The organism is Fodinicola acaciae, from assembly GCF_010993745.1.
GTDB classification, from domain to species: domain Bacteria; phylum Actinomycetota; class Actinomycetes; order Mycobacteriales; family HKI-0501; genus Fodinicola; species Fodinicola acaciae.
Genome location: NZ_WOTN01000003.1, coordinates 916,320 through 1,147,005 on the forward strand (window position 1 = coordinate 916,320; position 230,686 = coordinate 1,147,005).

197 protein-coding genes and 4 pseudogenes (2 of these 201 only partly in view) are annotated in these 230,686 nt (G+C 66.2%); 100 read left to right on the forward strand and 101 right to left on the reverse strand.

The features are described from left to right. From GNX95_RS30610 to GNX95_RS30620, 3 genes are all read right to left on the reverse strand, one after another. Positions 1–109, reverse strand: the 5' portion of a protein-coding gene (locus tag GNX95_RS30610; protein ID WP_163511154.1) for a hypothetical protein. It extends 167 nt beyond the left edge of the window; the window shows 109 of its 276 coding nt (coding positions 1–109); its start codon is at positions 107–109; its stop codon lies off the left edge, out of view. A gap of 186 nt (positions 110–295) precedes the next feature. Further along, the gene (locus GNX95_RS30615; protein ID WP_163511155.1) at positions 296–1,084 is read right to left on the reverse strand and encodes a C40 family peptidase; all 789 of its coding nucleotides are present in this window, start codon (positions 1,082–1,084) and stop codon (positions 296–298) included. Positions 1,085–1,802: 718 nt separating this feature from the next. Continuing rightward, a complete protein-coding gene (locus GNX95_RS30620; protein ID WP_163511156.1) occupies positions 1,803–4,520 on the reverse strand; it encodes an AfsR/SARP family transcriptional regulator in 2,718 nt (905 codons plus the stop codon). Positions 4,521–4,672: 152 nt separating this feature from the next. Here GNX95_RS30620 and GNX95_RS30625 point away from each other — a divergent pair, with 152 nt between their 5' ends. After that, positions 4,673–4,873 carry a hypothetical protein gene (locus GNX95_RS30625; protein ID WP_163511157.1) on the forward strand — a complete coding sequence of 67 codons (201 nt, stop codon included), beginning with the start codon at positions 4,673–4,675 and terminating at the stop codon, positions 4,871–4,873. 580 nt (positions 4,874–5,453) lie between these two features. On the opposite strand, the gene GNX95_RS30630 is transcribed toward GNX95_RS30625, so the two are convergent. The 6 genes from GNX95_RS30630 to GNX95_RS30655 all read right to left on the reverse strand — a co-directional run bounded on the left by GNX95_RS30630 (position 5,454) and on the right by GNX95_RS30655 (position 11,082). Then, positions 5,454–5,864 carry a TadE/TadG family type IV pilus assembly protein gene (locus tag GNX95_RS30630; protein ID WP_343035030.1) on the reverse strand — a complete coding sequence of 137 codons (411 nt, stop codon included), beginning with the start codon at positions 5,862–5,864 and terminating at the stop codon, positions 5,454–5,456. Further along, entirely contained in the window at positions 5,861–6,148 is a 288-nt protein-coding gene (locus GNX95_RS30635; RefSeq protein WP_163511159.1) for a hypothetical protein, read from the reverse strand. The genes GNX95_RS30630 and GNX95_RS30635 overlap by 4 nt, the downstream gene beginning before the upstream one ends. A gap of 21 nt (positions 6,149–6,169) precedes the next feature. Beyond that, positions 6,170–8,029, reverse strand: a complete 1,860-nt coding sequence (locus GNX95_RS30640) for a type II secretion system F family protein (protein WP_343035031.1) — start codon at positions 8,027–8,029, stop codon at positions 6,170–6,172. 6 nt (positions 8,030–8,035) lie between these two features. Beyond that, positions 8,036–9,244, reverse strand: a complete 1,209-nt coding sequence (locus GNX95_RS30645) for a TadA family conjugal transfer-associated ATPase (protein ID WP_163511161.1) — start codon at positions 9,242–9,244, stop codon at positions 8,036–8,038. 206 nt (positions 9,245–9,450) lie between these two features. Then, positions 9,451–10,326, reverse strand: a complete 876-nt coding sequence (locus GNX95_RS30650) for a MinD/ParA family ATP-binding protein (protein ID WP_163511162.1) — start codon at positions 10,324–10,326, stop codon at positions 9,451–9,453. 3 nt (positions 10,327–10,329) lie between these two features. Continuing rightward, positions 10,330–11,082 (reverse strand): SAF domain-containing protein, encoded by a 753-nt coding sequence (locus tag GNX95_RS30655; protein ID WP_163511163.1) that lies wholly within the window; start codon positions 11,080–11,082, stop codon positions 10,330–10,332. 53 nt (positions 11,083–11,135) lie between these two features. Here GNX95_RS30655 and GNX95_RS43895 point away from each other — a divergent pair, with 53 nt between their 5' ends. The 4 genes from GNX95_RS43895 (at position 11,136) to GNX95_RS30670 (ending at position 13,540) form a co-directional block, all read left to right on the forward strand. After that, positions 11,136–11,270: a hypothetical protein gene (locus tag GNX95_RS43895; protein ID WP_281356973.1), complete on the forward strand. Its 135-nt coding sequence runs from the start codon at positions 11,136–11,138 to the stop codon at positions 11,268–11,270. Between the two features lie 776 nt (positions 11,271–12,046). Next, positions 12,047–12,262, forward strand: a complete 216-nt coding sequence (locus GNX95_RS30660; RefSeq protein ID WP_163511164.1) for a hypothetical protein — start codon at positions 12,047–12,049, stop codon at positions 12,260–12,262. A 504-nt stretch (positions 12,263–12,766) separates the two neighbouring features. Beyond that, entirely contained in the window at positions 12,767–13,156 is a 390-nt protein-coding gene (locus GNX95_RS30665) for a hypothetical protein (RefSeq protein ID WP_163511165.1), read from the forward strand. Positions 13,157–13,189: 33 nt separating this feature from the next. Continuing rightward, positions 13,190–13,540 carry a hypothetical protein gene (locus GNX95_RS30670; protein ID WP_163511166.1) on the forward strand — a complete coding sequence of 117 codons (351 nt, stop codon included), beginning with the start codon at positions 13,190–13,192 and terminating at the stop codon, positions 13,538–13,540. Between the two features lie 35 nt (positions 13,541–13,575). On the opposite strand, the gene GNX95_RS30675 is transcribed toward GNX95_RS30670, so the two are convergent. Genes GNX95_RS30675 through GNX95_RS30685 form a run of 3 tightly spaced genes read right to left on the reverse strand, consistent with a single transcriptional unit; the run spans position 13,576 to position 16,228 of the window. Then, positions 13,576–14,301, reverse strand: coding sequence for an MBL fold metallo-hydrolase (locus GNX95_RS30675; RefSeq protein WP_163511167.1), 726 nt, complete (start codon positions 14,299–14,301; stop codon positions 13,576–13,578). Further along, positions 14,298–15,650: a helix-turn-helix domain-containing protein gene (locus tag GNX95_RS30680; protein WP_163511168.1), complete on the reverse strand. Its 1,353-nt coding sequence runs from the start codon at positions 15,648–15,650 to the stop codon at positions 14,298–14,300. The genes GNX95_RS30675 and GNX95_RS30680 overlap by 4 nt, the downstream gene beginning before the upstream one ends. After that, on the reverse strand, positions 15,647–16,228 hold the full coding sequence (locus tag GNX95_RS30685; RefSeq protein ID WP_163511169.1) for a hypothetical protein: 582 nt from the start codon (positions 16,226–16,228) through the stop codon (positions 15,647–15,649). Before GNX95_RS30685 ends, GNX95_RS30680 begins: the two co-directional genes overlap by 4 nt. 304 nt (positions 16,229–16,532) lie before the next feature. Here GNX95_RS30685 and GNX95_RS30690 point away from each other — a divergent pair, with 304 nt between their 5' ends. The 8 genes from GNX95_RS30690 (at position 16,533) to fxlM (ending at position 26,391) form a co-directional block, all read left to right on the forward strand. Then, positions 16,533–17,381 carry a helix-turn-helix domain-containing protein gene (locus tag GNX95_RS30690; RefSeq protein ID WP_163511170.1) on the forward strand — a complete coding sequence of 283 codons (849 nt, stop codon included), beginning with the start codon at positions 16,533–16,535 and terminating at the stop codon, positions 17,379–17,381. Then, positions 17,378–17,593, forward strand: a complete 216-nt coding sequence (locus tag GNX95_RS30695) for a DUF397 domain-containing protein (RefSeq protein ID WP_163511171.1) — start codon at positions 17,378–17,380, stop codon at positions 17,591–17,593. Before GNX95_RS30690 ends, GNX95_RS30695 begins: the two co-directional genes overlap by 4 nt. Positions 17,594–18,118: 525 nt before the next feature. Next, positions 18,119–18,661: a bifunctional DNA primase/polymerase gene (locus GNX95_RS30700; RefSeq protein WP_163511172.1), complete on the forward strand. Its 543-nt coding sequence runs from the start codon at positions 18,119–18,121 to the stop codon at positions 18,659–18,661. 356 nt (positions 18,662–19,017) lie between these two features. Beyond that, the gene (locus GNX95_RS30705) at positions 19,018–19,602 is read left to right on the forward strand and encodes a hypothetical protein (RefSeq protein WP_163511173.1); all 585 of its coding nucleotides are present in this window, start codon (positions 19,018–19,020) and stop codon (positions 19,600–19,602) included. 954 nt (positions 19,603–20,556) lie between these two features. Beyond that, positions 20,557–20,781, forward strand: coding sequence for an FxLD family lanthipeptide (locus GNX95_RS44475; RefSeq protein ID WP_163511174.1), 225 nt, complete (start codon positions 20,557–20,559; stop codon positions 20,779–20,781). A 107-nt stretch (positions 20,782–20,888) separates the two neighbouring features. Then, complete coding sequence (locus GNX95_RS30715) at positions 20,889–23,993, forward strand: lantibiotic dehydratase (RefSeq protein WP_163511175.1); 3,105 nt, start codon at positions 20,889–20,891, stop codon at positions 23,991–23,993. Beyond that, positions 23,990–25,186 carry a lanthionine synthetase C family protein gene (locus GNX95_RS30720; RefSeq protein WP_163511176.1) on the forward strand — a complete coding sequence of 399 codons (1,197 nt, stop codon included), beginning with the start codon at positions 23,990–23,992 and terminating at the stop codon, positions 25,184–25,186. The genes GNX95_RS30715 and GNX95_RS30720 overlap by 4 nt, the downstream gene beginning before the upstream one ends. Next, positions 25,183–26,391: a methyltransferase, FxLD system gene (gene fxlM, locus GNX95_RS30725; RefSeq protein WP_163511177.1), complete on the forward strand. Its 1,209-nt coding sequence runs from the start codon at positions 25,183–25,185 to the stop codon at positions 26,389–26,391. Before GNX95_RS30720 ends, fxlM begins: the two co-directional genes overlap by 4 nt. 182 nt (positions 26,392–26,573) lie before the next feature. On the opposite strand, the gene GNX95_RS30730 is transcribed toward fxlM, so the two are convergent. Beyond that, positions 26,574–27,074, reverse strand: coding sequence for a class I SAM-dependent methyltransferase (locus GNX95_RS30730; RefSeq protein WP_163511178.1), 501 nt, complete (start codon positions 27,072–27,074; stop codon positions 26,574–26,576). Positions 27,075–27,450: 376 nt separating this feature from the next. Between GNX95_RS30730 and GNX95_RS30735 the strand changes: the two genes are divergently transcribed. Continuing rightward, positions 27,451–31,662, forward strand: coding sequence for an NACHT domain-containing protein (locus GNX95_RS30735; RefSeq protein WP_163511179.1), 4,212 nt, complete (start codon positions 27,451–27,453; stop codon positions 31,660–31,662). Positions 31,663–31,742: 80 nt separating this feature from the next. Here the strand turns inward: GNX95_RS30735 and GNX95_RS44480 are convergent, their stop codons facing one another. The 6 genes from GNX95_RS44480 to GNX95_RS42745 form a co-directional block, all read right to left on the reverse strand. Continuing rightward, positions 31,743–32,114, reverse strand: a complete 372-nt coding sequence (locus GNX95_RS44480; protein WP_163511180.1) for a methyltransferase domain-containing protein — start codon at positions 32,112–32,114, stop codon at positions 31,743–31,745. A gap of 432 nt (positions 32,115–32,546) precedes the next feature. Next, positions 32,547–33,989, reverse strand: coding sequence for an alpha/beta fold hydrolase (locus tag GNX95_RS30745; protein ID WP_163511181.1), 1,443 nt, complete (start codon positions 33,987–33,989; stop codon positions 32,547–32,549). A gap of 83 nt (positions 33,990–34,072) precedes the next feature. Further along, on the reverse strand, positions 34,073–34,198 hold the full coding sequence (locus GNX95_RS43900; RefSeq protein WP_281356974.1) for a hypothetical protein: 126 nt from the start codon (positions 34,196–34,198) through the stop codon (positions 34,073–34,075). Between the two features lie 448 nt (positions 34,199–34,646). Continuing rightward, positions 34,647–34,790 (reverse strand): hypothetical protein, encoded by a 144-nt coding sequence (locus tag GNX95_RS30755; protein WP_163511182.1) that lies wholly within the window; start codon positions 34,788–34,790, stop codon positions 34,647–34,649. 41 nt (positions 34,791–34,831) lie between these two features. Further along, on the reverse strand, positions 34,832–35,773 hold the full coding sequence (locus tag GNX95_RS30760) for a HEAT repeat domain-containing protein (RefSeq protein ID WP_163511183.1): 942 nt from the start codon (positions 35,771–35,773) through the stop codon (positions 34,832–34,834). A gap of 190 nt (positions 35,774–35,963) precedes the next feature. Continuing rightward, positions 35,964–36,758, reverse strand: coding sequence for an integrase core domain-containing protein (locus GNX95_RS42745; protein WP_222854057.1), 795 nt, complete (start codon positions 36,756–36,758; stop codon positions 35,964–35,966). 241 nt (positions 36,759–36,999) lie between these two features. On the opposite strand from GNX95_RS42745, the gene GNX95_RS30770 reads away from it, so the two are divergent. The 3 genes from GNX95_RS30770 to GNX95_RS30780 all read left to right on the forward strand — a co-directional run bounded on the left by GNX95_RS30770 (position 37,000) and on the right by GNX95_RS30780 (position 41,409). Further along, positions 37,000–38,892 carry a helix-turn-helix domain-containing protein gene (locus tag GNX95_RS30770; protein ID WP_163511184.1) on the forward strand — a complete coding sequence of 631 codons (1,893 nt, stop codon included), beginning with the start codon at positions 37,000–37,002 and terminating at the stop codon, positions 38,890–38,892. Positions 38,893–39,000: 108 nt separating this feature from the next. Further along, positions 39,001–40,644 (forward strand): AMP-binding protein, encoded by a 1,644-nt coding sequence (locus tag GNX95_RS30775; RefSeq protein WP_163511185.1) that lies wholly within the window; start codon positions 39,001–39,003, stop codon positions 40,642–40,644. A gap of 3 nt (positions 40,645–40,647) precedes the next feature. Beyond that, complete coding sequence (locus tag GNX95_RS30780) at positions 40,648–41,409, forward strand: SDR family NAD(P)-dependent oxidoreductase (RefSeq protein WP_163511186.1); 762 nt, start codon at positions 40,648–40,650, stop codon at positions 41,407–41,409. A 215-nt stretch (positions 41,410–41,624) separates the two neighbouring features. Here the strand turns inward: GNX95_RS30780 and GNX95_RS30785 are convergent, their stop codons facing one another. The 6 genes from GNX95_RS30785 to GNX95_RS30810 all read right to left on the reverse strand — a co-directional run bounded on the left by GNX95_RS30785 (position 41,625) and on the right by GNX95_RS30810 (position 48,698). Continuing rightward, on the reverse strand, positions 41,625–42,260 hold the full coding sequence (locus tag GNX95_RS30785) for an ATP-binding cassette domain-containing protein (RefSeq protein ID WP_163511187.1): 636 nt from the start codon (positions 42,258–42,260) through the stop codon (positions 41,625–41,627). A 65-nt stretch (positions 42,261–42,325) separates the two neighbouring features. Beyond that, positions 42,326–44,143 (reverse strand): branched-chain amino acid ABC transporter ATP-binding protein/permease, encoded by a 1,818-nt coding sequence (locus tag GNX95_RS30790; RefSeq protein ID WP_163511188.1) that lies wholly within the window; start codon positions 44,141–44,143, stop codon positions 42,326–42,328. Next, positions 44,140–45,000 (reverse strand): branched-chain amino acid ABC transporter permease, encoded by an 861-nt coding sequence (locus GNX95_RS30795; RefSeq protein WP_163511189.1) that lies wholly within the window; start codon positions 44,998–45,000, stop codon positions 44,140–44,142. The genes GNX95_RS30790 and GNX95_RS30795 overlap by 4 nt, the downstream gene beginning before the upstream one ends. A 15-nt stretch (positions 45,001–45,015) precedes the next feature. Further along, positions 45,016–46,182, reverse strand: coding sequence for an ABC transporter substrate-binding protein (locus GNX95_RS30800; protein ID WP_163511190.1), 1,167 nt, complete (start codon positions 46,180–46,182; stop codon positions 45,016–45,018). Positions 46,183–46,208: 26 nt separating this feature from the next. Then, positions 46,209–47,174, reverse strand: coding sequence for an alpha/beta fold hydrolase (locus GNX95_RS30805; protein ID WP_163511191.1), 966 nt, complete (start codon positions 47,172–47,174; stop codon positions 46,209–46,211). Positions 47,175–47,684: 510 nt separating this feature from the next. Continuing rightward, the gene (locus GNX95_RS30810; RefSeq protein ID WP_222854058.1) at positions 47,685–48,698 is read right to left on the reverse strand and encodes an extracellular catalytic domain type 1 short-chain-length polyhydroxyalkanoate depolymerase; all 1,014 of its coding nucleotides are present in this window, start codon (positions 48,696–48,698) and stop codon (positions 47,685–47,687) included. A gap of 398 nt (positions 48,699–49,096) precedes the next feature. Here GNX95_RS30810 and GNX95_RS30815 point away from each other — a divergent pair, with 398 nt between their 5' ends. The 4 genes and pseudogenes from GNX95_RS30815 (at position 49,097) to istB (ending at position 52,626) form a co-directional block, all read left to right on the forward strand. Continuing rightward, entirely contained in the window at positions 49,097–49,837 is a 741-nt protein-coding gene (locus GNX95_RS30815; RefSeq protein WP_163511192.1) for an SDR family NAD(P)-dependent oxidoreductase, read from the forward strand. Positions 49,838–50,308: 471 nt separating this feature from the next. Further along, positions 50,309–50,446, forward strand: a pseudogene (locus GNX95_RS44485) (transposase family protein); the annotation flags it as partial. A 240-nt stretch (positions 50,447–50,686) separates the two neighbouring features. After that, positions 50,687–51,781 (forward strand): annotated as a pseudogene (locus tag GNX95_RS30820) (IS21/IS408/IS1162 family transposase); the annotation flags it as partial. Positions 51,782–51,792: 11 nt separating this feature from the next. Next, on the forward strand, positions 51,793–52,626 hold the full coding sequence (gene istB, locus GNX95_RS30825; RefSeq protein ID WP_163512035.1) for an IS21-like element helper ATPase IstB: 834 nt from the start codon (positions 51,793–51,795) through the stop codon (positions 52,624–52,626). Positions 52,627–53,423: 797 nt separating this feature from the next. Here istB and GNX95_RS30830 read toward each other — a convergent pair. Further along, positions 53,424–53,597, reverse strand: a complete 174-nt coding sequence (locus tag GNX95_RS30830; RefSeq protein ID WP_163511194.1) for a hypothetical protein — start codon at positions 53,595–53,597, stop codon at positions 53,424–53,426. Positions 53,598–53,698: 101 nt separating this feature from the next. Between GNX95_RS30830 and GNX95_RS30835 the strand changes: the two genes are divergently transcribed. The 6 genes from GNX95_RS30835 to GNX95_RS30860 all read left to right on the forward strand — a co-directional run bounded on the left by GNX95_RS30835 (position 53,699) and on the right by GNX95_RS30860 (position 58,743). Further along, positions 53,699–54,229, forward strand: a complete 531-nt coding sequence (locus tag GNX95_RS30835; protein ID WP_163511195.1) for an RNA polymerase sigma factor — start codon at positions 53,699–53,701, stop codon at positions 54,227–54,229. Between the two features lie 2 nt (positions 54,230–54,231). After that, positions 54,232–55,590: a hypothetical protein gene (locus GNX95_RS30840; RefSeq protein ID WP_163511196.1), complete on the forward strand. Its 1,359-nt coding sequence runs from the start codon at positions 54,232–54,234 to the stop codon at positions 55,588–55,590. A gap of 725 nt (positions 55,591–56,315) precedes the next feature. Beyond that, on the forward strand, positions 56,316–56,603 hold the full coding sequence (locus GNX95_RS30845; RefSeq protein WP_163511197.1) for a transposase: 288 nt from the start codon (positions 56,316–56,318) through the stop codon (positions 56,601–56,603). A gap of 62 nt (positions 56,604–56,665) precedes the next feature. Further along, on the forward strand, positions 56,666–57,085 hold the full coding sequence (locus tag GNX95_RS30850) for an IS3 family transposase (RefSeq protein ID WP_163511198.1): 420 nt from the start codon (positions 56,666–56,668) through the stop codon (positions 57,083–57,085). 15 nt (positions 57,086–57,100) lie between these two features. After that, complete coding sequence (locus tag GNX95_RS30855; protein ID WP_163511199.1) at positions 57,101–57,580, forward strand: DDE-type integrase/transposase/recombinase; 480 nt, start codon at positions 57,101–57,103, stop codon at positions 57,578–57,580. A gap of 281 nt (positions 57,581–57,861) precedes the next feature. Next, positions 57,862–58,743 (forward strand): hypothetical protein, encoded by an 882-nt coding sequence (locus GNX95_RS30860; protein ID WP_163511200.1) that lies wholly within the window; start codon positions 57,862–57,864, stop codon positions 58,741–58,743. A gap of 89 nt (positions 58,744–58,832) precedes the next feature. Here GNX95_RS30860 and GNX95_RS30865 read toward each other — a convergent pair whose 3' ends face one another. From GNX95_RS30865 to GNX95_RS43910, 24 genes are all read right to left on the reverse strand, one after another. Then, the gene (locus GNX95_RS30865; RefSeq protein ID WP_163511201.1) at positions 58,833–59,804 is read right to left on the reverse strand and encodes a thiopeptide-type bacteriocin biosynthesis protein; all 972 of its coding nucleotides are present in this window, start codon (positions 59,802–59,804) and stop codon (positions 58,833–58,835) included. After that, a complete protein-coding gene (locus GNX95_RS30870) occupies positions 59,786–60,130 on the reverse strand; it encodes a class I SAM-dependent methyltransferase (RefSeq protein ID WP_163511202.1) in 345 nt (114 codons plus the stop codon). Before GNX95_RS30870 ends, GNX95_RS30865 begins: the two co-directional genes overlap by 19 nt. A gap of 141 nt (positions 60,131–60,271) precedes the next feature. Beyond that, positions 60,272–61,825 carry a DUF3560 domain-containing protein gene (locus tag GNX95_RS30875; protein WP_163511203.1) on the reverse strand — a complete coding sequence of 518 codons (1,554 nt, stop codon included), beginning with the start codon at positions 61,823–61,825 and terminating at the stop codon, positions 60,272–60,274. 55 nt (positions 61,826–61,880) lie between these two features. Next, the gene (locus GNX95_RS30880; protein WP_163511204.1) at positions 61,881–62,378 is read right to left on the reverse strand and encodes a hypothetical protein; all 498 of its coding nucleotides are present in this window, start codon (positions 62,376–62,378) and stop codon (positions 61,881–61,883) included. Between the two features lie 275 nt (positions 62,379–62,653). Beyond that, entirely contained in the window at positions 62,654–63,604 is a 951-nt protein-coding gene (locus GNX95_RS30885) for a hypothetical protein (protein WP_163511205.1), read from the reverse strand. 608 nt (positions 63,605–64,212) lie between these two features. Beyond that, the gene (locus GNX95_RS30890; RefSeq protein WP_163511206.1) at positions 64,213–65,061 is read right to left on the reverse strand and encodes a replication-relaxation family protein; all 849 of its coding nucleotides are present in this window, start codon (positions 65,059–65,061) and stop codon (positions 64,213–64,215) included. Positions 65,062–65,423: 362 nt separating this feature from the next. Continuing rightward, positions 65,424–65,852 carry a hypothetical protein gene (locus tag GNX95_RS30895; protein WP_163511207.1) on the reverse strand — a complete coding sequence of 143 codons (429 nt, stop codon included), beginning with the start codon at positions 65,850–65,852 and terminating at the stop codon, positions 65,424–65,426. 320 nt (positions 65,853–66,172) lie between these two features. Continuing rightward, positions 66,173–66,475, reverse strand: a complete 303-nt coding sequence (locus GNX95_RS30900; protein WP_163511208.1) for a hypothetical protein — start codon at positions 66,473–66,475, stop codon at positions 66,173–66,175. A gap of 61 nt (positions 66,476–66,536) precedes the next feature. Beyond that, entirely contained in the window at positions 66,537–66,764 is a 228-nt protein-coding gene (locus GNX95_RS30905; RefSeq protein WP_163511209.1) for a hypothetical protein, read from the reverse strand. Positions 66,765–66,892: 128 nt separating this feature from the next. Beyond that, positions 66,893–67,726 (reverse strand): hypothetical protein, encoded by an 834-nt coding sequence (locus GNX95_RS30910; protein ID WP_163511210.1) that lies wholly within the window; start codon positions 67,724–67,726, stop codon positions 66,893–66,895. A gap of 114 nt (positions 67,727–67,840) precedes the next feature. Then, complete coding sequence (locus GNX95_RS30915; protein ID WP_163511211.1) at positions 67,841–68,104, reverse strand: hypothetical protein; 264 nt, start codon at positions 68,102–68,104, stop codon at positions 67,841–67,843. A 42-nt stretch (positions 68,105–68,146) separates the two neighbouring features. Then, positions 68,147–68,692, reverse strand: coding sequence for an antirestriction protein ArdA (locus tag GNX95_RS30920; protein WP_163511212.1), 546 nt, complete (start codon positions 68,690–68,692; stop codon positions 68,147–68,149). 64 nt (positions 68,693–68,756) lie between these two features. Beyond that, a complete protein-coding gene (locus GNX95_RS30925) occupies positions 68,757–69,560 on the reverse strand; it encodes a hypothetical protein (RefSeq protein ID WP_163511213.1) in 804 nt (267 codons plus the stop codon). Positions 69,561–70,126: 566 nt separating this feature from the next. Beyond that, a complete protein-coding gene (locus GNX95_RS30930; protein ID WP_163511214.1) occupies positions 70,127–71,512 on the reverse strand; it encodes a type IV secretory system conjugative DNA transfer family protein in 1,386 nt (461 codons plus the stop codon). A 152-nt stretch (positions 71,513–71,664) separates the two neighbouring features. Beyond that, positions 71,665–72,909 (reverse strand): hypothetical protein, encoded by a 1,245-nt coding sequence (locus GNX95_RS30935; RefSeq protein ID WP_163511215.1) that lies wholly within the window; start codon positions 72,907–72,909, stop codon positions 71,665–71,667. A 148-nt stretch (positions 72,910–73,057) separates the two neighbouring features. Beyond that, positions 73,058–73,924, reverse strand: a complete 867-nt coding sequence (locus GNX95_RS30940; protein WP_222854059.1) for a deazapurine DNA modification protein DpdA family protein — start codon at positions 73,922–73,924, stop codon at positions 73,058–73,060. Then, positions 73,921–74,499, reverse strand: coding sequence for a VUT family protein (locus tag GNX95_RS30945; RefSeq protein WP_163511216.1), 579 nt, complete (start codon positions 74,497–74,499; stop codon positions 73,921–73,923). The genes GNX95_RS30940 and GNX95_RS30945 overlap by 4 nt, the downstream gene beginning before the upstream one ends. Before the next feature lie 152 nt (positions 74,500–74,651). Beyond that, a complete protein-coding gene (locus GNX95_RS30950) occupies positions 74,652–74,903 on the reverse strand; it encodes a hypothetical protein (protein ID WP_163511217.1) in 252 nt (83 codons plus the stop codon). Positions 74,904–74,917: 14 nt separating this feature from the next. After that, positions 74,918–76,756: a VirB4 family type IV secretion system protein gene (locus GNX95_RS30955; RefSeq protein WP_246281873.1), complete on the reverse strand. Its 1,839-nt coding sequence runs from the start codon at positions 76,754–76,756 to the stop codon at positions 74,918–74,920. Between the two features lie 7 nt (positions 76,757–76,763). Further along, entirely contained in the window at positions 76,764–77,774 is a 1,011-nt protein-coding gene (locus GNX95_RS30960; RefSeq protein WP_163511218.1) for a PrgI family protein, read from the reverse strand. Positions 77,775–77,780: 6 nt separating this feature from the next. Next, on the reverse strand, positions 77,781–79,364 hold the full coding sequence (locus tag GNX95_RS30965) for a TrbL/VirB6 family protein (protein WP_163511219.1): 1,584 nt from the start codon (positions 79,362–79,364) through the stop codon (positions 77,781–77,783). 362 nt (positions 79,365–79,726) lie between these two features. Continuing rightward, complete coding sequence (locus GNX95_RS30970) at positions 79,727–80,035, reverse strand: hypothetical protein (RefSeq protein ID WP_163511220.1); 309 nt, start codon at positions 80,033–80,035, stop codon at positions 79,727–79,729. Positions 80,036–80,431: 396 nt separating this feature from the next. Beyond that, positions 80,432–81,199, reverse strand: a complete 768-nt coding sequence (locus GNX95_RS30975) for a hypothetical protein (protein ID WP_163511221.1) — start codon at positions 81,197–81,199, stop codon at positions 80,432–80,434. 68 nt (positions 81,200–81,267) lie between these two features. After that, a complete protein-coding gene (locus GNX95_RS43910; RefSeq protein WP_281356976.1) occupies positions 81,268–81,402 on the reverse strand; it encodes a hypothetical protein in 135 nt (44 codons plus the stop codon). A gap of 338 nt (positions 81,403–81,740) precedes the next feature. On the opposite strand from GNX95_RS43910, the gene GNX95_RS30980 reads away from it, so the two are divergent. The 18 genes from GNX95_RS30980 (at position 81,741) to GNX95_RS31065 (ending at position 102,693) form a co-directional block, all read left to right on the forward strand. Next, positions 81,741–82,415, forward strand: coding sequence for a hypothetical protein (locus GNX95_RS30980; RefSeq protein ID WP_163511222.1), 675 nt, complete (start codon positions 81,741–81,743; stop codon positions 82,413–82,415). Between the two features lie 106 nt (positions 82,416–82,521). Then, positions 82,522–83,103 carry a hypothetical protein gene (locus GNX95_RS30985; protein ID WP_163511223.1) on the forward strand — a complete coding sequence of 194 codons (582 nt, stop codon included), beginning with the start codon at positions 82,522–82,524 and terminating at the stop codon, positions 83,101–83,103. Then, positions 83,022–83,690 carry a DNA cytosine methyltransferase gene (locus GNX95_RS30990; protein ID WP_163511224.1) on the forward strand — a complete coding sequence of 223 codons (669 nt, stop codon included), beginning with the start codon at positions 83,022–83,024 and terminating at the stop codon, positions 83,688–83,690. The genes GNX95_RS30985 and GNX95_RS30990 overlap by 82 nt, the downstream gene beginning before the upstream one ends. A 106-nt stretch (positions 83,691–83,796) precedes the next feature. Next, positions 83,797–84,369 (forward strand): hypothetical protein, encoded by a 573-nt coding sequence (locus tag GNX95_RS30995; protein ID WP_163511225.1) that lies wholly within the window; start codon positions 83,797–83,799, stop codon positions 84,367–84,369. Between the two features lie 155 nt (positions 84,370–84,524). Continuing rightward, a complete protein-coding gene (locus GNX95_RS31000) occupies positions 84,525–85,556 on the forward strand; it encodes a DNA-methyltransferase (protein WP_246281816.1) in 1,032 nt (343 codons plus the stop codon). 253 nt (positions 85,557–85,809) lie between these two features. Beyond that, complete coding sequence (locus GNX95_RS31005) at positions 85,810–87,180, forward strand: hypothetical protein (RefSeq protein ID WP_163511226.1); 1,371 nt, start codon at positions 85,810–85,812, stop codon at positions 87,178–87,180. Between the two features lie 7 nt (positions 87,181–87,187). Continuing rightward, positions 87,188–88,165, forward strand: coding sequence for an adenine nucleotide alpha hydrolase family protein (locus GNX95_RS31010; RefSeq protein WP_246281817.1), 978 nt, complete (start codon positions 87,188–87,190; stop codon positions 88,163–88,165). Next, a complete protein-coding gene (locus tag GNX95_RS31015) occupies positions 88,162–89,547 on the forward strand; it encodes a DNA-methyltransferase (RefSeq protein ID WP_246281818.1) in 1,386 nt (461 codons plus the stop codon). The genes GNX95_RS31010 and GNX95_RS31015 overlap by 4 nt, the downstream gene beginning before the upstream one ends. 305 nt (positions 89,548–89,852) lie before the next feature. Further along, complete coding sequence (locus GNX95_RS31020; RefSeq protein WP_163504697.1) at positions 89,853–91,058, forward strand: IS110 family RNA-guided transposase; 1,206 nt, start codon at positions 89,853–89,855, stop codon at positions 91,056–91,058. Positions 91,059–91,721: 663 nt separating this feature from the next. Continuing rightward, complete coding sequence (locus GNX95_RS31025; RefSeq protein ID WP_222854177.1) at positions 91,722–92,789, forward strand: tyrosine-type recombinase/integrase; 1,068 nt, start codon at positions 91,722–91,724, stop codon at positions 92,787–92,789. 30 nt (positions 92,790–92,819) lie between these two features. Then, positions 92,820–93,149 carry a helix-turn-helix domain-containing protein gene (locus GNX95_RS31030; RefSeq protein ID WP_246281819.1) on the forward strand — a complete coding sequence of 110 codons (330 nt, stop codon included), beginning with the start codon at positions 92,820–92,822 and terminating at the stop codon, positions 93,147–93,149. A gap of 4 nt (positions 93,150–93,153) precedes the next feature. Beyond that, positions 93,154–95,562 carry a site-specific integrase gene (locus tag GNX95_RS31035; RefSeq protein ID WP_222854060.1) on the forward strand — a complete coding sequence of 803 codons (2,409 nt, stop codon included), beginning with the start codon at positions 93,154–93,156 and terminating at the stop codon, positions 95,560–95,562. A gap of 607 nt (positions 95,563–96,169) precedes the next feature. After that, entirely contained in the window at positions 96,170–96,967 is a 798-nt protein-coding gene (locus GNX95_RS31040; protein WP_163511229.1) for an SCO6745 family protein, read from the forward strand. A gap of 303 nt (positions 96,968–97,270) precedes the next feature. After that, positions 97,271–98,860: a carboxylesterase/lipase family protein gene (locus GNX95_RS31045; protein ID WP_163511230.1), complete on the forward strand. Its 1,590-nt coding sequence runs from the start codon at positions 97,271–97,273 to the stop codon at positions 98,858–98,860. A gap of 204 nt (positions 98,861–99,064) precedes the next feature. Continuing rightward, entirely contained in the window at positions 99,065–100,672 is a 1,608-nt protein-coding gene (locus GNX95_RS31050) for an MFS transporter (protein WP_222854061.1), read from the forward strand. Between the two features lie 136 nt (positions 100,673–100,808). Continuing rightward, positions 100,809–101,078: an ACT domain-containing protein gene (locus GNX95_RS31055; RefSeq protein ID WP_163511231.1), complete on the forward strand. Its 270-nt coding sequence runs from the start codon at positions 100,809–100,811 to the stop codon at positions 101,076–101,078. A gap of 29 nt (positions 101,079–101,107) precedes the next feature. After that, entirely contained in the window at positions 101,108–101,452 is a 345-nt protein-coding gene (locus GNX95_RS31060; protein ID WP_163512041.1) for a YciI family protein, read from the forward strand. Further along, positions 101,449–102,693 (forward strand): RNA polymerase sigma factor, encoded by a 1,245-nt coding sequence (locus tag GNX95_RS31065; protein WP_163511232.1) that lies wholly within the window; start codon positions 101,449–101,451, stop codon positions 102,691–102,693. The genes GNX95_RS31060 and GNX95_RS31065 overlap by 4 nt, the downstream gene beginning before the upstream one ends. 363 nt (positions 102,694–103,056) lie before the next feature. Here the strand turns inward: GNX95_RS31065 and GNX95_RS31070 are convergent, their stop codons facing one another. Next, complete coding sequence (locus tag GNX95_RS31070; protein WP_163511233.1) at positions 103,057–103,569, reverse strand: hypothetical protein; 513 nt, start codon at positions 103,567–103,569, stop codon at positions 103,057–103,059. A gap of 152 nt (positions 103,570–103,721) precedes the next feature. On the opposite strand from GNX95_RS31070, the gene GNX95_RS31075 reads away from it, so the two are divergent. Further along, positions 103,722–103,931: a hypothetical protein gene (locus GNX95_RS31075; protein ID WP_163511234.1), complete on the forward strand. Its 210-nt coding sequence runs from the start codon at positions 103,722–103,724 to the stop codon at positions 103,929–103,931. Between the two features lie 76 nt (positions 103,932–104,007). Here the strand turns inward: GNX95_RS31075 and GNX95_RS31080 are convergent, their stop codons facing one another. After that, entirely contained in the window at positions 104,008–104,478 is a 471-nt protein-coding gene (locus GNX95_RS31080) for a hypothetical protein (protein ID WP_163511235.1), read from the reverse strand. 466 nt (positions 104,479–104,944) lie between these two features. Then, positions 104,945–105,577 (reverse strand): hypothetical protein, encoded by a 633-nt coding sequence (locus GNX95_RS31085; RefSeq protein WP_163511236.1) that lies wholly within the window; start codon positions 105,575–105,577, stop codon positions 104,945–104,947. Between the two features lie 469 nt (positions 105,578–106,046). Between GNX95_RS31085 and GNX95_RS44490 the strand changes: the two genes are divergently transcribed. Next, positions 106,047–106,520, forward strand: coding sequence for an NUDIX domain-containing protein (locus tag GNX95_RS44490; RefSeq protein WP_222854062.1), 474 nt, complete (start codon positions 106,047–106,049; stop codon positions 106,518–106,520). Positions 106,521–106,526: 6 nt separating this feature from the next. Here the strand turns inward: GNX95_RS44490 and GNX95_RS31095 are convergent, their stop codons facing one another. Next, positions 106,527–107,135: a hypothetical protein gene (locus GNX95_RS31095; RefSeq protein ID WP_163511237.1), complete on the reverse strand. Its 609-nt coding sequence runs from the start codon at positions 107,133–107,135 to the stop codon at positions 106,527–106,529. Beyond that, positions 107,048–109,387 carry a helix-turn-helix domain-containing protein gene (locus tag GNX95_RS31100; RefSeq protein WP_163511238.1) on the reverse strand — a complete coding sequence of 780 codons (2,340 nt, stop codon included), beginning with the start codon at positions 109,385–109,387 and terminating at the stop codon, positions 107,048–107,050. Before GNX95_RS31100 ends, GNX95_RS31095 begins: the two co-directional genes overlap by 88 nt. A 517-nt stretch (positions 109,388–109,904) precedes the next feature. On the opposite strand from GNX95_RS31100, the gene GNX95_RS31105 reads away from it, so the two are divergent. The 7 genes from GNX95_RS31105 to GNX95_RS31135 all read left to right on the forward strand — a co-directional run bounded on the left by GNX95_RS31105 (position 109,905) and on the right by GNX95_RS31135 (position 117,295). Then, positions 109,905–111,053 carry a M48 family metalloprotease gene (locus GNX95_RS31105; protein ID WP_222854063.1) on the forward strand — a complete coding sequence of 383 codons (1,149 nt, stop codon included), beginning with the start codon at positions 109,905–109,907 and terminating at the stop codon, positions 111,051–111,053. Positions 111,054–111,058: 5 nt separating this feature from the next. Next, positions 111,059–112,453 carry a type IV secretory system conjugative DNA transfer family protein gene (locus GNX95_RS31110; RefSeq protein WP_163511239.1) on the forward strand — a complete coding sequence of 465 codons (1,395 nt, stop codon included), beginning with the start codon at positions 111,059–111,061 and terminating at the stop codon, positions 112,451–112,453. Beyond that, positions 112,450–113,025, forward strand: coding sequence for a hypothetical protein (locus GNX95_RS31115; RefSeq protein WP_163511240.1), 576 nt, complete (start codon positions 112,450–112,452; stop codon positions 113,023–113,025). Before GNX95_RS31110 ends, GNX95_RS31115 begins: the two co-directional genes overlap by 4 nt. Beyond that, a complete protein-coding gene (locus tag GNX95_RS31120) occupies positions 113,022–114,443 on the forward strand; it encodes a hypothetical protein (RefSeq protein WP_163511241.1) in 1,422 nt (473 codons plus the stop codon). The genes GNX95_RS31115 and GNX95_RS31120 overlap by 4 nt, the downstream gene beginning before the upstream one ends. Next, on the forward strand, positions 114,443–114,862 hold the full coding sequence (locus tag GNX95_RS31125) for a hypothetical protein (protein WP_187369727.1): 420 nt from the start codon (positions 114,443–114,445) through the stop codon (positions 114,860–114,862). Before GNX95_RS31120 ends, GNX95_RS31125 begins: the two co-directional genes overlap by 1 nt. Before the next feature lie 311 nt (positions 114,863–115,173). Beyond that, positions 115,174–115,836, forward strand: coding sequence for an RICIN domain-containing protein (locus GNX95_RS31130; protein ID WP_163511242.1), 663 nt, complete (start codon positions 115,174–115,176; stop codon positions 115,834–115,836). A gap of 1,099 nt (positions 115,837–116,935) precedes the next feature. Beyond that, positions 116,936–117,295 carry a hypothetical protein gene (locus GNX95_RS31135; protein WP_163511243.1) on the forward strand — a complete coding sequence of 120 codons (360 nt, stop codon included), beginning with the start codon at positions 116,936–116,938 and terminating at the stop codon, positions 117,293–117,295. Positions 117,296–117,421: 126 nt separating this feature from the next. On the opposite strand, the pseudogene GNX95_RS44495 reads toward GNX95_RS31135, so the two are convergent. The 5 genes and pseudogenes from GNX95_RS44495 to GNX95_RS31160 all read right to left on the reverse strand — a co-directional run. Continuing rightward, positions 117,422–118,249, reverse strand: a pseudogene (locus tag GNX95_RS44495) (RHS repeat-associated core domain-containing protein); the annotation flags it as partial. Between the two features lie 737 nt (positions 118,250–118,986). Next, the gene (locus GNX95_RS31145) at positions 118,987–119,262 is read right to left on the reverse strand and encodes a hypothetical protein (RefSeq protein WP_163511244.1); all 276 of its coding nucleotides are present in this window, start codon (positions 119,260–119,262) and stop codon (positions 118,987–118,989) included. A 15-nt stretch (positions 119,263–119,277) separates the two neighbouring features. Beyond that, a complete protein-coding gene (locus GNX95_RS43915; RefSeq protein ID WP_163511245.1) occupies positions 119,278–125,943 on the reverse strand; it encodes an RHS repeat-associated core domain-containing protein in 6,666 nt (2,221 codons plus the stop codon). Positions 125,944–126,082: 139 nt separating this feature from the next. Beyond that, the gene (locus GNX95_RS31155) at positions 126,083–129,520 is read right to left on the reverse strand and encodes a LamG-like jellyroll fold domain-containing protein (RefSeq protein WP_163511246.1); all 3,438 of its coding nucleotides are present in this window, start codon (positions 129,518–129,520) and stop codon (positions 126,083–126,085) included. An 827-nt stretch (positions 129,521–130,347) separates the two neighbouring features. Further along, positions 130,348–132,561 carry a helix-turn-helix domain-containing protein gene (locus GNX95_RS31160; RefSeq protein WP_163511247.1) on the reverse strand — a complete coding sequence of 738 codons (2,214 nt, stop codon included), beginning with the start codon at positions 132,559–132,561 and terminating at the stop codon, positions 130,348–130,350. A 613-nt stretch (positions 132,562–133,174) separates the two neighbouring features. Between GNX95_RS31160 and GNX95_RS31165 the strand changes: the two genes are divergently transcribed. Beyond that, the gene (locus GNX95_RS31165; protein ID WP_163511248.1) at positions 133,175–134,059 is read left to right on the forward strand and encodes an aldo/keto reductase; all 885 of its coding nucleotides are present in this window, start codon (positions 133,175–133,177) and stop codon (positions 134,057–134,059) included. Between the two features lie 59 nt (positions 134,060–134,118). On the opposite strand, the gene GNX95_RS31170 is transcribed toward GNX95_RS31165, so the two are convergent. Then, the gene (locus GNX95_RS31170; protein ID WP_163511249.1) at positions 134,119–134,337 is read right to left on the reverse strand and encodes a hypothetical protein; all 219 of its coding nucleotides are present in this window, start codon (positions 134,335–134,337) and stop codon (positions 134,119–134,121) included. Positions 134,338–134,688: 351 nt separating this feature from the next. Further along, entirely contained in the window at positions 134,689–136,230 is a 1,542-nt protein-coding gene (locus tag GNX95_RS31175; protein WP_222854064.1) for an ISL3 family transposase, read from the reverse strand. Between the two features lie 728 nt (positions 136,231–136,958). On the opposite strand from GNX95_RS31175, the gene GNX95_RS31180 reads away from it, so the two are divergent. Next, positions 136,959–137,414, forward strand: coding sequence for an SRPBCC family protein (locus GNX95_RS31180; RefSeq protein WP_163511250.1), 456 nt, complete (start codon positions 136,959–136,961; stop codon positions 137,412–137,414). A gap of 396 nt (positions 137,415–137,810) precedes the next feature. Further along, positions 137,811–138,380, forward strand: a complete 570-nt coding sequence (locus tag GNX95_RS31185; RefSeq protein ID WP_163511251.1) for a hypothetical protein — start codon at positions 137,811–137,813, stop codon at positions 138,378–138,380. A 510-nt stretch (positions 138,381–138,890) separates the two neighbouring features. Here GNX95_RS31185 and GNX95_RS31190 read toward each other — a convergent pair. From GNX95_RS31190 to GNX95_RS31200, 3 genes are all read right to left on the reverse strand, one after another. Further along, on the reverse strand, positions 138,891–139,883 hold the full coding sequence (locus tag GNX95_RS31190; protein ID WP_163511252.1) for a pentapeptide repeat-containing protein: 993 nt from the start codon (positions 139,881–139,883) through the stop codon (positions 138,891–138,893). An 808-nt stretch (positions 139,884–140,691) separates the two neighbouring features. Beyond that, positions 140,692–141,399: an HNH endonuclease gene (locus GNX95_RS31195; RefSeq protein WP_163511253.1), complete on the reverse strand. Its 708-nt coding sequence runs from the start codon at positions 141,397–141,399 to the stop codon at positions 140,692–140,694. A 135-nt stretch (positions 141,400–141,534) separates the two neighbouring features. Beyond that, on the reverse strand, positions 141,535–143,031 hold the full coding sequence (locus GNX95_RS31200) for an AAA family ATPase (protein ID WP_222854065.1): 1,497 nt from the start codon (positions 143,029–143,031) through the stop codon (positions 141,535–141,537). Between the two features lie 1,442 nt (positions 143,032–144,473). On the opposite strand from GNX95_RS31200, the gene GNX95_RS31205 reads away from it, so the two are divergent. Continuing rightward, a complete protein-coding gene (locus tag GNX95_RS31205) occupies positions 144,474–147,533 on the forward strand; it encodes a hypothetical protein (RefSeq protein ID WP_163511255.1) in 3,060 nt (1,019 codons plus the stop codon). Between the two features lie 392 nt (positions 147,534–147,925). On the opposite strand, the gene GNX95_RS31210 is transcribed toward GNX95_RS31205, so the two are convergent. After that, on the reverse strand, positions 147,926–148,159 hold the full coding sequence (locus tag GNX95_RS31210; protein ID WP_163511256.1) for a hypothetical protein: 234 nt from the start codon (positions 148,157–148,159) through the stop codon (positions 147,926–147,928). 123 nt (positions 148,160–148,282) lie between these two features. Between GNX95_RS31210 and GNX95_RS31215 the strand changes: the two genes are divergently transcribed. From GNX95_RS31215 to GNX95_RS44510, 4 genes are all read left to right on the forward strand, one after another. Continuing rightward, positions 148,283–148,747 (forward strand): hypothetical protein, encoded by a 465-nt coding sequence (locus GNX95_RS31215; protein WP_163511257.1) that lies wholly within the window; start codon positions 148,283–148,285, stop codon positions 148,745–148,747. Between the two features lie 8 nt (positions 148,748–148,755). After that, complete coding sequence (locus GNX95_RS44500; protein ID WP_425483931.1) at positions 148,756–149,544, forward strand: serine/threonine-protein kinase; 789 nt, start codon at positions 148,756–148,758, stop codon at positions 149,542–149,544. 723 nt (positions 149,545–150,267) lie between these two features. After that, positions 150,268–151,008 carry a WD40 repeat domain-containing protein gene (locus tag GNX95_RS44505; protein ID WP_163511259.1) on the forward strand — a complete coding sequence of 247 codons (741 nt, stop codon included), beginning with the start codon at positions 150,268–150,270 and terminating at the stop codon, positions 151,006–151,008. Then, positions 150,972–151,442, forward strand: coding sequence for a hypothetical protein (locus tag GNX95_RS44510; protein ID WP_163511260.1), 471 nt, complete (start codon positions 150,972–150,974; stop codon positions 151,440–151,442). Before GNX95_RS44505 ends, GNX95_RS44510 begins: the two co-directional genes overlap by 37 nt. A gap of 149 nt (positions 151,443–151,591) precedes the next feature. On the opposite strand, the gene GNX95_RS31235 is transcribed toward GNX95_RS44510, so the two are convergent. Further along, positions 151,592–152,368 carry an NAD-dependent epimerase/dehydratase family protein gene (locus GNX95_RS31235; RefSeq protein WP_163511261.1) on the reverse strand — a complete coding sequence of 259 codons (777 nt, stop codon included), beginning with the start codon at positions 152,366–152,368 and terminating at the stop codon, positions 151,592–151,594. A 447-nt stretch (positions 152,369–152,815) separates the two neighbouring features. Here GNX95_RS31235 and GNX95_RS31240 point away from each other — a divergent pair, with 447 nt between their 5' ends. Beyond that, the gene (locus GNX95_RS31240; protein ID WP_163511262.1) at positions 152,816–153,757 is read left to right on the forward strand and encodes a hypothetical protein; all 942 of its coding nucleotides are present in this window, start codon (positions 152,816–152,818) and stop codon (positions 153,755–153,757) included. Here the strand turns inward: GNX95_RS31240 and GNX95_RS31245 are convergent. Further along, entirely contained in the window at positions 153,745–154,356 is a 612-nt protein-coding gene (locus GNX95_RS31245) for an SAF domain-containing protein (RefSeq protein ID WP_163511263.1), read from the reverse strand. The genes GNX95_RS31240 and GNX95_RS31245 overlap by 13 nt on opposite strands. A gap of 309 nt (positions 154,357–154,665) precedes the next feature. Between GNX95_RS31245 and GNX95_RS31250 the strand changes: the two genes are divergently transcribed. Next, on the forward strand, positions 154,666–158,424 hold the full coding sequence (locus GNX95_RS31250) for a DUF4365 domain-containing protein (RefSeq protein WP_281356977.1): 3,759 nt from the start codon (positions 154,666–154,668) through the stop codon (positions 158,422–158,424). Between the two features lie 348 nt (positions 158,425–158,772). Here the strand turns inward: GNX95_RS31250 and GNX95_RS31255 are convergent, their stop codons facing one another. Beyond that, a complete protein-coding gene (locus GNX95_RS31255) occupies positions 158,773–159,648 on the reverse strand; it encodes a hypothetical protein (protein WP_163511265.1) in 876 nt (291 codons plus the stop codon). Positions 159,649–159,761: 113 nt separating this feature from the next. Here GNX95_RS31255 and GNX95_RS31260 point away from each other — a divergent pair, with 113 nt between their 5' ends. The 3 genes from GNX95_RS31260 (at position 159,762) to GNX95_RS31270 (ending at position 161,398) form a co-directional block, all read left to right on the forward strand. Further along, entirely contained in the window at positions 159,762–159,917 is a 156-nt protein-coding gene (locus tag GNX95_RS31260) for a hypothetical protein (protein ID WP_163511266.1), read from the forward strand. Between the two features lie 526 nt (positions 159,918–160,443). Beyond that, positions 160,444–161,097: a hypothetical protein gene (locus GNX95_RS31265; RefSeq protein ID WP_163511267.1), complete on the forward strand. Its 654-nt coding sequence runs from the start codon at positions 160,444–160,446 to the stop codon at positions 161,095–161,097. Then, positions 161,084–161,398, forward strand: a complete 315-nt coding sequence (locus GNX95_RS31270) for a hypothetical protein (protein WP_163511268.1) — start codon at positions 161,084–161,086, stop codon at positions 161,396–161,398. The genes GNX95_RS31265 and GNX95_RS31270 overlap by 14 nt, the downstream gene beginning before the upstream one ends. Positions 161,399–162,141: 743 nt before the next feature. Here the strand turns inward: GNX95_RS31270 and ychF are convergent. Next, a complete protein-coding gene (gene ychF / locus GNX95_RS31275) occupies positions 162,142–163,227 on the reverse strand; it encodes a redox-regulated ATPase YchF (protein ID WP_187369728.1) in 1,086 nt (361 codons plus the stop codon). 308 nt (positions 163,228–163,535) lie between these two features. Between ychF and GNX95_RS31280 the strand changes: the two genes are divergently transcribed. The 5 genes from GNX95_RS31280 to GNX95_RS31300 all read left to right on the forward strand — a co-directional run bounded on the left by GNX95_RS31280 (position 163,536) and on the right by GNX95_RS31300 (position 168,868). Then, positions 163,536–164,126 (forward strand): dihydrofolate reductase family protein, encoded by a 591-nt coding sequence (locus GNX95_RS31280; protein WP_163511270.1) that lies wholly within the window; start codon positions 163,536–163,538, stop codon positions 164,124–164,126. 100 nt (positions 164,127–164,226) lie between these two features. Beyond that, positions 164,227–165,657, forward strand: coding sequence for an AlkA N-terminal domain-containing protein (locus GNX95_RS31285; protein WP_163512043.1), 1,431 nt, complete (start codon positions 164,227–164,229; stop codon positions 165,655–165,657). Positions 165,658–165,720: 63 nt separating this feature from the next. Continuing rightward, positions 165,721–166,014 carry an Rv0909 family putative TA system antitoxin gene (locus tag GNX95_RS31290; RefSeq protein ID WP_163511271.1) on the forward strand — a complete coding sequence of 98 codons (294 nt, stop codon included), beginning with the start codon at positions 165,721–165,723 and terminating at the stop codon, positions 166,012–166,014. Positions 166,015–166,079: 65 nt separating this feature from the next. Further along, the gene (locus tag GNX95_RS31295) at positions 166,080–167,528 is read left to right on the forward strand and encodes a DNA recombination protein RmuC (protein WP_163511272.1); all 1,449 of its coding nucleotides are present in this window, start codon (positions 166,080–166,082) and stop codon (positions 167,526–167,528) included. A gap of 143 nt (positions 167,529–167,671) precedes the next feature. Next, positions 167,672–168,868 (forward strand): YbfB/YjiJ family MFS transporter, encoded by a 1,197-nt coding sequence (locus GNX95_RS31300; RefSeq protein WP_163511273.1) that lies wholly within the window; start codon positions 167,672–167,674, stop codon positions 168,866–168,868. On the opposite strand, the gene GNX95_RS31305 is transcribed toward GNX95_RS31300, so the two are convergent. Together GNX95_RS31305 and GNX95_RS31310 are read right to left on the reverse strand one after the other, a co-directional pair. Continuing rightward, positions 168,855–170,249, reverse strand: a complete 1,395-nt coding sequence (locus GNX95_RS31305; RefSeq protein ID WP_163511274.1) for a hypothetical protein — start codon at positions 170,247–170,249, stop codon at positions 168,855–168,857. The genes GNX95_RS31300 and GNX95_RS31305 overlap by 14 nt on opposite strands. A gap of 390 nt (positions 170,250–170,639) precedes the next feature. Further along, the gene (locus GNX95_RS31310; protein ID WP_222854066.1) at positions 170,640–171,602 is read right to left on the reverse strand and encodes a 4-hydroxy-3-methylbut-2-enyl diphosphate reductase; all 963 of its coding nucleotides are present in this window, start codon (positions 171,600–171,602) and stop codon (positions 170,640–170,642) included. A gap of 42 nt (positions 171,603–171,644) precedes the next feature. On the opposite strand from GNX95_RS31310, the gene xseA reads away from it, so the two are divergent. The 4 genes from xseA (at position 171,645) to GNX95_RS43555 (ending at position 174,494) form a co-directional block, all read left to right on the forward strand. Continuing rightward, positions 171,645–172,862, forward strand: a complete 1,218-nt coding sequence (xseA, locus tag GNX95_RS31315; protein ID WP_343035037.1) for an exodeoxyribonuclease VII large subunit — start codon at positions 171,645–171,647, stop codon at positions 172,860–172,862. After that, positions 172,859–173,512 (forward strand): hypothetical protein, encoded by a 654-nt coding sequence (locus tag GNX95_RS31320; protein ID WP_163511276.1) that lies wholly within the window; start codon positions 172,859–172,861, stop codon positions 173,510–173,512. The genes xseA and GNX95_RS31320 overlap by 4 nt, the downstream gene beginning before the upstream one ends. 71 nt (positions 173,513–173,583) lie before the next feature. After that, a complete protein-coding gene (locus tag GNX95_RS43550) occupies positions 173,584–174,261 on the forward strand; it encodes a hypothetical protein (protein WP_246281823.1) in 678 nt (225 codons plus the stop codon). Positions 174,262–174,278: 17 nt separating this feature from the next. After that, entirely contained in the window at positions 174,279–174,494 is a 216-nt protein-coding gene (locus GNX95_RS43555) for an exodeoxyribonuclease VII small subunit (protein WP_246281824.1), read from the forward strand. Here the strand turns inward: GNX95_RS43555 and GNX95_RS31330 are convergent. Continuing rightward, positions 174,491–175,018: a DUF4245 domain-containing protein gene (locus tag GNX95_RS31330; protein ID WP_163511278.1), complete on the reverse strand. Its 528-nt coding sequence runs from the start codon at positions 175,016–175,018 to the stop codon at positions 174,491–174,493. The genes GNX95_RS43555 and GNX95_RS31330 overlap by 4 nt on opposite strands. A 270-nt stretch (positions 175,019–175,288) precedes the next feature. Between GNX95_RS31330 and glpX the strand changes: the two genes are divergently transcribed. The 4 genes from glpX to GNX95_RS31350 all read left to right on the forward strand — a co-directional run bounded on the left by glpX (position 175,289) and on the right by GNX95_RS31350 (position 179,542). After that, positions 175,289–176,317 (forward strand): class II fructose-bisphosphatase, encoded by a 1,029-nt coding sequence (gene glpX / locus GNX95_RS31335; protein WP_163512045.1) that lies wholly within the window; start codon positions 175,289–175,291, stop codon positions 176,315–176,317. Continuing rightward, on the forward strand, positions 176,314–177,288 hold the full coding sequence (locus GNX95_RS31340) for a carbohydrate kinase family protein (protein WP_163511279.1): 975 nt from the start codon (positions 176,314–176,316) through the stop codon (positions 177,286–177,288). Before glpX ends, GNX95_RS31340 begins: the two co-directional genes overlap by 4 nt. Before the next feature lie 191 nt (positions 177,289–177,479). After that, complete coding sequence (locus GNX95_RS31345; protein WP_163511280.1) at positions 177,480–178,772, forward strand: citrate synthase; 1,293 nt, start codon at positions 177,480–177,482, stop codon at positions 178,770–178,772. Further along, complete coding sequence (locus GNX95_RS31350) at positions 178,772–179,542, forward strand: enoyl-CoA hydratase (protein WP_163511281.1); 771 nt, start codon at positions 178,772–178,774, stop codon at positions 179,540–179,542. Before GNX95_RS31345 ends, GNX95_RS31350 begins: the two co-directional genes overlap by 1 nt. Before the next feature lie 226 nt (positions 179,543–179,768). Here GNX95_RS31350 and GNX95_RS31355 read toward each other — a convergent pair whose 3' ends face one another. Next, positions 179,769–180,482 (reverse strand): FadR/GntR family transcriptional regulator, encoded by a 714-nt coding sequence (locus GNX95_RS31355; protein WP_246281825.1) that lies wholly within the window; start codon positions 180,480–180,482, stop codon positions 179,769–179,771. Between the two features lie 104 nt (positions 180,483–180,586). On the opposite strand from GNX95_RS31355, the gene GNX95_RS31360 reads away from it, so the two are divergent. After that, a complete protein-coding gene (locus tag GNX95_RS31360) occupies positions 180,587–181,510 on the forward strand; it encodes a VOC family protein (RefSeq protein WP_163511282.1) in 924 nt (307 codons plus the stop codon). Between the two features lie 30 nt (positions 181,511–181,540). Further along, on the forward strand, positions 181,541–181,891 hold the full coding sequence (locus tag GNX95_RS31365) for a VOC family protein (protein ID WP_163511283.1): 351 nt from the start codon (positions 181,541–181,543) through the stop codon (positions 181,889–181,891). Between the two features lie 29 nt (positions 181,892–181,920). Here the strand turns inward: GNX95_RS31365 and GNX95_RS31370 are convergent, their stop codons facing one another. Then, entirely contained in the window at positions 181,921–182,598 is a 678-nt protein-coding gene (locus GNX95_RS31370; protein WP_163511284.1) for an EcsC family protein, read from the reverse strand. A gap of 239 nt (positions 182,599–182,837) precedes the next feature. On the opposite strand from GNX95_RS31370, the gene GNX95_RS31375 reads away from it, so the two are divergent. The 3 genes from GNX95_RS31375 to GNX95_RS31385 all read left to right on the forward strand — a co-directional run bounded on the left by GNX95_RS31375 (position 182,838) and on the right by GNX95_RS31385 (position 185,683). Continuing rightward, positions 182,838–184,253 (forward strand): class II fumarate hydratase, encoded by a 1,416-nt coding sequence (locus GNX95_RS31375; protein WP_163511285.1) that lies wholly within the window; start codon positions 182,838–182,840, stop codon positions 184,251–184,253. Continuing rightward, positions 184,250–184,786: a hypothetical protein gene (locus GNX95_RS31380; RefSeq protein WP_163511286.1), complete on the forward strand. Its 537-nt coding sequence runs from the start codon at positions 184,250–184,252 to the stop codon at positions 184,784–184,786. Before GNX95_RS31375 ends, GNX95_RS31380 begins: the two co-directional genes overlap by 4 nt. A 69-nt stretch (positions 184,787–184,855) precedes the next feature. Next, positions 184,856–185,683 (forward strand): class I SAM-dependent methyltransferase, encoded by an 828-nt coding sequence (locus GNX95_RS31385; RefSeq protein ID WP_163511287.1) that lies wholly within the window; start codon positions 184,856–184,858, stop codon positions 185,681–185,683. A 159-nt stretch (positions 185,684–185,842) separates the two neighbouring features. Here GNX95_RS31385 and GNX95_RS31390 read toward each other — a convergent pair whose 3' ends face one another. Next, positions 185,843–186,532 carry a hypothetical protein gene (locus tag GNX95_RS31390; RefSeq protein WP_163511288.1) on the reverse strand — a complete coding sequence of 230 codons (690 nt, stop codon included), beginning with the start codon at positions 186,530–186,532 and terminating at the stop codon, positions 185,843–185,845. A 46-nt stretch (positions 186,533–186,578) separates the two neighbouring features. Here GNX95_RS31390 and GNX95_RS31395 point away from each other — a divergent pair, with 46 nt between their 5' ends. Beyond that, on the forward strand, positions 186,579–188,444 hold the full coding sequence (locus GNX95_RS31395) for a DUF5107 domain-containing protein (protein ID WP_163511289.1): 1,866 nt from the start codon (positions 186,579–186,581) through the stop codon (positions 188,442–188,444). Here GNX95_RS31395 and GNX95_RS31400 read toward each other — a convergent pair whose 3' ends face one another. Then, positions 188,445–189,392: a GlxA family transcriptional regulator gene (locus tag GNX95_RS31400; RefSeq protein ID WP_163511290.1), complete on the reverse strand. Its 948-nt coding sequence runs from the start codon at positions 189,390–189,392 to the stop codon at positions 188,445–188,447. Positions 189,393–189,463: 71 nt separating this feature from the next. Between GNX95_RS31400 and GNX95_RS31405 the strand changes: the two genes are divergently transcribed. Together GNX95_RS31405 and GNX95_RS31410 are read left to right on the forward strand one after the other, a co-directional pair. Continuing rightward, on the forward strand, positions 189,464–190,033 hold the full coding sequence (locus GNX95_RS31405; RefSeq protein WP_163511291.1) for a cysteine hydrolase family protein: 570 nt from the start codon (positions 189,464–189,466) through the stop codon (positions 190,031–190,033). Between the two features lie 22 nt (positions 190,034–190,055). Further along, positions 190,056–190,391, forward strand: coding sequence for a hypothetical protein (locus GNX95_RS31410; protein ID WP_163511292.1), 336 nt, complete (start codon positions 190,056–190,058; stop codon positions 190,389–190,391). A 57-nt stretch (positions 190,392–190,448) separates the two neighbouring features. Here GNX95_RS31410 and GNX95_RS31415 read toward each other — a convergent pair whose 3' ends face one another. Together GNX95_RS31415 and phoH2 are read right to left on the reverse strand one after the other, a co-directional pair. Beyond that, positions 190,449–191,105: an aggregation-promoting factor C-terminal-like domain-containing protein gene (locus GNX95_RS31415; protein ID WP_163511293.1), complete on the reverse strand. Its 657-nt coding sequence runs from the start codon at positions 191,103–191,105 to the stop codon at positions 190,449–190,451. Between the two features lie 310 nt (positions 191,106–191,415). Further along, the gene (phoH2, locus tag GNX95_RS31420; RefSeq protein WP_222854068.1) at positions 191,416–192,747 is read right to left on the reverse strand and encodes an RNA 5'-3' helicase PhoH2; all 1,332 of its coding nucleotides are present in this window, start codon (positions 192,745–192,747) and stop codon (positions 191,416–191,418) included. Positions 192,748–193,120: 373 nt separating this feature from the next. Between phoH2 and GNX95_RS31425 the strand changes: the two genes are divergently transcribed. Further along, positions 193,121–194,101: an NAD-dependent epimerase/dehydratase family protein gene (locus tag GNX95_RS31425; protein WP_163511294.1), complete on the forward strand. Its 981-nt coding sequence runs from the start codon at positions 193,121–193,123 to the stop codon at positions 194,099–194,101. On the opposite strand, the gene GNX95_RS31430 is transcribed toward GNX95_RS31425, so the two are convergent. The 3 genes from GNX95_RS31430 to GNX95_RS31440 all read right to left on the reverse strand — a co-directional run bounded on the left by GNX95_RS31430 (position 194,098) and on the right by GNX95_RS31440 (position 196,644). Next, on the reverse strand, positions 194,098–194,862 hold the full coding sequence (locus GNX95_RS31430) for an isoprenyl transferase (RefSeq protein WP_163511295.1): 765 nt from the start codon (positions 194,860–194,862) through the stop codon (positions 194,098–194,100). The two genes, GNX95_RS31425 and GNX95_RS31430, sit on opposite strands and share 4 nt — an antisense overlap. Before the next feature lie 11 nt (positions 194,863–194,873). Beyond that, a complete protein-coding gene (locus tag GNX95_RS31435) occupies positions 194,874–195,797 on the reverse strand; it encodes a hypothetical protein (RefSeq protein ID WP_163511296.1) in 924 nt (307 codons plus the stop codon). Between the two features lie 67 nt (positions 195,798–195,864). Next, the gene (locus GNX95_RS31440; RefSeq protein WP_163511297.1) at positions 195,865–196,644 is read right to left on the reverse strand and encodes an inositol monophosphatase family protein; all 780 of its coding nucleotides are present in this window, start codon (positions 196,642–196,644) and stop codon (positions 195,865–195,867) included. Between the two features lie 145 nt (positions 196,645–196,789). Between GNX95_RS31440 and GNX95_RS31445 the strand changes: the two genes are divergently transcribed. Further along, a complete protein-coding gene (locus GNX95_RS31445; RefSeq protein WP_163511298.1) occupies positions 196,790–197,362 on the forward strand; it encodes a hypothetical protein in 573 nt (190 codons plus the stop codon). Here the strand turns inward: GNX95_RS31445 and GNX95_RS31450 are convergent. After that, on the reverse strand, positions 197,338–197,931 hold the full coding sequence (locus GNX95_RS31450) for a hypothetical protein (RefSeq protein WP_222854069.1): 594 nt from the start codon (positions 197,929–197,931) through the stop codon (positions 197,338–197,340). The two genes, GNX95_RS31445 and GNX95_RS31450, sit on opposite strands and share 25 nt — an antisense overlap. Positions 197,932–198,014: 83 nt before the next feature. After that, entirely contained in the window at positions 198,015–199,856 is a 1,842-nt protein-coding gene (locus GNX95_RS31455) for a phosphoenolpyruvate carboxykinase (GTP) (protein WP_163511300.1), read from the reverse strand. A 431-nt stretch (positions 199,857–200,287) separates the two neighbouring features. On the opposite strand from GNX95_RS31455, the gene trhA reads away from it, so the two are divergent. Together trhA and GNX95_RS31465 are read left to right on the forward strand one after the other, a co-directional pair. Then, on the forward strand, positions 200,288–200,911 hold the full coding sequence (gene trhA / locus GNX95_RS31460) for a PAQR family membrane homeostasis protein TrhA (protein WP_163512048.1): 624 nt from the start codon (positions 200,288–200,290) through the stop codon (positions 200,909–200,911). A 312-nt stretch (positions 200,912–201,223) separates the two neighbouring features. Beyond that, complete coding sequence (locus GNX95_RS31465; protein WP_163511301.1) at positions 201,224–201,487, forward strand: hypothetical protein; 264 nt, start codon at positions 201,224–201,226, stop codon at positions 201,485–201,487. Positions 201,488–201,629: 142 nt separating this feature from the next. Here the strand turns inward: GNX95_RS31465 and GNX95_RS31470 are convergent, their stop codons facing one another. The 7 genes from GNX95_RS31470 to GNX95_RS31500 form a co-directional block, all read right to left on the reverse strand. Next, positions 201,630–202,367 carry a hypothetical protein gene (locus GNX95_RS31470; RefSeq protein WP_163511302.1) on the reverse strand — a complete coding sequence of 246 codons (738 nt, stop codon included), beginning with the start codon at positions 202,365–202,367 and terminating at the stop codon, positions 201,630–201,632. A gap of 140 nt (positions 202,368–202,507) precedes the next feature. Beyond that, positions 202,508–204,745, reverse strand: coding sequence for an asparagine synthase-related protein (locus GNX95_RS31475; RefSeq protein WP_163511303.1), 2,238 nt, complete (start codon positions 204,743–204,745; stop codon positions 202,508–202,510). A gap of 218 nt (positions 204,746–204,963) precedes the next feature. Next, positions 204,964–205,773: a hypothetical protein gene (locus tag GNX95_RS31480; protein ID WP_163511304.1), complete on the reverse strand. Its 810-nt coding sequence runs from the start codon at positions 205,771–205,773 to the stop codon at positions 204,964–204,966. Positions 205,774–205,790: 17 nt separating this feature from the next. Continuing rightward, entirely contained in the window at positions 205,791–206,378 is a 588-nt protein-coding gene (locus GNX95_RS31485; RefSeq protein ID WP_222854070.1) for a GTP-binding protein, read from the reverse strand. Next, complete coding sequence (locus GNX95_RS31490) at positions 206,359–207,009, reverse strand: DUF742 domain-containing protein (protein ID WP_222854071.1); 651 nt, start codon at positions 207,007–207,009, stop codon at positions 206,359–206,361. The genes GNX95_RS31485 and GNX95_RS31490 overlap by 20 nt, the downstream gene beginning before the upstream one ends. A gap of 3 nt (positions 207,010–207,012) precedes the next feature. Beyond that, positions 207,013–207,441 carry a roadblock/LC7 domain-containing protein gene (locus GNX95_RS31495; RefSeq protein ID WP_163511305.1) on the reverse strand — a complete coding sequence of 143 codons (429 nt, stop codon included), beginning with the start codon at positions 207,439–207,441 and terminating at the stop codon, positions 207,013–207,015. Beyond that, complete coding sequence (locus tag GNX95_RS31500) at positions 207,438–210,233, reverse strand: sensor histidine kinase (RefSeq protein WP_246281876.1); 2,796 nt, start codon at positions 210,231–210,233, stop codon at positions 207,438–207,440. Before GNX95_RS31500 ends, GNX95_RS31495 begins: the two co-directional genes overlap by 4 nt. A gap of 434 nt (positions 210,234–210,667) precedes the next feature. On the opposite strand from GNX95_RS31500, the gene GNX95_RS31505 reads away from it, so the two are divergent. Together GNX95_RS31505 and GNX95_RS31510 are read left to right on the forward strand one after the other, a co-directional pair. Next, positions 210,668–211,078, forward strand: coding sequence for a DUF485 domain-containing protein (locus tag GNX95_RS31505; RefSeq protein WP_163511307.1), 411 nt, complete (start codon positions 210,668–210,670; stop codon positions 211,076–211,078). Further along, positions 211,075–212,640, forward strand: a complete 1,566-nt coding sequence (locus GNX95_RS31510; protein WP_163511308.1) for a solute symporter family protein — start codon at positions 211,075–211,077, stop codon at positions 212,638–212,640. Before GNX95_RS31505 ends, GNX95_RS31510 begins: the two co-directional genes overlap by 4 nt. Here the strand turns inward: GNX95_RS31510 and GNX95_RS31515 are convergent. Continuing rightward, positions 212,617–214,605, reverse strand: a pseudogene (locus GNX95_RS31515) (thioredoxin domain-containing protein). The gene GNX95_RS31510 and the pseudogene GNX95_RS31515 sit on opposite strands and share 24 nt — an antisense overlap. 33 nt (positions 214,606–214,638) lie before the next feature. Between GNX95_RS31515 and GNX95_RS31520 the strand changes: the two are divergent. Then, positions 214,639–215,166 carry a hypothetical protein gene (locus GNX95_RS31520; protein WP_163511309.1) on the forward strand — a complete coding sequence of 176 codons (528 nt, stop codon included), beginning with the start codon at positions 214,639–214,641 and terminating at the stop codon, positions 215,164–215,166. Positions 215,167–215,296: 130 nt separating this feature from the next. On the opposite strand, the gene GNX95_RS31525 is transcribed toward GNX95_RS31520, so the two are convergent. The 5 genes from GNX95_RS31525 to GNX95_RS31545 form a co-directional block, all read right to left on the reverse strand. Further along, positions 215,297–215,464 (reverse strand): DUF255 domain-containing protein, encoded by a 168-nt coding sequence (locus GNX95_RS31525; protein ID WP_222854072.1) that lies wholly within the window; start codon positions 215,462–215,464, stop codon positions 215,297–215,299. Between the two features lie 237 nt (positions 215,465–215,701). After that, positions 215,702–216,634 (reverse strand): DUF6891 domain-containing protein, encoded by a 933-nt coding sequence (locus GNX95_RS31530; protein ID WP_163511310.1) that lies wholly within the window; start codon positions 216,632–216,634, stop codon positions 215,702–215,704. Further along, entirely contained in the window at positions 216,631–217,290 is a 660-nt protein-coding gene (locus GNX95_RS31535; RefSeq protein ID WP_163511311.1) for a peptidylprolyl isomerase, read from the reverse strand. The genes GNX95_RS31530 and GNX95_RS31535 overlap by 4 nt, the downstream gene beginning before the upstream one ends. Positions 217,291–217,300: 10 nt before the next feature. Then, positions 217,301–217,456, reverse strand: coding sequence for a hypothetical protein (locus GNX95_RS31540; RefSeq protein WP_246281826.1), 156 nt, complete (start codon positions 217,454–217,456; stop codon positions 217,301–217,303). A gap of 69 nt (positions 217,457–217,525) precedes the next feature. After that, positions 217,526–218,749: an MFS transporter gene (locus tag GNX95_RS31545; RefSeq protein WP_163511312.1), complete on the reverse strand. Its 1,224-nt coding sequence runs from the start codon at positions 218,747–218,749 to the stop codon at positions 217,526–217,528. 75 nt (positions 218,750–218,824) lie between these two features. Between GNX95_RS31545 and GNX95_RS31550 the strand changes: the two genes are divergently transcribed. Continuing rightward, positions 218,825–220,804 (forward strand): glycogen debranching N-terminal domain-containing protein, encoded by a 1,980-nt coding sequence (locus GNX95_RS31550; RefSeq protein WP_163511313.1) that lies wholly within the window; start codon positions 218,825–218,827, stop codon positions 220,802–220,804. A gap of 403 nt (positions 220,805–221,207) precedes the next feature. Here the strand turns inward: GNX95_RS31550 and GNX95_RS31555 are convergent, their stop codons facing one another. The 3 genes from GNX95_RS31555 to mca all read right to left on the reverse strand — a co-directional run bounded on the left by GNX95_RS31555 (position 221,208) and on the right by mca (position 225,211). Further along, positions 221,208–223,667, reverse strand: a complete 2,460-nt coding sequence (locus tag GNX95_RS31555) for a putative bifunctional diguanylate cyclase/phosphodiesterase (RefSeq protein ID WP_163511314.1) — start codon at positions 223,665–223,667, stop codon at positions 221,208–221,210. A 290-nt stretch (positions 223,668–223,957) separates the two neighbouring features. Beyond that, positions 223,958–224,260: a hypothetical protein gene (locus tag GNX95_RS31560; RefSeq protein ID WP_163511315.1), complete on the reverse strand. Its 303-nt coding sequence runs from the start codon at positions 224,258–224,260 to the stop codon at positions 223,958–223,960. An 84-nt stretch (positions 224,261–224,344) separates the two neighbouring features. Beyond that, positions 224,345–225,211, reverse strand: a complete 867-nt coding sequence (gene mca / locus GNX95_RS31565) for a mycothiol conjugate amidase Mca (RefSeq protein WP_187369748.1) — start codon at positions 225,209–225,211, stop codon at positions 224,345–224,347. 292 nt (positions 225,212–225,503) lie between these two features. Here mca and greA point away from each other — a divergent pair, with 292 nt between their 5' ends. Both greA and GNX95_RS31575 read left to right on the forward strand, forming a co-directional pair. After that, positions 225,504–226,007, forward strand: coding sequence for a transcription elongation factor GreA (greA, locus tag GNX95_RS31570; RefSeq protein WP_246281827.1), 504 nt, complete (start codon positions 225,504–225,506; stop codon positions 226,005–226,007). Positions 226,008–226,071: 64 nt separating this feature from the next. Next, positions 226,072–227,943 (forward strand): penicillin-binding transpeptidase domain-containing protein, encoded by a 1,872-nt coding sequence (locus tag GNX95_RS31575; protein WP_163511318.1) that lies wholly within the window; start codon positions 226,072–226,074, stop codon positions 227,941–227,943. Between the two features lie 12 nt (positions 227,944–227,955). On the opposite strand, the gene ilvA is transcribed toward GNX95_RS31575, so the two are convergent. Further along, positions 227,956–229,185 (reverse strand): threonine ammonia-lyase, encoded by a 1,230-nt coding sequence (ilvA, locus tag GNX95_RS31580; protein WP_163512051.1) that lies wholly within the window; start codon positions 229,183–229,185, stop codon positions 227,956–227,958. Positions 229,186–229,521: 336 nt separating this feature from the next. Here ilvA and GNX95_RS31585 point away from each other — a divergent pair, with 336 nt between their 5' ends. After that, positions 229,522–230,472 carry an ABC transporter ATP-binding protein gene (locus GNX95_RS31585; RefSeq protein ID WP_222854073.1) on the forward strand — a complete coding sequence of 317 codons (951 nt, stop codon included), beginning with the start codon at positions 229,522–229,524 and terminating at the stop codon, positions 230,470–230,472. Continuing rightward, a protein-coding gene (locus tag GNX95_RS31590; protein WP_163511319.1) for an ABC transporter permease crosses the window boundary here: on the forward strand, positions 230,472–230,686 show its 5' end (the start). 565 nt of this gene lie beyond the right edge of the window; only the first 215 of its 780 coding nucleotides appear in the window; its start codon is at positions 230,472–230,474; its stop codon lies beyond the right edge, outside the window. The genes GNX95_RS31585 and GNX95_RS31590 overlap by 1 nt, the downstream gene beginning before the upstream one ends.

A 230,686-nucleotide genomic window follows, 5' to 3' on the forward strand; every position in this document is an offset into this window, starting at 1 on the left:
AGTGCATGCCCATTAAACGCCCAATCGACCGGTCACTGGCAACATCGTGGGTCTGTCTTATATTTGTCGGCGAGTCCGCGGAGTACGGGTTGTTGAGCAACGTGTCCACCGTGACATCGTCCGCGCGGCTACCCGCCACCCGCCGAAGAACGCCCGACGCGATACCGAAAGGTCCAAGCAGCACGCATTGCACTGCAGCCTCGACACGCCGTACCGTCTCATCAATCTGTCGCAGGTGACATTTAGACGACAGATCGATGAGACAAGCGTCAGATACGATGGGAACCTACACTCATCAGCCGTAGCGGACGAACCGGATGTCTTGCGATTCCCAATACTTCACACCGAATACTCGAGACTTCTGGACCAGTTGGCCATAGTCGGGGGCATGGATCATCATTCCTTGGCCGAGGTATACGCCGACATGGTGGTAGTACGATGACTGATCGCCACGATCGTGGAAGAAAATCAGGTCGCCAGCTGCAGCCTGTACACGGGACACCGTGGTGCCGTACGAGATCTGACGACTGGCCCCGTGCGGCAAACGGATCCGCCCACCGCTGGCTTGATATACTGCGTATAGCGTAAGCCCCGAGCAGTCGAAGTTCCCGCCCGTCGGACCGTGGAAGTCGCCGGCGCCCCAGTTGTAGCCCGCTTTGCCGATCCATCGCGACGCGAACTCGACGACGCGCTGTCCGAACGGCCCGGCAGCGGTGCAAATGGCCGTCGCGATCGCAGTCACGATTCGCGCGGCGACCGCCTCGTGCTTCGCGTACGCGTCCGGGTAGGCGCTGCGTTCGACGCGTTGCGCAGCCACCGTTAGCGGCAGCTGCTCCCACCCAGGAACCTTCAGCAAAGCCTTATAAAACTGCTGGGACGCATACACGGGATCGTGCAGCTGCTCAGCCGAGCCCCACCCTTGCGACGGACGCTGCTGAAACAATCCAACCGAGTCCCGATCGCCATCGGGAGTATTGATCAGGCTTGACTCCTGCATGGCTGTCGCCACCGCGATCACCCACCCGCGCTGGGGAACCCGCATCTGCTGCCCCACCCGAACGATCGTCGCCGCGTTCCCGAACATCTCCTCAGTAATCCCACTCCTACTCAGCTCCGCTGGTCGTGTCGGTGTACATGCCAACGCAGCTTCACCACCCATTCCTAGGCGTCCGGAAATCATCGCGGCGATCAAAAATACAGGAAGGAGTGGGGCAACAATGAAAATCGCAATCCTCGGCAAAGCTAACTCCAGTGTGGAATCGAAAGGGAGCCGTCGCATGGCGAAGCCGTTGACGTCCGGAAACCCGCAACGTCGCCCGCGATTTCGGCTTATGCTGCTGTAGCGAAGGCGCGAGTCGATCTGGTTGCCGCCGATCCTGAATGAGCACGCCTATAGGCGGCCTACCCCACCAGTGTCTTCGTACGACCTGGTTTGACAGAGGCGCATCGGACTGGCGCTTGCATTGCGCAAGGGATGGCGATTGACGACTTACGGTTGGCATGCAGGAGGTCGAGATCAAGTCGGCGAATCGCTCAATTCTGAGAGGGTGCGCCTCGAATGCTTGTTGCGGCCGTGTTGATATCGCCGTACCGGAAGCCGGCGCCGGGTCGGCGCCTCCCGGTGCGCAACGGCGTGTTCGTCGACACGAGCCGTCCGGTTCCGCGATGCTGCATGCTCGAGCTACACGGAAAGGGCTACACGCCCGCTGACCACCGAGCCTCTGCACCGGGATGGACGCGGCCAGCCGTAGTAGGTCGACTTTGATGGCCCGGGGTATTGGCGCTCCCGAGACACATGGCGATCATGATGTTGCTTCAGCTGCGGCTGGCAAGATTTGGTCTCTTAGATGCAGGTTCTGGGGCATGCCGGCGAGTTCGTCGGCGAGGTTGAGCAGGTCCGTCGAGGGGAGGACACTGAGATCGGCAAGCCGCCTGGTGGCGAGATCCCGGATCGCTCGGATCGCGGTGGGGTGACCGGCTTCGGTGCGCATCCAGAGCATGTAAAGAGATTCGTTGTCAGGATTGAGATCTACAAGGTGAGCGGCGATGGCGGCTGCCAGGTCGCGGTCGCCACTGGCGTCGAGATGGTGTTCGGCCAGTGAGCCAAGGGTACGGGCGAGCAGAGCGGTGATTTTGTCGTCGTGGATGCAGATCCAGTCTGCTGGCGCTCCTGCGGCGTCGAGGTGGCCGCGGTACAAGCGGAGGGCGCTGCGTGCGCCGTAGGTATCATGGGGATTACAGCCAAGCCGGTCGACGAGATCGCGCAATTTCCACAGGTCTACCGCCCAAACACGCGGATCGAGTGAATAGCGGCCCCCCTCGTACGCGATTGGGTTCAGACCGACGGCGTCATCATCGATTCCCAGTACGCGCAGCTGTCGACGCACGCGGGCGAGAACGGTCGACAGAGCATTGCGGCCTCGTTCGCGCGTATACTCTGGCCAGAGGGTGGCGGTTAGCTCCCCCAATGGAACACCTTCGCGGTGCAGCGCCAGAACGACCAGGAGCTCAGTACCCTTGCCCCCAGGTGGAGGCACTTGCTCACCATCTGGGTCGTGCAACTCGAACCGCCCCAGCACGCTAAGCGCCAGTCTCGGCTGCTTTTGGTGTGCGTGCTGTGCGACATCCCAACTATTCTCGGATTGTGTCGGTCCACACACGGATTGTGCGCCTGCCGACGCATCTAGCGAGTCGCTAGTCTCGTGTGGGTCGCTCGTGGGTTCGACGATCTTCTGACTCTGCATTTGTTTTGACGGCAGCCCTGGTGGCGTCGTTGCCTGTCTACTACGCATCTCGACGCCTTGCGCCGCAGTTCCGGAGCCGGCCTCAAGTCGGGCGAGAATCTGGGCGAGGTGCGCGGCGGGCAGCGTACTCGCGCGCGCGTTCGCGAGCGAGATCGGTCCGGCCGGCCCGGGTGAAACACGGCCGGTCGAGTCGACCACACATCCATGTTCTCGATGATGGTCGTCGAGGATGACAGCGTGGATCGCGAGCCGGTGGCGACCGGATTCAGCCAGCATCGCAGTCAGCCGCCGGCTCGCGGCGGCAGAGCTGGCGAGCACGACGACCAGGGGCCCCGGCGCCGGCGTACGCGGATCACGGTCGAGGCTGAGACGGCGACGGGCGATGACCGCATCTTCGAGGAGGTCCAACAGTTTGTCAGCGTCGACGGCAAGCCGGAACTCGGCGTTCCCGACTCGAATATCGGTCATGTTCGAGGACCACGGTGGAGCGTGCGGTACAAGTAGTTCGGACAGGAGCTTTGAATCGGTCAGCAGCTGCACGCCGCCGGGTCCACTGGGCCGGCCAGCAGCGCCGACCGTGGCGATGATCGCGCGCACTACCGCGTACGCGCCCTCGCCGGTCAGCCGTAGAGGCATGGCCGTCTGGTCGAGATAAACAGTTTCGCCAGCTGTGTTGACGGCGATCGGCAGCAACGGTCCGTGGATGGGAGCTGTTTCTGATGCGGTGCGCTCACTCGGTGCACGCCACCGTAGCGACGTCGGCGGGATCCGAGTCAGTGTCGATGTGAGCTCGTCTGCCGGTTCGGCGGCATGGTCCAGTTCCCGGTAATGCAGGAAGCGGCGGCGCCGCCGGATGGCCATGATCAACGCGGCGCCGATAACCGCAGCCGCACCGAAGACGAGCCAGCCTCCGTCGGGCAGGTTCAGGTGTCCCTCAACGGAGTCGCCGCCCGGTAGTGGGGACGGTGTCGCGGACGTCAATTCCCGGGTGGCCGGCCTCGGGGAGTTCTTCTCGGTAGGCTGCATTGGCCTGGCGGGTGTGTGAGACGGCTGCGGAGATCGAGGTTGTACTCGGTGAGGATTCGTGGACTGGGTACGCGGCAGCCACAAGCGCCAAAGTGGCCGGATATGGTTCGGGTTGGTGAAAACCACGCCTTCGGGTTCGTGGCGGCCACGGTTGGCATGCCAAATGCGCGGCCATTCCTTCTCGGCACCATATGTCTTATCGGCAATCGCGGAGAGTGTGTCGCCTTTCTTGACCTGGTACCAGTGGCCGGCCGTCAACGGCGAGCCGTATCCGGTTACGACGTCCGTTTCTTCCGGCTGAGGCTGTGCAACGGCGGTTGAATAGGCACCCGTCCGGGTGTTGTCGGAGTACGCAGCCGCGAATGCCCCGCGAGACACCGCGGCCGCAATAACAAGTCCGACGAGTGTTGAGATTGATGCTCGGATGATCCCGTGGGGTGTCTGGTAGCGATTTCCGTTACGGAGTGCGCGAATGTGAGCGATCGCGTCCCCGATCGCGTGCACGATCAGATAGATCGACAACATGAACCAGCTGATCCAACCGAGGCAGGTGGCGCCGCGGCCGATCAGATCGGCCGTGGACAGATAACTGCTCCAGGTGAGGATGTCGTCCCAAGTGATCGGGTGATCTGGCGGCGGCAGTGGTACGTACGCGAGCAAGAGAGTCGGCGGAAGGACAACCAACCCGAGCAGCACCGCGACAGCCAGTGCCGCGCGCAGCATCCTCGCTGCAAACCGCCAGGCCGTCATGGCACTCCTCCGAGGAGACCTCGGATAGGACGAGCCGACGCCGTGGCGGCAAGGGATTGTCCTGACGGGCCGGTGAATCGGAGGAACGTGTGGGTCGTCACGATGATAGTGACTGTGATCTTGACGGGCGTAGCTTGTGCTGTCCCCCGGAGGTGGAGGCGCGCAAGGAGTTTATTGGCAGCATTCTCAGCGGCTCGCGGGTCGAGAGCCAAGGTACGGGCACCGCCGCGCAAGCTGTTGAGATCCACCTGCTGCGCACCAATTCGAGCTACGGTCTCTGCGACTCCAAGGGCGTGATCCATCGTGCTGATCGTGACGGACGATTGACGAAGGAAAGCCCCGAACAGAATTAGCGCCGCCATGAGAACTGCGATCATTGGGCTTACCTGCCCTTCATCACGACGGAAGACACTGATGCTTACTGGCAGCCGTCTACGGCCAGCAGTCGATGGACCGCAGTCGTGTCGTTCGAGATCCTCGGGTCTGTTCATGAGCTCGCTCGGTAGACATCGATTCCACTCATTCCAACCGCGCTGAATTCGGCATGGCCAGGAACACCGGGGAGGCTGAGGTCGGCGAGCGCGATTGTGCACCGTACCTGAACGGTGACCATCCCTCCGGGTTGGAACGCACCGAGGTCGACACGTACGTCCCTGCTGGCACAAAGATGCCCATACGGCATGAGATTCTCAGACACAGCCCGGTTGGCCTCGACCACCGCTGCCGTGGGTGTACGGACCGCCGTGGCGGCACGCGCGGCAGCCCGCGCGCTGGTCTCGACAACGCGTTGGGCGAGTCCGGTTCGGCCGATCGCGAGGAAAACGCCAAGTAAGACAACAAGTGCGAGCATGAGCACAGCTGCCTCGGCGGCCGCGGATCCTTCCTCGCCGCGGCCGTGTCTGCGACGCTGTCGATGTCTTCGTTTGGCGGCCATCAGGGTCCAACCTGCGCAACTGGTACATAGCGTTCGCGTGGACCGGTCTGGTGGGCTTCGACGGTCGCCAGCTGGCTGGGCAGTAGCGCCACGATTTTCGCGGTCACACGGACGCGTACGGTCGAGGCGTTGCTTGTGATCTGGATGTTCAAGTCGTAGAGCGAACTGCCGCCGATCTGCTGCGCCGCAGAGACTCCCGCCTCCACGCCGTTCGCGGTCGTGCCGCCGAACAACCGCGCCGCAGACAGAGCGTGATCGGCGACGACCGAGACGATTTGTTGCCCTCGCTGGTAAAGACCGAGGTCCAGGAAGCCGACGATGACCAGCAGCAGCACGGGAACAATGACCGCGGCCTGAGCTGAAATCGACCCGCCATCGCCCCTGCGGTGAACGGGCCGCTCCCCCGTCATTGGTCGCTCCCACCCATGGATGGGAACTGCAGATTTCCGGTGACCCAGACCTTAATCGCAACCATCACGGCCAGTGCGATTCCAATACCCAGGACGGTAATGACCGCTGTCTGGGACGCGTCACCGGCCTCAGATTCTCGGCTGCGGATCAGCAACGTCCAGGCCGCGGCGATATGCCGCATCCGTGTCGCAGCCGTCGCCGTCACGGTCGTCACTGCGCGCCGGATCGCGGTGACAATGCGTCGTGACGATGCCATCAGTCCCTTGCCCGTTGTCGATTTCATGTTGCGTACTTTCTTTTCGTGTTAGGAGACGCCGCTTAGCTGCATCACCGCTGGAAAGATGGCGAGCCCGATGAGCCAGGTGATCGTGAGCGATGCTGGCACCCAGATCCGTTCGGTGGCGGCGGACATCTGTGCTCGTACGGCGGCGCGGCGGGTCGCCCGAAGTGTCTCGGCGAGATCGCGCAGGGCCGGTCGGACCCGGGTGCCATCGGTCGTGCCGAGTTCCAGTACGGCCGCGACATCCCGAATTTCCGCGACCTGGCAGTGCGTCGCTAGGCGTTGCAACCCGCGATAGTGCGGTACGCCGCTGTTTCGAGCGGCTACAAGACCGTCGCGGATCTGGTCGGCGCCCTCGCCGCAGATATGTTCTGTGGCTTGGACGATTGCTTGGTCGATCCCCGCAGCGCCGCGGGTGGCCATCGCGACCAAGTCCAGCCACACCGACAGCGCGTGCACAATACGGTCGCGACGGGCCGCTGCGTCGGTAGCCAGCGCATGCCCAATCCACCACACGCCACCAGCCGCTCCAGCGACCGCGCCCACGACTGCGACGAGTAACGGAGCGCCGCCGACGATGCTGAGCGCCGTCCCCGCCACACATCCGCCTACGGCCGCGAACGCGCACCTGCCCAGGTGAGCGGACAAGGATCGGTTGAGCAACCGAAGATCGGCGCGGACCGCAGGCCGAAGTACGCCGATCCACGCTACTGTCCGAGCCAGCGGTGCCTCCTCGTCGTTCCATGGACGGGGCGGCCGCAGCGTTGCGGTCGAGGCGGCGATGAGCTCGACCAGTGGGCGACGATATCGCGATGCGCCGCGTACGACCAGCGCAAACCCACCACCGATCAACACGCCGCAGATCAACAGCAGTGGAAGAGACTGGATCGGTGGCGCCATGTCGATTCCGAGCGCGGCTACGACCGGAACGATGCCTGGTAACGCCGCCGAACTCCACACACTGCTGGCGGCCGGTAGGACGTTCGTCGTAGTCCGTGACGCCGCTGCCGGCGGTGCGTCGACAAGAATTCGTGGCTGCTCCGGGATCTCACCGGCACGACGCATCCACCACAGGCAACCGGCGTACCCGGCGCCGATCACCGCAAGCGCCATCTGCCCCGGCAGTGTCCGATACACCGCCAGATAATCCGAGAAGAGAAGGAAGATCATCGCGACCATGGCGGCTGAGCAACCCAACACGATACGAACGGCGGTCCGTGACGCGGCTCGTTCGGCATAGGCGTCGCGCTGCAGTTGTGCGTCGTCGCGGGCGACTCGTCGGATCTCATCTAGGCAATCGGCCAGTCCGTCGGACCGTCGAGCCGCCATGCTCAACGCGATGCACACCAGGTCGCCGGTGCCATCATTCAGCTCGGCCTGGCACTTTCGTAGTGCTTCCCGGGTGTCCTGGCCTCCCTGCAGGCGGGTCGCCAGCCGGTTGATCATCGGCGCGATCGCATCCGGCGCCAGCGCCGCGGACCGCACCAGCGCCTGCTGCAATCCGGATACCGCTCGCACCGAGGCCACCAAGTGGCCAGTCCAAACGGCGATCGCGTCCGATCTGGCCACCCGCCGCTGGTGCTCGCGCGTACTCCCGATCAGCGCCGGCCACCACCACACTCCGAGTGCCGCCAACACCAGAGCGACCGGCCAACCGGTGAGCGTCCAGGCGCCAGCACCGGCCAGCATTGGCACCGCTACCCGAGGCGTCAGGATCCCAGTTGGTCGGCGCTCGCTCTGCTCAGCGCGGCGTGGCGTACCTCGCGCCGCCGCAGATGACCATCTCGACGCACCGCAAAGGAGCAGCACACCAATCCCGATTGCCACGCCGGCGCTGACGGCCAGAAGCCAGCCGCCAACGGACCCCACAGATACGCCGCCCATCGGTGGTCACCCGCCCCAGCCGACCAGGCGGGCATCCAAGCCCGCGTCGACGAGCTCGTCGAGGAGCTGCGGCGACGGCGGGTACGCCGGCAACGCTCGGCGATCCGCGCTCGGCGCGAACAATTCGGTGGACTGGATCCGACGGCCGGTCTCGTCGACGCCGGTGACTTCTCGGACCGAGGACACCACGCGCTGACCGGGACGGTCCCGGCGGAACGCAATGTGCACGACCAGCGGGGCGGCGGCGGAGGCGAGCATGGCTATAGTGCGCTCGTCTCGGTTGTACGCGTACGCGATGAGGCGTACGAGGGCATCCTCGCTAGTGCGGGCATGGATAGTTCCAATGGAACCGTCCCAACCTTGTGACATTGCCAGCAGCATCGCGACGACCTCCAAGCCGCGAACCTCCCCGACGATGAGGCGATCGATCCGCATCCGCAGCCCCCATTGAGTCAATGTCGCAACGTCGACTTCTCCGACTCCTTCGACCGTCGGATCCCGGGCCTGGAACGCGAGTGAATTCCGGTGCGTGCCGGTCAAATCCACGTCGATTTCGAAGACGTCCTCGACGCTGCCCAACCGCTCTCCCGGAGGTACCAAGGAAAGCAGCGCTCGAAGCATCGTTGTCTTCCCCGCACCCTGGCCGCCGGAAATCAGGATGTTGCGCTTAGCCCGTACGGCGGCAGTCAGCAGCGAATGCAGGCGTGCGTCAATCGTGTCCCAGGCGTGTAGTTCGTCCAACGTGCAGTTGAGAGCCCGAAAACACCGAATGGCCACCGATGGGCGGCGGGCAACCCACGCGATCGCCTGCAACCGCTGACCACCAGGAAGCTGCAGCCGCAACTGCGGCGCGGACGGATCCCACCGCCGCTCTTCACCACCATCTCGCCCCGCCCGAGCCGCAGCGTCTCGGATCAACGTGATCAGATCCTCGTCACTGTCGGCGACCGGAGGTGCTTGGGCGGTCGTGCCGTCGGTGAATCGCAGCCACACGTTGTCGAACCCGTTGGCGTAAATGTCTTCCACTCGGGGATTCGCCATGTGCTGCTCGAATCCGCCCAGCCCACACAATCGATCCCGGACCGCGGTGCACGCGGCGGCCTCCTCCGCCGGGGTCATCGGCGACTGACCGTCATTGATCGCGTGGCGCGCTTCCACATCACAGGCATCGCGCAGCAGCTCGGTCACCAAGTTCTGCCGCGTGACACTGCTCATCGGCGCGCCGGCGTCAGCGCGTTCGCTGATTCGTTCCGAGACCCACGTACGAATCCGCGCCACCGCGTCTGGAGGTGCTGCGACGGATATCGGCACCGCGGTCGCAACCCGACCGTTTGCCACGGCGTGCCCGTTACTCCCGCTTCCGTTGGCCGGTAGCCGCTGAAGGTACGTCTGGAGCTGCGGCGGCAGTGGCTTCGGCCCGGTCATCGTGTCCGCCACATCAACGGCGCGGATTCTGACATTGATGTGGCGGCCACGATCGCCGGGGTGGGAGTCGTGCGGGCATCGTATTGCCGGCCGATGACTGGTACCGGCTGCGTGGGCAACGACGGTTTTGCCTCGGCGGGTCCGTGGACAGGTGTCGAGGTTGCCGTCATGGTCTGAGCCAGCCGCCCAAGCACCCGGCCAAGCCGCGTACGTACGAAAGCGGACGGCCCGTTCCGACGCAACAACCCGGTCGCGTGGACGTCGTACGGAATCATCGCCACCATTGGCCAGCTCAGGGCGCTACTGATCTCGTCCGCGTCGTACGGTCCGTCCTCGACGACCAACAAGCGCAGCCGCTCACCGGCCATTTTCGCTACAGCACGAAGCATCGCGGCCAGATGCGCCAGGGCGTCAGGACGGCCAGACGACGTCAGCAACACCTGATCAGCTGTCGCCAGCAACGGCCACGCAGCTCCTGCCTCTTCCCGCAGTTGCAGCCGGCCGACGTCCGCGACGACCGTAGCGTCCATGGGAGTCGCCAACAGACCACCGGCGAGCGAGGGACCGATCGACGCTGTCGCCTCTACGGCACCAACCGCCGACGCAAGCACATCGATCCGACGGTCGGCCACGCGTACGGATTGAAGGTGCGGGGCCAGGTCGATTCTCGTGGGTGCATGGCGACACTGCGCAGCTAGCGACGGCATTCCGTGACGTGGGTCGAGATCCAGGCGCGATACAAGGTCGCCGCCGCTGCAATCGGCTTCGACGACCATCACAGGTTGCGGCGCCGGCCACACCGCCGCCAACGCGAGCGATGCGGTCGTCGCGCCTGGGGCACCGGCGACTGATCCGACCAAGATGAGAGCCACGGCTCACCCACCGTCGCCAGAGACAGCGATCAGCCGTGCGCCCGGCGCCGATGCGATCATCGCGGCACCGCGCTCGGATGTTTGGAGTGTGACGACGACTCGACCGGCACGATCAGTGTTCGCAGAAGCTTGTGTACCTCCCACGAGATCGGTCGGCGTCACGCCAACGACTGTTGCGTCCACGCGCTCACGCACGCCGAGAGTCGATGCGTCCGGCCTCGACGTGCTTGCCGAAGGGTCCGGATCGACGGCGCCAGCGGTCTGTTGATCGATGGGATCCAACAGGACCGCGACGTGATCACCGGGTTGAATCCGTGGTGGATATTCGCCGGCGTCCACGGCGACTCCCACGACACCTTTGGACGCGGGTGGCCACGCCGGCGCACCCAGCTGCCGTGTGGTCAGCGGCGCACCGGCTTGAATCGCGGTCGCCAAGCGTGCTCCGATAACCCCCGTACGGTGGCTGGCAGGAATCAGCGGGACGTCGGCGTCAGCGCCCACCTGGATGACTCGTACATCCGACACCGCCAGCACGTGGCCGGCAGGAAGATCGCGAACCGCCGCCCACACGGCGCGCCGCTCATTACTCGCCGACACCACGGTCAGCACTCCGGCGATCCCCAACGTCATCGCGAGAAGCCCCGTCAGCAACCACGGCACTCGCCGCCGCCACGCCAACGGGAGACCGTCGCCTTTGCCGTTTATGGAAGGCGTCGACGCCGGCGACGTGTACGAATCGCGCTCTCGTACCGTCATTCCCCGTCCCCCTCTTCATTGCTCTTTGCTAGTTGTTCAAGGCTGGGGCTTCGATGACGCTCAGCCGTACCGAAGCTGTCGTCGTCAACGGAGGTCCGACGCCAGAAAGCGATCCGTCGGCGCTGCGCCAGGTCACCCGCCAGGACACCGTCGCGGAGGCGGCGACGTTCTTCGCGGGCCGCAAATAGGTGTGCCCGCAGGTCGGTGACGGTCGGCGCGGATCGGTCCCCGCCCGCCACGGTGTGCCAGGCCCGCGGCAGGTCACGGTCTTCCCATCACCCGTGCGCCAGCGCGCCACCTGTGGCACGGCCGTCGCCGTCACAGAAAAGCCCGGCACGCTCGCGGTCGCGGCCTGCGGTGTCCACGAACCGTTCGACATCCACATCCACGTCGGCACGCGTACGAGCTGGTCCGAGGTTGTCGGCGGATTCATCACGATCACCGGCGACGGCAAACGCAGATCCGCGGTCGCCTGCGCGCCAAGCTGCGCGGCCACAACGGCAGGTGGCACCGGGGTCCCGGTCCCGCCTTGTCCGGGAACGTTTGCCATGCACTCGGGTGGGCCACCGGTCGAGCTAGGTACACAGACGACGGCATCCCTACCTACTGGCGCGGCAGGTCCACCGTGTCCAGACCCACCACGACTTCCCTCATGGCCGTCGCGAGTACCGGCCTTCACGTGGCAATTCGGTGCTCTGCTTTTGTCGCAGCCGAGCCCGCCAAAACCGCCCGCGTACGCGCCGTTGACCAGGATCACATTGAGTCCGACGGTTAACACGACGAGTACGGCGACTCGCCGGATCAACATGTTCCTGGCTTATCGTCCAGGGCGAATGAGGTCACCCGCCATCCACCGACCTGTTCGACGATCGCCGTCACACGGTGCTTGCCACCTGGTGTATCTGCAGGTGCACCGTTGTCTTTCCGATAACGGAGCCAGCGAGAGTCATCGGCGCAGTCGAGGATGTTGACCGTCGTCGGCGCCACCGGCGGCGAGGCCGAGCTCACCTTCGGCTGGATCCCGATCTCACCTTTGGTTACGAGACCGGCGCTCCGGTCGGCCGCCAGCTTCTTCGTGATCGTGCTGAGGGCGTTCGACGACGCGTATGCAGCAAGGTCTGGATCCGCAGAGTTTGACGTAAGCCCGGCCCTCTTCACCGCCGTCCACATTCCGCGGTAGGCAGCGAGCGCCTGCCGCTCGGCGGCCTGCCGGGGCGTTTCGGTCGGCAGTGCCGACGCTGACGGCGGCGTAGCCGGCGGTCGCGTTGAAGCGCACCCCGCGAGCGCTCCCACTGCAGCCGCCAGCGTAGCCGCCCGGATGATGACCTTCGTTGTCCTCACGTCCGCTCCGCCCTGTTGCGCCAGACTTGACCTACCTGCCTACACTGCGTACGCGGGATGGGACAAGGAGTCAATCCTCCGGAGGCGTGCCTCCCAACGAGTTTTCGCGAGGAAAGACCGAAGAATGCACCGGCGAATGCAATTGCATGTGCACGTGCATGATCATCATCGTGCCAATAAGCTGCAAAAACAGCGTGTTAAGACATCCTCTACAGCGACCCAAGAACCACGTAGAGTAGTCGGCAATTACTCTACGATTTTAATGTGTTCCCTCTGGTTGGCGTCATGGCCAGGTTCAAATCGCCCTCTGATGAAAAGATGGGCCACGCGAACACCGATCCCGATGTATCGTCTACTCATCTATCGCTTCATTCTGCGGGGGCAGATAATGGAAAATTTTGGTGTTCAGAGAATCGGCGCCATTCTGCAGCGCAAATGGGCCGGCGAAATCCTCGACTTCCTTCATGACAGGCCACCGCAAGGGCGAACGGAGTTGACCGCAGATCTCAGTGCGCGCTTCGGCCGCCAATTCTGCGAGCGAGTGTGCACAGACACCCTCCGAGAACTGCGCAAGGAAGGGCTCGTCGGACATCGTTTACAGAGCAGTCCGAGAGCCGCGTTCTACTGGCTCACACCACTGGGCGAAGACTTCTATCGCGGCCCCATGAGCGACGCTCTTGGATGGCTGTCCAACCACACCGAGTTCAACGTGAGACCGGAAGACATGAACTGAACGGCCTAATAGCAGACGGGTGAGGAGCGCGAAATGGTCTCGACGACGCAACGAGTTGGCGCCAAGCAGGCGCCGCGAAGGTCTGCGGTCCAGCGGAACGAATACGCCAGGCGCGCGGCCAAGGAGATCCAAGGTCAGCTCAACCTGATCCAGGACGCGGGTGACGCTCTAGCCGCTGTTGAAGCAGCGCGAAATCAGTTCAACAAGGCCAAGGACGCGTATACAAGGAAGTACGAGTCTGCCACGAAGGGCGTATCGACAACCGTACTGCGGCAGTCCGGTCTACCAACACCAGACGACCTTGCGCTTGAGACCCAAGTCCCGGCAACCGAATACGGGAAGCCAGCGCCGAACATTAACCATGTCGCCGTTACGCAAAGCTGAGGTACATTCAGCCGGCGAGCGGTGCGCACCCGCGCTCAGGACGCCGTGCAGTCGAAGACCATGCCTGGCTGCGCGACCGTCGCGCCGCCGGCGCGCTGCGATGCCTCATCCGGCGTGAGAGCCGGTGATAGGTGGGTAAGCACCAGGCGCTGGGCGTGGAGTCCTGCCGCCACGGCTTCCTCGGGTGTGCAGTGAAATGGTTGCTGCTCGCTTGCGCCGGCCTCGCATAGGAAGACTTCGACGCCGTTGGCGAGCTCATTGAGCGCTGGGCAGGCTCCCGAATCAGCGGAATACGCCAGAGACCCGCTGTCGCTGGTGACGCGGAGGCCGTGGGTCGGCACAGAATGCTGGACTGGTACGGCCGTGACGTGGAGGTCCCCAACGTCGTACCCGCTCTCCGAGTGCTCGCGGGTGTCGAGTACCCGGCGGATTCGGTCCGGCCCGTCGTCGTACGGCAAGGCTGCGCCAATCCGGTCCACCCACCCGGCGGGGCCGTAGATCGTGACCCGGCGGGCATCGTCGACGTTGCCTGCCCATTGATAGGCGGCGAAGAGATCAGCGCAATGATCCGGATGAAGATGGGAAATCCACACAGCATCAAGATCGTTAGGATGGGCATAACGAAGGAGTTCAGGCCAGACCGCGTATCCGAGATCAATGAGCATTTTCGTGTGTGGCGTGGTAAGCAGGTATCCAGATCCCGGACGGCCTGGCGCCGGGAAGGGCGTGTTGTTGCCGAGGACGCGTAAAGTAGTGGTCATCGCCTGCTCCCAGTTGCGGTGAGCTGCTTCTCGGTCGTTTGCCAGCCGTTCTTGTGTGCACTCAAGAAGGAAGTTACTTCCTCTGTAAGCTGGCGTGCCTGCACCGACTTCACGAGGCGCCCACCGCGCAACTTCTCCAGGATGACAGCACCACGCCGCACGGCACCACCGAGATAGTGCCCGTTAGACGCTTCCGTCAACAATGGTTGCAATGTCGCGGCAGCGGCGTCAAGGCTTTCGATGCATAGGTATGCTGTTGCGAGATCCATGCGGGTGGTCGCCGAATGCCATATCGAGTTGAATTCCGCCGCCTGTCGGTCCAGAGACTCGGACAGCGTGGTCCGCGCGCGATCCGGGTCCCCGATCCAGAGGTACGCCGTTCCGGCGATCCGAATCTGATTGGAGATTGGGAAAGCCATCACTCCCTCCCCCACGGCAACCCCTGGATAGCTCCGTGCCGCCGCAGCATGGTTGAGTGCATTCTTCATTGCTCGGGCATCGCCAATTTTGGCCCAAGCCCGAGCTTCCAGCGTTGCCAGCCGGGCAGACTCAAGTCCGACTGGTGCCGCTTCGCGGGCACGCGCGGCGATCGCAGCCGCTGTCTTGAATCTGCCCTGCCAGAAGGCGGCACTACTTCGAATGGACCCGATCCACGCGATGAGCGCGGGCTCTTCAGCTAGATTCGCCGCAATGGCCGCGGCGTGTGCATGGCGAGCGGCGGCGATCGGGCGGCGAAGGCGGTCAGCGGCTATGGTCGCCAGCAAGCCACACGATCGCCCAGCGATCGCGTACAGCTGGCGACTCTGACGTGGATGCTGGCGCCCTTCAAGAGCGTGAAAGGCTTCGTCTCGTATCCATTTGATCTCATGCATGACCGGGACAAGCGGTCCGGCGAGCAGGTCGTTGGCACTCCGGTGAAGAGCCTCCTCAAGCTCGTCAATCCGCGCCTCGCTGATGTTCGTACTGTCAGCAAGACGGCCAAGCTGAGTCGACTCCTTCGCGACGACGTCGATGACGTCTTCGACCGACCCGACAGCTCGGCTATGCGTTGGAGAGGCACCCTCCGGAGCACGTTGGGAGGCCGCACCAGGTCTCTCAGTGCCGATCAATGCTTCAAGGTCGTCGAAGGCTCGCAGAAGTTCACCACGGGCCTCAACGCGCCGGTCGACGCTTTCCCAGAAGTCGCGAGTTACGGCTTGACGTCCAGTCTCGACCATGGCAACGGTGGATCGGCCGTAGTGGGTAGTTGGCGCGAGATCCTTCTGTCTGAGGCCAGCCCGCTGGCGGTACTCGAAGAGCATGCGCCCCAACTCGTAGCGCGCGTCGGCAACGACTTTCGAGTCCTTCACCAGGACCAACCTCCCCGCTGCCCTCGGATGATCGCCTCGAATTCACTCAGGGATTTGCCGTTGAATTTCACCCTTGCGAGCACGAGACGAACAATCTCAGCGTAGTCCTCGATCCGGTTTGTCGTGTTCGCACGGTATGCCGCGGCAGTCAAGCCTCGGACCAACGAGAGATCAATCTCGTCCCAGTCGGCCGTACGAACCGCAACAGTCGCTTCTTCTGCAGAATCATCAGCCCGCCGCCTTGCTTTAGTCGGCGTAGCAGCAAAATCCTCGACGGCGATGAGCGTTGAGTTCACGACAAGAGGGCCCGGTGAGCAAAGTTCTTGATTTTCCAGGTAGAAAAGCTGAGTGGCACCGCTGTGGCCGTGTATGGCGAGAACATCCGCAGCACTGTCCCAGTCGCTGGTTTGCCAAATTCCGCTACTCTCACCGTTCCACTGAGTGGTCGCCCGACCGTTCGGCCACTTCACGCCCCATGCGACGAGCCCGCACCCGGAGACACCGCTGACATCGGCTGTACGCCACAAATAGAAGACACTTGGCTGGTCGGACGGTGCTGTCGGGACTCGCGTCGACATCGCGCTCTCCCTTTCAAATGCTGACGTCCAGCTCACGTGGCCGCAAGGTGATCTGCCGCCCCGGCACGGCATCGACGATGGGGGATCTGAGGCCGCCACGCCGGGACATCTGTGCCTGGCCCGCAAACTGCCGCGTACGACCTGGCGAGACCAAACGATCCCGCGCAACCACACTGCGTGATCACACACGTGCATGATTGCACATGACGTAGGCACCGTGCAATTGCACCGTGCGTTTGAACGGAGCATGCGCACCGTGCTTAACTCAACGTGCGATGGCACGGGCACCTGCCAGACTGCTCCCATGGCGCGAAGCAAGATGACACCACTGGAACGTCGGCAGCTTGGAACCGCCCTTCGAGCTCACCGCGAAGCGGCGAACCTGACGCTCGCAGACGTCGCGCAGCATTTCGGCTGGTCGACCTCGAAGCCTTCGCGCATCGAGGGTGGCAAGAGCGAAGCCACGGCTCGTGACGTGCGCGACTTGCTCGACCTGTACGAGGTCACCGACGACTCGGAGCGCGCCCATCTCATCAGGCTGACGCAAGGCTCTCGCGGGTCCGATGATTCGTACTACCAGTTCACCGATCTGCTCCCCAGGCAGTTCACGAACTTCCTCGGCCTCGAGGCGGCGGCGAGCGTGCTGCGGATGCACGATCCCGTTCTGGTGCCCGGCCTGTTCCAGACTGAGGAATATGCACGGGCCTTGATCACCGCTTACCGGATCGACGACGACCCGGAGACGATCGAGCGGTGGGTCCAGACCCGGATGACACGCCAGGAGCTCCTGAGCGCTGACCACACTCCGGAGATCTGGGCGATCCTCGGCGAGGGCGCATTGCGCTGCAACATCGGCGGCGACGCGGTCATGGCGGCACAAAACCGGCATCTGTTGCACCTGGCGAAGCAGAAGCGCGTACGTCTGCAGGTCGTTCCGTTCCGGGCTGGCGCGTACATTGGGATGGACACCGGCTTCGTTATCCTTGACTTCGTGGACGCACCCAGCGTTGTCACGGTTGACGGGCTGACGCGGAACTCGTACCTGCACCACAAGAATGAAGTGGACAGGTACAGCGTGGCGTTCGACCACATGCGCGCCGTCGCGCTCAGCCGGGCAGACAGCCGCGCACTGATAGAGGAGATGGCAACATGATCGGCCCGCGGCCAGCGACCACGAGCGGGATCAGCTGGCGTAAGAGCTCCCGCAGCAACGGCAACGGAAGCAGCTCGTGCGTCCAGATCAGCGACACCCTGGCCGGACGCACACTCGTCCGCGACAGCAAACTCGGCGAGGCGTCACCGGTCCTGGTTTTCGCTCCGGCCGAGTGGCGGACCTTCGTCGCTGGGGTCAGAACGATCCGATAGTCGGCCGAGGCCGCCTAGCGTATCGACGATCGCTCGTAGTTCCCGCGAGACGCGAGGTACGCAGTAGGCATTGACGGGTTCTGGCGGTTCACCTGAACACCAAGGATGGCCACCGGCCATGCTCGATTCCGATTCAAGTGCGGCGACCGCGCGATGTCCGTCTTAGCCAGGGCGGCTCTGAGCCATTTCCTTCCTCGGCGACAAACCTGATCGCCAGCGTTCCGAGTCCTCATAGCTCCTCACCTGCTCGATGTGCCCGGCGCATTGTCAACGAATTGTCAATGCTTCCTGTCACCACCTCCGACATGCACCGCCATGGGGTGGAGTCGAAACGGTCGGGGCGGTTGGAACCCCGCGCTACCGCACAGGAGGCCCGGGAGTGACGACAAGGCCCCTCCCGTACGCCGTTCGGCGGTATGCGGATCTCCATCGCGCTGATGACCTGCAGCCAGTCCTGACAACGTCGTCGCACTGGCTGCAGGCCCAGACGTCGAATCGCGCAGCCGTCGAACGTAGGAGTGGTCAGTGATCAGCTACCGTGCCGCACTACAGATGCGCGCAGCCGAGTACGCGAGTCGCGGCTGGCCGGTCGCGGCGATGCGCAATGACGGCGGCGACGCTGCCGATCATCCGTTTGCCAACTGGGTACCGGTTTTCTCAGATCCGTCGACAGACCCGCGAGTCGTCACCTCGTGGTGGCGCAGCGAGACGTACGGCATCGGACTGGTGACGGGTGAGCAATTCGCATTTCTCGATGTTCCCGCTGGGCGCGTTGCACAAACACATGCCGTATCAGGCCGACATGTCCCGGTCATCGCTGGCGTCAAGGATCGCTGGCTGTTCATGGTGGGCGTTCACGACGCTCTGAACAACAGACGAGAAGCCTTGTGTAAAGCCGACGTCCGTGTTCATTGCGAAGGCGTGATTGTGTTGGCGCCTCCGACGCGGACAACCGCCGGTTCATTGTATTGGCATCTGCACCCCGGCGAGTCTGCGTGGGTTCCGGCGGACAGCGCGGCAGTCATCGATGCACTTCTTGACGAATCTGCGTCGGATGGTTCGTCATGACCGAGCCGATCGTCGACGACCGGTTAAGCGTGCCAGCACAAATCGAGGAGCTGGGCACGTCCGATCTCGGCATCCGGGCTGTGGCGCGCCGAAGACGGCGGAACGCTCTTCCGCAGTGTCGACCGCCAAGGGAATACCAGCCTCGTCACCAACGCGAGTCGGTCGAGTCTGACATCAATCCTCGGCAACACGTCATGATCGCTCTCGCTTGGTGTGACAACCGTCTTCGCGTCGTCTACGTGAAAAGCGGGGCAGGAGCGTGACAAATCGTCGTTACCGGCATGAGCGGCCGTCCGGGCCGACCACTACCTTGGCCGCCCTCTATCGTCCTGCCGATCGGGTTCGATCTTGGCGCGATGTGGACGCCGCGACGGTTGTCTGGACCGTCGTACGGCGAGGTTCGGGTCAACGCGAGTCGTTTGTATCGACTCGACCACTCGGCCTACATGACGTGGCTGGCGGCCTTTTACGATCCCGATCGGCACGCAGCTCTCACATTCACGCGGGAGCACTTGGCTGCGTTGGTACGCCGTACTATCGGGGCACATCGACCGTTTCGGGAGGTCGACCGGCTGCTGGCGTCAGGTCTGCTCGCGGAGCTGCGGCCAGACCAGCCGTGGGAGTTTCTGCGCAGGTACCAGATGTTTCCCGCCGCGGACGGGCAGGGCAATCGTCCCGACGACCTCGACAGCTTCGTCATTGGACGCGCGGGACTGCCGGGCCTGATCACGGATTGGCATGTCTACACGATCTGGTCAACAAGCGGTACGAGTCGCAATCTCGCGGAGGCCCTGACCCATCACGCCCGCGATCAGGGACTGACGGGCAATCGGTTCGAGCGGACGACTGCGGCGGTGGCCTCGGCGATCCCAGCCATGGTTTCGACACGATGCGCGTATCTCCAGGACACGTACCACTGGCTGCCCGGAACGGCAGTCTGACCGCGAATTCGCGTTGCGACACCGCACGGAGGTGAAATGATGTACGGAGTACCACGATCACCGCGTCGACGGTTGCTTCTGTGCGCTGCATCTGCTGCATACCTGTTGGCGTTTCTCGCAGCCCTTTACGCGGCAGAGATAACGTGTGGCAACGTCGTCGACCTCGCGTCATGGTCAACGCCTGCGATTGCGGGTGGTCTGCTGGTTTTACACGTCAGCGCCTACTATCAGAGCGTCGTACGCCGACGACCGTACGCACTCTCCGGGTGGCTGAGCGACGCTGTCGCCGCCGTAGTTCTCGGAGCGGCCGTCGGTTTTCAATGTGGACCAACGGTGTTTGCCGCTGCGGCCGTCGCTTTGATCGTCCGATCAGCTGCGGCGATCTGGACTACACATGATTGCGTACGGTCGGATTTGAAGCTGATTTCCGAACGGCTGCGGGTCGCCGACATCCGGTACGAACACGCCTGCCAGCTCATCCAGCATGCCACTGGATTTCACAGCGAGCTGGTAAGAGACTTACGGCTGTTGAACGCATTGATTGAGTCCGGTGTCCACGCGTTCGGAGAGGACGTCTCACTGCCGGCTCGCGGTCGCTTCGCGGAAGAGGCGACGGCTGCGCAGGTCGAGATGATCGCTCGACTTGAGCAGATGCTACGGGGTATGCCGCGGGCAGAGCCCAGCGCTCTCATTATGCGCCGCGCTGTAGACAAGGGAAAGCGTCCAGTCGGAGCGCATCTGTGACGTACGAACCCGCGTTACTCCGCGGCACCTGCGCCAGATGCGGCCTGCCACTCATTCCGAGCGACTATGTCGACAACGAACTCTGGTGGTGCCCGCACTGCAGAACGGCGACACACCTGGTCTCGCTGCCACGAACGCCGACATTCCCCACAGCAAATGTGCGTACGCGACCCGACACAACAAGGGAGCTTAGACGGACGTGAGGAGGTGATGCCGCTGGACAACCAATTAGAACCTCAGCTGTTTCTTCTACTGCGAAGGGATTTTTCATTGGACACGCTCGAAGATGCGACAACCGCAGATCTCAAGGATCTGTTCAACCTGAACGTGCGGGTGATCACAAGTGATCCGAGTCAACACGGTGTAGAGCCGCCGTGCAGCACCAACGACGGATGCGCTGGAAGCTGCGCCTCCGCTTGCGCCAGCCGCGGATAACCGAACCGCGATTTCATTATCGCCACCGTACGGGGCCTGTGCCATCTGGCTCCGGCCCCGTACTTGGTTGACAAACGGTCGGAACCTCAGTAAAGGGAGAGGTTTTTATGAGCCACGGGGCTCCCAATGGTCACTATCGCCATACCGGAGTGGCACTGGCGCGAGTCGCCGTGTGGCCCGTTCTGGACTCTGCCACATGGTGGCCCCAGGCCGACGACACCGACGAATGCGTGACCTGGCTGAGGAAGACCTGGGCAGATAATGAGATGGCCGAGGCGATACAGCATGCCAGCCCGTCGTTGGCTGCCGCCGTACGCTCGTTGCTGAATGCCCATGTGCCGGGTGACGCGGATCCGCTAGGAGCCAAGCGAATCCGTCGAGCGACCGAAGCGACCGCTCGTTATGTCTTGCGCGCGACCGGGCGACCAACGCCGTTCGGTTTGTTCGCCGGCGTGGCGACAGCGGAAATCGGAGGCACGGCCCAGTCTTGGTGGGGCTCTGAACATCGCGCCTTCGCCCGAGTTGACACCGAGTGGCTCTCCGATGTCGTCGACCAGCTCGAGTCCAATCCTGCGGTGTTGGAGCGGGTTGAGGTCGTCGTCAACAATCTCGTGACCCGGCACGGCGACCGACGTGAGATTCCGTACGGGCCGGATCGAGTGTCGATCCGCGCAACCACGGCCGTACGCCGGATCCGGCAATTGGCGGCGACGCCAATCCGGTTCGACGACCTCGCAACCGCGCTCATCGAGGCTTTCCCTGCCGACAATCGCGAGATCGTCGTAGCTGCATTGACCGAACTGATCCATCACCGGTTTCTGATCACGTGCCTACGCGCACCCCACACCACCACTGATCCACTTGGCCGTCTGATCACTCGCCTGGTTACAGCCGGCGCCGAAGAACTGCCGAAAACTAGCGAAATGCTCGCCGAGCTCCAAGCAATCCATGCCGAACTCGACCGCCACAACCAGCTACCTGCCGCACCGAACCCGGAACATACCAACGAGACCGCGGCCGATCTGCGGACAACAGTCACGAACCGACTGCGACTGCTGTCGATGGCGGGGCGAATTCCACTCGCGGTTGATCTGTCGCTGGACACACGCATTCGGCTTCCCGCTAACGTGGCGGAGGAGGCGGCGCGGGCGGCGAGCGCGCTGCTGCGTCTGACCCGACACCCGACCGGCCTTCCGGTTTGGCGTGAGTACCACGCGGCATTCCTCGACCGTTACGGCCTCGGCGCACTCGTACCCGTGACCGAGGTGCTCGACCCGACCGCAGGGCTGGGTTACCCGGCCGGCTATTCAGGAAGCCTGCTGCCAACCTTGTCCGATGCCCGGGTGACCGAGCGGGATCAACGGTTCCTTGCGCTGGCCTGGCAAGAAGTGGGCGCTGGCAGCAGCGAAATCATGCTGACCGACGACATGATCGACACGATCGCGGGCAAGCCGATCGAGTCGACCCGAGTGCCACCGCATGTGGAGATCGCAGTACGGGTGCACGCCAACAGCATCCGGGCGATCGACCGAGGCGAGTATTTGCTGACTGCAGCTCCCGCTCGCGCTGGCGGCGTGTTGACCTCGCGGTTCACGTCCACGACGACCGGCACGGGTTTGGAGAGGGTGTATCGGGATCTGCCTGTGGGTACCGCTGGAGCATTGCCCGTGCAGCTCTCGTTTCCGCCGGCGTATCCGCACGCCGAGAATGTGTGTCGGGTGCCGGCGTACGTGCCTGACCTGCTCTGCCTCGGAGAGCATCGTGACCCGGATCTGGAATCGGTTTCGCTGGCTGACGTGGCTGTGTACGCGACCACCGACCGGTTGCACCTGGTCAGCGTGTCTCGCGGGCAAGTCCTTGAGCCGCAGGTCTTTCATGCTCTCGACTTGGACAAGCAACCGCCGCCGCTGGCCCGGTTCCTCGCGCATCTCACTCGCGGCTACCGCGCGGCGTTCACGGTGCTCGACTTTGGTCCGAACGCGGATCTGCTCCCCTACTTGCCCCGTGTTCGGTATGGCCGCACGATTCTTGCTCCCGCTCGGTGGCGCCTTGATCAGAGTGAATTCCCATCTGCCACGGCCACAGTGGACTGTTGGAGGGTCGCATTGGACAGATGGCGACAGCGGTGGCACTGGCCAGTCACCGTTGATCTCCGCGACGACGATCGTACGGTTCAGCTCACGCTCGACGAGCCACTCCACACCGCGATCCTGCGCAATCACCTCGCCCGCGCCGGCCACGCCGTGCTCACCGAACCTGTGCCGCGGGCCGCGTATCACTGGCTCGACGGGCATGCGCACGACATCGCGCTCCCACTGGCCAGCACCCACACGCCGGCGCCGTCACCCCTCAACGGCGTGCCAGTCACGGCCGCCAACTGGAACACGGCGTACGTACCAGGGGCGCCTGGATCACCTTGGTTTTCAACCAAACTCCACACTCACCCCGATCATGTGAACACCATCGTCACCCAGCATCTGCCCGATCTGTTGGCAAAGTTGCAGACCGACGGTCGAGATCCGGCGTACTGGTTCGTGCGCTACCGCAGCCAGAACGAGACCGATCACCTGCGACTTCGCTTGCAGGTCGCGGATTCCGGCGCGTGCGACCGCTTCACGACCGCGCTTGGAACGTGGGTGACCGAGCTGCGCGACAACGACCTCGCCGGACGATTCGTTGTCGACACTTACTTCCGGGAGCTTGGCCGGTACGGTCCCGGCGCTGCCATGGACGCGGCCGAAGCCGTCTTCGCCGCTGATTCGCGCGTCGTCGCTGACCAGCTCCGTCAGTCACCAGACGACGCCGTCGATCGGACCGTGCAGGTCGCGGTCAACATGGTCCACATCGCCGTCGGATTCCTCGGCACCGACGCAGGATTGACCTGGTTGGCTGCGCGATCTGCTGCGGCTGCCAACCCGCCGTCGCGAGACGCGGCGGACCGCGTCGCACGGCTGATTCGCAACGGACAACTGTTGGACCAACCGGAGTCCGCAGGTCCAGCGTGGTCTGAACGACGTACGGCTCTGGCGGCGTACCGCCGGCAACTGGCGATGTCGGTGGGCGTCGATACGGTGCTGGAATCGCTACTGCACATGCACCACAACCGGGCCATCGGTATCAACCGCGACCACGAGCAGACCTGCCGGCGACTCGCCCTGCGTGCTGCCCGCGCGTACCGCGCCACGCATACCGTTGCGGCGGCCGCGCCGTGAATCCATCCCCGCTCATCCCGGAGACACCTCCGGCTGGCGAACCGTGGCGCGGTTGGTACGAGGATCTCTACAACGGAGCACCCGGCATCCTGCTCTGGCACGCCGCCCGCGCACACGCCGACGAGGCCAGTTGGGAGACGGTTCACAGCTGGGCGACCGCGATCACTCGCCGTCGCCTCACCTCCGACACGGTCGCCGGTGGCCTGCACCGCGGGGTCGCCGCCGTGGCGTACGCACTCCACGCCGCCGGAGACCCATCCTATGAACCGGTGCTGAACACGCTCGACCATCTCGTCGTCAATCTGACGCGGAATCGCCTACGGCACGCGTACGAGCGACTCGCCGCCGGGCAACTGCCGCAGCTGCGCGAATTCGACCTCATCCGCGGGCTGACAGGACTCGGCGCCTACCTACTCGCCCGTCGCACCTCCACGACGATCGAGGCCCTGCTCGGTGTACTCGACTACCTCGTACGACTCACTGAACTGCGCACGATCGACGATCTCCCGCTGCCTGGTTGGTGGAGCTCTGATCCACCGTCCGGTCTTTCGCCCGCAGATGCCGACGGCGGACATGGAAACTTTGGTCTAGCCCACGGCATCAGCGGGCCGCTCGCGCTCCTGTCGCTGTCAGCCCGCCGTGAGATCGTCGTAGACGCTCATCTCGATGCCATCCACCGGATCTATGCCTGGCTCGATGATCAAACCTGCGGATCCGGCGACCTTGTCTGGTGGCCCGAGTACGTCACGGTCGCCGCCCCTGCGTTGCCGACCAAGCCCGGCCGTCCGTCCTGGTGCTATGGCACACCGGGCATTGCCCGCGCCATGCAGTTGGCCGGCATCGCTGTCGGCGAGCAGGCTTGGCAGCGACGCGCGGCACAGGCGATGGCGGCCTGCGCCACCGACGAGCGGCAGCGCACGCTTATCCGCGATGCCGGCATCTGCCATGGCTGGGCCGGACTCGTGCACACCGTGCGGCACATGACGGCCGACGGAGCCGCGCTCGCGACCGTACTACCCGATCTCCGTTCTCGACTCGAGCGTCAATTGCAGCGCGAACCGCCAGTCGATGACGGGCTGCTGACCGGAACCAGCGGCATACAGCTCGTCCTGAATAATCGCGCCGCCGCACCCGCCTGGGACAGCTGCCTCCTGCTCGACAGCGCAACCCGCCCTATGGAAAGGACACCATGAACAACACTGTTGCCTCCTCGCCGGAGCAGCTCCGGACTCGGATGGTCGACAAGATCATGCGTGGCGCCTGGCCGCCGTCAGCTCGGGTCGCCGAGGCGATGCGAACCGTACCGCGGCACGAATTCGTCCCGCACGCGTCGGCCGAAGATGCGTACGACGACCGCAGCGTCATCACCAAAACTGCACCCGACGGGACCGCGCTCAGCTGCGCGTCAACACCGATCATCGTGGCAATGATGCTGGACCAACTGGACATCCGGCCTGGCCAACGTGTCCTCGAAATCGGCGCCGGCACCGGCTACAACGCCGCGCTCCTCGCCAACCTCACCGGACCGAGCGGACACGTGACCACCGTCGACATCGACCCCGAGATCACGGCCGGTGCCCGCAAAGCACTGGACGCGACCGGTTACGGGCACGTTCATGTCGCTGCGCGCGACGGCGCGCTGGGCGACAAGGAGCATGCCCCGTACGACCGAATCATCGTCACAGTCGGAGCGTGGGACCTGCCCGCCGCCTGGTGGTCGCAACTGAGCCAGGGCGGGCGGCTCGTCCTGCCGCTGCGCTGGCGCGGCCAAACCCAAAGCGTGGCCTTCACCCATCGCGGCGACAACATGATCTCCGAGTCGATGGGACTGTGTGGCTTCGTACCAATGATTGGCCAAGAAGGCGAACGCACCGGCTATATCGACGACTCCGGTCACGTCTCGCTCTATTGGGATGCCGACCAACCCATCGAACCGGCACGGCTGCAAGGCGTCCTCGGCTACCGGAAGACCGAGGCTTGGTCAGGCGTCACCGTCGGCCCCCTCGACCCTTTCGACGGCATCTGGCTCCGCCTCACCGCTACCGAATCCGGCACCTGCCGAATCGCCGCCGACCAAACCGCGATTGACCGCGGCCTGTGCACGCCCGCGGTCGGCGTACGCAGCCCCGCCATCGTCAGGGACAAATCCATCGCCTACTTCGCCCTTCACCGGCCCGCACGACACGCGGATCCGGGCAACCCACGCTTCGAGCTCGGCGCCATCGGCCACGGTCCGGCAGGACCTGAGCTCGCCGACCGCCTCTGCGCCCAGATCCGGGCCTGGGACAACGACCGAACTGCCCAGCCCACCCTCACCGCGTACCCCGACAAAACCACACCATCCGGTGGGTCCTACTCGATCCAAAAACAAGAGAGTCGACTCACGATCACCATGTGAGATGCGGCGGCTGGTGGCTGACGCGGCCGATCAGTGCCGATGTCGGCCGCGATCTAGTTGCGGGCCCAGCCTCATCTTATTTGCGCCGCTAGTTCGGCGCATGAGGCCGGCGACCAGCGCGATGTCGCCGGCGCGTGCTTGGTTTCCGACGGTTGATCCGCCGCACGTTTTCCAGAAACCAGTCAGCTGGGACTGGTGATTTTGGTGGCGGCGTCTGTGGTTCGCTCGGAGAAGTCGACCGTGACGACTTCGACGCGTGGCCGGATGCCGCGCCAGTCGGCCCCGTAGTAGGTGGTGTCGATACCGCAGTTGGGGTGTAGGTCAATGCCGGTTGCGGTCGTGAAACGGTGGTATTCGGCGTCGCCTTGACCGTCTTCGAGTCGTCGTTTGCCTGAGTAGTGGAAGGGCGCGGCACTTTGGGGGATGATGAATACGCCGCGACGTGCGAGGGTCGCTGCGACGGCGATCAGGTGGTATTCGAATCGGTGTCCGGTGTAGCCGCCGGGCGAGTTTCGCTTGCGTGGCACCGGACCAAACGGCGGGTTGCTGATGGCGCAGTCGAATTCTCCCAGAACCTCGGCCATGTCGGGTAGGTCGAGGACGTCGGCCTGGATCCAGCGGGCTTCGGGCATGACCCGGCGGCCAACCGCCACGTACTGAGGATTGTTTTCGACGCAGACCATGTCGGCAGGCTCGAATTGAACCTGTCGAAGTTGCCGCCGAACCAACGCGGCCTCGTGGCACGCATCATCGAGGCTGCTGTGGACGGGCCACTCTCATTGCCTGCCGCAGTGGCCGAGGACTAGCAGGCACGGCCGCTGGCGTGCCACGGCACCCGGATATCGTGCGGCCATCCCGATCCTGATGTCCGGTTCAGGCCGTTGGCCTGGTTCGACAGATCGTCTGTCTGGTTGCGCTGTGTGACCGGTTGGCTGGCGGACCTGCAGAGGAGTCCCCGCTACGCTCGATCCTCTGAACTCAGCGGGTCTGTGGGTGTGAGGACGTACGTCAATGGTCTACATGCGATCGTGCAAGCCTGAAGTGTTGTGAGCTTTTGCGATGACTGTGCTACCTGAGATCAATTTTCATCAGATTCGTGGCAGAGCCCCGTCGGGTTCACAGCGGGACGGTTTCGAGGAGTTGTGTTCCCAGCTGATGATCTCCGGGGACCTCATCGAGTGGCCACCAGACGTCGTGTTCAGCGTCTTCGGCAACCCAGACGGCGGTCGAGAAGGCCGTGGTCTGCTGCCGGATGGCACGACGTGGTGCTGGCAAGCAAAGTATCTATTCAACCTCGGCGCTGCCGAGTTCGGACAGATCGACGAGTCCGTTCGAACCGCGCTCAAATCCGAACCGCAGCTCGCTCGCTACTACGTCGTCCTGCCCTACGATCGCCCTGCGAGCGATCGCCTCGATGCGAAGAGCGCGTTCACGAAATGGGAAGAACACGTCAAGAAATGGAAGGCAGCAGCCGTACAGGATGGAAGGTCTGTCAAGTTCTTCTACCTGGGTGAGCATCAGTTAAAGGAATGCCTGATCAAAAGCTCACAGGTTGGGCGGTTGTTGTACTGGTTCGACATTGACGGATTTTCCGAGGAGCGGTTCCGTGACATCGCCGCACGAGCAGAGTCCGCCGCTGGGCCACGGTACAGCCCGGAACTGAACGTTGAACTTCCTGTCAGTGAGGTTTTCGATGGGCTGGGGCGAACGGAGGCGTTCCAGAACGGCATCCGATCCAAGCTCGGTGCACTGCGCGCGGCGCGCGACGCATATGGATTGTCGATCCCGGAAGTCGAGAAGGAGCAGTTTCGAACGGCGATCGACGATCTTGATCGCCGCCTGGACCAGCTTGACGACCTCCTCCAGCAAGCGATAGCTCGAGCGTCGTTGCCGGACACCACGATGCCGGATCTCGCTCCTGCCATCGAACCGGTGCAGCAGGCCCTCAGCGTCGCAGTGATGCTGTTGCAGGAGCATTGTCTGCGTGACAACCATTACGTCGACAACGCGGCGAGCCTCGCGACGAGCATCAACAAGATTAGGTCAGCCGTTGGCCGGCTCGTCCGTTTCACGGAGGACCGCATGTGGCGGAGCGCGGACCAACAAGCAATCCTGGTGACCGGGACGGGTGGTTCGGGAAAAACTCACCTGTTGTGCGACCTCGCGAAAATACGCATCGCGCAGAGGGCACCCACACTGATCGCACTCGGAGAACAGTTCACCCGCGGCCCCGTCGAGGACGATCTCAGCAAAATAGTTGGGTTCGCAGGCCCGTCACGGCACCTTCTTGCCGCCTTCAATGTCGCGTGCCAGACCGCAGGCCGAGCGGGCTTGGTGATCATTGATGCACTCAACGAGGCGCCCGATCGGCAGATCTGGCGTCGCTATCTCGGCAGTTTCCTCAATGAGTTGGCCAAACACTCGCATCTTCGCTTGATTGTGTCGTGCCGGACTGAATTCCTCGCCGACACACTGACCAGTGAACTGCGGACCCGGATGACCGACGTGACGCACACAGGGTTCTCCGAGGTCAGCCGCGAAGCGATTCAGCAGTTCCTGGACTGGTATGGCATTCAACGTCCATCATTCCCGCTGCTGGACCCCGAGTTCACGAACCCGCTTTTCCTGAAGCTGCTCTGTACAACGCTCCGGCAATCCGGACAGCACAGGTTCCCTCGCGACGGCGTCGGCACGACATGGATCTACGACGGCTTCTTGTCGGCGATGGATGCCCGTCTCGGTGCGGAGAATCGATGCGACTACGACTCCACGCGTGGCCTAGTTCGCGCCGTAGTCGAACAGATCGCATCCACGATGATGGCGCAGGGCCGGAGGCTGCCCCGGCAACGCGTCGAGCCGATCACATCCCAGCTACTGCCCGGCCGGCCGTGGAGTTCAGACTTGCTCAACGGGCTTCTTAAAGAAGGAGTGCTCGCCGAAGGTGTCGTCGATGGCACACGCTATGTGCGGTTTGGGTACGAGCGGCTAGGAGATGTCGCCATTGCCCGTTTGATCGCAGCGCGGGGTCTTCCGGAGGTTGAAGCTGCTTGTCGGACGATGGCGCAGACGTGGTACCGGCACGCCGGCGAGTTACAGGCGTTGGCTTCGGTGTTGCCCGAGACCCACGGCGTAGAGCTGATGGATGTCCTAGAAATCTCGACGGACACGCGCGATTACAACGTGACCAGAGACTTTCTCGGAAGTTTGGCCTACAGGCGACCGGAATCGGTCACCGGCCGTACGGTCGAACTTGCGCGAGACCTGCTCGGCAACCACGAAACCTACGATGATGCGGTCAAAGCTCTCGTGCAGGTCGCGTCTGTACCTGACCACGCGCTCAACGCGATATGGCTTCACCATCACCTGAAAAGCATCCCTTTGCGGGAGCGTGACGCCACGTGGTCATTCTTCTGCACTCAGCAAGCCGAAACTGACGGGCCGATTTCTGCCCTCATCCTGTGGGCGTGGTCAGACGCCAGCGAGACGGTCGAGGACGACGTGCGGTACCTGGCAGCGTTGCTGATGTCTTGGGCACTGTCATCCTCACATCGCCCAACGCGAGACAACAGCACCAAAGCGCTCGTCGCGTTGCTAGAGAAAGTACCAACCACCTACCAGCGTATTCTTCACAGTTTCCACGACATCGACGACGACTACATCGAAGAGCGGCTATTGGCAGTCGGCTGCGGCATCGCTCAACGAACCATGAACCCCGACGTGCTCTTCCCTGTGGCTGACGCGATACGCGCGTTCACACTCGATCGCAACTACTGGCCCGAGAACCTGCATAGTCGCGACTACGCCCGTCGAGCGATCGAGGCGGCGCTAGAGCAAGGCTGGAACATGCCCGCCGCCGGTATCGCGGCTCAGATTCAACCGCCGTACACCTCGGTCTGGACTCAAGACAGCCGGTCGATCGAAGACATCAGAGCCTTGGCCGGGCCACCGGGCTACGCGTACAGCGCCGTCAGTCACCCGCTGATGTCGAACTTTGACGACTTCCGTAAGCATGTCGTCGACCCAGCGGTTCGCAGCTTCGACCTACGTGGCGAAGCCGATGCCGATCTGGTTGCCCGGCTCATCTTTGACCACGTCCTGACGCTTGGCTGGACACCCGAGATCTTTCAGAACATTGACAAGTACGTGTCACGCCGATTCGCAGATCAAGAAAAGCAATATGAGACCTTCGCGCAAAAATACATCTGGATAGCCTTCAAGCAGATACTCGGCCGTCTCACCGACCACTACCAGCTCAGCACCAAACCATGGGGGCAAGATCGCACCCAATACCAGACGCCCCTCGATGTCCACGGTCACGACATCGACCCCACTCTGCTGCTCCGTCGGACAGAGAACCGCGTCTACGACGACACCCCGTCGACCTGGTTCGCTCCCATGCAGGCAACGTTCCCGCAGAGTCTCGACGCGGCATGGGCCACCAACGACGCCTACGCCCCACGCGTCGATCAACTCCTCTTCGCCACAGACCAAGACGGATCTCAGTGGTTGCCGCTAGAAGGCCACTATCAGTGGTCTCAACCGCAGCATCCCGAAGACGCCGCCACAGGCACACCTCACCACCAGGCCTGGGCTCAAATCCGCTCCTACATCATCAACGCTGACGACGCCCGTCTGTGGGCTGCCTGGGCTCGCGGGCAGGACTTCGACGGACGGTGGATGCCAGAATCTGCTGGGCCCACAGGATTGTTACTCGCCGACCATCCATACAAATCTGATTGGCCGGACATCGAAGGCCGCGATGGGCACTACTACGACAAGACTCCGCCGCCGAACGGCTATACGATCACGACAGTGCAATATTGCGGCCTGGACAACGATTGGGACCAATCCGATAGTAAACACCTGCATGCGTTGATGCCCGCGACAGCGATGTGCAAGCTAATGGGATTGCAGCGGGCCGACGATTTCCGATGGGAAGCCGCAGGCGATGTTCAAGCGGAAAACTTCGCAGCCCGCGAGGTAGGTCCTGACAGCGTCCATATGCGTGCAGCGACATTAGTCAAGATGCTTCGCCGCGAGCACCGATGCCTGATCTGGACGATCCTCGCGCGCAAAGAGACCACCAGCGGGCTGCACGATTGGCCCCGCGATGGCCGACCAGTCTTTCGAACCCTGTCAGCCTCTTACCTCTTTGACGGCACGACCATACGACTGCTCGACGCCAACTCCCGCACACTTCACGCTGGCGGCGGCGAATCGAACCCAACCTCCTGGGCACTGCCAACCGAAGTGTCTATAAATGACGCGTAATGCTTTCATCTCTCCCCGGGGCGCGGGTCCGACTCGGTTTCTCCGTGGCTTGAGCGGCGCGATGCCGGCCGGTTCACTGATTAGTGTAAGGGCCAGGTCGTCGAAGTTGGCGAAGCTGAATTCGTGTGTGTCGTTGATAATTTCGCGAATGTGAAGGATGTGGCTGACGATGGTCGGTAGGTTCGTGCAGTTAGCCGTCTGATAGAGGCTCGGCGTGTCGTGGGCATGAGGGTCGATTCCCGGCGCGGACGATGACGTCGTCGATTTCGCGGGTAGCTGTCGGCCGATTGCGTGGCCAGGACGACGGTGCCGCTGGGCCTGAGACAGCGTGCGATTTCCCTGACGACGTGGGCCGGTTCAGCTGCGTGATAGAGGCAGAACGCCGCGACAGCGGTGTCGACGCGGTCCCCCGCCGACGCGAACGCCAGAGGTCCGACGCGGTCAACGATCAACGCGCCAGCTCATCTAGCGCTTGGCCAAAACGACCTTACCATTATTGACTTCTGTATCACTATCGAAGTGCGCAAGGGCAATGGGATCGATGGCTTTGACGATACTGGCATCGACGAAGCAACCGCTGCCTGAGTCGACGTCGTATCCGTAGAACACGCTGCTGTCAGCACGTCATCGGCACACTATGGGCCGTTTGGGACGACGCACCCGCCGACGGCAGACATGGTCCTGAGCACCGGCTATAGGGGCAGACCCTCTACCGCCTGCTGCTCACCCGCCGCACGGTCTTCGGCTGACGCCGATTTTGGCGCCCAAACCAGAGTCCTCGCCGCGTACGAAGCTTCTGACGATCACCGCGAGGGTGACGTTTTGATGGTGCGTTGGCGCCTGACGATCGCCAAACGTCACCCTCGCGAGGTTGGTACGCCAGGTCAGGGCTTGCAGACCGTGCCCTTCGGCGGCAGTGTGCCGTCGATCAGGTAGCGGTCGCCGTAGGCGATCATGCAGGTCACACCCGAGTCGTACATGCCGTGGCCGTCGTGGTCGTAGAGCACCGACACCGAGCCGGGCACCTCACTGACGATGTGTTCCGGTCCAGTGTGATCGCGCCAAGCGCCAAGGCCGAGCACTGCCGGCAGTGTCACGTGGGTCAACGGTGTACGAGGGTTGACGATGCGGTTGGGCCAGCCCACGCACGCCAGTGGATCCCGCAGAAACGCGCCCGGCATGTCCGGGGCGAGCCTGGCACCCCGCGCACGCGATTGCCGATATTCCGCGTAGTCGCGGACTCCGTAGCCGTCCGGACACATCACCGTGTACGTCGCCGGGGCCGCCAGTGGTTTCAGGTCGGTGCTGCCCGGCGGGAGGTCGGCGATGAATCCCGAGGCGTCACCGTGCAACGCCTTGTCGATCATGCGAGCCAGGTCGGGCCAGCCGTCGGAGTTTTGGGCGTACAAACTCGCGACTTGGACCATGTCGAAGCCGCTGTAGGCGACCGGTTCGTGGCCGACGACCGGCACCGGTTTGCGATCCGCGCCGGCGAGCAGCTTGCGCCAGACGGTCTTGACGTCCTTGCCATGCAGCGCGCACTGCGTGTTTTCGCCACACCACTGCACGAAACGCGAGAACTGTCGCTCGATGAGTGGATAGACTTCCCGGTCGATGGTCGCGGGGTCGGCCGTGTGGTCCACGGCGCCGTCGAGTACGAGCGCCCGCACCCGTTGCGGAAACAGGGTCGCGTAGGTCGTCGCGGGCACGCCACCGTACGACGTGGCGATCATGTTGACTTTCGGCTCGCCCAACGCGATCCGGATCGCCTCTAGGTCACGGGCGACGGACTTGGAGTCGAGATGATCGAAGAATTCCGGGTCGTGGCGCCGGCACTCCTGGGCAGAGCGCCGGTTCGTGGCGCCTTGCTTGGCGTATTCCGCTGGACCGTTCGGTTGGCTGACGACCACTCCGCCTGTCCAGCAGGTGATCGGCAACGGCCCGGGAATGTCCGGACTCTCCGGCGGGTTCCAGCGGGGATCGAGGCTGACGATGTCGAATCGCTTGCGGGTGTTCTGGTAGTTCTTGGCGCTGGCTGCCAGCGCGTCGACGCCGGAGGCAGCCGGACCGCCGGGTACCGCGAGGACGGTCCCGATCCGGTGGCTGGGGTCGGTGGCCGGCAACCGGCCGATACGCAGGGTGATCTTGCGGCCGCCGGGTGCCGCCCAGTCGACGGGTACGTCGATCGTCGAGCACTGCATACCGGCCGGCATGCCCCTGCCGGCGCAGGTTTTCCAATCGGGCGTTGTCGCGGCAGCGGCCGGCAGGCCGGCCACCGCGAGGCCGATCGCGGTCGCTATTCCAGTGATATAGGTAAAAGATCGCATAGTCGTGATCCTTCCTCGTAGCCAGTGGTCGATGGACCCTAGCTAGAGTTAGGTGCGGACCACGTCTGCCCGCAGGCATATCTTCAGCGGCGCCGCCGGCGGCGCACAGCGGCGGCGACGACGGCCGCACCGGTCAGCAGGCCGGCTCCGGCGAGCGCCGGAGCGCCGACCTTGATGGCTTTGCGGCCGGCACGATTTGCTGACCGCATCTCCCGCGCGGACGCGGGAAGAGTGCACGTTCTTGTCGCGACACGGCGAAGGTGTCGCCGCGCTCGTGCCGGCCGGTCTCCAGGAACAACTGCTCGCGGCGGTGACGCAGGCGCGTACCGCTTCCGACCAGCGAGTCCACCTGCCGCTGGGCCTGGACGGCAATGCCTTGCGCGCCGGTACCGTACACGTCACCGAACGAGAGCCCGCGCCTGGGCAAGAGCCTGCACCGAGCCCGGAACCGGAGCCTAAGCCAGCCCCCGCCCCGCGCCTGCTCTCGAGCTCGCATCGGCACCCCTTGTCGCCGAGGAGGATCCGGCTTCCGACCCGAGCTCGGCACCCGTGCGAACCTTGACTGCGGCGGAGGCGCAGGCGCTACCAGACCGCCGCTGCCGAGCTGCGCACCGCCGAGCAGGAGGTCTTCCACGATCCGCATCTCTGGCTGGCCGTTTACCTGCCTTTCGTCACCGGCGGATGAGCAGCCGCCTCGCGGATTGTCATCACGATGACCGCGATGGCGATCTGGACGCATCCCCACAGCAGCAAGGTGGGATGTGTCCAGGCGGTCAGCCCCGGACGGCGCGTGATCCTCATTGGCGACGTCCAGGGTGGAGTGCGATCCTCCCCTCACGCCGTCAGCCTGAACGACCCGTCAAGGTGTCCAGAACGGACTCGATCTCCGCACGTGCGTGCCCTTCGGTCCTGGCGCGCAGTTCCCGCATTGGCTCGACGGCTCTGTGCACACCCAACGTGGCCGCGGCCCGGACGGCGCGGCGGTCGACGTCCAGGCGCAGCAACACGAGGTTGTCCACGAGGGTGCGTTCGCGGCCGGTCACCTCGTCCAATCCGTGGGTGCTGAGGTTGGCCTTGCGGCTGTCGATGCTGTTGACCAGCCGACGTATCGCTTTGTTGGTGGAGCGCCAGGTCAGGCCCAGGTCCTCGGCCGTCTCGCCCGCCTCCCATCGGGCGATGATCTCTCGTAGTTCGGCAAGTGCCTCGGTCTTCACGGTTGTCAGCGACGACAGCAGCCGTCCGCTGACGCTCCTGAGCACCTCACCCGACCTCGCCTGGTCATCATCCAGTCCGACGAGGGTGATCAGCGCGCGTGTCGCCTCGGACCGCGCGGTGGGATCGGGGTCGGTCGAGGTCACTTCGAACAGGATTTCCCGGTCCGCGTTGGGGAACTCGGCCAGCAGCCGGGCGGCAGCGCCCCGGTTGAAGCCGGTGCCCTCATGCATGCGCAGTAACCGGATCATGGCCGGTTCACCGGAGTAGTCATGCAACTCAAACAGCGTCCTCGCGGCGGCCACACGCATAGTCGGCGCGGCTCGCTCGGAGGTCGCCTCAATGAGCGCCGGGATGGCGCGATAGCAGTAAACATTGGCCAGTGCCGTGGCCGCGCGGCCGTCGTAGGTGGCGAGCTTGGCGATGAGGACGAGCTCCGCCTCCTCCCGCTCCTCGCCGGTAAGGTCGAAGATCGCGCTGACGCCGGCGATCTCGTCGAGGGAGTCTCTCGTAAGCCTGACGGGGGTGGTCACCGCAGACAGGAACCGCTCGAACGCGGCCGAACGTGCCATCGGCCTGATGGTACAGAACCCGTCAGCATGCTCGTTATGTGAACGGAAGCCACTATGCGGCATGAGCGGGCGTTCGTATGGCGCGATGATGGCAAACGGCTTTTCTGTGAATCTCGAAGGTTGGTGCGGGCACGGTTTTCGTCCCTTGGTTGGCCTGGCCGTGGAGGGTTCCCGCTTTTGTTTACACAACTTAAGCGGCGTTATTTCCTTGGTTCATGAATCTGTTCTCGTACTCGACGGGTGTGAGATATTCGAGCGCGGAATGGATTCTCCGGGTGTTGTAATACCCCTCGATGTATTCGAACGTGCCGCGTTTCAGTCTAGCCACAGTGTCGAACGGGTGCAAGTGAATGTACTCCTTTTTCAACGTTGCCCAGAAAGATTCCGCGGCCGCGTTGTCGCAACAGATCCCGGTCCGCCCCACCGAGTTCCGGACACCATTCTCCTGGCAGAAGTCGACAAATTCCCGGCTGGTGTACTGGCTGCCCCGGTCGGCGTGGAGTACCACCCCGTCCGCCGGCCGGCGGACGGTTATCGCCATCGAAAGGGCGGCCGTCACCTCAGGATGTTTTTCTTCCAGTGCCACCATTATCCGACTGGCCGATGTGAGCGTCGCCCAATCGGTCAGGTTGAACGGATGCCGCGTGATCCACATAAACTCGCGCCGACCGTCTTGTCCGGTCTTTATGTCCTGGGCAGTGATGCTGTAGGCGTTGGCGAGGAACTCCCAATACTCGACGTTTTGCTTGCCGCCGGCCGAGTCGTAGTTTTTGACTTCGACGTACAACGGCGTTGGTGGATTTGTATGAATCCCGCCAAACAGGTCGTAGCGTTTGACCTTGCCATCGAGTCGTTGAAGTGTACAGACCGCCGGGTTGGTGTACACGTTGAAGGGAAGTTCAATCCATGTCGTGCTCTCAAGCCATCGCTTTGCGAGGTTGATGCCGTCAATCCCGTCCCGCTGTACAGACTCGGCGGCAGACATCTTGACATCGTATAGCAGCCGCCTACCCTCTGCACTGAGATCTGCGCGCTCAGTGCCTATGACGCCCGATCGCCGGCTCCAAAGCATAAAAGAGCGACCATTCTCGCGGGGCAGCTACGTCCGCGTGTGTAGCGACGCCGTACCGAGTGGTCGGTCAGGCGAAGACACGGCTGACTGACCACACACTCCCCGACCGGGACATGGGTTGCACTAGACCACCAATGTGGGCGATAACCTTCCCATGACACGACGGTCGCTTATCGAGCTCCTCGACGACGAGGCGCCACCGGCCAAGTTCTACGAGCAGCTGCGTCTCGCCGAACGCGACACCGATGCAAGTGAGCTGGAACGGCTCCGGGAGGAGTTCGCTGTCGCGATGCGCGTCCGGTCGAGAATGGCGTGGCAACGTCAGCACGAGTCCGAGCTGCGGGCACTCTACGAGACCGCCAACGACCTGACCGCGCTCCGTGACGTCGATGCGGTGCTGTCAGCGATCGTGCACCGCGCGAGACAGCTGCTGGCCGCCGATCTCGGCTATCTGAGCCTGATCGACGAAGCACAGCATGACTGCTACATCCGCACAACCGACGGCTCGCAATCGGCCGCGTTCCCCACGTTGCGGCTACCGCTGGGCACCGGAGTGCTCGGCATGGTGATTCACAATCCGACCCCCTACGCCACCGACGACTATCTGGCAGAAAAGGGGATTGTCCACCTGGAACACGTCGACGCAGCAACCGTCACCGAGGGAATCCGCGCGGTACTCGGTGTTCCGCTGCTGCTCAACGGAGTCGTGACAGGGGCGCTGCTGGTTGCCAATCGCAGCAAGCGGACCTTCTCCCACGACGAGGTCGCGCTGTTGAGCTCACTCGCAGCGCATGCTGCCGTCGCGCTGGAGAACGCGCGCCTTTTCGAGGAAACCCGTTCCGCAGTCCGTGACCTGAACCAGGTCAACGCCGAAGTCCGGGCGTACACGGTGTCGCTCGAGCTCGCCTCAAGCGCACACGACCGGCTCGCCGACGTACTCCTGCAGGGCGGTGGCATCACGGACGTCGCCCGGGTGCTCGCCGATGTGCTCGCCGGGCAGGTGTGGGTGTTCGACCCAAGTGGGCACAATTTGGCAGTGGCAAGTGGAGCTTCGGAGCCCGGTGTTTCGCTCGACGCCGCCGTTGCAGAAGCGCTGAAGACCGGGCATTCGGCCGAGGTCACCACAGCTTCTGGCGATGTCCGCGCAGTCGCCGTCGCCAGGGCAGGCTCCCAGCATCTCGCGACCGTTGTGCTCGGTCGCAGCGTCCCCCTAGGCGACGTCGACCGGCGCATCCTCGAACGCACGGCCGTCGTGACCGGGCTGCTGCTGATGTTCCAGCGAACGGTCGCGGAGGCGGAGCAACGCGTCCGAGGTGACCTCCTCGACGACCTTCTGTCCGATCCGCACCGCGACCCGGACAGCTTCCGTGAGCGGGCGCGGCGACACCGCGCCGATCTCGACGCTCCACAGGTCGTTATCGTCGCTCGAGTGCACGCCGTGGAGCGGCACCGAGGAGCCGGTGTCGCAGCCCGGCTGGTCACCGGTTACCACGGGCTCTCCGGGCTGCGCAACGGCGACGTGGTACTCGTCGTTCCCGGAACCGACCCCCTCGGTACGGCCGACAACATCATCGGCAGGCTACGCGGTGCCATCGGCGAGGACGTGACAGCCGGGGTGGCCGGCCCAGCCATCGGGCCCGGCCGGATCGTCGAGTCTTACCGCGAAGCACAGCAGTGCCTCGCGGCGTTGCTCGCTCTCGACCGGCACGGGGAAATCGCAGACGCTCCCACTCTCGGCTTCGCCCGGTTTTTACTGTGCCGCGCCGATGCAGCCGAGGTCGACGACTACCTGCAGCGGGTGCTGGGCCCGGTGCTGACCTATGACGCCAGGAGGGGCACCCAATTGACCGCTACCCTCGACGCGTGGTTCGCCGTTGGGGGCGGCCTCAACGCGGTCGGCGCGGGCCTGCACGTCCATCCGAACACCGTCGCGCAACGCCTGGAAAGAGTCGGAGCCCTGCTCGGGAACCAGTGGCGCAGGCCCGATCGTGCACTGGACATCCAACTCGCCCTGCGGATGTGGCGCATGCGTCAGGACCGCGACTGACCTTCCAGTAAACGGCGCGTGCGGACGTGTCGCGACCACACAGAACACCCGGCACTGTGCCGCTGCACCACATGGCGCGGTGCGTACGCCTTGCATACCGTCAGGGACATGACGCCCGAGCATCGCATCGAGACGTTTCGTGCCGACTACGACTCCGCATCGGCTTGCGCCGCAAGGTTTCTCTGCGATATCCACCCCGCTGATCGGATCGCCTTCACCATTGTCGACAGCTATCTGAGCGGCCGCGACGTGACTTACGGTGAGTTGGCCGACCAGTCACGTCGTTTCGCCGCCGCGCTCACTGACCTGGGGGTCGGGCCGGGCGACCGGGTAGCCACGTTGATGGGCAAATCGCTTGAGCTTGTGGTGGCATTGCTGGGAATCTGGCGGTGCGGCGCAGTGCACGTCCCGCTGTTCACCGCCTTCGCCGAGTCGACTGCAGTGGCGCGAGTCCGAACGTGCGGTGCCAAGGTGATCGTCTGCGATATGGCGCAGCGCCCCAAACTGGCATCGGTGACCGCATCGCGTGTCATCGTCGCCGCAGAGGTGAACGAGTACGAAAGGCCGCACGGCAGCGACCTGATTTTCGCCGAGCTGCAGCGCTCCTACCGGCCGGAGGATGCCACCACGTTCGTCGGCGGGGGTGACGCCGTACTGGTCCAGCTCTATACGTCCGGCACGACAGGCTTGCCCAAAGGCGTCCCCTTGCCGATCAAGGCGCTCGCGGCGATCCGCACGTACGTCGAGTACGGCCTCGATGTACACCGTGACGACGTGTACTGGAACGCCGCGGACACCGGCTGGGGATACGGCCTTTTCTACGGTCTGCTCGGCCCGTTGACGGCAGGCATGAGCAACCTGTTGCTGCGGTCGTCGTTCTCCCCTGAGCTGACTTGGCGGGTGATGTCCCGCTACCAGGTCACCAATTTCGCGGCCGCTCCCACGGTGTTCCGCGCATTGCGTGGCTGCCCCAGCCCATCCGGTGAACGACTCGCACTACGCCGCCTATCCTCGGCGGGCGAGCCGCTTACCGCCGATGTGGTCGAATGGTCGCGAAAAACTTTCGGTGTCGAGGTCCGCGACCACTACGGACAGACAGAGCACGGCATGGTGATCGTCAACGGATGGCATCCCGACGTGCGGGGACCGTTGAAACCGGGTTCGATGGGACAGCCGATGCCTGGCTGGACCACCAGCGTCCTGTGGCCGGATCGCGACGAAATCGCGCCACCTGGCACACCGGGCCGTATCGCGATCGACGTTCCTGGCAGTCCGTTGTTCTGGTTCCCCGGTTATGTGGACGCGCCGGAGGCGACCGCGGAACGGTTCAGCGAGGACGGACGCTGGTATTACACCGGCGACGTCGGGTGCCTCGACGATGATGGCTACTGCTTCTTCTCCGCGCGTGACGACGACGTCATCATCATGGCCGGCTACCGGATCGGCCCCTTTGAGGTCGAAAGCGCGCTCACGACGCACCCCGACGTGTCCGAGGCGGTCGTGGTGGGCGTCCCGGACAACCTGCGCGGCGAGGTGGTCGAAGCATTCGTCGTACCGCGTCCCGGTGTGGCTCCTTCGGATGCCCTCGCCGCGGACCTCAAACTCCTCGTCAAGCAAACCTATGCTGCCCACGCGTATCCACGCAAGGTCCATTTCCTCCCCGAATTACCGAAGGGGCCGAGCGGCAAGATCCAGCGCTCGTTGCTGCGGACACGGCGCCGCGAGCAACTGGCTGGCAGCGGTGGTGCGTGAAGTATGCGGATCGAGAACGCGGTGGCGCTCGTAACTGGGGCGTCCTCGGGTCTGGGTGAGGCGACCGCGCGGGCATTGGCTGAAGCCGGGGCCAGGGTCGTGTTGCTGGACCGCGATGCCGATTCCGGACAAGCGGTCGCCGACTCCATCGACGGCAAGTTCGTCCACGTGGACATCACCGATCGGACCGAGGTGGCCGAGGCGGTGAATGCCGCGGCCGATCTGGGGCCGCTCCGCGTCGCGGTCAACTGTGCCGGTGTCGGCGACGGCTGCCGGGTGGTCGACCGCAAGGGCAGACCACACGATCTCGCCCTGTTCGAGCGGATTGTCGCGATCAACCTGACCGGGTCTTTCAACGTGCTGCGCCTGGCGGCCGCGGCGATGGCCTCGCTCGCCGCTACCGAGGACGGTGAGCGAGGCATCGTGGTGAACACAGCGTCCATCGCTGGTCTCGAAGGCCAGACGGGCCAGGCCGCCTACGCAGCCTCCAAGGGCGGAATCGTCGGGCTCACCCTCGCCGCGGCGCGGGATCTGGGTCCGCACGGCGTGCGGGTGGTGACCATCGCGCCGGGTATCTTCGGAACAGCCATGGTGGGGTTGCTTCCTCTCGCCACGCGTGCCGACCTCCTGGAGAATCTCGCCTTCCCGCCGCGTACCGGTCATCCGGAGGAGTTCGCCGATCTTGTGCTGAGCGCCGTGCGTAACCCGTATCTCAACGGAGAGACGATCCGCCTCGACGGCGGGCTGCGCATGACCAACCGCTGACCCGCTTCTCTTCTTGCTCTCACAAGTCCTTTCCCCAGCCTCCAGGGTTTGCCCGACTCGAGTCTGTTCGTCCCAGGTGGCGCGGTGCTGGGACACCAGCGCGCAGGGGAGGACAAGGCCAGCCATGAACGAGGGGGCCGAAACCCCCTGCGGCCGGAATTCACCGAGGTTGACACTCGGTTGCGGCTGGTCAGTTCGCCAAGTGGAAGTGCCCGTCACGTGAAGTAGGCGGCACCGAGCGCTCCCCTCGACAAGTCCGCGCCTCGCTCGAGATAGCTGAGCCTGCCCCCTGCGACCACCGCGACGCGGTCACAGAGCCCCCGCACGACGTCCGGCCTCTGTTCGGCGATGACCATGCTCGACTGGCCGGCCAGCTCGTCGAGTGCGGTACGGACATCGGCGAGCACGATCGGTGCCAGGCCTGCCGATGGTTCGTCCAGCAGCAGGCAGCGTGGTCCGAGTGCCAGTGCCATGGCCAGCGCAAGCATCTGCAACTCCCCGCCGGAGAGCGTGCCCGCATGCCGGCGGCGTCGCTCGCCGAGCTGGGGAAACACTGCGAACGCGTCGAAGGCAGCTGCCGGGCGGCGCCCGGCGGCAAGGTCGAGGTTCTCGGCGACCGTCAAGCCGCGCAGCACATTGGCCCGGTGTTCGCCGACAAGTACCAGGCCGTTCCGGGCGTGGACGTAGACCGGCGCCGCGCCGACCGGATCGCCTCGGAACGTGAGCTCACCGGCCAGCGGGCGCAGGACTCCGGCGAGTGTCTTCAGCAGTGTGCTCTTGCCGACGCCGTTGGGTCCGACAAGCGCCAGCGTGCCCGCGGTGCCCAGTGCGAAATCGAGCGGGCCGAGCACCGGCCGACCGCCGTACCCTGCGACCAGACCCCGCGCTCGGAGTAGGGCAGCGTTGCGCGGGTCAGTCATACGAGAGCCTCCGATGATCCCAGGTACGCGGTGACGAAAACCGCGTCGGTGAACACGGCTTCGGGCGTGCCCTGCGAGATGATCCGGCCGGCATCGAGTGCGACGACCCGGTGCGCAACCCTGCGGATGAACGCTGTGTCGTGGTCGACGAGCACGATTGCCAGTCCGTCAGCCGCCAGTGCCCGCAGCGTGTCGGCCAGCTGCCGCCTTTCGTCCGGGGTCAGTCCAACCGTGGGCTCGTCCAGTAAGAGCACCTGACTGGGAACGGCCATTGCCATGCCGATCTCGATAAGTCTCGCAGTGCCTGCGGACAGCCCGGCTACGGGTGTCTCAAGGTCGGCCCGGGAGAGTCCCAGCTGCTGCGTGACCCTGTCCACGACCTCGTCGCCGGACATGCCGCGGCGCACGTGCGTACCTAGGCGCAGGTGCTCGAAACCCGGTTCCGCGGGCAGGTGGCCGCCGGTCTGGAACGTGCGGCGCAGCCCGAGCATCGCGCGACGATGCGCGGGTGTCCTGGTGATGTCGCGTTCGGCTAGCCAGACCGTGCCGGAATCAGGATGGCGATGCCCGCTGAGCGCGTTCAGCAGGGTGGTCTTGCCTGCTCCGTTGGGTCCGACGAGCGCCAGTACCTCGCCTGTTCGCACCTCGAGAGATGCCGCGCCCACCGCGACCAGCCCGCCGAAGGTGACGTCCACCTCGGAGCAGCGCAGCGCCACGGGTGCGTCTTTCGGTGGGGGCGGGCCTGCGGGCGGCACCTCGTTGCCGGTGTCTTTGGCGGGGCAACTGGGGGTCCGCGCCGTGGCATACGCCTCGGCGGCCGGTGGTCCGTTGTCGCGAAAGCGGTGGCCAAGTCTCGCGGTCAGCGCCCGCAGGGCACTTCCCGCCACCGTGATCTGCTCATTGAGGCCGCTGGGATGCTTGATCAGCACGAAGATCAGTACTATCGGCGCGAAGAAGGAGACGATGGTGCCGTAACCGCCCAGCAGTCCGGTCAGCACGCTCATACCGAGGGCGGCGGCGACCGGCCCTGTGACGCTGCCTCGGCCCCCCAGCAACACGAGCGTAAGCAGCAGTAGCGATGAGGCGTCGGTGAACGCCGATGGTGCGACCCCGTGGTGCAAGATCGCCCACATCGCGCCCGCGACGCCGGCGGTGCCCCCAGCCACCGTGTAGGCGGCCGTCCGATACCACGACACCGGAACACCGGCTGAGCGGGCGAGTTTCTCGTTGGCCCGGATGGCCCTTAGCCCGAGTCCGAACCGACCGCGACGAAGCGCCTGCACGACAAGCACGACGACTACGGTGAGCACCGTCAACAAAACGACCGCATCGATGTCGGTGCGGGGCAACCAGTCAGCGGAGCGCAGCCGCAGCCCTCCTGACCCGCCGACGAAATCGGGAAACCGCAGCACGAAATGAAAGATCGCGGCGTTGAGCAGCAGGGTGACCACGGCGACCGCAATCCCACGCAGCTTAAGCATGGGAATCGAGACAATCGCCCCGGCCAGCGCCCCGGCCAGGACCGCTCCGGCCAGGAGCAGTACAGCTCCAAGTGGTCCGGACACCAAAGGGAACAGCTGCGCCCCGACGAAGGCGCCGAGCGCCACCTGACTGCCCTGTGCCAGGGAGATGTCTCCGCAGTCGTTGACGAGCAGGTGCAGCCCGAGCGCGGCCGTGGCGTAGACCAGGCCAAGGCCGTACAGGTAGACCACATAGGTGTTGCCCTGCGCAGCGAGCAACCAGCAGGCTGCGAGCAGCAAGGCGAAGATCGTGACGGGCGTGACGACGTTTCGGAGTCTACGGGTGCGGATCATTTCACCGTCCTGAGCGCGGCGGGGGGTTTGACGAGCAGTACCGCGACCGCGAAGACAAGCAGGAGCGCCTGGTCGATCCCGGCGATACCGAACTGGAAGCCGACGACGCTTCTGAGAATGCCGATCAGTACGGCGGCACCCATGGCCACCGGAAAGGAACTGAATCCGGCGAGTAGCGCGGCCACCAGGGCACTGGTCATGACGGCGAACATGAAGTGGGGATCAAAACGGGTGAGCGGCGCGATCAGCAGTGCGGCCGCCGCGCTCATCATGCCGCCGAGTAGCCAGGCATAGCCGCTGATGCGCTTGACGGGCACCCCGAGAGTGGCCGCGGCCTGGCGGCTCTCGGACACCGCGCGGAGTTGGAGTCCCAGGCGAGACCGCTGGTAGAGCACTGACCCGGCGACTACGAAGAGCAGACTCACACCGAGCGCGAGCACTTCGGGTCCGCGCAGGGTGAGGCCACCGATCGTCACCCCGGCCCAGCCGCCGATCCATGGCGGGAAGTGATACGCGGAGCCGCCCCAGATCTGGAGCGCGACTAGTTGCAGGATCGACGCCAACGCGAGTGTCACGACGAGCCCGGTGCCCTGGTCACGCTCCCCGAGGGAGCTGATCACAAGGCGGTTGATCAGCCACCCCAACAGGCCACCGCAGGCCAGCGCCGCCGCCACGCCCAGCGGATAGGGCACGTCACCGTGAACGCTCAGGGAGAGAAAGACGAACGCGGCCACCATGCCGATGTCGCCCTGGGCCAGGTTGACGACTCGGCTCGCGCGGTAGACGAACACGATCGCGCAGGCGACGAGACCGTAGATGAGGCCAGCGACGGTGCCACTCAGAACCAGGGTGCCCATGTCGTGCCTGCCTCGTCACTTGAACCGGCTGGCCGGGTTACCGGTGATGACCCAGTGCCCGCCGCGGACCATGCTGGGCATCGCGGCGGCGCTGCCGTACCGACGGTCAGGCCCGTACCAGATCGGCGGCAGTGAATCGATCCGGATCGGGTTGGCCTCGGACGTACCCGACTTGAGCTCATCGAGCAGCCGTTGCCGGGTCAAGTCACCGCCGAGGCGGCGCAGCAGTTGCTCGATGAGCTTCGCCCCGGCCCAACCCGAGTAGCCGAGTTCGTCGGTCGGCGAAGGCTTTCGTGTCTTGTGCAGCCGGGCGAGGAAGTCCTTGTAGTCCGGTGCGTCGGCAACCGGGCCCGCACGCAGCGCCTGGACGCCCTCCATGAGGCCTCCGGACGCCGCGTTCATCATGTCGAAGGTCCAGGCCCCGGCACCGGTCCACGTCGGGGCGTAGCCGATGGTCTTGGCCGCTTTGAGCACCTCCGGCACCGCCACGCCACCGAGCAGGACGACGAGGTCGGCTCCGGCGTCGCGAACCCGTTTGACGTTCTGCACGTACGACGCGGCGTCCCGGTCAAAGCTCTCCGTCACGACGATGTCGAGTCCCGCCTCCTTGGCCACCGCGGTGAAGTGATCGCGCATCTCACGCATCAGATCCTGGTTCTCCCACATCAGACCGACCTTCTTTGTTCCCTGCGGATCCAGCGAGGTCTGGGTGAACGACGGAACGGCTTCGGCCAGCAGTTCAAGCGGCGTTGGGAAGATGAACGCCACCTTGCTTTCCTGAGCGAGTTCGAGCGGCGCGGCGACGGTCAGGTAGGGAGTGCCCTGTCGCTCGAACTCGGGTAGCGCGCCGATCGCCGGGTCGGCGCCGATGATGTTGTAGGCGAGGAAAACCTTGTCGCCCAACTGGCGGGCGGCCGCAGCGCCTCCGGAGACGGTGTACTGATCGTCCGCCTCGACGATCTCGATCGTTCTTCCCGCGATGCCGCCCTGGGCGTTGATCTGGTCGATGTAGAGGCGGAAGCCCGCGATCGCCCCCTCGGTGAACGCTGCCGCCGGACCCGACTTCGGCCCGTGAACGCCGATGACGATGTGCTTGGCGTCTACGCCGGTGCCGGAGCCGTTCGCGCCGCAGGCCGCCAGGGCGACCGAGGCGCTGAGTGCGACCGCCAGCCGGCGCAGCACGGAGCGTCGGGTATGTCGGAGGGGCCTCATCGTGTGAACTCCTCGATAGCGCGGGCGACGGCGCGGGCACCCGGGACGGACAGCAGGATCGTGTGGTGGTTAGTGCCGGGAACATCGACGACGAGCGTCTTCGGCACCTTCGCGGTGATGATGTCCCGCACATGGTCGGTGACCACCTCGTCACCGGTGCCGGTCAGTCCGCCGGGTGCCCGAATGAGCAGCAGGGGAACGGTGACGGCCTCCAGTCGCGCGCCGACCGCCTCCCTATCGAGCAGTTCTCGCCAGTCATCGCGAACAGCTTCCATGGATACCCGTGCCCTCATCTCCGGCTCCTTGCCGATGAGGTCGTAGCCGAAGTGCGCTCGCCCGTATATGTCGACGCCGTTCGAGTACACCGGGGTCTGTTCGTAAAACGCCACGTACTCGTTCAGGTTCGTCCAAGACCTGCGCAGCTTCGTGAGATAGAGGGCGAGGCTGGCGTCGAGCAGTTGGTCGGGGGTGACACCGGCGGGCACGTCCTGGGGGTAGCCACCGTCGACGAAGACGAGTCGCTCGACCCGGTCGGGATACCGTGCGGCGAAGGCACCGGCGATGTAGGAGCCCATCGAGTGGCCGACCACGGTGGCCCGTTCGACACCCCTGCTGTCGATGGCGGCAGCGAGGTCGTCCGCATGACGCGTCAGACCGAACGGTCCTTTGGCGGAGGACTGTCCACGGCCACGGCAGTCGATCGCGAGGATCCGGTGTTCACGCAGTTCCGTCGCGAGTCCGGCGAAGGCACGGGAATGCGAGGTAAGCCCGTGTACACACACGAGCGCGCCTCGCGAGCCGGGCCAGTCCGCGACGGCGAGTTCGGCACCGTCCGCACCCGGCACCATATACTGGTCGGGAGATCGAGTTTCTGTCACGCCCACAACGCCTTCTTCATTGGAGGTCGCCCGGGAAACTGGCCACGGGCCGTCGTCGACGACGGTAGGCAAGCGCTTGACCACAGGCTATGTGATCGACCGGCACAGTCCCGGCGGTTCTATGTGGTGGCGGTACGCCCCCGGGAACCGAGGGAGCGGCTGGCAAAGGGCTGTGATCGCCGGCTTATTTCCGGCGATCACAGCCCTTCAGCTCACTAACGCATTCCGCTCACGCCGCGTTCCAAAGAGGCACTTCCGGCGGGTCACCTGCCGGAATACACCAGGAATCGTCCCGGTGACAGCTCACTGAGTCATACTGCACTTCATGATCAAGAGCTGGATCAACCTGGACACTCACGGTCGATAATCGCATGCGTTACTTACTTTTGGAATCGTGACAATTCACTTGCGCCGGATAACTCTATCTTTGCCGAATTCAAGGTGATGCCGCCGAGACCGCACCCGAGGCCGAGACCCACGAGCATCGCACCCGTGCCGACTTGCGCGCTGCCGCTGTCCGAGCTCGCCAGCACGCAGCCATCCCGCAGGGCCGTCGGGGAAACATGATGTCGGCATCACCCCACACCGCCCGTGTCACCCCGCGAGGCCGAAGAACCGTGCCAGGTAGTAGGCGGCGCAGATATTCATGTCGGTCATCCCAGCGCCACCGGCAACCCCGCACTGCTCGGTACCGCTTCCGGGATCGATTGGCTGGCCGTGCGGTTGCCCGGTCAGGTTGTACGTCTCGACGACCGGCTCGCCGGATGAGTCGTAATAGACCCGATGCGGGTAGCCGCGGACTGTGTCCTGCACATTCGGCATCTGGTCCGCACCGTGGACATTGGTCCACTGGTCCATACTCTCGGTCAGATTCATGACGTTGACCGTGCGATCGGCCCCACCGTGCCAGATGGACACCTTCGGCCAGGGGCCGCGCCAGGACGGATACATGCCACGAGCAAGATCTCCCCACTGCTGAGGCGATTTGATGATGCCGGGGTTCATGCAGAGCAACGCGGAGACGGAGTCGGATGCGCACCCAGCGGGCCCGCCCGCGACGATCCCTCCGCCCGCGAACACGTCCGGGTAGGCGGCCAGCAGGTTGGACGTCATGAAACCGCCGGCGGAGACCCCGGTCACATAGACACGCTTGGTGTCGATTGAGGACTCGCCCTTCGCGCGGTCGACCATCTGCTTGATGGACAACGTCTCCCCGCTGTCGCGTGTGGTGTCCCCAGGCTTGAACCAGTTGAAGCAAGCCAGCGGGTTGTTCGCAATCTGCTGCTCCGGGAACACAAGCGCAAACTTGTAGGTGTCCGCCATCTTCGTCCAGCCACTTGCGTCGTCATAGCTGGAGGCGGCCTGTGTGCAGCCGTGCAAGGCCACGACGAGCGGCATGTTCGCCGGCGCGGCATCGGGGATGTATATGTACATCCGCAGGTTGCCGGGATTCGAGCCGAAGGCCAGAACCTGGCGGAGCGTCGCCGCCTCGGCGGCGGATGCCGCTACCGTGGCCGAGATAAACCCAGCGATAAGCAACAATACGCCCAGGAAAGCGACAAGGAAACTTTTCGGGCGCTCTACGTTCAATCTTTTCGTCGTGTACACCACAACTCCTTTGGTTGACGGAACGTACACCCCCGCACGAACGGACCGTACAGTATGTTTTCACCTGGACATATGGGGCCTGAGAACATAGCGCCCCCCATACTATGTGTTGTCGACACTCTGCCAAATCACTTCTTTGCATCTGTCGATTTGCGTTTATATATTCGATATGATCACAGTATCAATTTACGAGAGCGATTAAAATCGCGTGCATGCATTCCCTGTCGACACTTTTGCATATTCACAATTCTTGTTCTCCGCCCCGGGGCGACCCATGGGCTGAATGGCCTAACGGTTCCGCTATGGGATCGGCTCGTTCTCTTTTCTGATGTACCGGACGGGCCGCGCTGCCGCAGGATGTGACGAGAACGTAATTCTCAGCGCGGACAGGAGCGACTGTGCGATTGCAGGACAAAGTAGCGGTCATCACAGGAGGAACGGGCGGACTGGGAAGAGAGATTGCAGAACGTTACCTCACCGAAGGAGCCCGGGTGAACTGTGCATCCCGGCACGACTGTAACGTCAAGCAATTAATCGACGACTTTCCGGATCGCGCCAAGTTCCACCCGGTCGACGTCAGAAACCAGGAGTCGGTCGCAGAACTCATGAAGTTCGTCGCTGACGCATTCGGCGGAATCGACATCCTCCTGACGACTGCAAGCATCGGTCACGACGCCCGGATCGAGCGGTTCGATCCCGCGCGATGGGATGAGGTGATCTCCACTCACCTCACCGGAACCTTCCTGTGCGTTCGCGAAGCCATCCCCTACTTGCAACGATCCTCGTCCGGACGGATCATCACCATGTCCTCGGTGTTCGGTTCACGGCCCACGATCGGGGCCGTAGGGTACTGCGCGGCCAAGGCTGGAATCGAGATGCTGACGCGCGTCGGTGCGATAGAACTCGGCCGCGAGGGCATTCTGGTGAACTGTATAGCTCCCGGCTTCATCAGCACCGGAATGGGATACGCCGTCGAGGCCAACGCCAAAGTATGGCCAATATATCGCCGGAAGATGGTGCGTGGCCGAACAGGCCACGAAGCAGAAATCGCCGACGCTGCCGTATTTCTTGCCGGCCCGGAAAGCACCTACATCAATGGACATGTACTCGAGGTCAGCGGAGGACTGTCATGGGCTTAGCGCAGGAACCTGATTTCATCGTTTTAGCACTGCAGTGTCCGTGGCCAGTGAATACTGGCTCTGGCTCTGGCTCTGGCTCTGGCTCTGGCTCTGGCTCTGGCTCTGGCTCTGGCTCAAAGTTCGTGATGGGTTGCCCCCCCGACAGCTGGCAGATCGCTGACGTAGTTGATCATGCAGCTGGTGCGACGATCGTAGTCTGAATGTGTTGTTCCCCGACCTCGCTCCGCTGTGCATCGGACGGATCATCCGGCGCGGAGCACGGCTTGAGTTGCATGCGGACGTTGTCAACGGCGCGCGAATTTTGGTTCTGGCCCACTTTCCGTGATCAGGTTGGCCCCGGGCGGGCTGGTTTGTGGGGTTCTGTGATCATCTTCGCGGTGCGGTGATCATGGCGTTGTCGGGGTTTTGTTGCCTCATCTTGTGGGCGTGGCGATCGAGTCGGTTGGGCGAGCCGGTGGCCAGGTGGTCATCGTGGCGCGTCCGCGGGCGGAAACGGGGCAGTGTCCGGCGTGCGGGCGTGACTCGTCCAGGGTGCACAGTCGTTATGAGCGCCGGCTCGCCGACGCTGCGGTGGCTGGGCAGCAGGTGCTGATCAGGCTGAAGGTGCGCCGGTTCTTCTGCGGCAACGCCGGCTGTCCCAAGCGGACGTTCGCCGAGCAGGTCACTGATGTGGCCGAACGATACGCCCGTAGAACCCCGAAGTTGACGAAGATGCTGGAATCGATCGGGCTCGCGCTGGCTGGCCGTGCTGGATCTCGTCTGGCTGCCCGGTTGGGGCTTCCGGCTGCCCGTCACAGCCTTCTGCGCCTGGTCCGAGGTCTGGCCGATCCCGAGATTGGCGCAGTGCCGCCGGCGACGGTGATCGCGGAGCGGATCGGCTGGTCTCGGTCGATCCGGGTGCTGTCGGCGCGGGTGGCGGAGTTGCGGCCGGCGTATCTGCCGCCGGACCCGGCGTCGCGTGCTGGCTATGTCGCGGGTGATATCGCGCAGTGCGATTTCTGGTTCCCGCCGATCAAGGTGCCGGTCGGGTTCGGGCAGATCCGCGGACCGAAGCAGTTGCCGGTGTTGACCATGGTCTGCGGATACTCCCGAACGTTGGCAGGGCTGCTGATTCCCAGCCGCACGGCTGAGGATCTGTTCGCCGGCTGGTGGCAGCTGCTCCAGGCGCTGGGTGCCGTACCACGCACCCTGGTCTGGGACGGCGAGGGCGCGATCGGCCGCTGGCGCGGCGGACAGGTCGAATTAACCAAAGAATGCCAGGCATTCCGCGGAACACTGGGCACGAAGGTGATCGTCTGCCGCCCGGCTGACCCGGAGGCGAAGGGAATTATCGAACGAGCGCACCAATATCTGGAAACCTCGTTCCTGCCAGGACGCCAGTTCACCTCACCAGCGGACTTCAACACCCAGCTCCGTGATTGGTTGGCCGTGGCGAACACTCGGACCCGTCGAGCGCTGGGATGCGCGCCCAGTGACCGTATCGCCGCCGACAAAGCGGCGATGCTGAGCCTGCCGCCGGTGCCGCCGGCGACCGGGTGGCGATCCTCGCTGCGGCTGCCGCGGGATTACTACATTCGCTTGGATTCCAACGATTATTCGGTGTCCCCGGTCGTGATCGGCCGCCGCATCGAGGTCGTAGCGGACCTGGAACGGGTCCGGGTGTTCTACGACGGCAAGCTCGCCGCCGACCACGAACGGATCTGGGCCTGCCACCAGACCCTCTCCGACCCCAACCACGTGACAGCGGCCAACATGCTCCGCCAAGCCCGCACGGCGCGTACTCGCCGGCTCCGAGCGGTCAACGAGCCAGAGGTGGAAGTACGGTGCCTGGCCGACTACGACACCGCCCTGGGCGTCGAAAGCGACCACAACAGCGGTCACAACAGCGGTCACAACAGAACGACTGATGGCGCGATCGGCGGCGCGAACGGTGGTGTGGCGTGATGGCTGCTCGAATGCCAACAAGAACATCATCAGGAACGCCAACAAAAACAGCGGCGAAGACGGCTGCGGCAGGCCGGGACATGACCGCGGAGATCGCGTTTTTGACGCGTGCGTTGAAAGCACCCACGCTACGCGAGTCCGCCTCTCGGCTGGCTGACCGCGCGCGAGCCGAATCCTGGACGCATGAGGAGTTTCTGGTCGCCTGCCTGCAACGCGAAGTGTCCGCGCGAGAGTCCCATGGCGGCGAAGGTCGAATCCGCGCGGCCCGACTGCCGGCCCGCAAATCGTTGGAGGAGTTCGACTTCGACCACGCTCGTGGTCTCAAACGGGACGTGATCGCCCACCTCGGTACACTTGATTTCGTCACAGCAAAGGAAAATGCTGTTTTTCTCGGACCACCTGGGACCGGTAAAACGCACCTGGCGATCGGGTTGGCGATACGGGCCTGCCAGGCCGGACACCGGGTTCTGTTCGCCACCGCCGCCGAGTGGGTCGCCCGGCTCGCCGACGCCCACCACGCCGGGCGGCTACAGGTCGAACTGACCCGGCTGGCCCGGTACCCGCTGCTGGTCATCGACGAGGTTGGCTACATCCCGTTCGAACCCGAAGCGGCGAACCTGTTCTTCCAGCTGGTCTCGTCCCGATACGAGCGCGCGAGCCTGATCGTCACCAGCAACAAGGTCTTCGGCCGCTGGGGCGAGGTCTTCGGCGACGACGTGGTCGCCGCCGCCATGATCGACCGCCTCGTCCACCACGCCGAAGTCATCGCCCTGAAAGGAGACAGCTATCGACTCAAAGACCGCGACCTCGGCCGCGTCCCCGCGGCCACCACCAGCGAAGACTAACCACCAAACCGTACACACAGAGGGTCAAAATTCAGATGCCGAAAGTGGGTCAAAATTCGCGCGCCGTTGACACGTTTCGCGAACTGACCCAGTTCCAGCAGTGAGCGTTCTCGTTCTCCTGCCGCGCGATCGAGACGAGCTCCTCGTTCTCGCTTGGCGCATTCTCGTCGCCCCGCTCTGGCGCCATTCGTGCTGACCAGAGTGGGACTGAGCGAGAAGCGGACCGAGAGAGCCGGCGAGATAAGTCTCTCGACGAGCGTTTTTGAACAAACACGAGCGCAACCTCCGTGAGCCCAAGTCGTACGCGTTTGCTTACGTCGACCAAGGGCCGCCGCAGGCCCGAGAAAGTCACACTCCTGCTCAAAACTTGCCGAGAAGTGTCGGTAGCACCGTCCGCGGGCTGTAGAAAACGTTCTCGTCGTGTACGCCACCTCTGGGCGACGAGACGGTATCGAACCGACATTCGAACCATACTTTGGCTGCGCGTCGACGCCCGGCCGTCTACCTCGCTCGCGAGACGAGGAGGCGCCGCAACCTTGAGCACCAAGGAGTCGATACGGCGGTGTTCGCGAAGTCCCCCCGCAGCGTCGCCTACACCGCCCACCACCACCTACCCGCCGGCGGCGGCGCCCGCATCGTCGGCCGACGCGTCCCGGGCGTCAACGGCATCAGCTGGGCCGTCCGCTACGACAGCGACACCGACCCGAACGACCCCGCAACCGGACGAAGGTCGAACTGTTCACCGCCGCCCGCCAATCCCTCGGCAGACGCGGCCGTACAGGGTCCGTACGTCCGCCTCAGCTTGGGCCGCTGGGCTGCCGCGGTACGCCGTTGATGCCGAACCGCTCCGCGAGCATCTCACCCGCCGAAGTGTGCGACAGGCGCTCGTCGCCGATGAGCGCCTCGGCCGTAGCCATCACCTCTCGCTTGTCGGAGGCGCGCAGGCTGGTTTGGGAGATCGCGTGTGGCATGGAACCGGATGGGTCTGCCAGCTGACATACCCGGTGACATTGACGGCTTACGGAGACTGCGCTGGGTCAGGCGTTTCCGTCTGACAGTTGACGGGAAGAGGATGAGCGATTCCGACGCCGATCTGGGCCTCGACGAGATCTTCCGCGCCACGTATCGGCGGCTGGTGGTGAGCGTGTACGCGCTGACCGGCAGCATGGCCGAAGCGCAGGATGTGGTCTCCGAGGCGTTCGTTCAGGCGGTTTCCCGACCGGAGAAGGTCCTGGCGGCGCAGAGCCCGGAAGCGTGGCTACGTACGGTGTGCCGCCGTATCGCGGTCAGCCGGTGGCGGCGTGCGCGGCTGCACTCTCGGCTGCTGCGGCGGGTGGCCGTCGACCGTGACCCGGTGGTCGAGGACATTTCGCCGGATCGGGTGGCGGTGATGACGGCTATCCGCCAGCTGCCCGCCGCGCAGGCGGAGGTGTTGGCGTTGTTCTACATCGCCGATCTGCGGGTCGGCGAGATCGCGGCCACGCTCGGTGTATCCGACGGCACGGTCAAATCCCGCTTGTCCAGAGGTCGTACGGCGCTCGGTCCGCTGCTGGCGGATGAGGCGGTTGCGGCGACGGTCGTTGATACGAAGGCAGGTGCATAGCGATGGTTAGTCCCGCTGATTTCACCGACGTGCGAGAGCGGGCCGGCGAGCTTGCTGGCATGCCGGATCTCGTCGCGATCCGCCGCCGCGGCCGTAGCCGGCGGCGGCTGCGGCGGACCGGCGCGCTGATGGCTCCCGCCGCCGCCGCGATCGTGGTGGGAGCGGTTCTTGCCGGCACGATCGTGGTCACACATCCAGGCGATGGCGCCACCGAACGGGAGCTGCCGGCAGCGACCGCGCCGTGGACGGCGCCGGCCGGCAACCCGCCCAGCCTGCCCGCTCCCATTCACGGTTCGCTGCGTGGCGCTCCCGTCGACCCGGGTCAGCGGATGCAACTGCTGCAAACCAGCACCCCCGACGCATGGCGGTCGTACTCGCTGGCCAAGCTGCGCAACGCTCACTTCGCGCTGATCCGGACACTGGACGGTGGCCGCAGCTGGCAAGGATGGACGCTGCCGGCGGCCGTACCGATGGCGGTCACCGTGAACGCGAGTGAGTCCTCGATCCCGCCGCCGTCGGAACCGGCCGGCCCGGTCGCCGGCCCCGGACAGACGGTTGTCGTCGGCGAGCCCCGGACCGGTGAGTTCGTCAGCCGGGACGGCGGCCAGAGCTGGGCACCGATGCCGAAACCCGGTGCACCCGTGGCCGCCGTCCCGCCCGGCTGGGCGGTCATCGCGCACGCCGAGGACCCGAACTCCACACAGCTACGCGCGATCGACCCGACGACCGGGACACCGCATCCGCTGCGGAACCAGATCGGCGGTTCCCTGGTCACCCAGGGGCCTGATGAATACCTCCACCCCAGCACGGACGGCACGTACTGGGCGATCACGACCCGCAACCCGAACCGGACCGAGCTGGTCATCAGCCGTGACGGCGCCAAGAGCTGGACGGTCGCGTTCAGTCAACGGCAGCTGATGCACGTGGACGCGTACGACACCGAGCACGCTTACGCTGTCGGGACGGTCAGCGCTCGACCTGCGGTTTTCGTCGCGCACGATCGGGCGACCCGGTGGTCGCCGGCCGCTGCGCGGAATCTGCCCGCGGGAACGCTGACCGGTGTGGTCGCCCTTCCCCACGGTGGGCTTGTCGTCGCGTTGCAGACCGCTTCCGGCAGAACACAACTGTGGACCAGCCACGACCAAGGCGAGTCCTTCCGACGCGTGTACGAAGGTGGCGACATCGTGTGGTTCGGCCGCACAGCCACCGGCGGGCTCGCCGCACAAGTCACCACCCGGTCGGGCGACAAGTACGCACCGGCAACCTGGATCGTCTCCGAGAACGGCACAGACTGGCACGCCGGCCTGGAGCCACCAAACGTCTTCGTCGTCCCCTACACCAGCCGCGGCCAAGGCGGCTGACCCCCGATCCCTGATGGGCCAACAGAAACACGCCAGGCCCATCAGGGACCACCGCCGCCACAAATCGCGACCAGATTCCGCAGCCCACCAAAACCACAATGATGGGCGGAATGACGGCGGTCCCCGCTTCAGCTCTTTGTCGGAACCGCCCCGAAACAGCAGTGCAGAAGCTGACCCGGCTGGTGTGTCGATGGGGAGCACATCGATCCCGCGTCGCTGATGTCAAGACTTAATCCCTTCGCGCCACCACCCGAGGTGCCAATACACGCATGCGAGATTTGTCGGCGCGTAGTTGATCTGCGCGTGTGGTGACAGAGTTTTTCAGTGTGGTAATAGGCGTATTTACTGTTCACTATCGAACTGAAGTACACATGTCCAAGTCCACCATGGTGGGCGCCGCAATGGCGCTGGCCTCCGCCGTCGTGCTCGTACCGTCTGCCGCTCAGGCCGGAAGTACCAGCATCACCTGCCATGCGCCGAGAAGCACTCCTTGCCAGACTCCTCGCCCCAACAACAATCTCGGTGTTCATTTCCCGGGCGGAACGCTGAGAGTCACCGTCGACCTTTCGGACGCGCCCGGCCACACCCTGAATTCCGCCGTTCTTCTCAACGGAGACTGTACGAACTGCAACGCATCCGGAATTCCGGAGGCCGAGGGACTGGAGGGGCCCCGCTTCCGTTGACAGTGATCTTGATGTTCACTGGTCGTGATCGGGAGGATGGGAATGGGGACTCGGCGGAAGTTCACTCCGGAGTATCGGGCTGAGGCTGTGGCTTTGGTTACTGATTCGGGGCGTGCCGTGTCGGATGTTGCTCGGAGTCTTGGTGTTCATGAGAATACGTTGGCTAATTGGGTGGCCAAGGCGAAAGAGCAGGGTGAGGTGCCGGATAAACCGTTGTCGGTTTCTGAGCGTGCGGAGTTGGAGAAGCTCCGCAAGGAGACCGCTCAGTTGCAGATGGATAACGCTTTCCTGAAAAAAGCGGCGGCCTGGTTCGCGAAGGAAAACAGGTGAAGTTCGAGTTCATCGCGGATCAGGCCTACGAGAAAGCGTTTCCGGTGGATTAGATGTGCCGGATGCTCGAAGTGTCCCGGGCGGGTTACTACAAGTGGCGCAAGCGTCGCCCGTCGAAGCGGGACCGGGACGACTCGGTGCTGGAAACGAGGATCACGGTGCTGTTTGCGCTGCATAAGCGCCGGTACGGGATCCGGCGCATCCACGCCGAACTGGCGCGCGCCGATGTGCGGATCTCCCGCAAGCGGGTACGGCGGCTGATGCGCAAGCCGGGGCTCAAATCTATGCATCCGCGGCCGCACCGGCGGACAACCGTGCAGGCAGCTGAGCCGAGCACCCTGGTTGACCTGGTCGGACGCCAGTTCAGCCCGGCGGCGCCGGACATGGTGTGGTACGGCGACATCACCTACGTCAAGACCTGGAACGGGTGGGCCTACATCGCCTCGGTGATCGACGGATACTCCCGCAAGGTGGTCGGCTAGGCGATCGAGAACCACATGCGTACCGAGCTGGTCACGGCCGCCCTGGCGATGGCGATCGCGCAGCGACAGCCACCGGACGGAGTGATATTCCACGCCGACCGCGGCAGTCAGTACACCAGCCGAGAATTCGTCGACTTCTGCCAGAAGAATGGTGTCCGAAACTCGGTCGGAAAGACCGGGATCTGCTACGACAACGCGGCCGCGGAATCTTTCTGGGCAACGTTGAAAAATATTGATGACTGTCCACACGTAACCGGCTGTCCGTGGGCGGTTTATCTCAACGACCCGCCGGCGAGACGGCTGGCGGTACGTCACCCGAGGCCGGACAATGTGGCGCAGAGCAGTTTCGCGCGGCGACGGGTCGAGATGCTCGGAATTGACCCTGTGTACCGCGGTCCCAAGCGTCAGCTAGCCACGCGTGTGCGTCGCCTCCGTCCACCACCGCCGATCACGGACGTCGATCTGCGTGCGGCCGAGCAGACGCAGTTGTTTTAGGCAGCCTCAGATCCGTTGTCTATCGTCCTGGTCAGCGATTGGTGCGGGCAATACCTAAGTTCGAGTGATAACTATAAAACGCGGGTCGATTATTCGACCGATTCAGTTCGCGTATGCCCCTCGGGGTGGCGGAGCCACGCACCGAGCGCTTGGACTGCGGCCGATGTTGAGTCGAAGAGGCGCTGCCGAAATGGTTGGCGCAATCTTCCTGACCCCAGGCCGGAGGCACGTACGATTCGGGCGAGGACTGCACACTGCCGATCAGGCAGCGGGAATCGCCCGTGCTGGCGTCGCAATATCTCTCGAGCCGCGTACCCATCGCCCGACTGGATCGTCTCCTCGGTGACCTGGGTGAGCACCTGGTCGGCTGCCTTAGTGTCGACTGTCGCGGCGAGCGTCGCTACCGATATTCCGAGTTGGGCGCGGAAGAAGGCGTAGCCAGGCTCGGGTTGACGCTCGACGAATCTCGTGACCATCGCGTTGATAGCGGGATACCTCGCCACGTTATCCGGATCAGCGCATATGACCGTGAGGCAGGAGGCGACCTGGATTTCCCACGGCTGCAGTGGAGTGCTGTCGGCGAGTGCCGCCCGCGCGCCCGCAAGGTCGCCCTTGATGCACCGAGCAAGGATGGTAGCCTGCCGGCCCTCCATGAGGTGCGTGCCTATTCCGCGATGAGCGTCGGCGTGGCTGACCGCATCGTCCCAACGTCCGGCGAGCGCCAAGGCTCGGACGCCGTCGCCGACAAGGTGCAGCCACACCCATTCACGGAGCTTGTGATGCTCAGCGCGGGTGCCCGCGAGATCAGCCAGCGGCAGGATCTGTTCATCGACGACCGCGTCGGCGTTCGATCTGACTGCCCGGTACATCTCGGTGAGAAGCTGGAGGGCGTGGTCTGCGTGGTGAGCTCGAAGCTGGAGCCGAGCCAGGTTGAGTACGGGTTCGAGCATATGGCGGGCCTGGAGGACGGTGAGCGGGTGTGCGCCGGCGCGATAGAGGTTGATGTGTTGCCAGCACAGGCGACGAGCCAGATCGGGCAGACCGCAGTCGCTGGCGATGAGCGCGGCCTTGTTCAGGGCGTGCGTGCCTTCGGCCAATACGTCTGCGCCGGGTCGTCCAGCGGCTTGGGCTATGTCGGCGATCTCGTGAACTCGTCGCGGTAGCGATGGGCAGAACGGTCGGGGCCGGCCGAGCAGCGGGAAGCGGCGAAGTACGGCGGTGAGCGCAGGTGATGCGGTCGTGGCGTGCACGGTCAGCTCCGGGGCAGCAGTGCAGCGGTCGCCGCGCGCGCCAGAATGCCTTGGCTCTGCGCCGACAAACCGAGTCGGTTCCAATGGAAGATCACCACTTGGGTGAGAATCGCTCGTAGGCCGCGGCTGAGTCGGCCGTCCGCGGCGTCGCGGCCAAGCTGTCGACCGGCGGTCTGCCAGGACGCGAGCCACGACGCCGCGTGCGCGGCCGGTCCGCTGGGTACGAGCAGCTCGCTGTCGGCCAGGTTGGGAATCGACAGGAGCAGACACACGTCGTCGGCCAACCGGTTGACGCGCGCGGTGTCGGTGGGTGCGGGACGCAAGTGGGCGACCCGGTCGAATACGTCTGCGCACTCGAACGTGTCGAGGTTGGCGGTGCGCATGAGCCCGCCAAGCAGCAGGAGGGATATTTCGCGGCGGCCGAGGGCAGGATTGTCCTGGCGGAGATATTCCAGTACGCCAAGGCTATCGGCGCAAAACAGGTCGTGGACGGTCTGCATTCCTGTCGCGCCGCCGAATGCGGCGGTCTCTGCTTCGTACACCGTCGGCCACCACCGCTCGATCGCACCGGCACCCACCCACTCATTGAGGACCTTGTTGACTGCGGCGGTATCGGCGCTGAGCAGGCGCAGCCGCCAGCAGGGATGCTTGCGAAGAAACCACCATCCTGTGACAGCCCCGGCAGCTCGGAGCCGGTCCAGCGATGGACCGATCGTCTCCGTACCGACGGTCTCGGCGGTCGACCAGTCCGCGACGCGGACACGAACGTCGTACCAGGTGCGTTCGGCGCGGCGCTCCAGCGCCGCCAGACCGGCGGCCTGATAGGTGTGGACAGCGTCGGTGAGTTCGGCCGGATCCAGCGCGTGACCGGCCGCGACCGCAGCGGAGTCAGCGCCCGCAAGAATCGCCTGGATCGCCGCTGCGAGGTGAAGGGTGGTGATCGGCGTGGGGGTGGTCAGGTGATCAGCAAGCATGCGTCCCATCCCGTGTGAGGCGGCGTGTTGGTGCGGGAGGGTGCTGGGTTGGGCCAGCGGCTCCACAGGTCGCGATTGTGGAAGGCGAGGCGCCCGATGCCGGCGCCCAGATCGATGATTCTGTTGCCGCTGACCTCGATCGACATGTCGCGCGCCAGTCCCGCCGGCGTGAAGTGGGCGCGGTCGCAGGCGTTGGTGCTCGTCGATGATTCTTGCCAGTTGTCGAGGACGAATGTGCGTTCGTCCTCGGTGAGGTCCCGGCCGAGGTTGATCAATTGGCATGCCTGAGCGTGTAGTCGCTCCTGTTGACGCGTCAATTTTCCCATTGAAAACTCCTCGTGCATGGTGGTCCGAATGAGCATCAAATTGACTGCGGAGTCCGACTACGACGCGTTTCGCTCCGTCCCCAGCTCTGGAGGAAAGATGGCCTTTCAACATCGAGCCAGATACCTCTGGCCGGTCCGCACTCAGACGGGCTTGCTGGATTCGTTCGCGCTGGACGAGTGCGGCGAATAGTTGGGGAAGATGGCGAGCCATCGGTGGGTCTTGAAGGGGTACTCGGCGCCGTCTGTGAGTGTGATGGTGATCCAGGTACCGGCTTCGTGCCGATCGATCGGCTCGGATACGGCTGCGACCAGTCCGGTGATGGAGCGGTGGACGTACGAGTCTTGTGGGCCACGTTCCCAGGACCCCTTGATGAGATCGCCCGGGCGTACGTCGGTGACCAGCCGCAGGGTTGGCTCGCTGGCAGGGATCCGCCAGTCCGCGTCCAGGTCGACGATCGTGAGGGACACTCGAATGTCGGGAACGGGTTCGCCGGCCTCCAGCCGGCGGTAGACGGCCAGGTAGGTCGCGGCGAGGCTTCGTTGTGCGTCCACGTCGAGGCGGTCGCGGTGCAACGCCGCAAGTTCGGCGTCCGGTGCAGTGAGGTCCAGGCCGTGTACGAGCCGTTGGGCGTATCGCATGTGCCGCAGCAGGTCGGTGTGGTCGCTGCTGCGGGAGTCGGCCTCGCGGTGCAGTTGACGCCAGGCCGCGACCTTTGTGGCCAGTTCGACCGGCCAGGGCTGGCCGTGCGGGGTGTCCCATTGTTGGCCATCTCGGCGCCGGCCGGTGATCTCGTCCATCGGCGCGGTGCGGGGCCCGCTGGTGCTGTTCAGGCTGAGGGTTTTCTTGTTGACTCTGGTGACGGCGTACCAGCGATGGAGGACCCGTACGTGGTCGCCTGGGGTGAAGTGTGCGGGTGTCCAGGCAACGAATGTGCCGTCGCTGGCCATCTGCGCGAGTTTGTCCCGCTGGTGGCCGATGTCGTCGGCCAGCCGGTCAATCTCCCGCTGCGCTTTTTGCTGTCCCGGCGAGCCGTCGGCGCATTGATCACGGTAACGCTGAATTTTGCGTTGCTCGGCTTCCAGTTTGTCGATCCGTCGCATGATCGCCGGCCCGCTGGCTTTGGCTGCTTCGTTGGCGGCGGCGCCTTCGGCGCGCTGGCTTAAGTGTGCGGCGTACGCGGCTTCGTCCCAGCCGCGACGGTCGCCAGCATTGATACGTTCCTGGTCGCGGCGCGATCGTCGTTCGGAATGGTGACCGACCTGTGTTGGCTGGCCGAGGGGACGTAGATCGGCGATCGCTTGGGCACGCGCGTGGCTGCGCGCGCTTCGGTAGGCGGCGCGGTCCGCGCGCTCGGCCAGCCGCTCGACGCGGGCGTCGACTCTGGCGGCGCGGTCGGCTTCGCGTTCGGCTGCCGACCGCCACGTGTTGTCGATTTCGATCTCGACGCGGTGGCCTACGGCGCGCAGCGCGTCCGCGAGGCCCTGGATGGCGGGCTGGTTGGCGTCCTTGTCGCGGCTGCCCCGGATGAATATTCCGACGGAGCGTCGATACGTGAATCCGTGTTGGTAGGCCAATTCGAGAACACCATCGCCTTTGCTGGACCCGTGGATGAGGGTGCCGTCGGCGTGCGTATGGGTGATGACGATCGTTGACGCGGATTCGGAGGCATTGTCACGGTGCGGATGGGTGGACATTGGCCTTCTCTTTTCTGGGAATACTCCGGATTGGCGGGTCGATGGGCGCGGTTGTTCAGCTGTCCGGCCGGATGTGTTGGGGTCGTCGGCGGGGTCGGCCGGCGTTGGCGGCAAAGGAGCGCCAGTCGGCGTACGCCCAGACGGTGCCGCGCCGCCAGCACCGACCGGCCCGGCCGTTTGGCGTCGGTTCGTGGTCTTGTTCAGCAAGCGCAAGTAGGCCGGGCGGAAGGCAGCGGTGGGTTCGGTAATGGAGGATGCGAGCGACGGCGGTGGCATCCAGGAGGTCGTCTGGGTCGCCGCTGCGGTCGACTGGCGTGAACCGGGAACGGTTGGCCGCCTGGTGGCCGCTCCACCAGGCGTCGGCAGCCACCGCGTCCCACCACCGCCGCGGACCCTCGCCCTCGATCGGGACCGGTTCGGGAAAGCCCGTGGTGTCGCGGCGTGCGTACCAGGAGGAGACGGTGCCGGGAACGACGCCGAACCGATCGGCCAGGCCGGTACGGTCGAGCAGCAGTCGGCCAGCGACCATTCTGTGGCTCATCACGGCCTCCATCGGAGGATCGACGGGATTTGGTGGTCGGAGTAGAGGCAGCCGGGGTGGAGGTCGTGCGGGGTGGGCTCGTAGGCTGGCTGCTACGACCGCGCGTTAACGGCTTTCCGTTCCGGTTGCCGGGTGGGCGCGCGGTCGAGGTGGCCGGCGGCGGTTTGCGGCGTCCCTCGGGGCGTTTCCGTCGTCGGCTGCCGACCACCTCAGGCGTTCCGACTCGCCTCTGTTTGTTCATGTCCTGATGCGGTCCCGGATACAGCCTTCTCGGCGGAGTCCGAGGTTCAGGCCGTGCGGGCGTACCCAACCGGTTCCAGGTCGGGCTCCTGTGTCTGGTCGGACTCGGGGTCGGAGTGCTGGCGCAGGTGGGCGGGTAGCTGCATGAGAAGTTCGCGGCGTACGGCGCGGGCGTGGCTGCCGGCTGCGTCAGCGTCGTCGGCCATCTCCTGACCTGTGGGGACACGTCCGTGCGCGACGGTCCGCCAGAAGAAGACGGACATCCGGTCCTTCTTGATGATCTTTTCCTCAGCATCCGGTGTCGCGGGGTTGTTCGGGTCCACGGCGGCGTCATCGCTCGACGTTCCGGTGCGCTGCACGTCTGTGGCGACCGCCTTGATGTCGGCGCTGTCGGTGGCGCGCTGCTGTGCGGTCACGAGGCCGCGCAGGTGAGCGATGCCAGCAAGCATCAGCGGCGGGAGCGCGGCCGTGATCATGGCGATCCACCACCGCAAATCCAGGATTCCCGCCGAGCCCGCTGGCAAGGTAAGAGCGTGGTACGCGGCGTTCGCCGCGATGCTGGCGGCCATCGCTGCGAGCGCGTACCCGCGGGCGAATCCGCGTACATGATCCGGCGCCGACTCGGTCGAGGCCGCACCGTTTTTCGATGGGTGCGGAGGCTGGCGCTGCCAAATGCGGATGGCCGTCACAAGAAAGACTTCCACTGCGATGGGCAGCAACCAGGCCAGCGGCACCTCAAAACTGAACAGCGGCAGCGCGCCTCTCATCCCAACCATTTCGGCGAGGTGCGACCACGCGGCCCAGGACATCAGACCGGCGGTCAGGCCAACGGTGACGATGCCGGCGTCCGCCCACCGATCCCTGATTTTCCCTGTGTCGTCGCCAGCCTGGGAACGGCATTCGGCGGCGCGATGGGAATCGTGACGGGCAGGAGGTGCCGAATTGGTGTCGGGGATATCGGACGTGTGCGGGTCGTCGGTGGCGTGTGCGGTGTCCACGAGGGCTCCCTTTGTCGCAGGACCGCACCAAGGCGGTCAGGGTCGGCGGAATCGAGGGGCGGTGGCCTGACTCCCCCTCGTGGTCAGGCCACCGCCGGTCTCGCACACCGCAGCACTCGATTCCACGAACCCTTGACGCATCGTCCATTGCTCTCGCATTTCCCTGTCAGGGCAGGGGTTCTCCGATGCGGGACATCGGGACTGCATGGGCATGGCGCGAATGTGTCAGCCGTACGCGGCATGAGAAATTCGTGCGCTTGCGACCCGCAGCCTGCCGGCCGAGTGATTGGCGATCATTCCGTTGCCGGCGGGATGTCGTGGTTCCGGTATTGCGGTGGTGTCCGGTGAAGCGGGTTTGCGGTTCCCGTTTCGCCGTCGAGAAGAAACGTACCGACCCACACGCCGTGTGCCTAGAGGAAACCGAGGGTAATTATGTGCCACCACTGGTTGCACACGGTGACGTCTCGGACCCCTGCGCGAACAAAGGAATTCCTGGCTTCGACGATGTGCAATTCACAGCGGTACGTGATCACGACCGCGCCCCCTTCAACGCCGCCGCAGTCGAACCGGCTGCCTTTCAATTCCGAAACGCCGTTCAGGCGCAACCGCTAGGCCACTTGGTCAGGTTTAAACGACGTATTCCGCGCGGTCGGGAGATCGATGAGCCGCCGACGTGTGTCGGCAGCGGCGCCGCTGTCGACAATCCTCCAGACCGCGCCGGCAGCGCCCTCGCTCAGGCTCCCGATCGTGGTCGCCACGATCAACCCGTCCGGCACACGATCACTGAATACGCGATGCAGCGTGTTCTCTCGTGTCGGCGACGGCAGCCGGAACAAGACCGGGAAGTTCCACGGCGTGTCCACCAGGCGGAGATAACCGGGCAGCTTGTCGGCCAGCTGGCGCATGCTTTCAGTGCCAGTGTCGTACTCAAGCCAGAACGGCGCGCGATGGCCGTCGGCGGACCAGATGCCGTGGCCGTCCGGGCGGGCGACGCCGCCGATCGCCGCGGTTGCTCGTCGTTCCGACCACCATCGCACCAGCGTTACCTCGGGTTCGGATCGCGCGTACGCGGCGAGCTGCACAAAGAATTCGTTGCAGCCCAGTAAATGATGGATCATCGGCGAGCTGGCCAGCCGATCGGTGCCTGCTCGTACAGCCGACGGCGCTGGTACCGGCCGGCCCGCGGTCTGAGCAACCAACGCAGCGCCCAACGGGCCGAGCGTCCACCTCCAGGATTGTGAGCCCGGCCGCACGTGGTATCGCCATCGATCCAACAATCCGCGCCGATACAGCAGAACCAATCTCTTGCGCGCGCGGTGCGATGACGAAAACGCCAATGCCGTGATCTGTTCGGTGGTGAGTGTGCGATGTTCGTCCAGCACACCCAGCAGCCACCGATCCCGCCCGGTAATGCGAATCAGCTCATCAGCCAGCCGCCGCGGCGGATCCTCATGCATTCGGTCTCTCTCCCCTCAATACGTACGATCGAAATGGACAGCGATCGGCGCTTCGGTCACATGACGCCACCAACGAGGACGGAACGGCGCCGAGACGAGCACCAGTTACGGCCGAGAGCCGACTACCGGGACGGGTAGTCGGCTCAGCATCCTTGTCATTCTGCCTCATCGGCAGATGTTCTATGGGGGCATAGAAATAGGAGCCACGGCCACGGAAAATGGCGGGCTGGTGGGTGACAGGAAGACCAATGCCGCCGCGACTGCTTTGTGCAGGAGGGTGGCGCTCTCAGCGATATCCACTCAGCGTACGGACTTCGACGCCATCCGTCTCGCTCATCCGCTCGCGGATCGTCTTCACGACGTCAATTCCGATCACGGTCACGTACGGCGAAGACGAGGTCTCGCGCGTCGATCAGCCCGAGGCGCTCAGTTTCCCACAGGTCCCGCACGGCCTTTATTCCCATAATCGGTTGCACCTTGGGGTTGATGTCTTCATCCCGGAGGATCTTCGCCGCCTTGAGCAGCTCCGCTTCCGTGAAGGCGCGCGGCTCCGGCTTTGATCGTTCCGGAGCGGGGACCACCGTGACGACCGTCGTCCCGGAATGCTTCGGGCAGTAGTCCCGACCGCCGTTTCGCCCCTTGTAGACGCGCATGAACCCCCAGCCGGCCGCTGCCGCGTCTCGACGTGTCTCGGCGAGCGTGCGGTTTACGATGCCGGTGTACTTGGCGATGCAGACACCGTAGGTGCCGTCGTCGGAGTCGCAGAGCAGTTCCTGCCGCGTGACGTTCATGGTTCGCTCCTTTCTGGCTGCCAACACCACCACCCACGTATGCGGGCGATGATGTAAGCGGTCAAGGTGCCGTGTGGGCCAATCCGTTACGCCACCGCGCCCCCGGTCGGAGCCACCAGACGTTGCACTCGTGGCCATGGCCTAGCGCGCCGCCGCACATGGGGCCGCTGTAGTCGTAGTCAGACGGTTTTCCGTGTGCCGCTCGATAACGCTCGTTGCAGGCGTCAGAGCAGTCTTGGTGTGTGTCAGTGTCGGTCGGCATTTGCCAGCCTTTCCGTGAGCCTTGTCTGCCATCCAATGCGATCTGGGCGGCGTCCACCTCAGTAATCGCATCCGGCGACCGATCCAAGCTGACCGGTCACGGTGTTGAGGCGGACCCGACCCGGGAATCCGGTCACCCAGCCCAGGTTGATCCCGCATGCGGTCGCAATGGCGTTGACGGCTTCCTCGTGGGTCGCGTAGTTCCCGACCACGGTGTACGAGATCCCGGTCGTGTCGTGGTTGTCGACCATCGCCACGAACAGTTTCGACGCCGTCATCTCTTGCACCTTGCCGAGCGCCTTTCCGGTGCCAGCCCTGACCCGGGTCTCGGTGGCGTTTAACGGTTCCGTGTGGTACGGCATGTTCGGTCTCCTGTCTGGCATCCAACGCGACCACCCGCAAAGCGAGGGGCCACGCAAGAGGTCAGGCGGCGTATTCCTCGGCCTTTTCCGCGGCGTACTGGCAGTGCGCGTATTCGCAGAACTTGAACGGCCCTGTGTGCAGTTCATCATGCAAATCACGGACGAAGTGGACCAATGCGCGTACGTCGTCGCACACGGCGCCGTAGTCGCTCTGCATCGCCTTAAGCTCCTCGCGACGTTCTTCTTTGCCAGGCTTGTCATCGCCTAACCACTCGCGATAACCGCGCATTGCGGGACCGTACTCGTCTTGGCTCATTTTCAACTCTCGGTCTAGTCGTGATTTAGAAGTGCCTTGCTACTCGTCCTCATACTCCGCACCGAGGGTGGCGCTCTCGAGCAAATACGGCGACCTCCCGTTTATGTGATCCAGAAACGAACCCGACCGGTGGCGCACTCTGGACAGGCGATCGTGCCGTCTCCGCGAAAATAATGCATGGCGTCCTGGTAGTACCAGTCCTTCTCGGCCTTTCGGTTGTGCGGTACGAATCGGGACTGGCCTCCGATGCCAATCCATCGTCGGCCACAACTAGTGCAGGTCGCGCGACACGTGGAAGCGTCCAGGCCACGCACCTGTTCGACCTTGTCTTGATACCAAGACTCGGGCGGATGGCCGGCCGGTGAGGGGTCCACCTCGGCGACCGTGAGTGGGGTCGCTGTGCCGTTGAATTCGCCGACTTCAGCAAGGACGTACAGTCCGGTCCGGACGATCGGGAGCGTGCCGGTGACACGCGATGGATCGGCGATAAACGGTACGTCATAATGATGGTCCCGCTTGGGTTGACGCATCTCGACCGGCAGAATCGGCCGGGCGACCGTGAACAAGGTAAGGGCTCGATGGTCGGATGCGTAGCTGCGGCCATCGTCGTGCCATAGCCACTCGTACGTACAGGCTTGACAATCAAGCCGCATCGTCCGGATCCGCCGCTGGAACGGCCCGGTCTCTTGAAGAGGCACGAGACAACCGGGGGCTTTCTCACCTGTGAGCAACTGTTTAAGCGACGCGCCTGGCGTCGGGTCCACGACGAGGAACAGCCAATGCCCGGGCGCGTCCCACGTCAGAACGGCTCGCATCGCTTGCGCGGCAGCCGTGTCGGTCCGGCCGATCTTCTTCAAGGTGTGCCGAAGTGTTGCGGCGGCATCGACATAAAGCCGATCTGGCGCGGCAATCGGTCGGTGAATCGATCGATACATCATCGTCTCGTTTCTGGTTGAGGCGGGCGCACCTGAAAATCATTGGGCGCCCGCCTTGACGTGGCGATTACGCGAGGGAGCACTGCGGGGTGGCGCTCTCTGGCCTGGCCGGGACTAGCTGAGCCGGTCGTTCAGCTTTCCAGCCGGAAGGCTGTGGCCAGGTCGCGGCTGGACTCTGACGACCCCTCGGTCGTACATCGGCGCGTAGCTGTTGATTGCTTCAGCAGCGGTGATCGCCTGGTCGAGAACGGCCGCGGCCTCGTCGTACGTCTCATACGGACCAGCCAAGAGCGCAGTACGTGCGCCGCTGCGAAGTCCGGCGTAGAAGCCGATGATCGTGTCGTGAGTGCTGGCTGTTTCCGGGATGTTGGTAGTCATCGCATATTCCTCAGTGGTCGAATTTCGTTTTGGGTGGCGCTCTCACAGTCGCGGGTCGAAAATGTGCAGGCTGCCGTCACATTCGACGGTGGTAATGTCGCCACCGAGTTCCAAGTCGCGCGCGAACGCGGCTACGTCCAGGTAGCTTTCTGAGATTCCGGCATCAGCCATTGCCGCGTACCAACCCATGTCATCGGCGAGGGTTTCGGCGTAGTCTTTGACGCTGTCGAAGGTGCCGAGGTACGCGTCTTGGAATGAGTCGAGGTCGTCCTCGAGGTTGATGCGGTCGCGGGTGGTGACCCATGCGGCGAACGCCGGGCCGTGTTCGGCGATGCCGCGCGCTATGCCCGCTACGGTCGCGATGTCTTCATACTCGCCGAGGGTGACCGGTCCGAATCCCTCGTAATCGTGGATGGCGTACTCTTCTCGCCGGACGTTGCCGCCGGTGTCTTCGTCGGCAAGCATGGACTTGATTTCAAGGTGGATGTCTTCCGGATCCTGTGTGGCGTCAATCCAGACGCCACGCAGTCGGCCGGCGACGTAGGCGGCAAGATCGGCAACGTAGATCTGCGGGCTATCAGCGGACATTGTCAACACCTGCAAAAGAGTCGATACGGCGGAATGGTCAGACGGGGTCAGGTCGCTACTCCGGTTAGCTGATCAGGAAGCCGACCCGGCCGGTGCTGCAGTGCGGACACGTGATGCAGTCGTCAACGTCGAAACCGTCGGCGTCATCGAAGTCCCAGGGCGCGGCATCGTATCCCCAGTCAGGCACGAAGTGCCAGGATCCAGATTCAGCTGCCCACCGCATGCCGCACGTGTCGCATTCGGCCATACAGTGCGACGCAAGGAAGCCCTCGACTTCTGCGGCATGGCAACCAAAATCGTCACTGATGCCGTTTACGTTTCCAAGACAGGAGACTCCGACGGTGCGCATCCGGTAGTCGCCTTCCTCACCGATGAGGTACCACCCCGCAGGGACAGGGTCGAGTTGTTCGGTGATCCGCCAGCTGGACGCGTACGTCCATCCGGACGGTTTGATGTAGTCCGGCATGGTGTATCGCACCTCGACCGGGATCACTGTCTGTGGAACCCGAACGATGGTCAACGCCCGACCGTCCGACAAATACGTGTCGTTTGACGTTTCGTACCACTCCGTACGCACATCCGTGAGGATGCCGAGCTTCTCCAGCTCGAACAGTCGCGACCCACGGTCGGGATACTTGCCGACCGATGGAAGGTCGGTGTTCCACGGTTCGAAGTCTTCCAGCTGGATCCGATGCAGGAGCGGGAGAATAAACAGCGAGTCCGTGGGGTAGCACTCCAGGACTTCGGAAAATGCCGCGCTCGCGTCTGCGTCCGTTTCGAATGCTTCCAGTACGGCGCGCACGGTGTCGGCGCTGTCCACGGTGATGCTGAACTGTTCCACTTGCGGGAAGTGGAGATCGGTAGACATACGAGTCTCCCAGGGTTCCGGGTAGGTGGGTGATTGTCGAGCGACCGTCATTTGCGGTTTCCGGTCGCTCGAACAATGAAAAAGCTACCGACCTCAAAACCAGGTGCCAAGACTTTCCGGCTCGTAATTTTGTGCCATGACCCTTGGCTCAGCGTAATGGAAAACAATTCGCGGCGGAACGCCTTGGCACTGTCACGCAGTCGTCGTAAAATGGAATCACGCTCGCGCGGGATTCCTATTTTGAGCGTCCGCGCACACGAATGGATCCATCCCCGCCGGCGCGAACCAGGCTGCGGGCTAGCCGGCCGGACGCGCCGGCGCAGATGTAGGAGTGCCGCAAGCGTGGGCGATGAGCGGACGGGAACGGAGTCTGCAGCGTGGGGATGAAACCCGTCCGTGAACGGGTTTCACACCGCGCCGCGGGCTTCGTTCCCGTCTGGTCGTAGACCAGTCAGGGCAGCCGCCCGCGCTGTACGCGGCCGGTGACCTGGGGAAATACGAGTGAGCGGGTAGCGTGTTCCGTGGCTACCCAGTGAGCTACCCAACGCGCCACTGAATGAGCGGGTTTACCAGCTGGTGAAGTCGCCGTCCCATCCGCCCAGTAGACCGTTCATATCATTCATGGGGTCCAGGGTCGCGGACGCGGCGTTGGGGTCGTCTGAGAGATCGTCGACCGCAAGCAGATTTGCAGCCAACGGTACGTAGAGACGTTCCCGTTCCGAGGGGGAAATCCCGGTCCTTTCACGCGCCGTTTTTCGCAGCTGCTCGGCGCGTCCGGGCACTGGCGGGATCGGCGGCAACGTACGCAGCGTGACCGGTGGTAATGGCCGTGCGTGCGCGATCGCGCGTAATGCGATCGTGTACGCGTCCATTCGTCGCAGATCAATCTCGTCCAGGAATGGCCGAACGTGCCTCGCCATTTCGGCGGCGTCTTTCTGTTCCAGAGTGAAGAATATCTTGTTGCGCGCGTTTCCGTCTACCGCTGCTTGCATATTCTCGGTGAATTGGTCGATCAATTGGTGGGCGATGACGAGGGACACGTGGAATCCGCGCATTTGTGCGAGCGCGTCGTCCACGCCGATGGGTAAGTGCAGGAAATTTTGCGCCTCGTCCAGGATCAGGGTCGCGTCCAGCCGAGCGGATTCGGATTGTCGCGCCCGGCCGCCGGCGGCCTGCAGCAGACCGGTCAGCAGCATCGAGCCGACTAGACGGGCGGTGTCGGCGCCGATGTCGTCGGTCGGTAGGCGCGCGAGCAGGATGCCACCATCCAGGATCTCGTCGAAGGAGAACGTCGTACGCGGGAGCCCGAACAGTCCGGCCGGCAGGGGGTGGCCAAGGACAGCGCGGAGTTTGGCCTGAAGCGGCGCGGCGAGCGTCAACCGCGCTCCGGGCGGGAGCTGGTCCCACATGTTCCAGAATTCGCCGAGGGTGCTCTCGCGCGGGCCGAGACGGGTGCGGACGGCCCGGACCTGACCGCGTCGCCAGACGTGGTCGGACAGCAGCCGGGACATCTGGCCGAGGGTGCCGCCGTCGGCGTGGGCGAGCGTCAGGGCGGCGTGGTAGGCGATGTCGCCGGAGCGGTGGCCCCACCAGCGGTGCCAGAGTTTGGCCATCACGGCGGTCGTCGCGCCGGCGGCCCGGTACGCCGATCCGCCCGCCACTGTCAGGTCGAGCAGGTTGATAGCCGGCAGCGCGGCCTCGTCGTCCGGGTCGATCAGCACCAGCCGGTCCCCGCAGGAGGCCGGCAGGCGATCCAAAATGTCGCGCACCAGGTCCCCTTTTGGGTCCAGCACGGCGATTCCGCGGCCAGCGTCAGCCTCTTGCAGGGCCAGATTCGCTAGCAGCGTGGACTTTCCGACGCCAGTCGGGCCCAGGACGTGGAGGTGATGACGGGCATCGGCCTGCGAGATCCCGGCCGCCACGCGGCGGCCGATCGTGGTGTGGCCGAGCACTTTCCCAGCTGGACCTCGGCGCTGCTGTGGCGGTACGAGGTGCAGCCGGCGACGATCCGATGGCGCCTGCTCGCCGGTCTCGGCGGTCGCCAAGCGAGGGCGTGGAATGGCCGGGCGCGGGCTCGGCGCAGGATCGGGCGCGGGATCATCGGTCACGGGATCGTTGGTCCTTCCTTCTCCGCGTTGACCCGGCCACCGGCCGCTTCCGTCGGGTCGCTCCACGTCCCGGCCGCCGGGCTCCATAGGCCGGTGGTAGCCGGCCGATGCCGCCCGGACGCGGTCGGCATTCCATAGAGGGCCGGTTCAGTGGGGATCGGGGTGAGCGCGGCGGTTTCGGCCGCGGTCGCCAGAATCGCCCACCGGCCGGGCGCCGGCCGGCGAGCAGTCGCGCGTGCCGCGGGCCACCACGGGATCGGGATCACGGCGTGCGTGAGCGCCGCGTAGCCGCGGCTGATGTCCGCGACGAACGTCGATGCCGTTCCACGACTCCGCGCGGCGACCGTCGTCCGGATGTCGACGAGAAAATGCGGCGCCGCAGCGAGTTTCGCCCGCGCCGTACGCACCAGCGCCGGATCGACCACCGCCGCGCCACCAGCGGCGTGGTCGTCGCCAGCTCGTCCGCGGGCAGCGTCGCGGGCCGGGCCAGGACTGAGCAGGTCGATGACCACCTCGACCGCGAGCTGCAGCATGATCAGCGGCACCCTCCCGACCGCGCCCAGCAGCGGCGTACCGGCTCGTTCTCCCGCGGCAGCGGCGCGTAGAGCGTTCAACCTGCTCGTGGTCGGCCGGGCTACGACGAGTTGAAGTACGGCGACGCCGGAATGGCCGGCGGTGGTAAGCGCGTCCAAGACCGCGTGCGCGTCCTCAATACGAGCCGGCTGCCGGCCTGGCATGGCCGCGGGGTCAAGGCGAGTGTCATCACGGACGGCATCGAAACCGGATTCCCGATATCGCAACCGCCGCCCGACCACCTGGCGGCCGGTCGGCAGATCCGGCGGATCGGTGACACGAACGTGTGCGCCCGGCCAGGCCCGTACGATCGCCCGCATCGTCGGCTCGACATGGACCGCCGGCGGCAGCCACAGGCCACACCGCACCTGATCCCCGTACGCCCACAACTCCACCACCAGATGCCCGGGACGCAAACGCCACCACCGCGCGGCGGGAAGAATTCCCCCGAGCAGACGCCAAAGTCCGGTCACCTGCCGGGCACCGAGCCCTTCCGGGAAGGTGATCTGTACCCACCGAGCGCGCCGCCGCGCGCGGCCGGCCGCCAGGGCGCGAACGATTGTCCACAGCAGCGCACCGGCCACCACCAGGACGGCCACAGGCCACAGCACGCGAAGGTCGATTTCCGCCGGCGACCAGCCACAGGTCACGGCCTGCCCGGTCGCCATCGCCTCCATCCATGCGCGGACGCAATCAAACGGTGACAACGGTGCGACAACAACCGTCCACATGAGACGACCCTGCTTTCGGGAAAGGCAGCAACGGCTGAGAAGAAGGCGGCAAACCGCGCACCTCACATCGGCCCGCCGCCGGGACCTATGCCGACGGCCTGGTGGTCGAGCGATGCAGCGGTGAGCGAAGACCGCCCCTGGTGCCGGTTCGGCGAGAACCGTCGCGACGTCCGTGCGGTGTCCCGAAACGGTGGTCGGTGGCCGTGGCCAGGAGGGAGCCGAGCAGCTCGGTACGCCAGCGCAGCGCGTACCGGACGCAGTTGGCGCAACTGGCGTGCCCGCGACAACCCGTCAACGGTGGCCGGCGACGAGCAGACAGAGACCAGGCGAGACTGTCGCTGCTTGCGAGTTCATGGCCGTACCGCGCGAGGCCGGTGGTCTTGACGCCGAATCCGTGCAACCGGACCGTCGGTATCCGCGTACGGATGGCGTCGAAGATCGCGGCGGCCTCCGTGGTGCCTTGCCGGCGGCAGACCGATCCGACACCAACGACCGGGACGGCAGTCAGGTTCACGCCGGCGTCTTCGTACCGTTGGATGCAGTCCAGGTAGTCGCTGGCCGCCCAGCCTTGTAGTACGGGGATGAACGGCAGGTCCGGCGCGAGTTCACTGAGTTGGAGGTAGTTGGCCACGGTACGGCGTTGGTGCTCTGCGACCGTCAAACCGGTGGCCGCGAGGACCTGCGGTTCGACCATCCAGTCCTGCGGCGCGGCCCATTGCAGCTTCCCGATGTCGGCGGCGTAGCGGCGAACTCGGTCGGCGTACGCGCGTGGGCTGACCTGGTGCCAGCCGCCGTAGGTAGACAGTTCCGTGAACCCGCCGGAGTCCAACGCCCATGGCCCGGCCGCGACCGGGAGAGTCCGGTAGCGGCGCAGCCGCCGGTCGGAAACGAACAACGGCACGGTGAGAGTGCGCAGCCAGTGCGGATGATGCGTTCCCAGGTAGAACCTCATCCGCGCCGGATCCGATACTCGACCACGGTCGCCAGCACCCGCTGCCCCAAGTCCAGAACAAGCGCGGCCGTGATCGCACCGAGCGCCTTGCCGAGCAGTTGACCTGGCAGCAGATTCCAGGTTCCAAACGCAGCCCCGACAAACACAACGCTGTCGACGACGCCGCCCGTCGCGACGGCGAGCAGTGCACCGATCGTGCGCCGGCGGCCGGCCAGCCGTGCGTACACGGCGAAGGCTGCTCCTTCGGCGAGGACGAACGCTGCGGCGCTGGCGGTGGCGATGGTCGGTCCGGCGGTCGCGTACGACAACGCAGCGCCGGCGGCCATGACCGTCCAGGTGCCACAGGTGCCGAATGCGCGCTGGACGAGATTGCGCAGCACCAGCAGGACGCCGACGGCGTAGACGCCGGCGGGCGCGGTCAACCCGAACCCGATCGGCACCGCCCCGCACCAAGCGGTGAGGGAATTGGCTGCCACGACCGCCGCGGCATATCCGACCGCGGCAACGACACCGCTGCTCGTACGGATCCGGGCGGTCGATGCACCGGCAGCTGGCAGGGCGGCGTACGAAGGCATGGCGGTGGTCTCCACAGGTGGGCGTGACGACCCGTGGGATGGGTCCACGAGGCAGGCGGCGGGGATAGGGGGACTGGCTGGCTACACGGAGATCGGTGGTGGTGTCGCGCATGGGTCTGCGCCACCACCGATCGACTGGGGACTGCGACGACTCAGCGGATGTAGGAAAATCCGGGGAACCTCGGGAAGCCGATCCACGGCAGATACGCGCCGAGCGCCAGATACGGCAGCAGTCGGATAACCAGGAAGAACCCGACGGCCAGCAGCACGACGGTGGTGATGGTGCCGGCCACAGCCGCAAGGACGTACCAGCCGCTGTAGGGATCGCGCGACGGCGAGGACGGGGCGGGAGTGGTCGACGGCTGCGGCGTCGTCGGGAGAGACGAGATGGGAGTGGTGGGCATGGCGGATTCCTCTCTCAGCGGGGCCGACGGATGGTCGGTGGCACTGACGGTTGGTCGGGATTCCTGAACTCCGGGTCAGTCCGGATGACGGCCTGTTCCTCGGGCGAGGCGAGGGCGTGGACGCCGACGCGGTGGCGCCCGGCGATCAGGAGCGCGTGGCCGCGTTGGGCGGTGGCCAGGAAGCTGCGTTCGCCGGCAGTCAGCCGAAACGCGGCGGTGATGGCGTCCAGCGCCTGGGGCGCCTGCCCGAGCAGGACGTGCGTGGACGCGTTGTTGAGGACGGCCTTGCCGAGATCGGACTGCAACACGTCGTCCACGTCCTGAGTGGTGACGGTCAGTGCCCCGTTGTTCTTGCGAATGGATTTCGCCAGGCGGTACAGGAATTGGGCGCCGTGGCCGTCGCGGAGCAAGGTCCAGGCTTCGTCGACGTACACCAGGTGCCGCCGGCCACGCTGCCGGTCGGTGATGGTGCGCCAGACCGCGTCCAGCACTAGCAGGGTGCCGGCGGCATGCAGCTCGGGCGGCAGCCGGCGCAGCGAGTAGACGGTCAGATGCCCGCCGGCGCGCGCGGTGGTCGGGCCGGCGAACAGCATCGAATGGCTGCCGGTGACGTACGGCGCGAGCCGTTCGGCCAACTCGGCGCCGATGTCGCCGACCGCGCCGCCCTGCTCGCGCAGGGCGGTGGCGAGGTCGGCCATCAGCGGCGCGGGGCGGCGCCAGGTGCGCGGGTCGCTGTTGATCCCGGCCGCCCGGTAGGTGGCCATGATCGCCGTGTCGAGAACGGCGGACTCGGCGGCCGTCAAGGGCTGGCGCAGCAGGGTGTTGATCAGGGTGTGCAGGAACAGCACCTGTTCGGTCAACCCGTCGGTGTCCGGTGTCGGTGCGGGGAGATCGAACGGGTTGAGGTGCACGCCGCGCTGTCCGAGCGCGATGGTGATGCCGCCGACCATGCCGGCGAGGTCGACGTACTCGTCCTCCGGGTCGATGACGGTGGCATCGGCGTCCTGATACAGGTGCCGCAACAAATCCAGCTTGGTCAGGTAGGACTTGCCGGCGCCGCTGCGACCGAGGACGACCATGTTGGCGTTGTCCTGCCGCCACCGGTCCCACACCACGACACCCGGCGAGGACAGGTTTGTGCCGTACAGCACCCCATGGCCGAGGTCGGTCGGCCGGGTCGGATCCGGCGCCGGCAGGTCCGGCGACGTGAACGGCATCGCCGATGCCAACGCGGACGTGTCCATCGTGCGGGTCAGACGGAGGTGGTCGACCGCGACCGGGAGGGTAGAGGTCCAACCGGCCAGAGCACGCCACGTGGTGGGAGTGGCGCGCAGCAGGAGGGACTCGGCCAGCGCGGTCACCTCGGCCACGTCCTGTTCCAGCTGCTCGACGGTGGTCGCATGGACGGTGAGGTAGAGGCCGAGCCGGAACAGCCGATCCTGACCGCGGGCGAGCCGGTGAGCGAGGTCAGCGGCGTCAGTGGCGGCGGCCTCGATCTCGGGATCGTCGAGGTGCCCGTGGTCAGCGGCATAGCGCCGGTTGGCTTCGAACTTCTCCCGCTGTTTCTTCAGTTGACGCGCGGCGGTGGCCGCATCGATCGGGTCGATGTGCAGCGTCACGTCCAGGTGGGCGGGAAACGCGGCCAGTGGCTCCAGCCAGCCGGCGCCGACCTCCGCGGGATAGCCCGTGACCGCGAGCACGGCGGCATATCCGTGGCCGGCGCGCACATGCCGGGCGGCGACAGTAATCCCGTCCGGCGCGAGCCGACCCCCTGCCTCTTCCCCGGCCTTTGAGGCGTCGTCGATCGTGTTGCTGGCCAGGCGTCGGCCATGTAGTAGCAGGTCGCGCAGCATCACGGGCTCACCTCCTGTAAGCCGCCGGAGGCGACGCGCACGCCGCTGGCCCGGTTGCGGCGGTGATGATGGCGTCGGCACTCGCGTATCCAGCGCTGTTGTCGGTCCCGTCCTGGTACGGCCGGTAGGGGTCGGCGGCCTCGGCGATCACCCGCGCCGCCCGCGCTCCGTCCAATACCTGGGCGGTGACTTCGCACCCGGCCAGCGCGCTGGCAGTGCGGGCGGCGGTGTGCGTGACACGGGCGGCGGCGGCCGGACCGGTGCCTGGTTGGCGAACGGCGACCAGGACGCCGCGGTGCAGTAACTCGTGCCGCTGCGCCAACTCCCGGACGAACGTGGCGTGGCCACGCGCCGCGGCCTCCAACGCCGGGTGCGCGAGCGCCGGCGCGGTGGCCTCGATGCGGTCGGCGACACCGGCCAGGTCGAGCCGGTGGGTACGCACCACGATCTGCGCTGGCGCGTCGAGCGCGTTCAGCCAGCCGGCGAACCCGGCCACCAACCCGTCCTGCTCGGCCGCGGTGCGCAGCTGGAAGTTGACGGTGGATGCGGCGGTGATGATCGCGTACCCGTCGCGGCCGAGATCGATCACGCCGGCGTCGGCGACATCTCGTACCGGCATCCGCAGTAGCCCGGCAGCTGCCGGCCGTACGCCTGCCGAGTCAGAGTGTTGGGCGACATTCACCCAGCCCGGCGCTGCTTCCGAGGGCGTGCTGCCCGCCGGGGTGAGATGGCGACGCCGCAGCCGGTGTCGGGCGGCTGCCAGCAGCCACTGGTCCAGGGTCAGGCCGTCGCGGCGACCGACGACCAGCGCGAGAGCGGCGGCGCCGGCGGGAAGTGTGATCCCACCGAGTAGCCACATCGGCAGGTGCCTGGAGGCGAGCATCCATAGCCCCCACAGCCCCATCCCGGCGATCGCCAGGACCGCGAGTTGGCGGCCGGTCAGTCCGAACATGAGCGTGTCGGGGCGGTCCACATCGGCTGGAAGGCGGGTGCTGCCGTACGGGTCGGGTTGGCTCATCGGTGGTCACCTCCCGGAAGGGCTCGTGGGCGGATCGGATGGGGGCGGGTCGGGGTTGTAGGCGGCGGGTGGTCCGGTGGGACGGGTGGCCCGTCGCCGGGCTGGCGTGGGTGGTGGGGCGTCGGAGAACACCGGTGGTGCGGCGTATCCGGGCCGGGGCGGCGGCGAGACCTGCCGCGCTGGCGAATCACTGAAGCGTGGCGCCGTCGGGCTCGTCTTCGCGTGCGCCGGTCCCGGCGCCTGGGGAAGCGGAGGGGCGGAGCTGAACACCGGTGGCGCCGGTCGCCGTCCGTTGGTCGTCGAGGAGGCCCGCGAGGCCGATGGTGTCGAACCTGGGCGGCTCGGGCCGCTGGAGAACGTGGGCGCGGTCGGTCGTGTCGATGCGACCCGAGGCTTCGTCGACTGCCCGGAGGTTCCCCCTGCGGCGTGGCTGAAGGTGGCTGCGGTCGGCGTGCCTTGCGGTGCCGACAACGGCACCTGGCCGATCGGAGCCGACGAGAACGTCGCAGGCGTCGGCGGGCCGGCCGGCCGTGCTGCACCAGCCGCGACTCCCGCTGAACGGGTCCGTCCGCCGGCTCGGTCGGTGCGAGCGGTCGCGCGTTTCCCTGCGGCGCCGGCACTGGTGGCGCGGGCAGCGCGCGCGGTGCTGGCGCCTGCTCGGCCGGCCCGCTTCGCTCCGGCGGCTTTTGCGCCGTACCTGGTGATCCCGAGGGCGCCGAGGGTTTTGGCGATGATGAGGGTTTTCACGATCCCCACGAGCCGGGAGCGGCGGTGGCCGGCACCGTGGAATGCGGCGCGTTGGGCCCAGAACGGCATCTTGATCAGTACCCACAGCAGGCAGGCGGCGACGAGTGCGTTGACCCACCCCGCAGTTGAGGCCGGCAGCCCGAAGACGGTCCCGCCGGCCGGGGACAAATACACCCGCAGGAACACCACCAGGCACAGCGCTTGGCCGAGTTGCGTGGCCAGGCAAGCGGCGAAGACGCGCCACCAGGTGGCGGCGATCTTCTCGGTCTGCGGTAGCGCGTGGCAGGCCAGCGCCAACGGTGCGGCGATGGTGAGCAGCATGATGGCGACCATCCGCACGATGAACGTCACCAGCACCAACAGGGCCATGATCAACAGGGCGAGTTGGAGGAACCCGCCGAGGGTGCCGAGGCCGCTGAAGCCTTGGAGTTGGTTGCCGATTATTTGCTTGAGCGCGGCGGTGGCGGCGGCCGGATTCACGCCTTGTCCGGCGATGGCGGCGGTCAGTTCGTTGGCGAAACCTATGGCGGTGGAGATGAGGGTGGCGGAGATGTTGGCGGTCACGAAGCCGAGCACGAGGCGGGGCGCGATTTCGCGTATACCGATCCGGGATTGCACGCTCTCGCGGGTCATGATGAGGAGGCCGCCGATGATGATCAGCAGGCCGTAGGCGAGATTGGCTGCGATCCGACTGGCATCCCACAACTCGTGGACCCGTGGCTGCAGGGTTGGGTCTGGTGTAGCCAAGGCGGTCTGGCCCAGCACGGTCAGCAGCGGGGTGAGTGCTGGGCCGATGATGCTGGCCATCCACCCGGCGATCGCGTCGGTGATCCAGCTGGTCACCGGGTTGTGTCCGGGGTCCTGCGGGGGTTCGTCAGTCGGTGTCGGTGTCGGAGTGGGGCGACGTGGCGGCGGGGTGGTGGTTTGACAGGCCGGTGGTGGAATCGTCGGGCCGCACGCTGATCCGCCCGGCGCCGAGACTGACGGACTCGGCGCCGGCGGGTCTGGCGGGCAGGTCTGCACCGGTGGCAGGCACGGCGCGGCGGATGCCGGTCGAGATGGCATCATCCCCACCACCAGCCCGGCGACCACAACCACGCCGGCGAGGGTCACCAGTACGACCAGCGCGACCCTCGCGGTGATGGCAAGAGTGCGCAGCCGGGGGCGGTACGCGCGGCCGGGACCGACGGCGGGGACGGCGGCCATCAGCTCACGAATCCCTGCACGATGGTGAGCACCAGCGGCGCCGACATGGTGAGCATGAACCCGATGCAGGCGTCGCGCATGGTGCGTTTGCCGAGATCTTTCTGCCCGACGCCAGAGGCCGAATACAGCAACGCGCCGTACACGAACATGGCGCCCCAGACTCCGACGGCAAGGCCGATGAGCCACACCTTGATGCGGACGATGACTGCGGCCACCGAGGGCGCGGCGGCCAGCGGTTGCCCGACGGTGGCGGCGAGAACCGGCGTAGCTGCCAAGGCCACCACCGCCACAGCGATGGCCGCGACCACCGTCGCTCGGAGGGCACGACGACCGCGCCGCGGTGCCGCGCGGGTGGGTATACGCCGTGGTGTCGAAGGCGGCATCGCCGACCGGATCGTGGAGGGAGACTGGGGCGCGAGAGTGGGTGGGGTGGGGGCGGCGCAGGGCATGGTCACCTACCGGCGGTCGACAGCGGCGCGAAGCGGGCCAGGAGCGCGCCGGCTCACCCGGCCCGAGTCGTATCGAGCGGCGGCGTGGCGCGAGTGGTTGGAGGTCCCCGAAGACCGGAGCGATCAGGCCGCGTCCGGCCTCCGGGGAGTAGGGGCGGCATCCGCATCGCCGTACGGGTGGGCGGATGTTCCCCTCACCCATACGAATGCGTCCGAAATCGCGAAAATGGCGAAGCGGCCCTCGCGACTGGGTGGTCACAGGTCGCCGTTTCGGATCGCCGCGACCAGTCGCGCCTCCGCTGTCTCCCGCCTCGACGCCAACGTGCGGCGGTTGATTCGCTGCTCCTTCGCGACCGTGGTGACGTGGTCGCCACCCAGCCGCGTCCGACTGATCAGCTCCGCTTCGTCGGCGGTGATGACCCCCGCTTGCACCGCGCGGATCAGCACCAGGTCGGGGTGTCCCCACGGCAGCTGCGGGCTGGCTGAGGCCGGCAGATCAGCGCGCCGATGCGCGTGCTGTTGATCCCGGGTCTTGGCCCGCAGCGCCCGCTGGAAGGCGCGCCAACACAGCCGGCCACACAGATCTCCTGCATCGGGATCGATCGATCGCAGATGCTCGACGAACCCGGCGACCAGCTCGGCATCCAGGTCGGCGGTCGAGCCTTGATGGCCACGTGCGAGTCCCGCCGCCATCGTTCGCAAGCCCGGCAGCGCCAACCCGGCAGCGCCGAGCATCCACTGCGGATCCCCGGTCTGCGCGGACCGAACGACGCGCTCCCACACCGCATCGCGAGCCTCTGGCGAGCAGGACGGGTGAAGCAGGATCGCCAGCATTTCCGTGAGTGGAATCGGCCGCGGCGGCAGCCCAAAACCAACCTCTCGACCGTCGATCGCCAACGGCTGCGGGCCGGCCGTCAAAAGCGTGAACGAGCGGCTGATCTCGTCCAACAACGACGCCGCCGAATTCATCCGGGCGGGCTCGGCGGGAGTGCCGCTGTGGTGCTGCGGATCGGACGTGGGCATGGCGTATCCACCTCGAAAAGGACGGGGACCGCCTCGGCCGGAATGCCGGCTCGTTCAGGCGGTGGTGATCAGGACCCGTCCAGGACGCCACGGCCCCGCGTACGTTCCGCGTACGCGACGAGTAGCCGCCGCGTACGACCGCCTTCGCCGCGAGTACGCCACGAGTACAACCGCGCGTACGCGACCGGCGATCGCCTCGTCATCAGCGCCGGATACCGCGACGCCGACAGCGCGACTGTCCACCACCAGAAACCGTGAAATCGCAGGTCAGCGGGCGCGTACGCGGCGAGTACACCTCCGCGTGGCGGCTCAGGCCGTGCGCGACGGTCCGCGTACACCGTTTCAGCGATTGTGATCGCGACCACAGTTCGGGACGCTCTTCGGCGACGCTGGCATGGCCCGCCGTCGCCATGACCGTTCGCGAAATAGGCCGACGAAATCTCGGTGAGCGCTTCGCCATTTTCGGGCTCAGACACGCATTTGTTGGGTGACGGCATTTCCTCACTCTGATGCGCCCTCGCGCCGACGAAAGCAGGCCGCCATGACCTTCGACTTCGCCTACTCCGCGACCTCAGCCGCGCCCTCCATTGCACCGTCCGCTGCCCCGGTGATGGATCCCGACACCGATGCTGATCCCGCAACGCGGGCGGCGCGTACGCGGTCGGATCGGCCGACGCGGAGTGTGCCGATTCGCATCGGCTGGGCCGAGGAGCTGGTGCGCCTCTACAGTGCGCCCGGCGACCTCGTGGTCAACCTCGACGGGCTGCCCGTCATCGCCGTCGCAGCTAGTCGACTCGGACGCCGCAGCGTCAACCTGGCCGGCAGCGAGGCGCACCTGAACGAGCTGTGCCGGCTGCGCGAAACCGCGCTGATCTTGCCGCGTCGCGCCCTCATGTCGGTCAGCACGGTGCGCCCGGAGAAGACAGCCCGGGTGCTCATCGAATCGCTGGCTCGACCCTCCGGCCGCGCCGCGTTAGCGGTGGCGACCACGGCTCGCGCTAATCCGTACGAGCGGGACGGACTCCTGGACGCGATCCACGCCATCCTGCGCCCCGAAGGACACCTCGCCACGCTCCACCTGCCCGCCGACAATCCCGTCGGACGTCCCGGCCGCGCCATCGGAGCCCGCGCCCCAATTCCGACCGGAACGGTGCTGGCGATCAGCACGCGCCGCCAGCTTGCCGGCCGCCGGTCCAGTTCGCCGCGCGCCGCCTAACTCACCGAGCAACACCTGCGCACCACATCACCAGGTCGTCTCGCCGAGCGCCGTCCGTACGACGTCGCGCGCTCGCCTGGCCGCTGCCGCTGAAGGGAAGATCGCCGTGAGTTTCGCCCTCGTACCCCTGTCCGTCCGCGACGCCCGCGCCTGGCTCGCCGACCCGCCGCAGGCCGGCCATCGGTACCGTGTCCGCCGCCCCAACGATCGGGACGCCACGGTCGCGCTCGCGGTCTTCGCCGTCGCTGACGACCAGCCGTTGCCGCGCCACCGCATCCCACCCGAGGCATCGTTCCACGCGCGTCCGAGCGCCATTGCGATCGCCGCGCCGCTGGCCGGCGCCAGCGACATGGTGACCGTCGAGCTGGCCGATACGTACGTCGATTCCCACCACGCCGCTCTCGTGCTGTACGGCGCGGTTCGACAGGCCGTTCACGCCCTTGGATACCAGCGTCTGGTGGCCCGGATCGGATACCACTCGGCACTGAGGTCGGCCCGTTGGCAGTGGCAGCGCATCGACCTCGACCGGCACCAGGCGACCTACGGGTATCTCGCCCCCGGCCCCGTCCCGTCGCCAGCGGTCGCCACTCTCGCCGAGCACCACATATGGCCGCGCTGGTGGCGGCCTGGTTCCGCCGATGGCCACTATCCGCACCCCGCCGGCGGCGCGAACGACGCCGCGGCGTGACCCACCGACCAGGCGCCACCACCGGTCATGATCGCCGAACCGAATCGGCCATCCCGCGGCCAGCCGGAGGTCCGAGAATCGGATCGTTATGCACCGGTGCGGGTGGCTTGGACATCGGCGTCCAAGCCGTTCTTGGCGGGCAACTCGTCTGGTACGCCGACCCCGACCGCTACGCCACCGCGCTGCTGGCGCGGCGCTTCCCCGACGTGGCGAACCTCGGTGACATCACCACCGTCGACTGGCCCCACGTGCCGCCGGTGGATGTGCTCACCGCCGGCTTCCCGTGCCAGGACACCAGCAACGCCGGCTACCGCACCGGCGTCACCGAAGGGACACGCAGTGGCCTCTGGACCAGCGTCGCCGAGGCGATTCGCCACCTTCGACCACGCCGCGTCGTGCTGGAGAATGTCGCCGCTCTCCGGTCCCGGGGACTCGACCGCCTCCAAGCGGATCTGGCCGCGCTCGGGTACGACACGGCATGGACATGCCTACGCGCATCCGCTGTCGGCGCCGCCCATCACCGCGACCGACTCTTCCTCCTCGCCACCCGCACAACGCCTCCCTACTCAGCCGCCGAATCGCGGTGACAGCGACGCGGCGAGAGGGTCGCTTGGGCCGCTGCGTGGACACGTCGGACACCGGTACCTGCCCACCCCGCAGGCAGTCGATGCGGAGGTGTGTGGCGGCCGATGCGTGACCGAACGGCAGTCGCATCGGCCGCGGCTACAGGTCAATCTGACCGACGTGTGGCGCTGCCACTTCGCACCACCCGCCGTCGAGATCGCGGCGCGCGTCAACGGTGAGAAACCGTGCCTGTGCCGACGCTCCGACCGGACCGGCCAGACTTCCATTCACCGCGAAGACGTTCGCCGTGCCGCCACACGATCCGGGTTGACCGACCTTCGGCAGGACGGTCCGGCACGCACCTTGGCGTACTGGCAACCCGACCGATTCGCGCCGTCCATCTGGGGGCCGTACGAGATCGCCATCCGCCGGTGGGAACACACCATCGGCCGGCCCGCTCCCGACCCGACAGGCCCCGGTCCGAGCGGTATGCCGCGTCTGGCCACCGTCTTCGTCGAATGGCTTATGGGACTGCCGCCCGGCCACATCACTGGCGCCGATCTACCGCGCGCGGCGCAGCTGCGTCTGCTTGGCAACAGCGCCGTTCCCCGTCAGGTCGAGCACGCCCTTCGGATCCTGCTCACCGCCCTCGACGAGCCCCGTTGCGTTGCGAACCACCCTCTGGCCACAGGCGCTGTCTGACCACCGGTTCAACGCCGCCGCGGCGACTGCGCGATCCCAACGACACGGCTGCCGGCGTACCGACTCGATCAGCCACCCGAGTGCGGTCCGTCCTGGCGTGCTCCTTCTCTTCCTCTTTGATCCGCCGCCGTACGGCGGGAAAGTGAGCCTGAACAGTGACCCTCTCGATGCCGCATTGGCAGCGCCCCGGTGTCGCCCTCTACGCCGGCGACGCGCACACAGTGCTCGCCCATCTGCCGGCCGCATCTGTGGATTGCATCGTCACAAGCCCGCCGTACTTCGGCCTCCGCGATTACGGCACCTGCGGCCAGTACGGTCTGGAATCCACCGCCGAGAACTACGTCGCGAACCTGGTTGCGGTCTTCGCTCAAGCGCGTCGCACCCTCTCTGACCGAGGGACGGCATGGATCGTTATCGGCGACGGGTACATCTCCTCGCCGACTGGTCGCGGTGACACCACCCACCGGTATCGCATCCATCCCCACACGCCCTCCGGCGCATCGGCGCGGCGCCCGAAACTGGTCGCGAAAAAGAACCTCATCGGCATCCCGTGGCGGTTGGCGTTGGCGTTGCAGGCCGACGGCTGGTGGCTGCGCAGCGCCACCATCTGGCACAAACCAAACGCTATGCCCGAGTCCGTTATCGACCGGCCGGCGCTGGTCCATGAATACATCCTGATGCTGACCAAACAGCCGCGGTATTACTTCAACCTGGACGCGATCCGCGTTCCGCACGCCGCCCCAACGGTCACCCGTCACCCGGACGATCCGCGGCCCGATGCACGGAGGCGTGGCCACAAATATCGCGCGGACAACCCGCTTCTACCGCCCCGCCACCGATACCACTCGTTCCTGCCTGACCCACGGCAGCCGTACGGACATCCCGGCGGCAGAAACCCCGGCAGCGTCTGGTCCATCCCTTCGCAGTCCAGCCGCGACACCCACTGCGCGCCGTACCCGATCGACATTCCCCGCCGCGCTATCGCCGCCGGCTGCCCACCCGAAGGCGTCGTGCTCGATCCGTTCCATGGCTCGGGCACCACCGGTGTCGCGGCCATCGAATCCGGTCGCCGCTACATCGGCATCGATCTCAATCCCCACTACCTTGAGCTATCTATCAGGCGCCTGATCGACTCGCAGGACGGCAGCGGCACCGCCGGCGCCGACGCTGACGAATACGGCTCCTGACGCAACGCTGACGGGCTAGGCGCACCGCGCCGCACAGAACCTACTCACGCGCGTACACACGCAGACGAGCCCGTCCGCGTCGGCGGATCTTCTGGCCTCCCGGCCAGCGCTTGGCACTCGCTCGCGCATTCCCTCGGAGAGTCTCATGACTAAACCCGTAATCGACCGCGGCCGGATGACGCCGAGTTACGCGGTCCGGCCGTCCCATACGACTCACAAAGCCGGTAAGAAGGCCGGTAACAACGTACGGAGAATGGCAGCTCTCGCCGCCGTGCTTGTCACCTCAGCGGTCACTGTGGCGGTCGCCGCCGGATGCGCGACCAGTGTTCCCGACAAGGTCACGATCACAGGTCACACCCTCAGCAGGGAACAGATCGCGCACCTGATCCAGGACGCCGACTCCACCTTTCGACGCGCTGCCCACGCTGCCGGTGCCGCGATCAATCGATCCTCGCGATGCTTTCTCACCTTCGCCGCGGCAGACCACAGCGAGGCGGGGGACGCGCTACTGTGTGGCCCGGTTCTCATGTACGGAACGGCCCGCAACGACCTGTGGGCGAGGATGCCCGTACGCGTCGTCGGCTCCGGCGACCTTCACCCGGCCGCCCCGGACTTCCCGCCCCGGCCTCGACCGGCCGGGCTCACGCTGGCGCGGCCCGACGGAGCGCAGCCGGACGACGGCGCGAACCTTCCCGCGCCACGTCCACCGTCTGACGAGCCCGGCGACATGAAATACATCAGCGCGGCCGACCTCACCGGTATCCCGATGAAGGCACCGACCGGCGACGGCCTGCTGCTTGGCCCCAGCATCGCCGCGAAGGTCGCCGCCGTTGGCACCGCCGCCGCGTACGGCCGGGGACCCGACGCTCACAGCGCCGCCGCCGGCGAACAATTCCTGTTCCTGCAATGGGCGCCCACACCCGCCTTCGCCACTGTCGTGTCCACCGACACGCCACCCGGGCAGCTCGCCAACCAGCCCCCGCCGACCGTCGGCGGCGCCGTGATCGCCGGTGCCACCCGACACCCATTGCCGACCGTCAACGGCTCCCCCATCCTGGGCGGCGCGACGTTGGTGGTCTCGGTGCCGATCAACACTCCGGCCTACCTGGAAATCAACGACCAAGGCTGCGCGCAACGGCTCAACCTGCGCACCGGCGAGCGCGTCACCGAACCCGAGTTCACGCCGATCTACCGCCGCCGCAACCACGCCATCCTGGGCGACCAGCTGACCGGCGCGCTCACCAACGTCCGCAGCGGCAACACCATCCGCTTCCACCTCACCGCCGCCCAGGCGGCGCTCACACCCTTTGACCGCGACCGCGGATACGCCCCACCCGGATCCACCTGGCTCGCCATCACGATCACCGACTCCAGCACCGATTCCGGCATCGGCATCCCTCAGTTCGCGCCCAACGCGTTCACCATCACAACTGGATCCCAACGCGGCATCGTGGCGCAGCAGGTTACGGTCGGCACCGAACTCGTCCGCCTCCTCGCCCCCGTGCCACCGACGACAACCACCGCCACGTTGACGTGCAGTTGGCGCGGCGCCATCGCCTTCATCGGCACCAGCGCGGCACGACCGTCGCACCCCGCCACCCTCTCCGTCACGATCCCGGCGTGAGGTCGCCATGCCGACGAACATCGACTCACCGGACTCCGGTAAGCCCGACACGGTCGACCTCGACACCATTGACGCCGAAATCGACGAGCACCGTGGGAACGACGCGACAGCACCGGCGCTGAGACTGCTGTCCTTGGGTGCGGGGGTGCAGAGCACGACGCTGCTTCTGTTGTCCTGCCACGGCGATATCCCCCGGTTCGACTACGCGCTGTTCGCCGACACCGGCTGGGAACCGACCGTGGTGTACCGTCACTTGGCCCGGCTGTCCGCGTACGCCGCGCTGCATGGCATCCCGGTCCACCGGGTCACCGCCGGCAACATCCGCGCCGACGCACTCAACCCCGACCGGCGATTCGCCTCGATGCCTTTGCACGTGCGCAATCCCGATGGCTCCAAAGGTCTTGGGCGCCGCCAATGTACGGGGCAATACAAGATTTCGCCGCTGAAAGCGGCGGCCCGCCGGTTGCTTGGGTACCCGCATCCGACGCGGGTGCCGGACGGGGTGTACGCCCAACAGGCGATCGGCATCTCCCTCGATGAAATTCACCGCGCGAAAGACGCGGACGTGCGCTATCTACGCCACGTTTTCCCGCTCCTGGATATGCGGTGGCGACGCGAGGATTGCCGCGCCTACCTCACCGAGCATGGCTTCGGAGATACGCCACGTTCGGCGTGTGTCGGGTGCCCGTTCCACAGCCAGGCCGAATGGCGCCACCTGCGCGACACCGATCCGCAAGGGTGGGCCGACGCGGTGGATTTCGATGCCGCGATCCGGCACGGGCATCCCTCGGCCAACCGTCGCGGACAACCCCTGCGCGGCAGCTACTACCTGCACTCGTCTTGCCGGCCGCTCAGCGAGGCCAACCTCGAGCTCCGACGCGCCGCCCGTGATGGAGCGGAGTCCGAGGGCGGTGGGTGTTCGCCGTGGGGATGCCCGTCCGGCGCCACCGCCGAAGCCGTCGACAACCCCGAGGAGGCGGCGTGAGCGCGGTGTACGAGGATGCGCACGTTGCGCTCTGGCACGGTGATTGCCTCCAACTGCTGCCCGATCTCGAAGCGGATTCGGTGCAAGCGGTGGTGACCGACCCGCCGTACGGGCTCGGGTTCATGGGCAAGGAATGGGACTCCTCCTGGGACGCGTCCCTGCACACCACCAGCTTCCGCGGACGCCACCAACAACCCACCCTGGCCAGCTACCGCGACGGCCGGAACCGGACCTGTCGGGGTTGCGGTCGACGCGAACACGGGAAAGGCCGATGCGCCTGCCGGACGCCGGAATGGAACCGCGCCACCAACGGTGACCTGCGCGCGTACGAAACCTGGTGCCGTGCCTGGGCGTCCGAACTCTTTCGCGTCCTGCGGCCAGGTGGTCATCTGGTCGCCTTCGGCAGCCCGCGGACCTGGCACCGACTCGCCGTCGCGATCGAAGACGCCGGCTTCCAACTCCGGGACAGCATCGCCTGGATGTACGGGCAAGGCTTTCCGAAATCCCTCGACATCCCGCGCGCCCTGCGCACCCACCACGCCGACAGCGCCGACAGCGCCGACAACGCTGGCCAAGAGGCGGCGCGGTGGAAAGGATGGGGAACTGGACTAAAGCCGGCGTTCGAACCCATCCTGGTTGCCCGCAAACCTGTTTGGGGAACCGTCGCGGACACCGTTCGCGCCTACGGCACCGGGCCGATCAACATCGACGCCTGCCGCGTCCACGCCGACGACGCCCACCCACGCGACTACACCGTTCGGCGCCGCAACCCAGGCGCCACCGTCAACGCCACCGGCCGCTGGCAATCAACCGACGAAACGAGCCAGTACGCCGGACGGACAACGGCCGGCCGCTGGCCACCCAACGTCGTCCTCACCCATGCTCCGGACTGCGGTGAGGAAACCTGTGTGCCGGGCTGCCCCGTCGCGATCCTGGACACCGAAAGCGGTACGCGAATCAGCGGCGCCAATCCGATCCGGCGCCACGCGCCGGTCTTCCGACACGTGTATGGCGACTTCACCGGTCAACCCGACTGCAGACCCGCCCGGGGCGCGACCCGAGGCGGAGCATCCAGGTTCTTTCCGGCATTCCATTGGCATCCCAAGGCCGGCCGCCGCGAACGGCCCGCCGTGAACGGCGTTCAGCATCCGACCGTCAAGCCGTTGGACCTCACCCGCTGGCTCATCCGGCTCGTCACCCCCGAGCACGGTGTGCTGCTGGATCCGTTCGCCGGCTCCGGCACCACCTTGGAGGCCGCTCGCGCCGAGAACCGCCGCTGTATCGGCATCGAACAGAACGCCGACTACCTGCCACTGATCCGGAATCGCCTGCGCCGAACCAACGCAACGTCCCCACCCACCGCCCACGCTCGGAAGGAGTAGCCGATGGCCGCCGCCTCGCAACGCCCACTCAGTCACGATGAGGTCCGCGACCTACCCGCGGTCATCAGCCTGCCCCCGTTACCTTTTTCGTGGCTCCTGATCAAGGGAGTTGTGGTCGCCAGGTTCGGCATGACTAACGTCCCCAGTCGTTCGCATGATCCGGGGGGTGGTGTCACCGAGCCTGGTGGCATCGAGGGACCGCTGATAGGGACACGGCCGCCGTCGGGTAGGTCTCGTCGTAACGTGGGTGCCGGCCGTCGATGCCTGACTGGCGACCGCCTGCGACGCGACGAAAGACACGGTGGATGAACAGCGAATATGGCGTGTTCCTCGGCTTGGACGTCGGCAAAGGAGAACACCACGCCGTTGGTCTGGACCCGGCTGGTAAGCGGCTGCACGATGCGCCGCTGCCCAACAGTGAACCCAAGCTGCGGGCGGTGTTCGACAAACTCGCCCGACATGGCCGGTTGCTGGTCGTGGTGGATCAGCCCGCCACCATCGGCGCCCTGCCGGTGGCGGTCGCCCGCGCCTGCGGGCACCAGGTGGCGTATCTGCCCGGCCTGGCCATGCGCCGTATCGCGGATCTGTATCCCGGCCACGCCAAGACCGACGCCCGCGACGCGTTCATCATCGCCGACGCCGCCCGATCCCTGCCGCACACGCTGCGACAGGTCGACGTCGGCGACGACACGCTGGCCGAACTGGAAGTCCTGGTCGGATTCGATGACGATCTGGCCGGCGAGGCCACCCGCATCGGCAACCGCATCCGCGGCCTGCTGACCGGCATCCACCCCGCCCTGGAAGGCGCGATCGGACCGAAGATCGCGCACCCGGCGGTCCTGGAAATCCTGTCCCGGTGCGGCGGCCCCACCGGCATTCGCAGGGCCGGACGACGCACGCTGACCGCGATCGCCACCACCCACGCGCCCCGCATCGGCGAGAAACTCGTCACCGCGATCTGGGCCGCGCTGGACGAACAGACCGTCATTGTTCCCGGCACCACCGCCGCCGACACCGTGCTGCCCCGCCTGGCTGACAGCCTGAAAACCGTTCTGGCGCAACGCGAACAGGTCAAACACGAGGTCGAGGAGATTCTCGATGCACACCCTCTTGCCGCGGTCCTGACCTCGATGCCTGGCATCGCGGTCAGGACCGCCGCCCGCATCCTCCTGGAAATCGGTGACGCCTCGGCGTTCGCCTCCTCCGCGCACCTGGCCGCCTACGCCGGCATCGCCCCAGTCACCCGCGCCTCGGGCTCCTCTATCAAGGGCGAACACCCCGCTCGAAGCGGTAACCGCAAGCTCAAGCGCGCGTTCTTCCTTTCCGCGTTCGCCGCCCTGCACGACCCCATCAGCCGCGCCTACTACGACCGCAAACGCGCCGAAGGCAAGAAACACAACGCCGCCCTCATCTGCCTCGCCCGCCGACGCTGCGACGTCCTCTACGCCATGCTCCGCAACAAAACCCAGTTCCGGCACCCCCAACCAGCCACAGTCGCTACGGCGGCTTGACAAATTCATAGGGACACCCCCCCGCGCCCTGAGCCTGAGCCGCACCACGACGTACGCCCTCGTCCGGGCCGACGCTTTCCCGGTCCCGGTCATTCCGGTCGGTGACGGCTACCGGGTGCCCACGGCCCCGATCCGACGCCTCTTGGGTATCGACCTGCCCGACGGCGCTACCGGCTAGGACATCGGCCTGCGGGAGCAGATTGCTATCCTCGCCGACCCGCTCGTCGCTAGTGGTTCGGTGGGGTTTCCGGAGACTGCCGTTGGCCGATCTCCACAAGCTTGTCGGGATCAAATTCGACCCGCGATCCAGTGTCGAGCAGGACCACGACGCGTTGACTCGATGTGAGTAGTTGCCGGCTGACTATTGCCGGGCCGAGGCTCAGACGCATTCCCGGTTCCAGCTGGCCGGCGGGTACGAGGCGCATATCGAGATCGTGGCAGGAGGGTCTGACAACTCTCGGGAATTGCATCAGATGGGCGCGATAGCGCTGATTGCCTGGTGGCGAGCGCGGGCTCGAACCTATCACCTGACCCGCTGCGACACGCTCATTGATCTGCACGTATGGCAACTCGATCCCGTTTGATGCATGATCAGCCCACTATCCGGGCGCGGTTGGGAGTGGGGTGCGGCAGGTCGATCTGGCGGGTGCGGCGCACCTGGAGATGGTGTCGGGTGTCGTTCAGTTGCGTCCGGAGGACGCCATGGTCGAGGCGATGCTGCGCGGGTGGCGCGCCCAGCAGGCCGCGCGAGGGCTGCGGCAGGACACCACCGCGGTGCGGGAGCGAGTAGTGCGCCGGTTCATGGGATTTACGAACGAGTACCCATGGCAGTGGACCGCCGCGCATGTGGACGAATGGTCGTTGTGGATGACGAGCGAACGCCATTTGGCGCCATCGACAATCCGTGCTTACCAGAACAGTGTGCAGCTGTTTACCGAGTTCCTTACGGACAATGCGCGTTATGGCTGGGTTTCGGCTTGTGAGCGGGAGTTCGGTACCGGGGTGCATCCGATCCCGATTGTGCACGAGTGGAACTCGATAGCCCATTTACAAACCTACGAGGGAAATCCGGAGGCGCGTCCGTTCACACGTGAGGAGTTGCAGCGGTTCTTCGACTACGCCGACGACCAAGTGGATCGTGCGGTACGGGCGAAACGCAAGGGCGTGTTGGCCGCCTACCGGGACGTCACCTTGTTCAAGGTGATGTACGGCTGGGGCCTGCGGAGAACCGAGACGGCCCGCTTGGACGTTCACGACTGGGGACGCAACCCGGAGGCGCCGCAATTCGGCCGGTACGGGATGTTGCATGTCCGCTACGGCAAGGCAAAGCGCGGTCAACCACCTCGTCGGCGGAACGTGCTGTCGATGTTCGCTTGGGCGGTCGAGGCGGTGAGCGACTACGTGGAGAACATCCGTCCACGCTTCGGCTACCCGGACCATCCGGCGTTGTGGGTGACCGAACGCGGCGGGAGGGTACGGCCACCGGAGATCAACGCTCGGTTCGAGTCGTATCGGGATGCGTTAGGGCTGCCGAAAATCCTTGTTCCCCATAGCTTTCGTCACGGGTATGTCTCGCACAACACCGAGGACGGGGTGGACCGGAGGTTCCTTCAGGTCCAGGTCGGGCACGAGTGCGACAGTTCGACCGCGATCTACACGCACGTGTCAGACGACTTCATGAACGCGGCGCTGCGTAAGGCGATCGCGCCAGCCCTGGTACCAACTGACTGACGACAGGAGACACCGTTGATAGGCCAGAAGTTGGACTACCGCTGGCATTTGCGTCAGGTCATGGCGACGCGGGAGATGTTTCAAACCACCGACTTGCTCGCTCCACTCGCGGAGCGAGACATCACCTTGTCTTCCAGCCAGGTCTACCGACTCGTCACCGAACGCCCCGAGCGGCTGAGCCTGAGAATTCTGATGGCATTGCTGGACATCCTCGATTGCTCGATGGACGACCTCATCGTGCCGGTCGCCGACGCCAACACCGCGACCACCCCGAAGAAGAAGGTCGTTGGTGGCGGTTCAGCGGAGAGGATCGGCGAACTGCGACCCAAGCGCGCTCGGATCGCGCCGACGGACCGGTGACGGCGTGACCAACGAGTTGGTCGACGAGGTGCTCGCCGATCCCGTCGGTGTGGTTGTCCGGTTGGTCGGTGAGGTTGAACCGAGCATGGAGGCAGACCAGGTCAAGGAGATCGTCTGCTCGGTGGCGCGGGCGCGCGCCGGCCAACGACGCCTCGCCCAGGCGCTACGAGACAACCCAGCGCTGCTGACGACGGGCCGGCCACCGGCGCCGTTCTGCGTCGCCAGGTTGCTGACCGCGCTGAACAAGGCTGGCGCACGCACGGTTTCACTTCCCCGGTGCGTTCAATGTGCCCGCGCATGCCGCCGGGTCAGCAGCGTCCGCGGCGGTCAATGGTCCTGCTCGCCGTGCTCGAGCAAGTCCGCCGTTTGTGAGGGATGCGGGGAAGAACGCCCGGTCCACAGTCGGGGCCGCAACGGTGAAATGCGGTGCCGTCGCTGCCGCGACACTGGTGACCCGCTGACCGAGTTGGTCGACCTGGTCACGCGGCTGGATCCGGCGCTCGCCCCGGCGACGGTGTTGGGTGCGTTGAATCAGGCGACAACTCGCTCTGCCAGCCAACGACAGCTGGCGTGGGCCGTGGTCGCCCGACCGGATCTGCTGACCGGCGCGGGATGCGAGGCGCCCGCACCAGCGGTGCTGCGGTTCATCGACGCGCTCGTCGCAGCCGGGTCCACAACCGTTGTCCGGCCGGCCTGTCCACATTGTCGCCAGGTGAAGCCGCTGTTGAATCTCGTGGGCGGTAAACGGGTCTGCCGCGTCTGCTACGGCCGCCATGTCGCGGTCGCTTGCGCACGGTGCGGCTCCGTTCAGGTGCCTCGCTCCCGTGATCCGGACGGCGCTCCGTTGTGTTCGAACTGTCTGATCAGTGATCCCGTCAACCACGAGGAATGCCGAGCGTGTCAGCGCCGGAGGCCCGTCTCCGTCCGATTGGTGGACGGGCCGCGCTGTCGCGGCTGCCATCCAAAGACGATGGCGCAGTGCGCGATCTGTCATCGGACTGGCTCGTGCGATACGTCCCGCGTCACGGGGCAACCATGGTGCACCGGGTGCCAGAAGAAATGGGTCACCTGCGGCGGCTGCGGCCAGAACGCCCAACTTCGCGGGAGCACTCTCGACACACCCCTGTGCGCGCGCTGCGTCAATCCGGACCCCGACTTCTGGGGGCGCTGCCCCACCTGCCGAACCACCTGGCAGTTCAGCAATGCTCCATGCCCGTGGTGTGTCCTGGACACGCGAGCCCGAACACTGCTCGGCGATCAGAACGGCGCCATCTCCGCTGGCCTCACCCCGCTCCACGACGCCTTGATGCGCGTGGAGCGGCCGGACACCGCCATCAACTGGCTGGCGCGCCCGAAAGTCGCCGGACTGCTGACTGCCCTGCAACGCGACCGTCGGCCGCTCAACCACCAGGTGCTCGACGAGTTACCAGCAAGCAAGACCCTGGCCCACCTGCGCAGCGTTCTGGTCGCCACCGGCGCCCTTCCCGTACGCGACGAACGACTCGTCGACTTGGAGCGCTGGATCGCGGCCACCATCCAAGCCCGCAGCGATCCCACCGAACGCCAAATCCTCCACAGCTACGGCATCTGGCACCATCTACGCCGGCTACGCCAGCGCCTCGACGGGACGCACACCACCCGTCTACAAGCGCTTAACGTCCGCTGCCACCTCATCGCCGCCATTCACCTTCTGGACTGGCTCACCACCCACGGCCGCGCGCTCACCACCTGCACCCAGACAAACCTGGATGACTGGGCAGCTGCCGGTCACAGCCGTCGAGGAGAGACCGCCCACTTCGTACGGTGGGCTGTGGCCCACAAACACGCCCGTGGCCTGGCCCTCAGCACGATCGGCTGGCACGGCCCCGCTGGACCGCACGACACCGAGAAACGCTGGGACGACGCCCGCCGTCATCTCCACGACGACACCTTGCACATCGCCGATCGGGTCGCCGGCCTCCTCCTACTGCTCTACCCCCAGCGTGTCTCCACCATCACCCAGCTCACCACCGACAATATCCATGACGACGGCCAGACCATGACGATGTCCTTCGGCCACGTTCCCCTTCAACTCCCCGAACTTGTCGCAGTCCTTGTCCGCGAACTCGTGGCGACCCGTAAGGGCAGCACTATTATCAAAACAACCGACACGGACACAGATTCCTGGCTGTTCCCCGGCAGACGGCCTGGCCAGCCACTCAGCGATCACCGCCTCGGCCAACGCCTCCAACGCATCGGACTCCACCCCGGCCAGGACCGCTCCACCGCTCTGTTCGCCCTGGCCACCGAGTTGCCCGCCGCAGTCCTGGCCCGCATACTCGGCATCTACATCAAAGTCGCTGTCGCCTGGCAACACGCCGCCTCCGGCGACTGGACCGCCTACGCCGCCGAGCGCAGCCAACGAACGCCCTGACGTCACGAACGCAGGTCCGCAATCAGGCCGAAGCATGAAATACGGCGAGCTGCGGGCGGGCCGCCGGCTGCCCAGCTGTACGCAGGGCGATAGCAACGGAAATCACGATGGCAACGGCAAGTGCGACGGCAACGTTGGGACGCGGCTGGGCGTCAACCGCTGACGTTGCCGAGTCCACTGGATGATCTGCTGCTGAACCTCGTGGGCAAACCGCCGCAGCAAAGCCTCGCTTGGCCGCACCGCGGACAACCAGTGGGTGTTCCCCCGGCGGACTTCCTGGGCAACCATGCATCCGGAGGCTATGGCCCGTCGACTACGTCAACTCGGGAGCTCCAGCCGGACGCTCGCAACACCGCCCTAATGGACAACGCCGCCGCCGCTCCCGCCGAGGTTGCCCGCGGTCAGATTGGCATGAATAGCCGCAGCGGGATGGTCATCCTCACTCGACCTCTCGGGCGATGAGAGGGGAGTTCGTGGCAATCTCTTCATTCGATGTCGTATCCGGGTCGTGTTGTTCGTGGCTAGGGTGAGCGGTCGCCCGCACGGGGCGCTGCCACGATCACGGGAGATGCCACCAATGCCGCACTCACCGGCCAAGGTTCACCGCATGTTCGAGCTCATCGAGCCGATCGCCACCGTCAGCTTCTCCAAGGTGGTGACCGAGGCGTTTCTGGCTCTTGGGATGCGCAACTATTGGGACGGGTATTTCGCGGGTCGGGCCGCGCCGCTGGGGTTGGCGCCCGCGGAGGTGGTGCACGCCGTCTTCTACAACTTCGCTGACGGCGAGGTGGCGCGTCACGTCCCCTGGGTTTGGGGGAAGACCACCCCGGAAGAGGCGATCGCCGTGCGTGAACGGAGCAGCGCCACCGTGCTGCGGCGCGGGATCGGCGTACTCGCCGAGGCTCCTGGCCTGGTGCGGGTGGCCGACCTGGCCGCCCGGGCGGCGGTCAGCGCGCCGACCGAGGGCCGAGCGCTGTACGCCGCACTCCGGACGCTGGACGTGCCTGCGGAGCCGGTGGCCAGGCTGTGGCATGCGGCGACCCTGTTGCGTGAGCACCGCGGGGACGGTCACAACGCGGCTTTGCTCGCGCACGGGATCGGCGGCACTGAGGCCCACGTCCTGATGGCTCTCACCCTTGGAATGAGGGCCGAGAAATTCGACCGGCTCCACCACCTCCCCACGGCGCGGCTGGCCGCCGTCGTCGACGGACTGCGCGACCGTGGCTTCGTGGATGCCGTCGGCGGGTTTACCGACGCGGGTCGACAGACCAGGGAGCGGATCGATGCCCTCACTGACGAACTGGCTGCTCCGGCGTATGACGAACTCAGCGCGGATGAACTCGACGAGCTGATCGCCGGACTCGAGCTGATCGCCGCCGCACGGTACAAGCGGTCAGACGACTGAGTGCCACCGTTCCGTGGAAACCCGCGGGCCGGGAAATCACCAGTCCTGATGACGCCGACGGCAGACTTCCGATGCCACTGTGACATGAGGTGTGCCGACACCAGTGGTGGCCACGATGAGACGGCCAATGACCAGGAGCAGACCCATGTGCATTCCAATCCGTAATCTGATCGGCCTCGGCCGGTTTACCGCTACAAGTCAACTGTCGCCGATGGTGCTCAGTGCATTGGATTCGCAATCCGGTGACTCACCCGACCTTTCCGATTTCACCGTTTTCGGCTTCGTCGTTGACGGAGGCCCGGCATGAGCCGCGTGACGAGGATTGCCGGCTTGCTCATCGCCATTTGCGGGGCAGCCGGCCTTCAGAGTGCGCAAAGCGCGCAGGCCGCACCGAGTGAGACCGCACTGGGGGAAGATGCGGTGGTCAGCACCACCAGTGGATTGGTGCGCGGTGCTGTCGAGGACGGTTACCGTACGTTCCGCGGGGTTCCGTTCGCGGCACCGCCGGTCGGCGCGCTGCGGTGGCAAGAACCGCGGCCGGTGCCGCCCTGGAGTGGTGTCCGTACGGCCACGCAGCCATCACCCCGATGCGCACAGACCGCTTTCGGTGGCGGAGCCAGTGACCGGGAGGACTGCCTCTATCTCGACGTCACGACGCCTCGGTCGGCCGGTCACCGAACCCCAAAACCAGTCATGGTGTGGCTGCACGGCGGTGGCAACACCTTCGGCAACGCCAGTGACAACGACCCACATCCTCTTGCCGTCGGCGGTGACGTGGTGGTCGTCTCCGTCAACTACCGGCTCGGTGTGTTCGGCAATTTCGTCGTGCCGCAGCTCGGCGACGCGCCGAGTTTCGGCCTGGAGGACCAGCAGGCCGCGCTGCGCTGGGTCCGCGCCAACGCGGCCGCTTTCGGCGGCGATCCGCGAAACGTGACGTTGTTCGGTGAGTCCGGCGGTGCGCTCGATGTGTGCGCACAGTTGACCTCGCCTGGCGCGCGCGGCCTGTTTCAGCGCGCGATCACCGAAAGCGGCGGCTGTTCGACGAGATGGCCGGTCAACGGCATCATCTTCGGTGACCCGGCCGGCACGCCATGGAACTCGATGACGCGGCAACGCGACATCGGCCTGGCGATCGCCGCCAAGGTTGGCTGTACGGATGCGCGCCGGATGCTGGAATGCCTGCGCGGCACCACGACCGCCGCGCTGCTGGCCGCCGGGCCGACGCCGGTGGCAACGGCCATACCGTACGGAAACCGGACCCTGCCCATGCGGCCGGACCTAGCCCTGCGTGCCGGACGATTCGCTCGTGTCCCGGTGATGTGGGGAACCAACCACGACGAGTCCTCGCTGGCCGTCTCACTGATCCCGGACGCCGACCTGGTCTACTCGAAAATCCTGGCCGACGAATTCGGCCCGGATGCCGCCGCAGCCGTGAACCAGCAGTATCCAGCCAAAGACAGCGATCCATACGCCGTACGCGCCAAGGCGCTGACCGCGGTGAACACCGATCGGGTCTGGTCCTGCCAACAGCTCGCAGACGATCGGCTCCTGACCAAGCACACGACGGTTTTCGCCTTCGAGTTCGCCGACCCCAACGCGCCGTTCCCCGCCCCCACCCCGTTTGCGCTCGGTTCCTATCATTCCGCCGAAATCCAGTACCTGATGGATATGGGGGCCGTGCTCACACCTGAACAGCAGGCTCTGTCGCAGCAGATGATCGCGTACTGGTCACAATTCGCCGCGACCGGACAACCCAACCGCCCCGGCCTGCCGGCATGGCAGCCGTTCCACACGACGCACGTGCAGGCACTCGCACCAGGCTCCGGTCAGACCCGACCGGTGAACCTCGCCGCCGAGCACCACTGCCAGTTCTGGTCAACCATTCACGCATAGACAGCACGCATAGGTATCGGAAGGAGCCGTATCCGGGGCCGCGACCTGCGGCCCGGATACGGCTGTCCGCCACGGATCTGGGTTCACATTGGCGCCGCAAAGAAGTTCCGGAGGTCGGTGTCGGATCGGGGCCGAGGTGTTCGTAGTAGGGGTGACAGGGCCGCCTATCAGGTCGTGTCACCGCATCGACGACAGGATCAGATCGTGACTACTGCACACACCAAGCAGGGAGCAGGACAGCGGGAATGGGTTGGGCTGGCCGTGCTCGCCTTGCCCACGTTCCTTGTCACCATGGATTTTTCCGTCCTGTACCTGGCCGTTCCGCACCTGACCGCCGATCTGGCGCCCAGCGGTATCCAGCAGCTGTGGATCGTGGACATCTACGGCTTCCTGATCGCCGGCTTCCTGGTCACCATGGGAACCATCGGTGACCGGATCGGCCGTAAGAATCTGTTGCTCATCGGAGCGGCCGTGTTCGGCATCGCCTCCGTAACGGCGGCGTTCTCCACCAGCCCGGAAATGCTCATCGCCAGCCGTGCACTGCTCGGCGTGTCCGGAGCCGCCGTCATGCCCTCAGTGCTGGCCCTGGTCACCGGCATGTTCACCGACCAGAAGCAGCGCAGCAGAGCGCTGGCGATCTATCTGACCTGCTTTATGGCCGGACTGACCCTCGGGCCGCTTGTCGGCGGCGTACTGCTCCAGTATTTCTGGTGGGGCTCAGTGTTCCTGGTGTCCGTGCCAGGGATCGTGTTGCTGCTGGCGGTCGGCCCCTTCCTGCTTCCCGACCAGAAAGCACCGGACACGGGCAAGCTTGACCCACTCAGCGTCGTGCTCTCGCTCGCGGCGATCCTGCCGTCGGTCTACGGGCTCAAGGAGCTGGCTCGCCACGGCTGGCAGTGGTTTCCCGCAGTGGCACTGCTGGTCGGCATCGCGGCCGGAGTCGTGTTCGTCCGACGGCAGCGTCACCTGGAACACCCGCTACTGGATCTGCGACTGTTCGGCAATCGCACCTTCAGGTCAGCGCTGACCCTGATGATCGTGACCAGCGTGGTCGGCACCGGCACCCTGCTGATGGTCACGTCCTACCTGCAGAACGTCACCGCACTCACCCCTCTCGCCGCCGGCCTGCTTCTGGTCGTCCCCAACGTGCTGATGATCATCGGTAACCTCGGCACGCCACCGCTGACCAACCACGTCCGTCCGGCATACCTGATCACCGGCGGATTGTTGGTAGCCGCGGCCGGCTATCTGATCTTCACGCTGGCCACGCCGACATCCGGGCCCGCGACAATCGTCATCGCGATGTGTGTGGCCATGCTCGGCACCGGTCCGCTGGCCGCGCTCTGCAACCAGCTCGCCATGGGCGCCGTGCCGCCAGTCAAGATCGGCTCAGGCGCGGCGATCGTGCAGACGACCAACGAGTTCGGGCTCGGACTCGGCATCGCCACCCTCGCCACACTCGGCAACGCGGTCTACCGGAGCAACATCAACGATGCGCTCAGCACGGTGCCGGCCGGTGCGGCGTACGCGGCGCGGGAAAGCATCGACCGCGCGGTCGCAGCGGCCGGTCATATCGCGGCAGAACAGGGCGGCGACCTGTTGGCCGCGGCTCGTGACGCCTTCACCTCAGGCGTCCACGTCGTCGGCATCGCCAGTGCGATCCTCTATGCCTGCCTGGCCGTACTCGCCCTACGTACGTTCAAACATGTGCCGACCTCAGCCGATACCGATGACGCCACAGACAACGACAAGCAAATCCACACCCGGTCCGGCGCACCATCATCAGAAAGGCGTTCGCATGCAAAAATCTGACAATTCTCGTCGTCGCCAGCAGACGTTGCGAGTGCTAGACGGCTCTTACGTTCTGGACCGTCCGACAGACGTCACCGACGTTGTTCGGCGCACGGACGTCCTGGCCGTCGTGTTCGGTCCGGACGGAGCCACCGTGATGCGGCGCAACGACACTGCCGACACTGCCGACACCGCCGATATTGACGACAGCGGTGAAGATCCATGGTCGGCGCTGTGGAACGGTGACCAGGCGCACGACGTACAAGCGACCGGGATGCTCAGCGCGATCGTGGCGCCGCTTGCGGCCGGCGGCGTACCCGTCTGGGTGGTGTCGAGCTACGACGGTGACCTCGTCCTCGTGCCGACCGATCGGCTGGATGAGGCTTCCGAGGTGTTGCAGATGGCCGGCCACGAAGTCCGGCGTTGACCACCCCAACCATGAGGAGACGACCTGACATGCAATACCTGTTTTCCGTGATCGACGACCAGACCACCACACCGACCCAGTCCGAACTGGCCGCCACCGGCGCGTTCAACGCCCGGCTCCAGGCCGACGGCTACTGGGTTTTTGCCGACGGACTCGCCTCACCCCGTACGGCCACCGTCGTCGACAACCGAGGCAGCGAGACCAACGAGCCGGTGTTCACCGACGGTCCCTTCCTGGAATCCAAAGAATTCCTCGGCGGGCTCTACATCATCCAGGCCCCAGATCTCGACGTGGCGCTCAAGCTCGCCGCCGAAGCATCCAAGCACTGCAACCGGCGGATCGAGGTTCGGCCGTTCCACAGCGAAGAAGCGTGACCGACCCGAAGGAGGCGATCACGCGGGCCCACCACGCCGAGTGGGCACGGGTGGTCGCCTCGCTGACCAGGCGTTTCGGTGACCTTGACATCGCCGAGGAAGCGACCGCTGAGGCATTCGCCACCGCCGTGGAGCGGTGGCCGGCCGACGGCGTACCTCCCAACCCCGGCGCCTGGCTGACCACCACCGCCACCCGCAAGGCCATCGACCGCGTCAGACGCGAAAACAAGCGGGACGACAAGCACAAGGAGGCCCAGCGCATGTACGACGCAGACCCGGCTGAGCCGCCTGATTCGCTGGGTGCCATCGACGACGACCGGCTCCGGCTGATCTTCACCTGCTGCCACCCGGCGCTGGCGATGCCGACTCGGATGGCGCTGACGCTGCGCATGGTCGGCGGCCTCACCATGCCCGAGATCGCCCGCGCCTTCCTGGTGCAGGAGGCTGCCATGGGACAGCGGATCACTCGCGCGAAGGCCAAGATCAAAGCCGCTCGCATCCCCTACCGAGTGCCGTCCGCCGACGACCTGCCGGCCCGCGTTGCCGGCGTACTCGCCGTCCTGTACCTGGTCTTCAACGAGGGCTACCTGGCCACCGGCCCGCACACCGATCCGGTACGGCACGACCTGACCAGCGAGGCCATCCGGCTCACCCGCCTCATCCACGACCTCCTACCCGACGACGGCGAGGTGACCGGACTGCTGGCGATGATGCTGCTCACCGAGGCTCGCCGCACCGCCCGGCTCTCCAGCAGCGGCGAACTGATCCCCCTCGACCAGCAGGACCGCGCGACCTGGGACCCGACACTCATCGCCGAGGGACATCGGCTGGTACGCCAACGCCTCGCCGCTGCCGCCGCCGGGCAGGCCCCTGGCCGCTACCAGATCCAAGCCGCGATCAACGCCGTACACACCAGCGCCCGCGACATACGCGACACCGACTGGACACAAGTCGTCGCCCTCTACGACCAACTCGCCCGTCTCGACCCGTCACCGATCATCATCCTCAACCGGGCCATCGCCGTCGCCGAGCTCGACGGACCGCACGTGGCACTCGCTGCCGTCGACCGTCTCCAAGACAGGCTGGCCGGCTACCACGCCTACCACGCCACCCGCGCCGACCTACTACGCAGAATGGGCCGCAACCAACAGGCCCGCGCAGCCTACGACAAAGCCATCGAACTAGCCGGCAACACCGCCGAAACCACCTACCTCACCCGCCGCCGCGACCAGTTGCAGTAGCGCCTGCCCCGATCAGCACCGCTCCTCACGTCCCGGCCCGCCAAGTCATCACGAGAGAACGCCTCCAATAGCGACCATTTCGCGCTTGACTCAACCAAACGCTCAGAGTCCACCGAGGGCGGCCACGAGACGGTCCAATAGCGCCCGGGGAAGTCGAGGACGGCGTCGGGATCGGTCCAGCCGGTGGCGCCGGTGGCGTCGAAATGTGACGCAGCCGATCCAATTCCGCGCGCGAGCCGCCAGGCATCCAGCACGACCGGCCGCCAACACTCAACGCCGAACTCCAACTGCTCGGCAAGACCCAGCCTTACTGAATTCGGCATGTTTCGACATTTCGCATTACCAGCAACTCTCAGAGCCTGTTCAGCAAGTGTGGATCTCAGCAGCGGTGAGAGCATGAACGAGCGTGATCATTTCGCATTCCCACATCTGATCGCTACTGACGTCCTGTACGTAGTTGGGAAGTTCGTCCGTGACGATGATCAGGTGACGGTCGCTCGTGGCGACGATGCTCCACGCGGGTCCGTGTAGCCGTACTACGACGCGATGCTCGGTGCTGCATTCGCGACGTAGCGCTCCCGTCGGTATTCGACCGGTGTCCGCAATGAGATCGGCCGCCTCGTCGAGGACGGCCGGCGCCTCGGACGAGTGGTCGATGGTGATAGCCAGACGGTGCGTCCACAGCGGTCCGCCGTGCGCTCCCGCGTTTGCGCCACGGAGTTCCACCGCGATCGTGTCCGCGAGCCGCTGTCTCTGACGTGCTGGATCGGGTGCTTGCCGGTCCTGTTCAGCGTCGCGGGTTACTTCCCGATACTCAGCCGTTGAGAGGTCACACGTCGGTACCGCATGAAGGTGTCGCCGGGACTCGGCCGCCATGCCCATGAGCGTGGCAGGTCGATGTCATGAACGCCACCTCCGCCGGACATGTCGTTGGCCGCGCGAAGTCTCCATCGTTCCGCCGGTGGACAGGCCGGTGCGGATTGTGGCGGTACTGATCGCGACGAGTTGGCCGGGATCAATCTCCAGACGTGGCCAAGGGCGAGTGCGACGACCATGAGTTGCCTGGCGATGCGGAGTTGCCGGTTCATGATCATCTGGCCATGGGCCAGGACCAATATGAACACCCCTACCGCATCCGACAGCAACCTCCTGACACCAACACCAAATGCCGACCAGTACGCCTGGACACCAACAACTGGGCTGGACAGGGCAGGCTTTCCGACGGTTCGAATATCTGACGTCACCATTAATTTTCGCTGAACAACACCAGCCCTCGCCTCAATCCCGAAAGCGAGCCGTCCGACGCCGCACGGGTCAGGGTGTGGGCCGGGTGTGCAGCCAGTAGACGATCTGGCTGACGTCGTAGCCGGCTTTGTCCAGGACGAACCCAACGACGGTGTCGGCTTCGCGATCGGAGGTGGCCACGCGGGCGATGTAGGCCGCGTCCTGAGCGGCGATGTTCGGGACGGGGTCTAGGGCCGCGGCAAGGGTCTGCATGACGGCTCCGGTCGCTTCCAGCTCGTCGGCCTTCCGCTCTTGCTCTTCCGGCCATGCCTGGCCGGCATCAAGCGCCGCGTCCCGGCGATCGTGGAGTCGCTGCGCGTACGTCGCGTGCGCCGAACCGGTGTCCTCCAACCAGGTCCGCAGCTCGGCGTCGTCGAACCGCTCGGCAATGATCGCGTCCAGCGCCTGCTGGCCGCGTTCGACCGGGTAACGCTCCAGCACCAGCGCGGCCAAGCTCCGGGCGATCTCGCGCTGCACGGCCGGGCCGGCGCTGGTGATCATCGCCGACAGGTTGGGCTGGACGGCTTCATACATCACGGTCGGGGCCTCCAGGTGGGTGTCTCGTTGGGACCATAGGACGGGCCGTGTCCTGGCGGCGCGGGCGGGTCCGGTCCGCGCCGGGGCTCGCGAGGCCCTCCGTACGGCTGTCCGGGTGGCGGTTGCTGCATGCGGGTCAGCGGGCGTGCCCCTTCGGCCCGTAACGCTGGCTGGCATGCGCGCCAGCAGATGCCGTAAGCGGCGGCGACCGACTCCAGCCGCAACCCGTCCTCGTCCGGGTCGATGGGAATCCCCAGTGCGGCCTTGTCCTGCTGTTCGTGGCAACTGGGAACGCGCGGTATTCGAAGTGGGCGAATGCTCTTGCCCGATATTTGCTGTCAGTCCGTACTATCGACGCCCTCTCGGCGGCATGAGAGTGCGTTGGTGATTGCGCGGTCTGAACTAGTCGGCCGAGCCCTGTTCTTTGCCTTCAGCCGAAGAACGGGTTGTTCGCCAGTGCTGCGTCGCGTCGTGCCATGGCGGCGCGCTCGCGGGCGGCTTGCGCTTGGCTCTGATGGTGGAGCCAGCCGGCGATGGCGGGTGCCTGTGCGGCTGGAGATGTCCGTACCGCGGAGCTCAGGGCGTTGAAGTCGGATGCGGTGAGGCCGTGTGGGCCGGTGGCCATCCGCAGTTGAATGCGGTGTCGGTCGTCGGCTGCCGTGAGAACGGTGTGGGTGCCGCCGCGAAGGATGGCAACCTCTTCCACCCGTAGGACACCGGCGGTCGCCAGGTCGATCGAGATCGTCCGGAATACCCGCGCGGTGAGGACCGATCCGCTGAGCGCGGCGTAACTGCGCTTGTCCCTGATCGCCAGGGTGGCCACCGCACCCACCACACCGACAGCGCCACCGACGATCGGCAGCAGAACAACGACCACGAGCACGCCGACTCCGAGACCGGACTGATTCGGTCGCAGAATCGCCAGCCCGGACCAAGTCAGAAACATCCCAATGACACCGACCGCGAACCCGGCCGGCGCGATCATCCTCATGCACAACCGGGTCGCCGGCGAGGCAAGGGGACGCGCCGACAACATCAGTCCGCCCGACAGGTTTGCCGTCATGCGACAGAGCATCGCACCAACTCCCAGCGGCGATATCCCGGTTTTGTGCCAAGCACCGCGGCGGTGATTTCTACGTGACAGGTCGCCGGCCCACCATCCGCCGGGCAGGCAGATAGCTTCTGGTCCTCACCACGACGTTGGTCGTTATGTCCTGCAGCGCGCACGTCGACGAATCCACGCACCTCGGCATGAGCGGACATTTAGCTGCGCCACTGACTGAGGCTCTTAGGTCTATTTCTTTTCTATACATAGAAAATTCAATCTGAACCCTGATGCAATTCCGCACTTAACTGGGAACGTGTGGTATCCGAAGTGGGCGAATACTCTGGCCTGATATTTGTCGTCAGTCCGCACGATCGACGCGCCGTATCGGCGCCCGGTACCTCACGTCCGTTGATGGTCTTGAGGACGGCGTTGCGACAATCCCGATCTCAGTCGCTGGACTTGTGCGCGGCGGTCTTTGCTCCTGGTGCGGCGCCATCCGTCGCGTCGACGCGATCCCGAGTGCTGGGACCTCGTCGGCGGACATGTCGAGCCGGGCGAGTTGCCTCGCCAGGCCGTCAGCCGGGAATGTCTCGAAGAAGTCGGGTCCACGTCCACGACCCTGGTCCCGGTCCCGATGATGATCAACTATCCTGCCCTCGACGTGCATGGCTTCCTCGTCACGCGCTGGTGTCACGCGCTGGGACGGAGAACCTGTCAACGCCGCGCCCGACGAGCACGACGATGTTCGCTGGTTCCGGCCCGGCGATCTCGCGGACCTGAAGATGGCCCACCCGGCCGGCGTGTCGAGCATCCTGAGCGCCGTCCAGGTCGCAACCGACTAACCGCTACGAAACCGCTAGCTCGTCGGCCTGAGAGGGCAGTGGGGCGCGTTCCCGCCTTCTCGGGCCAGATGTCGGTATCTCTTTGTGCTGTGCACCCTACCGGGAGTGAGCCCTGATTTGTCTCAAGCCAGTCTCGGTACGGTGCACAGGCGGATGCAGCCGATGATGATCGGCGGTGCGAGAAGATAGCCCAGGATGAAGGTGAAACCGGAGAACACGACCCAGAACGATCCCGGCTCTTCGCTGATCATCAGCGTGAGAATGAGCACTGGGATGCCGGGCAGTAGTACTGCGGCGAGCGCGTAGCGTAGGCCGGCCGCCGGGCTTTCGGCGAGGTAGGCGGCGGTGATGCCGGCGCCGGCGAGCGTCGTGTAGGCGAAGTAGACGACCGACCCGATGGTCATGTCGAACCAGTTCACGTTGCCGCCGGCGATCATGTAGAGCATGACGTTGCCCCACGGAATCGCGGTGATGAGCCAGCCGGCCGGGATCAGGGCGAGCAGGAACGCGGCGACGAACCGGGAGATGACCGTGATGACGTGGACCCGGTCCTGTCGACGGAGCAGCCGGCGAACCAGCTCGTTGGCGTGCCGCGCACCCTTGGTGGAGGTCTTGTAGACCCCGTACAACATCGCGATCCAGCTCAGGGCGGCGACGAGCAGGATGAGCCAGGGATTGTCGCCGGCCAGAGCCCGGAGAATCTCCCAGAGGTCCGGCGCGTTCTGCAGCATGTCCCGGATGATGGCAATACACGCGGGTCAGGCGCGATGTCGCGGACCGGCCACCTGCCGGCCAACTGTGGCTGGCCGGGATCAGCGAGTACGGTCCGCGAGGTGGTGCCGAAGTTGCTCGTGTCGGAATTCGAACACCGGCCCGGGTTGGCGCAGCACGCCTCGCTGGTAGGCGTCGTCGAGGAAGGTCGGCAGGTTCCACGGTAGTTGGCCGGTGAGCGGCAGAGACGGCTGAGGATGATCCACTGGCCCCACGCGGTGAGGCAGATGCCGTACGCGAGCGCCACGACGGCGCCCCCAGTGACACCGCTGACGATCATTTCCACGGCGTTGATCGGCAGCGAGAGGCCGGCGGTCAGCTGCGGTGCGAGGTTGCGGAGAAGTTCGAAGGCGACGTGGCCGAGGGGATCGATGCCGAGCGCCATGATCAGGCCGCCGACGAGCCAGGCGAGCAGCATCTGTGTCAACGCCGTACGACGGTTGGCCGCCAGGAAGTTGCGATGCGATGCGGCGGTTCCGGCGTCGGCCGGCGATTCGAGCCAGGAGGCGAGCGCGACGACGGCGGCGACACCGACCGCGGTCGTGACGGCGACGGCCACTGCGTAGGCGAGCACGAGGGCCAGCGGAAGACCGAGTGAACCTGACACGATGCCGTACACGATGCCGAACGCGAGGCCGCCGAGGCAGGCCCGGAACGTGCGCGTTCGCAGAGCTCGCATCGACACCGCGCCGGGGAGCCGGCCGCGGCCGAACCGGGCCGCGATACGTGACGGTCCCGGCGTGGCGGCCCGGCGCCGACGTACCAGGCCATAGATCAGGCCCGCGGCGAGTCCGGCCGCGGTCCCGTCGAGAGGCGCGGCCAGGGACTCCAGTTGCAGGGTGGCCAGCAACGGCCTGCCGCTGGTCAGCATCACCGATGCGGTGCCCAAGACCAGGAAAGCCAGCGTCACGGCGAGTCCGGCCACGACCCCGATGATGATCGCGCGAGACGGCAGGCTCATGGCGCAGCCGAGTTGCCACCACGCGATGTCCCTGGTGTTGGTTTTGCGCGTGTGCCAGGCCAGATAGCCGAGCCAGCGATCGACCTGGTCCAGCGGCCAGTCGCGGCTTCCGCCGGCGCTGAACCGGGAGCGTACGAAGCCCGCCAGGAGGTGGCGCTCGACGGCGTCGCGGTCGGCGAAGCGGTTGTCGTCGCAGAGGTCGTCTAGATCGGCGTCACCCGTGTCGCGGTAAATCGTCTTGGCGAGGGTGACCAGCAGCGGGGTGGCGATGGTGTCGCCGACCGTTCGGGTGGGATGGCGCGGGTTCTCGGTGGCGGGCAGTACGTAACTTTCCCAGTCGTCGGGGTTTAGGTCGATCAGCTGGATGACCGCAGCATCGGACAGGCCCTCGCCAGCGTCCGCGTACTCCTGTGGCCGGCTGGTGAGGACGTACGGCATCCGGACGTGGTCGAGCGCCCGCAACGCACGGCCGCGCAGGTCGGACGAGATCTCGTCGAACCCGTCCAGGACCGGCCGGATCGCGTGCACCTCGGTCAACGCCGCCGCCAGCGTCAGTTCGCCAGGCAGGGATTCCGCGAGATGCGGATAGTCACGGAGCAGTTGCCCCCTGATCCAGTCACGGAATGGGGTTTTCGGATCCCACGAGCCGATCTGGAACACGACCGGGATCGGATCGTCCGCGCCGCGCGTACGCAGCAGATCGAGTACGAGCCGCAGCGAGGCGACGGTCTTGCCGGAACCGCCTTTCCCGAGAACGACCAGCCGCGGATGCCGCTGCTGCTGGTAGAACTCGGCGATCGCGCCGACCTCGCCCTGGTGGCCGATCGCCGCCGAATCGTACCCCTCCCGCCACCGTACCGGCGGAAAGTCTGGCGGCACCTCGTGCTCGTACTCGCGGTTGGCGCGTCTGCCAACCTCGATCGCAAGCACTTCGGCCGCGTCGTGGAGATGGTCGAGCCGGTGCGGCAGCCGAAAGCCGCGCGGGGTCGGCGATCCCTCGCCGGCCGTACGGCCGGAGCGTACGCCGGCCGCCAAGTCGATGAGCTCCGCTTTCTCGGCATCGGACAGCCCGAGGACCGGTGCCTCGGCGAGCAGCCGCACGGTGACGGCACCTGGGTTCTTGTACTGGCCCTTCTCCAGCCGGCGGATCGTGCGTTCCCCGATCCCGGAGTCGACCGCCAGCTTTGGCTGGGTGAGTCCGGGGACCCGCAGGCGAAACTCGCGCAACCGATTCCCCAGCTCGTTGGCCACGCCACGCCCTCCGGTAGGCCGAACAGTCCAGCGTTCGACCCTAAACGTTGCCCAGCCACATGTGGCCGGTGGGTTGGCCGGCCCCAAAGCATGGCGCTGACCTGCGCGCATTGCCACCATCGCGGCATGCCGCCAACGGCCTTGAGCGGGACGGCAGTCGCTCGGGGCTGTGCTGGCGCAGTATCTGGCGCACTACGTAGGCACGGATGTCGGAGGTCAGCTTGAGGAGCGTCGTACGTGAGGCCGTCACTGGATGGTGGCGCTGGTGAACCACGACTGGAACCAGGACGAACCCTCGACTCCTGCAACGAACTGGCCCGACCCTCCCGCTGTTGGTGAACCGGCGCCGAACCAGATGCCATCCAGCGGCAACGCACCGCGGCCATACCGGAGAGCCGGCGTACGAGGAGCTGGGCTTCAAGGATCCGGCGTTAGAGGACCGCACCCGACAACCCATGTTCCGGCTTCGCCGTATCAGCCGGTAGCAGGGGGTGACCAGTCGCTGGTCCGCGGTGACGTGGTCGACAACTGGCCAAAGCGGTTTCCGAGTATGCGCCAGTGGGTGACTGCCGGGTTGTTTCGTAATTATCGTGGTGTTTCCGCGGCGTTCTTTGCGACCTGGTTCGGAGTGCCGCTGGCGCTGGTGCTGGCCATGGTCGGCGGTGTCTTTGGTGCTGTGGTGGGAATTGTCAACGGCACGCTGTCTCTTGGTACGACGGCGCATGACATTCCCGTGGTCGGTTCGATACTGACGCAGACCGGCGGCGAGATCGGCGGAGTCGCCGGCGGAATGCTGGGTTTCCTGGTCGGCGCCGTGTCCGGATTCCTCGCCGGGTTGGTACTGCCGTGGATCGGGTTGTTCCAGGCCGACCCACTGCACGCCGTCGGCGCGCTGGTCGCACAACTGGTGGTCGGCTTGTTCGTCGGGGTGCTCTATGTGCTGTACAGGATCGCTTTCGAGGGGTGGATCCTGCGCATCAGCGGCGCGCGACGAATGAGCAGGCGCGAAGAGGCGTTGCTCATGCCGATCGTGCAGGACTGCGCCGGCCGGCTTGGCCTGCGCGGTCTGCCCCGGGTACTGCTGAACGACGACCGTACGCCCAACGCGTCGGCGTGGACCCGCCATCTGGTGATCAACCAGGGTTTGCTGGACGAGTTCAACTACGACCGCGAGGCGATCGCCGGGGTCATCTGCCACGAACTGACGCACTGGAACAACGCCGACGCGATCGCCAGCGCCTTCGTCCGTGGCGTCTCGCTTCCGCTGTACCTCCTGTACGCGGCCGCGACCGCCGTGATGACGCGTTTTCGGCACCCCGTGGTGCACCTGCTGGTGTGGCTGGTGTTCTGGCCGGTGCTGGTGACATTCCGGTACTTCATCGTGCCGATGCAGGCGGCGGATTCGCGCGAGGCCGAGTACCGCGGTGACCGGGCCGCCGCGCAGGCCGGCCACCGCGCCGGGATGCGCCTGGTGCTGGCTCGGCTTCGCCGCTCGTTCGACGGCAGCCGCGACGGGTGGGACCTGGCCATCTGCGCCACCCATCCTCCCAACGAGCTGCGCCTGGAAGCCATCGAGGAACCTGGACGGGACTATCCGTTGCCGGACTCGGACGCGCCAGCCCGCCCGATCCCAGTCGCGATGATCAGCACCCTGGACAGGGACTGACGGGCGTGCCGCAGATTGACTGGCCGCCGATCCCACCGTTCCAGGTCGCCGGCAGACAGCAGGTCTTCCTCGGCTGGGACGCCGACGGCGCGTACCGACGGTGCTGGAGCGCACCGGAAGACTCCGTCGGCATCGTCGGACCACCCCGCTACGGCAAGACCTCCGGACTGATCATCCCGACCCTGTTGTCGTGGGACGGGCCGCTGGTGTGCACCTCCACCCGCGGCGACATTCTCGGCTTCACCGGCAACTGGCGGCGCCGGATCGCCGAACCGGTCGGCGGCCGGGTGCTGGTGTACGACCCGTTCGGCAGCGAGTACCCGCGCGACTCGCTGCTCTGGTCGCCGCTGGCGGACTGCGAACAGCCCGGCGTGTGCTACCGGCGCGTCGCGGCGGTCACGGCCGTCGCGGGACAGGGAATCGAGGGTGGCGATCACTGGCGCGCCGGCGCGGCCGCGATCCTACGCGGGTACTTCCACGCCGCGGCGCTGGAAAAGCTGCCGCTGGCGCAGGTCCGGCGATGGCTGGCACGCCAGGAAATCGCCGACCCCGCCGCGATTCTGCGCCTATCGAGCAGCCCGGCGGCGATCTGGGCCGACGACCTTGAAGCGGTTGCGCTGTTGGGTGAGAAGGAACGCGGCAGTTTCTTCTCGGTGGCCCGAAACGCGTTGGAAGCCACCGCCGAACCCACCGTATTGGCGTCGTGCTCGGCGAACGACTTGGACCTCGACGAGTTCCTGGCGACCAAATCGGCGCTGTTCATCATCGGCCCCTCGCATCTGCAGAAGGCCATCGCGCCGCTGGTAGCCGGACTGGTCGACAGCATCGCGCAACGCGCCGCCGAAGTCGCGGCCGTACAAGGTGGCCGGTTGACGTCGCCGCTGCTTCTCGCGCTGGACGAGGTCGCCAACATCGCGCCGATCGAAAGCCTGCCGTCGCTGGTCAGCGAGGGCGGCGGCCGCGGCATCATCACCATGTGGGCCGCGCAGAGCCTGGCCCAGCTGCGGACACGCTACGGCGTCGAGCAGCAGGCCGGCATCCTCGCCGCCACCACTGCCAAACTCATCTTCGGCGGCATGTCCAACGGCCCCGACCTGTCCAACGTCTCCGCTTGGGCCGGCGAGGAAAAAGAAACGTCGATCACCTACCGACCCGGCGCCGTACCGGCCGGAATCGGCCCATCGGCGACACCTACCGGCGTGGCGGCCGCCGCACCCGCCGATCACTCGGTGAGCAGCCTCTACCGTCCAGCCCTCCCGGTCAGCGACCTGCAAATGCTGCCACCGTTCCACGCCTGGCTGTTCTACCGCAGCGATCCACCTCAACGCGTGGAAACCAGACCAGCCGGTCTGATTCCCGAATACCGGCGAATCAAGGGATTCAAGGGCTTCCAACAATGACTGAATACCTGTTCCCAGTCGGATTTCCGCTCGGACAAGCCTTTCCGCTCGATAGCGAGACCTCCACTACCGCACCAGTCGCGGGGGTTCGCGTTGCCGACGTGTTCCACGAACTGAGTCCGGGTGAGTATCTGATCTGGCTGTCGGCGTTCTCGCGCCACACCGCTGCCTCGCTGGTCGGTGTGTCCCGCGACCGCGGCATCGAGGACGCGCCGATCGTTATCGACGCTCTGCTGGGGCTTGGACTGCTGACGACGGTCAACAACGACGATGATCTTCTGCCGAAGAAGCTCGCAAGCCTGCGACTGGTAGCCATTGGTATTGGCCTGGGCAACAGCCGGGGCAGTGTCGGCGATTGGACGATTGGTGACTCAGACCTGAATCCGCGTGCGGTTGTCAACATCGACGTCTACAGCGTTTGGTGTCAGTCCTACCGCCGTACGATCTGGGACGCCTGCGAGCAGATCGCCCAAGACGACCGCCAAGGCCCTCTGAGCGTTGCCCAGAACCTGGTCGACAACCTGCCCGTGTTGCTGGGAGCCGCCTGCGCATTCCTGGACCAAGCTCCATGATGCAACAGCACGAGCCAGACAATGCCGAGGAATCCGGACCGCCAGAACCCAAACCCGCACTCGGAAAAGAAGTCACCCGCACCGTCGGCTTGGAGGTCGTCAAGACCGGCAGCGTTCTCGCCGCGCGCTCGACCGGGCGCGCAGTCGGGTTCGTCGTCGGTGGCTGGACCGGCGGCCCCGCCGGCGCGGCAGCAGGTCAGTACACGGGCGCGCTGGTCGGACAAGCCATCGGCAAAGCCGGCGGTAAGGCCGTAGAAGCCTGGCGAGACGAAGTCCGCGAACGGAACGAGAACGGCGATTCCGATCAGCCGCGGCGGGACCTGAGTCGTTGGCGGCGCAGTTGCGCTGGCATGCGCGCTGGTGGTGCCCGATTCCTCCGCGAACTCGGCCCAGCGATCGGCGAGGTAGTCGGTGAAGCGTTCGGCGGACTCGACAGACATCTCGGGGGCCGTATCTCCGGCATATCAACACGTTTGAGCGGGGCCCGAGACGCAGTCGTGAACAACTTGGGGGGCGCGGCGGCCGGCGTCCTCAAGCCCTTCAGCAACTACCTTTCCGACAAGATCAAGCCGAAGAACCCCGCTCCCGATAACGATCAGGGCGATTCCCCGAACCACCAGCCCAGCAACCCCGACAAAACCCAAGATCAGTCCGCCACTGGATCACCCAGTCCTGCCAACGCCTCTCGTGATCCGAACAGTCCACCACCCAACGACCCGGACTCCAACGAGCCAGAATCCGCTGAGCCAGAAACGGGCGAACCAGAGTCCGCTGAGCCAGGGTCGAGTGGACCAGAGACCAACGAACCAGGATCCAACGAACCCGACTCCGGTGATCCGCAGACCGGCGCGCCGGAGTCTGACGATCTGGAGTCCGCAGACCCGGAGACGGGCGATCCCGCGTCCAGCGAACCGGATTCCAGAGAAGCGGAGAACAACGAACCGGGTTCTAGACGCCAGGAGTCTGGTGAACCCACGTCAAGCGAACTGGAATCTGGCGATCGAGCGACCAACCAACCGGCGACTGATAAGCCGACGACCAACGAGCCGGGGACCAACAAACCCGATATCGGCGAGCCAGCCTCCGGTGAGCCGGAGGCCGACAACCCCGACGGCGGCGAACCAAAACCTGATGCGCCCGAAGTCGACGATGACCGTCCGCAGACAGCCAATCCGCCGAAGACCAACCCCGGTGACAAAGCCGTCGATGAGCCTGATAACGACGAGCCACGACCCGACGCATCCGAGGCCAGCGAAGAAAACCCGCAAACGGCCGGCCCGCCGGAGAACAAACCCGGATACGACCCTCACGCCGAGGACGACCACGTCGCACAGACCATGGGTGGGCATCAAGGAGCCGACAATGCGGGCAACACGGGTACGGGAGCGGGACGCATGACAGATCGGGAGATCGAATAATGGCTGAGCAGCCGGCCAAAAAAGCGCCATGGGTATGGGATCAGCAAGACTCCGCATCCTATCCAACCAAATGGAAAAGCCTGGCCGAGTGGGTACAGTGGTTGCAAGAGGCGTACCACCCCTGGGTTTTGCTACCGCCATGCTGGCCAGCACACGAAGGGCTGTCCACCGAACTGCGGCTTTTTTGGTACTGGCACCGTTGGACTATGGGCGGATCCGCCAGCCCGGTCGACGCCGTCCGCTGGCACAACGATCTACGCCAATCCGCATCAGCATGGCGCGAGTTGGCCGCCTGCACCCATGAGGCGCCATTGCCGCACCGCGCGGCCATCGAACGGCAGCGACGCGACCGCACCGAAGCATTTGTCGATCAAACACACTGCGGGCAATCATCGGCACAGGCGAGTGACATTTCATGACTCTCCCTACGATGTGCCCTCGCTGCCGCACGACACTGCTACCGGGCTTCCCGACATGCGTACATTGCGGCCAGCCAGTCGATCAACCAGCCGATCAAGAAGTAGCGGAGATCGTCGAAAGTCACCACGCTGAAGGCGCGTTTGACCTGCCGGAAACGGCAGCGGACACCGCTTTGATCGCTTCGCAATGGCCCGCGAGTCCCTCTCCCGCGCAGCCACCGCGAACATCATCTCCGGACGAGGATCCGTCGCCGCCACCGACCACCAGGTCGCCTCTCGACCCCAGTGAGCATCCTCCGCAGCCGGAACCGGTGACCGAACGCCGCACCGGGAGGCTTCGGTGGGTCGCGACCGTGCTGCTGGCGGTCGGTATCGGTGCCGGCGCCGGCGCCTGGGCCGTCGACAGGTACGTCGGGGACGCCAAGCGCAGCCCGAGCCTCAGCCCAAGCCTCAGTTCGGGCTTGAGCCCGAGCCTCAGTCCAAACCCGAGCCGGAGCTCAAGCCCGAACTCAAGGCCGAGCCCAAGCCCGAGCCTCGGCCCGACCCCAAGCCTCAGCACCGTCTTGAGCCCAAGCCCGGTCGCCGCGGCCCCGGCCATCGGTCCGATCGTGGGTCTGGGGGGTAAATGCATCAACGGAGACAGCAGCAGCCCTGAGAACGGTGCAGCCGTACGACTTTATATGTGCAATGGCACCAACGCGCAGAAATGGACGGTAAGTTCCGACGAGCGTCTACACGTACTGGACAAATGCCTGGACGTGATCAACAGCGCCACCACACCCGGCACGATGGTGCATATCTACCCCTGCAACGGCACGGCCGCGCAGGTGTGGGAGCTGTGGACGGACGGTTCGCTGCGCAACCCAAACTCCGGACTCTGCCTGGATGTGCCCAACGGTGACACCTCTGATGGCATTCAACTGCAAATCTCTGACTGCAATGGCGCTACGTCCCAACACTGGACCTTGCCGTAGGCGGGACGCCGCCGGCGCACACGGCCCACACACCTACCTTCCCGGCATCGGGTAAGCCCACCGGAAGAGGCGCGGACCCGAAACATTCGTCTTGACCCCTATCGAATAGCGAGAGGTAAACCCGACATGGATCTCGGGGCATCGGGACTGGCGTCGCTTCTTTCGACTCACTCTGTTCCAGACAGCCGGTGGGCGCGCGAGATTTCCCGGAACACCGCGCGAACCACGTTCATGACGGCAGCGGAACGATACGGCTGCGTCCATTAGCCTGTGGTTTATCAGCCGTAGTACGGACGATCCTCCACTTACTGGCAGCCCCATGCACTGGTCGGTATTCCAGCGACGCCCAGTGTCGATCGTTCCAGAGGCGATCCGATCGCGTATGCACAAGATCGTCCGGCGCACGTACGTACGGGCGACACCCTCCGTCTGCGTCTGGTCGGAGGATGGCCCGTAGCCGCTCCAGCTCGTCAGCGAGCCAGCGACAGGGGTCCTCTGCCGCGGGATGCGACGCACTCGTAATGCACCGCCTCCGCGTTACTCCGCCGGTATTCGCAGCTATTTCCCATTTCGCAGATGTAACCGTTGACCTGCGGTTTCATTGCGTCGAAGAGATTCCCAGCGGCGGTGGATTAAGGAGCTGGTCTCGCATTTCCAGGGCGATGTGTGCCCAGAGTGTTTTATGGCAACCGCTCCGTTGGTGCAGTCCTATCGCCGATGGCACCGAGACGACTCTCACGCGAATGGCGTGCCGCCGTCTGTGTTGGCCGCGTTGGCGACACAAGCCGCAACCAGGTGCGGCGCTTCGCGGTTGATATCGCGCAAGAGCTGACCTCACGAAACGTGGCGTACGCGATGTCAACCCGTTGGGCGTTGTCACCAATAGTAGTCGCAGGCAACCTAGCCAACAGCAGCTAGAGATGATGGCGTACAGCAGCCGCCAAACAAGGTGAATGCAGTGGTTTGTCAAGCGGTCGGCTAGCGATAGGTGCGGCGGTCGGTAGTCGCGCGCCGGCGAAACCCATCGTCCTGATCAGCCCAGCGGCGGCGGTGACTGCTCAACCGGCGGCGGTCATACACCGGCCACACCTTGGAGGCTGTGGCCTACCAGTTCGAGCGCGCGGATGGCGCTCTCGTGTCCGACACTGCCGCTTCGTCGGTGAAAGAGATCCTGTGCGCGGCGGTACCGCTGATGAGTTGCGATGGGGCAGCGGTGGTGACGGATGGAAACTTCGTGGTGCGGGAGCCATCAAAGACTGTCCTTAGCGCGCGCGACGAACCACTCAAGAACCTGGAGTGGAATATGAGCCGACAACGTGGCATTAAACGTGGTTCGACCGGACTCATCGTCTCTGAAAATCTCAGCGATCATCGCACCGCCAGGATCGTACAGTTCGAGGCCCAGACCGTCCCGTTCGGATACATCGCTCGCCAGTCTGAGACTATGACCGTCCATTAACGTGGCTCCAAGAATCCCATGAACTTACCGTCCCTGGTGAAACGGACGCCACGTCCCGTCGAGTCGTAGATATTGATCACCTTATTGAGAACCTCTGTTCGTCCGTTTGGGTCATTGAGAATAGAGTCAACGACTGCCTGCCTCTTGCTCGTTTCGACTAGCGGCGTTTCCGGTCGACCTCGGAAACACACTCCCTTTCCGGTCACCGTGTTTCATCAGTGCGCGGCCAGCCTTTGTGAGGCCATTCCGGTCGGCCACTCTTGCTGCTGCGCTCAGGTCGTCGAGAGAGTGACCTCCGACTAACCTACTGCCGCGAGCCAGTCTACTGAGGATCCGCACCAAGGTCACCGCGCCCGCAGAACCTGCGAGTGCTTCGAGACCCACGATGAGCCCGGCGGCGATGAGGATGCCGCCGCCGATGGCTGCCGCGTTCTGTGCTGGAGTGGGCCCGTTGGAACCGGGCGGGCACACCTGGTAGCCGTACGGGGTGCTGATGCACATCTTGCCGAGGTCGGCGCTTGGGTCGTCTGGATCTACGGGGCGAGGGGCGGCAGGTTTGGGTTTGGGCTTTGGTTTCTGGTAGCCCTTCAGGTGAGGATTGCGGCAGCAGTCACCGAGTGGCGGTGCTGAGTAGATGTTCCAGTCCCATTCGGTGCGGCCGCGGTGTCCACGTCCGTTGTTGCGGTTGTTGGCGCCGTCGGGGCCGTATGAACCGCATTGGTAGAGGCAGTAGTCGCCGTCGTAGCCGTGCTCGATATACGGAAGCAGACCGTCGGGGTCGCTGGATGTGACTGGTGCGTTGTTCGCGTAGGAGTAGCCGTTGAGTTGTTGCGGGTCGTCTGCGTTGATGAGGGGGTCGACGGTGGTGAAGCGGCCGGTGGCGGGGTCGTAGTCACGCGCGCCGAGGTGGGTGAGCGTCGTGGCGGTGTTGGTGGTGCCGTTGACGAATCCGTGGTTGTTCGGCCAGGCGGTGCCGGCGCTTGGTGCGCGGTTTCACCAAAGGGTGTGTACCAGCGCCGACTCGTTTGTTTCGTGACTCGCCCGATTAGCTCGGACGCCGCCGCTACCGTACGCAGGGCTGCGGCCTCCGGATCCTCATCCAGCGCGCACGCCAAGACCGCCAGTTCCTGAGCGCGCGGCTGATCTCCCAGCTCCTTCATGGCCTTGAGCAACCGCTCAACCTCGCGGCCATCATCGAACGCGTGCGCGGGTCTCACAGCCCGCCCCGGCTATGTCGTAGCTGAACGACTACCAGGATGGTGTGGCACTACCGAGCCTCGCGAGAGTGGGTCCACACATTGCGGTGACCGTTGGCCGGCGTCCAGGCGTTGTTATGCGCTGGGGAGTGGTCGTTTGTGGAAGCCCTGCCTGTCAGGCTTGGAGGTGGCAGAGTCGGCGATCTCGGTGCTATCGCCAGCGTCGTCGTAGTCATACGTGTGTCGTCGAGCACTGGTCCGTCGGCGAAGTTGAGGCGAACGACGCGCGTTCTGACAAGACGGTGGCCCAGCAATGCGAGCGCGCATAGGTGGCCGCATGGGGAAGGCCGTCTCGTGCCCGAGCGCTGCCACCTCGGCGGCGGCCTCGATGCAGCGCGGGATGCGACGAGCCGTCCCGTCGAGTTCCTGCCGCTAGTGGATGAGCCACGCACCGTCGCCGCCAGGTCATCTTGAGCGTTGCACATAGTTACAGCGTCAATCCAGGTTCTCCGCCATCTCTGCCAAGATCAACTCCTTGAGCTTGTCCACTCGCAGGATGGCAGCCGGGCGTTGCTCGTCACACAACATACCGAATCGAATTTCTTCGAGGTCGGCCTCTGCCTGTCTGAACTCGCGAATCAATGAGCCATACGTACTGTCTAAAGCGCCACCGATAGCAACGAGTGTTCGTTGCATCTCGGCTATCTCAACCTCGGCGCGCTCGAACAGTGCGATAGTGTTGAGCGCATCCGCAAGGAGCCGGTTCGTCACGTCATCACCTCGTCATCACCTCGTTATCACCGTAATGACGATACCGTGCTCGGTGATCACGGTCAGGGAGCCGTTGACATTTGAGATCCGGTCTTCTCCATGTGGTCCCTTGATCCCATTCCGTGCCGTGAACGGGCTGTCCAAGACCTCTTCTACATAACTTGGAGGAATGGATCTCCCGTAGTCGCCACCCGCGGCGGTGCCGTATCCACTTGGCGTCATCCGATCCAGAGCATGCCGCGTATACAGACGTCCATTGATCTCGGCGTAGCTGCGCCCGTCGATGATCACTTCTGGATAGTCGCTGCGGAATTGCCACGGCACTCGACTGCCCGACATTCCACTCTCCGCCGCACCGGCCTCCTCGGCTGCGCCAGCAGCGCGTGCGGCGCGAAGACCACGCGCTATGGAACCAGCAGCACTACGAGCTATCGGGCCGACGACCGGTGCCCACTCAGCAAGGAGAAGAAGACCGTTGAACTCGTTCTCGGCAATGGCTTGGGTCTGCCGCGGACGGTACGGACACACAGTCGATCCGCTGTATGGAAGACCAATACACATGTGGCCGATGTTGATCCAAGGATCATCATCCGGGTTATTGATCTGCGGTTTTGGTGGTGGAGCCGTCAAACACCCAACGGGCGTTTGTAGGCACCGGTTCCTCTTGTACGAACCGGGCATGTCACCATCCTCGCCGCTGATACTGCGGCGATAGTTGTCGAGGTCGCCCGGTAGCGGTCGGGGATGCCGTGAACAATATCTCGTATGGCCACAATTATTGTTGCGGTTGTTGCCGCCGTCTTTACCGTAGGAACCGCACTGGTAGATGCAGTAATCCCCGTCGGAGCCGTGTTCGATGTAGGGGAGCAGTCCGGTGGGGTCGCTGGAGGTGATAGGCGAGTTGTTGGCGTAGGCGTATCCGTTGAGTTGCTGTGGATTGTCAGCAGCAAGAAGCGGATCAGCGGTGGTGAAACGCCCCGTCGCCGGGTCGTAGTCGCGTGCGCCGAGATGAGTCAGGGTAGTGGCGCTACTGACAGTGCCATCAACGAATCCACGGCTGTTGGGCCAAGCACTGCGCACAGCCGGCGTGCGCGATTCTCCGAAGGGTGTGTACCAGCGTCGGCTGATCTGTTTAGTGGAGGTGTCGATCGCGATCTGTGCGGTGCCGTTCTTGTCAGCAATTGTCCATGTGAGGCTGCTAGCAGTTCGGCTAGCGACGGTGGAGCCAGCATAGCTGTAGTAGCGGGTGGTGGTTGGTGTCGTCGCTCCGGCGTCCAGGCTGAGTTCTGTGTTACCGAGTAGGAGGGTCGTCTTGGCTGGTGCGCGGGTAAGGAGGAGGTTGCCGTCGGCATCGTAAACATAGGTGGTGGTGCCACCGGCGTCTCTGCTAGTGACCGGATTGCCTTCGGCGTCATATGTGAATGTGGTGGCGCCGGCATCTGCATATGCACCGTTGAGGGTGTTGCCGGCATCATCGTAGCCGTATGTGCGGGTTGTTCCGTTGGTGGTGGCGGTCTGGACGGCGTGTGGATGTGCCGTGCCGGGTTGCGGGTAGGTGTAGGTGGTTGTGCTGTCGGCGCTCGCGGTGGAGTGGCCGAGACCAGGGGAAGTATCCTGGGTGTTGGCTTTTGCAACAGCCAGCGGTACTGGGGCGGCGTGGTCAGTTTTGCTGATGCGGTTACCGGTTATGTCGTAGGCAAATGATTGCCAGTACGGCGCCGCGCCGCCAAGAGGTGCGCTAGCCGCGTCGATCGCGCAGTCGCCACTCGCCGGTGTCCAACTTTCGACGAGGCGTTGAAGGTAATCGTTACGGAAACATTGGGTGTCAGGATTTGTTGAGGCTGCGTCAGCGAGTCTCGTAACGTTCCCGGCGTCATCGTAGCTGTAGGCCTTATCTTCGATGACCGGGCCGCCGGTGACGTCGAGGCTGACGACACGTGTCCGGTTGAGTCTATGAGTACCGATTTCGTAGCTGAACGAGTGGTCAGCGCTGATGTTGGCGCTGTTGAGGCTGACCTTCTGGAGTTCACCGAAGTCGGTGTACTGCGTCGAGCTGATATAGGGAGTTGCGCCGGCGTTGAGGGTATTGGGCTGGCCGAAGTTGTTGTAACTCGTGGTGACAGTTTCGGCGTTCAGACCGGGCGTTTTTGGATAGCTCTGGCTGCCGACACGCCCTGTCATCGTGTAGCCGGCTTTGAAGCTGTAGCTGCCAGCAAGTGATCCCTCGCTATCAGGGATTGTGTAGGTGGTGCCTAGGGGCCGATAGGCATTGTCGTAACCGGTAACCGAGATGGTGTATGCGTTGCCGTTGTCGAAACGAGTTGACGATGAGAGTTGCCCCTTGGCAAGTGTGTCATATGTCCACGAGGCGCGGAGTGCGCCCGTGGCTGTGTCATCGCGGAGCTCAGTCCTTCGACCGAGGGCGTCGTAGACGTTCGCGACTGTTTGTCCACGGCCATCGGTAATCGTCGCCGGTCGATCCAAGTCATCGTAGGTGGTTCGGGTGGTGCCTCTGTCTGGATCGGTGCTGCTGATTTGTCGGCCGCGGATGTCATAGTGATAACTCCACGTGTTTCCAACTGGGTCTTTTATGATGGCTCGGTTGCCGCGTGGATCGTAGGTATAGGTGGTGCTGTCGTACGGGCCGTTGGCGGCCGTTGTGTGGAATTGCCGTAGCTCAATTGTACGACCTTGCGCGTCGTTGATTGTCGTTGTCGGTGTGCCACCCTGAGGTGGCGTGGTGGTAACGCGATCGCCGCCGTACGCAGTGCTGGTATGCCATTTTTCTTGGCCGTACACGAGCAGCGCGCTGAGAACAGGGCGCTCGGCGCCGTCGTAGTTGGTGATCGTCTGGTCAGAGATGAGGTTGTCGGTGGTACTGGCGATCGTGGTGTCGACTGGATTGCTGTCAGCATAGGTTTTTGTTGCTTTAGTGAGGCCGCGTGAGTCATAGACGGTGTCGGTGATGAGCCTGCCACCGCTGCTGGGGGATTGTGTTTGCCGTGTTCGGAGGAATCCGTCGTAGAGAACGCGTGACGTGAGATATGCGCCGCTGTCGAGGAGTGCCTGCGTGGTGACCGCTGACGGGGCTGTAGAGCGGACGAGGTAGTTGTACTGAATATTGGGCTGCGTGGGGTAGTTAGCTTTGCTGTGATCGGTGTTCCAGATCTGCGTCAGCCGCCCGAGAGGATCGTATGTGGCGTCTGTGCGTTCATTGTTGGCGTCGATGACGTAGAGCGGTTGACCCCATGCTGGTTCAAGGGTAGTCACGGCAGTAAAGCCGAGCATGTTGGTGACCGTTGTGGCGGTGACAGGTCCACCGTTGGTCGGCAAATAACTGGTCGTCGTTTTATTGTTCTTGGCGTCCGCTGCGGTGAGTAGCCGACCATAGAGGTCATAGGTATGGGTGGCAGTGGTGAGGTAAGTAGCGCGGCTTGCGTTCGTGTCCCAACCGTTGACTTTCTCGACATTCGTCGGATTGCCGGCCGACGGCGGGTCGGTGTTGGCGTGGTTGTCGTAGCTGGTGATCACGTCAGTGATGATGTCGTCTGGCCGGTTGGGGGTGGTGGCGCAGTTCTTAGCGACGGTTTCGACCCGCGATGGATAGTTCGTCAGCCAGGCGGTGGTGTTGGGTACGTAGGTGGTGCGGGTGCATTGGTCGTCGGTGGTGGTTGCGGTGTCGCCTTGGTTGTCGAGCTGGGTGGGTTGTCCGTAGGCGTTGTAGGTGGTGGTGGTTTGGGTGCGGCGCCAGCCGCCGGCGGCTAGGGCGGTGCGGGTGCGGGTGGCGGTGGGGTTGACCATGTAGGCGTTGATGCCGCCGCGGCCGTCTTTGTTTTCGGTGGCGGTGGGACCGGTTATTCCTTGGTCGGTGATGGTGCCGGACAGGATGGGGCCGCCGGCGCCGTCGTAGGTGACGGTTTCGCGGGCGAGGCCTTCCAGCGGCCAGGCGTCGCGGGTGGTGCCGCCGTCGGTGTCGGTGATGTTGACTGCTGGGGTGGTGCCGTTGGCTTTGCGGTCGCTGTCCATGCCGCGGAAGTAGCGGGTCATGGTGGAGGACTGGGTCTGCCCGGTTTCGCCTTTGGTGGTGGTGACGGTTTCGTAGCCGCGGTATTCCGACCAGGTGCGCCATTTCCACGGGGACAGTTCGTCGTCGTCCCAGTGCCATGCCACACCATGGCTGTCGTAGGCGTAGTTGGTGACCATGGTGGGTGCCAGGCCGATGCCGTCGGCGTCGGTGACTTGGGTGACGACGTATTTGTGGAACCAGTCCAAAGTCGGCTCGGTGGCATCCGGTGCCTGCCAGTAGGAGGGGAAGCAGCGGTAGGTGTTGCTGTCCGGCGAGGCCGGCATCGTCTTTCCGCGGACGCACTGCTTTGGTGAGTAGGTGATGGAGGTGGTGCCGCCGGTTTCGTTGTGGATGGCGGAGATCCGGCGGCGGTTCAGCGCTACGCAGCAGTCGCCGAGGCCGTCGACGCGGTTGGGCATTTGGATGGAGTCGAAGGTGACGGCTGGGATGGTGGCGGTGCCGCCGACCATGCCGGTGTGGGTGATCGAGTCCAGCCACAGTGCGTTGGGTGAGGTGTCGCCGGGTGAGGGGAAGGAGTGGCCCAGGGTCCAGGAGTCCACGTCGCGGAATTTGACGGTGGGGGTGTCCCAGATCCGGGTGGTGATTTTCGCCAGCATTTTCCGGGTGAAGAACGCGGGGCTGAGCCGGTTGGTGCAGTCGGTGTTGACTGGGCAGATCCGGTCGAACGGCACGTCGGGCCAGGAGTTTTTGGTGGTGGCGTTCAGTTGTGAGGGTGCGCAGGTGACCGAGCCGCTGGGGATGCAGCGTTCGGCAACGTCGAAGGAGATCTGCGCGGTCGGGCCGGTGTTGCCGGTGGTGGTGCCGGTGGTGTATGCGGAGCCGTCGCGGAAACCGTATTCGATTTTGGTGAGGTAGTCACCGGCGATGTAGGCGGTGCGGCTGGCGGGTTTGAGGTTCAGGCCGTAGTAGTTGAATTCCTTGGTGTAGTAGTAGGCCTGCGCGTTGCCGTTGGGGTCCAGGATGTAGTCCAGGTTCCACCGGTAGGCCTGCCAACACCAGGAGGCGGCGTAGGTGGATTTGTTGCAGGGCTCGCCGGTGTGGTTGCCGAACACCGGGACGGTGTCGGTGGAGTTGGTTTCCGGTTTCCCGCTGGTCCACCCCGGGAGCTGGTTTTTCCCGAACCAGTACTGGGTGCCATCCGGGGTGGTGACGATCCACCACTCCCCCGTGTCGCCGGTTTCGCCGAGGTCGCCGTTGGAGGTGCCGGTTTTGTGTTGGACGCGGGTGCCGTCATCGACGCGCAGTTTCCACACGTCAGGGTGGTTGGCGTCGTGGACGAGCTCGGTGGCCTTGCCATTCAACGAGATGGTGGCGTTGTCGCGTTGCCAGCACAGGTCCCCGGTTTTGGTGGTGCCTTGGTTGCCGCCGGTCATGTCGTCGGTGCAGGCCTGGTATCGGCGTTCGATGTAGCCCATCCGCAGGTCGAAGCCGTCGCCGATCCAGGAGGGCTGGTTGTTGGTCGCGGCCACCCGGCCATCCACCGAGCTGGACGAGTAGCCCAGCGCCAGGCTGGGTGCCTGGCCGCCGACCGATGGTGGTACGCGCAGCGGGTAAGACCAGTTGAATCCGCCGCCGGAACCGCCGGCTGACCAGGTCGCCGATGGGGACAGGGAGGTGGCGGCGAAGGTGCCGGCGTTGCCGTCCACGGCGGCCGCGGCGGCGTAGTAGTGCGGCGTCTGACCGGCTGGCACCGCCGCGGTGAGGGTCTTTTTCTTCGCGTTGTTGCTGGTCGGCAACGCGGTGAGCTGACACGCCGGCGCCGAGGGCGTGGTGAGCGCGCAGGCCGGGACGGTGTAGAGCCGTAGCCGGTTGGCGTAGTCGCCACCGGAGGCCTGCTCGAACCCGTCATAGGACAACGTGATCGTGACCGGGGTGCCATCAGGCACCGCATCGGCTTTCGCTGGGCCGCCGGGTGCGGGCAGCACACCAGTGTCGGTGACCGAGAACAGGGATCCCAGGATCCCCGCCTTGTCCGTGCGGGCGCGGTCGGCGAACGCGACCCGGATCTTGCGGCCGGCCAACACCGTCGCCGGCGGACTCGCCTTGGTGCTGCTGTGGTTGGTGGCCGCGTGCGGTGGTTGGCTGGTGAGCCAGATCGGCAGCGCACCGGCCCGCGCGGGTGCCGCCGCTGCTCCGCCGGTCGGTGTGGCTGCCAGGTCGGCGGTGGCCGTACCAGTGGGCCACACCACCGGTTCGGGTGTGAACCGCGGCGCCGGATGGTGCGCGGCCGGCCGGGAGGCCAGCGGGTGGGTGGGGACGCGTTTGTTCCCGTCCGGCAACGACGGCGGCGCCGCTGGCGCGCCGGGCACGGCGGCGTTGGCCGGGCGCGGGTTCCAGGTCGCCGGCAACGTGATCGCCAGCAACACCGCCACGGCCGCGGCCACCAACAGGAACGCACGATGGCGCGCGTTCACCGCGACCGCGGCGCCCCGGGCACGCAGGTCCGCGCTGGAGGACACACCAGCCATCCGCAGCACTACACGAACAGGGTTCGCAACGGTGTCGTCGATGGCGGCACCGATGGCGACACGGACGTGGATCCGGGTCGTCGGTGGTTTCTCTGCGCGGGTCGTTGCACGGGTTGCGCGGTGCACAGCGGGCCTCCCACTGCCGAACGGTCACCCGCGGGGCCGCGGTGACGCGAGGAAACGAACCTGGACTACGTCGGTGCCGTACTCCCGCCGCATCTGCCCCCGTGATGGGCGTGGCGGAGGGTGGGCGCGGTGGTGGTTTCTAGGGTGTTTCGTTGTAGGTGTCAAAAATTTGCTGGTCGGTCAGGACACCGGTGTAGACGCGTACGTCGTCCAGTTGTCCGGGCCATTGGTTCCACAGGCCACTGTTGTAGCGGCAGGCGCCGATATGCACTGGGCCGGTCGCGTTCCACACGGCGGCCGGCGCTGGTGCGGCGGCTGGTCCGGTGTCGCCGGAGGTGATGCCGTTGACGTAGAGCCGCATCTGGTTGTGTGGCCCGTCATAGACCGCGGTGAGGAACACCCATTCCTGTGGGGCGTCCGGGTCGATGCCGGCCACGGTGGAGTCGATGCGGACCTGGGTGGGGTTGATGGTGTCGGTGGCCGGCATCGCGAACGACCATCGGTTGGTGTCTTTGCGGTACTGCAGGAAATATCCGCTGCTGACCGCGCCGTCCTGGCAGACCACGCCGGCGTAGGTGGTCGGGTTGACCACCCGAACCCACGCGGTGAGCGTGAAACTGGTGTCGGTGCGCACCACCGGCCCGGCGGTGGTCGCGTACGCGCTGACGCCGTCGCCATCGAACGCGAACCCCGGTGGGCGTTCAGCCCAGCCCATGTTCGTTCCGGTCGCGGTCTTGCCATGACCAGACAGATCCGCCGTGGTCGTGCCGGTGCCCTCGTCGAACCCCCAGCGACCCATCAGCACCGCCTCGGTGGCCACCTCGGCGATTTCCTCGCTGGTCAACACCCGGTCCCACACCCGCACCGCGTCCACCGTTCCCTGCAACGGGGCCGTGTTCGCGCCGGCCTGCAGGTCACCACCGACCCGCAACCCGCCACCAGCCGGCCACAACCCCGACAACCCGGCCGACGCGGCCAGCACACCGTTGACGTAGAGCCGCAACTGCGTGCCGCCGGCACCACCGGGGTCATAGACACCGGTGACGTGCGTCCACACCCCGGCCGCAGGCGCCGGACCACCGGTGGCGGTGGTGACCGTCGGGGTGTCGGTGTCGGCGCTGGTCGCCCGCAACGCCCAGGAGTGGCTGGCCGCCACGTACTGCAGCGACAACGCCGTGGTCCGGTCCCCGGCCAATCCGAGAACCGCGGAGGAGGTGGTGACGCTGGACAGGGACACCCACGCCGAAATCGTGACCGGCTTGTTGGAACTCACCACCGGCCCGGTGGTCGTAGCCGCCGCCGCGGTCGATGTGGTCGATGCGAACGCCACTGCGCCCTTGTCCCGACCGGTCGTCCAGCTGGTGCCGGAAGCGGGAAGGGTCAGCGGGTGCGCGCCGCCGGCGCTGCTGTCGGCGGCGGTGTTTCCGGTGGCGTCGTTGAACAGCCACTGCCCCGACACGGGCGTGGCCGTGTTGACGATGAAAGAGTACTGGGTCGCCGGGCCGGGTGTGCCGGCCGAGTTCAGCGCCCACACGGTCAGGTAGTTGTCCAGCTGCGTCGTCGGGGTGAACGCCAACGTCGCGGTCATCCCCGTACCGGTGGCCGGCACGCTGCGGTTGGGGTCCAGGACGGTGGAGTTGAACGCGTACGCGTACCGGGTCACCCCGCTCTCACCGTTGGGGCCGAGGGTGAACACGCCGGTGCGTCCCACGCCGTTGCCGACCGCGCCGCCGGAGGGGAAATCGGTCGAGGTCACCGTCGGCGCGTGTTCGGGATGCGCGGCGTTGATGTGGTACTCACACCACGGCGAGTACGGTCCGGCGTCGGTGCCATCCTCGGCGCGGACCCGCCAGGAAATGTCCTCCCCGTCGGCGAACAACCCGGCCGGCACCTGCGCCTGGAACACGGTGTTGGTGGGGTTCTGCATCGCGGTCACGAACTCGCCTCTGGGCGCGGTGGCGTTGGGAATCCACCACTGGAACCGCGCCCGCAGGTTCTGCCCGGCATCCGCGTCCCGCATCGTGGCATACATCGTCGGCGTCGCGGTGGCGATCGTCGGCCGGCTGACGCCGATCACACACGGCTTGTTCTCACTCACCGAGGTCGAGGTCGGCGCGTTGGGCAACGTGTTGTACTCGACGATCATCGCCGCGCTGGAGGCCTGGAACTTCTTCCACGCGAACTCATCGGACTCACTGGCCCGCAGCCCGACCGTCACCCCCGGCCACCCAGCCGCTGCCTGCTGCGCCACCGCCGAGAGAGCGTTGAACTCCAAATACCCATCGCCGCAGCCATGGTCCTCGTTGCCTTTGGACGCGTTCACCGTGGCGATCCGGCGCATCCAACTCGGCTGCGACCTCCACGTCGTGGACGCCGAAATCCCGCCCGTCAACCACAACTCGGTCACCCGCGCCGCGCACGACCACGACCAGGTGTTGTTGATCCGGAACGTCGCCGACAGAATATGCTTGTGGTTGACCGGATCGGTCGCCATCCAGAAAAACGACCGGTTCGTGTTCCCCTCCTGGGACTCATACCCCACCCGCGCGACATTCTCCGACGAATTCCAGAACGACGTCGTCGGATGCAACGCCCACACCGACGTCCACGCCCGCCGGCCCGCCGACACCGACGGATCCAAATACACCGGAAACCGCGTACCCGCACCAGTCAACATCCCCTGATCCGGCACCACCGTGACCGCCCCCGCGGTCAACTCCACCCCCATCTCCGCGCGCGTCGGCTCATCACCCGGCAGATCACCATCACCCGCGTCCGGCGCAGCTTTACCTTGCGGGGTGCTCGCCGGGCCGGGAGTGTCCCACATCGTCGGAGTGGGAGCGTGGAACAAAACATTCCCGCCACCGTCGCGAAAATCGATGTTGCCGGCCCGGTCCTTGGCCGCGCTGACACCCGAGGTCGTCAGACCGAACCGCAATGCCTTCAGCGCCGGGTTCGCCGCCGCCGCGGCGGTCTTGACCACCAGGACCTCGCTGTACCCATCCGCATCCGCCGACAGCCGCAAATCAACATCCGGCAACACATTCGCATACGTGGCCGTATCACCTGACAACGTTGGCGCCGGCAACGCCCCACCCGGCCAGGTCAACGCCAGACTCGACGCGCCGCTGGAAATCCGCACCAACGGGCCAGCACCACCCGCGGAAAACACCATCTGTGTCGGCGCCGCCGCCGGTGCGACCGACCCGTCGCTGCCGCGTACCAGTGTCAGGTCAACCGGAACCCAACTCCCCGACCGGCGCACCCGCACCGGACGCGCGTTCTGCGTCAACGTGAAACTACCCGACGGATTCGCCACCACCACACGCGTTTCCGTCGTCAACGACGACACCTCAACCGGCACCCCCGCCGACCGCGCCTTCGCCAACGCCGCCGACTCACCAAGGACGGCTGACGGCGCCGGTTTCGCCCGGGCCTTCGATGGACTCCCGGCCGAGGCCGGTTGCGGACACGAAACGAGAATTCCCGCCGCGACCAGGGCGCTCAACAACGCCGCGCCCCAACGGGACGGCGCGTACTTTCCGAACAATAAGCGCGAACGACGTGCGCCAGGCACACGTATCCTCAGAATCCCCCGTGCCATTGTCGTCGTCCCTCCGGCCCCGTCCACGATCAGCAGCGAGACAGTAACCCAACGCACGGTCATCTGTCAGTAGGCCGACACGGGGAAAACTAAAATCTGAGCCAAAGAGCGAGTCAAAAACGGGGAAGTCTCCGACCAGAAATCCCAGAACAACTAATACGGCCGATTTCTCGCGTTGCGAGTGAAATGCCGCCCGGCGCCCGGATGCGGTCTCGATATCCCAACCGCGCAGCCGTTGTGGAATTCGACACCAACCCCGAACGTGCCGCGCAACTGGCGTGCTTCGCGGCTCGCCTTCTCGCGGCCGCTTCCGTCGCCGCGAACGTTGTCGCGCAGAGCGGCTATGCCGATCAGTCGCGCCTGAATCGTGAGGTCAACGACATCGAAGGGATCGCCGCCCTGGCCTGTCGGGCCGGCCAGTCGGTCGTGGTGGGATCGGTTTGCGGATCAGCGCACCCGGCTCGAACACCCACAGTCAGGACATCGGGATGCGTCCACGTCCGCACCCGGCCTGTTCCGCCCTTGCCTGTTCCATATGACGGGCCACGTCTTGGCGGCGCGGGATCATCGGCATCATTCCCCGCTATGCGGTTGCCCACGAAGTGGGGGCCTGGTCGCCGGAGCGCTTCCACATCGCCAGAACTTGGCGCAACCGAACGATCGCTTCGCCGGTATCGCGGCTCCGTAGATGCGACATGAATTTGTTCGCTCAGAGATGTCTGCGCACAGACCACACACGACGACTTGCCGACGGAGTGGGCCGGGCACGGCGGCGGAACCGCCGTGTTCGTGGATGTTGCTCACGCAGGACCGGACGGCCGAGGTTCGATGGGGGTGTCGAGTCGTCGGCTGTGGATGTCGCCGCCGGAAGACTTACGGCTGACAAGCCAGTACGCGGTGGGGTCGTCAGCTCTCGCCGCGCGTCGCCACCACTGGCGTGCCTGTTCGCCTTGCCCTGCATCTTCGAAAATCAGCGCCAGTTCTGCCATTTCTGTGCCGTCGCCGGTGGTCGCGGCTGCCCGTCGCCACCATCGGGCGCATCCGTCGTCGTCGCCTATGGTGGCCAGGTGGTCGCCAAGTTTGCGCATGGCGCTGGGGTTGCCGGCTTCTGCGGCGAGTGTCCAGAGCCGGATCGCCTCGGCGGCTTGGCCGTGGGCGAGGTGGACGTCGGCTATGTTGGTCAGGGCGTTCAGGTCGCCGGCGTCGGCCGCCATACGCCACCAGGACAGTGCCTCCTGTGGGCGTTGTTGGTGCTGCCGGAGGCGTGCCATGTTGGCGGCGGCGGGTCCATACCGGTGCCGGATCGCGGCGGTTCGATAGCAGCGTTCGGCGCTACCAATCTGGTGCGCTGACTCGTGGTAGGCGCCAAGGATCGTCATCGCTTCTGGATTATTGGCTGTTGTGGCGGCGTGATACGCGCCGAGTGCGCGGTCGGGCTCGTGGTGACGATGCGCGGCGTGTCCGATTCGCAGCAGTTCATCGGTGGATGCGTACATGATCGCCAGGTCCCAGACTCGAGTGGGAATCGTGGTTGAGGCGGTGCGGACGCTGAGTTCGCCGTGCGGGATGAACTGGGTTTCGCACGAATCGGGCAGTGCGGCGAGCGTGAGGCAGGGGATGACGCCGTCTGGAGCGGTCAGGGCCCATTCGACGGCGGCGCGGAGACGGCCAGGTGTGACGACGGTGTCATTGTCGTCCGGAATGAGGTCGGGAACAAGCGTGTCGACAAGCTGGCGGGACACGGTGGTCAGACCGGCGCGGTGTAGGTCGAGGACCGCGCGAACTACCGTGTGGCTCAGCGTTAGGATCCCGGACTGATCGCCGGCGCGCTCGCCATTCCATTGTCGCCATACGTGTTCGGCGCCGCCGAGGTAGGCCGGGATGCGACGGTGGCCGTACCGCAGAGCGTCGATGATGCGCGGATCACGATGTGGTCGGCGGTTGGCTGCGGTCATCTCGGTTGCGGTGAATTCTTGGTCGAGTTCGACGACCCAGCGAGGATGAGCGAGCCCGGTGTAGGCGCTGGCGAGCGTTGTCGACGGTGACGAGGGCATCGACAGCCGCTGCCATTCTGTGCTGCGGGCCGTCACGACGATCGTCAGATCGCCGCTGGCGAACGGACACAGTCGGGACAGGGCGAGAGCGTCGATCGCGCAGCTGGAGACTCCACCGAGATCGTCGATCCAAATGATCGCGTCGGTCAGCCGCAGGCCGGACCGCGCCAGGACCGTCAGCGCGTCGGCGCGCCGGGGAACGAGCAGCGCGCGGTCGGGCCAGGCCCGAACGGCCTCCCAAGCCGTGCGCGTCTTACCGGCGCCAGGCAGTCCGTGCACGACCACAAGCCCGCCGGCACCGACAGCGTCCCGCAGCTCGTCGTCGCAATCGCGCGACAGGTACGTTGGCGCCCGCCGTCCGGCCGAGGACATCGCTGGATATGGCGTGCCGCGGTAGTCGACCCAGATCGCGGGTTTAACGCCGATGCGGCTCATGTCGGTCAGATCCCGCACCAGCGGAGGCCGCCCATGAGCGTCCAACGCAAATCCAGCCAATCCATCCAGAGATCTAGCAGCCCGGTCGCATTGCATACTCTGCAGGGCCGACCCATTCATCTCGAACGGGTCCCAGCCCCCGGCGATGGTCATGTCGTCAGTGCGCAGACCCGCCTGATCGGCTGGTTGCGCGAGTGCCTGACCGGGCAGGCGGCCGGGCGGTTGGTCGATCGCGAGCATGTCCCGCAGCTCGGGGCGGCGGGCAAGCGTACGGTCGATGGATTCCTTGGCGCGAGCGCGGCCGCGGGCACTGAGCTGGTAGTAGCGGCGGCGTGCCCGTCCCTCCACCCGTGGCTCGATCTGTTCCTCACGAGCGTGCAGCCAGCCGTGCTGTTCCAGGCGGAACAGGATCGGATGGACGGTTCCGGTTGGCAGTCCAGTCTGGTCGCATATCTGCCGCCCGAACAGCTCCAAGTCCGGGTCGGCAATGAAGGTCCGCAGCACCCGCAGGGTCGGTACGGTCATTCGCAGCTCTGGCACGCTTATTCTACCCAGGTGGCTAGGGAAAATGATGTTATGTTGAACAGTGGAGCGGGGACCCGGTGGCCACCAGGCCCCCACCCAGCGGAAATGCGGCTACTTCACAGCGTCATACACCGCATCTCCCACTATCAGGAGGGCCTGTGCCGTCAGACACAAGCCCTCCTGACCAAAGGCGGCGGCCAGCAAAACGAACAGGCCTAACGCACCTTTGCCGAAAGGCCAGTACCGTCGTACCGACTCTCCGAGCCGGAGGGGAAGACACGTGTCATCCCCACCTGGCGCCTTACCCATTTATCCTCCCGTACCTCGAGGTAACCGACCGGCAAACCGGCCAGCCGGGACCGTTGGCCCCCGGGGGGCCAGCGAACCATCCTCGCTGTATGAGAACGCGGAATGTCACGGGCGATGGCGACACAGATCGTAGCGAAGCCGACGCCGGCTGGAGATCTTTTTCTGGTCAGCTGGCCGATCATATTTCCAGCGCATCGCAACGTAGACGATGACCTGCGATGATGCGAGTCGGGCATTATTGTGCCCGATATTCGCGATAAAGATTGACATCCGCGAGGGCGGGCAGAGCTGGTTAACTGCCAGAATGACCCCATCGTTTGGCCCCGGACCCGGTCGGACCCTTGATATCGGAGGGACCCTCACGGTACCGAGAATCGGTTTTGGCACCGCGCAACTTTGCCGTTGCGACCCGGGCAGTCAGCCAATCAACCACACCGAGCAGATCGAACTCACACAACAGGCAGTCGAGCTCGGAGTGCGGCACTTCGATGTCGTCGCGTTCGGCGCGACGTCGGTCGAGCACATCCTCGACATCCTCCACGCTGCGATACATCCCGTTCCGGCCGACGTCACCATCGCAACCAAGGTCAGCCGAACCTTTACCGGAGTAGGGAAGACTGTACGCCAGGCAGTCGAAATGGAATTCCGGCCGATGATCGAGACAGCCATGGACAGGCTCGGCGTCGATGTGCTCGATCTGGTGTACTTGCACAGAGAAGACACCAGCCGAGAAAACGACACGCCCACGGCCGTCCGAGAAACGTACACCTCCCTCGCGGCGCTGCGCGACGAAGGACTGATCCGCCAGATGGGCGTCAGCGGCGCCACACGTGAGGATCTCAAGGAAATCGGTCTCACCGCCGAGCCGATCGCAGCAGTCCAGAATGCCTTCAATATCGCCAACCAGGCCGACTCCGCGCTTGTCGACGAATGCGCAGCCGACAACATCGCCTACATTGCCCGTAAGCCGCTCGACGGCCTCACGACCAGCGAAAAAGCTGACCTGCTACAACGCGTCGCCGACCGCCATGGCGCAACCGCCAACCAGGTCGCCATCGCCTGGGCACTCGCCCGCTCGCCGTCCATCGTGCAGATTCCCGGAACAGCCACCATCGAGCACCTGATTGAGAATCTTGCGGCAGCTGATCTCGTCCTTGACCGTGAGGACATCGCGTTACTGAGCGCGTAGAACAGGTACGGGCGGTCAGGCGAGGGGGATCCGCATGAGCGATCCTGTCACGAGCATCGCTAGTTGGCATCGTCGAATAGCTCAACGCCACAAGTAACGTGCAACCGGAACTTCTTGGAAGATCTGCGGATTGCCGCAGGCGAGGTGCGGCGCGGCACCCGGAAGCCGCCGTCGAGCGACGGTTGATCACGTAACAGTATCCGGCGGGCGCCTTCGCGCACGATCTGGTCGATCCACGATGACTCGCCCGCGACCGAACGGTCGTTGGCATCAGACACAGGGGCAGGGACGCCGGTGAGTACGACGTGCCTTGCCAACCGACGCGCCAACTTCGGCTTGCTTGAGACCGGTTACTCGACCCCAGGAAGGTACGCTCTTCTCAGACCGATCCACAGGTCTGAAGCATTCCTCCCTGATTTACGGGCAGGATTGAATGAGCGTTAGCGTCTTTGCCAAACAGGAGTCTGATATGTCAACGGCGCGCGAATTTTGGATCTGGCCCACTTTTCGTGATGGAAGTTGCCCCTGCAGTGGTTGGTTTAGGTGTGGAGGACGAGTTTCGGAGTAGGTCGAACTTGGCTCGTCCGTACATTTTTCGTTTGATCATCTTGATTTTGTTGACGTTGCGTTCAACAGTGCCGGAACTGTAGGGCAAAGGTAAGGCCGGCCAGGACGGCGGCGTGGTCACGTTTGAGTCCGCGGGTGAAGGCACGCAGTTCGGGTTGCTCGTCAGCCTCGATGCAGGCTATCCAGTTGTTGAGCTGCTCGCCGGTGCGGTGGACGAGCATCTTGGCGAAGCTGGTGACATGCCGCGCCACGGTCGTCAGGTGGTCGCAGCGGCCCAGGATTTCGATGAGTTTCTGCTGGTCGTCGGCCTCGAGGTTGGCGGGGTTGGTGAGGATCCATTTGGTCGCGGTCCGGACCTTCACCGGCGGTGCTGGCGCGGGTGGCGCGCTGGCCAGTGGCCGGAACGCGGCCAGGTAGGACCGCAGGGTCTGGTAGCGGCCGCGGTAGCCGCGGTCGCGGATCTCCTGATGCAAGGTGAGGGCGTTGGTGCAGCCGGCGTTCCAGCGTTGGTGCAGGTAGGGCACGTATGTGTCGAGGATGCTGGGCCGGCGGCCTTTCACCTTGCCCAGCAGCTCTTCCACGGAGCCGGCGCGGACGAACTGGCGCACGGTTCCCTTGGCCAGCCCGAGTTCGTCCATGATCGCTTTGATTCCTTTGCCTGCGGCGTGCAGAGCCTGCACCGCCTCGTACCGATGACGCGTGCGAGCGGCGAGCAGGGACTGCTGTTCCCGTGCCTGCGAGGCGTGAGTGGCTGCTCGTTCGAGGTCGGGATCGACTGCCGGCGCCGGGTCGACGACGGGGTCCGGTTCGGGTTCGGGCGTGGGTTCGGCGAGGCAGTCGCGGTGCCGGGTGACGGCCTTTTCGACGTGTTGGGCGAGGTTGTGCCACAGATGCCAGCGGTCGGCCACCTGGACTGCGTCCGGTGCGCCGTCGTTGGGGCCATCAGCGTAGGCGCCGGCCCGGTCGCGGCAGATCACCTCGGTGCCGGGATGGGCACGTAGCCAGTCGGCGAACGTGTCCGCTTCCCGGTCAGGAAGAAGGTCCACGGCACGGCCGGCGGTGACATCGATGAGCACGCTGCCATAGACATGCCCGCGCCGAAACGCGAAATCGTCCACACCCAGGACTTTTACGGCGGCCGGAGCGGTGTCGGGAATGGCGCGGATGAGCCACAGCAGCGTGCTGCGGCTGGCCGGCATTCCCAGCAGATCGGCCAACCGTGAGCCCGCGCGGCCGGCCAGAACCAGCCCAATCCGCTCCAGCATCTGCCGCAGCAGCGGCGTTCGACGGGCATGCCGCGTGGTCAGCCCCTCCACCTGCTCCACGAAGGTTGTCGCTGAGCATTCGTTGTTGTCACAGAAAAATCGCCGCACCGCCAGCTGCAGCGTCACCAGCTGCCCGGCGATCGAGGCATCGGCCAGGCGCGGTTCATACCGGCTGTGCACCCGCGCCGACCCGACTCCGCAGCGTGCGCAACGCCCGTCCCTGTCGCGCGGGCAGGCGCGTAAACGTACCTGACCTGCTCGCACCTCAACCGCCTGCACCAGCACGCCCGCCAGATGCGGCAACAACCCGGCAACCACACCCACGTCGCCATCGATCACATATCAAATATGATCACGTGTTGATCTTCGAACCAAGCTGCCACGCCGCAGATTTCCCAACTATTTCAACAAAAACCAAGGCGGTAGCGTTGTCCGGACAGGACCCACCCCAGGCGCTTAGCGACGCTCAAAAGTGAGCCGGGTCAACTTCCATCACGAAAAATGGGCCAGATCCAGATCCAGTTTTCACCCGCCGCCGACATGATACGGGATCCAGTGCGGGGCTATTGCCTCGACAGCCATCATCGCAGTTTGGATGAACGGTCATCGAGCGAGCAGTCGGAGCTCTGATCGCTGGCTGACGAAGGAAGGGGGCAGATTCTGGTTCCAGAACCGGATCGTCCTTCCCGAACGAACGGATCCGCGGTCGGCGGATTGACTGTGTACGTGGGTTCGTTCGGTGGTGAGCTACTGTTTCGTGTCTAGTTTGGTCCGTAGCTTCGGCGTCGCTGGCTTCGCTTAGGGTCGTCCTCCTCGGTTGTCCTCGACGCCTGCGGCGGTGCCACTTGTTGTGACCTGATCTGCGCTGGTTGCCGAGATCCTCCAAAAGGTCGATCTCGCTATGTTCCTCGTGGCCGAGAAAACCGATCACCGACGTCCATTCGCCATCTCCCGTTGAGTAGGACTGCCAGACAGATCCGACACTCGAGCTGCGCGACTGTCACAGCACAGCCAGGTGTCTCGTCTTCTAGGTAGCAGCGCACCAGAGGTGGAAGGAGTCCACAACCGTGGAAACCGTGACCGTACGACGGGTCATCGCGGCTCCGATCGAGGAGGTCTTCGACTGGCTCGCGACCACGACGAACTACCGGGCGACTGGCTGGGTCCTGCACGCGCGACTGGCCAGGCCCGGCCGGGGGGCTCCGTACGGTGTCGGCGCGGTCCGCGTGCACACCTGGCTGATCGGCTGGTTTCGCGAGCGGATCACCGGGTACCAACCGCCGCATTCCTTCGAGTACGTGATTGAACGCTGCGTACCGCCGGCACGCCACGACGGTGGCCGCATGACGTTCCAGGAGATCGACGGGAAGACACTGGTCACCTGGACCACCACTATGCAGGCCCGCCTGCCATTTGGCGCGACGGTCACCCGCGTTGTCGCGGCACCTGTGGTGGCGCACGTGTTCGGCCGGATCCTGGACGCCGCGCAGGCAACGTTGAACCGCACCCACGCGACAAGCTAACCGATGGCATGCCGGTACAGATGATCGGCACGATCTCGCAGGTAGGCCGTCGAACGCCAAGGGCCGGTCGTGATCATTTCAGCGGCGCGAGTCCGTCAATCATCCCCCGGTACGGCTCGTCGGGTCGCGACTGAATGTCGGCAGCGGATCTCAGGCGGTGAGTTGAGACACATGGGTCATGTGGTAGGTAGTTCGCACTGTCCTTTGTTTAGGTAGAAATATTCGCGCTTTCCATCTGGTAACCGATCTTGCTCTGTGTCAATCTGACGACACGTTCCGACCGGTTCCGCGTGACACGGCCCTGCGTGGCACTTGCCTGGTGGGGGTGCTGACGACGCGCGGAGCCTTGGCTGAGCAGGGCGAGGCGCGGCGGCTATGACTTGAAGGGAATGACGCATGAGTCTGGCTCTGAGATCTCACGCTCTGCGGCTCGCCGTCGCTTCCGTCGTTGCCGGTGCGCTGATCCTCGCCGGCGGCACCATCGCAGGCCCGGCAGCGGCAGCAGGCGTCCATTCGACCACGGCGGCGTCGACGTGTTGGCAGAGCTACCTGCCTTTGCCCGACCCGACCTGCCAGCCCGGCGCTAACAATCCCGACGTCACGACCGCCACCATCCACTCCACCATCTGCGTGTCCGGTTACAGCTCCTCCATCCGTCCACCGACCTCCTACACCACCCCTCTGAAAATCCAGCAGATCAGCGAATACGGCTACACCGACACCTCCACCGCCGACTACGAAGAAGACCACCTCATCGCCCTGGAAGACGGCGGCGACCCACGCAGCCCACAAAACCTCTGGCCCGAACCCCGCTACACCGCCGGAGGCAAAACCGCCGCCGACAAAGACACCGTCGAAAACAAGATCCACACCGCGATCTGCAACGACACCGTCAACCTCGACGCAGCCCGCCACGCCATCGCCACCAACTGGACCACCGCACTGCAAGTCCTCGGCATCAACTAACCCGGCCTCCCCATCTGGCAGCCAGCGACAGCGGATGCCTGGTCGCGCGGTTCGGGCAAAGACCATAACTCAAAATACGGACAGTCACAGAGCAAGGCGCCGACCCACCGGTCAGGGGTTCTATCAAAGACGGTTCGTGTGTCATGTGGCCATTCCGTAGATGGCCGCGCGTGGCTCCGTCCCGACCGTCGGGCCGGTTTGATACGGGCCCATGCCGTGCTCTGTGTCTGGTCATCGTCGGCTCGCTCGGTCACGAGCTGTTGCGCGGCGGCCTGTCCCCACCGCGTCGCAGCGGGCGCGGATCGGTATAGCGGTTGACCACAGGTTTGGGGCGCCTGTCGCATCCATACCATCGCGTTCCTCACCTGCCGTCGCGGGTGGCCCACCGGTCCGCCTACTTCATGGACCCAAAACGCGAGACCCGCAGACCGTGTACGTCGAGCACCGGGACCTTGACCGTCGATTGACGGTTGCGCCGTGGCCCTGCGGAAAGAGTCCCGGAAGCGGGGGTCAGGTGCGGACCTGGACACCTGCCACCGCGAGTCGCTCCGCGTCGAACTCGGCGGGCCAGCGCGTTGCCGCATCGGCGTGGGCGTCGAGCAGCTCGGCTCCAGTCAGATCGCAGCCACTGAAGTCGGTGCCGCACACTATCGCCGCACGAAGATCGGCGTTTCGCAGGTTCGCTCCCGCAAGGTAGGCGCCGGTCAGATCGGCTTTCGCGAACGAAGCGCCCTCGAGCCAGGTTTTGCGCAGATCGGCCCGGGTGAAGTCGCTTCGGTCGAACCGGCAACCACGTAGCCAGGATCGCGCCAGATTCGCGTATCGGAAGTGGACATCAGTGAAGTGACCGTGGCTGACCTGGAGCCCACGCAGATCGACGCGTGACAGGTACAGTTCGGCACCTCCCGGCTCCGCCGTCGACATGCGATTGACCGCGAACATCGCTCGAGCCAGGACGACCGCCGCGGCCTGCAGGTCAGCCGCTCGAAACTGCAACCAAGGACGCTCATCGACCTCGACAGTGGGATGGACAGGGCCGTTCACCATGCCGACGTGCCATGGAGCGTGATTGCGAATGAACGCGCCCAGGATGAACTGGACCGTGCGCCGATCGCTAGACGAATTCCGGGCGATGCGCTCTAGCGCGTAGATCCCGCCAATTCTGATATCCATGTTATCGCTGCCCACGTGTTCGATGGCCCGGGTGAAACGTTCGGTGATCTGCCCTTCCCTGTTCACCCGTACCTGCCACCAGGTAGCAGCGGCACCGATCACCACCAACAGACCCGCGAAAGTCTGAAGGAGACTGGCGCGGACACCGTTTTGCAGTTGCGCCTGCGTCTGCTGGAGCTGGATACGATCAGCCGCCCCCGCAACAGCATGCAGCTCTGCCGTAGTCAGCGAGGGGTAGAGCCATCCAGGCAGGACAGCGAGGCAGACAATAACGACCACGCCGAGCAGGCCCGCAACGGCGATAGCGATGACGGCCGTACGACGACTCATGCCGATTCCCCGATCGAAGACACATGTCAGGCACCTCATTGACGCGAACCCTATGACACCGGCTCTCGCCTCATGGATGGCCGCGACGGTCGAGTTGGCAAAGGTGCGTATGCCTTCCGCGCGCCGCCGGTCACCGGCCGCCGGTCACCCCATTCGCGCCGACCGATGGGATGCGGAAGTCAGCGTCGACCGACGCGGCGGGTGGTGAGGGGCGAGGCGCGGCCTTGAGCCGGAGCGGGACGCCGGCCGGTTACCGTCGGGCCCTGAGAGCGACAGCGACCGCCTGGCCGTGGCCGGAGCGATCTTGCGGCGAGTGGCCGTCGTCGGCCCCGGAACAGCCGCTGCGGGATCGTCATCGACGGGTGTCGACGGGCGCTGGCTCGACGCACCCGCACCGGAGGCGCTGATAACTGGGCATTATGTCACCAGTTGACGTGGCAACCAGCCGCGGCGACGCACCCTCCCACCACCGACGCATCCGGACATCCGCCGGTCGCGGGGACGCAGGCAGGCCTGGCAGCGGCCAGTTGTCCCTCGGCCAGGCGGCGATCAACGAGACGCCGCTCCCAGCCAAGAGGCAGCGACCGCCATCAGCACACCCCGGGCACGGCCTCAGGGTAACGGAATCAACCGAACTAATTCCTCCGATACCGACTCGTTCGAGTAATTCCGCCGCGTCGGTGTACGCCCCGTCCGCCGCCACTGCAGTGATCTGCGATTCGTCGCCGGCCGATCGGACGCGGACGACCGTGCCGGCCTGGTCGCGCCCGTCGCCTGGGACGGGATGCGCTCGACCCCATCGAACTAGCTAAATCAGATATCCTCCGGCCTGAAACCAGGTGCTCGATTCTAATGCGGAGTACATCGCCGTTTGCCACGAGTTTAAATGAACCTTGCGTCGACTCTCGGCGCACTCTTGCAAGAAGCGGTGCACTCGAGAAGCGCTCCCTTTCCTACGGAGGGCATCAACCTGATATCGGATGTTCTGTAACTCTTGCGCGGCCTGCACTGCATACAATCGCGCCAACTTGAACCGCTTGAAATGGCTCTCCGTGCGTCGCTTCAGAACTTCACCCCAGGAATCCGGGCAACGGACGTAGAACCGAACGGCAACGGGCAGGGTTTCAATGACTTCTGCGTACAACCACGGTTGACGCTCTATGTCATCGAAGTATGGATGCATCGTTTGCTCGTCGGCCGTCGACGCCACGCGATTCCCTTTTACCTTGTTGCACTCCATGCAAACTGCAATCAGGTTTAGAGGAGTCACCGCTAATGCGAAGAAGGCGGTTTTGGGCAGATGGTGGTCCAGCGTAGAGACATCTCTATGCCCGCACAGCGGGCACAGACCATTCGCCGGCAGCAACATCAGCTCGTCGTAAATATGCCGCCCCGCCGACCTTCGCTTCGCCATCCGCCCATCGTAGAGTCGAACGACCTCCTTCTTACTGATGCCCGTCAAGTTGAAATCAGCGGACTTGAGGAGATGGAGATTGGCCGCGGCCGCAGAGTCCACATATCTCGCCTCAGCGACGGCTACCTCGGCACGAACCTGCGATAGTCGCGATCTGAGGTCCGCGTTTAAGATTCTACTAGTGCAGGTATCGAATGAGACAACGGCACTATATGGCGGCTGCGCAACTGTCCACATTCAGTCGTCATCTCCGTCCGCTGCCAGGAGAGCACTTAGGATCGCCTTTGCCTCAGCACCTAGCCTGCCTTCGAATCGAGCCAGAATACGCTCGTAGTTCGGATCCGCCGCCAAGGCGACCTCCAGGATGCGATGGAATCCGGACCGCGTCACCTCAAGGCCAAATACTTCGCGCGTCAGTACACCGACGTTCTCGCCGAAGGTCTCCAGTTGTGGACGCTCCGCGCGAACGTCCCGACCCGAGCGACGCAACTTCCAAACACATGACGACGGTACCTCTTGGAGCACGACCGGCGAATGCGTCGCGATCACTGCTACGCCGTTCCGATTAACGAGAAGGTCAGACAATTCGCGTATAAATGCCGAAAGCAGCGGTGGATGCAGATGGGCCTCCGGCTCGTCTAGTAGCACGAGTGTCCGTTCGTCAACCGTCTCCACTAGACGTGTAATCGTAAGAAGGACGATCTTATGGCCGGAGCTCAATTGCCGGAACAGGCCCATAGCCCGCTCTCGCAGCTCCATATCACTGGACGCCTCGCTCGACGCTTGGGCCAGCAGAGCGATATCGGCATCCGCAAAGATAGGGTCCGCTTCAAGGACCTCAAGGGCGCGGCGCCAGCGGCCTAGCCTTTCGCCTCTTATGCAGTGATTGACACTGCTTCCGAAGTCGCGAGCTAATCCCGTTGGGGTCTTTGGCGGCAAGGTCGTCTGGCTCTGGGATTTTCTAGCTGTCTTTAACCCGACGTAACTATACCGCATTCCAGTCGACGCGTTCCGCACCCTACTAATCGGTTCGAACGTATCGAACGCACTAAAACTTACGTATACCAGACCGGCCAGGGAGTGCTTCGCAGCCGCACGCTCCTCATCGTTCTCGAGCATGACTATCCCACTGTCATCACCAAGGTCACTCCGCTCCTCCATCAAAGAACGACTTATTCCGTTCAGGAGGTGTGTCTTGCCAACTCCGTTACGACCAATCAAGACATGGATATTCGTAGGTGGTTGCGACTCCGGAACAACATCAAAATCAATAGTGAGACGTTCGTCAGGCATGGCGGCGACAGTCGGGCCACGATATAGGAATTTATACCTGGACAGGCGGGCACCGCCGGTTGCTATTCGATGGAACTGGCCTTCGATAGTGGCACGAGGCACTGAACGCATTAAGGATGTCGCGGTGACGTCCTCCCTAGCTACCTGGATAAAGATTTCTCGATTCAGAGCCACATCACGCAACGCCCCAAGAACGGTCTCTCCCAAGCCTGCGTTCAGCGCACCGAGACGTTCATAGTATTCTGGGTCTTGCCCCAGCGAGAAGAACGAGGCGTCGAGTTCCTCAAACTGCTCAGGTATTTCGGGTCTCCGCTGTCCCTCACGCATCTCAAGTTGGCCGATCTTTACCTGGCCAATATATTGCGACGCCTGAGCCGGGGCTGTGTAATAGAGATAGTACTGCGTGCTATATTTGAACCAGTCATCCCAATTATCTTCCACGAGATACATGCTGGACTGACGGACTGCGCCTGGAGGCGACTGATTCGCGCGAAGCACTTTAAACCGCACAATGCACTCCGCAACAGCAAGACCGCCCGTGCGGCACAAGGCATGCGCCGGCCGCGAAATAATCCGAGTCAGGCTCGCGCAAAGTTCGTGGCCAGCGGGTTCGCGTCACAGCCATGCCGACAGTATAAGGATCGTGACACAGTGCGGTCGCGGTTTTCCCGAACTGGGATGCGCAGAAGCCGACACCGCCGAGATAACAGTGAGTTACGAGATCCGGTTGATCCACGCACGTGCTGCGACGAGACTGCCCTCGAAAACTGATCTCAGCTGTGGGCACTGATCTGCGGAACGGGCGCAGTTCAGTCGGTTTGCTGCTGTAGACCAGCATCCAAGTCGCGCATTCTCGGCGGACGGTACGGACGGATCTCCCCGCATAACGCGCGCGGTACGCGTACGGATCTTCGAGCACCTCGATCCCGGCCGAGGCGAACAGCGCATGGCACTCACAGCGGCCGAAAGGCCCGCTCCCGCCAGACACAGTGTCCGTTGACAGCTCCTTGCCGGAAACCGTTGCGCCTACAGCCTCCCCTAGCGCCACCCGCACAGTAATGACCTAGTCCGCCTGGCCGCACTGGCAGCCTGCGCGTGTAGGCGACGTGAAATTTTCGCGCACCGCGGGTACCCTTACGTCCAGCCTGGTGGCGGTCGCCCGAAACTCATCACCATCACCGAACGTCTCAACAGCCAATCAGCCGCAGCGACCACACCGGACCAGCCAGGTTACTGCGCAACCCTGCCGAGCAGCTATTTCGGCGAGGTTCTTGTCTGGCGCCCCCGAGCCTACGACGGGCGCCCATCCGACAGAGGGAGACGACCGCCTGGCGATGGCCTGCGACAGGCCCGATCCCACTCGTGGATGATCGATGCCCGTCCCTTCCGGCCGTATCGACTTCGCAACGATCACCCGGCGCCGCTGATGCGCTTCCGGTTCAGCCGCATCGTCGACCAGCAACCCAACGGTGTCGGCCGGCTCGATCCGGTTCACCACCAGCATCCCGGAGACTTCCGATCCGGTGTCTGCGACTGGCTGGCCAGCCACAGACCGACCGCCGGGTTGAGGCACTTGACTGCGCGCCGAGCAGCCGCGGCAGGTGTCGCGGGTGCTGGTGCGGCCCTTGACGGGCGGACCAGGCCGACTCCGTCGCGTGGCAGCGCCTATGCAAACCGCATACACTCCACCATGTACTCTCTGCTTCACATTGCGTTACTGTTTGCGTGGGGTCGCAGGGCAGCCCGTGCAGGGCATGAGGCGCTGCCCTTCCCACCGACTCGTAGTCGTGGACGGGCTAGATGAGCTATTCCAAGGGCTGGTGCCGCGTGGACCTGGTTCAGTTTCGCGGCCAGTTCTATGTATTCGCTGAGACGAGGTAGGTGTGGTCACACCGGTCCAATTAGCCCAGGTGATCAGGCTCGCATTGAGCACGCTAAGTGCGGACAATGCACATCATACCTTTGAGCACCTGTGTCGCCAGGTAGCCAAGCGGCGCGTCGTCAGCAACGTCATACCGGCAACCGGTCCAGTATCGGCAGGAGGCGATCAAGGACGCGACTTCGAGACGTTCCATACGTACCTTTCCGAGGAGTTACCGTTCGCGATCGGATTCGCCGCGCTGGCCACCACCGATGTCCTCGCGTTTGCATGCACCATTCAGAAGGACGATCTACACGCCAAATTCAAGGCAGACATCACCGCTATTTGCGGGCAAGGCACCCACGTCGATCGGATCTACATCTTCGCCACCGCGAGCGTCCCACCTCGACTGCGACACGACCTTCAGGAATGGACGATAAATGAATATGGCGTCGCCCTCGACGTCATCGACGGATCAGCCCTAGCGGACCTGCTGGCTGAACCAGATCTCTATTGGATTGCCGGAGAATACCTTCATCTTCCGGCCGAACTCGCGTCAGCCGCACCCGCAGAAGGCGAGACCCAATCGCCAGCCTGGTATGTGGGACTGCGTGATTATTGGCAGGAGTCCAGTAGAGAGCCGGCCAGCGTCGGAGACCTGTTCGATTTGCGACGCGGCCTGCGGCATTCGGTGTTCCCTGGGCCGGCTCGTTCTGACCTCGCAGGCTGGCTGACGTTGATGACGCGGCTTGTCGAACGGAGCGCAAGTGTCGAGGTTCGTCTGCATGCCATATACGAGATTGTGATCGCCTGCAGCAGAGGCGCCGCTGATCTACGACCCGCTGAACCATTGGTCCGTCAGTTTATCGACGAGGTACAACAGAGTCATGACCCGACGCTGTTGTTCAACGCAAGCCTGCTGGTCCAGTGGTGCACGATGGCGGCAGCGATGCGCCACAGCGACATCCCGCTGAACGACGTGCTGGGGTGGATACCTTTGCTTCGACATCACGTTGACCGGCTGCTGGAACAGGACTGGGGTCCGAATGCGCGCGCGGCGCTACTGCAGGTCGCTACACATCTCGCATTCCACATCGATTATGCGAGCACGAAAGCAACTGCCACGACAACGCTCAACGATATTGATGACATGTACGGGTCACTCGCGGAGGCAATCGCGCAGAACACTCTCGACTTCGCGCTCGACCCCACCGGGGTAGTCGACCTCGACGCCGGCATGCAGCACCTTGCCGAACTAGTGGACCTGCTGCCGGACGCTCCCGTTTATCCAGTCGGCGAATTCGGCAAGATAATCGACGTGCTCGCCCCGATCCTGCGAGACCATCCGCTGTACCGGAGCGTGTGCGACGGCTTGGACAGAGCCGTCGCCCGCCTCAACGGCGACGCCGCGGTCGGCGACAGGTGTCGACGACGAGCAGAAACCCTCCTCAACGCAAACCGACTGCTCGACGCCCTACATGAATTCCAACAAGCGAAGATCAATTGGTTCCATGGCGACACCATGCGGGCAACATTGCTCACGTTGGCCGCCATCGCGGATATCTATGCGACGCTCGGCATGTATCTCGCCGCCAAGAAATATGCACTCGCAATGGCGACATTCGCGTCCGACAGCGCTGACTTGTCCGACCGTGAGTTCATTCCGCTGGCGCTATTCGCGGCGTCCCAGATGGACCACCTGGCCGGGGCCTGGATCGCTTCCGCAGAGCTGGCCCGATGCGGCAACGAAGCTCACTTCATTTGGGCGCCAGACGCTGGCAACTTCAGCCGATATCCTTACTTGGAGCAAGCCACCGGATTTCAGATTACCGCCGCGCTGGTCGCCGAACAGACTCGCCCCGAATTCCTGCCCACTATTCAGGACATCCTCGAAGACACCCTGTTCGATATCTCCGGCCTCGAGAAAATCACCCCCTCATCGAGTAGATTTCGCAGCGAAGAGGAGTGGACCGACTGGCTCCCGGCCACGCAGGGCGCACCATTCAGCGACGCCGGCCCGCGACATACCGTCACCTTTCACGCCCTAGGTGTGCGATGGACTATGCACGGACGCAATGAACAGGACACCGTTATCGCCTTGGAGGATTTCGCATCCACACTGCAGATCCTTCTGGTGGAATTCTCTGCTCTCGACCTGCTGCTCATCACCCAAGACGTTGACATCGAGATCCACACGTACCAATGCGAGCAGCCTCCCGCGGACGTCTCGCGGACGCAGGTTATCGACAACCGGCGATCATGGCGAATCTACATGCCTGCCGAACATCCGCCAGGAATGAGCCCCCTGGAACAGCTTCGCGATATCATGGTGCCTTTAGCGTTGCAGACTGTGATGGCCCATTCGCTGCTAAACAGGCGACAGTTCAACAGCCTGCTGGCCTCGCCCATAAGAGAGCAGCTGTTTACCAGTCTGGCCATTGGAGGCCCGTACCGGACATATGCGCTGTTCCCCACCAAGGCCGCATCTCCCCCAATAGAGCCGCAGTATCGCCCTCTGACAAACATCGAACGCCCGAACCCGCGAGCCGGCGCACCACAAATGAAATCGCGAACAGGCGCCGGCCCCGGCTACAGCTCTGACCGGGCACAACAAATTCTGATCGAACGTTACGAACACCTATCGCTCGCCGTTCAGTACACCATTCCCACCTTGCTATCACACTCGCACGTGCGCGACCTTTTTCACGACTTGCGACGGGAGGGTTGGAAGGATTGGCACCTGCTCAACGTTATAGCCGGCCTCACGGTCTCGCACCGCGTACGCCTCCGCGGCGGTGCACCCACCGCAGAGATGCCCTCGCAAACCGCTGAAGCGTGGCTCACCGAGGCGCTGCGCGCGGAACAGCCGAATGATCCACAACTCCCGCCGAGTCAGGTTACTCGAGGCGCCATGGAACAGGGCATTCATTTCGCCCTCGTCAACTGCCTTCATGACTGGGATCTGTCCGGACACCAGAGCACCACCGCCCCGGCAGCCGTCCTGCAGATTCTCGCCGAACGGTACAGGTTCTGGGACGACGATGTGCTACATCGCGACCCATTCCTCGGGCAGCTTGACTAGGACGACGAGCAAGATCCAGGAGCGAGTCACCACCGCCCACCAAGCCCCGCAAGGAGTTGGTCTCGCGTCCGAGGACGGCTACCTGCGGGTTAACCACGGCGTTCAGCGCACAAACCTCTGCGCGGTGACAACTACGACTCAAAGTCACGGTTGCAGCGATCGGTACCAGTTGTCAGCTTCTCGCTTCGAGATGTGAAATTGATGAACGTGCGTTCGCTCGGGTGGTCGTCGGCTGATTTGTCCGCCAGGTATGGAAATTCCCGAGATCCGGATGCAATTCCGCTCAGTTAACTGGGAACGTGCGGTATTCGAAGGTGTCGAATTTCATTGGTCGTCGCAGCGCATTTCATTGACGTGCCGTGACCCGTGATCGGCTGTGTTTCCTGCCAGGGTTACGGGCGTGGTCGTGGCGGGCGGAGGAAGTTGAGGATGAGGGTGAGGGTGGCGCAGGCGGCGTCACGGCGGGTTTTGGTCTTGGCGTGGGTGCTGGTGAGCGCGAGCCAGGTGATCAGCGCTAGCAGAGCACCGGTGGCGATGGCTGCCATCAGGGGCATGTGTGCAGCGGTGACCATGGCGGCGCCGGTAGCCGTGGTGCGGCCGATCCAGGTGGCGATAGTGCTGGTCATTGGGTCAGTCAACCCGCCGTCGTGTGGGGTTTGGTCCGACATGAGGGTCCGGACAGGACCGGACAACGGACGCGAGGTGCATACGCGTGGATCGAATGTTGACCGGACTGCAACCATACGGACGTGACCGGTCCACAGTCGCCGCCGGAGCCAGCGCGCCAAGAGTTCCTGGCTGCGCTGCATGAGCTGCGCGCGCTGGTGGGCCGGCCGACGCTGCGACAGTTGCAAGCGGCGGCGAGCCTTGTCGGCAGGGACCTGCCGTACCAACGAGTCGGCGAGTTGCTCAAGAGGGGCCGATCGCGGTGGTCGACGGTGGAATCGTTCGTGCTGACGTGCAAGCAGTACGCCGGCAAGCGGCGTCTGATTGTGCAGGACGGCACCGACCCGTTTGATCTCCGTTCGTGGCAACAAAAGTACGATCGTGGTCAGCAGTCAACAACGCCGGCTGGTGATGTGCTGCCAGTGGACGGTTGGGTCGTTGCGAGGGCGGACGCGCGGGGCATTTCACCCGCCGCTCCTGCGGATGCCGCACAGGGCTGGCCAGCGACGACTTATTTCGCGGTCGCGCGGCTGCGTTGGCGGCCGTGACCGAGTGGGTGAGCGCAGAGCATCCGCCGGGCTGTCCGATAGTGATCACCGGACAGCCGGGGGCCGGGAAGTCGACTCTGCTGGCCCGGGCAGTTCTGCAGACGGAGGGGACATATCCCCAGATGCGCGGAGTGGCATTCCACGCGCATGGTGCCACCGTCGATGAATTTCATGCCGCACTCGCTCAGGCGGTGCGACTACCTGCGACGGCCAGCCACGATGAGGTACTACGAGTACGGGCTGAGCCCGAGGGCGCCGGATGGGTGGTCGCGGTCGACGCACTCGACGAGGTAACTTCCGATGTCGACCTGCGCGCGATCGCAACGCTGCTAGTGGACTTGGCCCGGCTACCCCGGTTGCGAGTGCTGGTCGCGACTCGGGCTTTGTCGCCTGGTGGCCGGTTCGCCATGGGAGCGTTGCTGTCCACCTTGGGGGTGCGTGGCCCGCAGGCCCGGCAGCTGGTCAATCTGGATACGGACGCTTACTTCGATCCCGACGGGCTGCGGGATTCGCCGCTGCGGTCCTCACCCAGAACCTGCCGGGCGGGTCATGGGCCGCGTACCGGGCCGACCCCGGGCTCGCCGGCCGGCTCGCGCAGGCGACCGCCGCTCGCGCCGGCAGCAACCACCTGGTGGCGGCGTTGGCTGCTACCGACCTGGGCAGCCAGGACACAGCCCTCGACCCGGCTCAGCTTGGCTTCGACGCCGCCGGGATCCCGTCTACCGTGGGTGAAGCGGTCACCAAGTACTTGGAGACCTTGCCGCACCGGCAGCAGGCCGCCGCCCGAGCATTGCTGACGGCGATCGCATACGCCCGCGGAGACGGCATCAACGACCAGCGGTGGATCACCTTCGCCACCGCATTGGGCTACCCCACCAGCCAACTGCAGATCGACGAGTTTCGCGCCACTCAGGCTTCCGGGTATCTGTTGCACACCAGCACCATGTGCAACGGCCGTGTCACCCGCCTCTTCCACCAAGCCCTCGTCGATGAACTGCTCGATCTGCGTCCACACCGCCGCAGTGACGAACGAGCCGTGCTGACCACTCTTCTCCCATCAACCCCATTTGGCTGGGGCGATAGCGACGCGTACGTCCGCACTCACGTCAGCGACCACGCCCATGCCGCCGGACAACTCTCCCCTCTACTGAATGACGAGCACTACTTGGCTGTGGCGGACCTGAGCCGGTTGCTGCCCCTGCTGCCTGCCCATCCTGATGAACGCGACGCTACGGTCGCGGCCGTGCTACGCCGAGCCGCGCACCGGGCCACCGATCTGTCGGCAGCTCGTCGTGCCGGCCTGCTTGCGTTGACAGCGACCCACCTGGGCAGGCCTGCCCTGCGCGACCGGTTCAACGCCATTGATTCCAGTGGCTACCGGATCACATGGGCGCACACCCTGGGCGCCGCCCACCAACAACTCGCCGGCCAGATAAGCCTGGCCGTGGCAGCGGTCGGACGCCTGGGTGGCCGAGACATCATCGTCTCCGCCAGCATCGACTACGCGGTGCGGATGTGGGATGCCGCCGGTCAGCCGATCGGCCCCCCCATTGACCGGCCACACCAATTCGGTGGCCGCTGTGGCGGTCGGGCGCTTGGGCAAACGGGATGTCATCGTCTCCGGCAGCCTCGACACGACAGTGCGGATCTGGGATGCCGACGGCCGGCAAGTCGACGCTCCGTTGACCGGCCACAACCGCTGGGTGACGGCGGTGGCCCTTGGGCGCCTCGGTGACCGGGATGCCATCGTCTCTGCCAGCGATGACGGGACGGTGCGGTTGTGGGATGCCGACGGCCGGCAGATCGGCGACCCACTGACGGGTCACACCGGTGCGGTGCGCGCGGTCGCGGTTGGGTGGCTCGGTGACCGGGATATCATCGCCAGCGCCAGCAACGACGGCACCATGTGGTTGTGGGATGCCGACGGCCGGCGGATTACCGATCCATTGACTGGCCACACCGGCGCCGTGACTTCAGTGGCGGTCGGGCGGCTCGATGACCGGGATGTCATCGTCTCTGCCAGCTATGACGGGACGGTGCGGTTGTGGGATGCCGACGGCCGGCAGATCGGCGACCCACTGACGGGCCACGCTGACTGGGTGTTCGTGATGGCCCTCGGGCGGCTCGATGACCGGGACGTCATCATCTCCGCCGGCCGCGACAGCACGGTACGGATGTGGGATGCGAGCGATCGGTCGACGTTCGTCGGCCCGAACGACAGTTGGTGCCTGCCGCCGTCGTCATCGCCGCCACCGAGATAGGTGGCCAGCCGATCCGCCTCGGCCAGGTGGCTGCGGGTGGTATCGGCGTCACCGGCGCGGGCGGCCAGGATCGCCGAACGCAGATGCAGCGGCCCGGCTACCCGCAGCGCCTCCCGATCATCACCGCAGCGGCCCGGATCGATCTCGTCTCGGACGCGATCCAGCAGCCGCTGGCCGATGTCATAGGAACCGGCCTGCAGCATCGAGTTCGTTCGCGCCCAGGCCGCCAACGCGCCCATCAATGGATCCGAGGAACGTTCGGCCGCCCATGTGGTGCGATCCTCGACCACCGCAGACAGGTCGGCGTACCCGATCTTGTAGGTGACCGAATGGGCCGCGAACAGCAGCACCGTCAACAGCCCGAACCTACGTTCGCGGTCCGGCCCGGTCGCCTCATGCGCCGCGGCTGTCGCCTCCATCAGCAGCTCAGGTAGCACAGTGAGTAGGCGGGCATGCTGGGCGGCGCGGCGCATCTCGGCCACCGCGCCCGTGTCGGCCTGCAGCAGCTCCCTCACCACCCCGCCGACCTCGCGCTCGGCTCACGCTCAGCGTACGGGGCGCCACGCTACCGGCATCGCCGATTTCAGGATCGCCACGACCCCGAGGCGATGAACCGCTCCACCGTGGCCGTCAGATCCTCGCCCGGCTGCTCATCCAACAGACCCGCCTCGCGGGCCGCGGTCGCGTCCACCCGGTAGCTGCACGGGTCAGCCTTGCCGTCCCATCCCACCGTCGCCCCAAACGCCCGTGCCACCGTGCTGACCGCGTCCTCGAACGTCAGGTTCACCGAGGCCACGTTGAACGTGCCCGTCGTCCGGTCCCGCGCCGCCCGCCACAACGCCCTCGCGGCCTGGTCGCGGTGCAGCCAGCCCCGCCAGTGCTCCGGGTCCGGCACCGTCACCGTCCCAGACGCCGATGCCTCGCTGACCCATTTCTGTACCCGGTCCGCCCGTACGCCGCGCTCATCCGGCCCGTACAACGCGCCCAGCCGCAACACGCACCACGACAGGGCCGAGGTCACGAGTTGCTGCTCCAGGCCGTACTTCACGCGCGCGTGCCCGCTGACCAGCTCAATCTCCGCGTCCTCCGCGCACAGCCGGTCGCCCTTGTTCCCGTACACCGTGCACGTCGACACCAACACCACATGCAGCCCCGCCGGCGCCACCGCCACCAACTCCGCCAGCCGCTCCGGCTCCTCGTCGTTCGCGCCATCCAGCAGCCACACCGCCGAGCAGCCGCCCGAACCGTTCGACATGTCGGCCAACCACGCCTGCCACGACACGCTCGGCACGCCGTCCCGCTCGCCGCCCTCCCGGCTGACCACCGCAACCTCGAAACTCTCGGCGCCAGCAGCGGTCACCACATGGGAGCCAACGTACCCATGCCCCCCAACAACGAAGCACTCCTCCACGGCCAAAGCCTCCATATGCGGCGACAGCTTTCCGACCGACCCTATCCGCGACAGCATCGAGTCCCCGCCGTGTGCTGGGGTGGTCACCGCGTCGCTGCCGGCACCACCCCAGCCCTTCCTTGGCATTACTGGCTGTACGCGGATCTAGACGCACCGCGAGCTGGGGAGGACAATGCATACGAGCGGCGTGTCAGCAGGGTGGTGAGGGTTGTGGTACCGGCAAGCGATCGCCCGAAAGGAGATCCGGACCGCATGGATCTTGTCCTGCTCAGGTGCACGAAATGCGGGGAGCACCTTCCACTACAAGCGACCTGGCCGAGCCATTGCCCAGCATGCGGCGCGAAGAAGATCTTCCTCGACAAAGTCACGCCCGACTCGTAACGGGGATCATGGGTCGTGGTCATCGAGCAACTGCAGGGTCTGCACACGATTTTCACCCGCCGCTTCCTGTTTAATGCTCTGTTGCCGACACTCATCTTCGTGTCGGTCGATGCCGCGGCTGTCATTCTGTTCATGGATGCTTGGCCAACTACATCGGCCTGGTGGGGCAATTTGGACCTGCCTTCTCAGGCGATATTAGCGATTTCCTATCTGGCGGCCATTTGGTTCCTCGCTGTGGCGGTTGCAAGCCAGTGGCGAGGTATTGTGCGTCTCTACGAGGGATACCCCGCCTTAGCATTGTGCTCCTGGCTGCACATACCGGCGCCAGGTGTTACATGGCATCGCGACAGGTTGAGAACATTGCAGGGATCGGACCCGTACTCGGTCTACACGTATTATCCGGGACAGCGTTACGACGATGTGCTGCCCACGCGACTGGGAAACATCCTGCGCGCCGCAGAAAAATACCCAATCGATCGTTACGGAATTGACCCGATTATCTACTGGCCCCGCTTGTACCCGTTCCTGCCGGAAGCTTTTCAGCGAGACTTCGAGGAATTTACTCGCGACTACGAGTTCCCCTTGGTGGTCTCGATCCTTTCTCTCGGATCTGGCGTTCTGTGTGGCGTGGCGGCGTTGCTGACCGGGCAGCGTCCAATCGTCTTCATCGCCGTGGTCGTCGGTCTGTTCGCCGTGGCATATGGCGCATACCTGGTCGCCATTCCTGGTGCTGTTGAGATGGCGGAACAGCAACGGGTCGCCTTCGACCTGTATCGTGGCCTGATCTTGGAGGCGTGGCCCACGGTCGAAGACGTACAGGATGACGGAGAGGCGTACGAGGCGATCACCGATTTCGTTGTCCAAAACGCCAATCCGCGCTGGTCGGCTGCCCAGACGAGACATCGAGAACGGTCGACGGGACAACAGCCGCCGAATCCGCCCGATCAAGGACGCTGATAGGGCTTCACACGGGCGATCGTGACTTGAGACATCCCCCGTAGCGTCATCCAGCGTGACTCCTGTTGCTGCGTGACGGCTATAAGCACCGCTGGCGGCGCTGGTCTCACGTCGACAACCAGAACACCGTCGATCGTCACCGCGGTCCCCTCGGCCGAGGTGGGGCTCAGAAGTACGTCCACGACATCGCCGCGCGCCAACGCCCCACCCAGGTTCGTCTCGGTCGACGATTCGACGGCAACCAGGCGCCGACTTGCTAGCCAGCCACCGACAAGCACCGGACCCAGCTTTGTTTTGTCCATCGCTGCGTCTTGACCGACGGGAGCCAGGGTGTAGCGGCCGAGCACGCTGTCCCTGTCAATCACTGGCTCGGCGGGAATGGCCTTGGTGGACAGATCAACCTTTCGCACATCGGCCTCGGTGAGCTGATGAAAGGCTGGCAGGTCAACGGCGGCGACATACACCGTGCGCGTGCGCGGGAAGTATGTGAGGTACGCGGCGCCGCCGGCGGCCGCGATCACGACCAAGACCAGGAACAGGTGAGACGCTCGTACCGGCCGCAGCCGGCGTCGGGGAGGAGTGGCCGCCGCGCCCGTCACCCCGGCCACTGTAGGGCCAGACCGAGTCCTGCGCTCCGATCGACACGCTCACGAAGGATGGAGGGCGCTCAAGGCGACACGTCCGAGACAGATCGGGACTTGGTCATGTGTCCGCGCTACGCCACGCAAGGTACGGATCAGCCTGGGGCGACGATGAAGCCGATTGCTCGCCAAGCATATCGGCGACGGCCGGCGATCGCTGCTGCGAACCAGGAACCGCGGCTACGCGCTACGCCCCATAAGGCATTGACGCTCAATTACAGTTGACAGACGACTAGCCGTACCCTGCTCGCCGTCTGAGGAGTCGTAGTGCCAGGAGGTATCAGCACAGGACGGACAGATCGCGAGGGCATAGCGCTCTTCGATCTCCGCGTGTCTCGTGATCTCAAGTGGATCTTTCGCGAGCAGCAAGTCCGCGATCAGGGCATCGACGGCCAGGTCGAGGTCGCCGACGAAGACCGAGGAACGGGCCGACTAATCGCTGTGCAGATCAAGTCAGGCCCCTCGTACTTCGTCGAGGTGCGAGACGGATGGGCCTTCTACTACTCATCGCGCGAGCGCCAACTGTGGCTGGGGCACGCGCTACCGGTGATGGTCGTCATGGTTGACCTTGAGAACGATGCGATCTACTGGCAGCGCATTAGTGCTGAAACTGAGCGAAAAACGCCGAAGGGGTATGCGGTCACCCTTCCGCCGAACCAGATACTGGCCACGGCGGCAGATGCTTGGCGGTTAGCCGCCAGCGGCGTGGAGCAGCGGGCGACTGAGCGGTTCGACGTCAATCTCGAGGTCTTACCGCCTCCCGTCCGCCGCGTGATCGAAACGGACGGCGGCAATGGGTCTCAGGCAACACTCCTGGCGCTCCATCTTGCCGAGGGGCGAGGCAATCCAATCGGTACCGCTCAAGCACTCATTACCTCACGGCCATTCTGGATGGAAACCCCGACCTCATGGTCTTGGCGGGCGCTGGCCTCCTACTGCGCCCACCATGGCGCAATGCGCGAGAGCGCCGACGCGTTGGAAATCGCCGCGGAATCGTGCAGCGATAGAAACGGGATATGGCTCGCCGCCGCCGCGTTGAACGTAGTCGGTGAGGATCGGGCCAGGGCGAGGACGCTGTTGGAATCGGCGCGGAGCCATGGTGGCGGCGATGTGCTTGTCGCGATCGTCGAGGCAATTCTTGAACGCCCGGAAGGGGATGCCTCTCCATTGCGGACTGACACTGTCCTTGCGGCGGCAGGTACAGAAATAGGCACGGACGCGGCGGCTCAGAGCTTCCTCGCCGAACAGGCGATCCGAGCTCAGGATCTAGGCAAGGCGGCACGTCACTGCGAACGGGCTCTGGAACTTGACCCGACCGACACCGACTGCATGGCTCGTATAGCTCGGATTTATGGGCGTCGCTCGATCACCAGCGGTGCACAAGCCGACGACCTACGCCGGGCCGCGGATCTGCTGAGTGCCGCAGTCACCCAACGCAGGCAATGGAGCGGACCTACCCATGAATTGTTAGCGCAACTCGCGCGAACGCTCATGCTTCGTGGTGAGCATCGTCTCGCATTACGTTGGCTTCTTCCGCCCCCGCATGGAACCGCGACGCCAGAGGAAGCAACCGATCCTATCTTGCTGCGAAACACGCTGGTAGCAGCGCATATGAGCGGCGCCTCAGATGTAGTATCGGCAATTCAGGCGCAAATGACAGAGGATCTTCAGGATCGCGTAACTCAGGTACAGCTGGGACTCCTTGCCCTGACTGAGCCGGACACGATGGCACTCTGGCAAGCCGATCTCACGCGCGCCGAAGCTGAAAATGACTGGGAAGGCATTGCCCAGGCCGTACACCGCCTAGCGACATTGGGCGTCGATGTCATCGACCACCTCTATCCGATGATAACTGCCGGAATCCTTCCACCTGGAGCCGATCGACTGCCGCGTGCGCTCGTCGTACTCCACGACCATCCCGAAGATGGTCTAGCATTACTGCGCACTCTGGCAGCTGAAGACGTCTCTGCGGCGGAATATCTTGTCCAAACGCTGATCGACATGGATCGTCTCGACGACGCGGCAGAGGCTTGCCGCGCATCCTTCGAGCGGTTCCGTTCCCCTCGTTTCCTTACTCAGCGCGCCCTGCTCCTTTTCAGTTCGAATCCCGACAACCACGCCGATGACGCACTTCGTGAAGCCTTACAGGTTGAAGACCGGCCGGCAGAGCGGGTAATGCTCGCAACGCGACGAGCCCACATCGCAGGCAACTCTGGTCAATGGTCAATAGCGGAGTCGATCCTTTCTGCGGCGCTCGCCGAGCACGACCATCCTCCAGATTCAGTTGTGTGGGGGCTGATTGAAGTGCAGCTCGCTGCAGCAGCCGAGGATCGAGCCGCCGCGACAATCTCCCGCCATCAACCACAAATTCGATCAGCCAGCGATGCACGGTTGTGGGCTCACGCGATGGCGAACGTCCCATGGGACGATGCCATCGCATCGGAAGCGATCGCGCTGGCCTCCCGCTTCTCCGATCATGCCGCTCTGGCGACTTCCCTTCTGACGCTTCTCCTCTCGGTGACACGTGGCGCGACGGAGAAGGGCAACGCGAGTGATTCGGAGGATGTTGACTCTAATAGCGATCAACTGGACGAACGCGCCGAGGGACATTCGAATGACAATCGCCCTGTTGTCTCAGGCGAGCTGCATCGACGCGCGTTCGAGGCGCTCGGCGCCCTAGTTGAGGAACACGGAACTGCCACCGGCGTTCAGGTCATCGAGTCCACCTCAGCCGATGATCTGCTGAGAACGATCGAGGAAATCACCAGACGCTCCGCTTCACCTGACCTGTCCGATCTAGTTGACAGTATTGCCCGTGGCCGTCTACCTGCAGGAATTGTGGCAACGGTGTTCCGCAAGACCTATACGTCAGCGCTTGTGCGACGAGCTGCGGGACAGCTCGTCGCCGTCGCTGCCGACGAAAGCGAACATGAAGCGGAGATGAACGTCGCCATGTCGGCGCGAGAGGGCCCGGTTGCAGTCGATCTCTCGACATTGATGATTCTTTCCCGATTGACAGACTCAGAAATTCTCACAGGCCAGGTCACCGCCATGCACTTGCCTCGCGCCGGACGTGACGACGTGCGGCGCGCAGCAATCGAGGTGCAGAGTCTCGGATCAAGTCCCGGCAGGCTAGCGTGGGACGCCCGCGCTCAACGGCCTGTATTCTATGAACAAAGTAGCGAGGAATACCGCCTCGTGCGAGAACGAACCGAGGCGATGGAGGCAGCGATTCGGCGAACGACTACCAGAGACGTCCACCCGTCGTCGGTGCTCGAGGAAATGCCAGCCATGATTCAAGGGGAGCCATGGCTAGCCTCGATCGAACTCGCCAAACAGGAAGACGTGCCACTGTGGTGTGACGATCTCGCTGTACGTCGATTGGCACGCGCTGTCGGCGTCCAGACGTTCTCAACGATGGCAATGGCGGACGGTCTACGCGACATCAGGATTGAACTGGCGCAAACACCAGAAGAAGATGACGAGGTTATCCAGTTCATATCCCGCGTGACGGAAGAACTGGTTGCTGAGTATGTAACAGACGTTCCAATTACGCTTGACCAACTTATTAAGCAGGCCCGGGTGGACGACTGGGCTCCGGCGGCGGCAGCCTTGACCTTGTCACGTCCCTCCTGGTGGATATGGCAGACTGAGCCAGTCACCGCATTGCTTCGGCTTTACGCCGCAATCAAGGAATCCGATCCGTCCCAACTGACCAAGTGGCAATATGCAGCGATGCTGGGTGCAGCGCGGTCGCGTTCGACACCTGAAGAGTCAAGGCAAGTCCTGGCGAATCTTGCACTTCTCGGGTGCGTCGGCGATCTAGACAATGACCCTGAATTCGACGATCTCGTCGCGGGGTGTCGAAATGCACGCAGCGTCACCAACGTTCTGGATCAGGTGGGCGATCCGGTGCTTGGACTACCAGCCGCTCGATTGTCGCTGGCTGCAGCGGGAGTCGTCAGGTCCGAGGAGACGATGCAAGCTCTCATTGCCGCGCTTGGAGCACCTTCAGCCGAGCCGTAACGGTCGAAAGGCTCACGCCTACTTCCCATACGTTCCAACCGGCTCCGATGGTTTCACAGAAGCTCGGAGCTGGCGAGCGAACCCGCCGAAATCCTCCCAGCAAACGGCAGTCCAATTCACGCCTGAGCATTTTCCCGTTAGACGACACTCGGGTGTCTGACCACATGCCGGCAGACGTCGCTTCGTCGCTGTTTGTCGGACGTCGTTCGAGCGTCCCGATATGGTGCGAAGGCGGGCTTGAGCGGCGGTGTCCGTAGTTGCCGGCCTTGTTGAAACGGAGCCAACGCCGGCATACGACGCCTGATTGAGGTCGGTGGGGAAATCTGGATGACCACTCTCACACGGTAACTACGTAGGCGGGCGGCTTTCGTCGGACGGCTTCGTACGGGGAGCCGGGAACCCGAGAACAGTGAGCAGATCGCTGCAACAGTGGTTGAGGGCAGTTTCCATGTCCGCCTTCTCATAGAGATTGCTGGCAGGATCAACGCTCGCGGCGAGGACGGGCTGTCGGCGAGCGTAGTCGGCGTGGTGCATGAGGTGAGTGGTGCGTGCTTGCCGGAATTCAGCGTCGGTCACCTCTCCCGCGTTGAGTCGCGCGGTGGCGTTCGTGCGGGCGCGAACGATCCCTACGATCGCGTCGGTAGTGAACGGCGCGTCGGGGTGCCCGATTGCGCGTCGCAGCTGCCGCAGCTCGGGCTCGAACACTGCACGCAACGCGTCGTCGATGTGCTGGTACGGGTCGGGCACGTCGGGAAGGCGGCCGGTGTACCCGACATTCGTCAGTACCTCCAGCAGGTGGTCGCGCGCCTGGCGGGTGGCGTCGGGGTGGCTCATCTGGTTGATCAGTTGCTTGCCGATTGTGGTGGCGATGTCCAGGTTTACCTTCGAGTCACCAAGCCAGGTCATGAACGCACGCCGGGCCTGGGACAGCGGAACGTACTCTTCGCCCCAGTACAACCACAGCCCGACTGGGATCCGAGCGAGGCTGCGGATGCGCTGACCGGTTCGTCGATGGTGCAGCAGGGTCAGCAGAAGCATCCGCTGACGTGCTGGATAGAGCGCGGGGCGGGATCCGCGGCCTTGGCCCGCGGAGCGTTTCGCCGGGTAATCCAGCAGACCCCGTTCGGACCAGTCGCGAATCGAGCGGGACCGCACCGAGTACCCGGCCGCCGCGGCGTCCGCGACGAGGTCGTCGATCGTCCCGGGCTGCGTGATCTCCTCCACCCATTGGAGATTACACGAAACTGGCCCGGTCAGAGGTGTAGCGTTCGTGAGTCTGCCAGGCGATAGTCCTTGTGGAGATGACACGATCTCCTCGATTGAAAGGAGGGAAGAGGATGACGTTGAAGCAGGTTATCGCCATGATCGTTGGCAGCCTTGCTGGCGGTTGGGTCCGGGAGCTGCTCTTGTGGCTCGGCCTGGACCAAACACTCGCCGCCGTCAGCGGGGTTGTCACCAGCTCGATGGTCACCACCGCGATCGCCGCGAGGTGAACCTGACAGCCAACGACCGGTGTCTTGGTCTGGCCGGTCGGCATTCCCAGCAGCCAGGCCAAGACAACGGGCTAACCTCAATATTCTGTCGAGCTGGAACTACCACCCGCCGCGCCAGGCGGTGCAATCCACATCTCAGAGCCAGGCTCTAACCTTCCGGCCGACCTGGATTCTCCGGGGAGCGCGGATGACCTCCGCGATGGCGGTGAACACGGCAGGAGAAGCGCACGGTTGTCAACGGTGGTCCTGGACGCGACCGCAGAGCAGATGCGCGCAATGCAGCGCACCAGAACGTGCCAAAGAGCAGCCACACTGCCCGCCATCACCAACAGCGAGGAAGACCAGTGGCCTCACGATGAGTAGCTGGGATGGCGGGTGTCGGCCTCTGCCTCGTCGCCGGCGGCCAGGTGTCACCACTCGCGATCGCCCGGCCGGCGAGGTGGTCATGGGAACACGCCGACTCGCTTGACGGTTGCGACGCAGCGCAATCTGTTCGGGACCAGGTCGCTAGTGGCAGGATGAACGCATGACCAAGCACGACGGGTCCGGCACATCGAGCCGTACGTTGCGTATGGAACTCGCGGCGCAGCTGCGTCGGTTGAGAGTCGAAGCCGGCAATCCGACGCTCTCCGAGATGGTCGACTTAGGTGCTGCTCGTTCTAAGCAGACTCTGGATGACGTTCTGGAAGGAACCGCCTTCCCGAGGCGTCATCTTCTCGAATCGATCCTTACAGCTCTGAAAGCCAAGCCCGAAGTTAGGCACGACCTGCTGCGACTTTGGGCGGAGGCGATGACATTGGTCGATCGTGACAGACGAAGAGGCGCCGCCTGGGTCAGCATCGTTGACAATCTTGTGTGGTCGTTCAGGTTTGGCGACGCGCTCACACAATCACTTAGAGTCCAGGCTACTCGACGCGAAGAGATAACCTCAGGAACGCGTCGATATTTGGCCACGGTCGCACAGGCGGACTTGAGCAGATGGCGGCAAACATTCCGCGGTCTTCGCAGCGGCGTAAGTCGCGCATTTGATCTTTCCGCCTCGTCGTTTGTTGCGCGTCGAAGCCGATCCCCGCACGAACTATACGCACGCGCAGAGCAGATACGAGTCCGCGGCTACGCTCACCAAATATACGTTGACGAGGTATCCGCGGTCGACGGGGGAGCAGATGTCAGCAACTGAGGAACGTGAAGGTCATCGCCTACCGGCCGTTCATCGCGACCCGAGCGTTCCAGCGAGCGAGCGCCACATCATGTGGCTCGACCGCCAGGAGACGTATCTGGCTTGGGCTGGCTTAGCCTCAGCCCTCATCATCGCGTTGGCGTTCCTCGCTATTTCGACATGGATTATTCTGAGCGGCAATCCTGTCCCCGGAACAATCCTGGGAACAGTGGACATCGTCGGCTTGGTGACGGTCTTCATTAGCGGCAAACGCCAACTACGCTCTAAGGCATCTGATGCCGAAATCATAGACGATGAATAGCAAAGAGGTATCACGACCAATCGTCAATGGAGCAAGGACACTATCGCGGTATCTCGCGTACGGGAAGAATCATCTGCTGACGCCGATGAAGTGGACCCAGTGCGCCCGCGATGGCCGCGATGTCCATTCGGTCCAGGCTCGCAACGAACGCGGACGCCAGGTGCGACGGCTCTGTCTTCGAACTCCCGCCCATAGCCGTCTTGGCGCCCTGAGCATTACTAACGCCTGCTGAAACAAAGAATCAGCTTCGAGATCATCAGGTTGCGACACATGAGATCGGTAAGGCAGTTGCTGCTGCCATCGTAGTGGGTGAGTTGGTGCAGTTCGAGTTCCTGGCCAGGTTGCACGGCTCGTGCGGCCGTGTTTTGGTCGGCACGTGTCGATCCATCTGCTGCGCCTGAGAGAGCTAACGCAGCACGAGTAGGGCGCTAGGTAGATCCGAATCCACCGGCGCCAGCAACGCTGAAGTGGCGATGGTTTGCTGTTGGCTCCAGCAGTCCTAGCCGATCCTGTGTCGAAGCCGATAACACACAGCGACCTCGACCAGAGCCGACTGTTCCAGAGCCCTCATCACTCCTAGCCAGCACGAAACCAGCACGGTAGAGGTGAACTTAGGTGATGAGCGGTGTCCAAAGTCAGCACCAAACCAGCACGGGCGTCAAGAGAGAACAGAGCCTTCGGACTCCGAAACCTCTCTGAGCAGCGGGTTTGCCAAATCTAACCCGAACGTGGTACCGGCGTCGTCAAACGTTGAAGCGGAACTCCACGACGTCGCCGTCGGCCATGACGTAGTCCTTGCCCTCGATGCGCACCTTGCCGGCGGCCTTGGCGGCCGCCATCGAGCCGGCGGCCATCAGGTCGTCGTACGAGACGACCTCGGCCTTGATGAAGCCGCGCTGGAAGTCGGTGTGGATCACGCCGGCGGCCTCCGGCGCGGTCGCGCCGATCGGGATCGTCCAGGCACGCGACTCCTTGGGGCCGGCGGTCAGGTAGGTCTTCAGGCCGAGCGTGGCGAAGCCGACGCGTGCCAGCTGGCGCAGGCCCGGCTCGGGCTGGCCGATGGCCTCCAGCAGCTCGGCGGCCTCCTCCTCCGGCAGCTCGGACAGCTCCGACTCGACCTTCGCGTCCAGGAAGATCGCCTCCGCCGGCGCGACGAGTTTGCGCAGCGAGTCCAGGAAAGTCTCGTCGCCGAGCTCCTCCTCGTCGACGTTGAAGACGTAGAGGAACGGCTTGGTCGTGAGCAGGTTGAGCTCGCGCAACAGGCTGGTGTCGATGCCGGCGTCCTTGGCTCCTGCGAACAGCGTCACGCCTTCTTCCAGCAGGTCGTTGGCCTGCCGCGCAGCCTGAGCGTACGGCACCGTGTCCTTCTTGATCCGCGCTTCCTTCTCCAACCGCGGCAACGCTTTTTCCAGCGTCTGCAGGTCGGCGAGGATCAGCTCGGTGTTGACCGTCTCGATGTCGTCGGCCGGCGAGACCTTGCCGGCGAAGTGCACCACGTCCGGGTCGGAGAACGCACGGATGACCTGGCAGATCGCCGAGGCCTCCCGGATGTTGGCGAGGAACTTGTTGCCGAGCCCCTCCCCCTCGCTGGCGCCTTTGACGATGCCGGCGATGTCCACGAAGGACACCGTGGCCGGCACGGTCTTGGCCGAGCCGAACAGCTCCGCCAGCTTGTCCAGCCGCGCGTCCGGCAGCGGTACGACACCGACGTTTGGCTCGATGGTGGCGAACGGATAGTTGGCCGCGAGCACGTTGTTCTTCGTCAGCGCGTTGAACAGCGTGGACTTGCCGACGTTTGGCAGTCCGACGATACCGAGGGTGAGACTCACAACCGTCCAGTCTACGGACACTCTCCAGGCGGTGACGACCAGGTGCACCACCGATGTCTGTCGATAGGAACCTGCTCTCCTACGCCAACAGGCCGGACATCGTCGTGGACCGGCACCGGCCCGGGTCGTGAATTCTTCCTTTGTAGGAACGAAACTCGCGGACACGTGACACGTGGCCACAGGCCGCCAACGACGCCGGCGCGGTCCTGGTGAGTTTTTCTGGACTGTGCGGGCCGGAAATCACTCGTTCTGATGACGACCATGCCAACTCTGCGGTGGACGCTTGCACCGAGAGGAAGGAACCGCAGATGGGTAAGATCGTGGTGACCGCATTTGTCACCGTCGATGGAGTGATCCAGGCGCCGGGCTTTCGTGACGAGGATCGTGACGGCGGGTTCGATCTTGGTGGTTGGACCCAGCCGTACGGTGATGCCGTCGTCGAGAGGCGCGTTTTCAAGTCCGTGCTTGCCGCCGACGCGTTGTTGTTGGGACGCCGCGCGTACGAGCTGCTGTCGAGCTTCTGGCCGACAGCCGATCCGGACGCGCGGACGCGAAAACTCAACAGCCAACCGAAATATGTAGCATCACGCACATTACGGACAGTCGAGTGGAACAACACGACCTTGCTGCGCGGTGATCTGGTCGAACAGGTGGCCAAGCTCAGAGCCCAGTACGCGCAGATCAGTGTCTGGGGCAGCAGCACGCTGATCCAGCCGCTGTTGGAAAACGAACTGCTCGACGAGTTCGTACTGTTGGTATATCCGATCGTGGTCGGCAGCGGAAAGCGGCTCTTCGCCGGCGGCACGCCGGTCGGCTTGGAGCTGGTCGAGGCTGAAACGTCGACCACCGGCGTTTCGATCCACACCTACCGGCGGGCCGAGATGCCGCGGCTGTCATGAAACGATGAACAACACTCGCGCCAGTCAGTCAGCCATCGAGACGTCCGTTAACCGCTAGCGTACGGCGGCCGGCGGGGCCAGCATGGACGTCGTGAGCCCCATGCCCGATCTCGACATCTGCTATCGCGCGGTGAGCAGTCGCGACGCCCGGTTCGACGGCTGGTTCGTGATGGCCGTCCAGACGACCGGCATCTATTGCCGGCCGTCCTGTCCGGCGATGACGCCGCGCCGCGTGAACGTGAGCTTCTACCCCACGGCCGCGGCTGCGCAGAAGGCCGGCTTTCGCGCGTGCCTGCGCTGCCGGCCGGACGCGGCTCCGGGTTCGCCGGAGTGGAACACCCGCGCCGACCTGGTGGCGCGGGCGATGCGGCTGATCGGCGACGGCGTGGTCGAGCGCGACGGAGTGACCGGACTGGCGTCGCGGCTGGGTTACACGGAGCGGCACCTGCACCGCCAGCTGGTCGCCGAGCTCGGCGCCGGCGCGCTCGCGCTCGCCCGCGCGCAACGAGCGCAGACCGCGCGCGTACTCATCGAGACAACGAAAATCCCCTTCGCCGACATCGCGTTCGCGTCGGGTTTCGCGAGCATCCGGCAGTTCAACGACACGATCCGCGAGGTGTTCGCGGCCACGCCGACACAGCTGCGCGGCAAGTTCCGCGGCAGCGAGTCGGCGCCCGGCGGCATCACCGTACGGCTGCCCTACCGGCCGCCGTTCGACGCCGACGGACTGGCCGACTTTCTCAAGGCACGCCAGGTCACCGGCATCGAGGAGTGGACCGGCGCCACGTACAAACGCGCGCTCCGGCTGCCGCACGGCATGGCGACGATGGCGTTGACGCCGATGCCCGGATACGTCGAGTGCACGTTGCGGTTGGCCGACCTGCGCGACCTGTCCACCGCGGTGTGGCGAGCACGGCGGCTGTATGACCTCGACGCCGATCCGGTCGCGGTCGACGCGGCGCTGTCCGCCGATCCGGCGCTGGAGCCGCTGGTGCTCAAGCGGCCAGGCGTACGCGTGCCGGGTGCCGTCGACGGCCTGGAGATCGCCGTACGCGCGGTCGTCGGCCAGCAGATCTCGGTGTCCGCGGCCCGTACGGTGCTCGGCAAGATGGTCGCCGCGCTGGGCGAGCCGCTGGCGGAGCCGGATGGCGCGCTGACGCACGTGTTTCCGATCGCGGAGGCGTTGGCCGCCGCGCCGGACGAGGCGCTGCCGATGCCGGAGTCGCGGAAACGTACGATCCGTGCCCTCGGCGCCGCGGTGGCCGACGGTCGCGTCGACCTCCATCCAGCCGCGGCCGTGGACGAGGTGACCGAGGCGTTGTGCGCGCTGCCTGGCATCGGACCGTGGACGGCCGGCTATGTGGCCATGCGCGCGCTGGCCGATCCCGACGCGTTCCTGCCGACCGACCTCGGCATCAAACGCGCGGCGGAGGCACACGGCCTGCCGGCGGATCCGGCGGCGCTGACCGAGCGCGCCGCGGCGTGGCGGCCGTGGCGCGCGTACGCGCTGATGCACCTGTGGCACAGCTGAGACCTGCCGTCAACCGGCCGCGTACCCCATAGAGTGGATATCCCGGCCGGAAAGAGGCGGACGATGAGTTTTCTCGACAAGGCGCGAGACGCGGCGAAGGACTTGGCGGAGAAAGCGGCCCCGGTGGTGAACCAGGGCATCGACAAGGCCAAGGAAGCCGTCGACAAGGCCAAACCGCACGTGGCCGAGGCGGTCGACAAGGCCAAACCGGTGGTGGCCAAGGGCGTCGACAAGGCCAAGGAAGCCGTCGACAAGGCCAAACCGCATGTCGCGGAGGCGGTGGACAAGGCCAGGCCGAAGGTCGCCGAGGCGGTCGACAAGGCGAAGACGACCATCAACGATATGCGCAGGAAGTAGCGTTTCGCGGCGACACGCCAGCGGAGGTCGTCGATTCTGTCGGTCCCCCGGTTCAGGATCGAGGCATGGACATTGTCGCCGCAGTCGTCGTCGGTCTGCTTCTCGGCGCTCTCGCCGGTGTGGTGATCGGCATGCTCGCCGGCCGCTCGCGCGCGGCCGCCGTGTTCGCCGAGCGTGACGCGGCGCGCGCCGAGCTGGAAGGCGTGCGCGCGCAGGTCGAGTCGGTGCGTACGGCCGGCGAGCGGACCACGCAGGCCGCCGAGCAGCGCGCTGGCGCGGCCGAGCACCGCGCCAGCGTCGCCGAGCAGCGGTCGGCCGCCGCGCACGCGCAGGCCGCCGCGCTGCAGACCGCGCTGGACCACGAGCGCGCGAGCGCGGCCGACGTGGAGCGGCGGCTGCGTGAGGCGTTCGGGTCGCTGGCCGCCGACGCGCTGCGGTCCAACAACGACAGCTTCATCCGGCTGGCCAGCGAGCGGTTCAGCCAGGCCACCACGGCGGCCAAAGGCGACCTCGCGCAGCGCGAGCAGGCCATCAAGGCGCTGGTCGACCCGCTGGCCGAGCAGCTCAAGCGGCTGGACGAGCGGGCCCGGCAGCTGGAGAAGGAGCGTACGACCGAATACGCCGGCCTCAAGACGCATGTCGCGGAGATGATCCGCACCAGCGAGGGCGTGCGGCGGGAGACCGCCCAGCTGGTGTCCGCGCTGCGAGCGCCGCAGATCCGCGGCCGGTGGGGTGAGATGCAGCTGCGCCGGATCGTCGAGGCCGCCGGGATGGTGGAGCACTGCGACTTCTCCGAGCAGCACACGGTGAAGACCGCCGACGGCGTGCAGCGGCCGGACGTGGTGATCCAGCTGGCCGGCGGCAAGTCGGTGGTGATCGACGCCAAGGTGCCATACGAGTCGTTCCTGGCCGCGCAGACCGGCGACACCGAGGCCAGGCAGGCCAAGCTGGTCGCGCACGCCAAGGCGGTGCGCGACCACGTGAAGAAGCTGGCCGACAAGGCTTACTGGGACTCCTTCGACGACAGTCCCGAGTTCGTGGTGATGTTCATGCCCGGCGAGACGCTGCTGGCCAGCGCCTGGGAGGCCGATCCGGGGCTGGTGGAGTTCGCGACCGAGAACCACGTGGTCATCGCGACGCCGACCACGCTGATCGCGCTGCTGCGCACGATCGCGTACGCCTGGAAGCAGGACGCGCTGACGAAGAACGCGCGCCAGGTGCAGTCGCTGGCCAAGGAGCTGTATTCCCGGCTGGCCACCATGGGCGGTCACGTGGAGCGGCTCGGCAACGCGCTGGACGGCGCGGTGAAGGCGTACAACCAGAGCGTCGGCTCGCTGGAGGGTCGTGTGCTGGTGTCGGCGCGGCGGCTGGCCGAGCTGAAGGTCAGTGACGACCACCTGCCGGAGCCGACGCAGATCGACCGCACGCCGCGCGCGGTGTCGGCGCCGGAGCTGGTCGCCTCCGCCAGCGAGCAGCTGCTCGCCTTCGAGGATCTCGACCACCGCGTCTCGTAGGCGCTCATTGGCCGCGGCGGATGTGCGGGCCGAAACTGTCGCCGCGCGATGTCAGTGTGGATTCGGGGGGCCAAAATTCGGACCGCGGTGAGGTGAGCCACTTTTCGGCGAGGTCCGAACTGTCCGGCTCGTACGGTGGCGTCATGGCCGTCGAAGAGTGCTCCAGCGCGACGAAAAACCAGGCTGGCACGCTCGTCCTGCTGGTCGCCGGCCTCACCGCCGCCTCGGCGGCGGTCAACGGCCTCGGCCGGTTCGCGTACGCACTGGTGCTGCCGGCGATGCGCGCCGATCTGCACTGGTCGTACGCGACCGCCGGCCTGCTCAACACCGTCAACGCGCTCGGCTATCTGGCTGGTGCGCTGCTCGCCGCACCGGTCGCGGCGCGGCTCGGCCAGCGCCGAGCGCTGCTCATCGCGCTGGTCGTGAGCGCCGTCGCCGTGCTCGCCGCGGCCGCGACCAACTTGGTGCCCGTCCTGCTCGTTCTGCGCCTGACCAGCGGCATCGCCGGTGCGGTCGCGTTCATCGCCGGCGGTGCGCTGACCGCGGCGATCACCGCCGACCTGCCACCACGGCGCGCGGCGCTCTGCCTCGGCCTCTACTTCACCGGACCAGGCATCGGCATCGCGGTGTCCGGCGTGGCGGTGCCGCCGGTGGTCAGCGCGTACGGCTGGCAGCTGGCCTGGGTCATGCTCGGCGTGCTGTGCCTGGCCGGCCTGGTGCTCACCGTGCTGGCCGCGCGCCAGCTGCCGGCCGCCGTCGCCAGCAACCGCGCGCGCGGCCGGATGCCGTTCCGGCCGCTGGTGTCGCTGCTGGTGGCCTACGGCATTTACGGCGCCGGCTACACCGCATACATGACCTTCGTGATCGCCTTCATCACCGCGGCTGGCGCGCGACCGCCGACGATCACGGCGTTTTGGCTGGTCCTCGGCCTGTGCGGGGTCGGCCTGAGCGTGGCCGCCAGTCCGCTGCTCGGCCGGCTGCGTGGGCGATACGCTGCGGCCCTGACGCTCGGCTTCACGACGATCGGTGCCGCCTTGCTCGTCGTCGTGCCGGGTCCGCTGGCGTGGTTCGCCTCGGCGGTGCTCTTCGGCGGCGCGTTCCTCAGCGTGGTCACCGCGGTCACCGGTTGCGCTCAGCTGGTCCTGCCGCCGAGCCACTGGGGAAGGGCGATCGCCGGCCTGACGATCGCCTTCGCGTTCGGCCAGTGCTGCGGTCCGCTGCTGGCCGGCCTGCTCTCCGACCGGGCTGGCGGCGTACCGGCCGGACTCGCGATCGGCGCCGTCCTGCTGGCGGTGAGTACGGTGGCCGCGCTCACTCACCGCACCGCTACGTACGAGTGATCATCGGTCGGAAGGCGTCCTCGATGTCGGAGGCCGACGGCGTGACGAACAGCTGCAGGTCGGCGGTGTGCAGGCGATCCGGACAGCTCGATCCGCCGATCTGCACCTTGGTGTTGACGACCAGGTTGCCGGTGCGCAGCTCGTACGCCTTGATCGGCACCGACACGCGGTAGAACGTCACGTACGAGCCGGCTCCGGTGGTCAGGTCGCGATACGGACAGGTCCGCACGGCCGAGCCGAACTCCGCCTCGCCGGCGCACGCCACCAGCGTCGCGTTGGCGGCGTCGGTGGTCCGCCAGCCGGCCGGCAGGTGCTGGGTGTAGGTGTCGTCGCCGAGGAAGACCGTGCGGTTGTAACCCTTCCTGTACGGCGGTGCGCCGCTGTACGCCGCCGGATAGTCGCAATAGCCGGTGCCGCTGGTGTCCGCGATGAGGCCGCGTACGTCCGCCAGCTCGATCGCCAGAGTGGCCCGCCGTACGCCGTCCTGCGCCTTGGCGAGGAACGGACTGGACGGATACTGGTCGATCACCTGCTGATAGCGGCCGCGCGCCGACGCGAAGGCCGAGGCGGCGAGCAGGATGTCGCCGCAGCCGGCGAGCGCGGCCGGCGCGGCTCGGCGGGCGACCGGAGTCGAGCGGTCGAGCATGTCGTGGCTCTCGAACCGCTGGCCGAGCCAGTCGGTGATCGCGGCGGTGACGCACGGGGACTTGGCCGGAATGCCGCGCAGGAACGGGTCGAGCACGACCTGCACCATCCGCTCGTGTCCCGGTGCCTTGCTGAGAATCCTTTCCATGCCGCGATAAGCCGACTCCAGGTCGGCGGTGTCGCCGCTGCTCAGCGCCGACGCGAGCTGCCGGCGCGCCTCCTGCAGCCGCCAGCAGATCCGCGCCGTGTTGTCGTCGGCGGCCATCAGCGGCGCGTCGGCGACCCGGTGGCCGAGCCAGATCCGGCCGTCGATCTTCAGGGCCTGCGCGCAGTCGCCATGCCGGCGAGCGTCGGAGAAGCCCCAGTTGATGACGAAGGCGTCGGCGCGAAGCACCACGACGCACAACAACAACGGCACCGTGACCGAGGCGGCGACCAGCCGGTGGAAACGCGAGGCGACCAGGTGCGTGTAGCCGCCGGCCAACAACCATCCGTGTGCGATCAGAGCCAGCCACCAGAGGATGACGAGCGCCTCGAACCAGACGTACGGCAACACCGTCGCCATCAGGATGACCAGCAGTCCGCTGGCCAGCGTCGTACCGAGCGCCAGCCACAGCCGGCCGAGCATCAGATAGCCGGCTCCGAGCATCGAGGCGTTGCCGAGCGCGACGGCCAGCGCGTCGCGTGACCGGTCCACCGGCGGGATGTCCGGAGCAGCCATCGTCTGGCGGTCCATCGTGATGCCTTCCTCGCGGAGCGTACGGAGGCCGCCATTGTTGGCCGCCCGCTCCGGGAGGGGTCCCCTCCGTGCAGCTTCCTGTCAGACGACGCAATCGGATCCCGATTGCGTCGTCTGATGACCGCTGACCTGCGGTTTTGTCATAATGACTGCCATTCGGACACCGGCTTTCACCCCCGAATGCGACCTTCTTGACCGTACGGATCGATTCAGAAGGTCAACAAGGTGACAATCGGTCACCGAGGCCGGTGTCCGATTGTCACCGGCCGAGGGAAAACCGCAGGTCAGCACGGGTCCGATGACGCAATCGGATTCCGATTACGTCATCGGCGGATTTTGGGCCCCCGGAAAATTAGTGTGGCGCGCGGGCCGACAGGTTTGGCGGGGTCAGGCCTGTGCGGCTCGTAGGTCGCGCTTGATCTGCTGCGGCAGCTGGAAGGTCAGCCGCTCGTCCGCGGTGGTGACCTCCTCGACCAGGTCGTAGCCGCGCCGCGCCAGCAGGTCGAGGACCTCGGCGACCAGGATCTCCGGTACGGAGGCGCCGCTGGTCAGGCCGACGGTCGTCACGCCGTCCAGCCACTCGTCGCGGATCTGGTGCGCGTAGTCGATCAGCCGTGCGTCGTCGGCGCCCGCGTCCTTGGCCACCTCGACCAGGCGGACAGAGTTGGAGGAGTTGGTCGAGCCGACGACGAGTACGAGCTCGCAGTCCGGCGCCAGCTGCTTCACCGCGACCTGCCGGTTCTGGGTGGCATAGCAGATGTCGTCGGACGGCGGTGCCTGCAGGTTGGGGAAGCGCTGCTTGAGCCGGTCGACGGTCTCCATCGTCTCGTCCACCGACAGCGTGGTCTGGGACAGCCAGACGACCTTGTTCTCGTCCGTGACCTGCACACCGGCGACGCCGGCCGGCCCGTCGACCAGCTGCGTCGCCTCCGGCGCCTCGCCTGCGGTGCCTTCGACCTCCTCGTGGCCTTCGTGGCCGATCAGCAGGATCTGGTAGCCGTCGTCGGCGAACCGCTTGGCCTCCTTGTGCACCTTGGTGACCAGCGGGCAGGTCGCGTCGATGGTGGTCAGGTTGCGCGCCGCCGCCTCGGCGTGGACGGCCGGCGACACGCCGTGCGCGGAGAAGACGACCATGGCGCCCTCGGGCACCTCGGACGTCTCGTCGACGAAGATCGCGCCGCGCTTCTCCAGCGTCTCGACGACGTGCTTGTTGTGCACGATCTGCTTGCGTACGTACACCGGCGGGCCATACAGCTCCAGCGCCTTCTCCACCGTCACCACGGCCCGGTCGACGCCGGCGCAGTAGCCGCGGGGCTTGGCGAGCAGGACACGCTTCCTCGGCGAAGACATGGCCTCCATCGTAGGTCCTGCTCTGGCCATAGGCTGGGGGACGTGAGTGATGGCACCCGCAGTACGCCGGACGAGCCGTGGCCGGTCCGGCTGGTCAGCGCCAAGATCGGCCAGTGGATCGGCCGGCTCGGCGACGTGTGGGTGGAGGGCCAGATCACCCAGCTGTCCCGCCGGCCGGGCGGCGGTGTCGTCTTCCTGACGCTGCGCGACGCGAGCGTCGACATGAGCCTGCCGGTGACCTGCAAGGTCTCGGTCGCCGACGCCTGTGAGACGCCGCTGGCCGAAGGCGTACGCGTCGTCGTACACGCGCGTCCGGACTTCTATCCGGCACGCGGCACGCTGTCGCTGCGCGCCGACGAGTTCCGCGCGGTCGGCATCGGCGAGCTGCTCGCGCGGATCGAGCGGCTCAAGCGGGCATTGGCCGCGGAAGGCTTGTTTGCCGCCGAGCTGAAGCGCCGGCTGCCGTTCCTGCCCAACCGCGTCGGCCTGGTGACCGGCCGCGCGTCCGCCGCCGAGCGAGACGTCGTCACCAACGCGCGCGCTCGGTGGCCGGCGGTCGAGCTGCGGATCGAGAACGTCGCCGTGCAAGGCGTGTCGGCGGTGCCGCAGATCATCGAGGCGGTGGAAGCGCTCGACGCCGATCCGCAGGTCGACGTGATCGTGCTGGCGCGCGGCGGCGGCAGCGTCGAGGACCTGCTGCCCTTCTCCGACGAGGCGCTGATCCGTACGGTCTTCCGCTGCCGCACGCCGGTGGTGTCGGCGATCGGCCACGAGCCGGACAGCCCGCTGCTCGACCTGGTCGCCGACGTACGCTGCTCGACCCCGACCGACGCCGGCAAGCGGATCGTGCCGGACTGGTCGGAGGAACGCGACCGGATCGCGGTCGCCCGCGGCCGGCTGGACAGCGCGGTCAACAACCGGCTGGACGCCGAGCGGTCCTGGCTCGACGCCGTACGCTCACGGCCGGCGCTCGCGCGTCCTGAGGTGCTGCTCGACCAGCTGGCCGACCAGATCCGCGCGCTGACCGACCGCGCGGCCCGGGTGCTGGAGCACCGTACGGAGTCGGCCCGCACCGACATCGAGCACCTGCGCGCGCGGGTCGTATCGCTCTCTCCCGCGGCGACGCTGGAGCGCGGATATGCGGTCGTACAACGGAAAGACGGTCACGTCGTCCGCCAACCGTCCGATGTGGACAGTGGTGACACGGTACGGCTGCGGCTGGCCGACGGTGAGCTGACCGCCACGGTGGAGCCGGGATGAGCTTCCGGCCGGAGGACTACCGGCCGCCGGACATCGCACCCGCCCCACCGCGCCGGCACTGGAAAATCCCCGGCTGGCTGGTCGCGCTCGCCTGTGTCGCCGCGCTCGCGGTGCTGGCGGTGGCCGGCGTACGACTGCTGCTGCATTCCACCCCGGCCAGCAACGACCGGTTCCAGACTTTCCCCACCGAGCCGCGAAAACTCGTCAGCGCCGACTCGCTCGCGATCGTCATCCCGGACGCGAGCGAGCCCTACTGTGACGCCGTCCACGACCTGGTCGTGCAGAAATGGCGGCTGTGCATCTGGCAGAGCGGCACCGGCACGGGCATCCGTCAGCTGACCGCGACCGTCCGCTTTTTCCCCACCAGCGCCCAGAAAGTCAGCGGTGCCGCGGCGGCGCTGGCGGACCTGGCACGACTGCGTACGACATTGTCCGACGTCACCGACATCCCCAAACTCGGCGATCGCGCCTTCAGCGGTTTCGACCGTACGGCCGACAAAGTCGTGACCGCGGTGGCGATCTCCAACGTGACCGTGCAGGCGACCTACACCGAGCGGCTGTCGGTCGCCGCCACCGCCGACATCGCGCCGGCGGGCTGGCGGTCGGCCAGCGACCGGGTCGCGCGGGAAATGGTCCGCCGGCTGCGTTGACCGATCAGCCGATGGCGCCGGTTCTCCTGGTCGGGCACGCTCCGGCATGCGGTTGGAGAAACGGGGAGCACATGAACGACACACCGCCGCCGGTGCCACGGCCCGGCGACTTTCAGCTCGCGCCACCGCCGCCGGAGGCACCGCCGAAGCCGCGCCGTAAGGGCCTGTGGATCGGCATCGGACTCGGCGGCCTGTTGATCGTGTTGTGCCTGGTCGCCGGCGTCGTGCTCGTCGGCACCGGCCTCTACATGGGCGTCCGCGGCACACCGGACCGATATCACGACGCGATGCGTCCTGACCAGGTGATGCCGGCCGACGCGGCCAAGGTGGGCGCCTCCGGCGGCACCGCCGAGGTGAGCTGCCGAGAGGACCAGCGACCGAAGGCCTACCAGCACGAGTGCGTCTGGGATGGCGCGTCGCTGGACAGCGGCCAGACGTCGAGCCTTTGGGTGATCATCACCGTTTTTCCCACGGAGAAACAGGAAATGGTCTCCGGGACGGTGGCGGCGGCGGCCGCGGTGGCGGTTACCAGAAAGGCGCTGAAAGACGTGAGGACGCTGACCGGCGTCGGCGATCTGGCGTACGTGGGATGGTGCGTGAGCCCCTGGGAGGCTCGCGTCGTCTTCGTGAAAGGCAACGCCGCCGTCGTCGTCGACTATGGCCTCGACCCCGCGCTGGACGGTTCCAAGCCGGCCGACTGGTCGGCCAACGCCGTGACGGTCGCGCGGCGACTCGCCGCGGTGATGTGAGCCGTACGATCGGACCTGTGGCTGAACCCAACGCCGACATCGCCGAGCTGTCCTACGAGCAGGCTCGCGCCGAGCTCGCGCAGGTCGTACAGAAGCTGGAGACCGGCGGCGTGCCGCTGGAGGAGTCGCTGGCGCTGTGGGAACGCGGCGAGGCACTGGCCGACGCCTGCCAGTCGTGGCTCGACGGCGCACGCAAGAAACTCGACGCGGCGCGAGCCGCGCGCAACGCCTAAGCGCGCAGCGAGGCGGCTAGGGCGTTGAGCTCGGAGTCCGGCATCTGGCCGATCACCAGCACGGTGTATTTCGGCTGCTGGTAGACCAGCGCGCGCTCCTTGTCGCGGCCGGTGTAGACCTGCCAGTCGCGGCCGCCGACCGTACGCGCACCGACCGGCGGGCGTACGCCGCCGAGTTCGTCCGGCAGCAGCGTCGTCACGGCCACGTCGCTCTGCACCAGGCGCGCCGGACCGCCGGTCGGACTGATGAAGCCGACCCGCAGCGTCGCCGTGCCGCCGCTGCCCAGCGTCACATCGGCGCGGGTCACCGACCAGTTGGACAGGCCGCGCGCCTCCAGCACCGGATAGCGGTTGGCGGCGCGTGCCTGGTCGTACGCGGACGACGGGTCGACGGTCGCCGGACCGCCGGAGAGCCACTGCCAGATCAGCACGAGCGCGACGATCGGCACCAGCAGGAGCCCGAGGCTGAGCGCCATGTTGCGCAACATGGGGTTGGCCCGGGACGGGACGGATGAGCTGCTCACTCCCTAACCGTACGACCACCCCATAAGAGGTCGCGCAGATACGGGAGTGGGTGCGAGTCGAGATCCAGGCGTCGTCTGCCGGTGCCGCGGGGCCGGCCGTCGTAGCAGCGCTACTTTGGCTGGTCCCGTCGGTGCCGGCAGGCGGCGCCCGGGCTCGGCAATCGCCCGCTCCCGTATCTGCGCGACCTCTAAGCTGCTAGCCAGACACTGGGGAGGCAGAAAGTGAATGAGCACGGCCGCGTCGGCGGCAACGGTCCGGACCCGGCCGACCTGGGGACCCACCAGGGCGACCCGACCGTACGCAACCCGGAGGCACCGGACCGCAACCTGGCGCTCGAGCTGGTCAGGGTGACCGAGGCGGCCGCGATGGCGGCCGGCCGGTGGGTCGGCCGCGGCGACAAGAACGGCGGCGACGGCGCGGCCGTCGACGCGATGCGGCAGCTGATCAACGGCGTCTCGATGCGTGGTGTCGTGGTCATCGGCGAAGGCGAGAAGGACCACGCACCGATGCTCTACAACGGCGAGCAGGTCGGCGACGGCACGGGTCCGGAGTGCGACGTGGCGGTCGACCCGATCGACGGCACGACGTTGATGGCCAAGGGCATGCCAAACGCGATCGCCGTGCTGGCGCTGTCCGAACGCGGTGCGATGTTCGACCCGTCCGCGGTGTTCTACATGGAAAAGCTCGCGGTCGGCCCGGACTGCGCCGGTGTCGTCGACATCACCGCGCCGGTCGCCGAGAACATCAAGCGCATCGCGAAGGCCAAGGACACCGGCGTCGGCGACGTGACGGTCTGCATCCTGGACCGGCCGCGGCACGAAAACCTGGTGAAACAGGTGCGCGAGACCGGCGCTCGCATCCAGTTCATCTCCGACGGCGACGTGGCCGGCGCGATCTCCGCGGCACGCGACACCACCTCGGTCGACGTACTGATGGGCATCGGCGGCACGCCGGAAGGCATCATCGCCGCCTGCGCGCTCAAATGCATGGGTGGCGAGATCCAGGCCCGGCTGTGGCCGCGCGACGACGCCGAGCGGCGAAAGGCGCTGGACGCCGGCCACGACCTCGACCGCGTGCTGCGCACCGACGACCTGGTACGCGGCGACAACGTCTTCTTCTGCGCGACCGGCGTCACCGACGGCGACCTGCTCGGCGGCGTACGGTATCGGCGCGGCGGCGCGGCGACGCACTCGTTGGTGATGCGGTCCAAGAGCGGCACGATCCGGGTGATCGACAGCTGGCACTCGCTGACCAAGCTGAAGGCGTACTCGCTCGTCGATTTCGACCAGGTTCCATGAGTTCTCCGGTTATCGCTGTCATAGGCGAGAACATCGTCGATCTCGTACCCGCCGGCGACGGCCTGCTGCAGCCGATTCTCGGCGGCAGTGGGGCGAACACCGCCGTCGCGGCCGCGCGGCTCGGCACGCCGACGGCGTTGCTGGCGCGGATCGGCTCGGACGCTTTTGGCCGGCAGATCCGGGAAAGACTGGCCAGCGACGGCGTCGACGGCCGTTTTCTGGTGCAGGCGGCGCAACCTTCGTCGCTGGCGGTCGTGTCCTTCGACGACCAGCGCCGCGCCTCGTACGATTTCTGGGTCACCGGCACGGCCGACTGGCAGTGGCAGCCGGGCGAGTTGCCGGAGAAACTTCCGGATTCCGTACGCGCGCTGCTGATCGGCTCGATCGCGGCGCTCCAGCCGCCGGGCGCGGCTGCCATCGCCGCGTTCGCTCAACGTGTCGCCGGGCCGGTCACGCTGGCCTTCGACCCCAACCTTCGGCCCTCGATCGTCGGCACCGGTCCGGAGGTGACCGCCACGGTCGAGCGGCTGGTCGGGATGTCGCAGCTGGTGAAGGTCAGCGACGAGGACCTCGACCACCTTTATCCAAGTCGTGATCCGTCGGCCGCGGTGGCGCAGTGGGCCGCTTCCGGACCAGCGCTGGTCGTGTTGACCCGCGGCGGCGACGGCGCCGAGGCGGTCGCCGGCGACGAGCACATCTCGGTGGCGGCGCCGAAGATCGAGCTGGTCGACACCGTCGGCGCCGGCGACAGTTTCGCCGGTACGCTGCTGCACGGCCTGGCCGGCGCCGGCGCGCTTGGTCCCGGTTTGTCGCGCGCGCTGGCCGAAAGCGGACTCGCCGACGCGGTCGGTCCGGCCGTACGCGCCGCGGTGGTCGCGGCGGCCCTGACATGCACGCGTGAGGGTGCCGACCCACCGACCGCCGCTGAGCTGGCCACGGCGCTCACACGTTATCCACAGAATCGGTCCTAGCAGGACAGTTACCGGCTGTGCGTTGGAGAAAAATCACACCCGGCAAAGCGGACTGCCGGCTCTGGTAGAGGTGCCGCCGGGTGGCCGGACGAGTAGCGTTCTACCTGCGTGCGTTACCGGCGCGTAGGTCTTATGAAGGGGAGTTCCCTCCACGATCTGGACCCTCCCCGCCCTGGACGAAAGGCCCCTTGATGACAGACCAGAGCACCACCGTCCTTCGTTACCCGGGCGGCGAGCTCGAGATGCCGATCATCCCGGCGACCGAAGGCAACTCCGGGATCGACTCCTCCAAACTGCTCGCGAAGACCGGCCTGGTGACACTGGACACCGGCTTCGTGAACACCGGCTCCTGTCAGTCCGCGATCACCTACATCGACGGCGACGCCGGCATCCTGCGTTACCGCGGCTATCCGATCGAGCAGCTGGCCGAGCAGTCCTCCTTCCTGGAGGTCAGCTACCTGCTCATCTACGGCGAGCTGCCGACCGCCGCGCAGCTGGCCGAATTCGACAGCCAGATCCGCCACCACACGCTGTTGCACGAGGACCTGAAGCGGTTCTTCGACGGTTTTCCGCGCGACGCGCATCCGATGCCGGTGCTCGCCTCCGCGGTCAACGCGCTTTCCACGTTCTACCAGGACAACCTCAACCCGACCGACAAGGCGAGCGTGGAGCTGTCCACCATCCGGCTGCTGGCCAAGCTGCCGACGATCGCCGCGTACGCGTACAAGAAGTCGGTCGGCCAGCCGTTCCTCTATCCGGAGAACTCCCTTGGCCTGGTGGAAAACTTCCTCCGGTTGACCTTCGGCTTCCCGGCCGAGCCGTACGAGGTCAACGAAACCGCGCGGGCCGCGCTGGACCTGCTGCTGATCCTGCACGCCGACCACGAGCAGAACTGCTCGACCTCGACGGTGCGTACGGTCGGCTCCGCGCAGGCCAACCTGTTCGCCTCGATCGCGGCCGGCATCAACGCGCTGTCCGGTCCCTCGCACGGCGGCGCCAACCAGGCCGTGTTGGAAATGCTGGAAAACATTCACCAGAGCGACGACGACGTGGACAGTTTCGTCGCCAAGGTGAAAAACCGCGAGGCCGGCGTCCGGCTGATGGGTTTTGGCCACCGCGTCTACAAAAACTACGATCCGCGCGCCGCGCTGGTGAAGAAGATGGCCGACGACGTGCTGCACAAGCTGGGCGTCGACGACCCGCTGCTGGACATCGCTGTGGAGCTGGAACAGCACGCGCTGAAGGACGAGTATTTCATCGAGCGCAAGCTCTATCCGAACGTCGACTTCTACACCGGCCTGATCTACAAGGCGCTCGGTTTCCCCAACCGGATGTTCACCGTGCTGTTCGCGCTCGGCCGGCTGCCTGGCTGGATCGCGCAGTGGCGGGAGATGATGGACGACAAGGCGTTCAAGATCAGCCGGCCGCGGCAGATCTACATCGGCCCCGGCGAGCGCGACTATGTCGGGATCGACAACCGGTAATGTCCGGTGACCTGCTGGTCGAGCGCGACGGCGCGGCGCTGACCGTCACGTTCAACCGGCCGCGGCAACGCAACGCGATGACCGCGAAGATGTACGACGGCCTGGTCGCGGCCTGCGACCGGGCCGACGCCGAGGACGGCGTCAAGGTCCTGGTGTTGCGCGGTGCCGGCGGCGAGGCTTTCATCGCCGGCACCGACATCTCCGAGTTCGCCGGGTTTTCCGGCACCGACGGCATCGCGTACGAGGCCCGCGTTTCCGACGTGCTCGACCGGGTCGAAAGCGTCCGCGTGCCGACTTTGGCCGTACTGACCGGATATTGCGTCGGCGCCGGTGTGCCACTGGCCTCCGCGTGCGACGTGCGGATCGCCACCGACGACACACAAATCGGCATCCCGGTGGCGCGTACGCTCGGAAACTGCCTGTCGGTCAAGACCTACGCACTGCTGGAGTCGCGCCTCGGCGCCGCCCGCCTGCTCGACATGGTCGTACGCGCACGGCTGATCCCGGCCGGCGAGGCGTTGGCCGCCGGTTTTCTTTCTTCGGTGTGCGTGGCGGCGGAGCTGCCCGAGCTGGTCGGCGATTTCGTACGCACGCTGAGCTCACACGCGCCACTGACGATGTGGGCAACGCGCGAATCCTTGCGGCGCCTGCGAAACTCCTCCCTGCCGGCCGACGACGACATCCTCGCCGAGGTCTATGGCAGCGCCGACTTCGCCACCGGCGTGGCCAGCTTCCTCGCCAAACAACGTCCCACCTGGACCGGCCGGTAGCCGCGAAAGTATCCGCTACGGCGCGAAACTGTCCTACCCCTGTGCCAATCTGGGCCCCCACCCAAATCGGGTGGGGGGTGGGTTCGCGTGGCTACTTACCCAAGTAGCGAAAATGATCTTGATGGCGGCGCCGGCCCCGCCGACAGCGGGCCGGTCTCCCTGATCTCTCGCCGCAGTCCGGCCCGCCACGAGCCGTGCACGTAGGGAGTCCCTGCGACCGGCCCACTTACGACGCCGGCGCCGGATTGTGTTGCGCGACAAGGCGTACGGCCGCCGCCGAGTCCCGCGCCGCGATCGCCTCGACGAGGTCGGCGTGCAGCACCAGGCGGCCGGCCAGATACTCCGGATCACCGGTGGCCGGCAGCGCGCCGAGCGTGTGCGACTCGATGAGGTCCAGCAGGCTGGTGTAGAGCGACCGCAGGATCGGATGCGGACTCACCGCGGCGATCCGCGCGTGCAGCGACCAGTTGGCGTGCAGGAACGCGGTCGCGTCCAGCGCCTGGGCGGCCGCCGCCATGTCGGCGACTTTCGCTTTCATGGCAGCGATATCGGCCGGGCTCGCATGCCACATCGCGTCCTCGACCAGCAGCGGCTCGAGAGCGTCGCGGATGCGTACGGCCTCGGCGACCGACGCCTGGCCGGTGTCCAGCGCGAGTACGGAGTTGCCGAGCCGGACCATCGGCGACTGCTCGGCGGCGAAAAGGCCACCGCCGGGGCCCGGCCGTACGGTCACCAACCCGCGCGCCTGCAACAGCCGCAGCGCCTCGTTGAGCGTGCCGACCGACACTCCACAGTGCACACGCAGGTCCTCCTTGGTGCCGAGCCGCGCACCTGGTGGGCGCTCGGCGGCGAGCGCGGCGATCCGGTCGGCGGCCATCTCCGCGCGGGTCGGTGGATTGCGCAACGCGGCCACCTCGACCCGCGGCGAAGCAGCGTCCACCGGATCTCCCCTCGTCGGCGTGGCGGACCACCTTGACACGTACGCCGGACCAGCGGCAAGGTTTACGTCCTATTCATCATGGTGATTACTCCGCAGGAGCGGACATGTCGTTGCACCGGCTCACCTCCGTGACCGTCGGAGTGCCAAATGTCGCCGAGACCGCCGCCTACTACGCCGACTTCGGCCTGACGCCGGTCGCCGACGGCTGGCTGTCCACCATCGACGGCGGCCAGCAGCTCCGGGTCGTACGTGCACCGACCCGGCGGCTGGTCGCGATGACCGTCGGCGCCGACGACATCGACGACCTGGACCGGATCGGCCGTCAACTGTCCACATTGGACATCGCCGCCGAACGCACCGGCGAGCGGCTGGAGGCGGTCGAGCCGGTCGCCGGTTTCCGCGTGACCGTTGAGGTTTCCGCACGGCTGGAGCAGCCGGCGCTGGAGCCGACCGCCTACAACGGGCCCGGCCGCGTCGAGCGGACCGGCGAGCGTGCGCCGGGTGTGCTGCGAGAGTCGGCCGTACGACCATACAAGCTCGGTCACGTCGTTGTCGGCACCGTCGACCCTGAGGCCACACAGCGGTTTTTCACCGCGGGGCTGGGATTTCGGACCAGCGACTACATCAAGGACGCCGGTGCGTTCATGCGCTGCTCGACCGACCATCACAACGTGCTCGCGCTGCGCGCGCCGGTCAACTTCCTGCACCACACGTCGTGGCAGGTCGCCGACATCGACGACGTCGGCCGAGGTGCCGCCGCGATGCTCGCGGACCATCCGGAGCGGCACGTGTGGGGCCTGGGCCGGCACCACGCCGGCTCCAACTTCTTCTGGTATCTCAAGGATCCGGCCGGCAACTTCTCCGAGTATTACTCCGACATGGACTGCATCGTCGACGACCAGCTCTGGACGCCGGAGGTGCTGGACGGCGCGCGCGGCCTGTTCAACTGGGGTCCGCCTCCGCCGCCGTCCTTCCTGCGTCCGGACGACCTGGCCGCGCTCATGACCGGCGCACACGCAACCTCGTAACTGTCGGAGGCGGCCGCTACGTTGGCGACCATGACACTGAACATCGCGATGGTGACCATCGACTGCGACAACCCGCGCAAGCTCGCCGAGTTCTGGGGTCCGGCGCTGGATCTGGCCATCCTCGGCGACTACGGCGAGTTCGTGTTCCTCGGCCGCGAAGGCGGGATCAACGTCGGCCTGCAGAAGGTGCCGGAGCCGCGCGCCGGCAAGAACCGGATCCATCTCGACCTGCGCGGCGACGGCGAGACGCGCGCGGCGGCGACCGAGCGGCTGGTCAAGCTCGGCGCCACGGTGAAGGCCGAGCACCGCCAGCCGGGCATCGTGTGGACCGTGCTGACCGACCCGGAAGGCAACGAGTTCTGCGTCGGCGAGCACGCCTGACGGTCAGGCCCGTAGGCACCGCCACACCGTCAGTCGACGACCTCGCCGTCGATGACGTTGGGGCCGTACGGCGTGCTCGCGAACAACCGGCGCGCGCGGTCGGCGACCCGCTTGGTGGACACCAGGTCGAAGACACCGCCGACCACCGCGCCGACCACCGGGATGATCCTGCTGGCACCGGTCGAGGCGACCCGCGAGGCGATGAAGCCTGCGGACTTCCCGGCGGCGACCCGCGTGGCGACTCGCTGCGCGGCCTTCGCCTGCACGCGCGGCAGCAACACGCCGGCGGCCTTCTTTCCCGCCGTGACGCCGGTGCTCTTGGCCGCCTCGGACGACGCCGTGCCGGCGACACACGACTCGATCGCGCCGCGTACGCCCAGGTCGGCGAGGTCGTGGCCGTGCGCGTACGCGATCGCCGCGGTCAGCCGGGCCTGCACCAGCAGCGTCGCGGCCAGGCCGACCGGCGCGCCGATCGCCGCGGTCACGAGGCCACCGACGCTGGTCACCGCGCCCTGCAACGCCGCGTGGCCGCACTGCGTCTTCACCAGCCGCGCGCTGATCTCCTCGGCCGACATGCCTTTGCGCCGCAGCGGATCGACCAGGTCGCGCGCACCGCGAAACGGACCGATGCCGTCGATGCCGGCATCGATCGCGCGCTGCAGCCACGACACCAGCACGTTGTCCGACTTGGCCGCCAAGACCCCCACCACGCCTCCCGTACGCCGCAGAATGTGGTACACCCAGTCTGCCGTGCATCTTCACAACATGCTTGGCAGGTGCCCCGCATCGGGAATCCGACCATTCGTTCCAGCGCCCAGACAACGCCTGAACACCCCGGACGGATGTCCGAACACAACCCGGTACGAGGACACCCCTCCGGCGCGCTCAGCCGCCGTCTGGATCACCGGACTGAACGGCCGGATTCCCGATGCGGGACACTGGGCTCATGGCCGACACCACTTCCGAACAGCAGTACCGGATCGAGCACGACACCATGGGTGAGGTCAGAGTGCCGATCGACGCGCGCTGGCGGGCCCAGACGCAGCGCGCGGTGGAAAACTTCCCGATCTCCGGCCGTACGCTGGAGCAGGCGCACGTGGCCGCGCTGGCCCGGATCAAGGCCGCCGCCGCGAAGGTCAACGCCAAGCTCAAGGTCGTCGACAAGGACATGGCCGCGGCGATCCAGGAGGCCGCCGCCGAGGTCGTCGCCGGCCGGTGGGACGACCAGTTCCCCATCGACGTGTTCCAGACCGGCTCGGGCACCTCCAGCAACATGAACATGAACGAGGTGCTGGCCACGCTGGCGACCGAGAAGCTCGGCCGGCCGGTGCACCCTAACGACCACGTCAACGCGAGCCAGTCGTCCAACGACACCTTCCCGTCGTCGATCCACGTGGCGGCCACCGAGGCGGTCGTACGCGACCTGGTCCCCGCGCTCGAGCACCTGGCGAAGTCGTTGCGGCGCAAGGAAAAGAAGTTCGCGGCGATCGTCAAGCCGGGTCGTACGCACCTGATGGACGCGACACCGGTGACGCTTGGCCAGGAGTTCGGCGGCTATGCCACCCAGGTCGAGCGCGGCATCCAGCGGCTGGAGGCCTCGCTGCCGCGGCTGGCCGAGCTGCCGCTGGGGGGCACCGCGGTCGGCACCGGCATCAACACGCCGCCCGGCTTCTCCGCAGCGGTGATCTCCGAGCTGGCCAAGGCCACCAAGCTGCCGCTGACCGAGGCCGTCGACCACTTCGAGGCACAGGGCGCACGCGACGGCCTGGTGGAGACCTCCGGCCAGCTGCGTACGATCGCGGTCGGCCTTTTCAAGATCGCCAACGACATCCGCTGGCTCGGCTCCGGTCCGCGTACCGGCCTCGGCGAGATCGCGCTGCCCGACCTGCAACCCGGCTCCTCGATCATGCCCGGCAAGGTCAACCCGGTCATCTGCGAGGCCGTACGCCAGGTGTCCGCGCAGGTCGTCGGCAACGACGCCGCGGTCGCCTTCGGCGGCGCGACCGGCGACTTCGAGCTCAACGTGATGCTGCCGGTGATCGCCGCCAACCTGCTGGAGTCGATCCGGCTGCTGGCCAACGTGTCGCGGCTGTTCGCCGACAAGTGCGTCGACGGCATCACCGCCAACGCCGACCGCGCCGGCGCGCTGGCCGGCTCGTCGCCGTCGGTGGTCACGCCGCTCAACCGCTACATCGGCTACGAGAACGCTGCCAAGGTCGCCAAGCACGCGATCGCGCAGAACCTGACCATCCGCGAGGCCGTACACGACCTCGGTTTCGTCGCCGACGAGGCCGGCGACGGCGTGGTGACCGAGAAGCAGCTCGACGCGGCCCTCGACCTGCTGTCGATGACGCACCCATGATGAACATCGAGCGCGTCGTCCTGCGCTTCCAGCAGGCCGTCGAGGTCGTCAACGCCGACAGCCCCGGCGGGAACGCCGTACACCTCGCCGACGACGACACGTTGGAGCCGTTGCGCGCCGAGTTCGGCGACCGGATCCCCGAGGAGATCACCCAGTTCTTCTCGCACATCCGGTCGGTCGAGCTGCCCGGCGCGTGGAAGGGCTACACGATCGGGCCGCCGGAGTGGATCGCCGAGGTGCACCGCTCCGGCCGGCCCGCGTACGTGCGGCAGGGCGGCAAGACACACGAGGTGATGATCGTCGCCAGCAACGGCGCCGGCGTGCTTTACGCGCTGGAGCTGCCCTACGACGGTCCGGTGTGGGTGTTGCCGCATTCGACGATCGAGGACGGCGTCTACGACGCGGACACCCCGGAGGCGCTGGTATACCGGCCGGTCGGCGAGTCGTTCGGCTATTTCGTCGAGCAGATCGCCACGTACGCGCTGGTCCGGGAGGACATCGACCTCTTCGACCCGTACAAGCTCAGGTGGTAGTGCCTTCGGAACGCGCGGAGAGGGAAATGCGGTCGCGTACGCGCGGCGTGGCGTGCGATCGTGCCGAGCGTGGAAGACTACGTGAGGTTCAACCAGGCGTCGTGGGACGAGCGCGCGCCGGTGCATGCCACGTCGCGTGACTATCACGTCGAGGCATACAAGACCGATCCGAAGCTGCTGAGCCAGGTGGTGACCTTCGACCTGCCGCGGCTCGGCTCGGTCGAGGGACTGCGCGGCGTGCACCTGCAGTGTCACATCGGCACCGACACCGTCTCGCTGTCGCGGCTCGGCGCGAAGATGACCGGCCTGGACTTCTCCGCCGCCTCGCTCGCCGAGGCGCGCGCACTGGTACGCGACAGCGGCGACGACGTGGATTTCGTACAGGGCAACGTGTACGACGCCGTCGAGTTGCTCGGCGAGGGACAGTTTGACCTGGTCTTCACCGGCATCGGCGCGCTGTGCTGGATCCCCGACATCCGCCGCTGGGCCGGTGTCGTGGCCGCGCTGCTCCGGCCGGGCGGCCGGCTGTTCATCCGCGAAGGCCACCCGATGCTGTGGTCTCTGGACGATCCGCGCGAGGACGGCCTGCTGGCCGTCGAGTTTCCCTATTTCGAGCGGAAAGAGGCGACCGTCTGGACCGAGGGCGGCACGTACGTGGAGACCGATCACGTCTTCGCCAACAACACCACGCACGAGTGGAACCACGGCCTCGGCGAGATCGTGACCGCACTGCTGGCCAACGGCCTGCGGCTGACCATGCTGGAGGAGCACGAGTCGGCGCCGTGGGACCCGCTGCCGGGGATGAGCGAGCGGCTGCCGGACGGCGAGTTCCGGCTGGCCGACCGGCCGTGGCGGCTGCCGCAGACCTACACGCTGCAGGCGGTCAAGCCAGGCTGAGAGACTGTTGGGGACTGAGGTGCGCGAGAGTCGAGATCCAAACGTCGCCCTGCCAGTGCCGGACGGAAGCCCAAATAGCAGCGCTATGGTGGGGTTTCGTCCGGTGCCGGCAGGCGGCGTTTGGGCTCGGCTATCGCGTGCCTGAGTTCCCCAACAGTCTCAGAGCGCCGGAGCGACCCTGGCCGAGCCGATGCCGCGGTCCGGCTTGCCGAGCCGGAAACGTACGCGCCCCTTGAGCACGGTGCCCGACTCGGCCAGGCCGTCGGTCAGCGGCTCGCCGGCGAACAGCGTGAACGTCCACCGCTGGTTGGCCTCGCAGTCCGGTGGCGCGGCGCCGCACTGCAGCACACGCGCACCCCACAGCTGGCGGATCATCAGCGGCCGCGTGTCGACGCCGTCGACGGCCAGGTCGTCGGACTCGGTGACCTGCCGCCAGCTGCCCAGCGCCGGGCCGTACGCGCCGGTCACGGTCACCACCATCGTCCAGGGCGCCCCTGACACACCGAGCACGCCGTCGGGCAGCCGCTCGTCGAAAACGTCGGGAGACGGCTGGCCGAGCTGGTCGGTGCGTACGTCCGCCGGCAGCGCCCGCCGCGTGTCGAGCAACGCCGGATCCGGCACCAGCAGCACGCCATAGGTCACCTCGTCGGCGAACCGCGCTCCGGCGAAACGTGCCGACAGCGCCCGCGCACGCTCCTGCGCGGATTTCCACTGCTCGGCGGTGAAAGCGTCGGCGAGGTAGTCGCGCGTGATCGCCGGCAGGCCGGCGGCGGCCACCAGCCGCGCGACCGAGCCGCACGCGGACCAGCCGGATGCAGCCAACGTGTCGATCTGCGCTGCCTTGAACACGGCTTCGACATTAGAGTCGACCACCGACAATTCCGAAGGGGGCAGGGTGAGCTCGACGCTGAGGCTGGACACGTTGCGCATGCCGGTGACGGCGCCGGGGCCGGACAGTCCGTGGCCGCTGCTGCGCGGCACCGACATCCACGCGACGGTGTCCGGACACGACATGGACATCGACTACGGCAAGGTCGCCAACCTTCTGCCATACCACGCTCAGAACGGCTATGCGCGCGAGCCGGTCATCGCCGACCTTCCGGTCGCCGTACTGGAAAACGAGCGGCTGACGGCGACCTTCCTGCTGACCTACGGCGGCCGGCTGTGGTCGCTGGTCGACCGTCGCACCGGCATCGAGCTGCTGCACAGTCCGCCGGTGTTGCAGGTCGCCAACCTGGCGTTGCGCAACGCCTGGTTCGCCGGCGGCGTCGAGTGGAACCTCGGCACCACCGGGCATTGGGCCCTCACCTGCTCGCCGTTGCACGCCGGCCGGGTCGACGGCGACGGATGTCCGGTGCTGCGGATGTGGGAGTTCGAGCGGATGCGGCGGATGGTCGTGCAGCTCGACGCCTGGCTGCCGCCGGGTTCGCCGGTGCTTTTCGTCCGTCCACGGCTGCACAATCCGCACGACGAGACGGTGCCGGTCTACTGGTGGTCGAACGTCGCCGTGCCGGAGACCGAGACCACCCGGGTGATCGCGCCGGCCGCCAGCGCGTGGCATTTCGGTTACGAGGCAACGCTTTCCAAGGTGGCGATCCCCGGCCCGACCGACGGCTATCCGGCGCGCGGCCGCCGGTCCGCCGACTATTTCTACGACATCCCGGAAAACTCCGCGCCGTGGGTCGCCGCGGTGGACCACGCCGGTCGCGGCTTGGTGCAGGCGTCAACGCCCCGACTGCGTGGCAGGAAGCAGTTTTTCTGGGGCCGTGGTCGCGGCGGAAACCGCTGGCAGGAATGGCTCGGCGGCCAGCCGTACGCGGAGATCCAGGCCGGTCTGGCACGTACGCAGCTGGAGCACCTGCCGCTGCCGGCCGGCCAGACCTGGTCGTGGACCGAGGCGTACGGACCGGTCGCGATCGACCCGGTCGCCGCGCACGGCCCCTGGGACCAGGCCGTCGCCGCCGTCGATGACGCCGTCATTTCCTTGGATACGCTGGAAAAAGCCGATGCGGCGGCGGCCGGCTGGTCGGAGCTGGCGCCGGTCGAGCGGCTGTTCGCCGGCTCCGGCTGGGGTGCGCTGGAAGTGCGCAGCGGTGGGCTACCAGCCGCGCCGGGAACGCCGTTCGCGGAAGACACCCTCGACGAAAAGCAGCAGCCGTGGTTGCGGCTGCTGGACGGCCAACTGCCGGTGAGCGATCCACCGGCCGCGACGGTCGTCGGTCCACAGTGGACAGAGCTGCTGGAGAAACAGCACGACTGGCATTCCTTGCTGCAGCTGGGGCTCGTACGCTATGCGGCCGGCGATCTCGACGGCGCGCGCCATGCCTGGCGTGAGTCGGCCGCGGCGGCGCCAAACCCGTGGAGTCTGCGCAATCTGGCTCTGCTGGCGGAAAACGCGGACGCGGCGGCGCTGCTCTACACCGAGGCACATGACCTGCTGCCCGGCGACTGGCGGCTCAGCAACGAAACTCTCGGCGCGCTGCTGGCAGCCGGCCGCGCGGCGCACGCGCTGGCGCTGGTCGACCGGCTCGACTCGATGCAGCGCGGCCACGGTCGGATCCGGTTGCAGGAGTGCCGCGCCGCGATCAAGACCGGTGCGCTGGATCGTGCTGGCGAGATTTTGCGCGGCGGCTTGGAAATCAGCGACCTGAAGGAGGGTGAGGACAGCCTCGGCACGCTGTGGACCGAGTTCCAGGCGGCCGCCGGCACCGACGAGCCACTGCCGGCGCGGTACGACTTCCGGATGCACCCGGAAGTCTGACTATTCGCCGAAAGTGCGCCGATAGGCGGCCGGCGTCGTGCCGAGCTGCCGGCGAAAGTGCGTACGCAGCACGCCCGCGTCGGCGAAACCGCACCGTGTGGCGACGCGGTCGACCGACAGGTCCGAACGTTCGAGCAGCTCGGCGGCACGGTGTACGCGTTCGCCGAGCAGCCAGCGCAGCGGCGGCAGGCCGATCTCGGCGACGAACCGGCGCGCGAAGGTGCGCTCGCTGACGCCGGCCCGGCCGGCCAGGTCGGCGACCGCGAGCGGATGGTCGAGCCGGTCGCGCGCCCACTCCTGGACGGCCGCGATCGTCGGCGCCGCGGTCCGCGCCGGCACCGGCGTGTCGACGTACTGCCGCTGGCCGCCATCGCGGTGCGGCGGCGTGACCATCCGCCGCGCGACGGTCGCGGCGGCGGCCGAGCCGTGCGCCTGGCGTACGAGGTGCAGGCACAGGTCGATGCCGGCGGCCGTGCCAGCCGATGTCCACAGTGGACCGTCGCCGACAAACAGCGCGTCGGTTTCCACGGAGACACGCGGAAAGTCGGCGGCCAGCCGATCGGCCAGCAACCAGTGGGTGGTGGCGCGACGGCCGTCGAGCAGACCGGCGGCGGCGAGCGTCGCGGCGCCGGAACACAGGCCGGCGACGGTGGCATCCGCGCGCACGGCCGACCGCAGCGCCTCCGCCACTCGCTTGTCGACGGCTCCGAACCAGTCGAGCCGGCCCGGCACGACGACCAGGTCGGCACCGACGAGCCCGGCCATCGTGTGCGTCGGCTTCGCGAGCAGGCCGCCTTCCAGCTCGACCGGATCGAGCGTGGCGGCACAACGCCGCAGCTCAAACGCAGGCAGGCCGTGCTCCGTACGGTCCTTTCCCCAGACCTCGACCACCACGCCGACATCGAAGGCGTTGTTGCCCGGCTGCAGGACCATCGCGACCGTACGCATGGCGGAAATCTACCCTGAGATGACCTTCCTGCCACTAGTGACAGTCGCCGCGATCGGCGACAGTCGACAGCATGGACGCTATCGCGAGCAATGCCGCACTCATCGTCATCGACGTGCAGGAAGGCTTCAAGGACCCGAGCTGGGGCCGGCGCGACAACCCCGACTTCGAGGCCAACGTGGAGACGCTGGTGACCGGCTGGCAGCGTACGAGCCGGCCGATCGTGCTGGTCCGGCACAACTCGCGCCAGCCGGGATCGCCACTGCGGCCCGGCCAGCGCGGCAACGACCTGCAGCCGCTGGTCGCCGACCTCACGGCCGACCTGGCCGTCGGCAAGTCCGCACACTCGTCCTTCATCGGCGACCCTGACCTGCACGGATGGCTGACCGCGCAGGGCATCCGGGAGATCGTCGTGTGCGGCATCCAGACCAACCGGTGCTGCGAGACGACCGCGCGGGTGGGCGGCGACCTCGGCTATCGCGTGCTCTTCGCGATCGACGCGACCCACACCTTCGACGAGGTCGGACCGGACGGCTCGGCGGTGAGCGCGGACGAGTTCGCCAGGATCACAGCGGCCAACCTGCACGACAACTTCGCGACGGTGACGACCACCGCGGCGATTGCGCACGCTATCGCCAAATGATAGTCGGCGCTATCGTACGAGCATGAGCCCCGCCGCCAAGCTCGCCACCGCTCTGGAGTCGCTGTCGTCCGAGGACCGCCAGGAGGTGACCGCCTGGCTGCTCTCGACCCGGTCGACCGACACCGCGCCGGCGCACCTGCAACGCGCTGCCGCCTGGTCCGGCCTGCCGCCGGACTGGCGCCGGCAGGTCACCGGCCTGCTGCCCAGCGGCGAGAACAGCCAGCTGGTGACCGTACGGCTGCCGACCGACCAGCACAGCCGGCTGCGCGTGTGGTGCGGCGAGCACAACTTCACCATGGCCGCGGTCGTACGCGGGCTGATCGAGCGCTTCCTCGACGACCAGGCCGCCGAGCGCTGAAACGCCGCAGGGCCTCCCTACGCGCGGTAGGGAGGCCCTGCGGCCTTCACGTACGGGTCAGTACCAGTTGTTGGCCTGGAAGTGGGCCCACGCCTTGCACGGCGAGCCGTAGCGCGGCTTGATGTAGTCGCGCAGGCCCCAGGTGATCTGGGTGGCCGCGTCGTCGCGCCAGTTGGGCCCGGCGGACTTCATCTTCGAGCCAGGCAGCGCCTGCGGGATCCCCCACGCGGTGCCGGCGTCGTTGGACGCGTGCGTCGACCAGCCGCTCTCCTTGGTCCACAGCGGCTCCAGGCAGGCCATCTGCGCGGTGGAGAAGCCGAACTTCGGCAGGAACGAGCAGCCGATCCGGCGGTTGCCGCTGTATTGCATGCAGTCGATCGGGGTCGTCGGCACGTCGAGGCCGGCACCGGACGTGCCGTCGTCGCGGCTCTGCGAGCGGGCGGCGCGTGCGGCCGCGGCGGCCCGGTCGGCGGCCGCCTTGGCCGCGGCGGCGGCCTTCTGCTGCTGAGCGCCGATCTGCGCGGTCGAGCCGGCACGCTTGGCGTCGGCCAGCGTGTTCGGCTGGTCGACGCGGTCGTCGTAGACCGGTGTCCTCTGCTCGACGGCGATCGTGCGCGTGTCCTTGTTCGAGGTGGCGTAGTACGCCGCGCCGACGCCGATCACCAGGACGGCGACCGCGAACGCGCGTACGGCCAGGCTCGAACCCCGGATCATGATCCGGTTCACCTGCGAACTTCCCTTCGTCGTGCGCACCAGACCGCCGAAGCGGCCCGCGAACGGCTCCAACACCCTGTCGCCGGACGGTCGTCGTCCGGCAACCCGGCCTGGGGAAGGAAGGCGGCCGAGCGTGCGGGTAGTCGTACGTGGGATACATCGCCGCGCTGGTCCAAAACGTTATTCCGAACCGGCGAAACGGTGGATCCGCACGTCCGCATATCGGCACTTTAGCGACATAGCGAACAACGAACGACCCGCGGGGACCACAATACGGTCCCACGCGGGTCGTGCCGCATGCGCCACGCGGTTACAAATTGAGCCCTTCCAGCATTTCGGTCACAAGGGCCGCAACCGGCGACCGTTCCGAGCGCGTCAGCGTCACGTGCGCGAACAGCGGATGGCCCTTCAGCGCCTCGATGACCGCAGCGACCCCGTCATGGCGGCCAACCCGCAGGTTGTCGCGTTGCGCCACGTCATGGGTGAGTACGACGCGCGAGCGCTGGCCGAGCCGGGACAGCACCGTCAGCAGGACGTTGCGCTCCAGCGACTGCGCCTCGTCGACGATGACGAACGCGTCATGGAGACTTCTGCCACGAATATGCGTCAGCGGCATAACTTCCAGCATGCCGCGGTCGGCGATCTCGTCCATCACGTTGTCGGACACCAGCGCGCCGAGCGTGTCGTAGACCGCCTGGCCCCACGGCGACATCTTCTCCGCCTCGGTGCCGGGCAGATAGCCCAACTCCTGGCCGCCGACCGCGTACAGCGGCCGGAACACCACCACCTTCTTGTGCCGGCGCCGCTCCATCACCGCCTCCAGGCCGGCGCACAACGCCAGCGCCGACTTGCCGGTGCCGGCGCGGCCGCCGAGCGACACGATGCCGATGTCGTCGTCGAGCAGCAGGTCGAGCGCGACGCGCTGCTCGGCCGACCGGCCGTGCAGGCCGAAGGCCTCGCGGTCGCCGCGTACCAGCCGGACGGTCTTGTCCGGCAGGACGCGCGCGAGCGCCGAGCCGCGGCCGGACAGCAGCACCAGGCCGGTGTGGCACGGCAGGCCGGCCGCCGACGGCAGGTCGAGGCTCTCCTCGCCGTACAGCGTGGCCATCTGCTCGTCGGTCACGTCCAGCTCGACCATCCCGGACCACCCGTCGCCGGTGGCCATCTCGTGCCGGTATTCGTCGGCGGCGATGCCGACCGAGGCGGCCTTCACCCGCAGCGGCATGTCCTTGCTGACGAGCACGACGTCCCGGCCTTCGGCGGCCAGGTTGAGCGCGACCGCGAGGATCCGGTGGTCGTTGGCGTCGGCGCGGAAGCCCGGCGGCAGCACCGCCGGATCGGAGTGGTTGAGCTCGATCCGGATGGTGCCGCCCTCGTCGTTGACCGGGATCGGCGTGTCCAGCCGGCCGTATTTGACTCTCAGTTCGTCCAGTGTTCGCAGGGTTTGCCTGGCAAACCACCCCAGCTCGGGATGGTGTCGCTTTCCCTCCAGCTCGCTGATGACCACCAGCGGGAGGACCACCTCGTGCTCGGCGAAGCGAGCCAGCGCGCCAGGATCAGACAGGAAGACCGACGTGTCGATGACGTACGTCGTGACACGCGTACGGGCTCCAGGGGCGGGTGTGGCAGATGAAGTAGTCACGGCGCCGCTCCAGCAGGTGTGCACCCGACACCCGCGGTGAGGATGTGGCCGGGACCAGACCCCAGGCAGGGGCCGGGTGCCGGCCCCCTCGCTGAGTGTCGCCTCCGGAGGAGACGAGCAGCGGTCGGACCAAGAAGGCTCCTTAGCAGGGGCCACCCGAGCGGCCCGGAAGCCCCGGTCCGCTACTCATGACGCTACGCCGGCCGGGCCAGAGATCAAGACCTTGACACGCCGGCCGGTGATGTGCGGGGACCTGCTGAAACACCGCCGGCATCGGCCGGACACACGCGCGACACCTGGCGTTCAGCGGCGCGGCTTGCGCCGTCGGCGGAACGGCTGTCGCGCGCCGGTCCGGTGCGTCAGGGTCGTACCCATGAGACTGCTCATCCTCGGTGGAACGGCGTTCCTGTCCAGACAGACCGCCCGGCAGGCGGTGGCGCGCGGACATCAGGTGACCTGCGCGGCCCGCGGCTCGGCGCCGACCGCGGACGGCGTCGAGCTCGTACGCGTCGACCGCGACTCGAGCCTGGACGCGCTGGCCGGCCGCGAGTTCGACGCGGTGATCGACGTGGCCCGGCGGCCGAGCCACGTGCGGCGTGCGCTGGACGAGCTGTCCGACCGCGTCGGCCACTGGATTTTCGTGTCGACGGTCAGTGTCTACGCCGACGACCTGGCAATTGGGCGACGCGTGGAAAACTCGCCGCTGCTGGCTCCGCTGCCGGCTGACGGCGACGAGACTTTGCCTGGAAACTATGGCCATAACAAGGTTTCGTGCGAAAACCTGGTGACGCGGCGGTGGGGGTCGGCGGCGTTGGTCGTACGCGCCGGGCTGATCGTCGGGCCGGACGACCCGTCCAACCGTTTTCCTTACTGGGTCTCGCGAATCGCGCGCGGCGGCGAGGTGCTGGCGCCGGGCGACCCCGCTGATCTGGTGCAGTGCGTGGACGTACGCGATCTGGCGAGCTGGCTGGTGGATGGCGCGGAAAAGCGGCTCGGTGGCACGTACGACTCGGACAGTCCGCCGATGACCCGCGCCGACTTCCTCGACGGCGTCAGGAAAGGTGTCGGCGCCGACGCGACTTTCACCTGGGTCCCGCAGGAATTCCTGGTCGATCACCAGGTCGAGGAGTGGATGGGGCCGCGGTCGCTGCCGTTGTGGGTGAAGCTGCCGGAAAACGCCGGATTCATGAGCCGTGACGTGACCGCGGTGGTCGCCGCCGGCCACGAGTTTCGTGACATCTCCGACAGCGCGGCGGCGACTTTGGCGTGGCTACGCGCGGAAAATCCGACGCTGACGCCGGCCGGCCTGACCGCTGAGGAGGAGGCGAAGCTGCTCGCCGCCTGGCGCGGCTAACCGCCGAAACGGCGGTGGCGATTGGCGTAATCGCGCATCGCGCGCAGGAAATGCGTGCGGCGAAACGCCGGCCAGTAGGCGTCGCAGAAATAGAACTCCGAATAGACGCTCTGCCACAGCAGGAAACCGGACAGCCGCTGCTCGCCGGACGTGCGGATGATCAGGTCGAGCTCCGGCTGGCCACGGGTGTAGAGATGCTCGGCGATGTGGTCCGGCGTGAGGATCTCGGCCAGCTCCTCGATCGAGCTGCCCCGGTTGGCGTGCTCAAGCAGCAGCGAGCGTACGGCGTCGGCGATCTCGCGCCGGCCGCCATAGCCGACCGCGATGTTGACCCGCATGCCGGTGCGCTCGTCCGTCCGCGCGGCCGCCTCCTTGAGGATCGCCGCGGTGTGGTCCGGCAGCAGGTCGAGCGCGCCGAGCACGGTCAGCCGCCACGGCTGGCCGTCTTCGGACAGGTCGGTGGCCAGGCCCTCGATGATCTGCAGCAACGGCCGCAGCTCCGCCTCCGGCCGGGACAGGTTTTCGGTGGACAGCAGCCACACCGTGACCGCCTCGACGCCGGCGTCCTGGCTCCAGCCGATCACCTGCTCGACCTTGGCCGCGCCGGCGCGGTGGCCGTCGCTGGTCACCATGCCGACATCGCGGGCCCACCGGCGGTTGCCGTCGATGATCAGTCCGATGTGCCTTGGCAGGTCCTTGCCGGCCAACGCGGTGGCCAGGCGTCGCTCGTACACCTTGTAGAGAAGATCCTTGATGGCCACGGGTGCACACCTTACGCCGCCAGACGCGATCCGGAAGAGGTGCGTGATCGGCGAAACCATCGCCTGGCGTTCCGGTTGAAGATGAGGCCATAGATGACCACGAGCGCCGCTGTGGCGGCCGGCAGCGCGTCGCGTACCAGGCCGTCGACGCCGAGCACCATCGGACAGATCACCGGCTGGCTGGCGATCACCATCACGGCCAGCAGCGACACGACCCAGCGCGCACCCGGCACCTTGCCGAGACCGACCAGCGCGTACGGCAGGACCAGCACGAGGATCAGCACGACGACCAACTGCGCGCTGAGCGCGGCGGTGGCGGCGACCACCCGCAACGCCGGATAGCGGCTGGCGAGGTCACCGGTGAACAGGCCGGCGGCGCCGACCAGCAGCGGCACGACCGTACAGGCGGCCAGCGACGCCGCGAGCGGACGCGCGGTGAGGACCCAGGTCGGCTCGTCCGGCGACGGTGTGACCAGCCGGATCAGCAGGTTGCGCCGCTTGGTCGGCGGCCGGCTGAGGTGTTCGCGTACCGGCGCCAGCCACACCACCAGCAGGATGAGCGCCGCGCACAGGGCCGCCGAGGCGATCAGCAGGCCGTCGACCAGTGCGTGTGGCAGCGGTCCGACGGCCGGGTCATAGCGGCCGCCGACCAGCCGTACGGTGTTGAACACCGTCGACACCGCCAGCACGATCACCACCCCGCGCGCCGCCGCGGAGCCGCGGTTGACGTGCCGCGCGGCGAGGATGAGGCCGATCGCGCGTACCAGGGCCCAGGCGGCGCGTACGACCAGGCCGCCGACCCCGCCGACCGGCTCCGCCTGCGTGTTGTCGCTGGTCAGCAGCTGGAACACCACGCTGCCGTCGGCCGCCAGCGTCGCCACGCCGGCCAGCACGCAGGCGACCACCGCGACCGTGACCGCCGGATGCCTCTTCACCCTTCGATTGTCCCAGTCGCATGGCCACCATGCGTGCGTTGGACGCACGCATGGTGGCCATGCGGCCCTATGCCGCGGAGCCGAGGAGGGCGAGGATCTGGGGGTGGAGGGTCGGGTTGGCGGCGACCAGCGTCCCAGTGTCGGCGCGCGGCTGGCCGGCGACGTCGGTCACGACCGCGCCGGCGGCCGTCATCACCGCGTACGACGCGGCGAAGTCCCACACCTTGCCACCGGGACAGAGCACCGCCTCGTAGCGACCGGAGGCCAGGTTGCCGAAGGCGCTCGCGTCGCCCACGGTGTACATCTCGTACGACGCCGCCCGGACCCGCTCGATGCCGTCGCCATAGCCGCGGCGCCGCCAGACCGCCGGCCCGCTGTATGCGACGTGTGCCTCCTCCAGGCTCTCCATCGTCGACACCGCGATCGGGCCGCCGGTCGAGTCGGCCGTGACGCCGACCGCACCCCACCACCGCTCGTGCAGCGCCGGCATCGACACGACACCGACGACCGGCGTGCCGTCGACGGCCAGCGCGATCAACGCGCCGAAGCCGTGCCGTCCGCGCGCGTAGTTAGCCGTACCGTCGATCGGGTCGAAGATCCACCGCCGCCGGCCGTCCGGATCGCCGGTCAACCCTTCCTCCTCGCCGAGCACGGTGTCGTCCGGCCGGGCCCGCGCGAGCACCTCACGCAGCCGCGCCTCGACCTCCTTGTCGGCGTTGGTGACGAGGCTGTTGTCCGGCTTGACCTGCACGTCCAGCGCCGGGTCGCGCCACCACCGCCGGCTGATGTCGTCGGCCACGTCGGCCAGTCGCAGCGCCAACTCCAGATCGTCAGACAGATCACCCATGCGGCCCAGCCTGCCAAACATCGCTGACCGGCAGGCGTACGCGAGCTGTCATCTTCGCCACGTGCCGGCTGGCACGGATCAGGGATTCGCCCTACGCCGTGGTCGCCGAGCATGAAGCGGCAACCACAACGCCTTGGGAGATGCAATGCCGCAGCCCCTCCGCCTCGGAGTCCGCCAGACCGGCCAGACCGGCACCTACCTGCTCATCGTCGGCCTGATCGCGGCTATCTTCGCGGTCGTCCTGGGCGGCACCGGCTGGCTGGTCGGCAGCACCATCGGCGGACGGCCGATCGCCGGCCTCGCGGTCGCGACGGTCGCGGTCTTCGCGGTGGCGGCGTTCTGTGTGCCGGTCGCCGCGGTCATCCTGCGCAACCGGTACGCCGAGCTCGACGGCACCGTCCTCACCGTCCGTACGCTCACCACCAAGACCGCCGACCTGGCCACCGCGCCGAAGGTCTGGCTGGCCGCGACCGCCGAGGCCACCGGTTATGCCAGCTCCGGACGTAGGCTGGCACCGACCGGCGAGCGGCCGGTGCCGGTCCTTGGCGTACGCAACGAAAGCGGCGGCTCGCTCGCCGTACGCCTGCAGCCGCTGACCCCGACCGAGCTGCGTGCGCTCGCCAAAGCCCTCAAGCGCAACCCGAGCACCGACGCTCGCGAGGTCGCGCGCTGGCTCAACCACGTCGCCGGCGCTCAGAATCCCCACGGGTCGGAGTGAGGCGTACGGGTCGGGTCGTCGGACCACACCAGCCGCACTTCGACGTCGACGCCAGCCAGCTCGCACAGGCGATCGGCGGCCCATCCGTTCCAGAAGACGCTGGTGGAGGACGGCACGCGGAATGCCGGCAGGTCGACCGGCACTGCGTCGGCGCGAAACACGCCTTTCCTGATCACGCCGTCCCATTCCGGCGCTGACGACTTCTCCGTGTCCAGGCAGTCGACGACCTGTTCCACAAGAAAGACGGACCACTCCGTGCTTTCGACGCCGTCGATGTGCAGCGGCAGCAGGCTGCCGGACGCCTCGAAGGCGGCGCGGAACGCGTCGGCGACGCGGCTGCCGACGACCGGCACGTCACCAGGCCCCGGCGCGAACTCAACCGGCCGCGCGGCCGGATCACCGACCCACTCCGCGTTGATGTCCCTCGGATAGTCGTCCGGCGATCCGGACAGCTGCCACCGTAGGATCCGGGTCAGCTCGCCGCCGATGGTCAACGTACGGTAGTCGCCGCGGTGCCTGCTCATGCCGGTCAGCAGCCGGCACACCGAGCTGAGACGTCCGATTGTCACCTTGTTGACCATCTGAACCGATACGCCACGGCAAGAAGGTTACATTCGGACGCCTGCTGTGGCAGCTCAGCGGACGCGTGGGGTCAGCTGGCGTTGAGGCGGGCCTTGAGCGCGTCGAGCTCGGCCCACAGCACCGTCGGCAGCTTGTCGCCGAACTTCTCGAACCACTCGGTGACCTGCGGGATCTCCGCCTTCCACTCGTCGACGTCGACGTGCAGAGCGGCCCGCAGGTCCTCCTCCGTCAGGTCCAGACCGGCGACGTCGAGAGCGGCCGGCGTCGGTACGTGCCCGATCGGCGTCTCGACCGCCTCGCCGGTGCCTTCGATGCGCTCGATGACCCACTTCAGCACGCGCGAGTTCTCGCCGAATCCGGGCCACAGGAAGCGGCCGTCCTCACCGCGGCGGAACCAGTTGACGTAGAAGATCCGCGGCAGCTTGGCCGCGTCGCCGGTGCCGCCCTTCCCCATCTCGATCCAGTGCTGGAAGTAGTCGCCGCCGTGATAGCCGATGAACGGCAGCATCGCGAACGGGTCACGCCGTACGACGCCGACCGCGCCGGTCGCCGCGGCGGTGGTCTCCGACGACAGCGTCGCGCCGAGGTAGACGCCGTGGTTCCAGTCGCGCGCCTCGGTGACCAGCGGGATGGTCGTACGCCGGCGGCCGCCGAACAGGATCGCCGAGATCGGCACGCCCTTGGGGTCCTCGTACTCGTCGGCGAGGATCGGGCACTGCGTGATCGGCGTGCAGAAACGCGAGTTGGGATGCGAGGACAGTTCGCCACTGTCCGGAGTCCAGTCGCGGCCCTTCCAGTCGGTGAGGTGCGCCGGCTGCTCCTCGGTCATCCCCTCCCACCAGATGTCGCCATCGTCGGTCAGCGCGACGTTGGTGAAAACCGAGTTTCCGCGCGCGATCGTACGCATCGCGTTGGGGTTGGTCTTCCAGCCGGTCCCCGGCGCGACGCCGAACAGGCCGTACTCCGGGTTGACGGCGTAGAGCCGGCCGTCGTCGCCGAAACGCATCCAGGCGATGTCGTCGCCGAGCGTCTCGACCTTCCAGCCGGGAACGGTCGGCTCCAGCATCGCGAGGTTGGTTTTCCCGCAGGCGGACGGAAAAGCCGCGGCGACGTAATGGGTTTTGTTCTCCGGGCTGGTGAGTTTGAGGATCAGCATGTGCTCGGCCAGCCAGCCCTCGTCGCGCGCCATCACCGAGGCGATTCGCAGCGAATAGCATTTCTTGCCGAGCAGCGCGTTTCCGCCGTAGCCGGAGCCGTACGACCAGATCATCCGCTCTTCGGGGAACTGCGTGATGTATTTGGTGTCGTTGCACGGCCACGGCACGTCCCGCTGTCCGGCCTCAAGAGGCGCGCCGACCGAATGCAGACATGGCACGAAATCCGCGTCCCCATCTGATCCACTAGTGAGCTTTTCCAGCACGTGCGCACCCATCCTGGCCATGATGCGCATCGATGCCACGACGTACGGCGAATCGGTCAGCTCCACGCCGAACATCGGTTTTTCCGCGGCGAGCGGCCCCATGCAGAACGGTACGACGTACATGGTGCGGCCGCGCATCGAGCCGCGGTAGAGCTCGGTCATGATCCGCTTCATCTCGGCCGGATCCATCCAGTTGTTGGTGGGACCGGCGTCGGCCGGGTCGACCGAGCAGATGAACGTGCGGTCCTCGACCCTGGCGACGTCGGTCGGATCCGAGGCACACCAGAAAGAATTGGGTTTCTTCTCCGGATCCAGCCGGGTCAGCGTGCCGCTGGCGACCAGCTCGTCGGTCAGCGCGGCCCATTCCGCGTCGGAACCGTCGCACCAGTGGATCCGGTCCGGAGTGGTCAGCTCGGCCACCTCGCGCACCCATTCCAGCAGCTTGGAATGCTTTGTGGGGGCCTGTTCGAGGCCGGGAACGGTGGCGGTCATGACGCGGGTCCTCTCATCCGGTCGACGCTGACCGGCGGTTGGCGACAGTGGATCTGGCAACGGGTCGACCCCCGTGCGAGACCACTTCTGCACGGGAATTTTCCGTGGGGATTCTCGGCAGCTTAGTGGGCCGGCCGGGACTGTGCCGGTTCCAGCATGTGAGAACGTGCATAGAAATCGGTTCAGAAGGCGTGACTCACATCTCGGTTTGCCGCGCGATTTTGTTTTTCCTATAGGCCTTTCGAGCAATACTGCAAATTGCCACGTTGTAAATGCAGCAAACGAATCCGGCGCAGGTCACACCGTGACGTACGCCCGGCCACTGGCACCCCAAACCTACGGTCCCGTAACCTTGGTGCGTGCCCAACTCGCTGACCTCCGCGCGAGCCGACCTGTCCGAGGTCGTGCCGCATCTGTTGACCCGGCCGCGGATGCGCGGCTGGCTGCATCTTTACGCGTTCGGCGTGGCGATCGTCGGCGGCATCGTGCTGGTCGGCCTCGCGGCCAGCCGGCCCGGCTGGCTGCCGGCGGTGTCCTGCGCGGTGTACGCGGTGACCGTCTGCGGGCTGTTCGGCGTCAGCGCGCTCTATCACCGGCGGCTGTGGCGGCCGCGCGGCTATGCGGTGATGCGGCGGCTCGACCACTCGATGATCTTCGTGTTCATCGCCGGCACGTACACGCCGTTCTGCCTACTTTTGTTGAAACCCCCGACATCCGTCGTGCTGCTCTCGGTGGTGTGGGCCGGCGCACTCGCCGGCGTCGGGCTGAAGATGTGCTGGCCGTCGGCGCCGCGCTGGCTCGGCGTGCCGCTCTACGTCGGCCTCGGCTGGGCGGCGGCATTCGTCCTGCCGGACATCCTGCGGATCGGCGGCGTCACCTCTTTGGTGCTGCTGATCGTCGGCGGCGCCGCCTACACACTCGGCGGCGTGTCGTACGCGCTCAAGTGGCCGGACCCGTGGCCGCGGACGTTTGGCTTCCACGAGATTTTCCACGCCTGCACGCTGATCGCCGCGATCTGCCACCAGATCGCCATCTATTTCGCCCTCTTCGCCTGACCTCAGGCCGCGTCGATGACCTCGACGCGCTCAGGGCGGTAACCACCAATCACGGGCTCGTCCAGATCCGTCCGCAGGACAATCCCATCGGCGAAACCCGAACCGTATGGGACACGCACTCGATCGCCGGGCATCAGCCTCGGCCGCCCCCGCTTCACCATGCGTGGTCCTCCAAACATCCCGCACTTTCTGCTTTACCAAACGATCCATGGCAACCGCCAGGCCGGCAAGACTCGACCGCCAGCGTCGAACCGAGGCCAACGTCAACGGCCAGCCCAGCACCGCGATCTTCGCCACCTTGTCGTAGTCATCATGCGCAATGCCATTTCTCGCACTGTTGAGCAGCTCGAGATTCTGCCGCCACAGCTTGCCTTTTACCGGACACTGAGCTGTCGCGTTGACGGCTTCGTTATGCAGGTCGCGGCAGAAGCCTCGGAATTCACTGGCCATGCGAAGGACGATGGCGTGGTTGAGCTCTTCGGTGGCCCATCGGCGGCCCGCTCCGGAACCGCCGACGACGACATGCGCCCGCATGAGCTTGTCGAGCCGAGCCGACCGCTGATGGCGCCATTTTGAACAGGGATGTCGAGGTCATGAAGAAATCGTATGACCGCGCGACCCCGGTTTTTCGGTTGTCCACAGAGCGAAATCCAGCTGGAAACCCTGTGGAAACGCGTCACGGTCCCGGCGCCGCAGCACCGGGACCGTGACCGGGAAATCAGACGCTCGGGCCTTCCGCGCGGAGGCGGTCGACCTCGGCCATCGCGCCGCGCAGGCCCTGCAGCCAGTCGTCGGTGTGTTGGCCGACCAGCTTCACGCACCACGCCAACGCCTCGGACCGCGACCGCGCCACGCCGGCGTCGACGAGTGTGTCGAGCACCTGACGCTCGCGCTGCCGCAACCGGGTCATCACCGGCACCGACAGGTTGGTGAACAGCTGCCGCGTGCCGCCGCAGGCGGCGCCCCACGAGACCTTGCGGCCGTAGCGGTGCTCGACCTGCTGGCTGATATAGATCCGCGCGTTGCGCGTGTCCTCGCGAAAGCGCGTGATCCGGCCGTTCTCGGCGGCCGCGCGCTCAGCGCGCGAGGAGGCGTCGTCAGCCGGCGGAGCGCTGTCGATGGCCTCCGACAAGGTGATCGTCTGGTCCTCGGCCCCTTCCTCCGGCTTACGGAAGTCGACCGGCGTCGTCTCACCTTCGGCCGTTTCCTCGCTCGGCGCGTCCTTTGGCCGGTCCGCGGCGGCTTCCTTGCCGCCGGCAGGCTTCACCTCCGGCTCGGCGATCCGGCCGACGATGACGATCTCCTCACGGTCGACCGACACCTCCACCGGCTCGGTGAACCAGCCGTCCGGCATCCGGCCGCGGATCCACGCCGCCGCGTCGTCGGCAACCGGAAGATCCGCCTGCTGCCATCCACCCTGCCGGCCGAACCCGGGGTGCCTGCGCTGTCCAGACATGTGTTGCTCCTACTTCTCCACCCAGGCCCATCTGCACTGGTGACATACATGATTACACCGTTACGGCGTTACGTCGATACACCGTCAGGATGACTTTAGGTGGACGTGGCAAACCGGTCGTTATGACGCGGCGATGAGGGTCAGCTGGCCGGTACGGCCACCGCGAGTGGCGTCTGCTCGGAGCCCTGGCCGAGCGGGTTGTCGGCGAACAGCTTCTCGAAGAACGCGTCCGGCCGGTCGGCGGCGGAGCCGAGTACGTTACGGCCGATGTCGTTGGCGTCGATGATCACCACACCGGCCAGCTTGTCGGCGATCGCCTCTTCCCCCGCCTCGCGCAGCGCGGCGCGTACGGCCGTGGTGAGCGCGGTTGCGGCCTGTTTCGGCTTGGCCGGCGCCAGCTTCGCGGACACGTTGGACGGATACGCCGAATACTCGGTCGGCCCGTCGATCGCGCGTACGGAGTGGCCGGCGACCTGGTAGAACAGGCCGCGCCGGCCGATCACCTTGCCGGCCGCGCCGGCCGCCGACGCGACCAGGATGCGCGGCAGGCCGGCCTCCTGGATCGCCAGCTGCATCGTCCACGGACTGCCCAGGCCGATGCCGTACGGTGTCTTCACCACGAACCTGGACAGCGTGCGGGCCCACCAGTTGGGCTGGATGTCCCAGATGAAGTACGACCGGCCCTGCGCGATCGCCACCACCTTCTCGCTGACCAGCAGATACCACGGCCGCTCGAACCGGCCGGTGTGCCGGCCGTCGGCGCGTACGGCCGCCACGAAGCCGGTCACATAGCCGGAGATCAGCTTCTGGTAGTCGTCGCCGCGCGCGAAGAGCTCGGTGCGCACCGGAAAGCGCAGCCACCGCTCACCGTCGATGGCGATCTCCAGCTCCTTGCCGCTGTTGGCCTCCAGCGGCCCCTTGACCGCCGGCGCCGGCTGCTCCTCCGGCTTGGGGTCGACGAAGGCGGCCATCCACAGCTCGACGTTGAGCAGCCGCCAGAAGATCGCGGCGTCGGCGTTGCGGCCCTTGATGAAATCCTCGAAGGCGACCAGGATCTCCTGCTGCGCGAACCACGGTCGCGTCGTGAACGACTCCGACAGGAACGTGCCGTAGACCCGGTTTTTCAACCGCAGCAACCATTCGCGCACCGGTCCGGCCGGTCGTACGGCGCCGGCGGCGGCTCGTACCCGGGGCGTCAGCCTGGCCGCCAGCTGCTCGCCGTCCGGGATTTCCTGGCCGGCGAACGGAAGCCGGACGCGGACGCCGGTGTGCGCGCCGACCCGGTCGGCGACCCGCAGCGCCGCCGCGACGGCGTCCGGCCGGCCAGCCGGCTCACCGTCCACATTGGACAGGAGGGTGGCGATGTCCACCGTACGCTTGGCTTTCGGCTGCTCGACGGCGATGCCGAGCGCCTGCTCGGCACCGGCCGGATCGACCAGCACCTCGACACCGGCGGCGGCCTTGGCGACCGCCAGGGTCGCGTACGCGGCGAGATCCGGGACCGGCTCGCCGAGGATGCGCACCAGGTCGGCCAGGTCGGTGCCGAGCTGATCGCCGGAGGCCACGACGGAGGCAGGCGTGCGGCCGAGCGCGGTCGCGGTCGCCTGGCTGGTCGGCGCGGTCGAGGTGGGGCCGCCGGTCAGCACGAAGACCTCCGCGTCCGGCAGCCGGCTGGCCAGATAGGCCGCTGGCGCGCCAAGGCCGAGGTGCACGCCGACCTTGCGTCCGCGCAGGCCAGCCAGCGTGTCGTCGACGGTCGTCGGCGTGACCCCGGCCGTCTCGTACGCCTCGGTGGTCGCCTCCACGACGCCGTCGGCCGGCCGGAGCGTGGTGACATGGCCGGCCGGCACGCGCGAGACGCCGGCGAAGAACGTGCGCTCGCCGCTGTCGGTCGCGCCGGTGCGCAGATAGTCGCGGACCGCCTGGTCGTCGGCCGCCGCCGTCAGGCCCGGCGCGGCCAGCAGAGCGGTGGGCTCCGACGCGTACGCGTGGCTGCCGGCGGTGATGCCGGCGTGGTAGAGCGTTCCCCCGCCGATCCGGTCGACGGCCAGGTGCGTACGGCCGTCCCGCCGGTCGGTGATCGCCACCGCCCAGACGCCGGCCAGCCCGCCGAGCGCGGCCAGGCCGTCGGCACGGTAGGCGGCCAGCACGGCCTCCGCATCGGTCACGCCGTCGGCGCGCTCGGACAGCTCCCCGTCGAAGGCGACGCTGACCTCGTCGTCGGCGGCCCGCTGGCCGGCCGGCCGGTGCGCCTGCGCGGCGGCGATGTTGGCGGCGACCACCGCCGGGCCGGCGACATCGCCACGTACACCGGCGAGACCGTGCGTGGTGTCGGCCAGCTCACTGATGTCATGCGAGTCGCTGGTTGCGCCGCTCATCGGTCGGGATTCTCCGGATCTGGTTGCCAGCAACGACTCCCGGATGGTAGCCAGCCGCCGCCGACCCACACCGCACCGGCCTCCGCCTGCCCGGCGTTACCCGCTACAGCGCGAAACTGTCGTACCCCCACGCCAGGATTGGCCCCCACCCAGTAGCGGGTGGGGGGGGGTGGGTTCGCGTGGTTTCTTACATATGAAGAGAAGTTGATCTTGGAGGCTCAGCGCGGAGGATAGGGACCCGACGGCGGCTGCGGCGGCGCGTAGTGCTGCGGTGGTCCGGCCGGCGGCGGCACGTACGGCTGTGGCGGCGCGCCAGGCGGTGGACCGGCAGGTGGACCAGCGGGCGGACCGGACTGCGGACCAGCCGGCGGGTACGGCGGCTGCGGCGGCATCCCGGCCGGCGGACCGGCATGTGGACCCGGCGGCGGACCGGCATACGGACCGGGCGGTGGTCCGGCGGCCGGACCAGGCTGCGGCCCAGCGGGCTGGCCGGCAGGCGGACCACCCGGCGCGCCGAACTGCCGCAGGTCCTGCTCGGCCTGCGGCGGCGGCGGGAACGACGCCTGTGCGCGGCCCTTGATCATCCCCTGCAGCGCCATGCCATAGAACTTCGTGCCGGTGAACATGTGCACCTGGCCGGAGCTCAGGTCCACCACCACCGGCCGGATCTCGCCACCCCACACGTTCTTCGGCTTGGCGGTCGCGGCGGCGACCGCGTCCGGCCGTACGACCGGCGAGACCAGGCCCACGAGCGTGATGACCGCCGTCCCCAGCCCGCGTACGCCGTTGGTCGCCTGGTGCGCGTGTTGCGCCGCGTGCTGGCTGAAGTCGCCGACGATGAACGCGTTGACCTCCGGGAAGCTCGCCGCGACCAGGCAGAAGTGCACCTGCCCCATCACCGCGCCGGCACCGTCGTACATGTTGGCCACGAAGGCGTTCATCGGCCCCACCTGGGCCTGGTAACCCTGCGCGTTCACCCTGGCCACCCGCATGGCTACGGCCTGCAGGTATTCCTCACCGGTCAGCACCGAGCCAGTATGCACGCTCAGGCCGGAGCGGTGTCCATCGTCCTGGTCATCGCGTGCTCGACCAGCCGGATCAGCGTCTCCTTGGCCGACTCCAGGCTGCGCGCGTCGCAGGAGACCACCGGCACGGCCGGCTCCACGGTCATCGCCTCGCGTACGTCGGCCAGCGTGTGCGACATCCGTCCGTCGAAGCGGTTGACCGCGACCACGTACGGGACACCGTGCTCCTCGAAGAAGTCGACCGCGGAGAACGAGTCGGCCAGCCGCCTGGTGTCGACGAGTACGACCGCGCCGATCGCGCCGCGCACCAGGTCGTCCCACATGAACCAGAAGCGTTGCTGTCCCGGCGTGCCGAACAGGTAGAGGATCAGGTCGTCGGCGAGCGTACGGCGGCCGAAGTCCATCGCCACCGTGGTGGTCACCTTGTCCGGGGTCGCGGCCAGGTCGTCCACCCCGATGCTGGCGTCGGTGATCTGCGCCTCGGTGGTGAGCGGCGGGATCTCCGACACCGCCCCGACGAACGTGGTCTTGCCGGCGCCGAAGCCGCCGGCGACCACGATCTTCGCCGAGATCACCTGCTGGATGGCTCTAGATGCGGCGGAGTCCACTCAGCACCCTTTCCATGAGCTGCATACGCGCGGTCCGGTCGGTCGGCGCCGCACTGCGGTGCACCGCGATCAGGCCAGCGTCGGCGAGGTCCCCGATCAACACCTTGGCCACGCCGAGCGGCACGCCGATGCCGGCGGCCACCTCGGCCACCGACCGCGGCCGTACGCACAACCGCACGATCGAGCGGTGCTCCACGCGCGGCACCGCTGCCTGGCCGGCCGGCGGCACGGTCGAGGACACCAACGTCTCGATCTCCAGGTCGACGGACGCCTTGGTGCGTCCGCTGGTCAGCGTGTACGGACGTACGACGGTAGCGGCGGTGTCCACCGTGATCGACTCCGCCGGGCTGACCGGCTCCGGCGGTGGCGCCGGTTCGGCCGGTCTGACCTGCTCTTTCGTCCGCCCGCCCCGGCGCCTTTTCCGGCCGCCGAAGCTGACCGAGTTGACCACGTCGCCGAAGGTCGCCTCGGCGTGCGCCGGCACGTGACCGGCGTCCGGTCCGATCCGGATGTGACCGCCGACCGGGCGCTGGTGCGTGGTGTCCAGCAGTGGGTCCAGGAGTGGGTCCAGGAGTGGGTCCGGCACTCTGGGCAGTTCGCCGGAGCCGCGCTCCGGCTCCTCGCGGCTCACGGCCTACGCCGAACGGTAGGCGGTGCCCTGCAGCTGCGCGCGCAGCTGCGGCGTGAGGATCTGGCCGACCCGCTCGACCAGCAGCGCCATCTCGTACGCGACCTGACCCATGTCGCAGTTCGGGGCGGCGAGCACGGCCAGGCAGGAGCCCTCGCCGATGGCCATCAGCATCAGCAGGCCGTGGTCCATCTGGACGACCGTCTCGCGTACCCGGCCGGCCTCGAAGCACCGCGCCGCGCCCTGCGCCAGGCTGAGCAGGCCGGAGGTGGCGGCGGCCAGCTGGTCGGCGCGGTCGGCCGGCAGCCGGGAGGACGAGGTGAGCAGCAGGCCGTCGCTGGACACGACGATGGCGTGCGCGACACCAGGCACGCGCTCGGTGAAGGTGGTCACCAGCCAGCCGAACTGGGCCACGGGAGACTCGCCGCCGGTCATCCGCTCTCCCATCCCGAACCGTCCGCCGCCGACCTGCCGGCCCTGACACCCCGCTGATAGCTGCCGAACCGGTCGCGCAGGCTTTCCGCGCTCTCTCGTGCCGTCGCGGTGAGCGGCCCGACCGGTCCCATCGGTGCCACCGTAGCCGGTGTGACCGGCGCGGTCACGGGTGTGGGGTCGGCGGATTCGGTGGATGGAACGCTGCCGGGGACGAGCCTGGCGCGCGGCGTACGTTTGGGCAGTCCGGCGGCCGTACGCTCGGTCGGCTCCACGGACGCGCGGCTGGCCGCCTCGAAGCCGGCGTCGGCGGCGAACCGCCAGGCCTGCGGCTGCGGCTGCGCCGGCGGCCGGTCGCCGAACCAGGCCGAGGAGACCTCCGGGATCTGGCCCTGCATCTGGTTGAAGATCGGCGTGCCGGTCGGTGGCACCGACTCGGCGGCCGGCGGCTCCGGCGTCGCCACCGGCTCCGGCTCCGGCTCCGGCTCCGGCGTGCGGCCACGCCGCCGCGGCAACGCCGGCAGGTCACCACCTTCGTCGACCTCGACCACCCCCGCCGAGGGTGACGTTTTGACCGTCTCCGGCGGCGTGTCGACCGGCGAAACGTCGCCCTCGCGACGCTCGAACGTCACGGTGCCCGGCACGCCGAGCGCGACCACCGCCACCGGCGGTCCGGCCGGCTGAGGCTCGGGCTCCGGCACGTTGGCCTCGGCCGGCGCCGCCGACCCCAGCGGCGCGTCGGCCTCCACCGGCGGCGGCACCGTACGCGGCGGCTTGGCCAGCCGGCGCGGCCGCCGCTTCGGCAGCGACGCCATCAGGTCGTTGCGGCCGGTGCCGTTCAGCAGCTTCTGCCGCGGGATCGGACCGCGGTCGGGCGCCGGCTCCTCCGGTGCCTCCGGGGTCAGCAACGCCGCCGGCAACGTGACCGTCGCGCGTACGCCACCGATCTCCGGACCGCTGTTGAGCAGCACGCGTACGCCATGGCGGCGGGACAGCCGGCCGACCACGAACAGTCCCATCCGCCGCGACGTACTCGGATCGACCTCGCGCGCCGACGACAGCTGTGCGTTCATCGCCATCAGCTGCGCGTCCGGGATGCCGATGCCCTGGTCCAGGATGTCGATCGCCACGCTCTCGTCGCGCGCCGTCGAGCACGTCACGGTGACGCGCGTACCAGGCGGGGAAAAGGCCGTCGCGTTGTCCAGCAGCTCCGCCAGCAGCCGTACGACATCACCGACCGCATAGCCGGCGACCGCCACCGCGGCCGGCTGGTCGAGCACTACGCGCTGGTAGTGCTCGATCTCCGACACCGCCGCGCGCAGCACGTCACCGAGACCGACCGGCTCGGCGAACTGCCTGGCCACGTCGGTGCCGGAGAGCACCATCAGGTTTTCGTTATTACGCCGCATCCGGGTCGCCAGATGGTCCAGCTGGAACAGGATGGACAGCTGCTCGGAGTCGGTCTCGTCGCGCTCCAGCTGCTCGATCAGGCCGAGCTGGCGCTGCACCAGCGTCTCGCTGCGGCGCGACAGGTTGACGAAGATCTCCGCGTAGTTGCGCCGCAACCGGGTCTGCTCGACGGCGAGCCGCAGCGCCTGTCCGTGCATCGCGTCGAAAGCGGCGCCGAGCTGGCCGATCTCGTCCGGTCCCGGCTTGGACGACACGGCCGTGTCCACCTGCCGGCCGGCGCGCAGCTCGGCGACGGCGGCAGGCAGCCGGCGCGCGGCGACGTCCTCGGCCCGCCGGCGCAGCCGGCCCAGCGACCGTACGAGCTGGCGGGCGATCGCGATCATCACGCCGGCCGCGGTGATCAGCGCGACGAACAGCACCACCGAGGCCAGTCCGGCGAGGTTGCTGGCGTCCTCGCGGAGCTGCGCGACCGTCGCCTGCAGCTGCTGCGTGAGGCTCCTGCTCACCGACCGCAGCGCGGCCTCCGCCGGCGCCGAGGCGGCCGACCAGTCGGCGGCGGTGACCGTGCCGCCACCGAGCACGACGTTTTTCAACTGCGTACGACTGGACGCCGCCGGAATGCCGACCGCCTTCTTGTACGCCTCCGCGGCGGCCGGGCTCGCGACCGCCAGGAAGTCGGTGGCGCGCGCCGCCATCCGCGCGTCCGACGCGCGCAGCAGGTCACGCTGCTGGGTGGTCACCGAGCCGTTGGTGCCCGCCATGGCGGCCGCCTGGAGTGCGACCTCCTCCTGCACCGACTGCAGGTCGAACAACGCGAGCGCGGCCGAGGCCAGTTTCGGGTCGGCCAGGCCGGACGCGAGCTCCTGGTCGACGAGCAGCAAGGAGCCGATGACCGGCGTGTACGTCTCGATCGGGGTCGCCGAGCCGCCGCGCATCCCCGGCAGCTTCGCGAGCGCGTCGGTGACGGTCGTGGTCGCCGGCAACGCGCCGGCCTGCGACAACGCGGCGGTGAAAGCGGCCACCGCGAGGTCGGTGGCGTGATAGCGCGCGGACAGCCCGCTGCCGGTGGCCGCGGCCGTACGCTCCTGCTGCAGCGCGGTCAGCAGGTCGCCGAGCGACGCGGTCACCGCGACCAGCTTCTGCACGCGCGCGTACTCGCTGGTCTGCAGCACCGCGCCACGGATCTGCCAACCGCCGAGGGCGAACAGGAACAGCAGCGGGACGCAGATGACGGCGACCAGCTTGGTGGTCACCTTCCAGTCGCGCCACTGGAACAGGCCAGCCCGAGGCGCCGGCGTCACCACCGGCAGGATGATCTCGGCGGTGCCCGGCTCGGTGCGCCGCGGCGCCGGCAGGTCAGGTCGAGGTCCGGCGGCCGGCCGCATCAACACCACCCACTCGGACCATCACGCCACCGTATTCCCGGCAACATCCCCGGCAACCTCCGCAGTCCCCCTCGCGGCCACCCGATTTCTCTCCGACGTCCGCGCGCTCACACCACATCCGGCGCACATTTGTGCCGCGGCCGGAAAAACACCGCGGAACCACGACGCGTACCGGCATCGGCAGCCGCTCTCTGGCTCAACCCCTACTCGCCGGCAGGCATTCTTATGGAATGCCGGCTGCTACGATGCGACGCAACTTTACACCACGTGCTCAGGCGTTCCGTACCCCAGGAATATCCTCTGCAGACGAGTGCTGCGCCACGACCGGAAATGATCCTTCCGGCTGGTTTGCATGAGCAACGCGCATAAAGCAGCGCCAGCGGTGAGTTGTCTCGTGAACTTGACGGTGGATTCGGGCCGCGCCGGGAGGATTTATGACACACCCCACGTTCGGCGGACCGCCGTCCCCGTGGCGCGACGACCCGTTTCTGCCGCCGCCGCTGGAGCCGCCGCCTCCGGACTATCCGGCGATCCAGGCCAGTCCGGAGTTCGCCGACCTGCGCCGCCGGCTGCGCCGGTTCGTCTTCCCGATGACCGCGCTGTTTCTCGGCTGGTATCTGGCGTTCGTGCTGCTCGCCGCGTATCTGCCCGAGGTGATGAGCCGCCGGGTCTACGGCACCATCACGGTCGGCCTGCTGCTCGGCGTGGCGCAGTTCGTGTCGACGTTGCTGATCACCACCTGGTACGTACGGTTTGCCAGGAAGCGGATCGACCCGCGGGTCGCCGAGATCCGCCGGGCCGCCGGCCAGGACACCGGGCTGGAGGACTGGCAGGACGTACGATGACCGGTGACCCGCTGATCAACACCGGAGTTTTCGTCGCGTTTCTGATCGTTACGCTGTTCGTGGTCTACCGCGCCGGAAACCGGAACAGCACGACCATCGACTATTACGCGGCCGGCCGGGGGCTGAGCGGTCCGCAAAACGGCCTCGCGATGGCCGGCGACTACCTGTCCGCCGCGTCCTTCCTCGGCATCGCCGGCGCGATCGCGGTCAACGGCTATGACGGTTTTCTCTACTCCATCGGCTTCCTGGTGGCCTGGCTGGTCAACCTGCTGCTGGTCGGCGAGCTGCTGCGCAACACCGGCCGCTTCACGATGGGTGACGTCCTCAGCTTCCGGATGCGCCAGCGGCCGGTCCGCGCCGCCGCCGCCACCTCGACGATGGCGATCTCGTTCTTTTACATGGTCGCGCAGATGGCCGGCGCCGGCGGCCTGGTCGCACTGCTGCTCAACATCCACGACAAGCTCGGCCAGTCGCTGGTGATCGCCGGCGTCGGCCTGGTGATGATTTTCTACGTACTGGTCGGCGGCATGCGCGGCACGACCTGGGTGCAGATCATCAAGGCCGCGCTGCTGATGCTCTGCATCACGCTGATGACCGTGTTCCTGCTCGGAAAGTTCGGCTTCAGCATCTCGGCCATCATGGAGCAGGCCGCCGCGCACAACCCCAAAGGCACCCAGATTCTCAGTCCTGGCGTGGAATACGGCCGTACGGACCTGACCAAGCTCGACTTCGTGTCGCTCTCGCTGGCGCTGGTGCTCGGCGTCGCCGGCCTGCCGCACATCCTGATGCGTTTCTACACGGTGCCAAACGCACGCGAGGCCCGCCGGTCGGTCGTGTGGGCCACCTGGACGATGTCGATTTTCTACCTGGCCACGCTGGTGATCGGCTTCGGCGCCGCCGCACTGGTCGGCACCGACACGATTCTTGCCGCTCCCGGCGGCCAGAACTCGGCCGCTCCGCTGCTGGCACTGCGGATCGGCGGGACCGTACTGCTGGCCGTCGTCGCGGCGGTCGCCTTCGCCACCATTCTCGCCGTCGTCGCCGGCCTGACACTGACGGCGTCCGCGTCTTTTGCGCATGACGTCTACGCAAACATCATCACGCGCGGTCGCGCCCGGCCTGGCGTGGAAATCCGCGTCGCGCGCGTCTCGGCGGTCGTTTTCGGCGTACTTTCCATCATCGGCGGCATCCTGGCCAACGGCCAGAACATCGCCTTCCTGGTCGCGCTGGCTTTCGCCTTCGCCGCCTCGGCGAACCTGTCGACGATCCTGTATTCGCTGTTCTGGAAGCGTTTCAACACCAGCGGCACGTTGTGGGGGATCTACAGCGGCCTGATTTCGTGTTTCGCGTTGGTCGTGCTGTCGCCGACGGTGTCCGGCTCGCCGTCGGCGATTTTTCCAGGACTGGACTTCGCGTACTTTCCGTTGACCAACCCGGGGATCGTGTCGATCCCGGTGTCGTTCCTGTTCGCCTTCCTGGGCACGTTCCTGTCCCGCAAACGCTCCGATCCGCGCCGCCAGGCCGAAATGGAGGTGCGGTCACTCACCGGCCTTGGCTCCTAGTTTCTCGCTGAGCTCTTTCGCGTCAGTGACCGGAAGATCGCAAACGAAGCCCTTGCACGGATAGGCCGCCGGCTGCCCGTTGACGAGCGTACGGTCCCTGAGCAGCGCGACACCCGGCTTGTCTGGCTCTCCCTGGACGATCACCGCGCCCGGTGAGCACGCCTCCCAGGCCGCCTTTGCCAGTGCATTTCCGTCGCCGACGATCGCGATTTCGTACGGCCCGGCCAATGCCGCCTCGGCGACCGCCAGCGCGTACCCGGCGAACCTCGGCGCCCGGCTCATCAGTGCACTCAGCCGCTCGATCGCTTTTTCCGTGATTTCACGGTGTTTCGTGGATCCGGTGAGCGCCGCGTAGGTGAGCAGCGCGGCAGCAGTGAGCGACGTGCCCGACGGCGTGGCGCCATCGGTGACGTCCGACGGACGTACGACCAAGGACTCGGCATCGTCTGCGGTGTCGTAAAAGCCGCCGTCGCCATCCGCGAAGCGATCGAGGACGACGTCGAGCAGTTTTTCCGCGCGGCTCAACCATGTCACGTCACCGGTCGCCTGGTGCAGCACGAGAAAGCCCTCGGCCAACGCACCGTAGTCGTCCAGCACGCCCGCCGGACTGCCGACATTTCCGTGCCGTGACGCTCTGCGCAACCGCCCGTCGACGAAATGCACGCGCCACAGCATCTCGGCGGCCGTTTCCACGCTGTCCAACGGATGTCCGGTCAACACCGCATGCTCGGTCAACGCCGTGATCGTCAGCCCGTTCCACGACGCGATCACCTTGTCATCGAGCCCCGGCTGCGGTCGTTTCCTTCTCTCCTCGGCAAGCTTCGCGCGAAGCTGCGACCACCGCCGCGGGTCGTCGGGATCCTTCCGCAGCTGCAACACACTCGCGCCGTGCTCGAACGTACCTTTCTCGGTGACGTCGAGCAGATCCGCGGCCCACCGGCCATCCTCCTCGCCGAGGACGTCCACGAGCTGCTGTGGCGTCCAGACGTACGTCAGCCCTTCGACCCCATCGGTGTCCGCATCGAGCGACGCCGCGAAACCACCTTCCGGCGTCAGGAGATCGTTATACAGAAAGGCAACCGTCTCGTCGACGACTCGTTTTGCCAGTTGTGAGCCCGTACGCTGCCAGAGCTGCGTATAGACTCGCAGCAGCAACGCGTTGTCGTACAACATCTTCTCGAAATGCGGCACGGTCCAAGTGCCGTCCACCGCGTAGCGCGCGAATCCGCCGTTGAGCTGGTCGTACATCCCTCCGCGCGCCATCGCCTCAGCCGTACCGTCGACCATGTCCAGCGCCGCCGCGTTGCCGGTCCGATGATGGTTGCGCAGCAGGAACTGCAACACCGACGACGGCGGAAACTTAGGCGCACCGCCAAAACCGCCGTTGGTGTCATCGTATTCTCTTCGCAGGATGGAAACCGCCTGGTCGACCGCCGCCACATCCAGCCGGCCACCACTCGGCAGCCGGCCACCCAGCGCGCGTACCACCTCGGCCCCCTGCTTGACCACCGCGTCCCGCCGCTCACGCCACGCCTCCGCGACCGCCACCACCAGCCGTGCGAAGTTGGCCTTCGGGAAGTAAGTACCACAGAAGAACGGCTGGCCATCCGGAGTCGCGAACACGGTCATCGGCCAGCCACCCTGGCCGGTCATCGCCTGCGTGGCCTCCATGTACACCGCGTCAACATCCGGCCGCTCCTCGCGGTCGACCTTGACCGGCACACAATGCTCATTCACCAACGCCGCGATCTCGTCGTCCTCGAACGACTCATGCGCCATCACATGACACCAGTGTTATGTCAGAGGGTGTAACCAATGGCAGGATGCGTACCCCACTGAGATCAACATGGGTACGTCCCGCCTTCTTGCCTCTGACATCGCCTCCTCTCCCCACTCCCACCAGTCAACCGGGTTGCTGGCGTGCTGCAGGAGGTAGGGCGACGTAGCTCGCTCCAACCTGTTCATCCCTCCATCCTCACACAGAACCGTACGTGCTTGATGGATGATGATGTCGTGGCTGATCTTCACGGCTCTGGTGACCGCGTATCCTCCTGGGTGGCGACCCGGGAAGAGCAGCTCGAACGACAGCAGCACGCCCGCAGGGTCGTCGGCTTGGAGTTGGTGAACGTCCGGTACGTGGACATCGACTATCGGCGTCACGAATTCGCTCCCCAGCACACCGGCTGGCGTACGATCAGCGCCGACGCCGAATGGACAAACCCCATTTGGCGCCTCTCCGGGTTCGACTCGATTGATTACGGCGTGGAATTAGCCTTTGCCGGAGATCGGACCTTCTCTGTATCCTGGGATTCGCCCGGTTCTCATGAGGGCATCGGCATCCGCGAAGTTGGCCTTGCCGGTTACGCCGTCGCCGAGGATGCGGACATCGCAGTCTGGTCGGTGGCCTCTCGGAGCAGCTGGTCACAGTATATCGGCAACACTGTTCGGGACGTGATGATGCATTACACCGCTTGGCTTGGCGAAAAGTCAGGCTTCTGGGTGTCCGAGAATCTCACTCATTTTTGATGACACTGTCGTCGAGTTCCTCCTCGGCGAGGCGGACCTCACCGGCGTCCTGTCCCCGTCTGCCGACAATGTGGCCGTCGTCTTTCCGCCTACGCCGCTACCAGCCTGGGTATCAGCAGGTTGACCTTGGCTACGTGCCATGCCAGCAGTGGCAGGCCGCGTAGCCGACGGAGATCAACAACGGCACGTCCCGCCGCCGCGCCTCCGCCATCGCCTCCTCTCCCCACTCCCACCAGTCCACCGGGTTGCCGGCATGCTGCAGGAGGTAGGGCGACGCAGCCCGCTCCAACCTGTTCATCCCCCATCCTCACACGCGATGCGCTCGAACGCTGGGAGGATGTCCGGATCGAATGTGCTAACTAGGCCCACTTTTCGCGGCGGCGGTGGGCCTAATTAGCACATTCGACGGCGTGGATGCCCCAGGAGTCACGGCAGCCGCAGGGACCGTCGCCCGGAAGGCGTCTCCGCAACGAATGTGGAAAACTGGGGGCACTTTCGCCGCGACAGGTGCCCTTCCGCACTCGATTTCCTGACGTCACCATGGCCTGACCTCCAGCTCGCCGAGCTCGTGCAGGGCGACCCGGTCCTCGCGAGCGAGAACGTCAACCATACGAACGACTTCGGCCACCGTGGCATAGCGGCCGCGGCTGACGCGGGCGGTTGGGTCGGGGCTGTCGAGCCAAAGACGGGGCTCATAATAAATCTGTACGATGTCGCCGGAGCGTCCCCGGAAAGTGGCGAAGTTTCCTTCGCCTGCTGGCAAGCGGTCCAGCAACGACTTGCAGTCGGCAAACGACAACAGCAATTCCACGTCGGCGTTGTTACGCACTCGGTCGAAATATGTCACCACCAGCCGATCGTCGGCCGATTCGTTGTACGCGGCCGGGCCTGGGTCACCGAGCCAGCGACGGTGCCAGGTCAGCGGGACGCGGATTCGCTTGGCGGCGTCGCCGTTCCAGTCGACCCGCAGGCCGTGCTGGCGCAGCGTCGCGGTGATCTCGGTGCCGATAGCGGCGGTGTCGGCCGGGTCGGGCGTCCTCAGGCCGTCGTGCAGAATGCCGTACGCCAGGTCCAACCCGTCGCCTCGAGCCGCGGCCTCGGCGTCCTGGTGGTGATAGAAGGCGTATCCGCGCGGCTTCGAGCCCTCGGCGGCCTCGGCTCCGATCTCGGCGGTCCCGCAGTTCTGGCAGCAGGTGAAGTTTTCCCTGGCGACGATGCCGGCGCGGTCCAGGTCGCGGAACGCGGCGGTGAGCCGGTCCGGCTCGGTGACCGGCGGCCAGCTGGCCTGCTCGGTGAGGTGTCGGCGCAGCTCGGCCACCGCCAGTTCCTCGGCGAGCTCGGTCACCTCGGCCGAGTCACCGTAGGCCTCAAGCGTCCACCTGAGGATGTCGCGGAAATCTCCGTCCGCGATGTCCACCCGTACGCGTACGAAGTCCGACACCTTGGTACGCAAGGATTCTTCGATCACCGCGAGAACAAGCCAAAACTGGTCCGGTCGATGACGACCGGCTTGGCCGGCAGGCCGTCGAGCGGGTTGCCGTCCCGCGGGATGATGCCGGCGGCGACGATCCGGTCGAGTACGTCCATGCCGCGCACGACCTTCCCCATCACCGAGTAGTTTTTCGGGATGTGCGCGAAAGAATGCACGATGAAGAACTCGCTGCCGTTGGTGCCGGGCCCCTGGTTGCCCATCGCTATGGTGCCGCGCTCGTACGTCTCGGTGCCGTCGACCTCGTCGGCGAACTTGTAGCCGGGGCCGCCTTTCTCCACCTCGATCAGGTCGCCGCACTGCAGCACACCGAGCCGCGCGCTGTTGGTCAGCCGCCAACACCGGCTGTGGTCATAGAAATGCTGCAGCGCGAGGCTCGCCAGGTTGTGCACGGCACATGGCGCGGCGCCGGCGCGGTTGAGGCGTACGGTCACCGGACCGTAGTTGAGACGGAACGTGACGTCGACAGTCCCGACGGTCAGCGCGTACGGCGTCGGCCGCAGCACCGGTCGCGCGGCCGGGTTTTCCGGTGTTGGCGTGAAAGTGCACCTGACGACAGGCGCGGACGCCGACGCCGGAGTGGCGGCGATCAGCGGCACACAGAGCAAAAGTACGAGAATCCAACGGCGTCTCATGCGCGGTAAGCTACCCCACGTTTCGTAACTGGTGAAGCATCCGCAGCTGGCCGATCTCCGCCGCGTTCTTCATCAGCTCGGCGTTGACCCCGGCGACCATGCGCGCGACCGTCTTTCCCGCGCCAGGTGGATCTCGAAGAGCGGTCAGGTCAGCTCGAACTGCCATCGCAACAGGTCGCCGCGCGATACGGACATGGCCGGATCGTGACACAACGGCGGCGTGTGCAAACCCGTTTTAGTTTTCTGGTGCGACACGGAAAGTACGCAACGGTGAGCCGGCCGCGAGCACTGTGCCGGCGAGAATGCCGACGCTGGCGATGAGGAGCGTGGTACGCAGACCGAGCGCGGAGCCGAGCAGGCCACCCAGCAACGCACCGAGGGCTTGCATGCCGTAGACCAGAAAACGCCAGGTCGCGTTGGCGCCGGACAGCCGGTCGGCGGAAATCAGCGACTGCCGCAGGGTTTGCTGGTTGACGCCATACAAAGACGGCCCGACTCCGCGCAACATCTGTGCCAGCACGGCGATCGCGAAGGCCACCAGCACCGGACCGGTGGCCGCGGCGAGTACGACGCCGGCGGCGGCCGTCAAAGCCATGCCGGCGACGACGACCGCACCTGGCCCGGAACGCCGCGTGAACCAGCCCGTCACCAGGGCGCCGAGGACGCCGGCCGCACCGCCGGCGGCGATGACGATGCCGACGAGCCCGGCAGGCAGGCCGAGATCGCGTACGAGATAGATGACCAGGATGACCATCTGCATCTGGTTGCACATCGCGCCGATGGTGGCCGCGAGGATCAGCGCACGCAGCACCGGGTGCCGAAAAACCGTGTGGATGCCCCGGAAAACGCCCGCCGCCAGCGGCCGCTTCGGCCGGCCGCCACCGTACGCGCGGACCCGCGCGGTGAAAAACGCCGCCACGACAAAGGAAAACGCGTCGACCGCGATGGCGATCGGCGCGGTGAGCAGGGTGACCAGCAGGCCGCCGACCGCCGATCCGCTGGTGTTGACCGCGGCGTTGCTCATCGCCAGCGCGCCATTGGCCGTCAGCAGCTGCTCGCGGGGCACCAGGCAGGGAAGATACGACTGTGCCGTCACCGTCTCGAAGAGACTCCCCAGGCCGGCAAGCAAAATCACCACGTACAGATGCCACAGCCGCAACAGTCCGCAGGCCGCCAGGACCGGAACCGTGCCCAGCACCACCGCCTGGCCGAGGTTGGTGGCGACCAGCAGCCGGCGATAAGGCAGCCGGTCGACCCAGACACCAGCCGGCAGACCGAGCACGAGATGCGGCGCGAGCGCGAGCGCGCCGAGAACCCCCATCTGCGCGGCGGAGGCGTGCAGATAGGCGACGGCGGTCAGCGGCAGCGCCACGGTCGTCACGCTGGAGCCGAGCAAGGAGACCGAGCTGCCAGCGAAAAACCGGCGAAAGTCTGGGAAACGTACGAGGACCGGCACCATGGAGGCCAACGTTAGGCGGCCGTGGGGTGACCGATCGGCGTTCAGCTCAGCGCGTACATGTGAGAATGTCCAGCCATGCGGCAGCCGCTCCTGCACGAGCTCACCACCTGCGTACGCGCACCGACGGTCGCGCTGTCCGGCGCGGACGGCCAGATCGGTCCGGCGACCGGACCGGAGAACGCGCACGGGGTCCTGCACGCGGACATCCGCGTCTTGGCCGAGGCCCTGCTGACCGTCGACGGCCAGCCGCCGGAGCACCTGGCCGGCGGGCTGACCGGCGCGGCGACGGCGACCTTCGTCGGGACCGTACGGCTGGACGACGACTCGGCGTTGCGGCTCGTCCGGGAGCGTGAGGTCACCGCGGCCGGGATGCGTGAGCGCGTACGGCTGGTCAACCAGACCGGCGAGAAGGTCGAGGCGAGCGTCGCGCTGCGGCTGGCGACCGACGGCGCGCCGATCACCGAGATCCGAGCCGGCCGCCGCGGCACCGCGCTGCCGATCGAGGCGCATGGCGCGACGCTGGCCTGGAAGGCCGGCACGACGTCGGTGTGGGTCACCGCGGAGGCTGGTACGGCGTGGCAGTTGCGCGTGGAGCCGGCCGGGTTGACCTGGTCGGTCGCCGTACCAGCCGGCCAGGCCGGCGAGATGGGGTGGCAGCTGCGCTGCACCGACCCGTCGTCGGTGGTCGGGCCGGCGCCGGTCGGGCCGTCGTGGGTCACACCGGAGGTGCGGGCCGGCGACTCTCGGCTCGCCGCGTGGCTCGCGCGCGCGGTCGACGACCTCGACGGCCTGCGGATGACGGCCGGCGGCGAGGTCTTCATCGCGGCCGGCGCTCCGTGGTTTTTCACGCTGTTCGGCCGGGACAGCCTGATCTCGGCGCGGATGTTACTGCCGCTGGGCACCGAGCTCGCCGCCGGTACGCTCCGCGCCCTCGCCGCGCGACAGGGCCGGCGGACCGACGCCGGGTCGGCCGAGGAGCCCGGCAAGATCCTGCACGAGCTGCGGCGAGGTACGTCGTCGTACGGCGGCGGACTGTCCCTGCCGCCGGTCTACTACGGCACGGTCGACGCGACCTGTCTGTGGGTCGTCCTGCTCAACGACGCCTGGCGCTGGGGCCTGCCGGCCGACCAGGTGGCGGCGCTGCTGCCGGCGGCCGAGGCTGCGCTGGAGTGGATGGCCGCCAACGCGGCCGCCGGCGGCGGTTTCCTGCGCTATCTCGACACGTCCGGGCACGGCCTGGCCAACCAGGGGTGGAAGGACTCCGGTGACGCGATCCGGTTCGGCGACGGCAGCATGGCGTCGGGTCCGGTGGCGTTGTGCGAGGTGCAGGCGTACGCGTATGACGCGGCCGTACGCGGTGCCGAGCTGCTGGACGCCTTCGGCCGACCTGGCAGTGCGCGCTGGCGGTCGTGGGCGGACGAGCTGGCGATGGCCTTCCGGTCGCGGTTCTGGGTCGGCGGCGGCTATCCGGCGGTCGCGCTGGACGGCGAGGACCGGCCGGTCGACACGGTCACCAGCAACATCGGCCATCTGCTCGGCACCGGCCTGCTGGACGACGCCGAGTCGGAGCTGGTGGCGCGGCGGCTGGCCGAGCTGAGCTCCGGTTACGGCCTGCGTACGTTGTCGGCGGACGCGGTGGCCTATGGCCCGGACACGTATCACTGCGGCACGGTGTGGGCTCACGACACGGCGATCGCGATCGACGGGCTCGTACGCACCGGTCACCACGATGTCGCCGCCGGCCTGGTCGAGGGTCTGCTCGCGGCGGCCGAGAGCTTCGGCTTCCGGATGCCTGAGCTGCACGCCGGCGACACGCGCGGGGCGTGGCCGGCGGCCATCCCGTACCCGACCGCGTGCCAGCCGCAGGGCTGGTCGGCGGCCGCCGCCGTGTCGGTGCTGTCGTCGATCCTCGGCCTGCGCGTACACGTGCCGGCCAAGCGCGTGTCACTGGAGCCGATGCGGCCAAGCCCGGTCGGCGCGCTGACGGCGGCGGGGTTGCGGGTCGCCGGCCGCACCTTCACGGCTACCATCGACGCGGCCGGCCGCCCCGGCTGATTACCCGCTACGGCGCGAAACTGTCGTACCCCGGTGGCAATTTTGGCCCCCACCCAGATCGGGTGGGGGGTGGGTTCGCGTGGAAACTTACATAAGTTCGAAAGTTGATCTTGACTTTCTGTCGCGTGCGCCTCTTTCGCCGCTCTGACCTCTCTAGTCACATCAGCCACACGACGCGATGCACGCATGGGGGCCTTGCTTGCGCTGGACGCACGCAAGGGGGCCTTGCGTGCGTTCGCCAACCAGACAAAGACCGCATTTAGCGCTCCAATTGTGGCGACCAAGATCAACTTTGCATTACATAGGCAACCTCTCAGACCCACCCCCCACCCGACCACTGGGTGGGGGCAATTTTTCGGGGAGGGTATGACAGTTTTGCGTTGGTCTCGGTGTGTCGCGGTGGTCAGTGGTTGGAGGCGAGTGACGACGAGCCGCCGTCGGCGGCTTCCTCGACCAGGGCGGTCACCGCGTCGGCGGACATCGGTGGGTAGAGGCCATAGCCCTGGCCGCCGGTGCATCCCAGGCCGGCCAGTTCCTCGCGTTGCAGGGCTGTCTCGATGCCCTCGGCGATGACGCGCAGGCCGAGGCTGGTCGCCAGGGTGATGGTGCTGCTGACGATCGCGTACGCCTCGACCGAGTGGTGCATGGCCTTCACGAACGACTGGTCGATCTTCACCTCGTCGACGCGTACGCGCGCGAGGAAGGTGAGCGACGAATAGCCGGTGCCGAAGTCGTCGACGGCGATCTGCACGCCGATCCGGCGCAGGCCGTCGAGCACCTCCTCGACCACCTCCAGCTCGCTCATGATCACCGTCTCGGTGATCTCCAGTACGAGCGCGCTCGCCGGCAGCCGGTATTTGCGCAGCATCCGGTCGATGTCCTCCGGCAGCCGTCGGTCCAGCAGGCTGCGCGCGGACAGGTTGACCGCGACCGGCACGTCCAGGTCGCCGGTGTCCCAGTTGCAGATGATCGACAGCGCCTCGTCCAGCACCCACTGCGTGAACGGATGGATCAGCTCGCTGCGCTCGATGACCGGGATGAACTCCGCCGGCCCGAGCAGGCCACGCCGCGGATGCCGCCAGCGGACCAGCGCCTCGGCCCCGAGCGGTACGCCGGTCGACAGGTCGACCAGCGGCTGCAGCTCCAGGAACAGCTGATCGTCCTGGCTGAGCGCATAGCGCAGCTCGGCGGCCAGCGACAGCCGGTCGAGCCGGCCGCCGTCGCGCTCCGGCGAATACATCACCAGGCTGCGGCCACTGCTCTTCGCCTCGTACATGGCGATGTCCGCGCGCCGCAGCAGCTCCGCGTGCGGACAGCCGTCGGCGACCTCGGTGATCGCCAGGCCGACGCGCACCTCGACGGTCAGCGTCACGCCTTCCACGACGATCGGCTCGGCGAGCGCGCTCTGCAACGCGCCGGCCCGCTCCTTGGCCGCTCGCGCCGCCGCCTCCGAGTCCAGCTCCGGCGCCATCAGCAGCGCGAACTTGTCGCTGTCCAGCCGGCCCAGCTGCTCGCCGAGCGCCAGGCCGTCGGCCATCCGCTCGGCCACGCGTACGAGCAGCGCGTCGCCGGCGGTGTGGCCGAGCGTGTCGTTGACCTCCTTGAAATGCGAGAGGTCGAAGAGCAGCAACGCGAAGGCGGCATCCGGGCTGTCGTTGACCGGATGCGTACGCCGCAGGTCGATCAGGTCCAGCAGCCGGTCGCGGTTGATCAGGCCGGTCAGCGTGTCATGCGACGCTTCGTAGCGGGTGCGGTCGGCCAGCTCGCGGATCCGCTGGTGGGCGCTCGCGTTGGCCAGCGCTGCGGCCACCGCGTCCGCGTACGTCGACAAGGCCAGCCGTTCGCGCTCGCCCAGATCGACCTGGTTCTTGAAGCACAGCCGCAGCTCACCGACGACCTCGCCATCATGCGCGAGCGTCGACGGCACCACCAGCGGCTCACTTCGTACGAGCGCGCCCGGGGCGCCACGCCAACGCGAGCCGCGCCGGTCGCCGCGGGTCAGCCGCCATTGCGGTGGCGCGTACGCCGAGTCGATCTCGACGACGTCGGCGGCGAACATCTCGGCGGCGCCGGTGATCGCCGCGTCGATGACCTGGTCCTGGTCGAGCTGGTTGAGCGCGCGCGTGGCCGCTGCCAGCTGGTGCCAGGTGCGGCGCTCCTGCCTCGTGCGCGTACGCCCCACGTGGCCCTGGTGCACCAGCCACAGCACCGGCGGCACCGCAAGCAGGCCCCACGGCTGCAGCTGGCCGATCTCGATCACGCCGACCGCGACGGCGATGTTGCCGATCATCGCCACCATGGAGATCGGCCGGCCCTCGGTGAGCACCCGAAGCGGCGAGATCTGCTGCGCCATGCCGATCGCGACGCCGATGAGTACGTTGCTGACCAGCCAGCCGCAGATCGCCGCGGCCGCCAGCAGCGGCAGCGTGCCGAGCTCGACATGGTTGTCGGCGGTGCCGCCGAGCAGCCGGAACAGCCCACTGGCAGCGCTTACCGCGATCGCGGTCGCCGACACGTTCATCAGCATCTTCAACGGCGGACGGCGCCGGGCGAGGTCGACGATCACCATGCCGGCGACGCTGGCCAGCACCACCCACGGCCCGGCGACCAGCACCAGCGTGACGACGACGGCGGCCTCGCTCCAGTCGGCCATCAGCCGCTGACTGCCGAACCGTACGGTCACGAAGATCCACCGGCAGGCGATCGCCAGCGCGAACGCCACCGCCACCCGTGGCCACTCCTGCGCCGCACCGGCGGCCGCCTGGCTGGCCGCGAGCAGGACCAGGCCCGCGGCCACCACGGCGACACCGCCGACGTACAGTCGCAGCGGCTGCGTGCCGGTCGTCCCAGCCGCAGCGGTCACCCTGCCACCCCCCAGCCTGCCGATCCCCGTGCAGGTCGAAAGCAGGTCACGACGGTCTCGTCCAGCCCAGCCATTGGGCTAACGCCAAATTTCCGCGACCCCAGCGCCACTAGTGTCGCAGACGCGGCGTATCCGCCTGACGTCCGTCGAGGATGTCAGACAAGACGACGAGAAACTAGTCATTGACATAACTAAATGCTCAGCCCCACTGGTCTCCGCGCTCCACGACACTCACCCCCTATCTATTCAGGGGGTGGATCTGGCCACCAGACCGGGAAACATTTACGGACTCAACGTGCCTCGGAGTCCTTTTTACCCGCTTTTACGTCCGAAATGTCGGATTCGACCTCGGCTTCGCGGGAATCTTGGCCGGATTGTTCATCAAAACTGGCCGGCAGTCGCTTAATTCGCTTGTTCATGTTCCTTACCAGCAGAACAGTCGCAATAACGAGCAGCAGAATGACGAACAGACCCAGCGGTCCGGCGACGCCACCTGGCAGCGTGTCACCGAAATTGTTGGCGGCCAGAATCGGCGAACTCACGTCCGCATCCGGCCCGACGTGTGCGTTGATGACATCCACCACAACTGCCATGAAACTCAGCCAATCCCTGGAGACCGCGGCCACTCTAACGTACGCGGATTTTCCGTCGCCGACGGTCTTGGACTTACCATTCGTTCATACGCGTACACGTTCGGTGATGCCGGCGAAAAGGTCGTCCTCCGGCAGCCGCGTGTCGACCAGCGACCTGGCCAGCTCGAAGTCCTCGGTCGGCCAGGCCCGGCGCTGCACCTCCAGCGGGGTCTGGAACCACCGTCCGGTCGGGTCGACCTGCGTCGCGTGCGCGCGCAACGCGTCGTCGCGTACGCCGAAATACTCACCGCACGGCACTTTCGTGGTCACCCGCGCCGAACTCGTGTCCTCCTCGCCGCTTTCCGCCCATTTCTTCAGCCATTCCTCGTACGGCGACTCCAGGCCGGCGGCGACCGACTCCAGGTGAAGCGCTTCGACCCGCTGGCGGCTGAACCCCATGTGGTAGTAGAGCTTCAGCGGCTGCCACGGCTCGCCGGCGTCTGGATAGCGGTCCGGGTCGCCAGCCGCGTCGTACGCGGCGACCGAGATGTTGTGGCACATGATGTGGTCGGGGTGCGGATAGCCGCCCTTCTCGTCGTACGTGGTGACCACGTGCGGCCGGAACTCGCGGATCAGCCGGACCAGCGGCGCGGCGGCCGTCTCGACCGGCTGCAACGCGAAGCAGCCCTCCGGCAGCGGCGGCAGCGGGTCGCCTTCGGGCAGGCCGGAGTCGACGAAGCCGAGCCAGGCCTGCTCGATGCCGAGGATGTCGCGCGCGGTGGCCATCTCCTCACGGCGGATCTCGCTCAGGCGCTCCCACACCTCCGGCCGGTCCATCGCCGGGTTGAGTACGCTGCCGCGCTCGCCGCCGGTGCAGGTGGCGACCAGGACGCGCACCCCTTCCCGCACGTACTTGGCCATGGAGGCCGCACCCTTGCTGGACTCGTCGTCGGGATGCGCGTGGACGGCCATCAGCCGCAACTGTTCTGACACGCTGGTCGTGCTCCTTGCTGGACGGGGAAGGAGCGCGGCACCGCGCGTGCCGCACCACTCCTATTGTCCCTCGCCGCCGGTGCGTCGCGGGCACAGGCCCCTACCGGCCATGAGCTGGCCGGCAAACGGAAAGTAACACCCCGCGTACGCCGGAGAGGCGGTAGCGTGTTGGGACCGCGAACGGATGGCCCCGTTCCGCGGACCGGCCACGCCGGTCACACCGATGGTAACGTCGGTAGTTCGTCCTGATCCGTCCACCGAGGAGCAAGCCGTGTCCACGACCGACCCCAAGGCCCGCGCCACCTGGCTCACCCAGGAGGCGTACGACCGCCTGAAGGCCGAGCTGGACGGTCTCATAGCGAACCGCCCCGCCATGGCCGCGGAGATCAACGAACGCCGCGAGGAAGGCGACCTCAAGGAGAACGGCGGCTATCACGCGGCGCGCGAGGAGCAAGGCAAACAGGAAGGCCGGATCCGCGAGCTGCAGGAGCTGCTGCGCACCGCGGAGGTGCACGACGCGCCGGAGAAGACCGACAAGATCGACCTCGGCGTGGTGGTGAGCATCCACTTCGACGGCGACAAGAGCGACTGCGAGACGTTCCTGCTCGGCTCGCGCGAGATCGCCAAGACCACCGAGCTCACCGTCTACTCTCCCGAGTCGGCGCTCGGCGCCGCGATCATCGGCCACCGCGCCGGCGACACCGTCACCTACACGACGCCGACCGGCGCCGAGATCAAGGTGACCATCGACAAGATCGAGCCGTTCACCGGCTAGCCGCGCGTGTCGTAGGTAATAAAACTCAGGCACAACCCGCTGGCTGTTGGCAGACTCTCAACACGTGTATGCCTATCGCCGCAACGTGGCGGCTGCGCTCGCGATTGTGCTGGTCGCCGGGGTCGCCGGCTGCGGGTTGTTCGGCGACTCGCCGCCGGTGGCCGCCGCCAAGGCCTTCCTGACCGCCTGGAACGACGGCAGGTACGACGACGCGGCGGCGCAGACCGACGCCGGGTCGGCCGCGAAGGACCTGCTCACCGCCACCGCCAGCCAGACCGGCGCGAAGGCGTCGGTGAAGGCCGGCTCGGTCACCGAGAAGGACGGCGTCGCGACCGCCAGCTACACGGTCACCTGGCCGCTCGACGGCGGCACGCATCCGTGGTCGTACGCCGGGACGCTGAAGACCGCCAAGAGCGGCGACAACGACCGCGTGCACTGGACGCCCGCGGTCGTACAACCGACGCTGACCGCCGGCCAGCGGCTGCAGGTGTCGCGTACGCTGCCGCTGCGCGCGCCGCTGACCGACCGTACGGGACGCGAGCTCTACGCCAAGCTGCCGGTGGTGACCATCGGCCTGGAGCCGCAGAAGGTCACCGACCTGGCCGGCGAGGCGAACACCCTGGCCAGCGTGCTCAAGCCGGAGGGCGTCGTCGCCGCCGACATCGTCAGGGACGTGCGGAAGGCCAAGCCGAGCGACTTCGTACCGGTGATCACCCTGCGCCAGGACCGCTACAACGAGGTCAAGCCGCAGATCTACGACCTGCCCGGCGCGAGCTTCCAGACCGGCCAGCGTACGCTCGCCGTGGACAAGGACTTCGCGCCGGCGCTGCTCGGCCGGGTCGGCGCGCCGACCGCCGAGGTGTTGAAGGAGAGCGGTCTGGGCAAGGTGACCGGTGACATCGGGATCTCCGGCCTGCAGCGCGCGCTCAACGACAAGCTGACCGGTACGCCGTCGACGGTCGTGTCGCGTGTCGACGCCGCCGGCAACGCCACGAAACTGGCCACTTTCAACGGAAAGTCCGGCACTCCGGTGAAGCTGACGCTGGATCCGAAGGTGCAACAGGCGGCGCAGTCGGCGTTGTCCAGCGTGTCGCTGCCGGCCACCATCGTCGCGGTGCGGCCGTCCACCGGTGAGATCCTGGCGGTGGCGCAGACCAGCGCTTTGGCGTACGACATCGGCGTCAACGGCTCCTATCCGGCCGGTTCGACGTTCAAGATGATCACCGCGGCAGCGCTGCTGGAGACCGGAAAGTTCACAGAGGACACCGTCGTGCCGTGCCCGGGGTCGACGGTGATCGGCGGCAAGAAGTTCATCAACGAGAACTCCTTCGACCTCGGCAACGTACCGTTGCGAACGGCGTTCGCGCAGTCCTGCAACACGACTTTCGGTGGCCAGGCGGCGAAACTGCCGGCCGCCGACTTCATGAAGGCGGTCAGCCAGTTCGGCGTCGGCGCCGGTTGGACGCTGCCGGGGCCGGCCTTCTCCGGCTCGCTGCCGGCGCCGGCCAGCCAGACCGAGCAGGCCGCCGACGCGATCGGCCAGGGCAAGGTCGAGGTCAGTCCGCTGACGATGGCACTGGTGGCCGGCGCGATCCAGCGCGGCAGCCTGCCGACGCCGTCGCTGGTGGCCGGCCAGCCGGCGACTGCCAAGAAGCCGCCGCCACCGATCCCGTCCGCGGTGATCGGACCGCTGCGCGACCTGACCCGCGCCGTCGTCACGTCCGGCACCGGCAAGGCCGACCTGTCGGGTTTCGCCGGCGTCGGTGGAAAAACCGGCACCGCCGAGTACGGCACGGACACGCCGCCGCGTACGCACTCGTGGTTCGCCGGCTACAGCGGCGACCTGTCCTTCGCGGTGTTCGCGTACGACGGTGCCACCGACGCTCAGGCCAAGGGCACCACCATCGCCGCCAGGTTCCTCAGCGGCCTGCGCTGAATGGCCGCGGGCTCACGACCCGATCTGTACGCGATAGCCGGCGGCGCGCAGAGCCGTCAGCAGCTGCGCCGAATGGTCGGTCCCCTTGGTCTCGACGCGCAGCTCCACGTCGACCTCACCGAGGTGCAGGTGCGGATCGGCGCGCAGGTGCGACACGTCGAGCACGTTCGCGCCCTGCTCGCCGACCAGCGTCAACATCGCCGCCAGCGACCCCGGCCGGTCGTCGAACTTCACCGTGAACGACAGGTAACGGCCGGCGGCGGCCATGCCGTGCTCGATGACGCGCAGCAGCAGGAGCGGGTCGATGTTGCCGCCCGAGAGCACGGCGACGACCGGCGGTGTGAAGCGGTGCGGCTCTGCCATCAGCGCGGCCACGGCGGCGGCGCCGGCGGGCTCGACAACCAGCTTGGAGCGCTCCAGCAACAGCAGCAGCGCGCGTGAGATGTCCTCGTCGGACACCGTGACGACGTCGTCGACCAGCTCGCGTACGTGCGCCAGCGTCACCTCGCCAGGCAGGCCGACCGCGATGCCGTCCGCGATCGTCGCGATCTCACTGAGCGCGACCGGCTGACCGGCCGCGATCGAGCCGGGAAAGGCCGCGGCTCCCTCGGCCTGCACGCCGACGACGCGTACGTGCGGATGCGTCGCCTTCACCGCCGCCGCGACACCCGACAGCAGCCCGCCGCCGCCGGTGGCAACCGCGATGGTGGCGACCTCCGGACAGGCCTCCAGGATCTCCAGGCCGACCGTGCCCTGGCCGGCCACCACGTCCGGATGGTTGAACGGATGCACGAAAACCGCGCCGGTGTCCTCGGCGAACCGCGCGGCCGCGGCCAGCGCGTGCTCGACCGTCTCACCGCGCAGCCGCACCTGCGCGCCGTACCCCTTGGTCGCGGCGACCTTCGGCAACGCCGCGCTGGTCGGCATGAACACGGTGGCGCGGATGCCGAGCAGCTGCGCCGCGAGCGCCACACCTTGTGCGTGGTTGCCGGCACTGGCCGCGACCACCCCGCGCGAGCGCTCGTTCTCCGAGAGCCGCGCGATCCGCGTGTACGCGCCGCGGATCTTGAACGAGCCGGTGCGCTGCTTGTTCTCGCACTTGAGATAGGCCGGACCGGCCAGCCGCGCGGCCAGCGGCCGGGAGTCGTCCAGCGGAGTCACCCGTACGACTCCGGACAGCAGCTTCTGAGCCGCCTGGATGTCGGCCAGGGTCACCAGCGCGTCTGCATCCACGTACCGCATCGTCGCAGACCGCCGGCCATTCCTCAGCGCGAGGTCACCGGCCGTACGCGCGCAGGACGGCTGGTCGATGCCGGCTGTCACGGCGTTGATCACGTGTGGCGGTTTCGGGCGGGGCGGGGCTAGGTTAGTCACAACAGCATTACCAGCCTCAACAGTCACGCCAGTCCCAGCGTCCGCCGGTGATGCGGATGCGAAAGCCCTATTTCTTGCTTCTAGCGCCATAGTCGACCTCCACGCCGAGGCCGGCCGGCACGTGAGCAATCCGTCACGTTCTGTGATGCCGGCGTCAGAAAACTCCAATGAGATTGTCGGAGCCTCGCGTTAGTGTCGGTCTTCGTGGAGACCGATGACCTTGCCGTGACGGAGGCGCCGCTGATCCAGGCGCGGGGACTGACCAAGCGGTTCGGCGAGTTCACCGCGGTCGACGGCATCGACGTGTCGGTACGCAAAGGCGAGGCGTTCGGCTTCCTCGGCCCCAACGGCGCCGGCAAGTCCTCCACGATGCGGATGATCGCCTCGGTGTCGCCGCCGTCCGGAGGCACGCTGCGCATCCTCGGCATGGACCCGCGCACCGACGGCCCGAAGATCCGCGCCAAGCTCGGCGTGGTGCCGCAGCTGGACACGCTGGACGGCGAGCTGTCGGTACGCGAAAACCTGGTCATCTACGCGCGCTATTTCGGCCTCTCCCGCAAGATCGCCAACGAGCGCGCCACCGAGTTGCTGGAGTTCGCGCAGCTCACCGAGCGCGCCGACAGCGTGGTCGAGCCGCTGTCCGGCGGCATGAAGCGGCGGCTGACGATCGCGCGCGGCCTGGTCAACGAGCCGGAGATCCTGCTGCTGGACGAGCCGACCACCGGCCTGGACCCGCAGGCCCGGCACATCCTGTGGGACCGGCTGTTCCGGCTCAAGCGCTCCGGCGTGACGTTGGTGATCACGACGCATTACATGGACGAGGCCGAGCAGCTGTGCGACCGGCTGGTGGTGATGGACGGCGGCAGGATCGCCGCCGAAGGCAGTCCGCGCGAGCTGATCGACCGCTATTCCAGCCGCGAGGTGCTGGAGCTGCGGTTCGCCGACGACGACCACGCGCCGTACGCGGAGAAGGTCGAAGGGCTGGCCGAGCGGGTCGAGGTGCTGCCGGACCGGCTGTTGCTCTACACCGAAGACGGCGAGAGCGCGCTGGCCGGCGTCTATCGGCGCGGCATGACGCCGCTGTCCAGCCTGGTCCGCCGGTCGACGCTGGAAGACGTGTTCCTGCACCTCACCGGCCGGACGCTGGTCGACTGATGGTCACCGCACCGTACGCGCACCGCGCGCTGCGCTTCTGGCTGGTCAACTACAAGCGCACCTGGAAAGGCAGCGTCTTCTCCAGTTTCCTGTCACCGCTGCTGTTCCTCGGCGCGCTCGGCTTCGGCCTCGGCTCGCTGATCAGCCGCAGCGGCCATCCGACCATCGACGGCATCGCCTATCCGGTCTACGTGGCCGGCGGCGTGCTGGCGGC

Excerpts from the sequence above, each read along its gene's own strand:
- GNX95_RS30615 (WP_163511155.1), bottom strand. The coding sequence starts at position 1,084 with ATGTTCGGGAACGCGGCGACGATCGTTCGGGTGGGGCAGCAGATGCGG.
- GNX95_RS30620 (WP_163511156.1), bottom strand. The coding sequence starts at position 4,520 with ATGACGGCCTGGCGGTTTGCAGCGAGGATGCTGCGCGCGGCACTGGCT.
- GNX95_RS30630 (WP_343035030.1), bottom strand. The coding sequence starts at position 5,864 with ATGACGGGGGAGCGGCCCGTTCACCGCAGGGGCGATGGCGGGTCGATT.
- GNX95_RS30635 (WP_163511159.1), bottom strand. The coding sequence starts at position 6,148 with ATGAAATCGACAACGGGCAAGGGACTGATGGCATCGTCACGACGCATT.
- GNX95_RS30640 (WP_343035031.1), bottom strand. The coding sequence starts at position 8,029 with ATGGGCGGCGTATCTGTGGGGTCCGTTGGCGGCTGGCTTCTGGCCGTC.
- GNX95_RS30645 (WP_163511161.1), bottom strand. The coding sequence starts at position 9,244 with ATGAGCAGTGTCACGCGGCAGAACTTGGTGACCGAGCTGCTGCGCGAT.
- GNX95_RS30655 (WP_163511163.1), bottom strand. The coding sequence starts at position 11,082 with ATGACGGTACGAGAGCGCGATTCGTACACGTCGCCGGCGTCGACGCCT.
- GNX95_RS43895 (WP_281356973.1), top strand. The coding sequence starts at position 11,136 with ATGACGCTCAGCCGTACCGAAGCTGTCGTCGTCAACGGAGGTCCGACG.
- GNX95_RS30660 (WP_163511164.1), top strand. The coding sequence starts at position 12,047 with ATGTTGACCGTCGTCGGCGCCACCGGCGGCGAGGCCGAGCTCACCTTC.
- GNX95_RS30665 (WP_163511165.1), top strand. The coding sequence starts at position 12,767 with ATGTATCGTCTACTCATCTATCGCTTCATTCTGCGGGGGCAGATAATG.
- GNX95_RS30670 (WP_163511166.1), top strand. The coding sequence starts at position 13,190 with ATGGTCTCGACGACGCAACGAGTTGGCGCCAAGCAGGCGCCGCGAAGG.
- GNX95_RS30675 (WP_163511167.1), bottom strand. The coding sequence starts at position 14,301 with ATGACCACTACTTTACGCGTCCTCGGCAACAACACGCCCTTCCCGGCG.
- GNX95_RS30685 (WP_163511169.1), bottom strand. The coding sequence starts at position 16,228 with ATGTCGACGCGAGTCCCGACAGCACCGTCCGACCAGCCAAGTGTCTTC.
- GNX95_RS30690 (WP_163511170.1), top strand. The coding sequence starts at position 16,533 with ATGGCGCGAAGCAAGATGACACCACTGGAACGTCGGCAGCTTGGAACC.
- GNX95_RS30695 (WP_163511171.1), top strand. The coding sequence starts at position 17,378 with ATGATCGGCCCGCGGCCAGCGACCACGAGCGGGATCAGCTGGCGTAAG.
- GNX95_RS30705 (WP_163511173.1), top strand. The coding sequence starts at position 19,018 with ATGTGGACGCCGCGACGGTTGTCTGGACCGTCGTACGGCGAGGTTCGG.
- GNX95_RS44475 (WP_163511174.1), top strand. The coding sequence starts at position 20,557 with ATGCCGCTGGACAACCAATTAGAACCTCAGCTGTTTCTTCTACTGCGA.
- GNX95_RS30715 (WP_163511175.1), top strand. The coding sequence starts at position 20,889 with ATGAGCCACGGGGCTCCCAATGGTCACTATCGCCATACCGGAGTGGCA.
- fxlM (WP_163511177.1), top strand. The coding sequence starts at position 25,183 with ATGAACAACACTGTTGCCTCCTCGCCGGAGCAGCTCCGGACTCGGATG.
- GNX95_RS30730 (WP_163511178.1), bottom strand. The coding sequence starts at position 27,074 with ATGGTCTGCGTCGAAAACAATCCTCAGTACGTGGCGGTTGGCCGCCGG.
- GNX95_RS30735 (WP_163511179.1), top strand. The coding sequence starts at position 27,451 with ATGACTGTGCTACCTGAGATCAATTTTCATCAGATTCGTGGCAGAGCC.
- GNX95_RS30745 (WP_163511181.1), bottom strand. The coding sequence starts at position 33,989 with ATGCGATCTTTTACCTATATCACTGGAATAGCGACCGCGATCGGCCTC.
- GNX95_RS43900 (WP_281356974.1), bottom strand. The coding sequence starts at position 34,198 with ATGCGGTCAGCAAATCGTGCCGGCCGCAAAGCCATCAAGGTCGGCGCT.
- GNX95_RS30755 (WP_163511182.1), bottom strand. The coding sequence starts at position 34,790 with ATGAGGATCACGCGCCGTCCGGGGCTGACCGCCTGGACACATCCCACC.
- GNX95_RS30760 (WP_163511183.1), bottom strand. The coding sequence starts at position 35,773 with ATGGCACGTTCGGCCGCGTTCGAGCGGTTCCTGTCTGCGGTGACCACC.
- GNX95_RS42745 (WP_222854057.1), bottom strand. The coding sequence starts at position 36,758 with ATGTCTGCCGCCGAGTCTGTACAGCGGGACGGGATTGACGGCATCAAC.
- GNX95_RS30770 (WP_163511184.1), top strand. The coding sequence starts at position 37,000 with ATGACACGACGGTCGCTTATCGAGCTCCTCGACGACGAGGCGCCACCG.
- GNX95_RS30775 (WP_163511185.1), top strand. The coding sequence starts at position 39,001 with ATGACGCCCGAGCATCGCATCGAGACGTTTCGTGCCGACTACGACTCC.
- GNX95_RS30780 (WP_163511186.1), top strand. The coding sequence starts at position 40,648 with ATGCGGATCGAGAACGCGGTGGCGCTCGTAACTGGGGCGTCCTCGGGT.
- GNX95_RS30790 (WP_163511188.1), bottom strand. The coding sequence starts at position 44,143 with ATGATCCGCACCCGTAGACTCCGAAACGTCGTCACGCCCGTCACGATC.
- GNX95_RS30795 (WP_163511189.1), bottom strand. The coding sequence starts at position 45,000 with ATGGGCACCCTGGTTCTGAGTGGCACCGTCGCTGGCCTCATCTACGGT.
- istB (WP_163512035.1), top strand. The coding sequence starts at position 51,793 with ATGCCAACAAGAACATCATCAGGAACGCCAACAAAAACAGCGGCGAAG.
- GNX95_RS30830 (WP_163511194.1), bottom strand. The coding sequence starts at position 53,597 with ATGCCACACGCGATCTCCCAAACCAGCCTGCGCGCCTCCGACAAGCGA.
- GNX95_RS30835 (WP_163511195.1), top strand. The coding sequence starts at position 53,699 with ATGAGCGATTCCGACGCCGATCTGGGCCTCGACGAGATCTTCCGCGCC.
- GNX95_RS30840 (WP_163511196.1), top strand. The coding sequence starts at position 54,232 with ATGGTTAGTCCCGCTGATTTCACCGACGTGCGAGAGCGGGCCGGCGAG.
- GNX95_RS30845 (WP_163511197.1), top strand. The coding sequence starts at position 56,316 with ATGGGGACTCGGCGGAAGTTCACTCCGGAGTATCGGGCTGAGGCTGTG.
- GNX95_RS30850 (WP_163511198.1), top strand. The coding sequence starts at position 56,666 with ATGCTCGAAGTGTCCCGGGCGGGTTACTACAAGTGGCGCAAGCGTCGC.
- GNX95_RS30855 (WP_163511199.1), top strand. The coding sequence starts at position 57,101 with ATGCGTACCGAGCTGGTCACGGCCGCCCTGGCGATGGCGATCGCGCAG.
- GNX95_RS30865 (WP_163511201.1), bottom strand. The coding sequence starts at position 59,804 with ATGCTTGCTGATCACCTGACCACCCCCACGCCGATCACCACCCTTCAC.
- GNX95_RS30870 (WP_163511202.1), bottom strand. The coding sequence starts at position 60,130 with ATGGGAAAATTGACGCGTCAACAGGAGCGACTACACGCTCAGGCATGC.
- GNX95_RS30875 (WP_163511203.1), bottom strand. The coding sequence starts at position 61,825 with ATGTCCACCCATCCGCACCGTGACAATGCCTCCGAATCCGCGTCAACG.
- GNX95_RS30880 (WP_163511204.1), bottom strand. The coding sequence starts at position 62,378 with ATGGAGGCCGTGATGAGCCACAGAATGGTCGCTGGCCGACTGCTGCTC.
- GNX95_RS30890 (WP_163511206.1), bottom strand. The coding sequence starts at position 65,061 with ATGCATGAGGATCCGCCGCGGCGGCTGGCTGATGAGCTGATTCGCATT.
- GNX95_RS30895 (WP_163511207.1), bottom strand. The coding sequence starts at position 65,852 with ATGAACGTCACGCGGCAGGAACTGCTCTGCGACTCCGACGACGGCACC.
- GNX95_RS30900 (WP_163511208.1), bottom strand. The coding sequence starts at position 66,475 with ATGCCGTACCACACGGAACCGTTAAACGCCACCGAGACCCGGGTCAGG.
- GNX95_RS30905 (WP_163511209.1), bottom strand. The coding sequence starts at position 66,764 with ATGCGCGGTTATCGCGAGTGGTTAGGCGATGACAAGCCTGGCAAAGAA.
- GNX95_RS30910 (WP_163511210.1), bottom strand. The coding sequence starts at position 67,726 with ATGTATCGATCGATTCACCGACCGATTGCCGCGCCAGATCGGCTTTAT.
- GNX95_RS30915 (WP_163511211.1), bottom strand. The coding sequence starts at position 68,104 with ATGACTACCAACATCCCGGAAACAGCCAGCACTCACGACACGATCATC.
- GNX95_RS30920 (WP_163511212.1), bottom strand. The coding sequence starts at position 68,692 with ATGTCCGCTGATAGCCCGCAGATCTACGTTGCCGATCTTGCCGCCTAC.
- GNX95_RS30925 (WP_163511213.1), bottom strand. The coding sequence starts at position 69,560 with ATGTCTACCGATCTCCACTTCCCGCAAGTGGAACAGTTCAGCATCACC.
- GNX95_RS30935 (WP_163511215.1), bottom strand. The coding sequence starts at position 72,909 with ATGGCGACCGGGCAGGCCGTGACCTGTGGCTGGTCGCCGGCGGAAATC.
- GNX95_RS30940 (WP_222854059.1), bottom strand. The coding sequence starts at position 73,924 with ATGAGGTTCTACCTGGGAACGCATCATCCGCACTGGCTGCGCACTCTC.
- GNX95_RS30945 (WP_163511216.1), bottom strand. The coding sequence starts at position 74,499 with ATGCCTTCGTACGCCGCCCTGCCAGCTGCCGGTGCATCGACCGCCCGG.
- GNX95_RS30950 (WP_163511217.1), bottom strand. The coding sequence starts at position 74,903 with ATGCCCACCACTCCCATCTCGTCTCTCCCGACGACGCCGCAGCCGTCG.
- GNX95_RS30955 (WP_246281873.1), bottom strand. The coding sequence starts at position 76,756 with ATGCTGCGCGACCTGCTACTACATGGCCGACGCCTGGCCAGCAACACG.
- GNX95_RS30960 (WP_163511218.1), bottom strand. The coding sequence starts at position 77,774 with ATGAGCCAACCCGACCCGTACGGCAGCACCCGCCTTCCAGCCGATGTG.
- GNX95_RS30975 (WP_163511221.1), bottom strand. The coding sequence starts at position 81,199 with ATGCCCACGTCCGATCCGCAGCACCACAGCGGCACTCCCGCCGAGCCC.
- GNX95_RS43910 (WP_281356976.1), bottom strand. The coding sequence starts at position 81,402 with ATGACGAGGCGATCGCCGGTCGCGTACGCGCGGTTGTACTCGTGGCGT.
- GNX95_RS30980 (WP_163511222.1), top strand. The coding sequence starts at position 81,741 with ATGACCTTCGACTTCGCCTACTCCGCGACCTCAGCCGCGCCCTCCATT.
- GNX95_RS30990 (WP_163511224.1), top strand. The coding sequence starts at position 83,022 with ATGGCCGCGCTGGTGGCGGCCTGGTTCCGCCGATGGCCACTATCCGCA.
- GNX95_RS31005 (WP_163511226.1), top strand. The coding sequence starts at position 85,810 with ATGGCAGCTCTCGCCGCCGTGCTTGTCACCTCAGCGGTCACTGTGGCG.
- GNX95_RS31010 (WP_246281817.1), top strand. The coding sequence starts at position 87,188 with ATGCCGACGAACATCGACTCACCGGACTCCGGTAAGCCCGACACGGTC.
- GNX95_RS31020 (WP_163504697.1), top strand. The coding sequence starts at position 89,853 with ATGAACAGCGAATATGGCGTGTTCCTCGGCTTGGACGTCGGCAAAGGA.
- GNX95_RS31025 (WP_222854177.1), top strand. The coding sequence starts at position 91,722 with ATGGTGTCGGGTGTCGTTCAGTTGCGTCCGGAGGACGCCATGGTCGAG.
- GNX95_RS31040 (WP_163511229.1), top strand. The coding sequence starts at position 96,170 with ATGTTCGAGCTCATCGAGCCGATCGCCACCGTCAGCTTCTCCAAGGTG.
- GNX95_RS31045 (WP_163511230.1), top strand. The coding sequence starts at position 97,271 with ATGAGCCGCGTGACGAGGATTGCCGGCTTGCTCATCGCCATTTGCGGG.
- GNX95_RS31055 (WP_163511231.1), top strand. The coding sequence starts at position 100,809 with ATGCGGCGCAACGACACTGCCGACACTGCCGACACCGCCGATATTGAC.
- GNX95_RS31060 (WP_163512041.1), top strand. The coding sequence starts at position 101,108 with ATGCAATACCTGTTTTCCGTGATCGACGACCAGACCACCACACCGACC.
- GNX95_RS31070 (WP_163511233.1), bottom strand. The coding sequence starts at position 103,569 with ATGGCGGCCGAGTCCCGGCGACACCTTCATGCGGTACCGACGTGTGAC.
- GNX95_RS31080 (WP_163511235.1), bottom strand. The coding sequence starts at position 104,478 with ATGATCACCAGCGCCGGCCCGGCCGTGCAGCGCGAGATCGCCCGGAGC.
- GNX95_RS31085 (WP_163511236.1), bottom strand. The coding sequence starts at position 105,577 with ATGACGGCAAACCTGTCGGGCGGACTGATGTTGTCGGCGCGTCCCCTT.
- GNX95_RS31095 (WP_163511237.1), bottom strand. The coding sequence starts at position 107,135 with ATGCTGCAGAACGCGCCGGACCTCTGGGAGATTCTCCGGGCTCTGGCC.
- GNX95_RS31115 (WP_163511240.1), top strand. The coding sequence starts at position 112,450 with ATGACTGAATACCTGTTCCCAGTCGGATTTCCGCTCGGACAAGCCTTT.
- GNX95_RS31120 (WP_163511241.1), top strand. The coding sequence starts at position 113,022 with ATGATGCAACAGCACGAGCCAGACAATGCCGAGGAATCCGGACCGCCA.
- GNX95_RS31125 (WP_187369727.1), top strand. The coding sequence starts at position 114,443 with ATGGCTGAGCAGCCGGCCAAAAAAGCGCCATGGGTATGGGATCAGCAA.
- GNX95_RS31160 (WP_163511247.1), bottom strand. The coding sequence starts at position 132,561 with ATGACCGTACCGACCCTGCGGGTGCTGCGGACCTTCATTGCCGACCCG.
- GNX95_RS31165 (WP_163511248.1), top strand. The coding sequence starts at position 133,175 with ATGACCCCATCGTTTGGCCCCGGACCCGGTCGGACCCTTGATATCGGA.
- GNX95_RS31185 (WP_163511251.1), top strand. The coding sequence starts at position 137,811 with ATGAGTCTGGCTCTGAGATCTCACGCTCTGCGGCTCGCCGTCGCTTCC.
- GNX95_RS31190 (WP_163511252.1), bottom strand. The coding sequence starts at position 139,883 with ATGAGTCGTCGTACGGCCGTCATCGCTATCGCCGTTGCGGGCCTGCTC.
- GNX95_RS31210 (WP_163511256.1), bottom strand. The coding sequence starts at position 148,159 with ATGACCAGCACTATCGCCACCTGGATCGGCCGCACCACGGCTACCGGC.
- GNX95_RS44505 (WP_163511259.1), top strand. The coding sequence starts at position 150,268 with ATGCCGCCGGTCAGCCGATCGGCCCCCCCATTGACCGGCCACACCAAT.
- GNX95_RS31260 (WP_163511266.1), top strand. The coding sequence starts at position 159,762 with ATGACGTTGAAGCAGGTTATCGCCATGATCGTTGGCAGCCTTGCTGGC.
- GNX95_RS31265 (WP_163511267.1), top strand. The coding sequence starts at position 160,444 with ATGACCAAGCACGACGGGTCCGGCACATCGAGCCGTACGTTGCGTATG.
- GNX95_RS31270 (WP_163511268.1), top strand. The coding sequence starts at position 161,084 with ATGTCAGCAACTGAGGAACGTGAAGGTCATCGCCTACCGGCCGTTCAT.
- GNX95_RS31280 (WP_163511270.1), top strand. The coding sequence starts at position 163,536 with ATGGGTAAGATCGTGGTGACCGCATTTGTCACCGTCGATGGAGTGATC.
- GNX95_RS31285 (WP_163512043.1), top strand. The coding sequence starts at position 164,227 with ATGCCCGATCTCGACATCTGCTATCGCGCGGTGAGCAGTCGCGACGCC.
- GNX95_RS31290 (WP_163511271.1), top strand. The coding sequence starts at position 165,721 with ATGAGTTTTCTCGACAAGGCGCGAGACGCGGCGAAGGACTTGGCGGAG.
- GNX95_RS31295 (WP_163511272.1), top strand. The coding sequence starts at position 166,080 with ATGGACATTGTCGCCGCAGTCGTCGTCGGTCTGCTTCTCGGCGCTCTC.
- GNX95_RS31300 (WP_163511273.1), top strand. The coding sequence starts at position 167,672 with ATGGCCGTCGAAGAGTGCTCCAGCGCGACGAAAAACCAGGCTGGCACG.
- GNX95_RS31305 (WP_163511274.1), bottom strand. The coding sequence starts at position 170,249 with ATGGACCGCCAGACGATGGCTGCTCCGGACATCCCGCCGGTGGACCGG.
- GNX95_RS31310 (WP_222854066.1), bottom strand. The coding sequence starts at position 171,602 with ATGTCTTCGCCGAGGAAGCGTGTCCTGCTCGCCAAGCCCCGCGGCTAC.
- GNX95_RS31320 (WP_163511276.1), top strand. The coding sequence starts at position 172,859 with ATGAGCTTCCGGCCGGAGGACTACCGGCCGCCGGACATCGCACCCGCC.
- GNX95_RS43550 (WP_246281823.1), top strand. The coding sequence starts at position 173,584 with ATGAACGACACACCGCCGCCGGTGCCACGGCCCGGCGACTTTCAGCTC.
- GNX95_RS31340 (WP_163511279.1), top strand. The coding sequence starts at position 176,314 with ATGAGTTCTCCGGTTATCGCTGTCATAGGCGAGAACATCGTCGATCTC.
- GNX95_RS31345 (WP_163511280.1), top strand. The coding sequence starts at position 177,480 with ATGACAGACCAGAGCACCACCGTCCTTCGTTACCCGGGCGGCGAGCTC.
- GNX95_RS31350 (WP_163511281.1), top strand. The coding sequence starts at position 178,772 with ATGTCCGGTGACCTGCTGGTCGAGCGCGACGGCGCGGCGCTGACCGTC.
- GNX95_RS31360 (WP_163511282.1), top strand. The coding sequence starts at position 180,587 with ATGTCGTTGCACCGGCTCACCTCCGTGACCGTCGGAGTGCCAAATGTC.
- GNX95_RS31365 (WP_163511283.1), top strand. The coding sequence starts at position 181,541 with ATGACACTGAACATCGCGATGGTGACCATCGACTGCGACAACCCGCGC.
- GNX95_RS31375 (WP_163511285.1), top strand. The coding sequence starts at position 182,838 with ATGGCCGACACCACTTCCGAACAGCAGTACCGGATCGAGCACGACACC.
- GNX95_RS31380 (WP_163511286.1), top strand. The coding sequence starts at position 184,250 with ATGATGAACATCGAGCGCGTCGTCCTGCGCTTCCAGCAGGCCGTCGAG.
- GNX95_RS31400 (WP_163511290.1), bottom strand. The coding sequence starts at position 189,392 with ATGCGTACGGTCGCGATGGTCCTGCAGCCGGGCAACAACGCCTTCGAT.
- GNX95_RS31405 (WP_163511291.1), top strand. The coding sequence starts at position 189,464 with ATGGACGCTATCGCGAGCAATGCCGCACTCATCGTCATCGACGTGCAG.
- GNX95_RS31410 (WP_163511292.1), top strand. The coding sequence starts at position 190,056 with ATGAGCCCCGCCGCCAAGCTCGCCACCGCTCTGGAGTCGCTGTCGTCC.
- GNX95_RS31415 (WP_163511293.1), bottom strand. The coding sequence starts at position 191,105 with ATGATCCGGGGTTCGAGCCTGGCCGTACGCGCGTTCGCGGTCGCCGTC.
- GNX95_RS31425 (WP_163511294.1), top strand. The coding sequence starts at position 193,121 with ATGAGACTGCTCATCCTCGGTGGAACGGCGTTCCTGTCCAGACAGACC.
- GNX95_RS31440 (WP_163511297.1), bottom strand. The coding sequence starts at position 196,644 with ATGGGTGATCTGTCTGACGATCTGGAGTTGGCGCTGCGACTGGCCGAC.
- GNX95_RS31445 (WP_163511298.1), top strand. The coding sequence starts at position 196,790 with ATGCCGCAGCCCCTCCGCCTCGGAGTCCGCCAGACCGGCCAGACCGGC.
- GNX95_RS31455 (WP_163511300.1), bottom strand. The coding sequence starts at position 199,856 with ATGACCGCCACCGTTCCCGGCCTCGAACAGGCCCCCACAAAGCATTCC.
- trhA (WP_163512048.1), top strand. The coding sequence starts at position 200,288 with ATGCGCGGCTGGCTGCATCTTTACGCGTTCGGCGTGGCGATCGTCGGC.
- GNX95_RS31465 (WP_163511301.1), top strand. The coding sequence starts at position 201,224 with ATGCGCAATGCCATTTCTCGCACTGTTGAGCAGCTCGAGATTCTGCCG.
- GNX95_RS31470 (WP_163511302.1), bottom strand. The coding sequence starts at position 202,367 with ATGTCTGGACAGCGCAGGCACCCCGGGTTCGGCCGGCAGGGTGGATGG.
- GNX95_RS31475 (WP_163511303.1), bottom strand. The coding sequence starts at position 204,745 with ATGAGCGGCGCAACCAGCGACTCGCATGACATCAGTGAGCTGGCCGAC.
- GNX95_RS31495 (WP_163511305.1), bottom strand. The coding sequence starts at position 207,441 with ATGACCGGCGGCGAGTCTCCCGTGGCCCAGTTCGGCTGGCTGGTGACC.
- GNX95_RS31500 (WP_246281876.1), bottom strand. The coding sequence starts at position 210,233 with ATGCGGCCGGCCGCCGGACCTCGACCTGACCTGCCGGCGCCGCGGCGC.
- GNX95_RS31505 (WP_163511307.1), top strand. The coding sequence starts at position 210,668 with ATGACACACCCCACGTTCGGCGGACCGCCGTCCCCGTGGCGCGACGAC.
- GNX95_RS31510 (WP_163511308.1), top strand. The coding sequence starts at position 211,075 with ATGACCGGTGACCCGCTGATCAACACCGGAGTTTTCGTCGCGTTTCTG.
- GNX95_RS31520 (WP_163511309.1), top strand. The coding sequence starts at position 214,639 with ATGGATGATGATGTCGTGGCTGATCTTCACGGCTCTGGTGACCGCGTA.
- GNX95_RS31525 (WP_222854072.1), bottom strand. The coding sequence starts at position 215,464 with ATGAACAGGTTGGAGCGGGCTGCGTCGCCCTACCTCCTGCAGCATGCC.
- GNX95_RS31535 (WP_163511311.1), bottom strand. The coding sequence starts at position 217,290 with ATGAGACGCCGTTGGATTCTCGTACTTTTGCTCTGTGTGCCGCTGATC.
- GNX95_RS31540 (WP_246281826.1), bottom strand. The coding sequence starts at position 217,456 with ATGGCAGTTCGAGCTGACCTGACCGCTCTTCGAGATCCACCTGGCGCG.
- GNX95_RS31545 (WP_163511312.1), bottom strand. The coding sequence starts at position 218,749 with ATGGTGCCGGTCCTCGTACGTTTCCCAGACTTTCGCCGGTTTTTCGCT.
- GNX95_RS31550 (WP_163511313.1), top strand. The coding sequence starts at position 218,825 with ATGCGGCAGCCGCTCCTGCACGAGCTCACCACCTGCGTACGCGCACCG.
- GNX95_RS31560 (WP_163511315.1), bottom strand. The coding sequence starts at position 224,260 with ATGGCAGTTGTGGTGGATGTCATCAACGCACACGTCGGGCCGGATGCG.
- mca (WP_187369748.1), bottom strand. The coding sequence starts at position 225,211 with ATGGCCGTCCACGCGCATCCCGACGACGAGTCCAGCAAGGGTGCGGCC.
- ilvA (WP_163512051.1), bottom strand. The coding sequence starts at position 229,185 with ATGCGGTACGTGGATGCAGACGCGCTGGTGACCCTGGCCGACATCCAG.